The sequence below is a fragment of the Arthrobacter sp. Soil_C_60 genome (assembly GCF_057656375.1).
On the sequence record NZ_JBDGKM010000006.1, the window covers coordinates 55,274 to 242,925 of the forward strand.

Here is a 187,652-nt window from a genome sequence, read left to right on the forward strand (position 1 = left end):
GGAAACCGTGCAGACAAGGCCCGCGGACGCGGACGCCTGGACCTCAATCCAGATATCCCGGAACACCCGCCGGCCGGACCTGCGCTGGTTGTTGGCTGCAGGCGCCGCAGATGCGCTACCCCTCAACGGAACGGGGCAGGGCGAAAACGAACCCGGGCTGCTGCTCGCGCTGGCGCGCTTTGGCGGACAGTCGTGCGTCGTCCTCGGTCACGAACGACCCCGGGATCCGGACGCTCCGGCAATGGGACCGGGATCATTGCGCGAGGCCCGCCGGGGCATGAAGCTGGCCGAAGAGCTCGGTCTGCCCCTGCTGACCGTGATCGATACCGCAGGCGCCGCGCTGTCCAAGGAAGCAGAGGAAGGCGGACTGGCAGGAGAAATCGCGCGGTCACTGCAGGATCTGGTCGGCCTGCAGTCCCCCAGCGTATCCGTGTTGCTCGGGCAAGGTGCCGGCGGCGGCGCTCTCGCCTTGCTGCCTGCAGACCGGATCATTGCCGCCCAGCATGCCTGGCTGTCGCCTCTGCCGCCCGAAGGCGCCAGCGCCATCCTGCACCGCACCACCGAGTTCGCGCCGTCGATCTCCATCCAGCAAGGCGTCAACCTCACCTCCCTGTATGGCAATGGCCTGGTGGACCATATCGTGGATGAACGCCCCGATGCTGCGGTCGAACCAAAGGACTTCTGCCGGCGGATGGCCCGTGCGATCGAATATGAACTGTCCGCCGCCGCCAGCACTCCCGCAGCCGAACGCGTGGAGCGACGTTGGGCGAAGTTCCGGCAGCTGGGTCGCTAGCAGCCGTGCCAGCTTCGTCGGTTTCCGGGAACTCTCCGCATAGGATCGGGGCAGCGTACATAACAGCAAGGAGATCCCGGTCTGATGCCGCGCGTACTGGATGAACTTGAGCAGCGGATTGCCGCCGCCCTGATGGTCGACGGCCGGGCGCCCTGGCGGAAGATAGCCGCTGTGCTGGGCGAACCGGAACGCACGATCGCGCGCCGCGGCTCTGACCTACTGGCGGCCGGCGAGCTCGCCGTCGTCGGGCTGCGGACCCGGCAGTCGTCGGCCCTGCTGCGGCTTGAGTGCATGCCTGGCACCAGCCGGGCTGCGGCAGAGGCTCTGGCGCAGCGCCGTGATTCCACTTTCAGTTATCTCATGACTGGCGGGGCGGACTGCGTGGCCGAACTGTTGATGGACCCGCAGGAGGTCAGTAGCATCCTGGCCACTGAGGTTCCGTCCACCGTGGGATTGCTGCGCGCTGCCAGCTATCCCGTGTTGCGCTATTTCCGATCCATCCGAGGATGGAACTCCGGTGTGCTGACCGACGCCGAAAGCGTGGCCCTACAGTCCGAGCTCACCGTCGACTTCACCGCGAACTATGCCCTGGGTCCGCTACAGTCGGCGGCGCCCTCCCCGCTGTCGGCCCAGGACCTGCGTCTGCTGGACGCGTTGGTCGAAGACGGCCGTTCCAGCTTGGAATCCTTAGCACGCCGCGCCGGAGTCTCGGAAACGACAGCACGGCGCCGAAGCGAGTGGCTGCTGCGCAATAATTTCGTCAGTATCCGCACCATCGTGGAGCCTGCTGCACTGGGACTGCCGCTCGAGGCGTTCCTCTGGATCAAGGCTGCGCCCGGCAAAGTCGATGCGATCGGCCGCGCCCTGGGCAGGGAACCCGCGGTCCGGTATGCGGCCGCAGTCGCCGGGGACCGCCAGTTGGTAGCGGATGTGACGGTCAGTGATCAGGAGGAGCTCTACCGTTTCACTACCGATTCGCCGTGGGCCGCCGAGGCGGACAGAATCGAGACGACCATGCTTTTGCAGGCCCGTAAACGCGGCGGTCGGCTCCTGTCCGCCCCCTGAATAGGCGAAGTCAACGGAGCCGGCCGCCTCCCGGCAGCTGTGGCAACGGCGGCCACAGCTGCCGGCGCTGTCAGGAAGCCGCGGGGGATGCCGTCGGCTGGCTCAGTTCCGGCCGACGGTCCACGCAGCGCGTCCGCTCCTCGAACGCTTTGGCCTGGCGCAACAGGGCCATGTCCTGGTAGTGGTTCGCGGCAATTTGGAAACCGACCGGGAGACCCTCGGCGGTAAAGCCGGCAGGAACCGCCAGCACGGGCAGGCTGGTAGCCGACAAGACGCATGCCGAGCGCATCCAGTCCAGATAGGTCCGGGACTTCTCACCGGCCACATCACCGGGGTAACGCAACGCCGCGTCGAAGGGCAGCACTTGGGCCGCAGGGCTCAGGAACAGGTCGTACCGTCCGAAGAAGTCCTGCACGGAGGCTTCCAACCGCGTCCGCGCCGCCGTGGTTTCAATCAGCTCCTCGGCGCTGAGCGACCAGCCGAGCTCTACATTCCAAATCACTTCCGGCTTGATCAGGTCCCGGTGCCGGCGTACCAGCGGTCCCAGCCCCGCGGCAAAGTCCGTAGCCCGGGTGGCTTGGAAGACCTGGTCCGCCTCTGAGAAGTCCGGTGTCGCCTCTTCCACGATCGCGCCGGCTTCCTCGAAGACGCGTAGCTGACGCTGAAGCACCTCCAGCACCGCCCGCTCCACCGGGATACCGATACCGAAATCCGGGCTCCAGCCGATGCGGACTCCCCGCAGGTCGCCAACCACATCACCTGCAAACGCACTTCCACCCAGCGGCGCTGGAGTCGGCAGTTTCGGCGATGGCCCGGCCACTGCGGACATGAACAATGCGATGTCCGAGATCTCCCGGGCCATCGGGCCGGTCCGGCCGAGCCAGGCCCAGGCGTTGTTGGGGGCGGGCATCGGAATGACCCCGTACGAGGGCCGGAACCCCACAACATTGCAGAAGGACGCGGGAATCCGTAGCGAACCGCCCATGTCCGAGCCTTCGCCCAAGGGCTGGATGCCCGCCGCTATGGCGGCAGCCACACCGCCGGACGAACCCCCAGCGCTGCGGGAGGGCGCGTAGGGATTAGTGGTGGTGCCGAAGACCTCGTTAAAAGTGTGTGATCCGGCGCCGAACTCCGGGACGTTCGTCTTCCCCGTAGCCACCACACCCGCCGCTCGCAGCCGAGCCACGATCAGATCGTCCTCGTCGGGAACGTTTTCTTTGAAAACGAGCGAACCCTGTGTGGTACGCATCCCCTTGGTCTGATGCGTGTCCTTATGCGTCATCGGCAATCCGTGCAGCGGGGGCAGCTCCGCCCCGCTGACGGTCAGTCGGTCGGCTGCGTCTGCGGCGGCGAACGCAGCCTCGGGATCAAGGGTGACGACAGCGTTAATCACGGGATTCACTTCGTCGATCCGCGCCAGATGGGCGGCTACGGCCTCACGGGCGGAAAAGTCACGGCGGCGGATACCCGCTACCAGGTCTGTCGCGGACAGGTCCAAAATCTCGGTCATGCTTCTACCTACTTCTCTACCTCAGGCTGACGGCTTATCCCCCAGTCTGGACCCGGGGAACCTACCAGCGGAAGCGCTTGGCGTGAATCAGTTCACACTGGAGGAAATGGCCAGTTCCATGGCTTCTTCTGCCAACTATTGCCATCGAGGAGGCAGGGGCGAAAGGTTATGGCTATCTCACCGAGCTTTGTAAGCCAGATCACATTCACTAAAGGAGATCACGGACCATGCATCCCCTGGCACTACAGGTACCGGCAGCGGCCGGCTCCACCGACATCCTCGCAGTGGCAAACTCGCCCCTGGTCTGGGCTTGCGCGCTGGGCGTCTTCGGCGTCATTTTCGTGCAGACCTTCATTTACATCAAAGCCGCCCGCAAGGCGGCGCCCGCCGTCGGAATGAGTACAGGGGAGCTCACCCGCTCCTACCGTGCCGGAGCCGTTGCGTCGATCGGTCCGTCCCTGGCCGTTGTGCTGGTCGCCATTGCGTTGCTGGCCCTCTTTGGCACGCCGGCGGTGCTGGTGCGCATCGGACTTATCGGTTCCGCAGCGACCGAAACCGCCTCAGCCGGCATCGCCGCAACCACCTTGGGCGCCACGCTGGGTGGGGCTGACTACACCCAGCAGGTCTTCGCCGTCGCCTTCATGGCCATGAGTATCAGCGGCGGGATGTGGATGCTGGCCACTCTGATCCTGACGCCGTTGCTCAAGCGCGGCGGTCACCGGCTCTCCCAAGTCAACCCGGCAGCGATGGCGATCATCCCGTGCGCTGCGCTGCTCGGCGCCTTCAGCATGCTCGCTGTAGCTGAGATGCCGAAGTCCGGCGTCCACCTCATCACCCTCGTCGTGTCGGCGGCGGTGATGAGCGGATGCCTGTTCCTGGCCCGGAAGCTTCAGGCCGCGTGGCTCAAGGAATGGGCCCTCGGCTTCGCCATCATTACCGCACTCGTCGTCGCTTTCGCGGCCCACGCCGCGTAGCTCCCACTGCTCGAAAGGATTGTTCCGATGACCACCAACATCCAAACCCGCACCGGTTCCGGCATGGCCGGCTTCGAGGCCACGACGTCCCGCTGGGGCCGCATCACCATGATGGCAGGCCTGGTCCTGTCCCTGATCGGACCGATGTATCTGGTCTTCTTCGCTGGGCTGGACATTACCGCCGGCCATATTTGGCTCGCCTTCATCGCCGTGGCCGCAACCTTCGGCATCTTCTGGATCATGGAGCCGCTGACCTACTTCCCGATCCTCGGCCCCGCAGCTATTTACCAGGCGTTTATGATCGGCAACATCTCCAACAAGCTCCTGCCGGCCGCCATCGTCGCCCAGTCCAGCATCGATGCCCGCCCAGGCACCAAGCGCGGCGACCTGGCAGCCGTCATGGCTATCTGCGGAGCGGCCACCGTCCACCTCACGTCCTTGCTTCTCTTCGTTGGCGTCCTGGGGACCTGGCTGATCTCCATTGTTCCGGATGCCCTGATCGAGGTCGCGCGTCTCTACATTCTGCCCGCCGTGATGGGCGCAGTCCTGGTCCAATGCATCGCTACCATGCGCCAGCTGCGTCCCACGATTTTCGCCATCGGAGCCGCGCTGGCGGTCCAGTTCGTTCTGGTTCCACTGGTCCCCCAGGCCGCCATGGGAGCAACGGCCATCACCGTTGTTGCCACGATCATGCTCTCCTGGTTCGGCCGGGACCGCTCCGCCATCCATACCGCTCCGGTCGAGGAAGAACCTTCAGACGCCGCAAACGATACCGCCAACGGCAGCACGGCCGAGGAGGTTCGCTGAATCATGCCCGAAACCGCGACACGTCCCGCCCTGACCGAGACCTACCGCGAGCAAATGCACGCGATCTACCGCCGGCTGCACGCCAACCCGGAATTTTCCATTCAGTAGCACCGGACCAAAGAGTTCATCGCTGCCGAACTGACCGCGCTGGGAGTGGAGAATTCCACTTCGGGAGGCACCGGCGTCGTTGGTGGTTTGCGCACAGCGACGAGCCTATGGTCGCCAGACGCGGCGGCATGGGGCATGGGGACAGGTATCAGCGAACAAGGAACATAGCCGGAGTGACGGCGACGGCGAACACTAATAGACCTTAGCTTCGCTTTTCAAGGGCACGCGTCCAAATGAACGGACGGTCAGGAATTAAGACCAGCGAGCTTGCCATCGGTTCTTTTCGTCGCAACACTAGGTACGCTCGCGGCGGGAAGCCATCCCCGCCCTGCCGCGGGTCTGCCGGCCCTGCGCGCCATAAGCCCCGCCGTGCCGGCGCCTCCCCTCCCCTCCCCCGCATCGCCATGAGGCGTGCTCCATTAGATTCGATGAGGAGTCCGATGAAGAAGAAGTCCGCATTAGCGGCACTTTCATTAATCCTTTCAACCGGCCTGGTTGCCGGGGTCGCCGCTCCAGGCGCCGTAGCCCAGGAACCAGCGGCAGCGCAGGTCACTGCAGAGGTTTCAGAAGCAGGAAAGGCAACCATCAAACGGGACAGCTACGGCGTTCCCCATATTTACGCGAACACCACCCGCGACCTTTTCTACGGCTATGGTTATGCCGTCGCAGAGGACCGGATGTTCCAACTGGAAATGGCCAAGCGGGCCGTACTGGGAACCTCGGCCGAGGTGCTCGGCCCGGACTACGTCGAGATTGACAAGCGTTCCCGCGCTTCCTTCGATCCTGAGGCCATCAAGGCGCAGATCGAGGCTCTGCCGCAGGAAGACCGTGACATCCTCGAGGGCTACGCCGCCGGCTTCAATGAGCGCGTCGGCGAGGTCATGGCAAACCAGGAGGAGCTGCTGCCGAAGCAGTTCACCGACTATGGCTTCGAGCCCACCACCTGGAGCGGCTACGACGTCGCCATGATCTGGGTTGGCACCATGGCCAACCGCTTCTCGGACAGCGCCGGCGAGCTGTCCAACCTGCAGGTCCTCCAGCAGCTCACCTCAGAGTACGGCGCGGAGCAGGGACAGCTGCTGTTCGACCAGTTGCAGTGGACCGAAGATCCGACGGCGCCGACCACGGTTCCCCGCGAGGACAAGAAGCACCCGAACAAGCTGGCCGTGGACAGCCCCTCCCAGCTGTCCGATCTTGCCAAGGTCTCCCCGGATCTGAGGGACACTGGGCTGGCTTCCATGAAACAGTTCGGCGGCGGTGAATGGCCCGCGGTCAAGCCAGAAGCCAGCAACCTTTGGATCGTGGGCGATAAGAAGTCCAAGGAGAAGGGCTCCGTCCTCCTGAACGGCCCGCAGTTCTCCTGGTTCAATCCCTCGTATGTCTACGGTATCGGCCTGCATGGAGCCGGGTTCGACGTCACCGGCAACACCCCGTTTGCCCACCCCACCATCCTGTTTGGCACCAACAAGGACATCAGCTGGGGATCCACGGCGGGGCCGCTTGACGTCAACGATGTCTATCAGGAACAGCTCAACCCGGAGAACCCGCAAGAGTACCGGTACGACGGCGAGTGGCGTCCCATGGACGTACGTACCGAAAAGATCGAGGTCAGCGGACAGGAACCTGTCGAGCATCAGGTCTACTCCACGGTGCACGGCTACGTCACCAGCTTCGACGCAGCGAACAACACCGCCTACTCGAAGAAGCGCAGCTGGGCCGGTACGGAAATCCAGTCGTTCATGGCCTGGATCAAGATCATGAAGGCGCAGAACTGGGAGGAGTACCTGGAACAGGCCGAGAAGGTCGGCATCACCATCAACTGGTACTACGCGGACAAGAAAGGCAACATCGGCTACGTCTCCCCCGGAAAGCTACCAGTCCGTGCCGAAGGCCACGACCCGCGGTTGCCCGCCGTCGGCGATGGCTCCATGGAGTGGGAGGGCATCCGACCCTTCTCCGAAAACCCCAAGGTCTACAACCCCAAGCAGGGCTACATCGTCAACTGGAACAACCAGTCGGCCGCCGGATTCAACGCTGGCTCCGGCAACTGGTCCCCTGTGGACCGGGTGAACGAGATCATCGAACGGTTGGAGGAGCAGCAGAAGTTCACCACCGACGAGATCTGGGACATCAACGAGGAAACATCCTTCGCGGACCTGAACATCCGCTACTTCCGCCCGTTCCTTGAGGAGGCTGTGAAGACGCTTCCGGCCAAGGATTCCCTGGCGCAGGATGTCCGTCTGCTCACCGAGTGGGACGGCCAGCGGCGCGACGGGGACGGCGACGGCGATCTGGATGGGCCACAGGCGGCGATCATGAATACCTGGTTGCCCATCCTGTTCGAAACCGTGCTCAAGGACGACCTTCCGGCGTCGGTGTTCGAGAACTACGCACAGGGCACTGGCCTGGCACGGCCCGCCAACGGCAGTAAACTCGTCTACAACGCACTGCTGGGCGAGGACGCCGGCGTCGAGCAAAGCGTCGACTTCTTCAACGGCGACGACAAGAAGCAGGTGCTGCTGGACACCTACCGCCAGGCACTGGCCGAGCTGGCCGCAGAGCAGGGCGCGGACCGCTCCGCGTGGAGCGTGCCGACACCGCAGCATGAGTTCTCCTACAAGAACTTCATTGGGGTCCCGCAGGCGAATGCGGAAGAAAACCTGACCGGTCCCGATTACATGAACCGCGGCACGCAGAACGACATCGTCTCGCTCTTCGGTTCAGAGGCCAGCATGTGCACGGTCGCGCCGCCGGGGCAGAGCGGCTTCATCGCCCCCGACGGCACCAAGTCCGACCACTATGCGGACCAACTGCAGATGTATGCGGATTTCGAATGCAAGACCGAGAACCTGTACCCGCAGCAGCTCGAAGCGAATCTGGAAAGCACCACGGTCCTGAAGTAGTAACAGCAGGAAGAACGACGGCGGCAGGTCACCTACGTGGCCTGCCGCCTTCTGCTCCAGGCAGGACCGGGGGCCGTGGGTCTGCGGTTCCGTCTCTAAGATGGACTAATGACTGCAACTCTCGTGGCGAAAGACCTTTCGGGCGGCCACGGCCACCGCACCCTGTTTGCCAATCTGAACCTGACCGTCGCCCCGGGAGACGTTGTCGGCGTCGTTGGCGCCAACGGAGCAGGGAAATCGACGCTGCTACGCCTTCTGGCAGGGGTGGACGCGCCGATGGCAGGCACGGTCAGCGCCGCTCCCTCGGACGCGTTCATCGGCTGGCTGCCGCAGGAACACGAGCGCATTCCCGGCGAGACCATCGCCGATTACATCAGCCGCCGCACCGGCTCCTCGGCCGCAACCGCTGAAATGGAAGCCGCTGCCGAGGCCCTCGGAGCCGGGACCAAGCAGGCCGAGGATGCCTACGCCGTCGCGCTGGACCGCTGGATGGCCTCCGGCGCAGCAGATCTGGAGGACCGCATTCCGGCCGTGCTGGCCGAGCTTGACCTGGAGGCCGGGCCCGACGCCCACATGACCGGCCTTTCCGGCGGACAGGCCGCGCGGGTGGCCCTCGCCGCCCTTTTGCTGAGCCGCTTCGACGTCGTACTCCTCGACGAGCCCACCAACGATCTGGATCTTGCCGGACTGGCACGGCTGGAAAACTTTGTCCGCGGGCTGCGCGGCGGCGTCGTTCTCGTCTCGCACGACCGCGAATTCCTGGCCCGCTGCATCACCAAGGTAGTTGAGCTCGATCTCGCGCAGAACAAAGTGGCCGTGTACGACGGCGGCTACGACGCCTTCCTGGAAGAGCGGGCCGTGGCCAAGCGCCATGCGCGCGAGGCGTATGAGGAGTTTGCCGACAAGAAGGCGGACCTGGTCTCGCGGGCGCGGACGCAGCGCGAGTGGAGTTCGCAGGGCGTGCGCAACGCGATGAAGAAGAGCCCTGACAATGACAAGATCCGCCGCCGCGCCAGCATGGAATCTTCGGAGAAGCAGGCGCAGAAGGTCCGGCAGATGGAATCGCGCATCGCGCGCCTGGACGACGTCGAAGAGCCACGCAAGGAGTGGCAGCTGCAGTTCAGCATCGGCGCAGCTCCGCGTTCCAGCTCCGTGGTGGCCACCCTGAACCAGGCCACGGTGCGTCGCGACAGCTTTACCCTCGGCCCCGTTTCCCTGCAGGTCAACGCGGGTGAACGGATTGGCATTACCGGTCCCAACGGTGCAGGCAAGTCCACCTTGTTGAAGCTGCTGCTCGGCCATCTTGCCCCCGACGACGGCGCCGCCAGCCTGGGTTCCAGCGTTGCCGTCGGCGAGATCGACCAGGCCCGCGGCCAACTGGCGGATTCGAAACCGCTGGGCGAAGCCTTCGAGTCGCTGGTGCCTCAGCTGAACCAGGCCGAAGTCCGCACCCTGCTGGCGAAGTTTGGCTTGAAGGCCGATCAGGTGAGCAGTCCGGTAGGCGCCCTCTCCCCCGGCGAACGCACGCGTGCCGCCCTCGCTTTGCTGCAGGCGCGAGGGATCAACCTCTTGGTGCTCGACGAACCCACGAACCATCTGGACCTGCCTGCCATCGAACAACTTGAGGAAGCACTCGAAAGCTACGACGGCGCCCTGCTGCTGGTTTCCCACGACCGCCGGCTGCTCGAAAACGTTCGGCTGGACACGCGCTGGGAAGTCGACAACGGCCGGGTCTTGGCCAAGTAATTTCCGGCAGGAAGAGCGGAGCTCAAGCAGCGCTTATCCTCGGCTCCTTTTGACTTAGGATTCCTGCAATGTTGTACTGGGGAGTAGGTTTGCTGTGGTTATTGGATCTTCAGTGAACCGCTCGGAATCGTTGGTTCGGGCCTGACCGCTTGGATCTCCGACCTGCAGTGCCCCGATCTCCCGTCACCGGGATTGATTGACCGTCTCCCGTCGCCGGGATTGATGAACCGGGCCAAGCGCGTAGTGCGCTGTTACTGTTTTTGCCGCCGCAACCTACGTTGCGCCGGGCATACGCGTCTCTGCGCAGCCTGGCCGCCTGGTTCCGCGGCATTTCCGGGCGTCGCATCTGACGAAACAAGATCCAATGGATGAGGAGATGCATGAAATTGCGAGTCGGAATCATTGGTGCAGGCCCGAGCGGAATGGCACAGCTGCGGGCGTTCGAATCGGCGCGGAAGCTTGGCGCCGAAATACCGGAAATCGTCTGCTTTGAAAAGCAGTCCGACTGGGGCGGTCAGTGGAACAGCAGCTGGCGCACCGGCCTGGACGCCTCGGGCGAGCCCGTGCACAGCAGCATGTACCGCCACCTGTGGTCCAACGGTCCCAAGGAATGCCTTGAGTTCGCGGACTACACCTTCGACGAGCACTTCGGCCGCCCGATCTCTTCCTACCCGCCGCGAGAGGTCCTCTTCGACTACATCAAGGGCCGCGTGGAGAAGTCCGATGTGCGCAAGTACGTCCGCTTCAACACCACCGCCCGCTGGGTCTCCTACAACGAGCAGACGCAGGAATTCACGGTGACGGTCGAGGACCTGGCCGCCCAGAAGACCGAGACCCACGTCTTCGACAAGCTGGTCGTTTCCGTGGGCCACTTCTCGGTCCCCCACGTGCCGCAGTTCGACGGCATCAACGGCTTCCCCGGCGAAGTCCTGCACGCCCATGACTTCCGCGGCGCCGAGCGTTTCGCGGGCAAGGACCTCCTGCTGATCGGCAGCAGCTACTCCGCCGAGGACATCGGCATGCAGTCGCACAAGATGGGCGCCAAGTCCGTCACGTTCAGCTACCGCAGCGGCCCCATGGGCTTCGACTGGCCGGAATCCGCCGTCGAGCGCCCGCTGGTCACACGCTTCGAAGGCCGCACTGCGCACTTCAGCGACGGCACCACCGGCGAGTTTGACGCCGTCGTGCTTTGCACCGGCTACCAGCACAAGTATCCGTTCCTGCCGGCCGAACTGTCGCTGAAGTCCAAGAACGTGCTCTACCCGGGCAACCTCTACAAGGGCGTGGTTTGGCAGGACAACACCAACCTGTTCTACCTCGGCGCCCAGGATCAGTACTACACGTTCAACATGTTCGACGCACAGGCCTGGTTCGCCCGCGACGTGATGCTCGGCCGGATCGAGCTGCCCGCCGCCGCGGAACGCAACGCCGATATCCAGGCGTGGCTGGAGCGCCAGGACGCGCTGCCCGACCACGACGCCGAAGCGGATTACCAGACGGACTACCTGCGCGAACTGATCGCGCTGACGGACTACCCGGCATTCGATCTGGACACCGTCTCCGCCCTGTTCAAGCAGTGGATGAAGGACAAGGAAGACGACATCCTCGGCTACCGAGACAACATCCACCGCTCCGTTATCACCGGCACCATGGCTGCCCGTCACCATACCCGCTGGATCAACGCCATGGACGACAGCTTGCAGCGCTACCTCAACGGCCCGTCGCAGGACGTGGACACCGGCGCGCTGACCGCCCTCACGCAGGACGACGAGCAGCTCGCCGCCAAGTAGGGCCCGCTCCGGCCAGGAAGCGGCCAACTAAAGCACGACGGCGGGGCTCACCTTAGGGGCTTCGGCCCAGACGGTCGTTGCAACACTCAATGCGTTGGGAGTTGCAACGGCCGTGCCGCGCTTAACAAGCGATGAGAGCCAAAGAGCTAGTTGAGTTCCAGCTCGGCGTGGCTCGGCTCCGCAGGCTTCGTCAGCTCAGCGGACTCGGCCAGCTCCACGGGCTCGATGAGCTCCACCGAGGTCAACTGCGCAGCCTCGTCGATCGCTTCGGGATCTGCTCCGGCCTTGGCTGCCTCGTCGATGGCTTCCTCCAGGGAAACCTGAGCCTGGTCCATTTCAACCTGAAGTGTTTCCAACGCCGCAGAGGCGGCCCATACCTGCTTCAACTCATCGTCCATCATTTACTCATCCAATCAGTCGGTTCGGGCAGGCGTCGGATAGGGATCCGTCCAGGCATGCCGGACGGCCGCCGGCGGACGCCGCCTCCGCCCAGCTTACAATGTAAGCCTTTCGGAGGGTAACCCTTTCAGCCGCACGCGAACTCTCCCAGTACGCGCGGATCTCCCGCACGAAGGCCCCTCGGCACATTCACCACGTGACGAAGCTGTTTCCCGCGGCGTAGGGTGGGGGCAACGCATGGAGGGAGCGATCGATGTCCGAACCCGAAAGGCGCGATAGCGGGGGCAAGGGGAAAGCCACGGCAGAGAAACCTCGGCTGGACCGCCAGCGCATTCTCGAGGCCGGCGCTGACTTTATTGAACAGTTCGGTCCGCGCCACTTAACGATGCGTCGGCTCGGAACCGAACTGGGCGTCGAAGCGATGTCCCTTTACCGCTACGTTCCGTCCCGGGAAAACCTGCTTGACGGCATCGTCGAGGTCGTCATCGACGAACTCTATAAGGACCCGGAGGTCTACCCCGAGCCGCGTCACGGCTGGCAGGATTACCTCCTGCGGTTGGCCCACGGGCTGCGCCGGCTGGCTTTGGCGCACCCCCAGGTGTTCCCCCTGATAGCCACACGGCCAACCGAGGCGCCCTTGGTGCGCCCGCCCCTTCGCAGCCTCCGCTGGGTCGAATCCTTCCTCAAGGCGCTGACGTCAGCCGGTTTTTCCGATCAGGCCGCCGTTGATGCCTACCGCGCCTTCAGCAGTTTCCTGCTGGGCCATCTGCTCCTGGAAGTCGCTGCCATGGGTGCCGACGTGGGACCGGTGGATGAAGCGGAGCCCCGACCGCCGAAGAGCACGGACTTGAACGACTATCCGCTCTTGCAGAGCCTGCAGGAACTGCTCTCGGAAGATCGTTCAGAACAGGAATTCGAGGAGGCCCTGGAGAGCCTGCTCGATCGGCTCGAGGCCCTCCAGAACTAGTCCCCGATGCAAGCCGTCGGGCCAACGTCGTTTTGCCGAAAATAACTAAGCATGCTTAGCTTACGTCGTAAGCCAATCCGATTGCAGTCTATGGGCATCAGCCTTGAGGCTGCCACATCCGGACCGGGCGAAGCCGGTGCAGCACTACAGCGGTACAGCTCGCCCCACCGTTGTCCGGAGTGAAAAGTGAGGAGAGAAGCATGCACGTGATTCACAATAACTTTGGAGCGTCCCAGTTCGATGCCTACATCGATGGAGCGGTAGCGGGATCGTTGCACTATCAGATGCAAGGTGATCAGCTGTGGCTCCTCCATACCGCCGTGGACGATACCCACCGTGGCCAGGGCCTGGGAACCGGCCTGATCCGAAAGGCCCTGGCCGATGCGCACCGCCGCCGGCTTGAGGTCCTGCCGTTCTGCCATGAAGTCCGCAAGCAAATTTTCGCCCATCCCGTTTACTTCAACCTCGTACCCGAGGCTGACCGCGAGAGCTTCCGCAAGCCAGTGGAAGAACAGCTGCCGGCTTGGCCTTCGGCCCAGCGCGAAATGGCAGAGGCAGGTGCCCGGTGAGCGGCAGATTGAAGGCCCTCGTCCAGATGGATCTGGAATGCTCGCATGCGCGCATCGAAATCAGAGGCTCGGTGGACGCCCGAAACGTCCAGGCACTTTACGTCGTGGCCAAACGAACCAACGCCATCATGCCCGGTCTGGACATTGTCCTCGACCTGAAGCGGGCAACCGTCCTGCCGGAAGTCATGGACCGGCTCTTGCAGTATGCCGAGGCGCGCCAATTGCCTACCAGAATTGACCCCGGCCAGTCGGAATGCCGGCTGAGTGTCAGCGCTCCGGGAGCTCCGGAACAAACGCCGTCGAGCCTGGCACTGGCTGCCTGATCCGCATCTCGGCGTCCGCCACCCGGCCGCCACACGCTGTCTGCCAAAGTCTTACCCGCGGGCAAGACCCAATTTTGGAATCTCGCAACCCCCAATTTTGGGCTGTCCCCGCCCCATAGGGCAGCTTATTGTTTGCCTTACCCTCGGCGGAGGTTCAGCCAAAGAAGGCTGGAGTCCAACTCGCAGTACTACCGGTATTCGCGAAAGAACGAAGTCATCATGAAAAAACCACGCACTTGGCAACTGCTTGTCCTAGTCGCCGGAACCCTTCTCGGCTTGCTCGCCGGTCTAGGTCTCTCGGCCCCGGCAACCGCTGCAGCACCGAGTTCGGTCTCTGCCGCTTCAAACGCCAGGTACGCGGCGGATCTGGACCTCAGGTACAACGGAAAGTTCGTAGTCAAGGGCGAGGGTTACAAGGCCAAGAAGGTCTATGTGAAGGTCGTCAGGGTCAATCAGAACGGGAAGTACCACGTCGTCGCGCATAAGCACTTGCCCACCCACAACGGCAACTTCGAGTGGTCCGGCAAGAAGCTGCCGTGCGGCAAGACATATCAGGCGCACTCCTACAGTTACAAGGACGACTGGGACTCGAGCAGGACGTTGCAGGTCAGGTGCTAGCCAGGCGCGTCTAGTGGTCGCTACTGCAGCGGAAGGCCGGCAGTCCTGAACGCCGGCCTTCCGAGATAACTAAAAGCTAATTGAGGTCTCATCAAGGGGACGTCCGGACGCGGGCGTCCCCTTGGCTTGTCAGCGGGCCTGGTCAGCCGCTCTTTGCCGCGCATTCTTAGACCGGCCGAAAGAATTTCAGGGCACGCGTAACCTTTCGGCTCCCGCATTCGATTAGTTGGGTGTACGGGCACCGCCGCAGCACTTCTTTCCGCAGCGCCGGCGCCTTCTAGACGAGTATGAGGAGATTCATGACCAACCGCTTCCGCACCCTGAGCCTTCCCGCCAAGGGCGCCGCACTGGCCGCCATCATCGCCGTCGGCGGTGCGGGTGCAGCCGTCGCAGCTCCGGCCCTGACCGATGCTGCCGACACAACTGCAGTCACCACTCCGGCAGTGCCCGCCACTCCCGCAGTTCCGACGGACGACGTCGAAGGTGCGGTTCCGGCTGTTCCGGCAACTCCCGCTGTGCCCGCCACCGGTGACGTCGAGGCAGAGGCCGAAGCCAATGTTGAAGCAGACGCTGACGCCGCTGTTGACGCCGACGCCGGCATCAACGATGAAGGCCGGGCGGACGCAAATGTCGACGCCGATGTGGAGGCCGACGCAAAGGCGAACGTGAACGCGGAAGCCGACAACGGCGCCGTCGTTAGCCCCGCAACTCCCGCGGTTCCCGACGTCGATGGCATAGATGTTCCCGCCGTGCCCGCTGTTCCGGCCACGCCGGAGGTCCCGGCCACCAACGGCCAGGCGCAGGCTCACATCGACGCCCGCGGCGAGGCTTCCGCCGATGCGTCCGAAAAGGGCGTTGATGCAGGTGCTGAAGCCGGCATCGCTGTCTCCGGCCAGGCTGACACCGGAAAGTAGATTCCGGGCGTCAGGGGTGCGGCGGCTACACTGGTGGCGCCGCACCCCTGCCCAGGATCGAAGGACATCCCTTGCCCCAAGCGCTCCCAGATGACGTTCTGTCAGCTGCGCAGTCCGGCGACGCGGAAGCCTTCAGCCAGATCTATTACACGCTGGCACCCGGCGTATCCGGCTATCTGAAAGCCCGGGGCATGGAGGATGCGGAAGGATCGGCGCAGGAGGTCTTCCTCACCGTTTTCTCCCGCATCGGCACGGTGCGCGGCGGCTACCAGGGCCTGCGCACCTTTGCCTTTTCAGTTGCCCACGCGCGTTACGTCGATGAAGTCCGTAAACGTGCCCGCCAGCCCTATGTTTCCGAATACGACCCGGAAACCGACGCCCGCACCTCGGACTCGGCCGAAACCGTGGCACTGCAAGCTCTGGGCGGCAGCACCGTCGAGGACAAGCTGCGGGAATTGCCCCCGGACCAGCGCGAAGTCCTGCTCCTGCGGATCGTGGCCGACCTCTCCCTCGAGCAGGTCGCCGAAATCATGGGCAAATCCACAGGCTCCATCAAGCAGCTGCAACGCCGCGGCCTGCTGAAACTCAAGACACTGGTTGAAAGGAAGGAGGCACTGGTATGAAGACCGATGCGTCCACCGACGAAGAATTCCTCCGGCAGCTGCTCGACGAATCGGATGTGCCCTCCTCGGACACGCTGCACGACTCGCTGCTGGAACTGCGCGCCGCCGGCTCGGCCCAGGCCGCCACTCCTTCCGCCGAGCTGGCCGCCTTTCTGTCGCCGAAGGTCACTCCCCTACGTCCGCGGCGCCGGGCAGTCCGGGGTGCCAAGGGTGCCAAGGGTGCCATGATCGGCGTCGCCGTTGCCGCCGCCACCGGGCTCGGCGTTACCGGTGTCGCGGCCGCAAGCCCAGAGTTCCGCAGCGCCGCGGACCAGACGGTGCAGCAGGTCGCCTCCTTCTTCAACAACGACGACGGCGGCTCGCCCGTGCAGCAAACCACCTCCGTTATCCCCGGTCAGGACGATGGCGAGAGCACGAACGAGGACACCGGCAAAGAACGGCGGATACCCGCCGAGGACCGCGACACGGGCTCCGCCGACTCCAACTCCGGTGAGTCACCCGAGTCCGGCAAATCCGGAGCTGGTGCTCCCGGCACCTCCCGGCCCGATCCGGTCCCTTCAGGAAAGCAGGACGGCGCCACTCGCAGCGAAGGGGTTCCGTTGCTTGATGGCAGGCCGAAACAGGACGGCGCCCAGCCGGATCTGCCGGTGCCCGAGCTGCCCGGCAACAAGGTCCTGCCCAAGAACCTCGACGACCAGCCCGGCGAAGACAAACTGCCCCTGCCGGCGGAGCCGAAGCCACCGGCCGCCCCGGAGAAAACCGATCCCGCCGCGATCCCCGACGTTCCGGTTCTCCCCGAATCGGCCGTGGACGGCAGCGAGTAGATCAACGACCGGGGTCCGCGGTCGTGTTTCAAGGTTCACCTGTTAAGAGAAGGCCAGCACGCCCGCATAGACCAAAAACAGCAGGGCCATCATGAGGGCCGATAGGCCAATAATGCCGAGCCAAAGCCACGGCACCCATCTCTTCGGCCCGCCTTCTGCGTGTCCTTGGGTCAGGTTTGTCTGCGCCTCTGCCGGCGGTGTCTCCCCGGGCGGGACGCCGCCTCCGGGCTCAAGCCCCGTGATGTGATCTTCGGCCGGATCCGGATTGGAACTGGACATCGCCATGCCTCCTTGCAAGAACAAATCGTGCACCTGCTCCTTGCAACAGTAGACAGGTAATAAGCAGGCTGTCTATCACCCTGCCTCAGGTAAATTACACGCCCCGAACCTCTTGACCGCTCCCGACTGCGGGCGTAATTTATTAACAACCAATAGGTTGATAAACAAAGAAGTTGACTAAGCCATGGACCGTAGCGACGACAGCCTCCTCGACAAGGCCTTTCTGGCCCTCGCCGATCCGGCCCGCCGCAGCATTATCGCCCGGCTCAGCCGCGGTCCGGCTACCGTCAACGAACTCGCGGAGCCCTTCGAAATCACCAAGCAAGCGGTTTCGAAGCACATCCAGGTCCTCGAGCAGGCGCAACTGGTCACGCGAACCCGCGACGCCCAGCGCCGGCCCGTCCACCTGAATCCCGCACGGCTGGAAGCGCTCACCGCGTGGATCGACCAGTACCGGTTGGTCCGCGAAGGGCAGTTCCGCAGCCTCGACGCCGTGCTCCAATCCCAGGCAAAAACCAACATGACCAAGGAACCATCATGAGCAACGCACTGAAACTTTCCGTCCCCGAAGGCGTGCCGTTCATCGATTACGAGCGCGAATTCGACTTCCCCGTAGCGGACGTCTTCCGCGCCCACAAGGACCCGGAGCTGATCAAGCAGTGGCTCGGCCCGCGCGGCCTGAAAATGGACATCGACCACTACGATTTCCGCACCGGCGGCAGCTACAGCTACCTGCACACCGGCCCGGACGGCGTCGCCTACTCCTTCTCCGGCGTGTTCCACACAGTCCGCGAGAACGAGTTCGCCGTCCAGACCTTCGAGTTCGGCGGCTACCCGGACGTCGTCAGCATCGAGTTCATGACCTTCGAGGACCTCGGCGGCGGCCGCTGCAAGCTCATCGGCCACTCCGTCTACCCCAGTCAGGAGGCCCGCGATGGCATGGCTCAATCCGGCATGGAAGGCGGCATGACCGAGGGCTACGAGCGGCTGGACGAGCTACTCACCGGCGCGCGGACCGCATAGCTCCACCGCTGATTCCACCTACACAAACACAGTACGACGGCGGTGCCCGCCTTGAGCGGGCACCTCACCAGATGCTGGGAGTACATAATGGCTAACGTACTGAAGCTCAACACTCCGGAAGGCCTGCCTTACAGCGAGTACGAGCGCGAGTTCGATTACCCGGCAGCCGAGGTCTTCCGTGCCCATGCCGACCCGGAGCTGTACCAGCGGTGGATCGGCCCGCGCGGCCTCACAACCCGGATCGAGGAGCACGACTACCGAAGCGGCGGATCTTTCCGCTTCGTCCAGCACCGCGGCGACGGCATCGAACACGCCTTCCGCGGCATCTTCCACAGTGTCCGCGACAACGAGTTCATCCTGAATACTTTCGAGTACGAAGGTTATCCCGACGTCGTGACCTTGGAATACACAACGTTCGAGGATCTGCCCGGCGGACGGTCCCGGTTGACCGGGCGTTCCGTCTTCCCCGATCTTGCTTCGCGCGACCGCTATCTGACCGATGGCATGGCAAGGGGCATCTCCGAAGGTTACGATCGGCTCGAGGAAGTACTCGCCAACAAGGAGATACGCCATGGATTGGACGCTGGAAGTAGTGCTGTTGCCGGTCGCGGACATTGACCGCGCCATTGAGTTCTACCGTGACAAGGTCGGCTTTGACCTGGACCACCACACCGTCAATGAGCACATGAATGTGGCCCAACTGACGCCGCGGGGGTCGGGCTGCTCGATCGTCGTCGGCAACCTGCCCGCCCAAAGCGAAATGGAACCCGGTTCCCTGCGCGGCCTCCAGCTGGTGGTTTCCGATGCCAAAGCCGCCCGCGAGGAGCTCCTCTCCCGCGGTGTGGAGGCCAGCGAAATCACCGTTTTCGACAAACGCGACGGCGGGACCCTCTTCGGGTTCAGCGACCCGGACGGCAACACGTGGGCTGTGCAGGAGCTGAAAGTCCGGGCCGAAAAGCCGCTGATCCCACGCGACGTCCGCACCGGTTTCGGTGAGAAGTAGCCCGTTTCCGGATCTTTCCTGCTGAGAAGGCAATCCGTTGTGCCGGTAGCTCCGAACTACCTCCACGCGAAACACGAGCAACGGCACGGAGGGCATAGATGGCCAGGGCTTCCATGAGACCTTCCGAAATGCGGAACGACCAGGTGCGGCTGGTGCCGGTCCTGGTGGCGGCGGGGCTGACGATGGTGCTGGCGCTGGTCGCCCATCTCGCTTCTGGCGGGACTATGCCGGCCCTTCCGGTCCTCATCGCCATCACCGCCCTGACCACCCTCGCCGCCACGGTGCTGTCCAACGTCAACGCCCCGGCCTGGACGCTTATCCTTGCCGCCGGCGTCGCACAGCAGGTGCTGCATCTGGCCTTCGAGGCCTTTGCCGCACGGCCGGCAGCGGCAGGCGAGTCCGCAGGCTCTTCGGCAGGCGTGTCCCACTCCCACCACGTGGAAGTGGATGCTGCTCAGCTGGCGGCCATGGCCAGCGTCGCTACTGAGCAGGCCGGGCCGCACGGCGAATACGTCATGCTGATGCTCCACTTCCATCTGGCTGCCGCCGTGCTGACCGCGCTGCTGATGGCTTGGAGCCGCCGGAGGGGCGGGCTCCGCAGAAGCCTGCCCCTCGTCGTCGTTATTTAGAATCCGGTATTAGTAGCGGCCCAGCCGCGACTGCAAAGCTGCCACAGCGGCCTTGACGCCCGTGGAGAGTGTGGGCTCCATGACCGGGGCAAAGAACGGCGAATGGTTCATTGGAACGTGCCCCTCGCCGTTGACTACTTCCTCGGAGTGGCCGCCGAAGAACCAGTACACAGCCGGCACATCGATGGCTGCGGCGAGATGGCCGAAGTCCTCGCTGCCCATCAGCGCTGGCACTACGGAGACCGCCTCCTGTCCGATCGCGCCCCGCAGTACCTCCGCCAAGCCTTCGGCCTCGGCGGGCTCGTTGTAGCAGGCCGGGAAGGTGTACAGCTCCTCGATCTCCGGCTCGGGCGCTCCGGAGGCGGCGGCCTCGGCCGAGACGATGCGCCGTACCGCGGCGAGCACCCGGGCACGGACACCGTCATCGAAAGTGCGGATGTTCAGGGTGAACTCCGCGGCCGCGGGGATGATGTTCTCTTTCAGACCGCCGTGGAAAGTGCCGACGGTGACCACGGCAGCCTGCCGGGGATCCAGCTCGCGCGAGACGATCGTCTGTAGCCGGACCACCATATGGGCACCCAGGACAACCGGATCGATGGAATCCTGCGGCTGCGAGCCGTGTGACTGGCGGCCGTGCACGGTGACCTTGAGCGAGTCTGCCATGGCCATGGCGCTGCCGACCGAAAGCGAGACCGTCCCGGCAAGCCCGGGCATGACGTGCTGGCCATAGACGATTTCCGGTTTCGGGGCGCGCTCCCACAGCCCGTCGGCCACCATGGCGGCCGCGCCGGCGGCGGTCTCCTCACCAGGCTGGAAGATCAGGACCAAGGTTCCGGCCCAGGCTCCTCGCGACTCCGCGAACATGCGGGCCACAGTCAGCAGCACCGCGGTGTGGGTGTCGTGGCCACAGCCGTGCATCACCGGGACCTCGGCGCCGTCCGGCAGGATACCGGTGTCCGTGCTGGCGTAATCCAGACCCGTATCTTCCTTGATCGGCAGGCCGTCGGTATCGGCGCGGAAGCCGACCACGGGGCCTTCGCCGTTGCGCAGTACGCCCACCACACCGGTACCGCCGCAGCGGAAGTTCTCGATTCCCAGCCCGTCCAGCTGCTGCTCGATGAATTCCGCCGTCCGGTGCTCCTGCATGGACAGTTCCGGGTGGGCGTGGAGGTGTCGATAGAGTTCGTGCAGCTCCGCCTGCTGCGATTGCGTGAGGGCAAGCCCGGCGGTCTGTTCCACGGCGTCGAGGGTGTTGGTCATCATTACTCCTGTAGCTCTAAAAGGTTAATTCTCGACGGCGGCAACGGGCTTACGGTCCCGTGCCAGCCAGGAAACGATAATGGTTCCGATCACGGCAATACCTGTTGTCAGGAAGGCGATGGCCGGGACCAGCGGCAACAGGACAAACTGGACCAACAGCGCGACGGCCACGGCGATGATGGTGATCCGCAGCTGCTTGATGGTGAGGATCGCCTGCACCACGACCGCACCCAACACCGACGGAAGGATGTAGAGCCGGGCAACGTCGATGACCTCGACCGGGATGATGCTGATCAGCCAGGTGCCAAGGATGCCCACGAACAGGGCCAGCGAGACCAGGTGGATTGCCGCGGCACCACAGATAGCGGCGACGGCGGCGAAATCACCCCGGCGGGTGCCGGGCTTGGCACCGATCCGGGTCTGCGCGATCAGGGCCGAGGGAAGCAGCTTGCTGGAGATATTGCCGATCATGAAGGCCTGGTACATGGCGGCAGGCCCCAGGATCGGGAAATAGGTGACCGGCTCGACGATCCAGATGACGGCGAACACGGCGGCCACGGCCGCAAAGGCGGTCCACAGCTGCGCCGCACTGATGTCCAGGCCGCCGAAGAAGACCAGGTACAGCGGTCCCGCCACCGAGAGGATGAGGCCCGCGATCATGGTCAGACGTCCCCAACGGGACGTAGTGCGGTCGAATTCGGCAAGCTCCGACTCGGCCTCGGACGCTGTGATGGGGGTAGAGATGCTGGATGCAGTCATTATGCGTTCCTTAAGAGCGTTCCGGTAGGGCGGCGGATCAAGCGACGGGGGTTCCGGCGGTATGCGCCATGTAGGCCACCACCAGACCGGCGACGATGGCGAAACCCAGGCCCCATTCGCGCAGCCAAGCGCGCTTGCGGCTACGGCCGATTGCCGCGCACAGGCCCATCACGGCGGCGGACGTGAGCAGTGCGTAGACGTGGATCATGGACTTGGGTACCTCGGCGATACCCAAGGCGATGAACGCACCGAGCAGGGCTGCGCCGGGGACAATCGACATGGCTACCGGGTTGACCTTGGCCAGCTTGGTGCCGCCGCGTTTCATCAACGGAGTCAGGATCAGCGTCGCGAGCATCCACATGGCGCCGCCCATGCTCATGGCGAAGAAGGCGATGGCGAAGACGTTCTGCGTGTAAGTGGGTCCGCCGAGTTCGGCCCCGGCGCTACCGGCTGCGATGCTTGCCGCGCCGGTCTCGTAGGCAGCCGAGCCGATCAGGCCGATCCGGACCAGCACAGCAGGTGTACCAAAGACCGCCAGCAGCGCAATGGCCACCATGACGACGGCGAGGGACGGGCCGATGGCGGCAATCGCGCCGGACCGAAAGGCGGTCTTCAGCTCCGGGCCGGTGATCTCCGCCGCCGGGGCGGCTTTGCGGGCGGCCTTCATGTAGATGACGGACTGGATAAGGATCACGGCGAAGACGCCGGCTGCGCAGATCCACAGCACTGGCATGTTGGCTATGGCCAGAATGTCAGTGGATTCGCCGGCGGCGGAGACAATGCTGGAGGTTGTGGGTGACATGGTTCCTCAAGATGTGATGTGTGTCTCAAACGGTTTCCTGTTGGAACAACAATGCGTCTTTCGGCCTACCCAGGGCAATAGATGACGGAATCTGCCAAAACTCTGCCCTAATCCGTCATGAGGCACTATCACCGAAGGCAGCGGCGGCTGATAGCGTCACCGGGATCGCAGTTTGGCTATTTCCCTGGTGTGAGGCGGCCGCCGCGCTTGCGCGCATGCAGCAGCAGCGACGTGCTTATCTGGGCAACGTCGGAGGTCCAGGCACCGCTGCTGGTGAAGTCGTACAGCGCCTGGTTGTTTGCCACGGTGACGTCCGCAAGGATCTGGTAGTCCCCGGTAATCGCAGCCACATACCGTGTCTCCGGCAGCGCGGCCAAGCGCTGCCCGAGGGTTTCGAGCTGGGCGGGGCTGGTTTTGATCCATAACAATGCCTCGACCGGCAGTCCCAGCGTTGCCGGTTCGACCAGGGCGCGCAGGTGCACGGTGTTGGTTTCCAGCAGCCATTCGGTGCGCCGCCGCGCCGTTGCCTCGGAGACTCCCACCCGCCGGGCAATCGCTTCGAAGGACGCCCGGCCGTCCTCGCACAGCACCGTGGCAATCTGCTCGTCGGCCTTGGTCATCTCCGGGTATTCGCCGAACACTGCCGGGTCCTTGAGCGGGACGGGCAGCAATGCGGCACGCTGCTCAACCGTGAGCGGCCCGGGCTGCCAGGCCCGCAGAGTCTTGAAGTAGCGCAGTATCGGATAGGTGTTGACATGCTGGAGTCCGGCGATTCCGGGCAGCTCATCGGCCAGCGCCGAATGCAGCCGGTCTCGGTCGGTCAGGATCTCGGCCAGGCAGTCCGCAGTACCCGTGACCATATAGACAAAGGAAGTATCCGCTCGTTGAGCCATCGCCTGGACTGCGACCCGCGCAGTCCCCGGGGCGCAGCGCATTTCAACCAGTACCGGTGTCGGCCGCAAGCGGATCCCGAGCACGCCGACGATCCCGGACTCGAGCAGTTCGCTCCCCCGGCGGGCGACGGTCCGCTCGGGTTCTCTGAGGACCGAGGAGATTTTCCGCCAGGACGCACGCGGGTCGATTTGAAGTGCCGTGACGATCTGCTGCTCCAGCACTGTCAGCTCGTGCACGCGCCTACTCCCTTCCGGCAGGGCCGCAATGTGCCCTGCCCCCGCCACAATCGGCATGCAGCGGGATCGGGCCGGGCAGAACCAGGGACAGGCCAGCAGGGCGTCGAAGCATTCGTCCAGCTTACAAGCAGCGGGGAAGCCTCACAGGTCCAGCAGCAGGCGCTTGCCCTTGCACCGGGAGACGCAGATCATCATAGTGTCTCCGGCCTCGCGCTCATCGTCGGAGAGCAGCGAGTCACGGTGGTCGATCTCGCCGCCAAGCACGCCGGTCTCGCAGGTACCGCAGATCCCTTCCCGGCAGGAGTTCGGCTGGTTGATCCCGGCGTTCGCCAGCGCCTGCAAGATGGTCTCATCCTGTCCTACCAGAACCTCGGTGCCGTCGGATAGTTCCACCACAAAGGACGATTCGTCTGCGGGTTGCCCCGATGCCTGGTCGCTGGCGGTGAACCGCTCGCAGTGGAAGCGTGCGGGATCCTCCCACCCGTCGGCGATGGACTGGAGCACGTTCAGCAGCGGCCCCGGTCCGCAGGCATACACGTGGGTGCCCGCATCGAGTACGCCAAGCAGTCCGGCGAGCGGGTAGAGTCCGCTCTCGTCGTCGGCGTGGATTTCGACGTTCCCGCCGAGCGCCTGTATTTCCTTCAAAAACGCCATCGATTCCCGGCTGCGGCCAAGGTACACCAGCCGCCACGGCACTCCACGCTCAGCGGCATCGCGGACCATCGGCAGCACCGGCGTGATGCCGATGCCACCAGCGATGAATACGTAGCCGGCCGCAGGCTCCAGTGCGAAGTTGTTGCGCGGCCCGCGGAGCTGGATCTTGGTGCCGGGCTTCAGCTCGTCGTGGACATAAGCTGAGCCACCGCGTCCTTCGGCTTCGCGCAGCACACCCAGCCGCCACGCGGCCCGGTCCGCAGTCTCGGAGCAGAGCGAATACTGCCGCAGGATCCCGTTCGGCAGCAGGACGTCCACATGGGAGCCGGGTTTCCACTCCGGCAGCTCGTCCCCCAGCGGGTGTTCCAGCCGCAGCGAGACCACGCTGCTGGACTCGCGTTGGATCGAGCGGACCTCGACGTCGAAAAATTCTTCAGTCATCATTCATTCACCGTTGTTAGTTCAGGCCGCGGCCGGTTCGGAGAGCACCGAGGCGAGGAAGGCCTTAGTGCGTTCGTTCTGCGGATTGGTGACGACGTCCCGGGCCCGCCCCTGCTCCACCACGTAGCCGTCGGCCATGAAGACCACCCGGTCGGCGACGTCGCGGGCAAAGTTCATCTCGTGCGTGACCACTACCATGGTCATGCCGGAGTTGGCCAGGTCCTTCATCACTTTCAGGACTTCGCCAACCAGTTCCGGGTCCAGGGCAGAGGTCGGCTCGTCAAAGAGCATCAGCTGCGGCTCCATGCACAGCGCGCGGGCGATCGCCACGCGCTGCTGCTGGCCACCGGAGAGCTGGCGCGGATAGGCGTGGGCCTTCTCGGCCAGGCCGACCTTCTCCAGCAGGGTCATGGCCCGCGCCACGGCTTTGGCTTTCTTCTCCTTCCGGACCAGCCGCGGCGCCTCGATCAGGTTCTCCAGTGCAGTCATGTGCGGAAACAGGTTGAACTGCTGGAAGACCATGCCCACCTCGGAGCGGCTGCGGCAGACATCGTTATGGCTCTGCTCGTAGAGCTTGCTGCCCTTGAGGTCGTAGCCGACGATCTTTCCGTTCACCCACATCCGGCCGCCGTCGACGGTTTCGAGGTGGTTGATGCAGCGCAGGAACGTGCTCTTCCCGGATCCGGACGGGCCGATCAGGCAGACCACCTCGCCCGGCTGGACGTGCAGGTCGATGCCCTTCAGCACCTGGTTGGAGCCGAAGTTCTTGCAGATCGCGTCGGCTTTGACCATCGGTTCAACGTTGTGCGTAGCCGTCATTTTTTGCCGCCTTTCAGGGAGAGTGCGTCATGGGTGGCGAAAAACCTCTTCAGCTGCTGCAGGGGCGTCGGCGGCAGGTTCCGCTGATTGCCGCGGGCAAACCGCCGCTCAAGGTAGTACTGGCCAACCGTCAGGATCGAGGTGATCAGCAGGTACCAGAGGCTGGCGACGATCAGCAGCGGCACGGTCTCGAAGGTCCGTGCGTAGATGATTTGCGCCGAATACAGCAGTTCCGGCACCGAAATGACGCTGACCAGCGCGGTGGTCTTGAGCATGCCGATGGTTTCGTTGCCCGTCGGCGGGATGATTACCCGCATCGCCTGCGGCAGCACCACCCGGCGCATGGTCTGCAGCCGGGTGATGCCCAAGGCCTCGGCCGCCTCGGTCTGCCCATGGTCCACGGAGAGGATGCCGGCCCGCACGATCTCGGACATGTACGCACCCTGGTTCAGGCCGAGCCCAAGGATTGCCGCTGTCATGGGTGTGATCAGCTGGTTCGCGTCCAACTGCACGCCGGGGATACCGAGCGTAATAACCGGATACAGCGCCGCCAGGTTGAACCAGAACAGCAACTGCACCAGCACCGGCGTGCCGCGGAAGAAGTTCACGTAGGCGAACGCGGCACTGCGGACAATCGGATTTGCCGAGAGCCGCATGACTGCGAAGACCACGCCGAGCACTATGCCGATGGCCATGCTGATCGCCGTCAAACCAAGGGTGACGAGGATGCCGCGGCCAATGGACACATCACGCAGATAGAGTCCGACGACGTCCCAGCCGAAGTTGGGGTTGGTGACCACGGAGCGCAGCAGCAGCCCCGCGATCACAATGATGACGGCGGCGGACAGCCACCGGCCGGGGTGTTTGGCCTTCACAACGGTGTAGCCGTCGCTGGTGGCGGCTGCTTGCTCGGTTCGGGTAGTCACGGCAGTCATGCGGCTGATTCCTCTCCGTTACTTCTCATCCAGGGCGTCGGAGGTCAGCAGGACAGAGTCCGGCATGCCCCACTTCTCGCCGATTTCCTGGTAGTAGTCGCTGTCGAGGATGCCACGGGCGGCCTCGGTCACCGCTTCCTGCAGCCCGGCGTCCTGACTGAGGGCGATGCCGGTGGGGGTCGGGTCATAGTCCTCGCCGGCGGCCAGCTCGAACTGTCCGCCGGCTTCCTTGCCCTGGTAGGCCAGCGAAACGCTGTCCGCGACAACGGCGTCCACCCGGCCGGAGGTGAGCGCAAGGTTGGCATCTGTCTGGCCCGGGAAGTTCTGGATGTTGATCGGTTCCTTGCCGGCCTCCACGCATTCTTTGGAGAACTTGGGTAGGTAGTCCATGGACTGGATGGAGCCCTTCTGTCCGGCGATCTTCTTGCCGCACATGCTCAGGGGATCCATGGAGATGTTCTGGGGGTTTCCGGGAACGACGGCGACGCCGGAGCCGCCGTCGAGGTACTTCACGAAGTCGACGATCTTCTCGCGTTCCGGGGTGACAGAGAAGGCCGACATGGCCATGTCGTATTTTCCGGAAGCCAGGCCCGGCAGGATGGTATCGAATGTTGCCGGCACATGTTCGACCTGCAGTCCCAGGGCAGCCCCAACCGCATCCGAGAAGTCCACGTCGTAGCCGATCATCGTCTTGTTGTCGGTGTCGTAGTACTCGAACGGTGCGTAGGTCGGGTCCGAGGCCACACGGAGCGTCCCGGCGGCACGGATCTCCTCAGGCAGCAGATCCCTGGCAGCCTCGTTGACGGTAACGGCTTCGGTGCCGTCACCAGCCGGAGCAGCGGAACCTGCAGGCTCCGGTGTGGCCTGCGAAGCATTGGTGCAGGCGCTCAGGGACAAGGCAAGCAGGACGGAGCCGGCCAGGATGGTTGAATGGGTGGCACGTTGACGGGAATGACGCATGATTTTCCTTTCATGGTCCGGACCGCGTTGTCCGGTTACGGATATCCGGCATTGATCAGGAGACGATCAGTGCCTCGGTGCTTCAAGTTCAGGTGCTATATGCAGCAGGTAGTTGCCCAGCGCGACTAGTGCCGGCCGGCGCAGGATGGCGACGATGCCGTCCACCCGGGCCGCGTATTCCTGGGGGCCGCGCTCCAGGTCATCGATGGCATGGACCCGGGCAACGGGATCGCCCGCCCGGACCCGCTGGCCCAGACCCACGAGGGGTTCGAAGATCCCCGCAGCGGTAGCCATGACCGGGGACTCGGGCACCAGTTCCAGCCAGATCGGCTCAGCCCCGGTCGCCTCCGGCTGCAGTTCGGTACCGTGCTGCGCTGCGAGGATTCCCACGTGGGCCAGCAGCGAGCGCACGCCGCGCCGCGCGTCAGCCAGAATGCCCGGATCCACTGTGCCTCCGCCGCCGAGTTCCGTGGACAGTGCCAGCACGCCGGCGTCGTCGCCCGCGGTACTGAGCGAACCGGGTTCAAGGCGGGGCTGCACCACCATCACATAGGGCAGTCCCATGGCCCGCGACGCGGAGACCTTCCGCTCCCACGTCTGTCGATCCGGCCCGCGGTAGATGAACATGCTGGGAAGGTAGGTGGAGTTGGAACCGCCGGAGTGCAGATCAACAACGACGTCGGCCTGCGGCAGCAGCGTGCCCGCGATGAGGTCGGCAACCTGGTCCGTGGGTCCGCCGCGCGCCTGTCCCGGGTAGCTGCGATTGAGGTTGCCGCCGTCGATCGGCGAAACCCTGGTACCGCCCAGTACTGCCGGTGCGTTCGCAGCGGGCACGATGACCACTGTGCCGTTCAGGTGCTCCGGTTTCAGCGAGCGGATCAGTTCTTGCAGCACCACCTGGCCTTCGTATTCGTCCCCGTGGGTGCCGGCCACCAGCAAGGCCGTCGGTCCCGTCCCGGAGGAGATGACTGCCATCGGCACCGGGATCAGTCCGTTGTCGTAGACATTGTCCGAATGGGACAGGCCGGCAAAGCCAAGCTGCTTGCCTGGCCGGCCCGGCTCGATCCCGTGCAGGGCCGGACCTGACGTACCCGACGTCCGCTGTTGGGTGTCGACAGAGCTACCGGCGGTCATGGGACCCACCGCAGAGCCTTGGCCTGCCTCGGGGCGAGGGTGATGACCTGGACGGCCGCATCGCCTTCGGCAAGCGACAGCCTAAGGGTTTCGGCTTCCTCGCCTTCAACGATGAAAACGTCACCCGCCCGGAGCCAGCGTTCCCAGGGCCCGTCCTCGGCCGCGACGAGAGCTTCGCCGGCCAACCCCGTCACCACCAGCTGCTCGCCGGCGCCGCGCTGCAGCACTCCCGTGTAGCCATCGGTGAAGCGGCGGCTTCCAGCGGAGATGTAGCTGGCGTCGGCGTCAAGCACCACTGCCGGCTCCGGTCCTGATTCATCCAACTCCACGGTCCAGCGCCACGGGTCTCCCCGCTCGGCTGAGTCGGGACAGGCTGCAAGAATCCTGGCGCCGGATGCGGCTGCCGTCTCCCCGCCCAGCGCGTTGGCTCTGATCAGCATCCACATGCGGGCACCTACGCCGTCCTGGGAGCAACCGGCTCCCGACGGACAGCTGAACCCACAGCGGACTTTGCCTGCTGTTCTTTCTTCAGCAGGGCGCTGAGGATGCGCCGGGCCTTGGCTACGCCGCCATCCTGGGCGATCAGCACATCGAACTCTCCTTCGGGCCGGGTCTGCATCCCGATCTCCTGGGCCTCCAGCGCCGACGCATCCTCATCCAGCACGGTGGCTAAGCCAACGCGCAGGTCCTCGGTGGCCTGTTCATTGTCGACGGCGAAGTTGCGGCTGAAAGCGTAGTAGTACCAGGAATTGTGCTCGTCAATCGGGGTGATGCCGTTGAGGACCTTGATCAGGAAACCCTCCTCGCGCGGCTTGCCCTCGCCGGTGATTCCGGAATGGAGGACATGCAGGTTCGGCACGAAGAACTCCGTGCAGTGGAAGCGGTCGAACAAGCCGCGGGCATCCATCGTCTCGGCGTACAGCGGCGGAGCTTCCACCGAGGGCATCAAGCGGTCAACACTGACCACGTTGCCCTCGACCTCCACCGTGATGCCGTGCTCGTAGATGTAGTCGTCGCCCACTGTGGTCTTGTGGAGGAAGGACTCGTGGGTCAGGTCCAGCAGGTTGTCATGGATCAGGTCCGCTCGGCACTTGAAGTGGTACGAATGCGTGACCGTGGCCCACCCCGGGTCCACCATCCAGTGCGTGTCCGGAACGTCGGCCGGGTTCGCCAGTTCGGGATCGCCGGTCCAGACCCAGATCCAGCCGTCCTGCTCCACCACCGGATACTTGCGCACCTTTGCGCGTTCCGGGATCGAGGACTGCGCCGGCACCTTCGTGCACATGCCATCGGGACCATAGGTGAAGCCGTGGTAGCCGCATTCCACCGAATCGCCGATGGTGCGGCCTTCCGACAGCGGGAAGGCCCGGTGGGCACAGCGATCCGCCAGCGCGATGGCCTGGTTGTCTTGGGTGCGGAACAGGACGATGGGCTGTTCGCAGATGACCCGGCGAACCGGCTTGCGCGTCACTTCGGTGGACCACGCCGCTACGTACCAGGTGTTCAACACATACATTTTCTAGATCTCCTCGTTCAGGGTGTATACACTGTATTCAGAGGATCGATGTGAGGTCAACCACTTTTCGAAATGAGTTTCGCGAATGTTTGTCGCGCCTTCGGATCCACCTCGGCTCGGGCAGCGGGGCTGATGCTGGAGGGAACAACTTCATGCCAAGATGGATCAGACCCAAGGAGGACCGCCATGGCCGGAATGCCGAATGATGTGAGGCCACTGGCCGTGCGCGTCTACGAACAAATCAGCGCCGACATCATCAGCGGGACCATCAAACCGGGTTCGGCATTGGCTCAGGAGACGGTCGCGGCACAATACGGCGTCTCACGCACGCCGGTCCGCGATGCCCTGACGCAGTTGACGCTCGAAGGACTGACAACGCTCGTCCCGGGCAAGGGCTACATCGTCAACCAGTTGGACGAGCGCGAGATCGAGAATGTTTACGAGGTCCGTTATGCGCTCGAATCCCTCGCGCTCCGGCGGGCGGCCGGCGCCTATACGCCGCAGCAGCTTGTGCGACTCAAGGGCCTCATCGATGAAACGGAAATCGTCGATCCGGAGGACAGCGCAGAACTCTTCCGACTTGGGCGGGCGTTCCATTTAGCCTTGGTCGAGCCCTCCGGCAACGACTATCTACGCGGCGTCATCACATCGATCTGGAACCATCCCATCCAGCACCGCATCACCCTCACCTACCGGCAAGGGCCGGAACACCAGACCAAGGTCATCCACGACCACCGCCGCATCCTGCAGGCACTCAAGGACCAGGACATTCCCCGCGCCGTCGAGGTCCTGGCACACTGCCATGACGTCAAAGACCCCAACCGCTTCGAGCCGATCGGCTAGAGCGAGCGTTCCAGCCCACCGGAGCGCGGAAATCAGCGAAAACAACCCAAAGTGCCGCGATTCACATTCATTACCCCACTGTGTCCTGCCCGCTGACGTCCTACCCGCTAAGTGATGTAACTTTTGCTCAATCGCAATGTGCAAAATCCATGCGACCGCACATTGACGAATCGACCAAACTGTTCATTCAAAGATGAAAGAGGACACCCATGACGCAGTTGACCGTGGAACCAGCCGACGCCAAGGAGCAGCAGCCGCTGCTGAAGTCAGCCGGGCACGTCATTGTGGACACGCTGGTGGCACACGGGGTGAAGCGCACCTATGTGGTTCCCGGCGAGAGCTTCCTGGATGTCCTCGACGGCCTGCATGAGTCCGATATCGAAACCGTGGTCTGCCGCCACGAAGGCGGCGCCGCCTACATGGCCGAGGCCGACGGCAAGATGAACCAGGTCCCCGGCATCGCCATGGTCACCCGTGGCCCGGGAGCGGCCAACGCGCACGTCGGCCTGCACACCGCGTGGCAGGACTCCACCCCGATGGTCCTCTTTGTCGGGTTGATTCCCTTCGAGCACCGGGACCGCGAGGCCTTCCAGGAGTTTGACATCAAGTCCTGGTTCGACACCGGCGCCAAGCGTGTCATGGTGCTGGACCACGCCGAGCGCGCGTCCGAAATCGTCGCCGAAGCCATGTTCGCCGCGATGAACGGACGCCCGGGCCCCGTCGTCGTTGGTCTGCCGGAAGACATCATCCGCGAGCAGATCGAGCCGACGCTGCACCCGGAAATCCCCGTGGCCCAGGGCGGCATGACCGTCACGGACTGGAAGGCGCTGAAGTCCGCGCTCAAGGACGCCGAGAAGCCGTTGTTTGTTGTCGGCGGCAATGACTGGACCCAGGAGGGCGCGACGGCGCTGTCCAACTGGCTGGAAGACCACCATATTGCCGCTGCCGCCGAGTGGCGCTGCGAAGGCATTGTCCCCTTCGATTCGCCGTCCTACGTTGGCCCGATCGGCTATGGCCGGCCCAAGCCGACGTACGACCTGCTGGAGGAAACGGACCTGCTGATCTTCGTCGGCACCGTGCCCGGCGACGTCATCACCGACGGTTTCCTGGTCCGGCAGGACTGGTCGAAGAAGAACTTTCTCGTCACCATCGACCCGTCGCTGCGCGGCCGTTCCGGCGCGGTTTCGCACCAGATCGTGGCGAAGCCGGATGTCTTTGTCCGCGACCTGGTCATGATGGACCTGCCGGTCAAGCCGGAATGGAAGACCTGGACCGAGCGCATGCGCGCCGAGCAGGAGAAGTTCGCCGCCCTGCCGCCGGCCGAGCCCACGGCCGGCCAGGCCCGCATGGACACCCTGATGGCCAACATGGTCCGCGACCTGCCCGAAGACGCCATGGTCACGCTCGGCGCCGGCGAGCACACCAACTGGGCGCACCGCTACTTCCCCACCCAGCAGTACGCCTCAATGCTCAGTGCCCGCAATGGTTCCATGGGCTACTCGATCCCGTCCGCCATCGCTGCGTCGCTGGCGCACCCCGGACGCCGTGTGGTGACCATCGCCGGCGACGGCGAGTTCCTGATGAACGGCCAGGAGCTGGCCACGGCCGCGCAGTACGGCGCCACTCCGCTGGTCATCGTGATGGACAACCAGGAGTACGGCACCATTCGCACGCACCAGGAGCGGCACTACCCCCAGCGGATCTCCGGCACGCAGCTGAAGAACCCGGAGTTCGCGCTGATGGCCCAGGCCTTCGGCGGTTTCGGCATCAAGGTAGAGAACGACGCCGATGTGCCCGCCGCCCTCGAAGCGGCCCTGAAGGCCATCGACGAGCAGAAGACCTTCGCCCTCATCCACCTCGTGGTCGAGCAGCGGGTCCGCGCGTACTAAGCCCCGGGTCAGCCGGCTTACGACGGCGGGCGGTCACCTTTGAGGTGACCGCCCGCTTCGATTAATGGCTGGTAGCCAGGCTGGATCCGCCTACAGTTCCTGCAGCATGATCGGATCTGTGGTGGGTTGGGGCGATCCGCCGGCAGGTTCCACCGTGATGCCCAGATGGGTGGCATCGGAGACGCCTTCCAGCAGCCTCATGCTGGTCTGCCCCGCGGCGTCCGCCTGGATCAGGCCGGCGGGCTGGGCGCCCTCGTCCGAGATCAGCCAGAGCTCGTAAGTCCGGTCCTGCTCCAGCTGAGGGAGGTCGTGCGTGATGACTGCGCCCTTGTCGGCCTGCGCGGACAAAGCGATGGTAACCGCGGCGCCGTCCGGCATCCGGCCCGGAATCATCTTGGCGTCCGGCGCTGTCAGGACCGACATCACCTGGCTCTGCTGCTCGGCCAGCGCCTGGAGGCGCTGCTCGGTCCGTTCCTGGTCATTGGAGACGCCCACGGCCCAGCCGCCCAGTGCTGCGGTGGTGACCAGCAGAACCCCGGCCGCGGCACTGAGCCAGCGCACCGCCGTCGTACTCCTGGCCCTGGCACCGTCCGAACCGCGGCCATTGCTGCTGACCCTGGCTCTGCGGCCGGTCCGGCTCTCGCCGCTCTCGAACCGTTTCGTGTCGAGGTCCGCGACCACTGCGTCAACGGGCAGTTGGCGGGTGTTGCGGATGGAGGCCATGACCTTGGATTTGAGCTCCGGCGGCGGGGCGACGGCGGGCGTGCCGTAGGCCAGCATGGCGGCGGTTTCGCTCAATCCGCGGACTTCCTCGCGGGTATCCACGGCACCCAGGGCATGCCGTTCAAAAGCGTCGCGTTCGTCATCGTCCAAGGCGTTGAGGGCGTACGCGCCGGTCAACAGATGCAACTGCTCGTCCATCACGCCACTCCCAACTTGTCCCTTAGGCGGATCATGCCATCGCGGATCCGCGTCTTTACCGTTCCCACCGGAATGTGCAGCATTGTGGCAACCTCCCGGTGGGTATGGCCGCCGTAGTAGGCCAGTGTGATCGCCTCGCGCTGGCTGTCCGTCAGGCTGGCGAGCGCCTTGTTCACGCGTTCGGATTCCAGCCGCAGTTCAACTGTATCCGCGACGTCGTCGTAACTGGCTTGGTATTCCTTGGCCCCCTGGCGCAGGTCCCGGTCCATGCTGGCCTGGCTGGCCCGCACCCGGTCCACGGCCCGCCGGTGGGCGATCACCAGGATCCAGGAGAGGGCCTTGCCGCGGTCCGCGTCGAACCGGGCCGCGTTCTGCCAGATTTCGACGAAGATTTCCTGCGTGACTTCCTCGCTTTGGGCCGGATCCCTGACGACCCTGCGTACCAGCCCGAAGATGGTGGGCGACACGGAATCGTAGAGCGATTCGAACGCGGATTCGTCCCCCAGCGCGACGCGCCGGATGAGCTCCTCCTGTGTCGGCGGGGCGTCCGGCCCCACGGGCCGCAGCCATGGCAATCGCATGGATTCAAGGTTCTCACGCCCGTCGGACACTCCGCACCTCCCTCATTCCTGTGTCGGCCCTGCATTTTTTACGATGAACGACGGCGGCAGGCGGGCTGCCGCCGTCGTTCTCCCCCGTTCCGCTCCCCCTAGCGGAGTTTTTCCGGCTACTTGGCCGGCGGCATCAGGACCGAATCGATCATGTAGACGGTGGCGTTGGCGGTCTGGACGCCGCCGCAGACCACGTTGGCGTCGTTGACCATCAGCTCGTCGCCGCTGCCGCTGACCTCGAGGGACTCGCCCTGCACAGTGGTGTGCTCGCCGACGATCTCGTCCGGGCTCAGCTGTCCCTCCACCACGTGGTAGGTCAGGATGGTGCTCAGCGTGGCGTCATCGGTCTTGAGGGTTTCCAGAGTCTCGGCGGGGATGGCGCCGAAGGCCTCATCCACCGGCGCGAAGACAGTGAATTCGCCGCTGTTCAGCGTGTCCACCAGATCGACCTTGGGGTTCAGCTCGCCGGAGACGGCTGCGGTCAGCTGGGTCAGCATCGGGTTGTTGGAGGCGGCGACGGCGACCGGGTCCTGCGCCATGCCGGCCACGGAGCCCGCGCCGTCCGGCACTGCGGCTGCGTAGTCGGCGCAGGCCGGGCCGACGAGGTTGGCGGCCGGATCCATGGCTTCGCCCGACTCCGGGGCCATGGACTCCGTTGTGGTCGAATCGGATCCGGTGGTGGAATCGGGAGCCGCGCCGGCATTGTCCGACTCTTCGGATCCGCCGCCGCAGGCGGACAGGCCGAGGGTCGCCACTGCGATCATTCCGAGTGCTGCAAAGTTCCTGCTGCTGTTCTTCAACATGGCTTTTCTCCTTGAGGGTGGCGCGGCTGCTGCCGCCTCCTGTTCCGGAAGCAACGCTTCCGGGCTGTCATGATGTATTCGGAACCGGTGCCGGGATGGATTGGATGAAATCGGAAAAACTTGGGACCGGTCAGGGTTCCACGGTGACGCTGATGGAATGCCAGCCCGAGGCGCCGTTCGGAATCGGGTCCGCCCGCTCATCGGTCTGCAGTCCGTCCATTGAGTCGTAGGACCGGACGCGCAGATAATGCTGCCCGGGCTCGGCCTGCCAGCCGAAGGACCATTGGCGCCAGGTATCCACCGTGGCTTCGGCGGCCAGCTCGGCTTCCTGCCAGGGCCCGTCGTCCACCTGAACTTCCACCCGTTCAATACCGCGCTGCTGGGCCCACGCGGTGCCGCCGACCGCGACGTTTCCCGCCGGCACACGCGCGAACGGCCGCGGGGCTTCGATCCGCGACGCCGTCTTGATGGGTGCGCGCTCTGACCAGCCGCGGTCCGTCCAATAGGCGGTCTTATCCTGGAACCTTGTAACCTCCAGATCCACCACCCACTTGGTGGCCGAAACGAAGCCGTAGAGCCCGGGCACCACCATCCGCACGGGGAAACCGTGGTCCAGCGGCAGCGGCTCGCCGTTCATGCCGACCGCGAGCAGCGCATCACGGCCATCCCGCAGCACCTCCAGCGGAGTCGAGGCGCTGAACCCATCGACACTGGTGGAGAGCACCATGTCCGCGCCGGGCAGCGGGCGCGCGCGTTCCAATACCTTCGCCAACGGATAGCCGAGCCACTTGGCGTTGCCGGCCAGATCCCCGCCGACAGGGTTGGAGACGCAAGTCAGCGTCACATAGGACTCCAGCAGCTCGGAATCCAGCAGCTCCTGGAATGACATGGTGAACTCCTCCTCCACCATGCCGTGCACGCGAAGCTGCCAGGTCTGTGGATCAACCCGGGGCACGGCCAGCGCCGTATCGATCCGGTAGAAGTCCGCGTTGGGCGTGACGAAAGGGACCACCCCGTCAACCGGTGGATGGACACCCGCCGGCAGTGGTTCTGCCTTCCGGAACGGCGAAGGCAGCCGGAGCGCCTTACGGAAATCCTCCACGCTGTTGCGCAGGCCGGCGAGCGCGGTGCCGCCGGCACCCATGACGGCGGCTGTGACGGCGAGGAGACCTGCTGCGGCAAAGAAGGAACGTCTAGTGGGCGGGCCGGCGGCAGCGGGGCCGCCCTGCGCCGACCCTTCGTCCGGAACAACCTGACTGGCTGTAACGTCCGGACCAGATTCGGCAGTTGCCGCCCCCGTTTCTCTTGCCTCAGGTATGCGGCGCTCCAGCAGCCGCAGCGAAACGAGCCCGGCCAGGGTTCCTGCCGCCGTCGGGATTAGATCCAGGACACCGGCACCCGCCCGGGTGATCACCGCGGCACCCACCACTGCGCCCAGCAGTATCACTGCCGCGGCACCCCACGTCCAGCGGCGCCGGGCGAGCAGTCCGACCAGGCAGGCCAGTACCGCCATGACCACACCCATCGCGATGAACAAGACGGCCTTGTCCGCCGTGCCGAAGGTTTCGACGGCGAAATTCTTCAGCCAGGCCGGAGTGAAATCGATGAACGCCGCGCCGAGAGCGACCAGAGGCGAAGCGGCCGGACGGAACCAGACTCCGGCAAGCTGGGCGACTCCCAGCAGCACTCCGGCCGAAACCAGTCCGGCGAGCGCTGCGGCCAGGACGGACAAGGGGATTCTCTTGAGCTTCTTCACACCCGGTATTCGTAGCCGCGGCGTAAAAGTATTGGCCGGATCTTCAAGGAACGTCCAAACCACCTAAGCGTCCGCTCCGAATACCGGACAGGCGAGTCCACAGAACAACTACGTGGCCGCCGGGAAGCAAGTCCATCAGAGAGGAAGAGCATCATGACTACGTCAGATCAAACCAGCATCCGTGGTGGCAGGCGGACCAGCGTTCAGACAGTAACTTTGGCCGTCGGCGCGGTCTTCCTGCTGGTCGGGATCCTGGGCTTCGTTCCGGGCATTACCAGCGGGGTCGATCAGCTCACTTTCGCCGGACACCAGTCCGGTGCCATGCTGCTGGGATTGTTCCAGGTCTCCATCCTGCATAACATTGTGCACCTGCTCTTCGGCGTCGTCGGTCTGGCGCTGTCGCGCAGCTGGACCGGATCCCGGAGCTACCTCATCTGGGGCGGAGCCATCTACCTGGTGCTGTGGATCTACGGGCTGGTCATCGGGCACGAGTCCCCGGCCAACTTCGTTCCGCTCAACATGGCCGATAACTGGCTGCACTTTGTCCTCGGTATCGCCATGCTCGGCCTCGGTCTTCTCCTGGGACGTGGTCACACGGCAACCAAGGCCTGAAAAGGGACAAAGGAGCGTCACAGCTTCTTCATAGGTTGACCGCCTAAGGTCCTACTCATAGCCCCGCATGGGGAAATACGCGAGCAAGGCCAGAGGGCATTTCTGGCTGCAGGGAGCGGACGGCTATGACAGCTAAAGACGGCGTCTTTGCCACCAGAACCCCGCCGGACACGACGGGGAATCTGATGACGGACCACCTGGTTCCGGGTATCTCGGACAGTCTCCTGGGCGGCCGTTACCGGGTGGGTCCGGTCATCGGGCTGGGCGGCATGGGTACGGTTTACCGTGCCGGGGACGAAGTCCTTGGCCGGGAGGTGGCGCTCAAGGTTTACCGTCCGGACCCCGTTGACCCAGAGCGGCTCCGTTGGCACCAGGAGGAAATCGCGACGCTGGCACGGCTGAACCACCCGGGTCTGGTCACCCTCTACGATGCCGGCAGCTCCCCTTTAGACGGCGGGACCGTGTCCTGGCTCGTTATGGAACTCATCCCGGGGGTCGACCTCGGACGCTACCTCGATGCCGGCAAGCTGGATCGGCTGGAAACGGTCCGGCTCGGCGCCGAATTGGCTTCCGCCCTCCACTACATCCACCGGCGCAACATCGTCCACCGGGATGTGAAGCCGGGCAATATCGTAATGGCCCGCTACTTTGACGATGAAGCTCCCCACCCCAAGCTCGCCGATTTCGGCATTGCCAGAATGATCAACGGAACGCCGCTAGCCTCCTCCGGGACCACTTTGGGCACCGCCGGCTATCTCAGTCCCGAACAGGTGACCGGCGCAGCGGTTGGAGCTCCGTCGGACGTCTACTCTCTTGGCCTGGTGCTGCTGCAGTGCCTCACGGGCGAATTGGAGTACCCCGGCCCGCCCCTGGCATCGGCACGAGCCAGGCTGGCGCGGCAACCGAGAATACCGGGGAACCTCGGCCCGGATCTGACCGGACTTCTTGAAGCCATGACAGCCAAGGATCCCCGGCATCGGCCTGTTGCGGTCGAGGCCGCCCAGGCCCTCCGCATGATTTCCGGCAGCGCGGCACCTGCCGCCGCTGCCAGAGCGGGTTCAGGTGCCCTTGCCGCTGCCATGCCTTCGGCCCCTGCCCGGCTCGGCCCCGAATCGCCGACAGCACACATTGCCCTGCCCGTCCTGAAGACGAGCCAAATGACCAACGCCACCCAAGGCTTGCCCTGGCGGAACCTGCCGGAGAGGCCTCCCCGGCAACCGGCTCCGGTCCATGGGCTAGATCGACGAGCGCAGTCTGGGTCCGCGGTCGCCCGGACCCGCGGCAGACGAAAGCCACCCAAATTGCAACTCGGTCTCGCGGCGGCGGCCCTGCTCCTCATGGTTGCGGCGCTGATCTTCGGTGCCATGATCGCCACGTCCGGGAGGTCCGAACCCGTGCAAACGCCCGCTCCGGCAGTGCCTGCGGAGCTGGACCAGCACCTGCAGCAGCTCGAAGAAAGCCTCACACCATGAACCGGCCGACAGCCCTCGCCCGAAGGCTCTTGGCCGGCGTAGTCACCGCAGCGGTGCTGGCAGGTTGCGCCCAGCAGGAGGATGTAGCCGCAAAGGTTCTCGACACACTGCAGGAACGGGCCGGCACCATCAGGCAGCTGGCATCAGAACAGAACCTTTCCACCGCCTTGGACGAAGTTGACCTGCTGGAGAACGACTTGGACCAGGCGGCCGCGAGTGGGCATATCGCCGCGGAAATGCAGCAGGAAGCTGCGAAGGCGTTGGTCGAAGTCCGCAACGATCTGAAGCTGCTGGCCGCGGAAACCGCCCAGCCGGACGTGGCCCAAACGCCGGAACTTCCGGCCCCTGAGGAAACCTTCTCCGATCAGGGGGAAGATTGGCGGAACTCCGAGGGCAATGAGGACCGGGCACAGCGGGACAACGACGACGGCCGGGACGGCTGGGATGACGAAGACCAGGATCGCTGGGAGGACCAACAGGACGAGTCCTGGGATCAATGGGAGGACCAACGAGACGAGTCCTGGGACCAGTGGGATGATGAACAAGACGACTCAGATGACGGACACCACTGAGGCAGGCGTGACCCCTGGCTAACGGTCCCACGGGACGAAGCCGAGCCGCTTGTCCACCACATTGGCCAGTGGTTTCCCCTGCCGCCAGGCATGGAAGTTGCTCGCGAACTGCGCGGCCAGTTCGTCCAGCCAGTTCTGCGAATCACCGGACATGTGCGGAGTAACGAGGACGTTGTCCAGCTGCCATAACTCGTGGTCTTGGGGCAGCGGCTCGGTTTCGAAGACATCGAGCACGGCACCGCCCAACCGCCCAGCCTGCAGAGCCTGGACCAACGCGTCCTGGTCCACCAGCCTGCCCCGGCCCACGTTAACCAGCACGGCAGAGGACTTCATCGATTCCAGGACCGCTCGGCTGACCATGCGATCTGTCGCCGATGTCAGCGGTGCGGCCAGCACCACGTAGTCATAGCCGCCGGCGACCTTGGCAAAGCCTGCGCCGGCGTGCACCATCCCGAAGTCGCGATCCCCGGTCCGGGCGGTCCGGCCCATGCCATCGACGTCCATTCCGACGGCGCGCAGGAGCCTGGCGGTACAACGGCCGATGCTTCCGGTGCCAACCACCAGCACCCGCGCCCCTGCAACCTCCGTTGTCGGCCAGCTTTTCCACTGCTGCCGGCGCTGCCGCTCGCCGGCCAGTCCGAATCCCTTGGCAAAATGCAGGATGCCGCCGAGGACGAATTCCGCCATCGGCTGGTCGAAGATGCCGCGGGCGTTCGTAACCACCACGTCCGATTCGATGAGCTCAGGAAAGAGCAGCTTGTCCACACCGGCCGCCGGCACATGAATCCACTTCAGCGCGTCCGCGTTCGGCCACATATCCTGCAGCCCCTCGGCGAAAAAGTCCCACAGGTACAATACGTCCGCCCCTGACAGCGCGGGTCCAAGGCCCTCGATGTCCGTGATCCTGAACTCCGCGTGCTCCTGCAGCTTCTCCAGTCCGATGACGGGCCTGTCGCCTGCCAGGACGGTGACTATGGGCTTTGCGTTCATCCGTCCAATCTAATTGACGGACGACGGCGGCCGCTCACCTTTCTCGGGTGAGCGGCCGACGTCGTTTTTCCCGGTCTTCGCTAGCAGTTACTGAACGGCCCAGTAGATCCGTGAGTCATTGTCAAAGGAGATGATCGGCTCGACGAAGAGCTTGCCGCCTTCAACCGCTTCGGCCGGAACGTCCATGCACAACTGGAAGTCGGCGGTGCCGCCATTCTCCAGTGTGGGCACGTCCAGGGCGGCCTTTTCGAGGGACGCCATGCAGGTGGATGAGTCGTACTGCCGCGCATCGCTGCCGACGAAGTTCACGGACAGGTCGATCCACGGGTCGCCCTCTTCACTGCCCGTGTACTCGGCGGTCACGTCCACCAGTACGTACTGCCCGGAAGCGTCCCCGTTGAATCCGTTCATGGCCAGGATGTCCGCCGTCGCGTCCAGGTTCACGGAGTTGACGGTCACGTTGTAGTCATTGCCCACCGGAGAGGACGTACCCAGAGCCAGGGCGGGAACCTCGGCGGCTGCTTCCTGTTCTGCTTCGGTCACCGGGACTACACCATCCGCGCCCTCCTCCACGGCCTCGGCGACGCTGTCAATCATGGAGACGTAGAACGCCTGCGTTGCGATGACTCCCACCAGCGACAGCACCGCGATGATCAGGGCGGCAATGGACATCCCTTTGGCCTTGGACCGGCGCTTGAACGAGATGGTGGCAGCCGGAATGGCGAAACCAAGCGCGATGACGCCGAGGAAGAACACCACGTTGTTCACGATCGGAATCCAGCAGAGCAGCAGCGAGACGATCGCGATGGCCAGCGCGGTGATGGCCAGGCCTTTTCCCGCGTCCTTGCGCTGCTGCGGCCCGGCTGGCGGCGGTGCTGCCGGCATCGGCTGGACGGACGGCGAGTTGGTTTCGATTCCCATGGTTTCCCCCGGTATTGAGTGCTTGATAAGACGCTCTGAACATTAGCTACCGGGTCTGACAGTTTGTGCTCAGCGGGCTTCCACCGGCCGGCTTCCGTCAGCCGGCCTTCTCCGGCAGCACCAGCAGGGCATCGCCGACGCCGCGTTCGGTGGCGCCAGTATTCGATGGCACGTTGACCACTTCTCCCCCGGCGACCATGGTGGTGGAACCGCCGCCATCCAGATTGACCGCCTCCACCATGCCCAAGGACTTGGCGACCGTGGCAGCTTCATGGATACTCAGTCCCAACGAAGAGGTCTGCCGTCCGTCCGCCGTGACCAGGATCAGCCGGCCCTCGGCATCGATGCCTGCGATAGTGCGCGGGTTGCGCTGGTGGACCCACCCGTAAAACATGCCTGGATTGTCTGCATGGACCAGACCGTCTCGTGCAGCCGTTACTGCGATCTCGCCGTTCTGCACGAGGTAGGGCCCGCCGCTGACAACATGGGCGTCCTTGCCCAGATGCAGGTTTTTGCCATCTTCCGCCGTGAATTCCGAACTGATTTTCAGCTTCCGGCCCGGTGCGGCGATAGCTGCCAGGCGATCGGCTTCGGCGCCAGTGGCCTGCACGGTATGCCCTCCGGCGGGGATCGCCGCGCCCCGCGTGTCATTGACGGAGAGCACTCTTCCCGCGGCATCGAGCACCACTTCGATTCCCGGACCAGCGGGCGTCGCCCCACCGAATTCCGGCGTGAACGCGACCAGTTCATCGGCATCTGTACAAGTGGCATCGTGCAGAGGCGCGGCGGTGGGCAGATCGTCGGCCGTGCCGCCGCAGTTGCGGATCAGCCCAGGCACCCGGTTGATGCCGTCCAGTGCGAGCCGGTCCGACCCGGCCTTGACCGTCCCGCTCCAGCCCAGACGTTCGACGTCGGCAGTCGCCTTCCTGCCGTCGATGATCAAAGCTGGGCGGTCACCTACCGCTTCGCTCAGTACCTGCCCCGAATAGGCGCCGGCACCTGCAGGATCGCCCTCGGCTCCATGCTTGGCATTGAAAACGAAGAACCCTGTATTGACCGCTGCGAGAGCACCGGCGGCCGATGCCAGCTCACTGGTAGTCTCGCGGCGTTCGAGATCAGGGCCGAATGAGGCGGCCAGCCCGCCGTCGAACTTCTTTGGGTCGATGGTGAGTACATCGATATTCCATGGCCCGCGCTGTTGGTCGCCGCCCGCCGAATCCCCGTCCCAGCCGGTGTACCAAACGGAGGACGAGTAGCCTGCGGCACGGATCTTGGCCACGGTGTCTGCTCCCTCGCCCCGGCTGGCGAACTCGCCCACCCGTACCCGATACCCCAGGTCCCCGCCGGAATCGTCGAGTTCGGCTGCCACTACATGCTCCAATCGGGCGTCGATTCCCCGGGCTGCAAGCTCGGCGGTCACCTGTCGCGCCGCGTCTTGAGGCGCCACAGCTGCATCGGCGATCCCGTCTGTTGCTGAGGGAATTTTCACCTCGACGGTCCAATATTGGTTCGTATGAGAGCTGCCACGGTCTATGGAGGTCAGAGTGACGCCGGATGCCAGTTCGGTTGCGGTCCGGTGTTCAGGTAGCTCTGCTGCACCCAGGTCAAGCTGCGCAGCCACAAGCTTTTGCGGAGTTGTTTCGGCATTTGCGCTTTCCGAGATGGCAATGGGTAGAACAACAGCGACCGCGGTGATGGTTGCCGCAACAGCAAGGACATGGCGTTTGTGGGGTGCAGGAGTAATCACATGGCCAAAAGTAGGCTCGGCCTGCTGCTGGAATTCGCAGCAATCGGCCTACTTTGGCAATAGTTGATCGAGTGTTCAGGACCGGTTTCCTAACCGTTAGGAATGCCCCTCAGTTGTTCATCCTCGGCGCCACGACAGCCACTTGGGACAGCGGAAATCGGACATATCGCACCGAGCCGCTCCGACATCTCGCTGCTGGCCCTTGGGCCGGCCTTCTGGGCGTTGGCGATCGGCGTACTCGTGTCCCATCTGCTGAAACGTGACGAACTGAAGGCTTTGCGGCATCCGGTCGCCAATGACCAGACCAACTCCTGACGTTGCAAAAAGCCGTTCCGGGAACGGGCGGCGTGGCTATTATTGGGGTTACTCTTGAGGAATCCTCGGCTCCCCTATCCAGCGCAGCCGGTTCATGGCAAAGTGGCGCCATGAGCGATGATCTGCGGATGCCCGACGCCGGCAATCCGACTCTCCGGTTGGCCGTGGACGAGTGTTGGGAGCTTCTCGCGGGCACGACGCTGGGCAGACTGGCGGTCAGCTACCGCAATGAGCCGGACGTCATTCCGGTTAACTTCTGGGCCGCGGGGAAGGGCATTCTGCTCCATGGCTCCGAACATGTCAGGGATATTGTCCGCCGGGCTGAGCACCACGTGGTGCTGGAGGCAGATGGGCGCACCGGATCATCCGTCTGGAGCGTGATGGCCAAGGGCATGCTCCGTGAACTGACCGGTCCGGATGAGATCGCGGCAATCGAGCGCCGACAACTCAAGCCGTGGACCCTCACGCGCAGGGTGATGTTTTTAGAACTGGAACCATCGGAACTCACGGGGCGGCGCATGGCCGTCGGACCTGAAAACAATGACTGAGCCAGCTTGGCCTGCCAAAAGGAAATACCCCATGCCCCTGCACCGCAACGGCCCGCCACCCACCCTCCATGCGGAGGATGTCCGAACCGGCAACGAGCCACCCGCCTGCCTCCCTGCCATCCCGGACCCGGACAATCCCATCATCGAGCTGACCGAGGATGAATGCTGGGATCTGCTGATCGGCACGATGCTGGGCCGGCTGGCGGTCAGCGTAGCGGACAAGCCGGAGCTGTACCCGGTTAACTTCCTGGCCCACGACCGCCGGATCCTGATCCGCACCCTGCAGGGCACCAAGCTGGTTTCGATGGCCATCAATAACAAGGTGGCGCTGGAGGCGGACGGCCGCTCCCTCCACTCGGTCTGGAGCGTGGTGGTCAAGGGCATGGTGCGCGAGCTCACCACCGAAGCAGAAATAACGACGGCGGAGCAACTGTCCCTGCGTCCGTGGACAGCGTCGGTGAAGACGACCTACGTGGAAATCACGCCCTCGCAGATCAGCGGCCGACGGATTGCCCTGGCGGACGAGTTCAAGCTGGAGCGCTGAACCTTGACTGCATGACGTACCGATTGTACGTTTTGTACATGGACGATTCTATTTCCGCTGCTTCTGCCCGCCAGCACTGGAGCGAAACGATAGACAAGGCGTCACGGGCGCCCGTGTCCATTACGCGGCATGGGCGAGAAGCTGTAGTTCTGATGAATGCCGAACTCGCTGAGCGCGCGTTGGAAGCGCTGGAAGATGCCGAGGATCTCAAAGCCGCGCGCGAAGCCCGCGCCGAGGGCGGTTCCATCCCCTGGGAAGAGGTCAAAGCAGACCTCGGACTTGAGTGACCAGTGCGTATGAGATCAGGCTGACCCATGCGGCGGAGAGCTCGCTTCGAAAGCTTGATGCCAAGGCCAGAGTCCGGGTTGCCGCAGCCATAGAACTGCTCAGGGACAACCCCCGGCCGCCTGCAGCGAAAAAGCTGGTGGGCGGCAGCGGCGAATACCGGATACGCACCGGCGATTACCGAATCATTTACGAGGTCAACGACGGCGCTTTGGTCATCCTCGTTCTCAGGGTCGGCCACCGGCGGGAAATCTACCGGTAGAACTGGCGGCAGTACGCTGGTGCCCACGCTTTCGGCCGGGACTCAAAGGAGGCAGGGAATGCTCAGTCTGAAGGACATTGACCTGGACATCCTGGCTGTGGAAATGGCCGACTCGCACCGAGGCTACCGGGATATGGAGGACTTCATCGCCACGCTCGAGGACGAGAAGGTGCGGGCCGCCCTGTTCCGCGCCATCGAAAGGAAGCGTCCGTTCCGCCACTTCAAGGACGCGCTGTTCGACTACCCCAAGGTCCAGGAAGGCTGGTACGCCTTCCACGAAAAGCGCATGCGCCACCACGCCATCACCTGGCTCCTGTCCGAGGGACTTATCGACGAACAGGAAGCCCGCGGGGAGTTAGGCGAGGACTCCTGACGCCTTGGCCCTTGAGGCATTAATGCCGGGGCGGTCGATTTTGGGGTGGCCGATTCTGTAGCCGCGGGCCGCTTGGGCAGGTAGAACTGATTCATGACGACATCGCCCCTCGTGCTCGGCCCGATGATGCGGTACGTGGACCAGACGACCGCGAGTATCTGGGTGGAAACGCGCGACGCAGCGCAGGTTGTTGTCAGGGCGGGCGGCCGATCGTGGAACGCCCGGACTTTCGCCGTGCACGGCCACCACTACGCACTGGTGGAAGTAGCCGGCCTGGAGCCGGGCAGTGTCACTCCCTACACCGTGGAGATCGACGGCGAGGAAGTCTGGCCGGCAGCGGGAGCCGAATTCCCGCCGTCGTGCATTGCGACGCTGAAGCCGGACAAACCGCTGCGGCTGGAATTCGGCACCTGCCGCACCAGCGTCCCGCACGACAAGAACGGCAACCGAACCCATGGCGTCGACTCGATGCGCGCCTACGCCTTCGAAATGGCCAAGGGCGGGGACGTGTCCTGGCCGGATCTGCTCTTGTTCCTGGGCGACCAGGTCTACGCGGATTCCACCAGCGACCAGATGCAGGAGTTCATCCGGGCCCGCCGCGACATGAGCGAGCCCCCTGGCGAGGAACTGAAGGATTACGAGGAGTACGCGCACCTTTACTACCTCGCGTGGTCGGACGAGGCCAACCGGTGGCTGCTTTCGACCCTGCCGAGCGCCATGATTTTCGACGACCATGACATCCGCGACGACTGGAACGCCTCGCAGACCTGGAAGCAGCAGATGCAGCAGACGTCCTGGTGGCACGGAAGGATTGTGTCCGGGCTCGCCTCCTACTGGGTCTACCAGCATCTGGGCAATCTTTCCCCGCAGCAAAGGGCCGACGACGTCGTCTGGCGGCTGGTTGCCGAGCATCAGGGCGAGGAGGAACTCGATCTGAGCGAGGCGCTGGATGCCTTTGCGGAGAAGGCGGACCATTATCCGGAGAGCTACCGGTGGAGTTTCTCGCGTGATATCGGCGGCGTGCGGCTGATTGTGCTGGACTCCCGCGCGGCACGCGTGCTGGAGCCCGAACACCGCTCGCTGCTGGACGGCAAGGAAATGGCGTGGCTGGACGGCCGGCTGCAGGGCGGCTTCCGGCATGTGCTGGTGGCAACATCGCTGCCGTTCCTGCTGCCCACCGGTCTGCACCATCTCGAGTCCTGGAACGAGGCGCTCTCCGAAGGGGTCTGGGGCAAGCCTGCGGCGAAGCTCGGGGAGAAACTGCGCCAGGCCATCGATCTGGAACACTGGGGCGCGTTCCAGAAGAGCTTCCAGGAGGTGGCGGCCATGGTGCTGGAGGTGGCCGACGGCGAGCGCGGGACGGCCCCGGAAACCATTACGTTCCTGTCCGGCGACGTGCACTTCTCCTACGTCGCCGAGGTCCAGCGGCCCGCCGGCAGCCGGATTGTGCAGGCGGTCTGCTCGCCGATCCGCAATCCCCTGCCCCGGCTGATCCGCTCGTTCACCGCCATCATGTCCTACGGTGTTGCCGGTCCGGTGGGCGCCCTGATGGCGAGGTCGGCGAAGGTGCCGGATCCGCCGTTCAGCTGGGAAACGATCAAAGGGCCGTGGTTTGACAACAACCTGGCCGGCCTCGAAGACACCCCGGACGGACTGAAGTTCTGGTGGCAGACCGGCGTCGTCGAGAACGGGGACCACGACCGTCCCCGGGTGCAGGAGGTCGCGGCCGTGACCCTCCCGCCGCGCGGGGCCTAAGCTGGGTGGCAGTGCGGGGGAACCCCCGAGTTGCCATCTGTCGAAGGGACGTCTGCCATGGGTTACATCAAGGTTGGAACCGAGAACAGCACCAATATCGAATTGCACTACGAGGACCATGGCGCCGGCCAACCCGTTGTCCTCATCCACGGCTACCCGCTGGACGGCTCGTCCTGGGAGAAGCAGACCGCCGCGTTGTTGACGGCCGGCTACCGCGTCATCACCTACGACCGCCGCGGCTTCGGCCAGTCCAGCAAGCCGACCACCGGTTACGACTACGACACCTTCGCCGCGGACCTGAACACGGTACTGGAGACCCTGGACCTGACCGACGTGGTGCTGGTGGGCTTCTCCATGGGCACCGGCGAAGTGGGCCGCTACCTGGGCACGTACGGCTCCAAGCGGGTCGGCAAGGCCGCGTTCCTCGGCTCACTCGAACCGTTCCTGCTCAAAACCGATGACAATCCCACCGGCGTGCCGCAGGAGGTGTTCGACGGGCTGGGCCAGGCGGTGACGGCGGACCGCTATGCGTTCTTCACCGAGTTCTTCAAGAACTTCTACAACTCCGACACGTTCCTGGGCACCGAGCGCCTGAGCCAGGAGCACATCAACGCCAGCTGGAACATCGCCGCCCGCTCCGGCGCCGTCGCCTCGGTGGCCGCGCAGCCGACGTGGCTGACCGACTTCCGCGCGGACATCCCCAAGATCGATGTGCCCGCGCTGATCGTGCACGGCACGGCGGACAACATCCTGCCCATCGACGCCACCGGGCGCGAGTTCGCCAAGGCCCTGCCCAGCGCCGAGTTCGTCGAAATCGAGGGCGCTCCGCACGGCCTGCTCTGGACGCACGCCGCCGAGGTCAACGAGGCCCTGCTGCGCTTCCTCGGCAAGGGCTGACACCTGGCAGGAGATGGCACCGGAAGCGCGGGAGGGCCTGTCGCCGTCGTAATTTGTGTGCTTACACTGCTCGCATGAGCATTCAGGGTGAGTATTTCGCGGCAGCAGAAACCCCCAACAACGACGGCGGCGCCCCGCCTCCCGTTTTCGTCTACCGTGGCGCCGAGGGTTTACTGGCGGCGCAGTTGGCCGAGGCGCTGGATAACCATGAGCTGCTCGAGGGCAACTGGGAGCTGGTGCACACGTACATGCCGCCGGCGGAGCGGAAAGGTGCCCCCGCGGAGGGCAAGGGCGCCGCGGCCGCGGAGACGGACGCCGGGGACGCCGGCCACGGCGGGGTGCTGGACGAGCTGGCGGCGGACGCCTCCGTGCGGTTCAGCCCGGGCGAGCGGCAGCAAGTAGGGCGCTGGAGCATCATACAGTTGGCGGATTTCGGTTTCTTGCACAAAACTTGAGCTTTCCTTGAGCGTCAACGAGGGGTGCTGCCCCGATCATGTAAGGAGCCGGAAAGGACCCCACTCCTAACCGGCAACCATGGATCGGGACCGTTCGCTCGATCTGTGGCTGTTGGGGGGATCTGTCCCGGGCGGTCAGCCACCTGGTGGCCCGGGACATCAACTATTGCGCCGCTCCCCCGCTGGGTCTAGCGTGATGCGCATCAGCATCCACCGCTAGCAAGGAACCGCCATGGCCGGGTTTGTGCAGATCATCGAGTTCAAGACCTCGCGCATCGAGGAGATTGAAAAACTAGGGACGCCGTCGAGGTCGGAAGGAAGCACGCCTGCCTCCTTCCGCGGGGTAAAGGTCACCGCGGACCGGGACCGGCCCGGCAGCTACTACACCATTGTGGAGTTCGACTCGTATGAGTCGGCCATGGAAAATTCGGCCCGTCCGGAGACTTCCGAATTCGCCCAGAAGTTCGCCGCCCTGTGCGACGGGCCGCCCGTCTTCCGCAACCTCGACGTGCTGTGGGCGGACACCGGGCAGGACGCGCAGGCCACGTAGGCAAGTCCCCCAGACGAGATGGAACACCTCACCGGCTTCGCCCGCGAATTCCTGAAGGCGATGAGGAACCTCCTGCCTATTGTGGTGGTGGTTGCGGTGTTCCAACTGGTGGTCTTCCGCGGGCTGCCCGAGGATCCCCTGCAGCTGGTGGTTGGGCTGCTGATTGTGGGCGTGGGCATCGCGATGTTCCTGCAGGGCCTGGACCTCAGTGTCTTTCCGGTGGGCAAGAACATCGCCAACCAGTTCACCCGCCGCGGTGCGCTGGGACCGCTGCTGGCCTTCGGCTTCGCCATCGGGTTTGCCGCCGCCGTCGCCGAACCCGCGCTGATCGCCGTCGCGGAACAAGCCGAGATCGTCAGCGATGGCAGGATCAACGGGCTGACGCTGCGCGTGGTCGTCGCGGTGTCCGTGGGTTTCGTCCTCGTCCTGGGGTTGCTGCGCATCCTGCGCGGCTGGCCGGTGCACCGACTGCTGATCGGCGGCTATGCGCTGGCCCTGGCGATCACCTTCATCGCGCCGGATGAGATTGTCGGCCTCGCCTACGATTCCGGCGGCGTCACCACCAACATTGTGACCGTACCGATGATCGCCGCCATTGGTCTGGGCCTGGCCAACTCGATCAGGGGGCGCAGCGTGCTCGCGGACGGCTTCGGCCTGGTGGCACTGTGTGTGATGGTGCCGATTATCGGCGTGCAGCTGTACGGAGTCTGGGTCTACACCTTCGGCAACACCGAAGCCGTTGCCGCCGGGCCCGGGGCCGGGTCCGGCCATTGGGCGGCGGATTTCGCCCTCGGGCTGGCCGAGACGGTGCGCGATGTGCTGCCGATCGTGCTGGTGGTCCTGTTCTTCCACTACCTGGTGCTCAAGCACAAGATCGCCCACCCGGTGCGGGTCCTGGTGGGCTTCGTCATGGTCTTGGTGGGCCTGTATGCCTTCGTCGTCGGGCTCAAAATCGGGCTCTTCCCTATCGGCACGCAGATGGCCGAGCAGCTGATCGCACGCGACGTGCCCGTGCTCATCCTGCTCTTCGCCCTGCTGATCGGCTTCGCTACCACCATGGCCGAACCGGCGCTGGTGGCGATCGGCAGCCAGGCCCAGGATGCCTCGCGCGGCAGGCTCAATGGCTCCGTCATCCGCATCGTCGTCGCCGTCGGGGTGGCCGCCGGCATCACACTGGGCGTCTACCGCATCCTTGTCGGCGGTCCATTCCACTACTACGTCATGGCGTCCTATGGCGTCGTCGTTGTCCTGGTTTTCCTGGCGCCCAAATACATTGTCGCCCTCGCCTTCGACCTCGGCGGAGTCACGACGTCGGAAGTCACCGTCCCGCTCGTGACCGCCCTGGGCATCGGGCTGGCAACCGCGCTCGAGGGCCGCGATGCGCTGATGGACGGCTTCGGGTTGATCGCCTTCGCGTCCATTTTTCCGATCATTTCCGTCCTGCTCTACGCCATGCTCCTGGAAAGAATTCCCACCCTGCGGAAGGAAACGTCATGAAATTCACCGCCGTCGTCGTGATCGCCCCGGACCATCTGGAGGACCGGGTCATCGAACATGCCCAGCGCGCCGGCGCCACGGGTGTGACCATCCTGCCGGGCAAGGGCATCGGCGGCGAGTCCAAACGGACGTTTTTCGGGCTGACGTTCGAGGGATCGCAGTCCGTGCTGCTGATGGTGGTGGGCTCGCACCTGTCCACGTCGATCCTGAAGGAACTGCACACCATCCTGGTCAACGACGGCAACTCCCGGGGCCTCGCCTTCAGCATTCCCATCGAGCACCTGACCGGGATCGACCTGCGCCAAGTGGCCAAATTCGAGGAGCACATGCGCCATGAAGACACCTGATATTAGAGAACCCGAGATCACAGGAGGAACCACATGCTGACCGTCAAGGACGTCATGGTGCGCAACATCGTCACCATCTCCCCGTTCAGCACCCTGCGCGATGCGCTGTCGGTGATGAAAACCCGCCAGGTGAAAAGCCTCGTGGTGGAGCGCCAGCACCCGCATGATTCCTGGGGGCTGCTGACCTACATCGAGCTGTTGCGCACCGTGGTCGCCGAGGAGGGCGATGTGGACCTGCTCAACGTGTACGACGCCGCGTCAAAGCCGGTGATCACCGTGGGCGAGGACCTCTCCGTGCATCAGGCCGCTGCCCTGATGAGCCGCTACCACCTCAACCGGATGGTGGTGGTGGAGGGCAACAAGCTGATCGGCTTGCTGGCCATGAACGACATCCTCGCCCGGCTGATGGACGATCTGATTTAGATGACCTGATTCAGAGGAGCCCGATGATGAACAGCGCGGCACGGCACCTGCTGGACCGGCCCGGAACCGTCCTCCCGCTGGCGAAGCTCGACGGCGGGATGCTCGCCTGGGTGGGCGGCAAGGCGGCGAACCTCGGCGTGCTCGCCGCCGCGGGCCTGCCTGTGCCGGACGGATTCTGTATTACGACGACGGCGTACCAGCGGGTCGCGGCGGAAGCGGGCCTGGATGAGATCCTGGCTGAGCTGGAGGCGGGAGCGGGCAGGTCAGGCGCCACTGCCGATGAAGGTGCCCGTTCGGGTATTGGTGCCGGCGGGAACCGGGACACTTCCGCCGAAGGCGCCGCCGCGTCGGCCGGGCTGGCGGAACGTGCGCGCGCCGCGTTGGAGGCTGCGCCCATGCCGGAGGACATCGCCGATGCCGTCCGCGCTGCCTATGCGGAGCTCGCGAACAACGACGGCGACGGGCGGCTGGCGGTGGCGGTGCGCTCCTCCGCCACCGCCGAAGACCTGCCGGAGGCCAGTTTCGCCGGCCAGCAGGACACCTACCTCAACGTGGCCGGCGAGGACGCGCTGCTGGATGCGGTCCGCCGGTGCTGGGCCTCGCTCTGGACGGAACGGGCGGTTGCCTACCGCAGCGATAACGGCATCGACCAGCGTTCGGTGAGCATCGCCGTCGTTGTCCAGACGATGGTGGACGCCGAGGTTTCCGGCGTGCTGTTCACGGCCAACCCGCTCACCGGGCGGCGCCATGAGGCAGTGATCGATGCGGCGCCCGGGCTGGGCGAAGCGGTGGTCAGCGGCGCCGTGAATCCGGACCAGTTCGTGGTAGACACCGCCAGCGGACGGATCCTCGAGCGGACGCCGGGCGGCAGCCCCGGCGGCAGCGGCGAGACATGTTTAGCCGACGAACAAGTCCGCGCGCTGGCCGCCCTCGGCGCCCGCGCGGAGGAACACTTCGGCGAACCGCAGGATCTGGAGTGGGCCATCGGGCCCGACGGTGCAATCCAACTGGTGCAGTCGCGCCCCATCACCACCCTGTACCCGCTGCCCGCGCCGGCAGACACCATCGACGCGAGCGACGGCGGCACCCGTGCCTACCTGTGCGCGAGCCTGCTGCAGGGACTCACCCGGCCGCTGACGCCGATGGGACTGTCCGCATTCCAGGTGCTGGCCGACGCCTACCGGCCTGCCGGCGGGAGCTACGGCGCGCCGGTCCCCTTCAGCTACAGCCAGGCCGGGCTGCGGCTCTTCGTCGATGTGACGCCGGTGCTGCGCAGCAAGGCCGGACGGCGCATCATCCCCGCCGCCATGAGGGCCGCCGATGCCCGCTCGGTCGGAGCGCTGCGGTACCTGATGGAGGATCCGCGGTTCGCCATCGTCAGCAGGCCAAAACTGGGCGCGGTCAAGGGGTCGCTGCGAGGATCCCTGAAAGGCTCGCTCAAGTCCATGCCGCAGCTGGCGATGATTCCGCAGGTACTCAACGGCCTGCTCCGGCCTGCCGCGGCGCTGGAACGCAGCAGGCGGGCCGAGGAGAAATTCCACCGGATGCTGGTGCTGCCCGAGCCGGCCACGCCCGCCCGGCGGCTGGACTTCGTCGAACGTATGCTCGGCGGGATGATCACGCCGGGCCTGCTCAAGCAGCTTCCGCCGCCGGCCGCCGGCTACATCTGGCTGGGCATCGTGCGCTGGCTGCTGGGTCCGCTGGTGCAGCCCGGTGACCTGCAGGCGGTCCTGCGCGGACTGCCCGACAACGTGACCACGCAGATGGACCTGGAGCTGTGGCACGCCGCCACCATCATCCGCGACGACGCCGAGGCAGCCCGCGCCCTCACCGACGTGGATCCGCAGGAGCTTGCCCGGCGCTATGCCGAAGGCTCGCTCCCCGCGACCGCCCAGCACGAGCTGGCCGCGTTCCTGACGAAGTACGGCCACCGCGCGGTGGCGGAGATCGATATCGGCATCCCGCGTTGGTCCGAGGAGCCGGCCCACATCATCAACGTGCTCGCCAACTACCTGCGCCTGAGCGATCCGGACCAGGCACCGGACCGGCAGTTCGCCCGCGCCGCCGCAACCGCCGAAGCCAAGGCCACCGAGCTGACCCAACGCGCGCGGGCCAGAGGCCGGCTCCGCGGCAGGCTCGTGGCCTACGGCCTGCGCCGGGTCAGGGCCACCGCGGGCCGGCGCGAGTACCCGAAGTTCGGCCTCATCGTTGCCCTCGCCGCACTCCGCGCCCAGCTCCGGCAGGTCGGAACGGTCCTCGCCGATGAGGGCCGGATCGCCAGTCCCGGCGACATCTTCTTCCTGGACCTCGCCGAAGCCCGCGTGGGCCTGCGTGGCGCGGACCTGCACGAACTCGCCGCCGAACGCCGCCGCACCTACAACCGCGAACTGCGCCGCCGCCGCATCCCCCGGCTCCTGCTCTCCGACGGCACGGACGTCGAGGCCGCCATGGGCGCCCGCGCTTCCGCAACAACGACGGCGGGAGCGCACCTTCCGCCCGGAACCCTCAGCGGAGCGCCAGCCTCGGCCGGCACCGTGACCGGCAAGGCGCGTGTCATCCTGGACCCGGCCGGCGCCCACCTGGAGCCCGGCGAAATCCTCGTCGCCCCGTCCACCGATCCCGGCTGGACGCCGCTGTTCCTGACCGCCGGCGCCCTCGTCATGGAGATGGGCGGGCCCATTTCGCACGGCGCCGTCGTCGCGCGCGAGTATGGAATCCCCGCCGTCGTCGGCGTCCCCGATGCCACCACCTGCATCGCCACCGGCGACACCATCACGGTCGACGGCGCGGCGGGCACGATCAGCGTCAAGACCTGATTTCCCGCCCCTCCTCAATCCCTGCCATCGACTGGGCAGCAGATGCCCATTTCATGGCCGGGAAGGGCATCTGCTGCCCAGTGGGTGGCGACGTCGGAGGCACAGCCCGTTCACAGGTTCGCCATAGCACCCGCTTATGCCCCGGTTCCACCGTTAACACATGACAAGCAAACATCGGCAGCCCGGCGCACGGGCCATGGCCACGACGAGCGGGACCAGCAGGACCAGCAGGACCACCCCCGGGACCACCGGCTCCCCCGGAGCGGGGAGCCGCTGGCATTTCTGGTCATCATCGTGGTTCACGTGGACCATCCTGGCCGTAGGCCTGATCGCCTGCGGCATCTATTTCTGGGTGACGAAAATCCAGCCGGTCGTTCCGGAGCTCCTCGCATTCATCACCCAACCGCTGTAGCCATCAGTCTTGCCGGTCCGAACCGCCCCCTTTGGACCGGCAGCCCTGCCGGTCCGGTGCGCATCGCCGGACCGGCCGAACTTCTTCCCTCAGTCCAGTTCTCAAACAGCAGGCTTGAGGACGTAGCCCACGCCGCGGACCGTGTGGATCATCGGCGAGCGGCCGGCGTCGATCTTCTTGCGCAGGTAGGAAATGTACAGTTCCACAATGTTGTTCTGGCCGCCGAAATCGTAGTTCCACACGTGGTCCAGGATCTGGCTCTTGCTGACCACCGTGCGGACGTTGTCCATCAGGTAATGCAGCAGATCGAACTCCGTCGCCGTGAGCTGGATGTCCGTCGCGGCGCGGGTGACCTCCCGGGTATCGAGGTTCAGGACCAGGTCCCCCACCACCAGTTCGGCCGCCGCCGCTGCCGCCACACCGGAGCGCTGGACCAGCCGGTGCAGGCGCAGCATGAGTTCCTCCATGCTGAACGGCTTGGTCACGTAGTCGTCCCCGCCCGCGGCCAGGCCGGTGATCCGGTCCGCCACGGCATCCTTGGCGGTCAGGAACAGGGCCGGCACGTTGGGCGAAAAAGCCCGGATCTTCACCAGCGCCTCCACGCCATCGAACCCGGGCATCATCACGTCCAACACCAGCACATCGGGGCGGACATCGCGGGCAACTTTCACGGCCGACGGGCCGTCGTGGGCCACGTGCACGTCCCAGCCGGCCATCCGCAGTCCCATCCGCACCAGGTCCGAAAGCTGCGGCTCGTCGTCGACCACCAGCGCCCGGACAGGGCTGCCGTCCGGGTGTCTCAGTTTGGGCAGCCCGCTGACCAGGTCGGTGGGATCCTGTGCGGCCATGACTACTCCCCCTGGTATCAAGTTGCGCGGATACTGAGACAACAATAACCACTACAGTTACTACATCCCATCAGTGCGGCGGTCAGATTGAAAGAGAAGCCCATGCAGAGCGACAAGCGGCCTTCCCGCCCGCCGTCTGTGCCTGCGTCCGGCCACTGGCACAGCGGCGGCTGGCGACCGTTCCGGAATTGGCAGCTGCGCACCAAACTGGTCCTGATCACGCTGGCGCTACTGGCCGCGATCTGTCTCGCCGTCGGCCTCTCCGCGCACGCCGCGATGACCTCGTTCCTGACCGGCCAGCTGGACGAGCAACTGGCGCAGGCGTCCGCCCGGGCCAACCGGTCGCAGGAAGAGTTCCGCCAGGACTCGGACGATGAAGACCATCATGATGAAGACGAAGAGAACGACGGCGGCGCCCAGGATTCGGCGAATCTTGCGGATGCGCTGGCTGGCCCAGGCACCCGGGCGGGTACGCTGAATGCCCGCATCGGCGACCGCGGTGTCCGGGGCGCCGGCATCTTCACCCCTGACGGCGAGAGGCAGGACCTAACCGAGGCGGATGAACAGATCCTCGACGACCTTGCCCTGGACGTTCCGCCGGTTGACCGCGCGCTCTCGGTGGGCGATTACCGGCTGGTGGCGACCTACAATCCGGACCGCGAGTATACCATCGTTACCGGCCTGCCGCTGATCGCCAAGGAGGAAACCCTCGCCTCCCTGACCCGGACCATGACGGTGGTCTCCGCGGCAGGACTGGCCGCGGCGGCGCTGCTGGGCACGCTCATTATCCGCCGCACGCTGCGCCCGCTGGAGGAACTCTCCGGCGTGGCCACCCGCGTCTCCCGGCTGCCGCTGGGTGAAGGCGAAGTCGCCATGGCCGAACGCGTGCCCGCCGGGATCGCGGTCCCGGCCACCGAAGTGGGAAGGCTGGGCCACGCCTTCAACCTGATGCTGGACAACGTTGCCGGCGCGTTCAGCGCCCGCCACCGCAGCGAGACCAAGCTGCGCCAGTTTGTCGCCGACGCCAGCCACGAGCTGCGCACTCCGTTGACCGCCATCCGCGGCTACTCCGAAATGATCCGGCTGACCGAGAACCTCAGCGAAGAAGGCCGCTCCTCCATCTCGCGGGTGGAGTCCGAGTCCAAACGCATGACGGCACTCGTGGAGGACCTGCTGCTGCTGGCGCGGATGGAGGAAGGGCACCGGGCGGAACAGCACGACGTCGACCTGACCCAGCTGGTGGTCGAGTCCGTCAGCGACATCCGCGCCGCCGCCCCCGAACACCGCTGGGTCCTGCAGTTGCCCGACGACCCCGTGACCGTGCGGGCCAACGCCGGCCAGCTGCGCCAGGTCCTCATCAACCTGCTGACCAACGCGCACAAACATACCGGTCCCGGAACCACCGTGGTCACCTCGCTGGCGGCCGAGCCCGGCGCCGCCGTCCTGACCGTGGCCGACGACGGCCCCGGCATCCCCTCGGACTTCATCGACAAGATCTTCTCCCGCTTCACCCGGGCAGACACCGCCCGCTCCGACCGCAGCGGCACCCACGGCCTGGGCCTGTCCATCGTGGATGCCATCGTGAAATCCCACGGCGGCCGCATCGACGTCAGCAGCAGCGAAGGGAAGACGGAGTTCACCGTCCGCCTTCCGGACGCCGGTGCCCAACCCGCGGGGTAACGGTCAAGACCAAGCTTCCGTATCGTTCTCAACTGTAAATCTGGGCATACAAATCCTCGATCTGGTTTGCTGTGGGGACGATGGGGTTGTTTCCCGGCGACCCGGATGCGAGCGCCTGCTGTGCCATCAGCGGGCTCAGTTCATTCCACTTCTCTTGGTCAATGCCATAGCTCTGAGGCGTCGGAACATCCAGGTCTTTGCAGAGGACAGCAAGGGCTTCGACGAACTTGTCAGCGGCCAGTGCGTCTGAATCCCCTTGGCCGGCGGCTCCGAAGGCACGGGCGCATTCTGCGTATCTGCCGGCGGCGGCATGCACCGAAAAGGCAGTGACTGCTGGGAACAGCATGGCGTTGGACAGGCCGTGGGCCACGTGGAAATGCGCCCCGATCGGCCTACTCATCCCATGCACCAAGGCCACGCTGGAATTCGAAAAAGCGATGCCGGCCTGCGTTGCCGCAAACATCATGGCTTCACGCGCTTCCAGGTCATCACCGTCCGCGTACGCCTGACGGATATTCCGACCGATGGTGCCGATAGCGGTCAGAGCCAAGCCATCTGAGAAAACGTTCGCCTTCCTGCTGACATACGCCTCGACGGCGTGGGTGAGTGCATCCACCCCGGTATCTGCGGTCAGCCTCGAAGGCATCGAGACGGTCAGCTCGTAGTCGACAATCGTGGCCACGGGAAGGAAAGCCAAGCCGGTGCACAACATTTTCTCGTCCGTCGCGCTGTCCGTGATGACCGTGAATTGCGTGGCTTCGGATCCGCTTCCGGCAGTTGTCGGAATGGCGATTACTGGCAGGGCAGGGCCGCCGTTGTTCCACGGCGCCTTGTAGTCGCGCATCTCCCCGCCCTGCGCAGAGAGCAGTCCCAGAGCCTTGGCCGTATCCATCGGGCTGCCGCCGCCAAAGCCGACGAGGCAATCGGCCCGGTGGGCGGCAACCGCTTCCAGTCCTCCGATCAGCGAATCGCTGGTGGGGTCCGGAACAGTTTCGGAAAACACCTCACCCTCCAGCCCCGCGTCCCCGAGGTTGGCCAGCAACCGGCCAGCTGCACCGGTGCTGACCAGAAACTTATCGGTGACAAGCAGTGGCCTGGACAGGCCCAAACCTGCTAGAACGCTGCCGAGCTCGCTGGCAGCTCCGCCGCCGATCCGCATGATGCGGGGAAGTGCAATGGAAGAAACCATACAAAGAACCTCTCTGGCTGTAAGTACGCATGCCGCGTGTGATGCCGGCTACGCCCTCCATCCTGCCTTCTGAAGCGTCTCATACCAACGAACCGTGGGTAGAAAAAGTGATAGGCGCCACAGTCGACACTGTAGAATGCTGGCAGCAACCGGGGGCCCACGGGTTGTTACGGTACTCGGCTTTTCTCATGGTCCGGTTTACCCGAACTCTTCGGCATCAGCCTGCTGCAAGCCCCTAAAGCCGTAACCGACTGTCGCCTATCGTGAACCGGCGACGCATTTATCCGAGAGTAGGCAACCATGAAACTGACTCTGACCGAGTTTCTTTCCCTGGACGGCGTATCCCAGGGTCCGGGATCACCCGACGAGGACACCAGCGGCGGCTTCACCCAGGGTGGCTGGTTCGTTCCGCATATGGACGAGACGTTCATGCAGCAAGCTGCCGATTGGCTGGCAGAGGCTGACGGCCTACTGCTGGGACGGCGCACGTATGAGGAGTTCGCCCAGGCCTGGCCGAATATGACCGATCCCGATGATCCGTTCGCGGAAAAGATGAACAGCATGCCAAAATACGTCGCGTCCAACAGCCTCACCAACGCAGCGTGGAATCCGAGCACGATCCTGTCCGGGGACATTCCTGCAAAGGTAGCGGACCTCAAGCAACTACCCGGCCGGGAACTGCAGATCCACGGCAGCGCGCGACTGGGCCAGTCGCTGCTGGCCGCAGGCTTGATTGACGAGTTGCGGCTGGTCATCGCCCCGGTGGTCGTGGGCAGCGGGCGTCGCCTGTTCCCCGATGGAGGCGCTCCTGCCGGGCTGAAGCTCGTAAGCCACAAGGTCACGCCTGCCGGAGTCGCCATCCACACCTACGAAGCGGCCGGACTCCCGGAGTACGGGACCTACGAGGGCAGCGCTTAGGCCTGACCTGCCTACCCGCGTAACAAGCCGCTGTCTTGGCTGTGCGAATGTCCTTTCGTGATTGAAGATGGTTTCGACTGCACTTCTGGATACCGCTTCATCGATGCCGAATAGAGGAACCCGCCCATGAGTCTCGTCTTTGACCATGTAACCCTGGGACAGCGGGTGCTGTTCGGCTCCGGCAAGGCCGCCGAGAACCTGGCTGCCGAAGTCGCTCGCCTCGGCGCACGGAAGGTCATGGTGATCGCCTCGGAGTCCAAAGCGGCCGTCGCCGCGCATGTCGCTCAAACAATCAGCGTGGCCCTGGATTACGACGACGTCGCCCCGCACGTCCCGATCGAGAAGGCCGAAAAAGCCCGCGCCGCGGCCCAGGAGCACGGCATCGACCTGCTCGTCTGTGTCGGCGGCGGTTCCACCACCGGCCTGGCCAAAGCCATCGCCCTCACTTCCGGGCTGCCGATCATCGCGGTGCCCACCACGTACGCCGGGTCCGAAGCCACCAACGTCTGGGGCCTGACCGAAGCCGCGCGCAAGAGCACCGGCGACGACGACCGCGTCCTCCCGGCGACCGTGGTTTACGACGCCGAACTGACCCTCTCGCTGCCGGCGGACCTGTCCGTCGCGTCCGGCCTGAACGCTTTGGCGCACTGTGTGGACTCGATGTGGGGGCCGCGCGTGGACCCGATCAACCAGGCTTTGGCCGCCGAAGGCATCCGCGCCCTCAACCAGGGCCTTCCCCTGGTCAAGCAGGATCCCTCCGGGCTGGAGGGACGCGAGCAGGCGCTCTACGGCGCGTACCTGGCCGCGGTCGCATTCGCCTCCGCCGGCTCGGGCATGCACCACAAGATCTGCCACGTCCTCGGCGGGACGTGGAACATGCCCCACGCCCAGACCCACGCCACCGTCCTGCCCTACGTGCTCGCGTTCAACGCCCCCGACGCCCCTGACGCCGCCGCACGGATCGCCGCGGCCTTCGGCACGGACAACGCCGTGGAAGGCCTCAACAAACTCCGTGCGACGTTGGATGCTCCGAAGGCGCTGAAGGACTACGGCTTCATGGAAGACAACATACCCGAGGCCGTCGACATCATCCTGCCCGTGATTCCCGCGTCCAACCCGCGCCAGCCAACTCGGGAGAACCTCACCGAGCTGCTGCGCGCCGCGACCGCCGGCACCACCCCGGGCCTCTGACCGGGACTGACCGGGTCGCACATAGTTTTAGGAGAACCACCATGACCGAAACCACCACCACCGGAACCAGCGGCATCAGCCCCGAGCAGCAGGCCGTCGAACAGCAACTCGTCGACACCGTCATCAGCTCCTTCGACAAAGCCGAAGACGAGCGGCTGAAGCAGCTGATGCAGTCCCTTACCAAGCACCTGCACAACTTCATCCGCGAAGTCCGCCTCACCGAGGACGAGTGGAACAAGGGCATCGAGTTCCTCACCGCCGCCGGCCACATCACCGACGACAAACGCCAGGAATTCATCCTGCTCTCCGACGTCCTCGGCGCCTCCATGCAGACCATCGCCGTCAACAACCAGGCCGTCAAACAAACCCTCGATGCAACCGAGGCCACCGTCTTCGGGCCGTTCTTCACCGAAGACGCCCCGGAGATCCCGATCGGCGGGGACATAGCGGGCGGCGCCGCCGGCCAGCCCTGCTGGGTCGAAGGCACCGTGAAAGACACCGCTGGCAAACCGGTTCCGGGCGCGCGGATCGAGGTCTGGGAAGCCGACGACGACGGGTTCTACGACGTGCAGTACATCGACGGACGCGTCGCCGGACGCGCCCACCTCTACTCGGATGAGAACGGGAACTACAGCTTCTGGGGCCTGACCCCGACGCCGTACCCTATCCCGCACGACGGGCCCGTCGGAAAAATGCTCGAAGCCACCGGCCGCTCCCCCGTCCGCGCGTCCCACCTGCACTTCATGGTCACCGCCAAGGACCTGCGCACCCTCGTCACCCACATCTTCGTCGAAGGCGACCCGCAGATCGAGATCGGCGACAGCGTGTTCGGCGTCAAAGACTCCCTCATCAAGAAATTCGACCAGCAGCCCGCGGGCACCCCCACCCCCGACGGCCGCGACCTCGGCAACCAGACCTGGGCCCGCACCCGCTTCGACATCGTCCTCGCACCGGCAGAAGCCTAAGCGAAGACCGAAGGGCTAATCGTTCAGCCCGGCCGCTCATTGAGCGGCCGGGCTGAACTGCTAGTGACAAGCGGCAGACACGTCTCCGGGGAGGCGGCGCTAAAGTAGGTGCAGGCAGGCAAATGGATCCGGGTGACGCTGATGGCTTCCGAAACGATCAAACTGTTCCTCGCCGGAGACGTGATGACCGGACGGGGCGTGGACCAGATCCTGCCCAGCCCGGGGTCGCCGAAACTGCGGGAGGGGTACGTCCGCGATGCCCGGGATTACGTTGCACTGGCCGAAGCGGCCAACGGACCGATTCCCCGCCCAGTAGAGCCCGACTGGCCGTGGGGCGACGCGCTGAAGATTATCGGCGAAGCGGCGCCGGACGCGCGGGTGATCAATCTGGAAACCAGCATTACCAACGACGGCGATTTCGCCCCTCGCAAGGGGATCCACTACCGGATGCGCCCGGAGAACATCGCTTGCCTCACCATCGCAGGCATCGATGTCTGCGTGCTGGCCAACAACCATGTGCTGGACTTCGGTGTCGCCGGCCTAACTGACACAGTGGACGCGCTGCATGAGGCGGGAATCCGAACCGCTGGTGCAGCCCGGGACGCCGAGGAAGCGTGGAACCCGTCGGTGCTGAGCACCGGTCATGGGAGGGTGCTTGTCTGGTCAGCCGGTCTGGAGTCGAGCGGCATCTCCCCCGCCAATGCCGCCGGTAACAACTGGCCGGGCGTGGCGCTGCTTCCGGATCTTTCCACGGACAGTGCAGCATTGATCATCGAACGCGTGCACGCGGCCAGGCGGGAAGGCGACCTCGCCGTGGCCTCCCTGCACTGGGGCTCGAACTGGGGCTACACCGTTCCCCGCGGCCAGATCCAGTTTGCCCACTGGTTGATCGAGGGCGGCATCGACATAGTGCACGGCCACTCGTCGCACCATCCGCGTCCGATCGAGGTCTACCGCGGCCGGCCGATCCTGTACGGCTGCGGCGACCTGATCAACGACTACGAGGGAATCAGCGGTTACGAGCAGTTCCGTGACGACCTCCGCCTCCTGTACTTCATCACCATGGACACACGCACCCGGGAACTGCGCGAACTGCGCCTTGTGCCCATGCGCTCGCGGCGCATGCGGCTGGAGCGGGCCACAAGGGATGACGCTGCCTGGCTGCACCGCGTGCTCAACGACGCCAGCAGTAGTTTTGGCACCACGATCGGTGCGGCCAGTGACGGCACCATGACCGTCGTGACGCCTTAGGTCAGAATAACGACGGCGCCCTCACACAAGAACTGCCCGCGCATGCCTGGGAGCATACGCGGGCAGTTCTCATTGCCTGGTTAGAGGGTTCCGGTCGTGAAACTCCAGACCGTCGTGGCGGCCGGGTTACCGGCCAGATCCCGGGCCGCGGAAGTGCCGCCCGTGAGCGTGACGGTGTACCGCGTGTTCGAGGCCAGGGTTGCCCCCGGGTTCAGGACCCACTGGTTGGTGGTGCCGTTACGGGTGACCGTTGCCGTCACGGCCGCGCCTGTCGTGGCGTTCCTCAGCCTGAACGTCGTGGCGGTGACTCCCTGCATCGGCTCGCTGAACGTGGCCGTGATGTTGTTGGCCCGTCGAACTCCCGTGGCGTTGACCGCCGGCGTCCTTGCGCTCATCGTCGGAGCGGCGCCGGTGATGAAGGACCAGCTGGTGCTCGCCAGCGGGGTGCCAACGGTGTCCCGTATCGCCGTCGTTCCTCCGGACAGCGTCGCCGTGTACCTTGTGTCGGCAGCGAGGTTGGCCGTCGGATTGAGGGTCGCGACCCGCGTGGTGGCGTTGTAGCCGACGGCAGCGGGAATGACGGCGCCGGCGGCGTTCTTCAGGGTGAACGTCGTGCCGCTGACCCCCGTGACCGCCTTGCTGAAGGTCGCGGTGATGTTGCCGGTGGATGCGACCGCTGTGCCACCGGATCCCGGCGTCCGCGCCGTGACCGTAGGAGCGGCCGTCGTCGTGAAGGTCCAGCTGGTGCTGGCCAGCGCGATGTTGGCGGTGTCCCTGATGGCCGTGGCACCGCCGGTCAGGCGTGCTGTGTAGACAGTGTTGGGAGCGAGATTCGACGTCGGATTCAGCGTTGCCCTCCGTGTCGCCTGGTCGTACGTCACGGTGGCCGGGATGACGGTCCCCGCGGCGTTCCTGAGCGTGAAGGTGGTTCCGGAGACGCCCTGCATGAACTCGCTGAACGTTGCCGTGACGTTGCTGCCGATGGTCACGTTGGTGGCCGAGGCGCCGGGCCCGCGGGCCGTCACCGTGGGAGCCGCCGTATCGGCCGGCCCGATCCGTACCGTCCGGGTAGCCGCAGTCCCCACGTTCCCTGCCGCATCGGTAGCGCGGACATTGAAGAGGTAGGTGCCGTTGACCTGGGCATCGTACGTCATGGGAGCGGCGCAGGTCGGATCCCAGGTGGCGTTGCTCGGGAGCAGCTGGCAGTCGAAACGTGCGCCGGCTTCGTTGGCCGTGTAGTTGAACGTCGGTGTGTTGTCGAGGGTAGGAGTTGACGGGAAGGGTGCCACCACGGAAGCAGCCGGGGCAGTGGTGTCCACCGTGAATGTCAGGGTCGGGGAAACCAGATACTGCGGCACGGCAGGATCCGTCGGAGCACCGGTAACGGGGTCTACTGTGTAGGCGGGGTTGGCGATCCGGGCCTGAACCTTATGCACGCCCGCAGCCAGCGCGGTCGCCGGTTTCAGCGAGTAGGAGCCGTTGGTCATGGCAACGGAGGCGGCAGGAGTGCTCGCGCCGTCCAGCATCAGTTCCACGGTCCCTGTGGAAGCCGGTGCACCAGGGATGTTGCCGGTAAACGTGGGCGTGGTGGCATTGGTGATGTTGTCCGTGGTGGAACGGCCGCTGTCGCTCGCTGCCGTCAGGTCCGGCGTGCTGGGGGCGCCGTCGTCGCCGTTGAATACCAACCCCTGGACCGTGAACGTGTCGACGGTCAGCGTGTCCACGCCCGGGCCGCCGGCGTTTGGGCCGGTAACAACGACGGCGTTCGTGCCGGACGGGGCTCCGGTCACCGGCCTCGGAGTGTTGATATCCCCCAGTGTTCCGGCCGCGGCACCGGTCTGCCGCAGGAACGAAGCGGTAGTGCCCACAGCGTAGTCGCCCAGGAACGCGGCACCGACTCCCTCCCAGTCACAGGGCACCAGCGCAGTGGGCGCGCAGACTCCCGAGTCGAGCGTGGTCTTGATGCGCCCGAGTGCAGCGTTCTTGGGGTCGGGCTCGGCGGTGAGCGTGGTGACGCCGTAGGGGTGGGTCACTGTGTAGGACGCGTCGGGGACCAGGTTCTCGATGATGAAGCGCAGCCGGCCGAAGCCCATCTGCTCGCCCTGCTTGACCGGGCCGTTGACGTGGGCCGCTTCCAGCGCGGCCTCGTAGAGCCGCAGGTTCCCCCCGCTGGCTTCCGCGGCGAACCAGAACGCCTCCTCCGGAAAGTTGTCCGGGTACGATGCCGGCGCGGCCAGATTGGGCGGCTCGGCCAGGCAACCCGCGTTCGCCATGTAGCACAGCTGCAGTTTCACGCTGCCGTCCGAATACCACGTGGGAAAACCGGTCTGCTGATCGACCGGGCCAACCGCGGCAACGTCGGCACTGGCGGGCAATGCGGCGAGCGGGACCAGGGAAGCGGCCAGCGTCACCGCTGCTGCAAGCGAGGCGAAGGCGCGACGCCTGACCGGTTTTCTGTCGGGAAGATTAGACATGATGACTCCTTCAGCTGCTGGAAGGAACGCCCCTTTGAGGCCAGGGTCCGTAGGACTCGGCAGCTTGCAAGTCCTGCCTAAAGGTTTAGCCTCTGGTTCTTGCTAAAAACTTGGGTCTGGTCCACGTCTCTGCCCGGGGCACACAGCGAAACATCCATCAGAAACTAGTCCGCCACGTCATAGTCTCGGATCATGAGCTGAGGGAAATCTTGGGTTACAGCACCGCGGCGACGAGAGCCACGAGAGGCGGGCCGCCTTGGGCTACGGCACCGCTGATCCCGGTTCCGCGGGGCCGGCTCAGGGCCAGCCGGTCCGCGATCAGCAGCACGATTCCGGACAGGAACATGAACAGGCAGATGTAGACGACCAGCGCCCGGCCCACGGCGACCTCGCCGGCCGCCCACAGAACGACGCCGAGGACCAGACCGGCGGCCAGGAAGAGGTTGTAGAAGCCGACCCCGAACGCCCACAGCCGAATGGCCGGAACGTCAGAGGCCGGCGTCGAGAATATGCGCCCGTGCACACCGGGGCGATGGAACAGCAGGGCTTCCCAAACGAAGACAACAAGGTGCAGCAACGCAGCCAGCAGGGCGAAGCCCCAAACCACGCCGGTCATGGCACGCGTTCCATTCCTTCCACGGTCACGTCATGGCGCGCGAGCACCTCGCGGACCTTGGTTAGGTTCTCCTCCATCGGCCGGTCGTGCGGCACGGTCCTGTCCAGGTCGGCATGGAACCTGCCCATGCCATCGGTCAGGCTCACGGTCAGGAACTTGACCGAGGGACTGAGCACGGTGAAGGTGTGCAGGGCCGCCGGCGGGATGGCGATGGACTCCCCCGGCCCCAGGTCGTACCCGTCGTCGTCGATCTGGACGATCATGCGGCCGCTGAGTACGTAGTACGCCTTCGCCCAGCCGGTGCGGTGTGGCGGCGTGGCCGGGCCACGCGGGGCATCGACCTCGAAGATTTCGTAGTTCCTGTCCGTGTGTGCGCCGTCGATCTTCACGGTCAGGACGGCGTCCGGCGCGACGAGTTCCTTGCCCTCGCCGGCGGCCGTGTGCTGAATAAGATGTGCCATGACTCCACGTTAGAAATCCGCCGTGACGGCGTCGATCCCAGAATTAAGGGGATCCTTGCGGTGCAGCCCGGTGGGATACTTTTCTTATGTGGGAGGAGCGGGCCTACCGCGTCCGCGGGAACATCGCGGCACTTGCCGCCACCGGGCTGGGCGTCACTGAACTGCACGCCGAGGCCATCCGCCTGGTCTGCCGGGAAATCAGCACCGAGCTGACCTGCTGGGCCACCATCGATCCGGAAACCCTGGTCATCAGCACCATGGCCAGCGGCGAGACGAGGATTCCGGCAGAGTATGAGCCGCTCCTGGCGGAGGCCGAATATGCAACGGCGGAACCCCACCGGTTTGCCGCGCTGGCCGCCCGCAAGCAGTCCGTGGCCGCCCTGTCCGAACTGCCGGAACGCGAGCGCAGGCACAGCATCCGGCTCAATCAGGTGTGGCGGCCGCTCGGCCTGGACCGCGAACTGCGCGTCCTCTTCCTGGCCGACGGCGCATGCTGGGGCGCGGCAGGAATGGTCCGCGCCGACCGCGACTTCAGCGATCGGGAAATGGAGTTCCTCGCTGCCGTGGCACCGGCCATCGCCTCAGCGACCCGGTTGGCGGTGCGCTCCGAACTGCACGGGACTCCGTCAGGAACCGGCCGGGCCATCGTTGTCACCGGGCCGCAGGGCGAACTGCGGTCGGCAACTCCCGGCGCATCGGAATGGCGGAACAGTTTGGACCAGATCTCGCCCGGCCGCTTCCTGACCATGATGAGCGTGATGGCCGCCGGAGCCCGCACCTCACCGACCGGTGAGTTCCGGGCGAAGCTGCGCGATGCCCACGGGCACTGGGCGATCCTCCACGCATCCCTCCTGATCGGCGCGGAGGACGCCTCGACCGCCGTCGTTATTGAACCGGCCGCCGGCCAGGAGTTGGTCGCCCTGCTGCTGGCAGCTTACGGACTCACGCCCCGCGAGCGGCACATCTGTGCCGAGGTCATTGCGGGACGTTCGACGGCGGAGATCGCGGGCCGGCTCTTCATCTCTGCGCATACCGTGCAGGACCATTTGAAGTCCGTGTTCGCCAAGGTGGGCGTCCACAGCCGCGGCGAACTCGCGGCACGCCTGCGGCCCGACTCGATGGAGCCCGACAAGGAAACCATCGCGCACTGAGGCACACCGCCGTCGTACTTTTTGCCGCCGTTACGTGGAGGTCTGTTGCCGCGTCCGGTCGGCGCGATCCGCTTCTGCCTTGGCCACCACGTGCTCCCGGAGCGCGAGCATGATGGTCTCGCCGTAGACACGCAAGGTCTCTTCCTTGTTGTCATGCTGCAGGTAGCCGGCGAACTGGGTGACGCCGAGGGCCTTGAGCTTTTCCAGCTTCTCGATATGCTGCTCCGCCGTGCCGAGCACGCAGAACCGGTCGACAATCTCGTCCGGGACGAAGGACGTATGCGTGTTGCCGGCCCGGCCGTGCTCGTTGTAGTCATAGCTGTCGCGGCCGGCAATGTAATCGGTCAGGGCCTGCGGCACGGCGGAGTTCGAGCCGTACTTGGCCACAATGTCCGCCACATGGTTGCCCACCATGCCGCCGAACCAGCGGCACTGGTCGCGCATGTGCTCCCAGTCCTGGCCCACATACATCGGCGCGGCCACGCAGAACTTGACGGCCAGCGGATCCCGTCCGGCGTTGGCAGCTGCCTGGCGCACGGTCTGGATCATCCATTCCGCGATATCCACATCTGCCAGCTGCAAGATGAACCCGTCGCCCACTTCGCCGGCGAGCTTCAGCGCCAGCGGACCGTAGGCGGCAACCCACACCTCCAGCTCGGACCCCGCACTCCACGGGAACTGGAGGGTGGCCCCGTTGTATTCGACTGGGCGCGAGTTGGCCAGTTCACGGATCACGTGGACGGCCTGGCGCAGTGTCTTCAGGGTGGTCGGCGCGCCGTTGATCACCCGTACCGCCGAGTCGCCGCGGCCGATTCCGCACACGGTCCGGTTGCCGTACATCTGGTTCAGGGTGGCGAAGGTGGACGCCGTGACGGTCCAGTCCCGTGTGGCCGGGTTGGTGACCATGGGGCCCACCTTGATGGTGCGCGTCTCGGCCAGGATCTGGCTGTAGATCACATAGGGCTCCTGCCACAGCAGGTGCGAATCGAAGGTCCAGACGTAGTCGAACCCGTGCTCTTCGGCCTTCTTCGCCAACGCCACGGTGCGGGCGGCCGGCGGGTTGCACTGGAGGACTGTTCCGAATTCCATCGCTCGCTCCTAGATCAGGTACTGGCTGGGATCACGCCTGAGGAACTGCCCATGCGTCTTGCTGCCCAGGTACTGGTTGTCGTCGATGATGACGCGGCCGCGGGACAGGACCGTGTCCACGTGGCCGTCGATCTCGAAGCCTTCCCACGCGGAATAGTCCATGTTCATGTGGTGGGTCTTCTCCAACCCGATCGACGTATGCCCTTGGGGGTTGTAAATAACGACGTCGGCATCGGCACCGGGGGTGATGACGCCTTTTCGTCCGTACATCCCGAACATCCGTGCAGGGGTGGTGCTGGTGATTTCCACCCAGCGCTCCAGCGGGATCTTGCCGTCCACCACGCCCTGGTAGATCAGGTTCATCCGGTGCTCCACGCCGCCGATGCCGTTGGGGATCTTGGAGAAATCGCCGACACCCATGTCCTTCTGACCCTTCATGCAGAACGGGCAGTGGTCGGTGGAGACCATTTGGAGATCGTTGGTACGCAGGGCCTGCCACATGTGGTCCTGGTGATGCTCGAGCTTGGACCGCAGGGGCGTGGAGCACACCCATTTGGCCCCTTCGAAGCCCGGCGCACCCAGCTGGTCTTCCAGCGAGAGGTACAGGTACTGGGGGCAGGTTTCACCGAAGACGTTCTGGCCGTTGTTCCGGGCTGCCGCCAACTGGGCGACGGCCTGCTTGGCGGAGACATGGACCACGTACAGCGGGGCGCCCGTGAGATTGGCCAGCATGATCGCCCGGTGGGTGGCTTCCTCCTCCATCTGCCACGCCCGGGCCACCCCGTGGTAGTACGGATCGGTTTTGCCCTGGGCCAGCAATTCGGCCACCATGGCGTCGATGGCCGGTCCATTCTCGGCGTGCATCATGGTCATCAACCCGGTGTCCGCCCCGACGCGCATCGCCTTGAAGATCTGCGCGTCGTCGCTGTAGAAGACTCCCGGGTATGCCATGAACAGTTTGTAGCTGGAGATTCCCTCGCCGATCAGGCCCTCCATGGCCTTGAGCGAATCGTCGTTCACGTCGCCGATGATCTGGTGGAAGCCGTAGTCGATGGCGCATTGACCGGACGCCTTGTCATGCCAGGCGTTCAGCGCGTCCATCACCCGCTCGCCGTACTTTTGGATCGCGAAGTCCACGATCGTCGTCGTGCCTCCCCAAGCCGCGGCGCGCGTCCCGGTTTCGAAAGTGTCGCTCGCTTCCGTGCCGCCGAACGGCATCTGCATGTGGGTGTGCGCGTCGATCCCGCCGGGGACAACGTATTTGCCGGCGGCGTCCAGCACGGTGTCCACCGACGACTTCAGGTCATGGCCCAGCAGGGTGGAACCGGGCGCCAGCACGGCCACAATCTTTTCGCCGTCGAGCAGCACGTCGGCTTCGCTGCGGCCCGTCGAGCTGACCACGGTCCCGCCGGTAATCAGGGTTGTAGACATCGGGTTTCTCCTGCCAAGTTCTCGGGGCCGGGTGGCTTACGGCGCGACGATCGGTCCGTAGGCGTCCGGGCGGCGGTCGCGGTAGAACTGCCAGCTGTTGCGGGCGGTGCGGACCAGGTCCATGTCCAGGTCGCGGATCAGCACTTCCTCTTCGCTGCCGCTGCCCAGTTCACCCACGTAGTTCCCCTGCGGGTCCACAACATAGGAGGTGCCGTAGAAGTTCACCGCCTCGTCGCCGAACTCGTTGGCTTCCGACCCCACGCGGTTGGGCACCACCACGTAGTAGCCGTTGGCGGCCGCGGCGGTCGGCTGCTCCAGCTCCCACAAGCGGTTGGAAAGGCCGGGCTTGGAGGCGTTCGGGTTGAAGACCAGGTGTGCACCGTTGAGGCCGAGCGCCCGCCAGCTTTCCGGGAAGTGCCGGTCGTAGCAGATGTTCAGTCCGACCTTGCCCACCGCGGTATCGAAGATCGGCCAGCCGAGGTTTCCTGGCCGGAAATAGAACTTCTCCCAGAACTTGTCCACATGCGGCAAGTGGTTCTTGCGGTACTTGCCCAGATACGTCCCGTCCGCGTCGATCACCGCGGCGGTGTTGTAGTAGATGCCGGGCTGTTCCTCTTCATAGACCGGCAGGATGATGACCATGTGGTGCTCGGCGGCCAGCTTGGCGAAGCGTTCCGTCAACGGACCCGGCACCGGCTGCGCGAAGTCGTAGTACTTGCTGTCCTGGACGATGCCGAAATAAGGCCCGTGGAACAGTTCCTGGAAGCAGATCACCTGGGCGCCCTCGGCCGCCGCCTTGCGCACAAAGTCTTCGTGCTTCCTGACCATGGACTCCTCGTCCCCGGTCCAGGTGGTCTGTGTGAGTGCTGCCCTAACCGTTGTCATTGACTGCCTCCGATATGCCTTTAAGACTGGGCCTAACGTCCGTCACGTGCCTGAAACGATAGCCGCACCGTGCTTGGAAAACCATGGTCCGAAGTCCGAAACCTCCAATGGAATTTAAACGGGGCCTATACTCGGTCTCGGACCCACCGGTTGCGTATGACCGGCCCGCACGGCCTGGAATTGGGCCGCCGGTCACCGGCTGTCGCCGGTTCCTTTGAACAGCGCCCCGGCGCGCTGGCTGCCAATACCACTGCGCCTGGCTGACGAACCGAGGTCCCATGCGCAATCCCGCCTCGTTACGCTCCGTTTTGCCCCTCCTCCTGGCCGCGGCTTCGCTGGTGCTCACCGGGTGCGGCGGCCCGGCACCGGCCGGCACCGCCCCGGTTGGCTCCGTGCCGGACACAGCGGGCCCGGCTCCTGGTGCTGGCCCGGACGCAGCCAACGCTCCGCCGTCGGGCTTTCCGTTCACGGTGGATAACTGCGGTACCAAGGTCACCTTCACGGCACCGCCGGAGCGCGCCGTCACGATCAAGTCCACCAGCACGGAGCTACTGCTCGCCCTCGGCCTGGGCGAGCGGATGGTGGGAACGGCCTTCGCCGACGGCCCCCTGCCGGAGCAGTGGCAGCAGGACATCCCCGTGATCTCCGAACAGCTGCCGGCCCAGGAACCGGTGCTGACGCTGGAGCCGGACTTTGTCTACGCCGGGTGGGAATCCAACTTCTCCGCGGACGGCGCCGGCGAGCGCGAGGCACTGGGCAAGCTCGGCGTCAACACCTACGTCTCGCCCGCGGCGTGCCAGCAGCCGGGCTACCGGCCGGCTCCGCTGACCTTCGAGAACATCTTCGCGGACATCCGGGAGATGGGCCGGATTTTCGACGCCGGCGCCGCGGCCGACCAACTCGTCGCCGAACAGCGGGCGCAACTCGACGCAATCGAGCCGCACAGCAAGGGACTCTCGGCGCTCTGGTACAGCTCCGGCTCCGACACTCCGTTCGTCGGCGGCGGCAGCGGAGCTCCCCAGCTGGTGTTGGAAGCCGCGGGCCTGCGGAACGTGGCCGCCGACGTGGACCAGGCTTGGTCCCCGTTGTCCTGGGAGGTTGTCGCCGAGCGGAATCCGGACGTCATTGTGCTGGTGGATTCCAGCTGGGGCAGCACCGAGAAGAAGATCGGCGTGCTGGAGGCGCATCCGGTGATCTCGCAACTGGATGCGGTCAAGGAGGGCCGGTATCTGGTGGTTCCCTTCGCCGCTTCCGAAGCCGGTGTCCGCAGCGTCGAAACAGTCCAGTCCCTGGTGGACCAGCTGGCGGAACTGGATTAGCCATGAGCCTGCGCGAGCACCCCGGGCATAAGATAACGACGACGGCGCCCGCCACCGCTGCCGGTCCCCGGTCCGGCCGGGGCTGGCTGCCTCGCCGCAGTCCTAACCGGCGGCGCCGCAACCTGTCTGGTCAGCGGCCGCTGTCCGGGGTGTTGTGGGGCGTGGTCCTGCTGGCTGCGCTCGTCGCCTCGGTGCTGGTCGCCGTCTCGATCGGCCCGGCCAATCTCTCGCCGCTGCACGTACTCGGCTCCGTCCTCCGGCATCTGGGCCTCCGGCCGGAGAGTCTCGGCGGCGCCGTCGAGCTGACCGCCATCCAGGACGGCATTGTCTGGGAGCTGCGGCTACCCCGGCTGCTCACGGCTGCGCTGGTCGGAGCCGGCCTGGCCGTCAGCGGTGCGGTCATGCAGGCACTCACCCGCAATCCGCTGGCCGATCCCTACCTGCTGGGCCTGAGCTCCGGCGCGTCGCTGGGCGCCGTCGCGGTCCTCCTGCTGGGCGCCGCCGTACTGCTGCCGGTGGCCGCGTTCGCCGGGGCGATGGCCGCGATGGCGCTCACCCTGGGGCTGGCTTCGGCCCTGGGCGCCATCACTCCAACCCGCACGGTTCTGGCCGGGCTGGCGGTCTCCGCGCTGGCTTCCGCGCTGGCCTCGTTCATCATTTTCTTCTCCGCGCAGGGCGATTCCTACCGCGAAGTACTCAGCTGGATGATGGGCTCTCTGTCGGCCGCAACCTGGAGCTCCGTAGCGATCACCGGCGTCGCCTTCGCCATGGCGGGGACGCCGGTGCTGCTGTCCGGCCGGATCCTTGACGGCTTCGCGTTCGGCGACACAGCAGCAGCGGCCCTCGGACTTAACGTGACCGCCATCCGCTGGCTCCTGCTGGGCGGAACGGCCGTGCTCACCGGGGCGATGGTCTCGGTCAGCGGTTCCATCGGCTTCGTCGGCCTGATCCTGCCGCACGCTGTCCGGCTGCTGACGGGCGCACGGCACCGCGCGCTGCTTCCGCTCTCCGCCCTGGCCGGAGCCTTGTTCATGGTCTGGGCAGACACCTTGGCCAGGACGCTGTTCGATCCGCGCGAAATCCCGGTCGGCATCATTACCGCGTTGCTGGGAGCGCCGGTCTTCATCATCATGCTCTGGCGCTGGAGGAACGCCTCATGAATCCGACAACCAGCTCTACCCAGCCCTTGACCTCAAACCGGCATTCGGTGCACCCGGCCACACCGGCTTCACCCGCCGCGCCGCCCGGCATTTCGCTGCAAGGGCTGGGCCTGGGCTACCGGGCAGGCGGCAAGGTGATTCTCGACGGCGTGGACTGCCACGTGCCGGCAGGCACCGTGACCGGGCTGCTGGGCCCCAACGGCGCGGGAAAATCGAGCCTGCTGCAGTTGCTGGGCGCCGTCGCCGTGCCCCATACCGGTTCCGTCCAGCTGAATGGTTCCAACCTCCACGCCCTGCGCCGCAAGGAGCGCGCCCGCCGGCTGGCCTTCGTGGAGCAAAGTGCAGACACGGACCTGCCGCTGACCGTGCTGGATGCAGTGCTGCTGGGCCGGCTCCCTTACCGTTCCCTGCTGGCAGGAACCAGCGACGAGGATCTGGGCGTTGCCCGGCGCAGCCTCACCGCCGTGGGCCTCGATGGCTTCACGCAACGTCAGTACAACACCTTGTCCGGCGGCGAGCGCCAGCGGGTCCAGCTGGCCAAAGCCCTCGCCCAGGAGCCCGAGGTCCTGCTGCTCGATGAGCCGACCAACCACCTGGACATCAACGCCCAGCTGGCCGCCATGGAGCTGGTCCGGAACCTGGCGGCCGGCGGAGTGGCGGTCCTGGCCGCGCTGCACGACATGAACATCGCCGCCGCCTACTGCGACCAGGTGATCGTCCTGCAGGAGGGGAAAGTTGCAGCGGCCGGTCCCACCACCGAGGTCCTGACGCCGGACCTGATCCGCCGGGTCTACGAGGTGGACGCCGTGGTGCTGGAGCACCCGCTCACGGGCAGGCCGCTGGTGGCCTTCAATCCTGCTTCATAGCCCTGCCGGTAGCCTTCCCGTCTGCCGGCGTCGAACCCCTCGCGACGGCCGGTTTCGAGGCCTTCCTGCCGGCCCGCCGCCATGGCTTCCGCCGTGCCCAGCCGGAACATGTCCTGTTCAGCGGACCGGATCAACGCGGCGGCACCCGCGTGGCCAAGGCGGGCGCCGCCGCCGTCGTTATTTGGAGCCGAAACCAGGCTGCCGAGCCCGCGCACCACGGCGACCGGGCAACCGCTGGTCTTGCCCTTGACCAGGTCCGCCGCCGCAGCGATCTCGTCCGCCACGGCGGTGACCGTGGCGCTCAACCGGCGGCCGGCGCTGTCCACCGAACCACGCAGATCGGCCAGCGGGGCCAGCCCGGAAACCCCGATCGCCACGTCCGTCTGCCCGTTCCGCCAGGGCCTGCCGAGGGTATCCGTGATCACGACGGCGACGTTCACGCCGCAGCGCCGGTGCAGTTCGGCGCGGAGCTTGTGCGCCGAGCCGTCGGGATCAACGGGCAGCAGGAGGACGGTCCCCTCGGGCGTATTGCTGGCGTCCACCCCGGCCGCGGCGGAGACTATGCCCAGCCGGTTCTCCACGATCCGGGTCACGCCGTTCGCATGGGCGCGCGTGGCGACAACCCGCACCGTTTCCGCCGTAATCGCCTCCTCGCGGTCCGCCGCCGGCCGCATGCGCCCCTCGGCCTTGGACAGGATTTTGGAGGTGACCGCAAGGATGTCCCCGTCCTGCAGTTCCCCACCGGCGGCGCCCTGGATGATGGCCGCCAGATCGTCGCCGGCGGCGATTTCGCCGATGCCCTCGACGGCGAAGACGGACAGCGCGCGCAGGCTCATCGGGCCAGCGCCGGGAGGACTTTGGCGCCGAACACGTCGATCCACTCGCGCTGGTTGCGGCCCACGTTATGCAGGTAGATCCGGTCGAAGCCCAGATCCGCGAACTTCTGGATGTAGGCGCGGTGCACGTCAGGATCCTCCGAGATGACCAGCCGGCCTTCGAAGTCTTCCGGCCGGACCAGCTTGGCCATCTGCTCCAGTTCGAACGGAGACCGGATGTCCCCCTTGGGGAACTTCATGCCTCCGTTGGGCCACTCGGTCATGGCGTTGGACAGCGCTTCCTCGTAGGTCGGCGCCCAGCTCAGATGCAGCTGGAGCACCTTCGGCATACGGGACGGATCCTTGCCCGCTTCCTTCGCGCCGGAGTCGAACCGGTCGAACAGCATCGCCACCTTATCCAGCGGCGCCCCCACGGTAATCAGGCCGCCGGCATGCTTGCCCGCGCGCTTGGCCGTGACCGGGCCCGCGGTGGCCACCAGGATTTCCGGCGGCACCTCGGGCATCGTCCACAACCGGGTGGACTCCATCCTGTAATAGGCGCCGTTATGCCGGACATCCTTGCCCGCCAGCGAGTTGGTGAAGAGCTTGTTGATGATCTCGATCGCCTCGAACATCCGGTTGATGCGCTCCGGCGGCTCCGGCCAGTACTGCCCGGTGATGTGCTCGTTCAGCGCCTCCCCCGACCCCAGCCCCAGCCAGTGCCGGCCGGGATACATCGCGGCCAGCGTCGCCGAGGCCTGCGCCACCATCGCCGGATGCCAGCGGAAAGTCGGGCAGGTGACGCCGGGCCCGATGTCCCCCTTGGTCCGCTCCCCCAGGGCGGAGAGCACATTCCAGACAAAGGCCGATTCGCCCTGCGCAGGCACCCACGGCTGGAAGTGGTCCGCCGCCATCACGCCAGAGAAGCCCTTCTGCTCGGCATACTCGGAGAGCTCAACTGCCTCGCGGGGGTGGAACTGCTCGAGCATCGCAGCGTAACCGATTGTCAGGGACGTAGTCATGAACGAATACTTCCACCGGAACGTTCGGGAAAACAAGAGTGCCGGTTCAGCACCTGTTGCCGGCGCCGCCGCTGTGGCACGGTGGAGATATCCATCCCGGCGCAAGGAGCATTAGCATGGCACGGATCCTTATGGTCGTTTCGGCCGCAGACTCGCTCACGATGAAGGACGGCACCGAGCATCCCACCGGCTACTGGGCCGAGGAACTGGTGGTCTCCCACCGCCTGCTGAGCGAGGCCGGCCACACGGTCAATATCGCGACGCCTGGCGGCAGGAAGCCCACGGTGGACGCCGTCAGCCTCACCGCGGAGTCGGCCGGCAGCCAGCAGAAGGCCGAGGACTTCACCGCCTACCTGGCGGAGATCGACGCCGAGCTTTCGCACCCCTTTGTGCTCGCCGAGGTCGAGGCCTCCTACTTCAACGCGATTGTGCTGCCCGGCGGCCACGGCCCCATGGCCGACCTCGCCACGGACTCGGACCTGGGCCAGCTGCTGGCCGAGGCTGACCGCGAGGAAATCATCATCGCCCCGTTCTGCCATGGCCCGGCCGGACTGCTCAGCGCGAGGAACGACGACGGCGAATTCGCCTTTGCAGGCAGGCGTCTGACCGTTTTCACGGACGAGGAGGAACTCGGCGGCGGCACCGGCGACAACACACCCTGGCTGGTGGAATCGACGCTGCGGGCCAACGGCGCGATTGTCCAGGCTGGTCCCGCGTGGACCAGCAACGTGGTCCTCGACGGCAACCTCATCAGCGGGCAGAACCCGCAGTCCAGCGAGGCCGTGGCCAAGGAAGTCCTCGCCGCGCTTGGTCCCGCTCCGGCAGGGGCGCAGGACGATGAAGCCGAAAATGATGCGGACCGGGACGAAGATGTTCGCGACGATGACTACTGAGCGGCGCACGGCTGCCGGGCGCAAGGCGGATGCCGCACGGGAGGCAGGTACACCTTGGGATTGAAAAGCGCGTTCTTTGCCGCACGCTACGACTCCGCGACGCGCTTCGCCGAGACCCAGGTCCTCGGTCAGCGCCGGGCGGCACTGCTGTCCGGCCTGCAGGGCAGGGTGATCGACGTCGGTGCCGGGACCGGCGCCAATCTGCCGTATTTCCCGCCGTCGTGCACTGTTGTTGCGGTGGAACCGGACGCGAATATGCGCAAGCGGCTGGAAGCAAAGCTCGGTGCCGCGAGGGCTGACGTGACGATCGACGACGGCGGAGCGGACCGACTGCCGGCCGCGGATTCCAGCGTTGATGCCGTCGTCTACACCCTGGTGCTCTGCACGGTGCCGGACCAGGCATCCGCCCTGGCCGAGGCACGCCGAGTGCTCAAGCCCGGCGGGAAACTGCTGTTCCTCGAGCATGTCCGCGGGTTCGGCGCCCATGCCAAGGTCCAGGATCTGGTTCGCCCGGTCTGGCGCTTCGTCGCGCAGGGCTGCAATCCCAACCGAGACACCGTTGGAGCCATGGCTGCCGCCGGCTTTACCGTGAAGCTGGACGAAGAGTTCTTCATCGGGCCGAAATGGCAGCCGCTCAACCCACTCGTGATGGGTACCGCCACCGCGAAATAACGGTGTTAACCCTGGAGGAGTGCGTCCTTTTGCTGCCGGGAGATCTCGTCCTGGCGCCCGCAGTTGAGGCATTCCGCGTAATAGCGGCGGCTGGTGGTGAAGATGGGGATGAAGAAGATGGAGAACTTACCGGCTTCCTCGATGAGGCGCTGCGGCCCGTGCACGCCGCAGAACGGGCACGTGCCCGGCCTGGTAGCCAACACGCGCGGCCTCCGGCTGAAGCCGAACAGGATCAGCATGGCAACTCCTCAGACTTTGGCAATTTGGGAAGGAGCCGGCCCGACACCCCCAACTATCGTGCGGTGTGCCGGGCCGGAGCTTATTTAGATGGTGGCTGTTTGGTCAGCGGCCGAAGCCGCCGAGCTTGTCTCCGAGGCCGCCGAGCTTCTCGCCCAGCCCGCCGGGGAGTTTGCTGAGCAGTGCGTTGACGTCGATCCCGAGGTTCGAGAGCAGTCCGGAATCGCGTTCGGTGTCTACTTGGTCAGGCAGGTCCTTCTGCGCCTGCTCGGCCTTGCCTGTGTCGCCCGTAGACCGGAGGAGGTCGAGGATCTGCTGCTTGTCGATCTGCATGATGTACCCGCTTTCCTGGTTGTCCTGCTGTGAGGCTGTCTGCGCCAATCCATCAGCACACTTACCACTCTGCCAAGCTCTGCACAGCCCCACAACCCCGCGGGCCGTTTTCAATCCGTTATGCGGGCAATCGGCGATGCGGCTATCCGACGCCGGCGGCAATCGCCGCGTGCCGGACCAGCCCGTCGTAAACACCCGGTTCGTCGTCGTCGACCACGGGAACTTCGGCGCCGTCCTGGTCTTCCTGGTGCAGTTCGATCCCAGGATTGGTCACATCCGTACCGTCGGCGAGGAAGAAGTGCGGGCTGCCCTGGACCTCGTCGCGGTGGGCAAAGTAGGACCGCATCATGGCCCCTCGTGCCCGGCCAGTGTCGAAAGCATCGCGCAGCCTGTCGACGTCGACTTCCCTGCACGCTGTTGCGACGTCGAGAATTTCGTGGCGCATGCTGATGCAACGGCTGTCCCGCCAGAACGCCAACCGCAGCGCCATGTCGAGTTCCTCGGCCGCCGCGAGCGATTGTTCTTTGGCAGCGTGGACCGCTTCGTTGGCCGGCAGGCTGGTCACGGGCCACTCGGAGGGATCGCGCTGCCACTCTGTGAACCCCAGTGCCGGCTCCAGCGCATTGATGGCGGGCTTCTCCGGCTCGATCATCGAGGTCTTGAGGGCAGCGCGGTTGAGGTCCTCGAGCAGGAACAACTGCAGGTCAACATGCAGGCGCCCGGTCAATCCGGCTGCGTCGCGCGCTTCATAGAAGCGGTGCAGCGCCAGCGTGGACCAGCCGCACATGACATCGGTGAACACAGTAACGGTTCCAGGGGAAACATTTGGCCGCGTCATGCCCCAAGGCTAGCCCAGATCCTAAGGGGACTTACTGAAATGCCTGATTCCGTGCCACCGCTGCGTGTGGCCCGGCCTATTGTCCTTCCCATCCGCCTCCGCTAGCCTGCGACCAGCCAGTTCTACAAACGGTCCGTTCCAAGCAGCCAGCAGCAGAAACGAGAATACTCATGCGGAAAGTAACCTCAGGCCTCTTCCATTCCGTCGACGGCGTCGTCGAATCCCCGGACCAGTGGCAGTTCGACAGTTTCGATGACGAACTCGGCGCGGGCCTGGGCGACTTCATCAACAGCACGTCCACAGTGATTCTGGGCCGGGTGACCTACGAGCAGTGGGCCGGCTACTGGCCCACTGCCACGGACCCGTTCGGCGACTTCATCAACCCGATCGAGAAGTTTGTTGCCTCCCGGACGCTCAGCGGTGACCTCGAGTGGCAGAACGCCCGGCTAATCGACGGCGGACTGGAAGACTTCGTGCGCGAGCTCAAGAAGGGCGACGGCGACGATATAGCCGTTTGCGGCAGCATCTCTGTTGTGCGCCAACTGCTGTTCGCCGGGCTGCTCGACTCGCTGACGCTGATGCAGCATCCGGTCATCGCCGGCAAGGGCAAGCACCTGTTCGAGCCAGAAGATCCGACAACGCGCCTGTTCCTGCAGGACTCCCAAATCACCAGCAAGGGCAACGTGATCATGAAGTACGGCCTGCTCGGCGAAAATTTGAACTGACGACGGCGCGGACCAGGCGGGCCATCAGCTCCGCCGCTTCATCCGGTTACCGCTACTTCTTCTTGGCCTTCTGCTGCTGCTTGTATTCGCGCACTGCGACAAGAGACTCCGGGCCGGTGACGTCGGCGATCGACATCGCGACATCGCTGCGCCCGTAGTCCCCTGCTGCCTCCTGCCAGCCTGAGGCCTCCAGTCCAAACTGCTTGCCCAGCAACGCCAGGAAGATCTTCGCCTTCTGCTCGCCGAATCCGGGCAGCGCTTTCAGCCGCGCAAGCACGTCAGCGCCACTCGGATTTCCGGCAGTCCAGATGCCGGACGCGTCGCCGTCGTAATCCTCAACGATTGTCCGCGCGAGATCCTGCACCCGGCCGGCCATGGACTTGGGGAACCGGTGGACGGCGGGCTTCTGCCGGAATACTTCGAGGAACTCGTCGGGCGCCATGTCGGCGACCTGCTGCGCATCCAGCCCGCCAAGACGGTCGGCCATTTTCGCCGGACCGCTGAAGGCTACTTCCATCGGGATCTGTTGATCGAGCAGCATTCCTGTCAGCAGGGCGAACGGATTGGCGTTCAGCAGATCATCAGCAACCGGATCTCCGGACAGATAAAGATCGGCCATGGTCAGGGCTCCCCTCAGAATGGTTCATTGGCTACCCATCAAGCTACACCCCAGACACTTCTCAAATGCCCCTCCTGCCTGCCTCGCACCCCCTTCAGCCCTTCAAGAGCGGCAAGGACGGAGTAATGAGAATGATTCTCATGTATGCTGGCTGGCATGCACATCACACTCGTCAGTTCTTTGGACGCATTGTGCCGCGCCCCGGCACTCGATCACCTCTCCAGCGGCAAGGTGAATACCGCCGTCGTCATTCATGACCTGCTGGAAAACGGCACCGTGGTGCGGCAGGTTATCCATGACGGCCGACTGCTGGAGCGGCATGAAAACCTGCTGAAGCACGGCTGCCTCAGCTGCACGGTCAGATTGGACGTGGCACCGACGGTTGAGCGCCTGCTTGCCGACGGCTACGAGCACATCATTATGGGGCTGCCGCCCACGATGGCGGCGTCCATGGCGGTCCACGGAATCACGCAGGGGGTGAAGAGTCCCTTTACCATCGGGGCAGTCGTCCTGGCCTGCGATCCTTCGTCACTGGAAGATCAGATGTGGGACCGGCACACGCTCTTTGGCTCCGGCTACACCGCCGCCCGCAAGGAGGAACGAACCGCGGGCGAATTTCTCCTGGAGGAACTGAGCTTCAGCGACACTGTCTTTCTGGCCGGCCCTTTCCCCTCCAGCGCAGGGAACCACCGAGGCAGAGGCTTGTTGCTGCTCCGCGAACTCGCGCCGCACTCCACCCTGATCGAAGCAGGATCAACTCGCTCCCCGGCTCGCCACGATGCCGCCGAGGCCCGGGCGCGGTCCGTGCCGGGTACGGTGCGGATTCCGGCTGCGGACACTTCCACCCTGTTCACTACCGTTCTGCACCGGGTTCGCAGGCCGCTGCATCCCGGGCGCTTCCGGCAAGCTCTACCCCAACTGGCCGAAGGGTGCGTCTGGTTGCGCGGGCGTCTGTGGATGGCTTCGGCGCCAACCTGCAGGATCGCGATCCAAGGCATCGGTCCGCGTGTATTGCTCGAGAACACCGGCCCCTGGGCGGCGGATCTGCCCGATGCCGCCAGCAACCACCCGGCCGGAAGCACGGACGCCGTCCTGGACTGGAATTCCGAATCCGGTGACAGGGCGACGGTCATAGCCGTCACCGGCGAAGACATCCGGCCAGGCGAAATCCAAGAACTTCTCGATGGCTGCGCGCTGACGCCAGCCGAAACCGCCCAGCATTCCGGCGGGTTTCCGGACCCCTTCGGGCTGGATACCAGCGAATCCACAGAAGCAGCAGAAATGGAGCCAAGAAGAAAATGAAAGTACGTAACTCCCTTCGGGCGTTGAAGAAGATACCCGGTGCGCAGGTTGTCCGCCGACGCGGCCGCACGTTCGTCATTAACAAGAAGAACCCGCGGATGAAAGCCCGCCAGGGCTGAAGCATCAGCCGGTCCAGCACTCCCCCAGACAACAGGCAGTCCCAACCACCGAGGTAAATAGGTATGCACTCCAAACTCCGCCGATCGGCACTAGCCGGAACGGCAGTCCTGGCCGTCGCCCTGACGTCCTGCGCCGGGTCCCAATCAGAAGCGGGCACCCAGGCGACCGCAGCATCCAGTGACAAGATCAGCATCGTCACATCCACGAACACCTACAGCGACATCGCGGAAGCCGTCGGCGGCGGGAATGTGTCGGCCACGGCGATCATCGACAGCATTACCCAGGACCCGCATTCCTACGAGGGCACAGCCAGGGACCGTCTTGCTTTGACCGAGGCTGATCTGGTCATCCGCAACGGGGGTGGCTTCGACCCGTTCATGGAACAGCTCGCAGGAGACACGGATGCCGCAGCGGTGATCGATGCATTCGAAGTCTCAGGGCTTGACGCCGCCGATGGAGACGAGGCGCAGGCACACGAAGCCCACGACGATGAGCCGGCTGACGAACATGCCCGCGAGCACGATCACAGCCACGGCGCGGTCAACGAGCACGTCTGGTATTCGCTCCCGGCCATGGCCAGGATCGCCGATGAGATTGCCGAGCAGCTGGCCAAGTTGGATCCCGAGAATGCTGCCACCTACGAGTCCAACGCGGCGGTGTTCACCGATGATCTGGCAACCCTTGAAGGTCGCGTTGCGGATCTGCGGGAGAAACATGAGGGCAGTGCCCTCGCCGCCACAGCGCCGCTGGCCGAGCATCTGCTCACCGACGTCGGGCTTGTCGATAAGACGCCGGAGGGGTTCATTGCAGCGATCGAAGCCGGGAACGACGCTCCCCCGGCCGAACTCAAGGAAGCGCAGGACCTCCTGACCTCAGGAAACGTCGTCCTGCTGGCCTACAACAGCCAGGTGGAAGGTCCACAGTCAGAGAGCCTGAAGTCCATGGCCAAAGAGACGGGTGTGCCGGTAGTCGACTTCACCGAAACGCTTCCCGAAGATGTCTCCTACGTGGAGTGGATGAGCGGCAACATCGACAAGCTCGAAGCAGCACTGGAGTCCTGAAAACAGCATTACTCCTGCCGAGGGCAATAGTCACACTGGACGTTTGCCCTCGGCAGGCCCCACTGGAAGGCAGCTGCTGCGGCCCTTCCTAACCTGCGGCAGGCACCCGGATCAGCTTCTTGTTCACGAATTCGGCCATGCCGTACTCGGCCAGCTCGCGGCCAACGCCGGAGCGTTTGACACCGCCGAAAGGCAAATCAGGCTGTGAATCTGCCACAGAATTGATAAACACCATGCCGGTGTCCAACCGGTCGGCAACTTCCTTGGCCTTTTTTACATCAACGCTGAATACGGCTCCGCCGAGACCATAGGGCGACCCGTTCGCCAGTTCGATGGCCTCCTCGGCATCCCGAACCTTGTAGATGACGGCGGCGGGGCCAAAGAGCTCTTCCGAGTAGGCGCGCATGCCGGGCTTCACGCCGGTAAGCACAGTCGGTTCCACGTACGCTCCCGGTCCTTCGACAAGTTTGCCGCCCGTGAGCAGTTCAGCCCCCTTGCCCACCGCATCCTGAACCTGTTCGATCAGTTCTTCGGCGGCAGCCTCCGATGACAGCGGGCCGAAGCGCGTTTCGGGCTTCAGCGGGTCACCCGGCTTGATCCGTGCCATCCGCTCGGTGAATTTATCCACGAATTCTTCATAGAGGTCCTCGACGATGATGAACCGCTTGGAGGCAGTGCAGGCCTGGCCGGCGTTGCTCATGCGCCCGCCGACTGCAGCCTTGACGGTTGCGTCCAGGTCATCGGAGTCCAGCACAATGAACGGATCGCTTCCACCCAGCTCAAGCACATACTTCTTAAGATGGCGGCCAGCCACCTCCGCTACCGCGGACCCTGCACGCTCACTGCCCGTCAGGGAGACGCCCTGGACGCGGGGATCAGCGATGATTTCAGCGACCTGCTCATTGGTCGCAAAAATGTTGACGTAGGCACCGTCGAGCAACCCGGCGTCACGGAAGATCTCCTCCATCACGAGCGCCGACTGCGGGCAGTTGCGCGCATGTTTGAGCAGGATCGTGTTTCCCAGCATCAGGTTCGGAGCGGCAAACCGGGCCACCTGGTAGTACGGATAGTTCCACGGCATGATGCCGAGCAGCACTCCGACCGGTGCCGAACGGACAACGGCCTCTCCGCCGCCGCGGACGGTCAGCACCTCGTCTTCCATGAACGTCGGACCTTCGGTTGCGTAGTACTCGTAAATATCCGCGACCAGCCCGACTTCGCCCTTGGCCTGGCTGACCGGCTTTCCCATTTCCAGGCTGATGATTCTGGCCAGCTCATCCCGACGGTCCCGGTACAGTTCGGCCACACGCAGCAGCACGGCAGTTCGCTCCGGAATGGCACTCTGCCGCCATGAGTCGTAGGCGGTCTGTGCTTTCTTGAGTGACCCGGATATTTCTTCATCGCCCGCGGCCGCGAATTCCTGCAGCGATTCGCCGGTAGCAGGATTTATACTCTTGTAGTAAGTCATGCTTTCAAAAATATCGGCAAGACGACTTCATATCCAGCAGATTCGAGACATTTCTTGATATGTCCTTCTCCGCCGAATAGATGATATACAGCAGCGACCGTAAAGTAGAATGCACCATATGTGATTCGTCGGAAACCCGACATTCAGTTGTCGCTCCGCGGAAGGGAGAGAATCGTGGCATCACCGCCGGCGTTGCAGTCCCAGATTTATCGCTCCCTGCCCGAAAAGGAACGGTCCGAGGCGATAGTCCAGAGGATATCCACGGCCATTGCCTTGGGCATGCTCCGCGTCGGCGAACGGCTGCCGGTGGAGTCCGAGCTTTCCGATATGTTCGGCGTAGCTGGAGCAACCCTTCGTGAAGCCCTCGCTGAACTCAGGGAGCGGGGCGTAGTTGAAACACGCCGGGGCCGGAACGGCGGAACGTTTGTGGTGAAGTCACCGGCGGCCCAGGAACAGCAGTTGCGGAAATATCTCCGGGACACTTCCATTGCCGACCTACGGGATCTCGGCGACGAGCAAACCGCTGTGGCCGCAGCAGCGGCCCGCCTGGCATGCGATCGTGCACATCCTAAGGATCTGGACCGGCTGGAACAGCTGGCCAAAGCACTGGCCGGAGCCGATTCCCCCGAGACCCAGGCGCGATCAGACAGCCGCTTCCACATTGAGCTGGCCGTGGTTGCCCAGTCTCCGCGGCTCACCAGCCTGGAGATCCGCCTGCAGTCCGAGGTCGGTCAGCTTCTGTGGAGCCCGATCGCGGGTGGGTTCGACCCCGTTACGGCCGCCCGTGAGCATGTGCGGATTGTCGATGCGATCAGGGCGGACGAACCAGACAACGCCCAGCGCCTGGTTGTCGAACATATCCGGCGGAACACCTACCACCTCATTGACACCAAGCTCACGCTTGCCCACGCAGGCGATGAACAGGAGATCCCATGACCGCGCCCGCCTCACCCCGCGCCATCAGCAGTGCGTCGGCCATCGAGGCATGGCTCAATGAGCTGTACCAGGACCTGTACGACGCCGCTCATACGGTGGAAAAACAGCTCGAAGCAAAAATTCCCGCAGGCATAAAAATATCACCTAAAGATATTACCGGATTACGTGAAATATCCACCGCATTCCTCAATTCCCACGACATTGTTGTCGGCGCGGGAGTAATCTTCTCGATTTCGGCAATCAAAGACGCCGAGGGAGTATTGGAATGGTGGTTCAGAACTGATTCGGGAAATATCGAGAAACTGGATTTTGATTTAGCCCCCGAGGGCGAACGGTTTTACGACTATGAGCAGCTCCCCTGGTTTTCCATCGCAGCCAAGACCGGCAGGCAATCCGTTGCTGGCCCCTATGTCGACTATCTCGGTTTCGACGAATACATCATGACCCATGCCGTGCCAACCTACGTCCACGGATCCTTCATTGGTGTGACGGGCTGTGACATCCGGATCCGCGACATCGAAAACAAGTTCATTCCGATCGTCCGCCGGATTCCTGGAGATGCGGCCATCCTGAATGGCCAGAACCGCGTGATCCTGGGCAACTCCGGACGTTTCATCGTCGGGGAACGGATCAAGGAAGCACCGGAAGGATTCTGCTTCATACCGTTGAACGTCCCCAACCTGAACCTGCACCTGATCTGCGCGGCCGGATGACCGCGCAGATCAACTGATCAGGCGTTGGCCGGCTCCTGCGGCCTGCCGGGCGCAGCCGCCGGATTCAGCCTGCTTTGGCGCACGAACTCTTCGAACAACAGGGATCGATCATTCGCGTCCCCGTCCGAGTCCTCCGGATGCCATTGCACGCCGACCACCCAGGTCTTGCCCGGATGCTCCGTACCTTCAACCACGCCGTCCTGCGCCAGAGCGGCAACGTTCAGTTCAGCTGCCACGGTTCCCACCGCCTGATGATGCCCCGAGCGCACGGTCACCGCGGGACGGCCAAGGATGGCCGCCACCTTCGAGCCCGGAGCCAGGTTCACCTTCTCGTCCAGGAACATCGGTTGTCCCGGTCCCCCGCGGTGCAGATGCCAGGGGTCCAGATCAGGAATCAGCGTGCCGCCGCAGGCTACGTTCAGCAGCTGCGACCCCCGGCAGATGGCGAGCAACGGCTGGTCCCGCTCCAGCACACCGCGGATCAGTTCCACGCAGTACTGGTCCGCCCGCAGATCGACTCCGTAGGAGTTCGCCACCGGCCCGGTGTGGCCATACAGCGACGCATCCACGTCGCCGCCGCCCAGGAAGAGAACTCCGTCGTACTTCGCCAGCTCCGCTTCCGGAGTCAGGTGCTCCGCCGCGCTGTCCACCAGCTCGGCCCTAGCACCGGCTGCCAGCAGTGTTTCAAACGCGACACGTGTAAACCGCTCCATCAGTTCCAGGGTCTGCTGGGTCATCCCGGGGAACGTCAGTGAAACAACGACGGCGACGCGCGGCGCACCCGCGGGCAGGTCGCCGAAGGCGGCGGGAACCACATCCGCGGGGTTGACCCGCAGCCCGCTCACCGGGCACCTGCCAGTTCCGCCGCGGCAGCCGCGTCACGGCGCTGCCTGGCCGCGTCGACAACCCAAACGAACAGCGCATGGTCCGCGGGATTGGTCTCTGCGGTGTCTTCCGGGTGCCACTGGACTGCGAGCATGGCAGCTCCCGGCACTTCGAGCGCTTCCACCACGCCGTCCGCTGCCGTCGCCGTTACCTCCAGTCCTTCACCGAGCACACCCACGGCCTGGTGGTGGTACGAGGAGACATCCACCTGCCCGCTGCCAATCACGGTTGCCAGCAATGACCCTTCCGAAACCGCAACCGGATGTATCGCATCCTTATGCTGCACGGTTCCTGGTTCCAGATGCTGAAGCAGGGTCCCGCCCCGGGATACGTTGAGCAGCTGCAGGCCGCGGCAGATCGCCAGCAGCGGCACTTCCGCTTCAATGCAGGCGGCCATGACGGCCGATTCATACGCGTCCTGCCCAGAGTAGTCGGTGGGCCAATAATGTTCGTCCGGTTCTGCTCCGTAGAGCTCGGGCGCCACGTCGGCGCCGCCGGGAAGCAGTACGCCGTCGAAACGGGCAACCTGCTCGGCGGCGCTCTCACCGCCTCCGGGGAACATGATGACCGGTTCCCCGCCGGCAGCTACGATAGAGCGCAGCACCTTGGCCGCCACGGCAACGCCATCAAAGCGCAGTCCGTGGACGGAGTTGGACCACATGCCCGGAACTCCGATCAAGGGGCGGCTCATGCGGCTACCTCCGCCGCCAGCGGGTACGGCAAGTGCGGCATCCACTTGGACCAGATCCGCTCCAGCCGCCCGTCCGCCACCACCGTTGCCAGTGCCGTGTTGAGTTCGGCCAGCAGGAAGGGGTTGTCCTTGGCCACACCGATCCCCCACCGGTTACCCGTGGGGTGCGTAAAAGCGACATCGTACGCCGGGTCCGCCCCAAGCGGCACGGTCACGACGTCGTCGTCCACCATGGCATCCACCTCCCCGTTGCGCAGGGCCGCCAGCATGTCGCCGAACACGTCCGCGCCGGTGAAGGCAACCGGTTCGGCTCCCTCGAAGGTGACGGCCAGTCTCATGTTGGCGCTGCCTTCGATGGCCGCGACCTTGTAGCCGGCCAGGTCCTCCGGAGAACGGGCCGGATCGCCCTTGCGCACCAGCACTGTCTCGTCGAACACGGCGTACGGGTCGGTGAAGTTCACCACGGCCTGGCGTTCGGGGATGATGCCCTGGCCGCACCAGACCGCATCCACGCGGTGGTCGCGGACGGCGGTCAGCATGTCGTCCCAGTCGAGGTAGGCCCATTCGATGCGCAGGCCGAGCACGGAGGCGACCAGCTCGGCCGCCTCCGGCTCGTACCCGCGGCGTTTGCCGGCGTCGTCAACCAGGTTGAACAGCGGCGGCGCCTCGGAGTCGATACAGGCCAGGCGGAGGATGCCCGTTGAAAGAGTCTCGACGCGGCTCACGGAATGGTCTCCCAGTACATCTCGCGGTCCCATTCGGTGATGGCGCCGCAGTAGCGGGCCCATTCCTCCTGCTTCAGCTGCGTGTAGATCGATACCAGGTCCGCCGGCAGCGCCGAGGTGAGGTAGGTGTCCGAGACGAAGGCGTCTATCGCGTCGCCCAGGGTGAGCGGGAGCTGGCCGCCGAGGGCCGGAACGTCCGCACCACCGTCGTCGGGCATCCCGGGGTCCAGCCGGCGGTTCAGACCGTCCTCCATTGCGGCGATGAGCAGCGTATGGGACAGGTACGGGTTCACGGCGGCGTCCGGGACCCTGTACTCCATCCGGCCGTTGGAGGAGATGCGCACCAGGCAGCCGCGGCTGTCCAGGCCCCAGTTTGCCGTGCTGGGAGCGAACTGGCCGGCGTCCCAGAACCGCTTGTAGGAATTCACGGTGCTGGCCATGACCGCCATCGAGCCGGGGGCGTGCGTGAGCAGGCCGCCGATGGCGTGCTTCGCCGTCTGGGAAACGTGCAGTTCCACCCTGCCGTCGTCCTCGATGACGTTGGTGTTGCCGTCCCAGAGGCTCAGGTTGTGGTGGCAGCCGTTGCCCATCTGGCCGTTGTACGGCTTGGGCATGAAGCTGGCGGTGACGCCGAACTCGCGGGCAACCTGCTTGCAGATCTGGCGGTAGGTGACCAGCCGGTCCGCGGTGTTTTCCACCCGGTCGTACATCCAGTTGAGCTCGAGCTGGCCGTCGTCTTCGTAATCACCCTCTATCATGTCCAGGCCCATCGCCTTGGCGTAGGTGACCAGCTTCTTGTAGATCGGACGCATCCGCTCCAGGTTCTCCACCTGATAGGCCGGGCTGCTGCCGGGCTTCTTGACCACGTCGAGGCCGGGGCCCTCCCAGGTCATCTCCGGTTCGGTTCCGGAGCGGACCTCGAAGCCGGTGCGGGCGGTGAAGGCTTCGTGCGAGCGGATCAGCAGGGAGCGGGTGTCGATCGGCAGCAGGCGGCCGCCGACCTCCGGCAGGTGCGGGGGCTCGTAGGCCGTGCAGAAGATCCGCGCTACCGAGGTATCCCACGGCAGCACCACGAACGTATCGGGCTCCGGCAGTGCCCAGAACTCGCGCGCCTCGATGCCGCCGCCGATCAGGTTGCCGTGGCGGTCATTCTGCAGGTCGGACAGCGCCGTCCGGTGGAAGCAGATGCCCTTTTCCAGATTCCGCTTGAAATGGTTGGCCGGGACCATCTTGGCCACCATGCGGGAGCCGATGGTCGGCAGCGCGTAGTACACGTACTCGACGCCGGCCTCCTCGATCTTGCGGCCGAGGTCGCGCACAGTTTCCGGACGCAGGTTGCGCTCCTGGTGCCGCGCGAAGGCGCCGCGGTCCTTGAGGGATTGTTGCAGGTCGTTGGCGGCCAGGTCGGGCCGCACGGGGGTGAGCGTCATGATGGTCTTCTTTCTCGTCAGTGTGCGAAGCCGGTCAGACGGCAGCCAGGTCGGCGCCGGCGGGGATGCCGGATTCGTTCACGAGCTTGCGGTAGTGCAGTTGGCGGTCGGCAGGCAGGGCGGCGGTCACCGCGCCGATCAGCCGGCCGTCGCGGTAGTAGGTCAGGGCGGTTCCCTCCCAGGGGCGGGAGGGGTCGCCCTCGAGAACCTCGATGGTGTCGGCCAGAGCGGGGCTGCCCACCCCTTGGACCCGAGTCTTGAAGATGTCGGTCCAGAAAGACGGCAACGGTGCCGCCGGCTCGGGAACAACGTCGCCCGTGAGGGCCGCCACCAGTGCTGGCGCGGCGATTTTGGCCGTATCCGCCGGAGTGGCCCAATGCTCGACGCGGCGGGCAGGTCCTCCGGCGCGGCGGTCCGGGTACCGAGCTACGTCGCCCACCGCAACCACGTGATCCGCTCCGAGCACCTGGAGGTGTTCGTCGCAGAGCACGCCGTCGCTGAGGTCCAGCCCGTTTCCCGCCAGCCACTCGACGTTCGGGAGCGAGCCGACGGCCTCAATAACGACGTCGGCGGCTACTTCCGTGCCGTCCTCGAGCCGGACACCTGCACAGCGGCCGGCGCCTTCGGTGTAGGTTCCGGGCATGTCGAGGAACTCGGTGACCCGTTTGCCGGGCACACAGTCAATGCCGTGCGTCTGGAGGAAGGTGCGGATACCGGCACTCAGTTCGTGACCGAGCGGGCGCTCCATCGGGCCACCGGTCCCCTCGATGAGCGTGACCTGGCAGCCCAGACCGGCCGCGGTCGCCGCAGCCTCGCAGCCGATGAAACCGGCGCCGATCACCGCCACCCTGGTTTTGGGCTTAAGCTCGCCGTGCAACGCCAAGGTGTCCTCAAGACGGCGGATCACATGGCGGCCGGCAGTGGGTCCGGGAACCGGCACCCGACGTGGCCGGAGACCGGTGGCAACCACCAATCCGTCGTAGGCCAGCTCTTCCCTGGTGCCCAGCGTCAGGGTGCGCGCCGCCAGATCCGCCGCGACAACCGCGGAGCCGAGCCGCCACTGGATGTCGGTGGCCGTGCGGCGTTGCCGAAGTTGTACCGCGGCAAGCGCTTCCTCGCGGGAACCGGGTGCGGCGAGCAGGTCCTTGGACAGCGGGGGCCGGTTATAGGGCGGGTGGATCTCATCGCCAACGACGACGATCTCTTCCTCCCAGCCGGCCGCGCGCAGCTGTTCGGCGGCGCGCAGTCCTCCCATCGAGGCTCCGGCGATGACTATTCTGCGGCTCATGTCAGTCCTTGAGGAAGATGGCCTGGACCGGGCAGACGTCGATGGCTTCCTCCACCTCGTCCAGCAGTCCGTCGTCGAAAGTTGCCTCGTACTCGAGTTCGCCGTCGGCATTCATCCGGAATACATCCGGCGCGGCGATGGCGCACTGGCCGTGGTTGTCACAGAGGCTGCGGTCTACGTCGATGGTCTTCATCAGTGGTGTCCTTCCTAAAATGTCTGCAGGTTTCCAGGGCCGCTAGGACCGCTTGGTGAAGCCGATGGGCAGGCGGATCGGACCGGTGTTGCCCGAGTCCGGCAGCCACTCGTCCCCGCCGGTCAGGTGCGGCTGGGCAATGCGGCTGGCCAGCAGCGGCAACGCCTCGCTCATGTCCGCGCGGGCCACAAAGTGCCCCAGGCAGTGGTGAACGCCGCCGCCGAATCCGTAATGCGGAGCGTGCTCGCCGAGCAGGTCCATCTCCGGGTTCGGGAAAGCCTTCGGGTCGGTGCCCGATGACTGCGTGAACAGGTGGACTGTGGTGCCCTTTTCGATGAACAGGTCCTGGTAGGTGAAGTCCTCGACTGCTTCCCGCGTCACCCAAGTGACCGTGGGGTTGATCCGCATGACTTCCTCGACGGCCTTGCCGCCCAGGTCCGGACGTTCAGCCAGCAGCTCCCACTGCTCCGGGTTGTGCATGAAGGACTGCATGGCCAGTCCGAGCTGGTTGCGCGTGGTGTCCATGCCGCCGAAGATCAGCAGCACCAGTGCGTTGCGCAGCTCCTCGTCGCTGAGCCGGTCGCCGTCGCGGTTGGCCAGTACCAGTCGGCTGACGAAGTCCTCGCCCGGCTTGGCCTGGCGGTCCTTGATCAGCCCCTCGGCATATTCGTAGAGCTCGGCAACCGCCGCGTCTACCTTCTCGAGGTCCTGCTTGAAGGTCACGCCCAGCGCCAGTCCAACGGTGGAGGCCAGCCTGGCGATCGTCGGCCATTCGCTTTCCGGAATGCCCAGCAGGATGGTCAGCACCCGCGTCGCGTAGGGTTCGGCGAAGTCCCGGATGAACTCGCATTCACCCTTGTCGATGAAGGCGTCGATCAGCTCGTTCGCCAGCATCTGGAAGCGCGGCACCAGATCCTTGATCAGCCGGGGAGAGAAGGCCGGGTTGAGCAGGCGGCGGATCCGGTGGTGGTCCTCGCCCTCCAGTACCAGCAGGTTCCTGGTCCACCAGTCGTAGAAAAGCCCGCCGTGGACGCCGTTGTGCGCCGGCCACTTGGCGCTGCCCTGCGAGAGCTTGGGGCTCTTGAGCAGCTTGCTGACCTCGTCATACCGCAGCACGGCAATGCCGTAGTTGGTCCGTGCGTACCAACTCTGCTCCCGGGCTGCGCGCAGCTCTTCGGACTGCATGGCGAACGACGGATCCGAGATGTTCAGGTAGGGAACCTGGACGGTAGGCGTACTCATGATGTGGAACCTGTTTCTTTCTTTGCTGATGGAACTGAAGGGCGCGGCAACCGCGTCAGGGCTTGAGGGAATGTGCTGGCGCGGAGGGGACCGCATCCCCGAAGGGTGCGTCACCCTTGAGGTAGGGCTTCTTCCACGCCATGTAGACCAGGCCGATAACGACGACGCCGACCGCCGAGATCAGCACAATGTAGTTGGAGAACCAGCCGGCTTCCGGGGTCCGCGGCCAGGCCATGTTCACCATGCCGAGCACGCCCCAGGCCAGTGCGGCCACGTAGACCGGGGTGCCCCAGGCGCCCAGCTGGAAGGCGCCGCGCGGCTTCCAGCCCTTGAGCCGTGCACGCAGCGCGGCGAGCACCACCATCTGGAAGCCCATGTACATACCCATGGCGGCGAAGGAAATGATGGTGATCAGGGCATCCTCGGAAACCTTGGAGCCGATCACGATCAGTGCCGGAACCAGGCCGGCCAGCAGCAGGGCATACGGCGGAACGTGGCGGGATTCGCTGAACTTGCTGAGCAGTTTGCTGGCCGGAAGGATCCCGTCGCGGGCCATCGAATAGGCCAGGCGGGAGGACGCCGCCTGCAGGCTCAGGACGCAGGAGACAAAGGAGATGAGTACGACGGCGAGCACTACCTTGAATCCGACCGGTCCGAAGGCCGAGAGCAGTACGTTGCCGACCGGATCGGCGTCGGCACCGCTGATAACTGCGCCGAAGTCGGGAACGGCAAGGATCAGTGACAGGCAGACGAACATCGCAGCGAAGCCACCGATGTAGATGGTCATGCGCATGGCCTTGGGGATGGTGCGGCCGGGGTTCGGGACTTCTTCGGCGACGTCGCCGCAGGCCTCGAAGCCGTAGTACTGGTAGATGCCGATGAGGCCGGCCGCCGCAAAGGCGATGAAGTAGTTGCTGCCTTCGCCTGCCCCAAAGCTCTGGAACAGAACACCCAGATCGTGTTCGCGGGCCGCTACCATCAGCCAGATGCCAACCACCAGAGCGCCACCCAGTTCGGCGAGCAGGCCGAGCATGGCCACCTTGTTCAAGACTTTAGTACCGCCGAGATTCAGCACGGTGGCCAGCAGGATGACGGCCAGGGCCGCCATGATCACGGAGTTGACGCTGCTCTCCATCCCCAGCAGCGAGCTAAGGAAGGGCCCGGCGCCGTAGGCAACGCTGGCGATGGTTGCCAGCAAGGCGCACAGGTATACCCAGCCGTTCATCCAGCCCCATTTGCGGCCCCAGAGGCGACGGGACCAGGGGTAGACGCCGCCGGCCACCGGGTAGTTGGAAACGACTTCGCCGAAGACCGTGGCGACCAGCAGCTGACCGATGCCAACGATGATCAGCGACCAGAACATGGGCGGCCCGGCGATGCCCAGCGAAGCCGCGAACAGCGAATAGATACCAACAACGGGGGACAAATAGGTGAAGCCCAAGGACACGTTGCCCCAGAACGTCATTTCGCGCTTGAATTGCTGATCGTACGAATAGCCAAGGCTGGCAAGGTGCGCGGCATCTTCATCGATGCCGGCCTCCCCAGCGGGCTTCGTCATTTCGGCAGACATTGCTCTCCTTCTTGAACGGTGAGTCAAAGCAGTAAGTCGGTTAGAAGCGGTCAATACGTCAACGCGGAACCCCATTCCCCGCAGTGATACACCTAACGTGACCGCCATCACGGAAAAACCCTACTAATGAATGTTTAATCTGGCAAGGGGTAAAAACCGCGATCTTTGCGCATGAAGGAATCGGAGGAAGTTTTCCCGCTCGAAATCAAGGTATTTCCAAGGCAACGGGCACGATAATCACCCGGAGCGTAACTCAAGACGGTCGAGCGAAAAGCTTCGTTTCCGCTATATTTTCCTTTTCGCTCCCTGACGCTCAGAGCAAGGGCCAGGCGCGGCGGCTCAGATCGTAGACTCCCCAGGCACGGGGAACGAGGTCGAAGGCTGCGTCGCAGATCCGGCGGAGCTGCTCCATGCTCCCGGCAGAAAGTTGCTCCGGCCCAGGCTCACGGCCGGGGTCGGGATAGCTGTTTCCGATGGAAGCGGCCCACTCCAGCCCATGGGAGTACCCGCTGCAAAACTGCCAGACAAAGATCAGCTCGGCCGGCACATCGCCGTCGGCACGCAGGTCCTTCAGGATGGCCGTCTGCGTGCGGTTCTTCGTGGCGTAACCCCAGTTGCCGCTCGCCTTCCGGCTGAAGACCGGCGGCAGCCCCATCGAGTGCGCCGCGTCATTGACGGCTTGGCGCAGTCCGTCGAAGTACTCCACAGCGCGCGCATGCTCCCCGGGACGGAACTCTTCCAGATAGGCGTCCCAGAAGGACGAGGCGTTGAAAACCTCCCGGGCAATGAGCACCAGGCTCCGGCGGGAGCGTTCGCGCCCGTCTTCCGGCAGCAGCGCCCAAAGGACCGTCGTCGCGCACTCGATGATGGTGCGCACCAGCGAATACGGCGCATGCGTGTTCTGTCGGTAATAGACAAGGCCACCGGAGTCTTCGACGAACATCAGCCGCCGCAGCGCGTTGGCGTTGTCCGTGACAGCGGCCAGTGACTGCCGGACTATCCGGCTGACGTTATGGGAGGGGGCGAACCGCTCATCGAGTAGGAACAACGGGGACTTGGGTTCGATGCGGTCGCCGTCCGTGTCCCGGCCGAGCAGCGGCGCCAGATCCTGCAGGCGCGCCAGAATGGCCTGCGCGGCGAGGCTCTCTGCGTCCGCCCCGTCCAGCCGCCCCGCACAATCAGGGGGAACCTGCGCGTCCTGCATGGGCAAAATCCTAGTCCGGCCACTGGCCCAGGACAGCAACAGGGGAGCACGTCTCCGTTGTGCAAACCATCTAAGGCCTGGATGGGATATCCGATGCTGGTTCCCGATAGCCCTTCCTACACTGGACACCAGTCCCGTAACCGTCGCGGCTGCGCCGGTTGTTTCCCGTTCGAAAGGGTTTCAATGCCAACCCAGCCCAGTCTCCCGCCGTCATCACCACAACGGCCCTTGGACGGAATACTCGTCGCCGACTTTTCCCGCGTCCTCGCCGGGCCGCTCGCCACGATGACGCTGGCCGATCTCGGAGCCAGGGTCATCAAGGTGGAGCGGCCGGGCACGGGAGACGATACGCGAAGCTGGGGCCCGCCATACTCCCCTACCGGCGCCACCTACTTCGAAAGCGTAAATCGCAACAAGGAATCCGTCTGCCTGGACCTGTCCAGCCCGGAAGACCTGGAGCTGGCGCGGGAACTGGCGCGGCGAGCCGACGTGCTGGTTGAGAACTTCAAGCCCGGCGGTATGGCGAAACTTGGTCTTGGTTACGAGGAACTGGCGGCGGAGAACCCGGGACTGGTCTACGCCTCCATCTCGGGTTTCGGCTCTGCGGGTGGAGCGGACCTGCCCGGGTACGACTTCATCGTCCAGGCATTGGGCGGGCTGATGAGCATCACGGGCGAGGCGGACGGTGCCCCGTATAAGGCCGGCGTCGCGCTGGTGGACGTGCTGACAGCCAAGGACGCGACCATCGGCATTCTTGCAGCGCTCAACGCGCGGCCTGCGTCTGGACGCGGCAGTCATCTGGAGGTGAACTTGCTCTCCAGCCTGCAGGGTGCTCTGGCCAACCAGGCCCAGGCCTACCTGGGCGCCGGCAAGGTACCGAAGCGGATGGGCAACGAGCATCCGTCGATCGTTCCCTACCAGCTTCTTGAATGTGCCGACGGACCTCTCGCAGTGGCTTGCGGCAACGACGGCCAATTCCGGCGGCTCACCGAGGTGATCGAGGTACCGGCGCTGGCCTACGATGCCCGCTTCGCCACCAACAATTCACGTGTGGAGCATCGGACGGAGTTGATCCCTCTGCTCGAAAACGCACTTGCTGCCGCATCCACGGACGTCTGGCGGGACAAGCTGGTCGGCGTGGGTGTACCGGCCGGACCCGTTGCCTCCATCGATGAGGGCATCGAGTACGCCGAGTCCCTGGGATTGAACCCGACGATCGAGGTCCAGGACGCCGCGGGGGAGTCAGTGGGTCGGCAGATCCGGCATCCGATTTCCTGGTCCCCGGCCTTCGAGCCGAGGTCCAGCGCTCCACCTGCTCTGGGCGGGAACACTGAGAGCGTATTGCAGTGGCTTCGCGGGGACGGCTAGAGTCCGCGCCGCCGCAGCGCGAGCCACAAGTGGGCGGCGACGTCCGGATCGTCGATGCTGATCCCCAGCAGTTTCTCCGCCACGGCCACCCGGTGCCGCAGGGAGTTCCGATGCACGTCCAGCGCCCGGGCGGTTTCTTCCCAGTGCCCGCGATGCCGCAGATACGCGGCAACGGTCCCCAGCAGGTCGGCCCGGTTGTAGCCGGCAAGCGTCTCTGCCCAGCGGTCCGCCCGGGCATCGTCGTCGCCTGAGGTTCCCACCAGTCGTCCGGCCGGCGCGAGCAGCGCGGCTCTCCGGACGGCAGCGAATTTTCCGGCGGCCTCGGCTAGCTGCAGCGGCCCGGTCCACGCTGCGCCGGTCTCGGTGGCAGGTTGGACCTGCCGCGAGGACGTCGGCCACGCAGGTTTCCGGGCGGCGCCTGGCTCAGCCGTTGGTGCCGCAGCTTGCGCCCATGCGAGCAACTCGCCGTCGTAAATTTCGTCCTCCTCCCCCGCCACTGCGATCTCCGCGCTCAGCGCGGCTGCGTCGATGAGGAAGTAGGCGATCCCGTCCTCAGCAAATCTCAGTTCACAATCAGTCAGCGACTGCGCCGGCAGGAGGGAGCCGTCCTCGCTTTCCAAGCCCGTAGCCGCATAAGCCGCGGATGCTAGGTCCGGTGAGGCAGGGTCCATCCGGACCGCGAGGACGCGAACACGCTCGGGCAGTGGAGGAAGGCCCACGTCGGTAGCCAGTAGCCGCGCAGCCTCTGTATGCCCGCGGGCTACGAGCTTGGCGGCGGCGGATCCCAGCGCTCCGGCGGTACTGGAAAGTTCTTCCTGCTGCTGTGCCCTCATGGCCAGCAGCACGCAGACGGTCATGATGATGTGCCGGTCCGCCTTGGTTAGCGTGCGTCCCGAGCCGATGGCCAGAAAGCCCTCGATCTTCCGTCCGACCAGGATGGGATATTCGACCACCGGCGTGCCGTGCAGCCAGAACGTTGCTGCGGAGTGCGTTCCCGCCATATTCAACCGTGTGGTCTCCTCGCGCAGGTGGGGCAGCAGTGCCGTGGAGCCAGCCGGCCAAATGGTCGCGGCGCCGCCATCGGCCGGGAGATACGCGGCCCAGCCCCCGAGGGCTTGGGCGAGCCCCTGCACCACGGACGGAATCGCGTCCTGCCGCATCGCCGCCCGTGCCAGTGCCGTTTGCGTTCCGAGGCTGGCGATTAAATCTGCCTGACCGCTCCGGGCGGCCAAGTCCCAGAAGGCGCGCGACACATCCAAAAACGGGACACCGTCGGGAACTACCAGCAGTTCGATCCCGTCAGCGGCGCAAGCCTCCACCAATTGCGGCGGCACTGCATCCAGCCCCTCGCCCAATCCGAGGCCAAGGCCGGCCACGCCCTTGGCAGCCAACCGACCCACGTAGGCGGAAACGGTGGCGGTCGTGCCGCCGAGCGGAATGCCCGTGGTGAGCAGCAGTTCGCCGCCCTCGAGGTAGGCGGTGGGATCCTCGAGTTCGGAAACGTGCACGCCGGTGAGCTGAATACCGGGCACGCTTCCAGGAGTAGCCCGCCGTAGGGAATCACCGAGTTCGGTGCTGAGCTGTGCCAAGGAAACCATGGTCTGATTATCCAACACCGGCGAAAGTTTTGGATGGAGCGTCCAATGACCAATGGCGTGAACGGACATTACCGTTGTCCCATGACTTCCAGCCTCACTCCGCTCCCCCAGTCCCGCCACCTGGCCACTGTCATTCCCGGTCCGCGTTCGCAGGCCCTGCACGCCGAACGCCAAGCCCACGTGACCGACGGCTTCGGCATCGCCCTGCCGGTCTTCATCGACCGCGCCGACGGCGGCATCCTGCAGGACGTGGACGGCAACCGGCTGATCGATTTCGCCTCCGGCATCGCCGTGACCAGCATCGGCGCCAGCAACCCGCGGGTCCGCGAGCGGGTGGCCGCGCAGCTGGAGCGCTTTACGCACACCTGCTTCATGGTCACCGAGTACGAGTCCTTCACCCAGGTGGCCAAGTGGCTCAACGAGCACACTCCCGGCGACTTCGAGAAGCGCACCGCCCTCTTCTCCACCGGCGCCGAGGCGGTGGAAAACGCGGTCAAGATCGCCCGCTCCGCCACCGGCCGCAGCAAGGTGCTGGTCTTCGACGAGGCCTACCACGGCCGCTCGCTGATGACCATGGCGATGACCGCCAAGGAGAACCCCTACCGGCTCAACTTCGGCCCGTTCCCCACCGAGGTGGTCCGCGCCGCTTCGGCCAACCCGCTCCGCCCCGCCGCGTCTACAACCGCAACAACCAACGACGACGGCGTTCCCGCCTCGGGCGCGGACGTCGCCGCCCCGGCACTCGCCTCCGTCGAAGCAACGCTGGCCGAGCACGGTGCGGAGAGCTTCGCTGCCATGGTCATCGAGCCCATCCAGGGCGAGGGCGGCTTCATTGTCCCCGCCCCCGGCTTCCTGAAAGGCCTGCGCGAGATCGCCACCCGGCATGGCATCGTGCTGGTGATCGACGAGATCCAGGCCGGCATGGGCCGCACCGGCACCCTGTTCGCCAGCGAGCACGAAGGCATCGCCGGCGACATGACGCTCAGCGCCAAGGCCCTGGCCGACGGCGTCCCGCTCAGCGCTGTCACCGGCCGCGCGGACCTGATGAACGCGGTCCACGCCGGCGGCCTCGGTGGCACCTACGCCGGCAACCCGCTGGCCTGCGAAGCGGCGCTGGCCGTTTTCGAGGCGTTCGAGGACGGCACGCTGCTGGCCAATGCCCGCACCATCGAAGCCACCGCCCGCGAAGTCCTCGAACCGCTGATCGCGGAGACCGACGTGGTCGCCGAGTTCCGTGGCCGTGGCGCCATGCTGGCCCTCGAGTTCGCCGACCGCGGCACGCTGGAACCCCGGGCCGACCTGGCCAAGGAGATCTCCGCCCGCTGCCACGCCCAAGGCGTGCTGACCCTGACCTGCGGCACCTACGGCAACGTCATCCGGCTGCTGCCGCCCCTGGTCATCGGCGACGAGTTGTTCCGCGACGGACTGGCGGTCCTGCGCCAGTCGATCGTCGACGTCGCTGCCGGCCGCGACGCAACCACCGCCGAAGCCGTCGCCCCGGCACTCGCCTGACCCCCCGCCGTCGTACGTCCCTAGACTCTGAACAAAAAAGGAAAACCATGTCCCAGGATCATGACCTGATTGCCCTCGACTCCCTGCTGACCGAGGAGGAGCGGCTGCTGCAGAAGAACGTGCGCTCCTTCGTGGATTCGGCGATCAAGCCCAACATTGCCGGCTGGTACGAAAAGGCCGTCTTCCCGCTGGAAATCGTGCCGGAAATGGCCAAGCTCGGCCTGCTCGGCATGCATCTGAAGGGCTACGGCTGCGCCGGGCGCTCCGCGGTGGAATACGGCATCGCCGGCGCCGAACTCGAAGCCGGCGATTCCGGCCTGCGCACCTTCGTCTCCGTGCAGGGTTCGCTGGCGATGAGCGCCATCTACAAGCACGGCTCCGAAGCGCAGAAGCAGGAATGGCTGCCGCAGATGGCCGCCGGCGAAGCCATCGGCTGCTTCGGCCTCACCGAACCCACCGCCGGTTCGGACCCCTCCAGCATGAAGACCTTCGCCCGCCGCGATGGCGAAGACTGGATCCTCAACGGCTCCAAGCGCTGGATCGGCCTCGCCTCCGTGGCCAAGGTCGCCATCATCTGGGCGCAGACCGACGACGGCGTCCGCGGCTTCGTGGTCCCCACCGAAACCGCCGGGTTCAAGGCCACCCCGATCGAACCCAAGCTCTCCATGCGCGCCTCCATCCAGTGCGACATCGAACTGACCGACGTCCGACTCCCCGCCGACGCCGTCCTGCCGGACGCGAAGGGGCTGCGCGGCCCGTTCGAGTGCCTGAACGAGGCCCGCTACGGCATCATCTGGGGCGCCATGGGCGCGGCCCGCGACGCCTGGCAGGCCGCCGTGGACTACTCGAAGGAACGCCTGCAGTTCGACAAACCGCTGGCCGGCTACCAGCTCACCCAGGAAAAGCTGGTCAACATGGCGCTGGAGATCAACAAGGGCTTCCTGCTCGCCCTGCACCTGGGCCGGCTCAAGGACGCCGGGCAGCTGCAGCCGCACCAGATCTCCGTGGGCAAGCTCAACAACTGCCGCGAAGCCATCGAGATCGCCCGCGAATGCCGCTCCATCCTCGGCGGCAACGGCATCACCCTGGACTACTCGCCGCTGCGCCACGCCAACAACCTCGAATCCGTGCGCACCTATGAAGGCACCGACGAGGTCCACACCCTTATCCTGGGCCAGAAGGTCACCGGCCTCCCCGCCTTCCGGTAACCGCATGCTGAAGGTTGCCCGGGCTCCACGGGCCGGGCAGCCTTCAGCTTCTGGCAGCAGCCTCCATCCTTTTTCCCTCCGCTACTTCAAGGAGCGCGCATGACCTTCCCGGTACAGCTTCAGCACTACATCGACGGCGCCTGGGCGCCCGGCACCGGCTCCCCCATCACCAGCTACAACCCGGCGCGCCCGGACGAAGTCGTCGCGCAGGGACTGCAGGCCGGACCGGCCGAGGTGGAGCAGGCCATGACCGCCGCCGTGGCAGCCAAGCGCGAGTGGGCGCGCACCCCGGCACACGAGCGCGGCGCCGTGCTGCTCCGCGCCGCCGTCGTTATTGAGCAGAACGCGGAAGCCTGGGGACTGGAACTGGCCCGCGAGGAGGGCAAAACGCGGGCCGAGGGCCAAGGCGAGGTGCTGCGGGCGGCGCAGATCTTCCGTTACTACGGGAACGACGGCGACCGGACCGCAGGCGAGATCTTCTCCTCCCCGCGGCGCGGCGAAAAGATCCTCATCACACGCAAGCCGCTCGGCGTGGTCGGCGTGGTCACCCCGTTCAACTTCCCCATCGCCATCCCGGCGTGGAAGATCGCCCCGGCCCTGGCCTACGGCAACACCGTGGTCTGGAAGCCGGCGAGCACCGTGCCGCTGCTGGCGCTGCGGCTGGCCCAGGCGCTGGATTCCGCGGGGCTGCCGGCCGGCGTGCTGAACCTGCTGATCGGACCGGGTTCGATGGGCAACTCCATCGTGGAGCATCCGGCGCTGGACGGGCTGACCTTCACCGGCTCCACCGGCGTGGGCCGCCGTTTGGCCGCCGAGGCAGCGGGACGCGGCGTTCCGGTGCAGGCCGAGATGGGCGGCAAGAACGCCGCCGTCGTCCTCGCCGACGCGGACCTGGAACTAGCCGCCGAACAGGTCATGCTCGGCGCGTTCCGCTCTACCGGGCAGAAGTGCACCGCCACCTCGCGGCTCATCGTGGCCGAGGCCGTCGCCGACGAATTCCTCGCCACCCTGGCCGAGCGCGCCAACGCGCTGGCGGTCGGCGACCCGGCCGACCCCGCCGTGCAGATGGGCCCGGTGGTCAACGACGGCGCCCGCAAGTCCATCAGCGACGGCATCGACACCGCGCTCTCCCAGGGCGCGCGGCTGATCGCCGGCGGCCACAAGTACGACGACGGCGACCTCGCCTCCGGTTACTTCGTCCCGCCGACCATCCTGGAACTCCCCGCGGATCGAGAGCTCGACGTCTGGCGCGAGGAGCTCTTCGGGCCCGTGCTGGCCGTGCGCCGGGCCGCCACCGTGGAGCAGGCGTTCGAGCTCGCCAACGACAGCGAGTTCGGGCTCTCCACCGCCCTGTTCACCCAGGACGTCACCCGTGCACTGGACGCGATCGACGATCTGGACGTCGGCATCCTGCACGTGAACTCCGAATCCGCCGGCGCCGACCCCCACGTGCCCTTCGGCGGCGCAAAGAAGTCAGGTTACGGCCCCAAGGAACAGGGCGCCGCTGCCAAGGAATTCTTCACCCACACCACCACCGTCTACCTGCGCGGCGGAACGGCCGGAGTCTAAGGAACGTATGAACCCCTCGATTGAGAACATCAAGCACATTCTGGTCATCGGCTCCGGCGCCATGGGCTCGCAGATCGGCCTGGTCGCCGCCCTCGCCGGCTACCGCGTCACCGTCCAGGACATCGCCGAAGACATGCTCGCCCGGGCCAAGGAACAGCTGACCTCCCGGATGCAGGCCAACGTGGCCAAAGGCCGCGCCAGCCAGGCGGACGCCGACGCCGCCCTCGGCCGGCTCTCCTTCAGCACCGACCTCGCCGCCGCGGCCGCGGATGCCGACTTCGTCATCGAGGCCGCCACCGAACGGCTCGAGCTCAAGCAGCACATCTTCACCCAGCTCGGCGAACTCACGCCCGCCCACGCCATCCTCGCCACCAACTCCTCCACCCTCGGCTCTTCGAAAGTATCCGAAGCCAGCGGCCGGCCCGATCAGGTCTGCAACATGCACTTCTTCAACCCCGCGCTCGTGATGAAATGTGTGGAAGTCGTGCGCAATGAGGCAACCTCGCAAGCCACCGTGGACACCACCCTCGAACTCGCCCGGCGCTTCGGTAAGCAGCCCGTCCTGATCAACCGCGAGATCCCCGGCTTCGTCGCCAACCGGCTCATGGGCGCCCTCCAAAAGGAAGCCCTCTCCCTCCACGCTGCCGGCATCGCCACCCTCGAAGACATCGACACCACCGCCAAGACCGCGCTCGGACACCCCATGGGGCCCTTCGAACTCATGGACATGGTGGGCCTGGACGTCATCGACTTCATTGCCCAGGCAACCTACGCCGAAACTAACGACGACGCCGACCGCCCCGACCCCGCCATCACGAACCTCGTCGAACAAGGCCGCCTCGGCCGCAAGTCCGGCCGCGGCTGGTACGACTACAGTTGAGGACCGGAACCCGCGGATTGGTCCTCGGCCGGGCATATCGCAATCTGTCTCTGGCGTGTATCGTATAACCGCACGCATCACGTGCGTTGGGGTTATCAAGTTTGGGGACTTGTTATGTTGGGGAAATTTCTTGCTGCCATTATGGCAGCCCTTCTTCTGGTTGCAGGACTCGCCGTTCCGGCCGAGGCAGCCACCGTCTATAAGGCATCACTGCGGTCGGCGGCACGTTCGCTGCCGGTGGCCGTGGAGCGGAACACCGGCTACGACCGGGACCGCTACTTCGGCTCCTGGAAGGACACGAACCGGGACTGCCAAAACACCAGGGCCGAGGTCTTGATCCAGGAGTCCAAGGTCCGGACAAAGTACACCACGTCCAAGGGGTGCACGGTCAGCACCGGCAAATGGGTAACCAATTGGGACAACCGCACGCACTACTCGGCATCGGCGGTGCAGATCGACCACCTCGTCCCGGTGCATGAAGCTTGGGGTTCCGGTGCGCGCTACTGGCCCCAGTCCCGCCGCGTCGCCTTCTACAATGACCTCGGCGACGGCCGGGCACTCAGCGCCCAGACGTCCGCTCTGAACTCGGCCAAACAAGCCAAGGGTCCGGAGGCGTGGATGCCGCCGAAGAACCGCTGCAAGTACGTAGCGGACTGGGTTGCGATGAAGGTCCGCTGGGGGCTCAAGGTGGACAGCACCGAGAAGAAGGCCCTGATCAAGTACGCCGATTCCTGCGCCGCGACAACCATCACCGTCGCCAAATTTTAGTCCGGAGCCTCGAACCGGCAGCGAGGCTACTGCTTCGCTGCCGGCTCAAGGGCGGGGTATTCCAGCTGCACAATGGACCAGCGCATGAAGAACTGCGTGAACGGTCCAATCAGCAGCGCGTAGGCCAGGGTTCCGAAACCAACGATGCCGCCGAGCAGCCAACCGGCGCCTAGAACGGTTAACTCGATGCCGGTACGGACCAACCGCAGACTGAGTCCGGTGCGCTGGTGTAATCCAGTCATGAGTCCGTCGCGCGGTCCGGGACCGAACTGGCTGCCGATGTAGAGCGCTCCTGCCAGCCCGTTGAACACCAGCGCCACTGCGAACAGGCCCCACTGGCTGGCGGGATGATCTGCTGCGGGAATGAAATGCAACCCGACATCCGTGGCGACACCGATCCAGACGACGTTGGCGACGGTACCGAGACCCGGCCATTGCTTCAGCGGGATCCAGAGCAGCAGGACCAGGAAGCCCACGATAATGACCACGGTGCCGAGGCTGAGGTTGATCCGCTCGGCGATGCCATAGTGGAACACATCCCAGGGATCAAGCCCGACACCGGCGCGGACAAACGCTGCCATCGCCAGCCCGTACAGGCTCAGGCCGATGAACAGCTGCACCAAGCGGCGCGGCAGACGCCCCGCCTTGAGCTGCTCAAGCGGACTGAGATTGCTGAGCTCGATGCTGCCGCCCCTGAAGCGGCGCTTAGCTGCTGCGGCCGCCGTCGTCGTTGGCTGGGTATTGAGATCAGTGGTGGTGTCGGGGTTTGCTTTCGTGCTCATGGCATCAATACTCCCGCAAAGTGGCCTTCAAAAAAATAGCCAATTGCGAGAGAATGGCCACATGGATGTACAGAACCGGCGGGTCTCCGCCACGCGGCTGCACTCGATGATCGGCCCGCTGGCGGAGGAAGGACCTGCGTACGCCTCGTTGGCCCGCGGCATCCGCCGGCTGGTGGCCAATGGGCGGATGCTCCATGGAACCGTCCTGCCGAGCGAGCGCGAGCTGGTCACGGAGCTGGGCCTGAGCCGCACCACGGTTTCGCGGGCCTATTCAGAACTGCGGGACCGCGGCTTCGCTACCGCACGCCAGGGTTCCGGCACCGTCATTACTGTTCCCGGCGGTCCGGCACCGGGCGGCCAGGAACCGATGCCTGACGGCGGGGTCGAGCTGGAAGCCGCCGGCCGCAACGCGGTGGATCTGACCTGCGCGGCGCCGTCCGCTCCTGTCGGCATGGTGGAGCACTACGAAGCTGCCATGGCTCAGCTGCCTGCCTACATTTCCGGGATGGGATACTTCCCGCTGGGTTTGCCCGAGCTGCGCAGCGAGATTGCCCAGATGTACCGGCGGCGCGGACTGGGCACCTCACCGGAACAGATTGTCGTTACCAACGGCGCTCTGGCCGGGTTCGCAGCCGTGATCCGCGCGGTACTGCCTCCCGGCTCCCGAGTGCTGGCGGAAAGTCCCAGCTATCCCAACACCATCGCATCGCTGCGGCACCACGGGGCGCGGGTGTCCGCTGTGCCCATCGGCCCGGACGGAACCGATCTGGAGGCGGTGGGCCAGGCGCTGCGGCGGGTTCAACCGGCGGCGATGCTCTGCCTGCCCGATTTCCATAACCCCACCGGAACCTTGCTAAACAACGAAGGCCGCGAACGCTGGGCACGGCAGCTGGACGCAGCCAAGACCGTAGGCATCGTCGATGAGACCGCCGTCGATCTCTGGTGGGACACCGCTCCCGACGTCGAACCGATGGCGGTTTACTCGGATCGCATCGTCTCCATCGGCAGCGCCAGCAAATCGCATTGGGGAGGGCTGCGGCTGGGCTGGATCCGCTGCCCCAGGTCATTGCAGGGCGCAGTTACCAGCATGCGCACGTCACTGGATCTCGGCGCTCCGGTGCTCGAACAGCTGGTCCTCACGCGCATGCTGCAGATCGGGAACGGATTGCCCCAGGAATCCCGCACGCGTATCCGCGCGGAGCGGGACTGGCTTCACGCAACGCTCAGCGAACAGCTGCCCGGCTGGAAGGCGAATCTGCCGGCCGGTGGGCTCTCGCTGTGGTGGAACCTGCCCGCGCCCCGATCGACAGCCTTGGCCGAGGCCGCGGCTCGGCGCGGAGTCCTGCTGGCTCCCGGTTCCGTGTTCGCCGTCGAAGATCATGGACTGGAGCACTGGATCCGCACCCCGTTTGCGCTTCCGCACGAGGAACTCCAACGGGCCGTTCCCGGCATCGTAGCCGCGTGGCATGAGGTGGCCTGACCCGGAAGTTCTCCGGGCTATGGGAATGCGTTGTCTGTAGGGATGCTCCGGAGGAACATATAACGTACCGCCGCCGCTGGGGGCTCCGGCACGGGAAGTCATCAGTCCGCCGACCTGATCGGCACGGCCTCGAAGGACCATCCCATGACCACCACACAATCCGGCGTAGAAGCTTCCGGGGCACAGGGAACTGCAGCTTCGCAGCGGGCAGCGGCCATTGCGGCCATCCCGTCGTACCAACTGATCAACACGTTCCTGAACAACTCGCTCTATGCGCGCCGCAAGTTCGAGCCGACCGCCTGCGATTTCGGCTTCGGCAATCCCCACCAGATGCCCCAGGACGAGTACGTGACTGCGCTGCGGGATGTGCTGACACCGCGGAACAACGAGTGGTTTGCGTACAAGACCAACCTGCCTGAGGCGCAGGATGCTGCGGCGGCTTCGCTGCAGCGGCTCCTCGATGTGCCCTTCGAACCGGAGCACATCTATCTCTCCACCGGAGGCTTCACTGCCATTGCGTTGGCGTTGAAAGCCGTGACCGATCCCGGTGACGAGGTCATCTATAGCCTGCCGCCGTGGTTCTGCTACGAGCCGATCCTCGTGGAGTCCGGACTGACACCGGTGAAAGTCAAGATCAACACCGAAACCTACGACCTCGACCTGGACGCGATCGGTGCAGCCATCACGCCGCGAACTCGGGTGGTGATCGTCAACTCCCCCAACAATCCCACCGGTCGTATTTACCCGCCGGAGCTCCTGGTGAAATTGGCTGCCCTCCTGGAAGAGGCTTCAGCCCGGAATTCCCGCCGTATCTACCTTGTCTCCGACGAGGCCTACAACCGCATTGTCTACGACGGCCTGCGCTTTCACAGCCCGGCGGAGTTCTACCCGTTCACGCTGTTGGCCTATTCGTATGGCAAGACCCACCTCGCGCCTGGCGAGCGGATCGGCTACCTCGCTCTTCCGCCCACGATGCCCGACCGCGACCAGCTCCAGACTGTCATCCAGGCACTGCAACTGGCCACGGGCTGGGTCTATCCCAACGCCACCCTGCAGTATGCGCTGCCGCAGCTGGAAACGTTCTCCATCGACGTCGGCCGGTTGCAGCGCAAACGCGATGTCATGGTGGATGCCTTGGCGGGGATGGGGTACAAGGCGAAGAGGTCGGAAGGGTCCTTTTACCTCTACATGCAATCCCCTGTGCCCGACGATCTGGCTTTCACCGAGAGACTGGCAGCCAAGGATGTATTCGTCTTTCCGGGCATCATGTTCGAGACACCGGGCTTCTTCCGTATATCCCTGACGGCCAACGAAGACATGATCGAACGCAGCCTGCCGATCTTCCGCACAGCTATCGAGGAGGCGGGGTCCAGCGGGTAACAGCACCGCATTCCACGCGGTATGCACGGAATGCGGTGCTGGTCTGTGTTCACCAATCCCAAGCTTTAGTCATCTGAATTCACCCTTTCGCAGGGTCCAGGGAGACCGCGGACGATATCCCACTAGATGTTTATGGGTCCGCTTCAAGACGCGGATAACAATCGATTGCCTCGCAAGCACTTCAGGCAGATGGCCGGTACGGCTGGATACCAGAGGTGGTGTGGCACGACGTAGTGCCGCCATGGGGAGGAATGGTTAGCTGCGCAGACCGGTCGGGGCGACTACATAGATGCGGCGCGAGGGATCGCGCTGCAGAAACCGGCCGCCGGAAGCCCGGCGCAGCAGGAAGAAGATCAGTCAGGCGTCGAGCCGGGATCAAACACCGGCGACGCAGGCAGAGCTATAGATTCGGCCCTGTGGGCCAGGCCAGCGGCGACCCGCTGGTATTGCCCGCCCGTAAGGTAAGCATCCGCCGAACCGTGGCCAGGAGATCCACTTCCGCCACCTGACGAACCACCGCCCGTGACCGGGAACGCAGAGACAGGAATTGGCCCTGCCGTTGGGGAAGGAACTTCAGCCGATCGTCTGATGCCGGCAGCAGCATCGGGTGCCGGGAGCTGCACAATGTCCATGCTGGGAGGCTGAGCTTCCAGATCGACGGCCTCCACAACCCCAACGGATCCCACTATTCCATCCGATGGGAAAGAAGCCTGTTGGCTTGCCCGGTCGGGCACTGCTTGGACTCCAGCCGAGCCGGAGGCTTTCTTCGGGCCCAACGCGAATACGCCCGATGCCGTCTCAGCAACCTGAGAGGCAGGTTCTGCCTGGGTAGGCCCCGGTTCGGCGGCCGGCTCGGCCGGTGCCTGTGCTTCGGGTGCAGGTTCAGAGTCCGCGACCGGAACAGCAGGAGGCTCGGGCAGAATCGGGACAGCGAGACGGAGTTCGTCGGTCACCGGTTCGAGCACCTGTTCAACAGGGGCGGTGACGACCTCGATGGGAGCGGCAACCACTTCCACGGCGGGAACCACCGTTTGGACTACTTCCGCTGCCGGGACCGCCGTTTGGACGACTTCCGTTGCCGGTACGACCGCTTGGACTATTTCCATCGGCGGAGCCTCGACAATAGGTCCGGCGTCGACAACGACAGCCTCGATTTCCTGAACGACACCAAGATCGACCGGAGCCGGCGGGGCCGCAGGCGCCGGGGTCCCGGACAGATCAGGAGTGGCCTGGCCAACCACTGCATCAACGGCTGCAGCTGCGGAGTCGGTCAATTCCGCGGCCCGGGTCTCCACTATTTGAGCCGTCGCTTCGAGCGACGGTAGAACCGCGGATTCGTCGGAGGCAGCCGCCGTCGTTGCTGAAAAGAACGTCCATCCAAGCGCGCCGAGGCCGGCGGCGACGAAAACACGGGCAGAGACAGCAATTGGCTTCGCTAGGCGCTTTCCCACGAGCTGTCCCCTCCCCCGCATGGAACGTGTAATCAATGTAAGCATGCTTCAGATGTGATGTAAACGACTTTTACAGCGGCGGCAGCTTTCCGGCCCAGGGCCGGGCCTGCTCCACGGCGGCGCCGATGCGGAAGACCGTGAGGTCGTCATAGGGGTGGCCGACGATCTGCACGCCGGTGGGCACACCGATGTCGGACAGTCCGCTGGGGACGGCGAGCACGGGGCAGCGGTTGTTGATGTTGAACGGTGCGGTCATGTGCGCCTGCCAGTAGTGGTCCAGGTGCACTCCCCCGACGTCGATCCCGTCGAGGTAGTTCTCGTCGGCCTTCAGCGCCGAGACCGCGGACGCGGGACAGATCAGCGCATCGAACCCGGCCATGGCGCTGGCGAGCTGCGCCTGGATACGCGTCTCCGCCTTCAGTCCGTCGACGAGGCTGTTGCGCGTAGCGGCGACACGGGCATCGGCCATGAAGCGGCGGGTGTAGGCGGCGAGCCGATCCTCGCTGCCGGCGGTCGCTTCCTCCATCGCAGCACCGAGGAGGTGGCCGAAATGCGTGAAGATGGTTTCGCTGATCTCCCGGCTGGACCAAGACAGTTCGATTTCGACGACGACGGCGCCGGCTGCTTCCAGCGCAGCGGCGACGGCGCGCGTGTTGGCTTCCACGTCGGCCATGACCGGATAGTCGCCAAGCCGGATGCACAGGGCGACGCGCATCCCGTTGACCGGGCCGAACTCCAGCGGCAACGGTTCGGCCGGGCCCACCGAGGTGTGGTCGATCGGGTGCGGGCCCGCCATGACGTTGGTCAGCAGTGCGGTGTCCGCGACGGTGCGCGCCATCGGCCCGTCGCCGCGGTACCAGTCCGCGGAGAGCGGCGGCATCCCGGGGATCCGGCCGTACGGTGCCTTATAGCCGACGTTACCGGTGAAGGACGCGGGCAGCCGGGTGGAGCCGGCGATGTCGGACGCCGTGGCGAGCGTAGCCATGCCGGCGGCGAGCGCGGCGCCGGCCCCGCCAGAGGAGCCGCCGGGTGAGTACTCCGGGTTCCAGGGGTTCCGGGTGATGCCCCACATCGGGCTGTGCGTGATGGTCGCACAGCTGAACTCGGGCGACGTGGTCCGGGCATGGATGATTCCGCCCGCGGCCTTGATCCGCTCGACTACCGGATGGTCGGCAGCGGCAACATCGTCAGCGCAGGACAGCAGGCCCTGACTCAGGCTGCGTCCGGCGATGGCGTGCTTCTCTTTGGTCGCCACGGGCAGGCCGAGCAAAGCCGAACCGGCGGCGGAACCCGAGGCCCCGCCGTCGTAATCCCCGCGTTGGTACCGCTGCTCGGCGTCTCGGGCGGCGGCGAGGGCGTCGTCGAACATGGTCTCGGTGAAGGCGTTGACGGTCCCGTTGGTTTCCGCCGTGCGCTCGACGACGGACTCCAGCAGCTCCACCGGGGAGAGCTCGCGGGAACGGAACAGGCGGAGCGCCTCGACCGCGCTCAGGTAATGCGGCTTGCTCATGAGTTGGCTCCTGCGGTGGCGACGGCGCCGGAGGAAGCGTCAACGACGGCGGCAGATGAAGCGTCGACTTCGGCCGGAACTGAGCCCTCGTCCGCCAGCAGCGCGCCGTTGACCAGCTCCAGCGCAACCTCGGTCAGCGCGTCGAGGCCGGCCAGCATGTCCGCGTCCGTGGTGAACTCCCGCTCGCAGTGCGAGACGCCGTCCACGGATGGGATGAACATCATCACCGAGGGGACAATCCGGTTCATCGCCACCGAATCGTGGCCGGCCATGGTCTGGATCCGGCGCACGCCCAGACCCAGGTTGGCCGCCATCTTCTCGGTCAACTCCACGCCGGATTCCGGGTAGTACTGGTTGGCACGGATGTCGAAGTCCTTCACATTGATCCGGATGTCGTGCTCCTCGGCGAGCGCGGCGATGTCCGTCAGCAGGCTGTCCCTCGCCGACTTCACGATCTCGGGGCTGTTGGAGCGCAGGTCCGCCACCAGGTGCACGCGGCGCGCCACCACAATGGGCGAGTTCGGTTCCAGCGTCAGCTGCCCCACCGAGGAGACCAGCGCCTCCTCCTCGAAGTTGCCGGTGACATCGTGGACCATCAGGACTATCTTGGACGCGGCCACCAGCGCGTCGTGCCGGTCCGCCATCGCGGTGGCGCCGGTGTGGGACTGCTCGCCGAGCACCTCGATGTCCAGCTTCTGCGTGTACCAACTGGAGTCCACCGCGCCAATGGTCAGGCCCTCGCGCTCCAGGATGCGGCCCTGCTCGATGTGGATCTCCGCGTAGCTCGCCGGCTCCGGCGCCTCGTCCGTGCCGAGGTACCCGATCCCGGCGAGTGCCTCGCGCACCGAAACGCCCTGCAGGTCCCGGACGTCCAGCATCTGCTGGCGGTCCATGATTCCGGCGTAGACCGAGCTGCCCATGATCGACGGCGCAAACCGCCCGCCCTCCTCGTTGAACCAGTTGACCACCGCCAGGTTGAACGGCGGCAGCTCCCCGCCGGCACGCACCTTCGCCTCGATCCGGGCGGCAGCATGCAGCCCGGCGAGCACGCCGTACGCGCCGTCGAAGCGCCCGCCCAGCGGCTGGCTGTCCAGGTGCGAGCCGATCAGCACAAACTTCGCCCCGGGCCGGAACTCCAGCAGCGCGAACATGTTGCCGATGCCGTCCACCCGCACCTCCCAGCCGTGCTCGGCCGCGAACCCGGCGAACCAGTCGCGGGTCTGCCGGTCCTCCTCAGTGCCGGCTTGGCGGTGCACCCCGTTGTTCGGCGTCGCGCCGATGGTGGCCATGTGGTGGAAGTCCTTGAGGAAGGCGTCGGCTGTCATGGTGGAACTCCTGGAAGGCTGAGCGGCCGGCCGCGCAGGCCGGCGAAGGCGATAAAAGTGAAGGCGATAAAAGCGTTGGCGAAGAACGACGGCGGAAGGCGGGCTCCCGCCGTCGTTCTTAGTCAGCCGAGGCGGCCGCGGGTTTCCGGGACCTTGGTCAGCGTGAGCAGCAGGAACACGATGACCGCTGCCCCGCAGAGCCAGAACGCCGGCGAGAAGCCGATGCCGGTGGCCGTGACCAGCGCGGTGCCGATAAACGGGGCCGTGCCGCCGAAGAGTGCATAGCCCAGGTTGTAGCTGACCGCGGCGGAGGTGAAGCGGGTCTTCGTGCTGAAGATCTCGACGAAGAAGGTGTAGCAACCGCCGCCGTAGATGCACAGCGGGACCACGAAGAGCAGCTGTCCCAGCATGGCCAGGCCGAAGGAGCCGCTGGTCACCAGCATGAAGCAGGGGAAGGCCAGCAGGGCGATCGCGGCGGATCCGGCGATCAGCATCGGCTTGCGGCCCACCCTGTCGCCGATGATTCCGCCGATCGGCAGCAGCAGCGCGTAGAACAGCATCGCCGCGGCGTTGGCCATCAGGGACGCCTCGCGGCTGAGGTTGCCGGTGGTCTGCACGTAGCCGACAAAGTAGCCGGAGAGGAAGTAGAAGCCCATGGCGGTCAGGCCCATGACGAAGATGACCTGCAACATCCGCACCTTGTTCTCGCGGAAAGCATCGCGGATGGGGCTGTATTCCTTCTGCTCGGCCTTCGCGGCGACCTGCTTGAAGGCCTCGGATTCCTCGGTCTTGGAACGGATCCAGACGCCGAACAGGGACAGCGGCAGGGCCAGCAGGAACGGAATGCGCCAGCCCCAGGCGAAGAAGGCGTCGTCGGACAGGCTCTGGCTGAGGATCAGGATCATCGCGCCGGCCACCACGGAGGGCAGCGCGGTGGCGGCCAGGGTGATGTTGAGCCAGAAGCCGCGGCGGTTGACCGGGGCGTGCTCGAACACGAAGGCGGGGGCGCCCACGGATTCACCGCCCGCGGAGAAACCCTGCAGCAGCCGGCATAGCACCAGCAGCGCCGGGGCGAGGGCACCCGCGGCAGCGTACGGCGGCAGCAGGCCGATTGCGGCGGTCGCCCCGCCGATGGTCACTAAGGTGATGTAGAGGACCTTGCGCCGGCCGATCCGGTCGCCCAACTGGCCGAAGAACAGGCCGCCGATGGGACGGGCCACGAAGGCGACGCCGAAGGTGGCGAACGTGGCCAGCAGGCCGATCAGGGCATTCTCGCCCGGGAAGAACAGCTGCGAAAGCGTGACGGCGGACAGCCCGTAGAGGGCGAAGTCGTAGAACTCGATGAACTGCCCCACGCTGCCGCCAGCCAGGACGCGCTTCTGCATCCCCGTGGTCTTGCCGGATTGGGCGAAAGCCGTTGCGCTGGCGGCTCCGGGCCGCGACTGGGTTTCGTTGGTTGTCATGACTGCCACCGTACGGAGCGTGAATTGCGGTCCAGTTGCGCTGCGTTTCGTGCAGGTAAAGGGTCTTGCATCGAAAAGTTTCGGGAACTGTCGAGGCTGACAGGGTGGTGGGTATTGTGGCGGAAACATGACTGGTGAACGCGCACTGCGGTTCCTCCTGTGTGTTTTAGCTGAGGTCCGGCCGCTCCGGCGCCATTGCCGGGATGTAGGACGGCCGCTGACAGACCTCTTCGGGATGCCTTCCAGTTTGTGTGATCCCGTTCACAGCTGTCCAATTCATAATTTCTGCAACTCTTATCGATTGGACCGATTCGAAGAACGACGGCGGCGGCTTACCTACCGCTCGGCGCCATACAACCGCTTGCACACGGATTCGAAAGCGAGCGCCCGTCGAGTTGGCCTCACGCCCTCCGGGCGCACCAGCACCACCTCGATGCCGGGCAAGTCATCCACCAGCCGCAGTGGCACCACGCGCCCGCCGGCATAAGTCAGATCGTGGTGCAGCCGCTGGTTCAGCAGCGAATACCCGTGACCGCGTGCCACGAAGGAACGCACCGTCTCGTAGCCGGACACCCTGTGCCGGATGTTCGGCTTTACACTGGCCAGCTGGAACAGTTGCAGGTAGTACTCGCGGGTATGCGGCAGGTCCAGCAGGATCATCGGCTCCTCCTCCAGGTCCCGCAAAGCCACCTCCTGCTCCGGATTCGCTGCCAGCGGATGCTCCTCGTGGACCAGTACGTGTGCCGGGACCCGCTCCACCAACTGCGTGCTGACGCCTCCGCCGAGCCCGAGCGTGTACATCAGCGCCAGCTCGCAGTGCCCCTCCAGCAGCGACCGGCGCAGGAACTCCTGGTCGCCCTCAAGGAATGAGACATTCACGTCGGGATACTGCCGCTCGAATGCCTGCAGGATCACCGGTGCCCGGAACGGCGCCAGCGGCGCAAAGATACCGACCTTCAGCTCGCCCGTCAGGTTCTCCGCGAGCCCCCGGGCCGACTCGTACAGCGAATCCACATGCTCCAGGAACGCTGGCAGTTCCTGCGCGAACTGCCGCCCGGCAGGGCTCAACCTCAGCCCCCGCTGCGAAAGCCGGATGAACAGCTGCACCCCCAGTTCCTGCTCCAGCTGCGAGATCGCATTGGACAGTGCCGACTGCGTGATGTTCAGCCGCTGGGCCGCGGACGTCATGTTCTCGGTCTCGGCGACCACAGCAAAATACCGCAGCTGGATCAGCGTGAAGGGCCTGGGCATGCGGTTATTTCGCCTTCAGCCCGGCCAGGTCCGCCATGACCGAGCGGCCGGCAACCGGCGACAGCCCGGATCCGACCAGCGCGGCGATTTCCTTACCGACGCCTGCGGTGTCAGTCCCCATGCCGGGCCCGGAGAGCTCCGGCAGGCCGGCAAGGACCTGGACGGCCGCGGCTTCAATAGCCAGCGCGGCGTCCTGCTCGCCCAGCTGCGCCAGGCACATGGCGGTGGAGAGTACCGCGCCCACGGGATTGGCCCAGCCCTTGCCCGCGATGTCCGGGGCAGAGCCATGGATTGCTTCGAACATGCTGGGTGCGGAGCCATCCAGGTTCAGATTCGCGCTGGCGGCCACGCCCAGCCCGCCCTGGATGACGGCGCCGAGGTCGGTAATGATGTCGCCGAAGAGGTTGTCGGTAACCACAACGTCGAAGCGCTCCGGTGCCACGGGCAGATGGAAGCACATGGCGTCCACGTGCACGTAGTCCACCTCGACCTCCGGGTACTTGGCGCTGAGATCGTCCACGGTGTCCTGCCAGAGGTTACCGGCCTCAATCAGGATGTTTTTCTTGTGGCACAGCGTCAGCTTCCCGCGGCGGCTCGCCGCCAGCCGGAACGAATAGTCCACCACACGTTCAATCCCGGGACGGGTGTTCACGGATTCCTGCACCGCCACTGCGTAAGGCGTGCCCGCATGGACGGTAGAGCCCTGGCCCACATACGTGCCCTCGGTGTTTTCCCGCACGATCACCAGATCGCAGCGCTCCGGTGTCAGCCCGGCGATCGGCGTCGCGACGCCCGGGTAGAGCTTGACCGGCCGCAGATTCACCGCCTGCTGGAACGCCTTCCGCATGGCAAGGATGAACCCGCGTTCCAGAATCCCGGGTTTGACGGCGGGATCCCCCATGGCGCCGAACAGGATGGCGTCGTGGCCGCGCAGCCGCTCTTCAAGGTCCGAAGTCCAGAGCTCGCCGGTGCGCAGGTAATGCTGTGCCCCGGCGTCGTACTGAGTCAGTTCCGCGGTGAAGCCGAACGCGGTTTCCGCGGCCGCCAGCACCATCAGGGACGCGTCCATCACCTCGGGGCCGATACCGTCTCCGGGGATGACGGCGATGTTGTGGGTTCTCACTGGGGCTGCCTTTCCTGCTGCATTATGATGTCGAGTTGTTGGGCCAAGTACTTGCGGATGTGCTGTTCCGCCTCTTCGGGCACGCGTTTCCGCAGGGAATTTACGACGGCGGCGTGGGCACCTACCGTTTCCAGCGCGGCTTCGGTGGTGAGCCCGTAGCGCGGACGGAACACTTCCTCCGTCATCCGCACCAGGCTCAGGTGCTTTTGCAGATAGCTGTTGCCGGAGGCTTCGAGCAGGACGGCGTGGAAGCGCGAAACCAGTTGATGGAAGCGCGGTCCGCCAACCCTCCGCTGCTCGTCGACCAGCCGGTCCAGTTCCGCCAGCGTACTGCCAGTCAATCGTGGGCCGGCCAGCCGGCAGGCGGCCGTTTCCAACGCCTCGCGGAAAGCGTAGGCGTCCTGAAGCTGGGCCGGGTTTGCCGCGGCCACGGAGGCACCGCCGGCCGGATCGAGGACGACAAGTCCGTCCTGTTCGAGCACCCGCAGCGCTTCGCGCAGCGGGGTCCGGCTGAGCCCAAGCTCGGCGGAGAGGCCGGCCTGGGTAAGCCGGTCCCCAGGTGCATAGCGGCCAGCGAAAACCCGCTCTCGGATCAACGCCGCCGTTTCCTCCACCAGGGAGACGCTGCTACGCCAAGCGGAAGTCATCGATACCGTCTCCGTGGGTTGGCTGGACAATCCGGCGGAGGGCCCGGGATCCAGAAACGGGTTGTTGGCTCCGACTGTTCCCGTCCAGCCGAAACTTGTCAACGGTTGTAAGAAAAATGACGCCAAGCCACACGAAAATCGGGAAACTGATTGACCGCGTGGTCCTGCTGTGACTAGCCTTGAGCATCTACTGGTCAGACCAGCAGAACTCAGACCGAGACCTCAACGGCGAAGGCAGGAATGGTGTCCCCCTACTTGAACGCATACCCGGACGGACTGCCTGTAGGTGATGGCTGGGCGCCCTGTGAAGACAGCGCCGATGTGGTCTTCCCCTTCGACGGCTCGGTGGTGGCAGCGGCACCGGTGGGCACCCTGGACCATGCGCGGCTGGCCCTCGATGCGGCAGAAAAGGCCTTCGCCGAAACCGCCAAGCTCAGTGCCGGCAAGAAGCGAGCGGTCCTGATGGCGGTACACGGTGCGCTGGCCGCTCACAGCACCGAGCTTGAAGAGCTCCTTGTCTTGGAAACAGGCAAGCCCTTGGTCGACTGCCGCACCGAGGTCGCCCGGACCCTGACCACGTGGGCCGCGGCCGCAGAGGAGGTCGCCCACACGCACGGCGAAACCGTGCCGCTGGATCTGCAGCCCCTCGGCGAAGGCATGGTGGGGTACTGGACGCGGCGCCCCGCCGGCGTCGTCGTTGGTATTGCCGGTTTCAACTACCCGCTGCTGCTGGCAAGCCACAAACTTGCACCGGCCATTGCCGCCGGCTGCCCAATCATCATCAAGCCTGCCCCGAACGCCCCGCTGGCCACGCTGTGGACGGTGCACCTGATCCGCGAGGTCCTCGCCGATCACGGCGTCACGTCCGCCGCTGTGCAGCTGGTCACGGGCGGCATCGAGGTGGGCGAAACGCTCGTGGCCGACCCGCGCGCCGCCGTCGTTTCCTTCACCGGCTCCGCCGCGGTCGGCCACCAGATCGCGAAGAACGCCGCTCCACGCAAGGCCGTGCTGGAGCTCGGGTCCAATACCGGCTTCATCGTTGCCGCTGACGCCGTCATCGCCGACGCGGTCGATGCGGTAATCCGCGGGGGCTTCTATGCCAATGGCCAGGCGTGCATTTCCGTCCAGCGGATTGTCCTGGAGCAGCCGATCGCGGCCGAATTCGAGCAGGCGCTGCTGGCCAGGCTGGGCGAAGTGACGGTCGGCGATCCCCGTTCGGCGGACACCCGCGTTGCCCCGGTCATCAATGAGGCCTCCACCCAGCGCATTATGGGCTGGATCGGCAGCGCCACCGCCCGCGGTGCGCAGGTGTTGGCCGGCGGCGAGCTCAGCGACGGGAGCATCCAGCCTACCGTCGTCACCGGCGTCCCGGCGGATGCAGAGCTGTGGTGCGAGGAGATCTTCGGGCCCGTGGTCTGCCTGCAGGCCGTCCCGGACATGGACGCGGCGATCGAGCTGGTCAACCAGTCGCGCTACGGCCTGCAGGCTGCCGTCTTCACCAAGTCTTTGGAGACCGCCTTCCGCGCCGTCAACGAGCTGGAAGTCGGCGGCGTCGTCGTCAATGAAATCCCCGGCTTCCGTTCCGACATCATGCCCTACGGCGGGGTGAAGGATTCCGGCATCGGCCGCGAGGGGCCGCGCTTCGCCATCGAAGAATTCACCGTGACCCGCATGGCCATGATCAGACCGTAAGCCCAAGCTCTCCACGAAGGACCCACGAATGGACTACACCCAGCTCTTCCAGTTTTCCGGCGACCGCGTCCTGGTAATCGGCGCCGGCAGCGGCATTGGCCGCGAGGCAGCCCTTGCCCTCGGCGCTCACGGCGCCACCGTAGTTTGTGCCGACAGGGATAGTACGACGGCGGCAGAAACTGCCGCGATGATCGGCGGCTCCGCGACCTCCACCCAGCTGGACGTCCTGGACCTCGCTGCTGTCCGTACCGCGGCGGATGAATTCAGCGACATTTCCGCCCTGGTCTTTACCGCCGCCATGAACGTGCGCAAGCGGATCGTGGACTACACCATGGAGGAGTTCGACCGCGTGGTGAACCTGAACCTGCGCGCCTCCTTCGCACTGATCCAAGCCTTTGCGCCGAAGATGGCGGCCAACGGCGGCGGGTCCATTATCGGGTTCGCCTCCATCCGCGCCTACGTCGTGGAGCCGGGACAAGGCGTCTACGCGGCAACCAAGGCCGCCCTGGTGCAGCTCGCGCGGACCGCCGCCGCCGAGTTCGGGCCTGACGGCGTGCGCGTGAACGTGATCGCACCCGGCGTGGTCGAAACGCCGCTGACCGCCCAGATCAAGAACAACCCCGAGTGGTACAACGCCTATGCTCAGAAGGGCGCACTGGGCCGTTGGTCGAAGCCGGAAGAACTCGCCGGCGCGGTGGTGTACCTGGCCTCGAAAGCCTCCAGCTACGTGACGGGTTCAGTGCTCATGGTAGACGGCGGCTGGACCGCGGTCGACGGCCGTTTCGACCCGCCGAATTCCTAGACTGAATCGGCACCGTCCAGGGAAGGAAATTTGATGGGCGAGACACCAACAGTGCAGTCGGCGCCGAAAGCCCGTGCTTTCGAAGCGATCGTCCAGCATGTTGAACAAGCGGTTCTCAGCGGCGAGCTCAAAACTGGTGACAGGCTGCCCGGCGAACGCGAACTCGTCACCCGTTTCGAGGTCAGCCGATCCTCTGTCCGCGAGGCCATGCGCGTCCTCGAAAGCAGCGGTCTCGTAGCGGCTCGCCCCGGCGATCCACGCGGCGCCGTCATCCTCGCGCCCACTGCCGCGCCGTTGCGCAAGCTTTTGACCCGGCTGACGCAGGCGTCCTCGTCCAGCCTGTCCGATCTGCTGATATACCGCATGACCCTTGAGTCCGCCGCGAACTCCCTGGCGGCAGTCCGGCGCACGGAGGCGGACCTGCTGCAGTTGGAGAAGGCGATGGCCCGGATGCGCCAGGCCCGGCAGCAGGGCCAGCAGGCCTTCAGCCAGGCGGACCTGGACTTCCATGACGTAGTGGCCCGGGCCAGCGGCAACGCTATGATCCAGATCTCCGGCGAGGCCGTGCGCCAGTCCATCGAAGAGCTCATCACGTCGTCCATCCAAGAGAGCGGGGATGACCGCGAGCTGATGCTGCGGACCATCGCCCACCATAGCGACGTCTTCGACGCCATCCGCAACCGCGACGCGCACCTCGCGGAGCATCTGGCCCGAAGCAGCCTCTTCGAGTACTACGGACATCTGCTCCAGGATGCGGACCGCGAAGCACTGGCGGCGCTGGCCTCCTTCGGCACGCCTGAGTAGCCAAGGTTGGGTCCTGGGCCTTCCGCCACTGATTGCTTTTTCTGAACGTATTCAGAATAATGGAGTCATGAGTACCGTCATGACCAGCCACACCGCCAGCTCCTCGGACCTGTCGAGGAATCCTGCACAGGTCTTCCGCGCCGCCGACGAAGGTCCGGTGACGATCACCCGCCGCGATGGTGAGCCGCTGACGCTCCTTCGGTCCAAGACAATCGAGCGGGAGCACGAGACGCTCCAGCTGGCCGCGAATCTAGTTGCGGCGTCCTTGGCTCCCGGTGAATCGAGTTTCGCCGATCGACTCTTGGGTCCGTTCCCCTGGCTAGGCTTCCTGCCGGGCAGTCAACGCGAGCAGTTCGCTTCCGAGATTGTTGAAGTGTCCCGGGCCTGTGCATCCATCTCAAATTTCGACAGGCTGTTCGTCGTTTTGTCCGCTTGGAAAGCAACCGCTGAAGCTGTTGCGTCAGGCTACACTCCTGACGCAGAGCTCGACTGGCTGGACGAGTCAGAGCCTGTTGACGATCCCCGGCCAGGGAAGTGAGCCCCAAGCGGGAGACAGTTCCCAGGCCTTTACGGCGCAACGAGTATGAGATCGTATTCGGAACATCGAACGCCCGCAAAGGGTGGATCGATGTTCTCGCTGTACAGCGCAATATGGTGGTTGCAGCGTGGGAACGCCTCACAACCGCACCACTCGCCGATGACACCACTTGCCATGGCATGAAGGGGGACCTCGAGTTCGTCACGCACAAAGGCATGATCCACCGCCGGCGGCAGTACGAGCTCGCTCAAGGGGCCAAAATCTGGTTTTACGTTGCGGAACGAGCCGTCATCCTGATCGACGTAGATACTCACCACCCGAACGCCACGAAGTAGGGCTGCAGCCGAAATCGAACTATCGGTCCTCAGCGTTTAGTCCAGGCTGCTCCAGTCCGGAACCGCGGCGGCAGGACGCACGCTTTCGTACCACGCCGCCGCGCGCAGCACGTCGTCGTCAGCGCCGACCCGGCCGGAAAGCTGCACGCCGATCGGCCGCCCGTCGGAGGTGAAACCGCAGTTCACCGTGGCCGCCGGCTGCCCGGACATGTTGTACGGGACGGTGAAGGCGATGTGTGCCATAGTTTGGTCGGGATCGTCCACCGGCATGGGTTGCTCCGCTGGGAAAGCGGCCATCGGAGCGACCGGTGAGATCACGACGTCGTACTCGGCCGTGGCCGCGATCGTCGCCTTCTGCATCTGGTCAATACTGCCGAAGTTTCGGATGGTTTCAGCGCCGTCGAACTGCGAGCCGCCCTGGCACCAGCGGGCGATGTACGGCAGGACCTTCTGCTGCTCGGCCGCGGAGAGTTCGCGGTAGTCCGCCCAGGAGCGGGTCCGCCAGAACCGGTCCAGCCGGTCCAGCATGTCCTGGTCGATGAACGGTTCCAAACTCTCCACCTGGGCGCCGGCATCCGCGAACTGCTGCGCCACTGCCTGAACCGCCGCAAGCACCTCAGGATCAACCTCAGCTCCCGCATTCGCCTCCGTCTGCAAGGCCACCTTGAGCGAGGACACATCCAGGTCGCCCACGGTCCAGTCCATGGGAGGGTAGGGCCTGGCGGTGTAGTCGCGAATATCCGGCTGGCCCAGAATGGTCATAAACAAGGCGGCGTCGGCCACGGTTCGGGCCATCGGACCGGCGGCCCGGCCGATGTAGGGAACATCCAGTGGGATGAGGCCGGCGCTCGGCTTCAACGTTGCAAGCCCCTGCCAGGTACCGGGGAGCCGGATGGATCCGCCGATGTCCGTACCCACGTGCAGCGGGCCGTATCCTGCTGCGGCCGCGGATCCGGCTCCGGAACTGGAGCCGCCCGTGGTCCAGGCCGGATTCCACGCGCTGCGCGAGATGCCATGCAGGCTGGAGACGCCGGAGGAGAGCATGCCCCAGTCGGGCATGGTGGTGGATCCGACGATCACTCCCCCGGCCTCAAGAATCCGGTCCGTAATCGGGGAATTGTACTGCGGCACCTTCGGGTTGGACAGCGCCGTTCCGGAGGGCATCGGCACTCCCGCACGCGCGATGTTTTCCTTGACCGACATCGGCACGCCGTCCAGCGGGCCGCGCTGCGATCCTTCCAGCCAGCGCCGTTCGCTGGCCTTCGCGTCCTTTCGGACAGCCTCCGGCTCGAACTGGTAGAGGGCGTTGAGTACCGGCTCCCGCTCTTCGATCCGCTCGATCACCGCATCGGCCACGTCCACCGGGGAGAGATCCTTCGCTGCATATGCTTCCCCGAGTTCCCGGGCGGTGAGGTTGTGGAGCGGTGATGAGGATAGCGGGGACATGGGTGCCTTCCGGGAGGAGGATTCAGCGGGACAGCGCGGCTTCGCGCGTGGCAAGTTCTGATCGAAGGGACATGGAGGAGTTAACGAGCGTTCGGGTGTACTCGTGCCGGGGTGCCTCGTAGATCTGCGCGGTGCTGCCGCTCTCCACGATCTGGCCCTTGTTCATGACCACAACGTTGTCGCAGATATAGCGGACCACGCCCAGATCGTGCGACACGAACACGAGGGTCAGCTGGTATTCGTCCACGAGGTCGGAGAGCAGATTGAGCACCTGCGCCCGCACGGAGACGTCCAGTGCACTTACCGGCTCATCGGCCACCAGCACGCGCGGCTGGCAGATCAGCGCACGGGCAATGGAAATCCGCTGGCGCTGGCCGCCGGAGAACTGGTGCGGGAACCTTTCGGCGGCGTCCATTGGAAGGCCGACGGCGGAGAGCATCTCCCCCACCAGCCTGCGCTGCCTTGCGCTGTCCACTTTCTGGCCCGGCGCCAGCAGCGGCTCGGCGATGATGTCCTGCACCCGCATGCGCGGATCCAGCGAGCCCATCGGGTCTTGGAAGACAATCTGGAGCTGCTGGCGCAGCTGGGCCAGCTCGCTTTCTTTCGCTCCCGCCACTTCATTGCCGGCCACCCGGACGCTGCCGGACGTCGGCTGGTCCAGCCCGGCGAGGATCCGCAGCAGCGTGGACTTTCCGGAGCCGGACTCCCCCACCACGCCGAACCGCTGCCCGGCGGCAACATCGAAGGAGACACCGCGCAGCGCCTGCACTTCGGTGGGCTTGCCGAACAGACTGGTCCGTTGGCGTTGGTATGTGCGGACCAGGTCCTTGACGCTGATCACCGGACTGACGACAGCGGCTGCCGGCTCCGCGATGGATGGTTCCGTTCGCGCCGGCGTGCCGGCCACAACTGGGTCGGCCGCCGTGGACCGGTCCTCTGAGGCCGAGGCGCCGAGCGCCGAAGTCGGAACCGAGTGTGCAGCAGGTGCCGTTCTCAGGGGTGAAAAGGGCACCTGCTGCACACTCGATATGGCTGCATCAGGGCCGGCCAAGGTTCCGGCTTCGGCCTTCGCCTCGGGAAGGCCCAGTCCCGCAACCCCGTCCGTGCCCGGCACGTGCAATGCAGCCTTCGGCACCTCGGCGACAACCTGCTCCGGCACCGGAGGCACATACGCTGCCGCGGAGGCCACTGTGAAGAGACGACCGTCCGCGTCGGTCGCGTCCAGGTCAGAGGCGGCCAGCAGGCCCCGGGTGTAGGGGTGCTGCGGCCGGGAGAACACGTCCTCGGTGCTGCCTTCCTCCACCACTTGGCCGTTGTTCATGACCAGCACGCGGTCGCAGACGTTGGCCACCACGGACAGATCGTGAGTGATGAAGAGCAGGCCGGTTCCGCGCTGCTGCACGGACTCGAGGATCAGGTCCAGCACCTGCCGCTGCACCGTTACGTCCAGCGCCGTCGTCGGTTCGTCGCACAGCAGCAGGGCCGGGTCATTCGCCAGCGCCATGGCCAGCATCACGCGCTGGCGCTGCCCGCCGGAGAGCTGGTGCGGATACGCCTTGGCGGCCTCGCCCGGATCCGGCAGCTTCACCCCGGCTAGCAGCTCCACCGCCTGGGCACTTGCCGCCGCCCGACTCGACACCGACTTGTGCTTGAGCATGATCTCGGCAACCTGCGGACCGACCTTCATCAGCGGATTCAGCGCGGTGAGCGGTTCCTGGAAGACCATGGTCATGTCATTCCCGCGGATCCGGCGCAGCTGTTTATCCGAAGCGGTGACGAGGTCGCCGTCGTGCCCTGCCAAACGGATGGAGCCGCTCGCCCGGACCCCTTCGGGCAGCAGGCCCATCAGCGCCGTCGTCGTCATGGATTTCCCGGAGCCGGATTCGCCGATCAGCCCCACCCGCTCGCCGCGGTCCATGACCAGGTTGAAGTCCGAGACCAGGGGGCGGTCCTTGGTGGCCACCGAAAGTCCCGCCACCTCAAGCAGCCGGCCGTTGTTCGCAGTCCTGTCCATGCTCAGCGCTCTCCGTTCAGTTTCGGGTCGAACTTATCGCGCAGTCCGTCGCCCAGCAGGTTGAAGCCCAGCACCGCCACGGCAATGGCCGCGCCGGGCCAGACGGCAAGCATCGGGTAGGTGCCCAGGAACTGCTGGGACTCCTGCAGCATCCGGCCCCAGGACGGCACCGGCGGCGGCGTCCCTAAGCCCAGGAAGGACAGGGCGGCCTCGGCCAGCACCGCGATCGCGAAGGAAACCGAGCACTGCACCACCACCATGCCGGCGATGTTCGGCAGCACATGCCGCCGGGCAATCCGGAACGCGCTCTGGCTCGAGGCTTTCGCCGCCAGCACGTATTCGGTGCTCATCACCTGCAGGGTGCCGCTGCGGGCCACCCGCGCGAACCCGGGGATGGAGCCGATCCCGATGGCCAGCATCGCCGTCAGCGTGCTCGCTCCGAAGACGGCGCCGAACATGATGGCCACCAGCAGCGCCGGAAAGGCCAGCAGAATATCGGCCCCGCGCATGGTCACTTCCTCGGTGGCGCCCCCGCGCATGCCGGCGAGGATGCCCAGCGGCGTGCCGATCACCAGCGCAATGCCGACGGCGATCAGCCCCACCAGCAGGGTGATCCGTGCCCCGTACAGGATCCCGGAGAACACGTCGCGCCCGTAGCGGTCCGTGCCCATCAGGTGCTCGGCGCTGGAACCCTGCAGCCGGTCGGCCGGGAACGCCTGCACCGGATCGTAAGGAGTCCAGACCAGGGAGACCAGCGCGGCCAGCACCACCAGGGCAACCAGGGACGCCCCGATCAGGAGGGTGGGTGCCGGCTTGCGCCGGGAACTGCGGACGACGACGGCGGGCTCGGCTGTCATTACGCCTTCTTCCGGATGCGGGGGTCAAGGACGGTGTAGAGCACGTCCACCACCAGATTGATGATCAGGGTGATGGCCACCAGCACCATCACCACGGACTGCACGGTCAGCAGGTCGCGGTTGCCCACCGCGTCCAGCAGCATCGAGCCCAGGCCCGGGATGACGAAGACCCGCTCGATCACCACGGCGCCGATGATCAGCGCCGCCAACTGCACGCTGGTCACGGTCAGGACCGGAATGGAGGCGTTGCGTAGGCCGTGCTTGACCAAGGCCTCCAGCTTGCCAAGGCCCTTCGCCCGCGCGGTGCGCAGATAATCTTCGCTCATCACTTCCATGACGGCCGAGCGGACATACCGGGTCAGGATGGCGCCTTGCACGGAGGCGAGTGCCAGCACCGGCAGGAACACCCGGGACAGGAAGTCGCCGAAGTCCTCCCCCGGCGGTGTCCAGCCGTTGGCCGGGAACCAACCCAGCCCGACGGCGAAGACCACCACCAGCAGGATGCCGGCGAGGAAGTTCGGCACCGCGACGCCGAGCTGGCTGATCCCGCTGATCACAATGCCGCTGGGATTGCGGTGCTTGACCGCGGCGTAGGTCCCGAACGGAATCGCGATCAGCAGCGCGACAATCATGGCCAGCACCACGAGGATCAGGCTCACCTGCACCCGGTCCAGCACCAGCGGGCTGATGTCCTGCCGGGTCACGTAGGAGATGCCGAAGTCCCCGAAGGGCAGCCCCAAGGCCCAGTCGAAGTACTGCACAATGAGGGGCCGGTCCGTACCGAATTCCGCCCGCGTCTGGGCGAGCAGCTCCGGCGTGGCATTCACGCCCAGCGCGATCTGTGCCGGATCGCCCGGGATGGTGCGCATGAACAGGAACACGAGAACCGTAGCGGCCACGTAGGTGACCACAAACCGGGCCAGGTTGATCAGCAATCGGATTGCCACGCCGGCCCCTCCTTACTCGAGGTTGTAGAGCTTACTTCCAGCCGATGTTGGTCAGGTCCAGCGCCTCGGTGACGGAATTCGCCGGGATGCCGGTCACGTTCGCGTCCGCCACCACAATGTTGGGGAAGATGAACAGAACGTTTGCGGCGGCGTCGTCAACAATGGTGCGGACCACGTCCTGCATTCCGGAGATGTAGCCGGCTTCGTCGGCGGCGTCGGCCTCTGCCGCCTTGTCCTTGATCTTGGCGTTGTCGTAGCCCAGGTAGTAGTCCGGGTTGTTGAACATCGCCAACACGTCGCGGCTCTCCACGGCCAGCACCACGGACATCTGGTAGTCCTGCTTGGTGAAGACCTCGTCCAGCCATACCGCCGGGAATTCGGAAGATTCGATCTTCGCGCTGATGCCCACATCGGCCAGTTGCGACACCACAATCTCGGAGACGGCCGTGGCATAGGGCCGGGTGGGAACGGTGAAGGTGATGTTCAGGTTCTCCGCCCCGGCTTCCTTCAGCAGCTCCTTGGCCTTGGCCGGATCGTACGGGTAGACGTCGTTGAGGTCCTCGTAGTACGGGTCCGTCGGCGGGACCGGCCCGCCGACCACCGTGCCGTAGCCGTTCCACGCCGTGTCCACTACGGCCTGGCGGTCGATCGCGTGCATCACGGCCTGGCGGACACGCACGTCGTCAAACGGTGCCTCGTTGTTGTTCATGGACAGGACAATCTCGCCGTTGGAAGTGCCCTCCAGGACCTGGAACTTGTCATCGCTTTCGAAGCCGGACAGCAGCTCCGGCGCCTGCATGTTGTAGACCACGTCCACGTCGCCGGACTGCAGCGCGTTAGTGGTGGCGACGGCGTCGGCGAAGTAGCGCAGCGTTGCTGTCTCCACGCCCGGCTTCTCGCCCCAGTAGTCGTCGCGGGCCGCCAGCTCGATGGACTGGCCGCGGTTCCACGCCTCGATGGCATACGGGCCGGTGCCGATGGCGGTGTTGGCCAGGTCGTCCACGCCGCTGGGGTCGAACATCGCGCCCACCAGCGTGCCCATGTCGAACAGCCAGGCATTGCTCGGCTGCTTGAGGGTGATCGCAACTTCGGTGTCGCTGAGCACCTCAACCGAGTCCACCACGTCCATCTTGGCCTTCAGGCTGGAGACCCAGGCGTCGGACTGGACGCGCTCAATGCTGAACTTCACGTCTTCCGCGGTGAAGGCCTCCCCGTTGGAGAAGGTTGCCCCTTCGCGCAGCTTGAACGTGTAGGTCTTGCGGTCCTCGCTCAGTTCCCAGGACTCCGCCAGCAGCGGCTGGACTTCGCCCTCCTGGTCAATCTCCACGAGACCCTCGTACACGTTGGACATCAGCGCTTGGGGAATCGCCGCTCCCGCCGTCGTGGTGAAGTCCAGGTTCACCGGCTCTCCGGTCAGTGCCACGGTGACGTCCGTGTTCTCGGCAGCGCCGTCGGCGGTGGTGCCGCCCGATCCGGCCGAGCAGGCGGTCAGGGACAGCGATCCGGCCAGCAGCACAACTGCCGCGCGGCCGTAATTCTTACTCAGGCGCATAGCGTTCTCCATCAATTAGGAACGACACTTCAGTGATGTGATCCATCCAACACCATGCCATGTCTATATTTCTACCTAGTTACATGGTCTTACCAGTTGCGTAAAGCTCGTTTCGAGGGCAATCTTTACTGACAGAGGCCGCAAAATTACGACGACGGAAGGCACCTCATGAGCAAGCTGACCTTCACGCCGGCCGTGCCCACGCTGACCTACGAGCGCGTGGTGCAGCAGATCGAAGAGGCCATCCTCTCCCGGGAGATCGAGCCGGGCCAGCACCTTCCCAGCGAACGCGAACTCATGGTGCAGTTCTCGGTCAGCCGCCCCACCATCCGGGAAGCCCTGCGCGTGCTGCAGAGCCAAGGACTGATCGCGTCCCGTCCCGGCGGGCGCAGCGGGCCGGAAGTCCTGGCCGTCTCACCCGACAGCCTCGGACGCTCCTTCACCACCATGGCCCGCATCGCCTCGCTGTCCCTGTCGGAACTGGTGCAGTTCCGCATCGTGCTGGAGAGCTCCGCCTGCCAGCTCGCCGCAGTCCTGCACACCGAGGAACAAGTCGAGAAAATGCGCGACGCCGTCGAGCGCATGGAAGCGGAAGTCGCCAACGGCTCGGACAGCTTCAACCGCGCCGACCTGGATTTTCACACTGCAGTCTGGGAGGCCAGCCACAACAGCCTGCTGCGGATCTGCGGCGAAGCAGTCGCCGGTTCCATCCTCAACCTCATGAACGACCGGATGGAACGCTCCGGAAATTCCACTGCAGCCATGGAAGGAGCCGTCGAGCGGGACCGCGCCATCTTCCAAGCCATCGCCGCCGGCGATGCCCTCGCCGCCGGCGACACCGCCCGCAATGCGATCGCCGCCTACTTTGCCGATTACCTAGACGAAGAAGGCGCACGCGGCCTTAGCGCCCTGACCGGCGCGGCCGACACGGCCTAATGTGCTCGATGGAGCGGCCTGCTTCCGGCAGCCGGGCGTAGCCGGCCAAGTGTCCCGCCGCCGCGGCCGATTCCGTGATGCCAGACGGCTGGTGCTGAGGTACGCCGGAGGTCAGTCCGCCAGCCCGAGAAAAGCCATCAGAGCGCGCTCGACTTCAACGAGTTGAGCGGCCTGAAGGCGGCCGATCCGTTCCTGGACGTTGGAGCGGCGGACTGTGGTGAGCTTGTCGATCATGACGTAGCTGGGCTGCCGGATGCCGGTGGTTGCTGAGGGGTGCAGAGGGATTCTGAGCAGTGGAGCATCTACTGCCGTGGTCGTCATCGGCAGGACGGTGACGGACTCGGTTGCGTCGAAGCGATCATCCTGGATGATGAGGGCAGGACGGGGCCTGGTCGCGTACACGCCGCCTGCCACGGTCCAGATATCGCCGCGGTTCACTCGTCCCACGCGATCGACACGGCTTCGATGAAGTCCTGGTCGTCACTGTCCCTGCCTGCGCCTGCCACGACAGCCGACTGCCGATGCGCCTCAGCGGCGAACTGCTCGCTTCGCACATCAGGCACCCACACCTGGATGGGGCGGTATCCCTGCTCCCGCATACGACGCCGATAGTCGCTGACCCTGTCGCGTACTCCCATACGATCTATGTTACATGTAACGCTGAGGACACATCTTCGTTCTTCGCGGTCAATCGCGCACTGACCACATAAGAACTGCACCTCGGAAAGCAGACTCAACTTTCTTGTCCAACTTTCGAGGTGCAGTCAACGTCGGCTCTCCCGTCGTCGCGGCATGATTACAACTTGACGGCGCCAATCTGCTGCATCAGTTTCAGCATGTCCGTGGCTCCCCAATGCTCCACCGCTTTGCCGTCCTGAACACGGATGATGTCGATGCCGCCGAACTCCACAGTGTTGCCGGTGGGGGCAATTCCCATCAGCTCGCCCTGGTGGGTGCCGGTGAGGACGACGCGGGCCGCCTCCAGGTCCCCATCAGCCATCGTGGGATCGATAGTCTTCGCCTTGATATCCGGGAACGCCTTCCTGAACGTCTCGATGTAGAACCTGATACCGTCCAGACCCGACGGCTGCCCCGGCATGGGCTCCTCGTGCTCCGTGAAGCTCTCACTGCCCAGCTCGTCGATCAGGTCCAGGTTCCCTCCCTCCATGATTTCCCGGTAGAACCGCTCGATAATTCCCGATCCGCCTGCCATGATCCGCTCCTTCGCTGGCTGCCAATCCCCCCCGATTCGATGATCCCACCGGCGGATTCGCGACACGCCGCGCAGGGGCGCGCTTTTAGCAAGCACTGGACCGTAATGGCCTTGTCAGTCCCCCGAGGCGTCCGGCGAAACGAAGTCCCCTACCACCACGTGCCCCAGCACCTCGGTGAGCAGATCCACGCCGGCGAGCATGTCGTCGTCGTTAGTCAGTTCCTTCTCGTTGTGCGAGATGCCTTCGACGCTGGGCACGAACAGCATGATCGTCGGGACGATGTCCTTCATGTTTGTCGAGTCATGGCCGGCCAGCGTGCGGACGGTTCCGTAGGGCAGTTCCAGCGCTTCGGCGCTCTTGGCGGCGAGGCGCATGCCGGCCTCGTCGTAGGCTTTGGCGGCCCAGACATGTTCGGCGCCGCGCTCGATCCGCACGCTCGCCTTCCGCTCGATCTCGGCGACCCGGCGGTGCAGTTCGGCGTCGGCGGCGGCCAGCACGTCCGGGTCGGTACTGCGCACGTCGACGAGCAGCTCCACCCGGCTGGCCACCACCACGGGCGAGTTCGGGTAGACCGTGAACTCGCCGCAGGAGGTGATGACGGAATGCTCGTCGGTGCTGAACTCGTCGGCGATCTCCCGCGCGGCAACCACCAGCGAGGAGGCCCCGAGCAGCGCATCGTGCCGGTCGGCGATCACGGTGGCACCGGTGTGCGCCTGCTCCCCGTGCACGATGAACTCGTATTTGTTCGCGCCCCAGGTGGACTCGACCAGGCCGATGGTCAGTCCCGCGTCCTCGAGCGACCGGCCCTGCTCAATGTGGATCTCCACATACGCGGCCACATCCAGCGAGAAGTCGCCGATGGTTCCGATGGCCTCCAGCGCCTCGCGGACGGTAGTGCCGTGCGGGTCGGTGGTGGCCAGGACCCGCTCGGCGGGCAGTTTGCCGGTGAAAACGGAGCTGCCCATCATGGAGGGCTTGAACCGGCAGCCTTCCTCGTTGAACCAGTTGATGACGGCGATGTTGAACGCCGGCTCGGTGCCTTCTGCCGCCAGCCGCTGCTGGAGCCGGATGGCCGCGTGGGCTCCGGCCAGCACGCCGTAGGCGCCGTCGAACCGCCCGCCCAGCGGCTGCGAGTCCAGGTGCGAGCCCACCGCGATGTACGGGGCGCCGGGCACCAGCTCGAGCAGCGCGAACTGGTTCCCCACCACGTCGTAGCGGACGTCGAAGCCATGCCCTTCCACCAGGCCGCGGAACCAGGTCCGCGTCTGGCCGTCGACGAACGTCCCCGCCTGGCGATCCACTCCCCCGCCAGGCGTGGCCCCGAACGTGCTCATCGAGCGGAAGTCGTGCAGGAAGGCGCTGGCCTCGTCGCCGGAGACGGACGGGTCGGGCTGGGCGGAGGTGGTGGTCATGAGTGGAATCCTAACGGCTCGGTCTGACGTATAGATGTTCAGCGAACGACGGCGGCGCCCGGCTCGGGCGCGAAGAGAGACTCGGGCGCGGGGCCGGCAGTTAGGCCGGCATCGGGGCCAGCTGTGGAAACCGCTACCGGACCGGCGCCCAGCCGGTCGTAGCTGAATTCACCGCCGACAATCGTGGCCAGCACCTCGAGGTCCGAGATGTCCGGCGCGTCCAGCGGCGACCCGCTGAGCACGGCGAAGTCGGCCAGCTTGCCCCGGCGCAGCGTGCCCTTCTGGTTGGCGGTACCGGTGGCCCGGGCCGCCCAGTCTGTGTAGGTGCGCAGCGCTTCCTCGGCGGTAAGGCCTTCGGCCGCTCCCCCAAGGATCTTGCCCTTTTCGGTGCGCCGGTCCACCCAGGACTGCATCGCGCGGAGCACGTTGTTGTCGGCCACGGGCAGGTCGGAGCTGCCGGCCACGAGGATGCCGGCGTCCACCAGCGAGCGTCCCCGGTACAGCCAGCCTTCGCGCTCGGGCCCCACCAGCGCCGCGAACTGGTCGCCCAGCGGACCGATGAAGGCGGCCTGCGGGGCGACGGCGATCCCGGCGGCGGCGACAGGAGCCAACTGGTCCGGCCGGGCGATGCCGAAGTGCTCGATCCGGTTGGGCAAATGGTTCCGGCCGTAGCGCTCCTGGCAGCCGACAATGATCTCGGTGGCCAGGTCGATGGCCGCATCACCGATCGCGTGCAGCGCGATCGGCCAGCCGGCACGGTAGGCTGCGTCGACGCGTTCGCGGTAGGCCTCGGGCGAATCGAGCAGGTAGCCGGTGTTGTGCTGGTGGCCGCAGTAGTCCTCGGTCACCGCCGCGGTGGCGCCCAGCAGCGAGCCGTCCATGAAGACCTTCACCGGTCCCAGCGACACCCACTCGTCGCCGAAGCCCGCCACGGCGCCGAGGTCCAGCCCGCGGCCCGAGCCCGTGCCGTGCATATCAGCGGCGTTCGCCTCGATCGGCCGGAGCGAATCCAGCGCCGGCATCAACTGCGCACGGGCGTGCAGCTTGCCGGCCCGCTTGGCAGTCAGATACGCCTGCACCTCCACCGGACTGTGCCCGATCCAGCCGCCGCCGATGCCGGCCTCGGTGAAACTGGTGATGCCTTCGGCGGCGTACCGCCTGGTCGCGGCGTCCAGTGCTTCGACGATGCGCTCCACCGGATACGGCAGCAGCAGGTTCTGGATCAGCTGCTGCGCGGACTCCTCCACGACGCCCGTCGGATAGCCGTCCGGTCCGCGCAGCACCAATCCGCCGGTGGGATCGGCGAAGCCGGGCTCGAAAACGCCGGCCAGCCGCAGGGTGGCGGAGTTGGTGATGGACAAGTGCCCGGATACGTGCCGCAGGTACAGCGGCCGGTCACCCGTTATCTCGTCCAGCCGGCGGATGTCCGGGAAGGCCCCGCCGTGGTGCTTGTGGTTGAAGCCGGTGCCGTTGACCCAGGAGTCGGAGGCGCCGCCGGGCAGCGCGTCCAGCCGCCGGACCTCGGCTTCAAGCAGCGCATACAGCTCCACGAGCCCACGGGCCTGCTCAAGTTCGACGGCGCCCAGGCCCAGCCCCCACCACGTGGTGTGGCAGTGCGCGTCGATGAAACCGGGGACCACGGTGGCGCCGCCCAGCGAGACTTCCCGCTCGGCCGTGCAGCCCTCGAGTTCCTCGTCGAAACCGGCGATCCGCCCGCCCAGCACGCCCACAGATGTTGCCCGGGGACGGTCGGCCTCGAGGGTGATGATGTCGGCGTCGCGCAGGATCAGGTCGAGTTTCATCGCGCGCCTTCTTCCAAGGCAACCTCGGCCAGCTCTTCCGGCGCGTTCGCGGTGCCCGGCGGCATCGTCTCGGGATCGGTCACCAGGTGCAGCAGCGCCAGCTTTCCGCTCGCCAGCGCACGCTCCAGCGCGGGCCCGAACTCTTCAGTCTTCTCTATCCGTTCGCCGTGCCCGCCGAAGCTGCGGATCCAGTCGGAGAAGTCCGGGTTGACCATCGAGGTACCGGACGGCCGGTCCGGGTAATGGTTGCGCTGGTGCAGCACGATCGTGCCGTAGATCCCGTTGTCCACCACGATCACCAGCGGAGCGGCACCGTGCGCCGCGGCCACAGCCAGTTCCTGCGCGTTCATCAGGAAGTCGCCGTCGCCGCAGACCGCCACCACCTGCCGCTCGGGCTCGATCAGTGACGCCGCAACAGCGGCGGGAACGGCCAGTCCCATGGCCCCGTTGCGCGGCCCGATCAGCGAGCCGAACCCGTGGTGGGTCAGGTAGCGGTGGCCCCAGAGCGTCGCGTTGCCGGCGCCGTACGTGACCACCTTGTCCGTGGGCAGCCGGTCTTCCAGCACGCCGAAGGCCACGCCCAGGTCAACGCCGGGGCTGTTATCCGGCCGCGGGGTGGCGTACCGGCGCTGGTCCTCGGCGAGCGCTTCCATCCAGCCGCTCCCCCGGCTTCCGCGCGCCTCCGCGGGAGCCGGCAAAGCCGCAACGAACGACGACGGCGACACGGCCAGGTGCAGGTCGATCCGGCCGGAATGCGTCGCCGCATCCGGGTCCGGCAGCACCAGCACCGTCGGCGCCTTGAAGCCCTTGGTGTAGCCGTCGCTGAGCACATCGGTCCGCCCGCAGCCTACAAACACCAGCAGGTCGGCCTCGTCCAGCCTGGCCGCCAGCGTGTCCGCGCGGCCGTAACCCAGCCAGCCGGCCCACGCCGGAGAACTGTGCGGCACGACGTCGTACGCCCGCCAGTCCGCGGCCACCGGCACCTGCGCCTCGGCCGCCCACGAAGCGAGCTTCCCGCCGTCGTCGCCCCAACCGTCCCCGCCCACCACAATCAGCGGACGGGCGGCAGCGGCCAACCGGTTGGCCAATTCCTCCATCGTGGCAGGCGGCGGCACCGCGGCAGCCAGCGCGCGCGGCGGAACCACGTCGGCGTCGGTCAGCCGGACCAGCACGTCCTCCGGCAGGCCGATCACCACCGGCCCGGGCCGGCCGGACACCGCCAGCTGCATCGCCTCCGAGACGGTCTCCGCGGCGCGGTGTTCGTCATCGAGCACCACCACGCGCTTGGCCGTCGTCGAGAACCAGCCCTCCAGGCTGAACTCCTGGAATGAATCCCGGCCCCGGTCCGCCACCGGAATCAGGCCGACAAAGAGCACCAGCGGCGTCGCATCCTGCCAGGCGGTGTGCACGGCGATCATCGCGTTCGCCGCGCCCGGCCCGCGGGTGACCATCGCGATGCCCGGGATACCGGTCTTGCGCCCTTCGGCCAGCGCCATGAACCCGGCGCCGCCCTCCTGGCGGCAGACCACCGTGGACACGGGCGAATCGTGCAGCCCGTCCAGCACGTCGAGGAAGCTCTCCCCCGGGACGGAATACACGCGGCGGACGCCGTGCGCCTCAAGCTGGCGGACTATCAGGTGGCCGGCTGACTGGGACATAGTGTGGAGCTCTTTCATCAGGAAGGTCGACGCCGGAAGCAGGTCAGGAGCGTCGGCGGGAGGTCGTCGTCGTACGTTGAATTTAGTGCTTGAAGCCGGGCAGGTCTACGCTCATGCGCGGGGCCACGGCACCGGCGACGGCGGTGAACAGGCTCAGGAACACCAGCATCGCGGCGGCCGGCCACCAGTGGTTCGCCGCGGCGGCCACCATGCCCGTAGCCAGCAGCGGCACGAAACCGGAGAGCATGCCGGCGGTGTTCTGCGCGAAGCCCACGCCGGTGTAGCGGGTACGGGCCGGGAACAAGCCGGTCAGCACCGTGCCGGAGGCCGCGTACGGGAAGGACAGCGTCGCCACCGCGAGGACCATACCGATGACCACCAGCACGGGATTGCCGCTGGCCACCAGCATGAAGGACGGAACGGCGGCAATGGCGGAGGCGATGCCGCCCACCAGGATCACGCGGCTGCAGCCGAACCGCTCGCCCAGGCGTCCGCCCAGGATCAGGATGGGGATTTCCACGATGGCGGCGATCATGCCGCCCAGCAGCATCAGCCGGGGAGAGTAGCCCAGGATGGCCACGCCGTAGTAGACCACAAACGCGGTGACCAGGTAGAAGCCGCCCACGCCCAGCAGGGCCGCGGCCATGCCGATGATGATGTGCTTCCAGGACTCCCGCAGCGTGGTGCGGATCGGGGCCTTCTCCACCTGGTCGTGCTCCATCAGTTCGGTGAAGACCGGGGACTCTTCGAGCCGGCTGCGGATGTAGAGCGCAATCAGGAGCATCGGGATGGCGGCCAGGAACGGGATGCGCCAGCCGAACGAGTTGAAGCTCTCCTGCGAGAAGAACAGCGTCATCAGGAAGAAGCCGCCGGAGGAGAGGATGGTGCCGATCGGCGAACCGATCTGCGGCATAGCCGCGTAGCGGGCGCGGCGCTCCAGCGGCGCGTTCTCCACCACAATGGTCATCGCACCGGACCACTCACCGCCCACAAACAGGCCCTGGAACACACGCAGCAGCACCAGCAGCACCGGAGCAGCAATGCCGATGGCGGCGTAGGTCGGCAGCAGGCCGATCAGACCGGTGACCGCGCCGATGCCCACAATCGTGACCATCAGCGTCTTGCGGCGGCCGATCCTGTCACCCATCGCACCGAAGAACATGCCGCCCAGCGGACGGGCCACCAGACCGACGCCGAAGGTGGCGAAAGAAGCCAGCGCCGCCGCCGTGGCGTTCTCGTTGGCGAAGTACTGGACGTTGAACACCAGCGCAGCCGCCGCGCTGAACAGGAAGAAGTCGTACCACTCCATCGCGGTGCCGATGAGGGCGCCCATGGAGACCTTCATCGCCTCCTTGTCGGTGATCTTCCGGGTGGCCCCGGCCTCGAGGTTCAGGGTCTGTGACATGGTGCCTCCACGCTTGGTGTTCGGACTGCCCGTTGTGCCGAACGGTGCGCAACGGACTAGGAATGCACACCAGCATTCCAGAGTGCGCCGCATCACACCCGCACGAAAAGTCGCGGGTTTCGACGGCTAGAATGTGCAAAAGCACAAAAATCGGGGCGGAAAACACCATGGCAATACGCAGGAAACAAAAGAACGACGACGCCGCGTCGGCCGCCCGCTGGAACGGCCTGCTGGACCAGTTGTCTGTGGACGTGCTGACGGACCAGTTCATCGAGCGCGTCCTGCAGCTCGACGACTACCGGGACGGGGTCCTGCCGGCCAGCGAGGTCCGCCGCACCGGCGCCGCCTCGTTCGCCTCACTGATTGAAAGCCTGCGCCCCGGCGCGGACAGCGACCGCCTGGTGGCCGAACGGCAGAACATCTCCCTGGACGTCGGCGTCTCCCGCGCCCGGGCCGGCATCCCGGTGGAATCGCTCATGACCGCCATCCGGATCGACTTCACCGTCATCTGGGGCGAGCTCATGGCGCTGGCGGATCCGGGCGACGCCGAGCTGCTGGTGCGCCGGGCCGAGACCGTATGGCAGGTAGTGGACTCCTACGCCGCCCAGACCCAGGCCACCTACATCGCCGAGCGCCAGCGCATGGCCCAGGAAGCATCTTCCGTGCGTCAAGGCCACGTCGCCACCATGTTCGGCCCGGTCAGCCCAGCGCCCGAGATGCTCACGCGCATCGCCGACGAGCTCGGCATCAACGAAGACGCTCCCCTCGTCGTGGCAGCAGCAACAACGGACGACGCCGCCGCCCTCCGCGTAGTGATCGCCGCGGCTTCCCGCCGTGGCACAGAAGTGTTCACCCACCCGCTCCCGGACGGACTCGTCGCCTTTTGGGCAGCGGATGACCGCCCGGGTAGCGCCGTCCGTGAAGCCATCGAGCAGGTCCGGCAGATCAGGTGCGGCCTGGTTGAACAAGTCCGCGGCCTCGCCGATTTACGCGTCGCCGCCCAGGCAGCCCGCGCGCTGGCCTCCCTGGTAGAGGACAGTGACCAGCAGGCCCTCACCATGCGCAACGCCTGGGCGCGGCTCGCCCGGCACCGCCTCTCGGAAACAGGCGTCCCCGTAGTCCCCGATGTTGAATCGGCGCTTGCCCAAGCCGGACCAGTGGAACGAGCACGGTTGGAGGAAGCAGTCCGCTCCTACCTGGCCACCGGCAGCATCGCCCAATCCGCCGACCAGCTCTTCTGCCACCGCAACACCCTCATGAACCGCCTCCGCCGCTTCACCGACCTAACCGGCATCGACGTCACCATCCCCCAACAAGCCGCCCGCCTCGTCGTCGCCTGGTCCTGACGAGTTGCCTGATCTTCCGAGTTGCATAATTGCTTTCAGCGGCACTCTTTAACAAGGAAGGCAGCGCCGGAGGCAATGTGCTCGTCGACGAATCTCCCTAAAAATTGCGACAACGGAAGGTACTTCATGAGCAATCTGGCCTTCACGCCGGTCATTCCCACCGTGGCGTACGAGCATGTGGCCAGCAGATCGAAGAGGCGATCATCTCCGGTGACATCAAGCCGGGCCAGCATCTAACCTATCCGAAGCCCCTGGGGGTCCTGCAGTACCGGGTGCTGATCGTCTCCAAGCCCGGCGGCCGCAGCGGACCGCAGGTGTTGCCTGTCTCCCGACAGCCTCGGCCGGTCCTTTCCACCATGGTCCGCGTTACTTCCTTGTCACTCTCGGAGTTGGTGCAGTTCCGCATCGTTTTGGGAGCTCGGCCTGCCAGCACGCCGCCGCCGACATGCACGCCGAAGAGCAGGTGGAAAAATGCGCGACGCCGTGAGCCCATGGAAGCCGAAGTCGCCAACGGCTCGGACAGCTTCAACCGCGCGGAGATGGATTTCCGTGCTGCCGTCTGGGAAGCCAGCCATACAGCCTCCTGCGCATCTGCGGCGAAGCAGGCTCCGGCTCCATCTTCAACCTCATGAATGACCGGATGGAACGCTCCGCAAACTCCATCAGCCGTGGAAGAGGCCCACGAATGCGACCGCGCCATCTTCAAAGCCATCGCTTCTGGCCACGTCACCACCGCCGGCAACGCCATCGCCGCCTATTTCGCGGAATATCTCGACGAACAAGGAGCCCGCGGACTTCATGCCTTGACTGGCGCAGCAGAATCCATGAGCGAATGCGCCGTCAGCCCGGAAAGAACGCACTGGCGACCACACGTTTCATCCACTGTGAGCAGATCCCCGCCCGTGTGCATACGGTCGTCGGTGGCCAGTTCCGTCTATCCAGTTTCCTAGACCAGCCTTAGAGCCGCGGTGAGTTGATTTGCCGCCTCGAAGGCCAGATTGGTCCTGCGGCAGCCTGCACGTGTCCAGCCCCTTTCCTCACGCACCGAGGCACCCTCGGGCCGCCCGTTCTTCAACGCCGACCTTGACACCACGGCGGCGGATGCCGACTTCGCCGAGACCTTACGGAATGGCTGGACGGGAAGCAGCAGATCTTCGCCCGGGTCAGACAGGCTGCCCTGGGGGGCATCATTCCGGCGGCCAGCTCGTCCACCCTCGGATCCTCTAAAGTCGCCAAGGCCAGCGGCGGCCCCGCTCGGGTCTGCAATAATGCGATTCGTCAACCGCGCGCTGTTCATGGAGTCCATCCAAACAGTGCGGAACGGAGCCCGGCCGCAAGCCGGGACAAGGCTGGTACGAGTATTTTTCCAACAGTGAGGAATCATCAGCTGTCAATGCCTTCACCGATGCCGCTAGATAGCTTCCTCACAGGAGCTGCCTGTACCCGTTCATTATTGTATTCGCGTAAGCGCTGTTCATGGCAGCCACGAGCATACCCTTCGTGACGACACGGTTTATCAGTCTTAGGTTCGCTCTTTAGACTTCATCTACAAGTTATTCGGCGTAGTGGGGGAAGACGTGGGTTTTTGGGCAGCAGTAGGAACGCATGTGAGCAATCCTGCGATAACAGCGTTTGGTGGGGCTATTGTCGGCGGGGCCTTAGCTATTGCGGGGTCAGTCATTGCGACGAACATGGCGAACGAGCAAGTTGAATCCGCGCTGATCTATGAGATCAGTGAGCAACGGGAGCAGCGTGGGAAAGACGTCAGGCGTCCGGCTTATGAGGCGTTCTGGGTTGATAGTCGCACTCTGGAAGAGCAGATCACACGGAGAGCCAGTGCTCGCTGTGTAGTAGGGTCAGACTCAATTTGGCCGGAAGGTCAAAAGGACGCGAAGTGTCCCATCACGAATGAAGAGTTCGAAAATTCCGTGAACCGATGGAACGAGTCGAAGCGAAAGCTACAACTTGTCGCCTCTCAAGAAGCTACAGAACTGGCTGAGAACCTTCGACGTTCCCTCTTACCCTTCGAAACAGAAAGAGCCGGCGGGCCTGTAGGGACACCGCAGCCCGCAATTGATACCGAGCGCTCGAAAGCCGCGTTTGATGCCTTTTACGCTCAATATGTATGCGAAACCGGCCCGGACAAGAGCTGTTCCAAGGACGCCGCGAAATAACCAAATAAGAGGGTGAGCAGGACCATGGAGGCGCGACGCGCGTCCATAGCATTTTAGGCTTCGGCGGCCTCATCGGAGATGCCCACATACCCGTCGTGATCGCGGGCAGGGTCGCTCGAACCGCCTTCATGATCGGCTCCTGAGTGCTGACAGCCTCGATGGCTGAGTGAGCGCCGCGGCCGTTGGTGAATTGTTGATCTTCACGACGCCCTAGTCACCCGCTGGAACGGCCTGCTCAACCAGCTCTCTGTGGACGTGCTGACGGACCTCTTCATCGAGGCGTGCTGCAGTTGGACGACTACCGGGACGGGATCCTGCCGGCCAGCGAGATCCGCCGCACCGGTGCCGCCTCGTTCGCGTCGCTGATCGAAAGCCTGCGTCCCGGCGCGGACAGCGACCGTCTGGTGGCCGAGCGGCAGAACATCTCCCTGGACGTCGGCGTCTCGCGCGCCCGCGCCGGCATCCCGGTGGAATCGCTCATGACGGCCATCCGGATCGACTTCACCGTCATCTGGGGCGAGCTCATGGCGCTGGCCGATCCGGGCGACGCCGAGCTGCTGGTGCGTCGGGCCGAGACGGTGTGGCAGGTGGTGGACTCCTACGCCGCCCAGGCCCAGGCCACCTACATCGCCGAGCGCCAGCGCATCGCCCAGGAAGCGTCCTCCGTGCGGCAGGGCCACGTCGCCACCATGTTCGGCCCGGTCAGCCCGGCCCCGGAAATGCTCACCCGCATCGCCGACGAACTCGGCATCGATGAAGACGCTCCCCTCGTCGTGGCAGCAGCAACAACGGACGACGCCGCCGCCCCTCCGTGTGGTGATAGCCGCGGCTTCCCGCCGTCGTATCGAGGTGTTCACCCACCCGCTGCCCGACGGGCTCGTCACGTTCTGGGCCGCGGATGACCGCCCCGGCAGCGCCGTCCGCGAAGCCATCGAACCAATCAGACAGATCAGGTGTGGCCTGGTTGAACAGGTGCGCGGACTCCCAGACCTGCGGGTCGCCGCCCAGGCCGCCCGCGCCTTGGCCTCGCTCGTCGAGGACAGCGATCGAGAAGCCCTCACCATGCGCAACGCCTGGGCGCGGCTCGCCCGCCACCGCCTCTCGGAAACCGGCGTCCCCGTAGTACCCGACGTCGACGCCGCGCTGGCCGAATGCGGCCCAGTGGAACGAGCGCGGTTAGAGGAAGCCGTGCGCTCCTACCTAACCACCGGCAGCATCGCCCAATCCGCGGACCAGCTCTTCTGTCACCGCAACACCCTCATGAACCGCCTGCGCCGCTTCACCGACCTCACCGGCATCGACGTCACCATCCCCCAACAAGCCGCCCGCCTCGGCGTCGTCTGGTCCTGATCCGCTTATTTTCAGCTCCGCAAACCCGTGTAAAGCAAAGTTCATCGGAATGCATCTGATCAGGTCGTCCCCGTGGGCTTGTGTGCCGTGTCATGAACTGCGCTCAGAAGACACCGAAGCCCAGAGGGCTACACAACGGATTTGATAACCCGTCAAGCGATGCTCTAAGAAGACGACGGCTAGGACCTTAGCTGGTCCTCCGATTCGAAAGGGCGACACACGTCTCTCCGGGCTTTTTCGTACTATTGTGATTTCCAGTTACTACTCGGCAAGCATTGGGGACGTATGGCACAGGAAATCGACGTAAGTCAAACGGGCAAGAGGATTATCGAAATTTCCCGCGAAATCGGCCTTGAACGTGGAATTGATGTTGCCTTGGACCTGATCCATACACGTTGGAGGTTGGTCGCAGAACCGAGCCGATGGGCCGAAGCAGTCAGGACTTCAAACCATCGAGAACACCTCGATCAGAAAAACAATGGCGGGTACCCCGATTTTGAGTCGCGAGGACGACTAAGTGAAGTACTGGGCCGAAATGGCGATGGCGATAAAATTGCACCAGCACTAGTCAGGGAAATCGACTTACTCGGTCAGAAAGCTATCGAGTCGAATGAGCTTCGATCCGCGTTGCATCTACTCTTCGAGTGGCTACTTGCAAAGAAATTCTCGAAACTCAGCAGGGCAGGGCTGGAGCACAATACTGCAAATTGGGTAGCGCGACTGATTGCCGAACTTGCCTCGGGTTCAGAAACAGTCTTTGATCCTGCCTGCGGCATGGGGTCTGTCCTTCTTGAAGCCGGCAAATTAGGGGCACGTCAACTACTTGGCCTAGAGCTAAACCCCGAGATTGCGCGACTGGCACGGATGCGGCTAGAGCTAGCGGGTTTAGAAGCCAAGATCCGAGAAGGCGATGCGTTAGATCTCCAGCACTGGACCACTTCCGTTGACAATGTCGTGATTGACCCCCCATACGGCATGAAGCGCTCAGCTCTTTCAAATCCAACAAACTACAGAGAGTGGAAAGGCGCGAACGGGTCATTGGATCCTTTCTGGATCATGCAAACCGTGCGGATTTTGCGCCCGCTTCAGCGCGGCTTCATCCTACTTCCACTCGAAAGTACATTCGGCCCTACAGGCGATCTCTTGCGAGCGTCATTACTGGAACAGGGTTGTATAGAGGCCATTATCCGCATTCCGTCAGGCGGCGCAGGAAGAACCGCTCTCCCTACGGCTTTATGGGTGGTTCGAGCCGGGGGAAAGCCCGTGGGGCGGGACGAAGTCCTTATGATGAATCTCGGGCCCCTTAATGAAACTCCTGAAAGCGGACGGGCTGGACTGGGAGAAAGCGCGATAGCCCAGGTGGCTGACACATTCCATAGCTGGACCCGCGGTGACTCCAGTCTAACCCTAGCGGCTTCAGTGGCTCGCTCCGTGGCCTACCGAGAAATAAAGACCCAAGGCGTTCTAGACCCGGCCAGATTCTTGGAAAAGCTTGTTGATGTGGACCGACCTACCCCACCGGAACATTTGATCAGCGAGTTGAGAATATCCAATTATAAATCATTCGGAGAGGAAGTCTCCGTTCCGTTGAAACCTCTAACTCTAATCTACGGGAAGAATTCATCAGGAAAGTCTTCCATTCTTCAGGCTATCCAAGTGCTCCGCCAGTCCTTAGATTACCCATATCTAGTAACGCAGGGCAGATACACCGACGCGGGGTCATTCTCTACGTGCGTTCACCAGCATGACGTGAATCGAGAACTTTGCATAGGAATCACGTTCGGCAACAACCCGCTTTTACCACAGGTGGAAGGTGACCCTTCGGCTGCTTTTCTACGATCCATCGACTTTCAGTTTTCGAAAGACGGGAGCAATAAAGCCGATAATGTCAACGTAATCTGTCATCTTGATCATGAGTCTTACAGCTATAATGTCCGTGAAACATCGGAAAACGAAGCGCTAGAACGAGCTCAAACAACCTTTACCGAAAAGCAGCTTAGCCAGCTACTGGATCTGATCTCCAGGCCGGGCAGCACGTATAGTTCAAAGCCAAGAAGAACTAGCCATGCCAACCGGGGCGCCCTTGCTAGATTACTCAGAAAAATCAATGAAAAACAGCTAGTCATAGCTTCTGACGGATTACTTCCCGGATCTTCACTAATAACCGAATTGGATCGGGGAGGGGTCTCCGAACGAGAAGTCACAACCGTTGAGTCATATGTAAGAAGAGGCCTGAAGCTTGCCGCAGGCCTCAGCCGAGAATTGCAGGAATTACTCGGAGCTATGTCGTACCTCGGCCCTCTCCGCCAGCCGCCGAAGCGGGTTCATCTGCGATCGGGAGAAGGGGCTGACAGCGATTTAGCTTCAGCGCTGTTTGACAATAATTCAGAACAACACCAAATCTCCCGCTGGATGGAGAAGCTCGGCATCCCATACAGCATCGAGGTCCTAGCTCTCAATACGAGTAACGGATCAGAGATTCTCGGAGACGCACTGGCTATTTCGCTGAAGGACCAGAGGTCAGGTGTGACACTGAGTCCGGCCGATGTGGGGTTTGGCGTGAGCCAGGTCCTCCCGATTCTGGTAGAACTCTCTGCTCACCAAAACACAGTCGTCTGCATAGAGCAACCGGAAATCCACCTACATCCGGCCATGCAGTCGGAAATGGCTGATCTACTCATCGAAGCTACGGACCCAGCAGGACGAGCAAATCAGGTGATTGCAGAAACGCACAGCGAGCATCTCGTCTTGCGAATCCAACGTCGAATACGCGAAGGTCTCCTCGATCCGCACCTGGTCTCAATACTTTACGTTGATCAGGACGAAGATGGTCAAGCACAAGTTATACCGCTCAGGGTTGACAATGAAGGTGATTTCATAGACATGTGGCCGAATGGGTTCTTCGACGAACGCCTTGATGAAGTATTTGCGGGTCTATAATGATAACGACGATGGCACTTTCGCCGAGTGCAATAGAAGAGCTTTCCACTTTCGGGCCACCGTCCGTTGTCCGTAGCTTAAACCGAACCATGCGCGACACGATCGCCGCGCATGGTTCTGTGCGTCTGGCAAACGGTGCCGAAAAGCAACGTCTTTTGGCAATCCTCAAAGGGGCTTCGACCATACCGGTCGGTGAAACTACCGCGTGGAAAGAAACCATTCTTTCCTTGGTCAAGCAAGGCCGACTGCGGATCGAATCACCTGAAACGCCTTACGGTATCAGCGATATAAAATCGCCAGAAGAGTTAAAGAATATCGAAGATTATCATCCGCATTGGCCGCTTTATGTTCTCACTGAGAAGCAACTCGAGTTTCTTCCGAAATCACCTAGCGCCGACGACCAGTCCGCTCTTTATGCATGCACTTCAGGAGTATCTCTACGCGAGGTGGAACCTGTTTTTAACATGGTCACGGCTGCGGAGATCGGTAACCTCCCAAAAGATTCTGCTAGAAGTACTTTTTGGGACGAAGTTCTTTCACCGTTAGCAACACATACGAAAACAATAACAATTTTGGATAGATATATCCTTAAGGGCATGCAGCGGTATGTTGAAGATTTATCGTTCGGCAAACGAACGGATCATGATTTCCTTACGTGGATACTCTACAAGATTGACGAGTCGCGGGGGGCCGAAGTGGAAATCGATATCTGCGCCGGAACGAAACAACAAGGGTTACCATATACGGCAGAAAACGTCGTCGCACTCATAAAAGAAGCTTGGAAGCCGCTAACAGATGGACGAATTGTCGCAATAAATTTATATGTGGGCGAATGGGCACATCCTAAAGGATGGCTTCCCCACGATCGACACTTGCGCTTTGGGGATGTTGGTGTCGTCGCGTTTCCTGCCGGTCTCGATAGGCTGGGTCAAAAGCGGGTGACGGACCAAGACGGAATGAATTGGATATATAGATGGCGGGCGGACCAAGCACAAAGTTATTTCAAAGCCGAAGACCGAGTACGTCACGCCCATAGGAAAGTCCACTATCGGGTTAAGCCTTGATTCTCTTCAAGGATTCGCTGCCTTCCAAGTTAGGCACTTCGTGTAAACGGACTTCAGCGAATTCTGCGTCCAGATACCGTTTGCTTCGGATCTGTGAACCTGCGCGTAGCCGGCCATGAATCTGGGCGATGCCACCCGAGCGATGGAACAGCTCTCATGTTGTTGGTTTAGGGTCCAAAAAATCCCGGATCTTGCCAAGTGTTGCGTCGCTGTCGCTTCGGACTTCGCATTCCCAAACTACAAGGACCGCCCATCCCAGTGTCTGGAGCTGCTCGGCTTGCACTGCGTCGCGCTCTTGATTCCGTTCTCTCTTTTCAGCCCAAAAATGAGTGTTGGACTTCGGTAATCGACTACCAACTGGGCAGGCGTGTCCATGCCAAAAGCAACCATGAACGAAGACCGCTTTCTTACGTCCAGGAAACACGAGATCTGGTTTCCCCGGCAACCGCTTGTCATGTAAGCGATACCGGTATCCCTCTCCATGAAGCCGTTTCCGTAGCATCAGCTCGGGCTTTGTGTTCTTGGATTTAATTCGTGCCATATGGGCGCTTCGCTGTTCCGGGGTCATGAAGTCGGCCATGCTTTACCTCTATCTGCGATAGGGAGATCCAGATCGAACAACCCCGGCGGCAAGGCTCCAAGCATCTGGACGGAAGAGCTTTACCGTAGGAGGGCCTCAGATTCTACGGGACGATGGCTCGAGCCTTCGCCTCAGCCAACTCTTCATCTGTGAGCTCACCGCGGGCGTGGTTTTCAGCCAGCTCACCTAATCTCCGCTTCAAGTCAGTTGGACTTGGATGGACCCGATCGGAGTTTGTCCCTATCATCGGCGGATATGCGGGCGGCGGGAGGATTGAAAGGGCCGAAGAGTAACGAGCCGGCGCGCCGGATTGGGAACGGAAGTTCAGGAGCTCTTCGAGTCGCTGCCAATCTCCTTCAGCATGAGCTCCATTCATAGTTCCGAGGTGAACAGGCTGTCCGTCAAGGTGAAGGTCAATTCGACCGATGCTGAATCCAGAACGAGACACGCTGAAGGAACGGACAACGGCGAGGGCGATCGAGTCTACGGTGCGCACCCCGCCGAGTAATTTGAACCCCAGAGTAACGACTCTGAAATTACTGACTGCTAATACTTCAATGTGCCGTTTCATCCTGAAGACCGAAAAGACTGCGGCTATCTCTTCACCCGTCTCCAATAATTTCACTAAGGCATCCAGAGCCTCGTTCAGGCGGTTTGCAGGGATTGCTGGTGAGACGTACACGTTGGTTCCGCTTTCCTCAGAGTTTGCACACGCAGCGCTGATGCCCGCCATTGACTGCACCGATCGTGCTCCGATCACCTATTCTAGTTAAAGGTTTGGACAGTCGGCGAGGAGGCCGCCTGCCCGACGGGTTTAGATCTGGGGGAAACAATGGGACTCGAAATGCTTTCAAAGAGCACAGACTGGATCTGGTGTCCTGCATCAGGTTGGCCAGCGCCGCCTTCGGGATTCATCCCGGATGACGCATGGTGTCCCAACTGGTCCTGGCCTCGACCCAACCCTATGCATCTTTGGTGGGTTCCCATACCTGACCTTCCACGAAACAGCGCTGTACCTGAAAACGTTTCTGAATCAAATCTAGCAAACAAGAATCGTCAACTTGATGATGGAAGGGCAGCTTATAGAGATCAGTTACGGCGCATTTTCCTAAATGTTGCTTCTCCGATCCGTCAACTTTCAAAATTAAACGTAATCGAAACAGAAGTCCTGGCTGCAAAATTCCTTCTCCATACGGATCAGGAGCGTCTCTCTCGCCATAATGAAACGTTCGGTTCAAGCCGAAAAGTGCACAGTGCAGGACACTCTTACTTCTCAGTCACCCGTGACTATTTAGCTGCCCAAATCAGCGTCCGTGACACGTTGCTGCATTCACTCCGAGCAGGGGCAACTGCCGATCTGGAGTATGCCGAGATGGTCCGCAAAGTGGAAATGCTTAGACTCGATGCTATAAGCCTGCGACGCAATTTCCTCCACGCTCAGAAGCTTAAAGTCGATGCTGCCGCACCAGATCATCACTCGTACGAAGTCTCTCAAAGCGATCAAGGTGATCATTTACTCGATTCTGAACAATCGAGGCGTGCGATACACCGTGCCGTGTGCGCCAAGTATCTGCAGAGCTCACCAATGTACATCGTCGTCCCTGATAATGTGCAAACTGCTGCGAACGACGCACCGGGAGTTGTGGACAAGGATGTCGCAGAAGAGATAGACCTGGTTGGGCTTCAGAATAACCCTCTGACGGCGCAGTCCGCCCATACGGAAACAGCTCAACCGGTCGTGCCGCCATTTCATGCTGCAACATCAGCCGCAATTTCCTCAGACGGGGGAAGCAGCCCCGATAAGCGCATCCATTCGGCTCAAGCGAGTCTGGCGGACATCTCATTCGAATATCGGTCTGAATCTGTTCACTTTGAACTGAGTTTTGAGGGCGCCGACGCCGCACATATCTTTTACCGGCGCAACAAGTACAACCCTCGTGTTGGAGACTGGGTAGGGAGCCTGACTGCGGCAGATGTTGCCCTCATCCATTCATTCAAAGACCGGGCCCTTCAGCAAGAGAATGCCACGACCAGTCCCACTCCCGGTTGGCGCATGGCCATCACAGTGGCGTCGGAGCATGAAATTCATGAGTATTACTTCGATTCCGTCGCGACTGCTCTCGGATCTTTGATTCGCGAAAGGATACCGAAAGTCGAGGACGTGTCTTTGTTCAGTGACCAGAAGTGGCATCCAACTGAAGTGCTGGGCGAGCCAGCCCGGAACGACGCGTCACCTGGCCGCCTCGTCGACCTGTCCCTCGGCTCGACGCGCGCCACAGCGTTCGTTCAGGATTCCGGACTCGTACTCTTACAGGGCTCTTCCGGCCGAAGCATGGATAGCGCAAGAATCGATTGTTCGTCATCACGACCGCCATATATCAAACTACCGGACGTCGTAGAGCGTAAGCACGACGGATCCTTCCATCTCAACCGACACCTTTATTTTCCCGGCATCGAAGCGTGTAGGCGCTTTTTGGGGAACGATCACCCCTCTGGCGGATCATGCGAAACTCCTACCGCAGAAGCCCCTAATGCCAATGATTCCCGTGACTTTCAGGGGACAGAGAAGACTGCCGATGACATTTGGGATACGGGCGACGGTAAACACACGAACGACAGCACTAATGTCGTAGATAGTAACGGACAGAGGGACGTTTCTCACAGCAGTTCTGGGGCAGACCCGTTATCGCCCCCCAATAAGGAGCATGGAGAAGGAAGAGAACATGCGCCAACCTCGGGGCGTGATCTTGGGAAGTTGCACGACGAAAGCGCCAAGCCTGCCGGCAATGAAGGCGGCTTCGTCTACTCCGACGCCGACGACGATGATGCCCCTGCCCAGCAGGTAGTTTCAGCCGGAGCTACTGCCGATCCCGTCAAGGACTACCTGAAGCAGATCGGTAAGGTCGCCCTGCTGAACGCAGAACAGGAAGTCGATCTCGCCCTGCGCATCGAGGCCGGGCTTTTCGCCGAAGAGAAGCTGGCCAAGGACGACGGCAGCATGGAAACGCGCTTTCGCCGTGACCTGGAGCAAATTGTCCACGACGGCAAGCGTGCGAAGAACCACCTGCTCGAGGCCAACCTTCGTCTGGTCGTTTCGCTGGCCAAGCGTTATACCGGCCGCGGCATGCTTTTCCTTGACCTGATCCAGGAAGGCAACCTGGGCCTGATCCGTGCTGTGGAAAAGTTCGATTACACCAAGGGCTTCAAGTTCTCGACCTACGCCACCTGGTGGATCCGTCAGGCCATTACCCGAGCCATGGCCGACCAAGCCCGTACCATACGTATTCCCGTGCACATGGTCGAGGTCATCAACAAGATTCACCAGACGCGTCGTACATTGCTGGGTGAGCTCGGGAGGGAACCCCACCCTGCCGAGATAAGCCACGCCGCCGGTATGACCGAAGATGATATCGAGCGGACCCTTGGATACGACCAAACGCCGATCTCGCTAGAGCTAGAGGTTGAGTCGGACGGCACGATGTTGCGAGATGTTGTCTTTGACTCCTATGAGTTGGAACCGTTCGACTACGTAATCCATGAATTCCTCGTAGAAGAAGTGCACTCTATTTTGGATACTTTCACCGAGCGACAAGCGGGGGTTGTCGCAATGCGCTTTGGCCTCACCGATGGCGTTCCAAAAACTCTAGACGAGATAGGCAAAGTCTATGGAGTTACTCGTGAACGCATCCGCCAAATTGAGTCAAAAGTAATGTCTATGCTTTCACACCCGGCCCGTTCCCAAGTACTCCTTGACTATGCCCTTTAGCTGGCTATAAGCGATTTATGCTCGGACTCCTCAATAACACTGTTAAGCAGACTACCTATAGCTGCTCCGAGCCAAGGAGAAACGGCATTTCCCACTTGGGAATACTGCGGCACCTCCAAGCGCCTACGGTGCGCCCCCGTAGTCTCTTTGCCGAGGAATTCAAAATGATCGGGAAACCCCTGAAAACGAGCCATTTCACGCACCGTAAATATTCGAGGCTCGGAAGGATGGACATAGTCGTCAGGAAGGGTAACCACGGTCCGCGCCGGTTCGCCCCAGCGGAGAACCTTCTGCGAGTGCTTCTTCGTGGCAAGGGATGTCGTGACGTCCACCAGCTCCTGCAGCGTTTCAGCCAATACCGTCCCATCCGGGGCAACGGCTGGTAGCGATACGTCGGCGAGCTCTGCAAGCACCAGCGACTGCGCAATGGGGCCATCGAGATATGCGATCTGGCCCAACAGCCTGGTATTGAGGCCAGAATCGGCTAAAAACTGGTACAACCTGAAACGTGTCTTTGTTGCTTCCCTGTGGTTTCTAGGAACGTGGTTCCTTGGGAATGCTCGATCGTTCCTGCGAACCGGCCACGCATGACCGTTCAGCTCGGCAACATACTGACTGGCTCCCCTGCGCAACGACGGATCAAAGGTGAGGTCGCCAACGGCATCGGATAGCTTCCGGAGTTCAGATCGAGTAACCGTCGGACGGGGAGCTAAAGAAGGGATGTCCTGATCGATTTCATCCAGAAATCCGGAGCGCCAAGTATCTTGCGTCGTCGTCAACCCCGACGCTCCTGCAATATCTTCTCGTACTCCAATGATCAACAGCCGGGGCCGGTGCTGTGGAGCACCATAGTGCATGGCGTTTGCTCGGATCCCTTGTACGACATAGCCCGGACCAGTTTGTTCCAGAGCACGCTGTAACTGTTTGAACGACGATTCGGCACCTTTATCGAAACTATGATCCATACCGACCACATTCTCAATCACCACGACCTTGGGCGATGCCGCGTCGACGAAGTCGAGATACTCCCAAGGCAGCCGATTGCGTAGATCATCCCGGTTCCTACGTCCCGCCAGCGAGAAACCTTGACAGGGAGGGCCGCCGACAACAGCATCAATTTTGCTGGCAGACACAAATGTCATGGCCGCTTGATCACTCAGGACATTAGCCAGCTCATCAACAACCACCCTGTCAGCTACTTGGTCGATCAGTGACGAATTGAGATATCGCTCCCACTTCGAATCGGAGGACATGTCGCCCAACAAATTGTGGTAGAACGTGCGGGCCGCCATGTCGGATTTTTCAACCGCAAGGACCAGCTCACCGCCTGCTGCCTCCACTCCAAGCGAGAGCCCACCGCATCCAGAGAACAGATCTACATATTTCATCGCCCTCTATTGTCCTCTATAAGATGCGGCTCGAAGGAACGACACTCTGCCGACTCACTCACGCTTGGCCCTCGTTGTCCTGGAGGAGCTTGAAGAATGGAATATCTTCAATGAACTTCCCACCGTAACCCAGAGATTTGTATAGAGACTGGTGCCGCTGAAGCGACGTAATTCGCTGCGCGAAGTAGTCGTTTTTTTCCCCCAACCCAAGCATCGATAAATCCTTTGAGGTGACCGAGGGCACCTTATGGATGAACCAGGTCAACAACGGTTGTGCGTAATCCTCTTGGCCCTGCCTGAAGTGTGACAGGTACTGCGATGCAAGCATCACGCCGCAGCCGAACTCGCGACCTTGCAAGAGCAGGTTCATGAGCACGGGGAACTTGTACTTCATAATGTTTACGGCTTCGTCGACAAGCAGGAACGAATTCAGGCGCCTCAGCTGCGGAGCTTCGCCAACGTACGGCCACTTCTGTGCATTCAACATGTAGTCGTAATAGAGGTTGAGGAAAAGAACAACCAAGGCGTTCTTGCCATCGTCGTCGGTGCCGAAGTCATTTAGCGCGACGACTACAACCTTATTCTGCATCAGATCGTCAAATGTCTGGAACTCCTCCGCATTCTCTGTGAAAACTTCTGATGTGACGAACTTCCTCAATAAGGACGTGACGGCGTCAACTCTCTCACCTCCGTCACTGTAGCGTTCGAGAACTTTACCGATGGTCGGGGCTGCTTGCTTGTTCTCGCGGTACAGGTCTGTGATCGTAACCTGGAGCCTGTCTTTCTGGACAGGTCCTACGCCTCCATAGATTTTGTCCAGCACGTCGATGAATTCGTTCGCCCTCTGTGTGGCAGCCATGGGCGTGAAGCCTTCTCGGAGCTGGAAAAAGTTCAGTCGGATATTATCGATTCGAAGAACCTCCCCGCCGACTGATGCCAGGAACTCCGGGTCCTGAAAATCTCTCTTGTAGTCGAAAATCAGCATCGACACCGGGGTCTCTTGAGCACGCTGACTTTGTAGCCTCAGTTGGAAGATCAGCGCCTTCATCAGCTGGGTCTTGCCGGTCCCAAGGTCTCCGACGATACCGACATTCATCTGGTTGAGCTCGGTGTTGCTTGGCCAGAAGTACGCTTGTTCCCCGCTGGAACTAGGCAGCAGGCTTCCGACAGGAAATTTCACTCCGTCTGCACGGGCAGGCAGAGACTCTTTGTCGTTGGAAGGTTGAGCAACGATGACGGGACGAGCTGGTTTCTCCTCATCTTCCGGCCTAATCCCGGCTCCGGGCAGAGCCTCTCCGCGACGATGAGGATCCACTTCTGGCTGGTGCCCTTCCGGCTTCCGGTTGGGGCCCTCCTTTAGCCGAACTAGGACATTCGCCTCGCTTCCACCCAACGGATCCTTGTGAATTTTTGATTCATTATCGGACGATTCACCAACCGCTTGGCCCACTTCACCTATGTCCGAAGCCACAGCATTGTTGAGCGACCACGTGACGAGTTCAGCCCATTCCTTCACGATCAAGGAATCGTCCCCTAAGATACCCTCGAAGGCGGAAGCAGAGTTAGCTGAGATCAGGCCAAAAGAGCCGTACTTCTTAGCTAATACTCCTTCATCGACCATAGCGACCACGTGGTCCCCACCATCGGATGTCTTAGCCTCATGTTTAAAGTAGGCCACGATCGGTTGTCCGATTGATATAGACGACTTACCAGCAGCCACGTGCTCAAGAGCTTGTCCTAGGCCGGCGGCATCATCAGTCTCCGAGGGACCAAGGCGAATAGCAGCTTCTACCAGCGCAGCCAATCCGTTTGCCCACAGCGCACGGTCCGAGGCGTTCCCCGTCAGCAGCTGGTCCGCCCAGGAAGCTTGCAGGGCTAGGAGGAGCTCTAGGGTGGTTTGGACCTGGTCCAAAGCCTCGGTCAATACTGACGGTTCATCACCTTGTGGGAGACTCCCTTGTGGCGATTGCGAGTCAAGGTCATAGAACTTTATCTCTACTGGAGAAAACGTCAGGTTGTCCTGTTCAATCCTCAGGATCAATACGTCTGCACGGCGCATGGCGTCCGTTTTGTTGTGGCTTCCCGCCAAAGCGCGGAGGAACGTGTCGCAGGCGTCGATCGGCAGTACATAAGTCCCGGGATCGATATGCTTGAAGTGGTCCATCATAGAAAACACCAAATAAAATCCCAGGGCACCGGCGGCGTGCGTTCCGCCCATCGACAGCATGGAAGACAATCCGACGCCTCGGGTCCCTAAACGTTCGAGCAACGACCGGACCAATTCCTCGCTGGCCGGCTTACCAGTGGCCTTGGCCAACAGCTTCTCCAGTTGACGCTTAAAGCCACGAGGTACTCGTGCGACTGACACGAAGGGTCGTCTCTCGAGAGCCGGCACTTCGTTCGAAGATTCCAAGAACGGCGGCCGCCACTCCCATAACATCTGGTTGCCCTTGCCCGACTTCTGAACGATGGCAGCCATGGCGCTTGGGTTCATCAAAGCCTCGCCTGAAACCGTCCAGTCGGCACTATCACTGGCCAATTGCGTCGCAAAAAGCTTAGTGGAGACCTCTGTTGCTGATGCGGATCCCTCGAATTCACGAACGGCTCTGGTCAATGGCTCCCAACCCTGATTGTCTCGAAGCGTTGGAGAAGACTTGGCAGTACCACCCTTATGCCCTTGGGCCACAACTGCCTCATAACGGCGAAGTGGAACTTCAGCTAGGACACCCAGACGTGGCGCCTGACCCACATTCTTCAACAGCACGTTGACTCCTCCATCCTGAAGAATCCGGATGTTGCAACGCATCGCCTCGTGTTCCTTCGGCGAGTATCGATTCCACGTTAGGGGTACTTCCCAAGATGACTGCACAAGTCGTGCAATCTCTTCTCGGGGCGGTTCTCCGGCCCGATTGATGGAATCCCAGAATCGTGCACCACCGAACAGCGGAGTGGAAGCATGTCCTGCCCATTCGCCAACTTCGGTTAGGACGGCTTCATCGACCTCCGCCAATCTGGTGCCCGACGCAGAAGCGGCCAAATCGACTGTCAAAGTTGAAATATGAGGATTCATTTGTCGGTAGCTGCGCATGGCTGCCGAAACCGCTGTTGCATTGAGCCCACTCACTGCCGTACCCGGGACTTTGAGGTTTCCGGCATTCTCTGGTGATTCAAGAGCGTCATGTTCAGAAATCGACGCTTGAACTAGCATGGACCATCCAAGAAAAATCTGGCCGACGCCGGTTTCTATGGGGACCGCCATGAGTCTTCCCATTTCGGTTTCTCTTGGACCGACTAACGGCAAATTCCAACCCTCGATTGTTCCTGCGAGCCGTGCAGCCAAATCCGAATTCCATAAAGTGTGCTCAACGCCGGCCAGCCAGGCCAGCCGAATGGGATGTAAGGGACTGAGTAGGACAGCTTGGCACTTCGCGTTATTGAAGGTGGACCAGATGCTAATTGAGAATGGATAGGTCGCCCAGAATACCCCAACTGGGTCCTCTAGACGCTTGGCTTCTAGAATCAAATCTGAGTAAGCATTGAGGTAGCGCTCCAGATATGAAGTATCGACCCATAAGTCTTTCCATGTTGCCGTCGACGGAAAGGATGATAGGCGTGACTCCCCACCTGTGTCAGCCCTATAAAACCGGTCACGAAGTTTCAGGCTCACCAATGCTGCCCGAAACTCATTGGCGGCCTCAGAATTGACTAATTCTGACGGCACCTCGAGATCCGCGACCATTCTCCAATGCTCTGTTAGTCCTTCGGACATTCCGAAGTTGGAGTGTTCTTCAATTGCTGCGGGAAACACACTCATATCACGATCGCTCGGTACCACTATGTGGCCTAACGACTGTTCGATGAGCGGACCGTCAATTTCCTGTACAAGCCAGTCTTCGTAAACTCCGCGCAAAGACTTCTTCATTTTTGCGTCGATCGGATCCAGGGAAGGCAGCATCTTTGCGATAGCGGCCACCACTGGTGATTGCGGCGCATCGGCACTTTCTGGTGAACGACATTCGAACGTCTGCTCGCCCACTTCGACCTGGGCAAATCGGATCGGAGCAGCGTCCAAAGAGAAGAGGCCTCGCCGTCCAGCCAGTGGCTCAAACTCTGAGTTCTCGAACATCGGAACGTTTCCCGACTCTGTCCACACTACAAGCCGATGCTTCTGGTTGGCCGATTCGAGCTCCACTGCTTGAGTTCCTGCCTCGGGCCTCCAACCAGGTTCAGGTATTTCTTTAGGGCCCCAATAAACGGGCTTTCCAGCTGCTCCCCCAGACCGAATAGGCGCTGTCCATAGGCCTTCTATCTCTGACATAGCAACGTACACTTCGCATGTCGCGGTTGGGTCGACACGACCTGTCAAGATATCGGAAAGATCGAGTTCAATCCGTAGGCGGTGTTTCTTCGGCTCAAGGCCCCACGGATACTTGCCCATGGATTTCGTAATCGTGCCTCGACACCACAGCGACCCGTCGTCATGAATCTCGAGGCTGCCTACCCACTCAGCTTTCGAAGTGGTGCAAAGGATGCGGAGTTCAGTGGCTGAAAGGTCTTCTCGGGTCACGGAGGCCACGGTGGGTATAAATACTAGGATCTCTTCGGTAACGATCAGATCGTCCCAATCTGCCAACGCTGCGGTAGCGAGATAGGGACCTTTCTCCCCCTCAGGATCTGAGATTGACATGCTCCCGCCGGCAGCGGTGAACGGCCTAAGCCTGTCTGTATTTTTCACAGTGGACGTGGGATTCACGAACTGGGGGTCGGTTAAGTCCCCAAGCCGCCGAGTTATCGACGAGTCATATTTGAAGTAGCGCGCAAAAGCCATCCCGTGGTTGTCGCTGCCAGCGAATTCGCGGTCGAAACTGCTCCAGTCCACGCCCTCAATCGCGTGTGGGGTTCCGTCTGGGTTGTTTGGAGCGTGTGCCAGGAATGCAGCCGTACTGACGATCGTAGCTTCGTCACTCCAGTAGGTCTTATAGGCGTCCGCAAGTTGTTTTGGCGTATACGTCGAGGTGTGACCCGACTGTGGCCGCGGCAGTCCGAACGCAGAGAAGGTATGTGTGGCAAAGAACTCGTCCATTGCGGCCGCTCGCGGACGTTCACTGTCCAGCAATTCGGAGAGCCGTCTGAGGCCAGAGTCCGTTTGATGAAACCAATAGACATTCCAGCTATCCGTGCCTTCACGAAGTTCCTTTTGCAACCCCTGAATCCGGTGCAGGCTGCTGGTGAGGAACGTAGCTGCTTCATTGGGATTCCACTGATTTTCCAGCTGAATTCCCGCAGTTTCAAGCAGGACATCAATGGCGACCAACGCCATCGACTCCAGACTGACGACACCTGCCGCGCCTTCCGGATGATTCAATCCAAGTACCTCTTTAAAGGACTGCGTGAAGGAACCTAAGTCCGGGTGGCGTCCAGCCACTACTGCCAGCCGGTCGCCTTGCCGGTACTTGAGTGCCTCGTTGGTTGAAATACCACCATGCTCACCTGAGGGGACCACCAAAATCGCGTAGGGTTCTTTGTCTGAACGACTGGCGTTCGCTCGGGTAACGATGTCCTTCGCTATATTGATATCAACGCCCGACGGCAGGTAAACGGAGTTGAGGCCGCTCAGTTCATTGAGACAAGCACCAAGTACGGTTCCTAACATCTATCTCTCCATTGTCCCTAGAAAGCACTTTGTATTTGCACGCCTTGGTCAGCGTCGGCGCTGCCCCGCGCTAGTCCAGCCCGTTCGAGCAACATCACCACATCTGCGAGCTCTGGCTGCATCCCCAGATCATTCAAATCTGTCATGAGGTCGCCGACGTTGGCCTGCCCTCCGGGACCGTCACAAGCGAGACTTGCAATGACCGCAATCCACTCAGTCCCCGGATCGACGGTTAGGTAGGCACGTGCTGACGAGGATTTCAGTAATCCGTAATAGTCAGCGAACGGTCCGGCTATATCTCGTGTTTGCAATGCGTACTTGATTGCCTCCCACAGATTGTTGGTGCCGGCCTGACGACTGCCCAGCGCTAACGTTAGGGCGGCTACTAGATCCGTATCAGACTGCATTGACCTCAAGCCGGATTCAAAGTCCAAAGCGGGATCGACCTTGTTGGAAAGCCATTCTTCGAGCACTTCCCTGACCGCGATGCTTTTCTGCGTTTTTCGAAGGAGTATCGATTTCACGTTCCTGACTGACATTGAAGCCCTCGTGGACTTCCATGGCAGTGTGGGGGGAACAGACGCAAGCATTTCTGTCCAAGTGCATGAATCACCGGATAGAATGCGCCGTGCCAAAGTCTCGTACCAGGCTGCTTCCCAGAGAAACCCCATGCCCAGCGCCAATCGCAAGATTGTCGTTGCCCAGTCGGTCCAAACTCTAGCGGGGAGCGCATCCACCCACTCTTCTGACGTGATCTTGTCCCACGAACGCACGAACCACGTAAATGGGCTGCTAGGGTAAACAATTTCCGTTCGGGGCGTATCCGCCTCGTTATCCTTAAGCCCATGTCCAAGAAGACTTTCCTTAACCGCACGATCCATGGCAGATAACAAAGGATCTTTTGAGCATCGGTAAATGGACGCATTCTTCCACTTTTGCGCGACCCCATCTTGATCAACGGCGTCTGAGTCCGTTCCAAACGAATACAGTGTTTCCAGGATGCCGGCCAAATCCGGAGGATTCTTGCCACCTCTGAGACCCCTTATGTCCTGGAGGAGCGCAAAACCCGGAGTGATCGGACTTGCAGCTTGGGCTGTGCTTCTTTCGGCCTGCACCCCTGTGACCGAATTCGTTATCGCTTCAGAAAGCAGTATCTGGTCTGTCGAATCGTGACCTAGGCCTTCCAGATGAAGGGCCGCACCAAATTTTTCATGGGCGTTCCCTTGTGGCCCGGTTTCCCAGATTTCAACGATTCGGCTTTTCTTTTCACTTCTTAACCGAAAGACCAATCCTAGTGGCTTTCCGCTATGTCCAACCGCATCCCATGTATGCGTGCTCCAAGCGAGCGAAGAAAGGAAGGCTTCTGGCACCGAAATGTATTCTGGTCTGTTGATGTCCAAAAAAATATCGCTGACGTTCGCCACTCTCATCGCCCTTCTTTCTGGCGGAAGGGCATTTCAACTGTCAAGATCGTGTCCCCATCACCATGTACGATGCGATACTGGTCTGGACCAAGATTTCCAAGGATCAATCGCGCCGACCGGAAACGTTCAAGCCTCGGAGAAGTTGTTTCGGTCAGCTCTGTCATTCCGGGATGGTCCAAAGCACATGCCCCAGCCTCTCGCGTCAATGCGAGATCAAGCGGCATGCGTGAAATCTCCTTCGTCCCTTCAAGAAGCAATAAGAACATTGACTCTGCGTTCGTTCGAGTCGTCATCTCGAAATTGCCAGTTTGCAATGCGATCTTCGGTTCACTGACAGTGCCAACAATGGGGTCTGTCCGACTGTCGAGGATCGGAATCAACGATCGGGAGTCCGTATCGCGTGGATTCCGCTTTGGCCTTAGTAGAGAACGCAGCCCTGAACCAAGCATCTTTGGCAGTTGAGGGCTCGAATACCACGCTTCCGACCAGATTTTGACATCTTTCCTGAAGGCAGGAATGCCATTTGCGATGGCATAAAGCCTACCGAGGTAAGCGCCGTACCAGTGAATGTACTTTGCCCGCTCGCTATCCTTCGTCCCATCGAAGTTCATCACTCTCATGTAGGCCTCATCGATCTCCCGGTCGAAATCTGTCAGAGCATCGTTGAACGGGTCGTATTCGCATTTGGCCAATTCGTCGACAAGTGACATGAGTGGCGATCCTTCAGCAGATGGCCCGCTAAAGGCCTCAGTCACCATGCTGGACCACCCAGTGGACGGGTCCTTGCTGACGAATCCTGGAACAGCGTCTTTCATCGGGTCAATCACGTGAGTCAAACGTGTGACTGGGTTGCGGCGAGGATCCGTACCCGCTTGCCCGATGCCGGATGCGGTCCCGTAGATAGCCTGCGAGAATCTTAAGTTAGCCAGTTTAGTGAGCGCCTCAAACTCCTGAATTGGATCATCGCTATACATCAAGTTGTCGTCGAAGTACTCGCGCAGCTCTTTGGCTGAAATCGTTTCGGGCAAGGATCCAACAATCGTGCGGACGAACGCTCCCCAAACCTCCCGGTAGGTGAACCGCTGACCGTTGACGATTTCCGCTGCACGCAGCGTCGCAAGCAGGCCGGCGCGAACTGGTCTCGAACGGAGAGATTGGATGTTGGCGACAATCGGATTAAGCGTTGCCGAATCCCACAGATCGTCCGGCAATTGAACCAAATCCAATATATCGGCCAAGAGGTGACCGGCAGAAGTTGCATGATCATCCCACGAAAGGCGGTCCACAAAATCTGAAATTTTATATGACTCTGGTGAAAATCCATCAGATACTTCATAAATCACATTAGGCTTGCGTTCAAGCAGCGAGCATACATCCACGTAGACCCCCACAATCTCAGCCACGGTCTCATCCCCGTAGCGGAGCTGCCCCGTGACCATATAGTCGGAGAGCTTATGGGTAAATACCGTCCATGTTCCCACGGTAGAGGATTTGCGGCCCTGTGTTCGAAGCCAATGAACGAGTGCTTGACCAGGCTCCAACTTCGTTGCCGCCAGTGTAGTCAGGCTACGTCCTTCCTCCACGAGGATGCCCCGATTTACGCACGCTATGAGATGTTTTTTGCCTGTTACCGAGGCTGCGATCTCCGCAGCCAAACCGGCCTTTACAAATTCATCGCTAGGGATAGTCGCATCGTTCACAAGAACGGTATTCAGTCCAGGTGATTTGTATTCGTACGTCCGATGTGCCAAGCCATCGTCTTGGGGACGAAGTCGCTGCATCCCTTGTACAAGGGCGCTCGCCGCGTGCGATTTGCCCGCGCCGGGACCGCCAATGAGAAAAAGCATCCTTGGCACCGTCGCTGACTCGCGCCCTTCCTCGAACCACGTGGACGCTTCAGCGACGCCAGCTGGACGCGGAGCGACGATACCGTCCAGACCGACCGGATGAGGGTGTTCTGATCCTAATTTGTCACCGGGCTTGTCGGCTACGTCATGACCGCCTGTCGATCTTCCCCAGAGGGCTCCAAGTCCATTCCAGAAATCAACATTACGGTTGTCAGAGTCAGCGTCGCGCGTGTCGTGTTCGACGCTGGAAGTCACAGAATTCCACGATACGAACCCCGCTACACGACGCCCCCTCCTCTCGTTTTCGTCCTCTGTGGCGAGCTCGACTGCGTGCTGAACGTCGTCGACCGATTCGTCATACGCTCGGAGGATCTCTTCATCGGGCACTTGCCATTCACTGGTAGCCGGAAAGTCCTCCAACCGATTGCGTACAGCCTCTAGAAGGTGCATTTGATAGTGGTCGCGTGGTTTGTAACCAACGACGTAGGCCCGATCCAGATCACGGAGGACAGCGCTCAGATTGCAGAATTTAAACTCTATGGAAGCACGCGAGCGCCCAGTACGTTCTTGAACGACCTCGTTGAAACGCCTCTTTACATAGGGCTCACCTGCGAGTTCTGCGGCAAGCATTTCCTTGTACTCGTCGATGAGCACACTGATCTCTGAGGCCGACCAAGCACTGCCGACGACTGATGCCATGTAGTTGTTCCCCTCCAGTCCCAAACTCGCGGCGGTTCAGCGTCGCCTAATAATCGACGCAGCCGCCAGAGTCACGGGACTCCAATCGATAGTACTCCCGACTGTAGTTCAGAATGTCAATTTCAAAACCTAATGACGTTCACTATAGGGAGACCGTGCCAAAAAACTTGTCACGTTGTGATCAGTCGACATGACGCCAGTTAGGCGAGTACCGCTGTCAATCGGCGAGCACAATGCTCTTCTGCTCAGGAGACTCAACCGGTCGTGTTGCACCCGGCGTCTCACACGATGTCTTCCGCAAAGTGTCAGTGGCAGGCCCTACTGTGAATGCATGGGGGCAGGCATCAGCTGCCATGTCAGAACGACGGACATTCTTGGGGGAATGATGAGCGACGGCTACGCAGTTTTCGACAGGGGCAATGACCAGCGCAAACCGGTGAGGCTGCTGTTGCGAGAAGCCAAGAAATTGGAAATTATCCACGGCCTGCGGCGTGCTGGGATTCGTTCCAAGGAGGCCTCGCTGGCCTTCCAGACGCGGACTACCGGCCGTCCCATCGCCAATCTGACAGAGATCTACGACGTCGAAGGCGCCAAGATCCTGAGGGAGCTCAGCAAGCTCAGCCGACCGCAGATATCCCAGCGCATCTAGAAAGGGAACAAACCCCCAAACCAACTACCAGGCCAGGGAGGTCGCCATGCAGTTTCCAGTACCCGTTCCGCCAGTCCGCCGATTCATTTGTGCTGCGGACGAAGTATCCGTCCGCAGCGGAGTCTCCGTTCACGTCAGATACCAACACGGCCGATACATCTGGGCCGCGGTTCGGACGCAGGGCGAGCATGTCCTTGGCGTTCGTTCCGGCACTATGGAGCCGACCGTCTGCGGTGCTGACCGCGGAACACTGCTCAGTGAAATGCGCGACGCCGTGCGCCGGCTGAGCGGCTCCAATCAAGTAGACGTCTTCTGCACGAACGAGGACACGGCGGAGTCGCTGCGACAGCTCGGGCTGGCAGTGTCACCCTTTTATCCGCCTGTTCCTGCCATCACGGCTCTTGACGACGCCGTGCGTTCCTACATAGATACGATGTTCTCCGCCGTCGAAATTGGCACGGATGCATCGCGGGGAAGGGGCTCCCGCTGGGTAGGCCACGGCTGGGTCCTGACCTTCGCCGGGAGCGTTTCGCCTGTCCTCGGGCACAAGGCTGTGGACATCGGCAACGTGGGGCTGGCACCGGATCCCGACTACACCTCTGTGAACGTGGATCTGGAGCTGATGGGTCTCGTCAAATTCTCCGAAGCCGAATACCAGGACGCGATTGATTCCTTCGTCCGTGAGATGAAGCTTCTCGGCCTGCACCCAAGCGTCGAGCGCTACGGTCCATGGGCCGCCAGCGAAAAGGCCGCAGGAGTGAAGCGACCTGCCGAAGCATCCGTTCGAAACTTCTTCGGCGGCTGGTCTGCGGCTGTCCGCGCTGCCGAGATGCAGTTACCCGTAAGCAGCCAGGAAGACAAGGAGAAGGAGCTCGCATGCATCGCGATCTAAGAGACACCCCGGAATGGCCCCTACTGGTAGCGCTCCACCACGACGGCGCTCCCCTGGACAAAGTCTCGGAGCTGCTGGGCTTCTCCCAAGAGGAAATCATGAGGGCATTCGACGGCTGGACCTGTGCAGAGAAGACACGGCCGAAGGTTGCCAAGGATGGAACGACGATTTGTCCCAAATGCGGGCAGGAAGCCTGGCCCGTCCGCTATGGCATGTGGATACCCGAACGGGATAAGCCGGCGCCGAAAGCCATCATGGCTGGCTGCGTCATCGAACCAGACGCTCCTCAATGGTCCTGCATGAACGCTGAATGCGGCTATGAATGGCGCGTAGCGTAAGAGGGCACCGACCGACAACGGGATGACCTTAGGCCGCTACGAAAGATAGTGGGGCTGCGAAGAAACGGGATAAGCCGCTGGGGAAAACCATGCGGCGGCGCGAAACGCACTCGCGCCTTGCGGGTAGCCCAAGCAATCCGGCGCAACAGATCTGACAGTCCCGGCATATTTCTACCACGGCCTTCAAGTCCTCCGCTTAGTGAGTAAAAGTCTTCATATGGGCACTCTTAGCGAATATCAGCCTCTATCCAGGTTTACTTATCCCAAAATGGACATGGGGAAGGCACAGATACTTCGTAGGAATTATCCGAAAGGACGGGCTCCTGCGAAAATCAGCAATTCCAGTGACCTTACCAGCTGCTCTGAATGCCCCTCATAATACCCTTCGTCCAATCTGTCCAGGAATGAGGGCACTTCGCCCCTACCGCCAGTTTTCCGCCTGTGCCGGTTTATGAATATGATGTTGAGGTGACAACGGAGATAGAACCGGACCAAGCCGCAGCACTCATCTCCTCCTACAGATCTGACGGTGATAGGTACCGTGATCGGGCGCGGGCTGTGGCTACGCTATTAGCTACCGCCACGGGTGCGCTGACTGCTGGCCTCTTTTTTTCCAATGTGGGCCAATCTTTCCCATTGTTGACGAAAGCTGCAGGATACTTCGGAATCACAATGCTCTCCGTAAGTGTGTGCTTCTTTCTGAGCGCCTCGATGTACCGGTTGAAGAACACCGAAGAAAACCACAACGGTTCGTCTGTTGCCGAGTTACTTGAGGTATCGAGAAGCAATGCAGAATCACTTATTACCTCGATATCTCGTCGCACCAACTGGGGCAAGAGATTTGGGCTCGTCGCAATCCTTTCTCTCCTTCTGATGATTCCGTTCAGTATTTGGTTTCCCACCGCTAAAGTGGAGGTAACAATACAAGTCTTAGACTTACCGGCCGATGGTCTCCTGATATGCCCGAAAATCAAGGACCAGGTAAAGGGCCAGGTAGTGCCGTCGGATCTAACTGGCAGTTCAGAGCTCATTCCGGTATATGTGACTGCAAAACAGTGCGGAAATGACTCTGAGAATCTAGCTCGAACCCTTTACTTGCATCGGAGCAATGTCTTTGTTTCCAATGTGGCCGACTCATGACAGGCGACTCGCTGATTATCCATTATCGGTCGCTTATGGTTTTAGGCGTTGAATGGGAAGATTCACTTGATGACGCTTTGTCTGCCGTTCAGGCAGAGCCCGCACCTGTTCAGCTGGCAGCGCAAGCCAGCTCCGAGGTGCTATTACACTTCTTCTTGTACCCTGCAAGCGCGCACACCCTTATCGAGTCAGGAAGTCAGATTAGTGACGCCCTCGCCGAAGTTCGCCCTGATTCCTCCACACGAATCGTCCTTGCAGCGTGTCAACCGGCGCATCCTGTTCTCTCTGAAGCAGCAGTTACGCAACTTGCAAACTCCCATCTGGCTGAGGTTGCGAAGAAATATGCGACGAGGGCGCTCGAGCCCACGGATTTGAAAGCAACAGCGGAGATACATATAAGACGCGCGCTCCGGCATATGGGCTTTTCTACGGGTGGTAATCCTAGTAGCAATAGCGTCGGAAGTGCAGGTATTTCACTACTCAGATACGAGGTGAGTCCTTGGAGATTCTAGAAGACGGCCCTTGGATCGCGGCGGTCGGAGCACCATGGGCCATGGCCCCTCACCCTAATTTCTCACAAGACTCAGTGACCGGTCCTCAGCTTTTGGCGCTAGTAGCCCAGTCACGTCTTGATGATTTAGAACGCTATAAGGAACTCCTTCCCGAAGGAAACAGTGATTGGGTTCTCGCCCTAGTGAACGCCGCTGCACGTTCTATCAGCTACGGATCTGTACGCGCCGGTGCTAACGAACTGTGGACCATTGCAGAACTCAAGGGTATTCCAGTGGGGGCACGCATTGCTGCCGCTCTTTATGCCAGCGTTGCTGAGGTAGATCTGGATGAGCACGGTGAGGCTATCCGGCGGATGACCGCAATTATCTCCCAATCGGAAAAACCGTACACTCGTAGTTCAGCACTGGGTTGGGCTCTGCTACACCAACAAATTGCTGCGCGGAAGTTTGAAATCTTTGACTATGCCGGCGCCTTGGAGTCCATCCTTTCCAACGAGCATCTTCTTGGTAAAAGAGGCAAGTGGGACGCCTTTGCCGTTTCGCTCGGCATTAGTTGGAATTCGGAACAAGTGCAACAGGACATTCGTGACGCTGCCGAGTCGCACAGACTCGAGTTGCAAGCACGGATGGAAGGATTTGAAGGTACAACTTGGGTACAGGTGGTGAAGTCGCGTTCGACGTGGCCCGATTTCAGAAATGAGCTCGCTGCTGCCGGGCGCGATCGCAAGTATGTGGAACACCGTTTCGAAAACTCAGTAGGCATGCGCACAAAGGGCCGCACGTTTAGAAATGTCGATCCAATACTTTCTCCCGCCTATGAGGCTTTGCTTACCGCAGAGCTAGTTGGGGACGTAAACGGATTCATGAAAGGCCGGGAGGCGCTTGCCCAGACGAGGATACTTCGCCAACAAGAGACCACGGACAATGATGAAGTGTGGGAGGTACGCGATGCCCTACGTCTACTTAGGAGATCACGCGCCCAAAAAAGTCTGAAGCGCGTTTTAGAATGGATCTACCTGCGCGGGCCTGGAACAGCTCTCCTGCAGGATGCCATGACGATACTGGAGCGGAGCGGGTTCCCTGGCGATGTAAATGCCCTCGATCTCATGGTTCTATCCTCAGCTGCCACATATTTAGAACCGGAATTGCTACAACGGTCTTTGGATAGCGCCCTTTACTTCGTTGGTTCTCCCCGGAACAGACATGATGTCGCTGCTGCCGATGAACGCAGTCTATGGCGGGCTGTCAGCCGGCTTTTACCGGAAAGCGGCCGAGATGAGGAAGTGGCCAGTGCAGCACTAGCTGCGACTGATGGTCGGTACTCGCTCGATCTAATCGAGGGGGAACTGCTGAGTCTTCTTGAGTCAATAAATTGGGACGTAGTTAGCCCCGAAAATATTGCAGCTTGGAGATCGTGGGGGGAGGCCAATAAGAAATCCTCTTTAGTGAGTTCTTTGGCTCATCGCGCCGCCAGTTTACAGCAACACGTAGATCATGACGCCGTTCTTGGACTCATTTCTGATGCGGAGCTCCCCCTTTATTTGGTTACGCACCACTCCGAACTAGAGGCGTTGAAAACAGAGGTACTAGACCGAGCAGATAATCATTGTCGATCGATACTGAAGAACATACAGGAGGATGCGAAGCGTGGCACCGTCTCTTTCGGTGGCATCGATTCCGCTGAGCTCGTGACGCTATTCGCGCATCTATATAAGAGGACTGATGCCTGGCTGGCTGTGACTGAATTTCTGACTGATTCTAATGTCGCTCGTGAACTGAAGAGCCGCGCACTCGATAGGATCGCCAAGTACGGTCGCAACGCGATTCCTGAGGCAGCTCAATCCACGCTGCGCGCAAACTGGGCAGCAGTAATTGATTCCAAACAACGCGGTCTCTTCTCCGAGCCGGATCCGTCATCAAAATTTGCTGAGGCCCTCCGTGTGGGCGCGGTGCTTAATATCTGCACGAGAAACGAAAGCGTAGCTGCCGCGACAGAGATGGCCAGCGGCAATTCTCCCGAAGATCGGGCGGCTGCAAGCGAAGTGCTACTGGATGTGGCTACTGCTTACGAGGAGTGGGAATGGGCACAACTCCTCTTACTTCAACTCACCCAGGATCCAGACGCCTCTGTCCGGGCCCTTGCGGGAAGGAGTCTTGCATCTGTAGGCACAACGACCACCGGCCTCTCAACGCTCGTACACTCGGCACTGATCAAGTCACTTAATTCGGGTGGAATCAGAGTTCCGTTACTCATACTGCACGGACTCCAGGACGTGGTGTCGAAAGGTAAGTGGAACAAATACAGCAGTGACATCAATACGACCGTAGCTAATATGTCCACGCAGCATCCGGCGAGGGTCATTCGACAGGCCGCCCACCACGTCCTTCACCTGCCAGCGCAGGGTGAATAGCATCATTTCGATGGCGCCCAGGCCATCGCAGGAAAATGGGGAGAATTCAGGCGCCGGCACCGGCTACAGCTGATGCACCAGACCGGCGCCAACAGGAGAACGTGGGAGGGGTTCTCCGTCTGGGCGGTCGACCGTGACGCAGACGGCTTAGTGCAGAGAACTCACGACAGCGAGTCCGCTCGCTGACCGCAAAGTCCGGGTGGAGTTGCGGGTGCAGCGGACCTCCCGGCCAGAAGGGAGCAACATAACTGTCCACGAGCATCAGCAGGAGCATCGGAACCGCTCCAGAAAGAGCAACGACGCCGCGATCGGGAGTGGCGGACGCGTCCTCATGCCCAGAGCCGGCAGTAGAATTCGCAAATTGATCGGTATCCCCGCTGTCGAGAAAGGTTGATGATAAGGCCCCATCCTCGCCTCGGCACCTATCAATTCCTGCCTGTGCTGCCACAGTGGAAGGATTCATCAGTATGCTTTCCAATAACTAGGGCTCGGGCATCTCGGGCTGTCTGGCAGGATTCGGCATGTTTCGACCACCGGTTGGAACGGATGGCGCTTTGCGCCGGAGACGGAGATTTTGATGAGCAACGAACAGGGACCCACGCCGCTGTCGCCGGAGGAACTCGAATCCCAGTCCGGCACTGCGCTGCCGGACAAGGAAGTCGCTTCCATTCTCGATCTGAATGCGGATCTTGACCTTGCCATCGATGCGGCCGCGCCGATCGATCTGGCCGTGGCTGCTAACGCCAACGTCGTAGCGCCAATCGATGCCGCTGCCTCGGCAAACATCCTCTCGTCCGGCTCCACCGCGCAGGCGCTATCCGATCAGGGAGTCATCATCGACCAGGGCATCGCGGCCGATGCGACTGCCGAATCCACGCAGGACAGCAATATCGACCAGAGCAACGACACTGTCGACGGCGCGGACACAAATGCGGGCTCCGCTGCAGGAACGGACGCCGTCGTCGACGATTCTGCGCCCTTGCAGGAGAGCGTCACCGGGCAGGACACGACCGATCCAGCGCTGCTGCCGGACGGGACGCTGCCCGACGCCGGAACGGTCACGGAGGAACTTTCGTCCACGCTTGATGGGAACCTGCTCAATGTAAACGTGGATCTGGCCGCGGACGCCGACATTGCTGCCCCGATCAACGGTGCCGTGGCCGCCAATGCCAACGTCGCCGCGCCCATCGACGCCGCGGTGGCCGCCAACATCGGTTCGGTGGACAGCGAGGCGACCGCGGTGGCGCAGCAGGACGCCATCCGACGTGGACTCAGATACCCAGCCCACCCAGGAGCAGGACACGGACGGGGAGCCTCAGCCGGTGCCCGGCTCCACCACTGTGGCACCGGAACCAGGCACCGCCGATGAAGAATCGTCATCGGATGAAACCCCTCCGGCAGACCCCGACAGCGAGCCACAGCCGGCTCCCGTGCAGGAACCTACCGCAGAGCCTGATCCCGGATCGGTGTCCTCTCCCCCGGCGCCGATAACCACCAGCACACCACAACCCGCACCGGCTCCGGCCCCCGAGCAGGAGCCTGCACCGGTTCCTGCTGATGAACCCGCGCCCGCGCCAACTGAGTAGCGTTCGGAGTCTGTCCCCGGACGGGGATGCAGATCAGTGCCTGCGCCGTTCCTTATCAGGTTCAGAACCGCAGGTAATTCGCCCCATGCACCTTTGTCTCGCTAATCCATCAAGAAATCGCAATTTTCTGACTTTCAGTTAGCAACCCTTGCCATAATCGCAAACAACGCGTAGCTTCGTCTCATGACATCAACTGAGACGGAGGTCACAGAGCGCGTCCGGAAGTCCATTAGGAACTCCGGAATGGCGCAACGTGAGGTGGCACATCATATTGGCTTGGACGAGACCAAACTGTCCAAGGCGCTCAACGGCACCCGGCGCTTCCATCCGCAGGAGCTGACCGATCTGGCCGACATTACCGGCGTTACGGTCAACTGGCTGCTGTCTGGGTCGGATGAAACGCACGGCCCGTCCGTGCCGCCCCCGGCAAGGATCCTCCCGACGAAGCACCGGGAGGACAGCGAACACGCCCAGAAGCGGCGCGCCATCATCGAGGCGGCCTGGTGGTTACTGGCCCGCCGCGGCTATTCCGCGGTCCGCATTGCCGATATCGCCTACGCCTGCGACATGAGCACAGCCGCTATCCACTACTACTTCTCGACCAAGCGCGAAATCTTTGCCGAAGCACTGCGCTACTCCATCAAACTGGCCTTCGACCGCCAGATCGCCGAACTGCACTCCATCACGGATCCGGTCCGCCGGCTCAAGCGGCTGATCGAACTCCAGCTCCCCGCCGGCGAGCGCGGCAGCGCGGAGTTCTCGATCTGGCTGCAGACCTGGGCAGATGTGGCAGTTGATGGTTCCGGCAAGGAGAACCACGCGCAGGGCTACCGCCGCTGGTACAAGACCGTGGAAGACGCGATCCTCCAGGGCCAGGAATCCGGCGTCTTCGTAAACATCCCCTCTGACCAGCTCGCTATGGAGCTGACCAGCATGGTGGATGGCCTCGGCATCAAGGTACTGACCGGAATTCTGACTGCCGATCAGATGTACAGCCATATCGAAAGTTTCATTGACCGCAACATTGTCCTATCGCAAGGGAGTTCCGCATGAACCGCAAGGTCATCGTCACCTGTGCCCTGACCGGCGCCGGCGACACCACAGGTAAGAGCGAGTACGTGCCCGTCACGCCGCAGCAGATCGCCGACGACGCAATCGCCGCTGCACGGGCCGGCGCCTCGGTGGTTCACATCCATGTACGCGATGTGGAGACGGGGCAGGGGTCGCGCGACGTAGCGCTCTACCGCGAGGTAGTCCGCCTGGTCCGTGAGAGCGACGTGGATCCTGTCATCAACCTGACAGCGGGCATGGGCGGTGACCTGCTGCTGGATCCGGGCGAACCGACAAAACAGTTGCCGGGCACGGACCTGGTCAACGCCCGCGAGCGCCTGGCCCATGTGGAGGAACTGCGGCCGGAAATCTGCACCATCGACTGCGGCTCGCTCAACTTCGGCGAGGGCAGCCAGGTCTACATCAGCACCCCGGATATGCTCCGCGAAGGCGCCGAGCGGATCAAGGAACTGGGTGTGAAACCGGAGATGGAAATCTTCGATACCGGCAACCTGTGGTTTGCCAACATCATGGTCGAAGAGGGCCTGATTGCCCCGCCGCCGCTGTACCAGATCTGCATGGGCATTCCCTACGGCGCACCCACCAACCCGGGCCTGCTGCAGGCCATGGTCAATATGCTGCCGGACGGCGCGCAGTGGACGTCCTTCGCGATCGGACGCGACCAGCTCCCGTGGGTGGCCCAGTCCGTGCTGCTCGGTGGCCATGTCCGGGTGGGGCTGGAGGACAACCTCTACCTCAGCAAGGGCGTGAAGGCGACCAACGCCCAGCTGACCGAACGCGCGATCGCGATTGTCCATGACCTCGGTGCCGCGGTGGCTACCCCCGACGAAGCCCGCGAAATCCTGAAGCTCGAGAAGAAAGCCTGAATCCTATGACCACTGCTGAGTTCACTCCACTTGATATGAATGACGTCGACACCGTTGCCTGTGTGGGCATCGGCACCATCGGCGGCGGTTGGGCCGCGTACTTCCTGGCCCGCGGCTACCGGGTGCAGGCGTGGGACCCCTCCCCCGATGCCGAGCCGAAGCTGCGCCGGCTGATCGACGCGGCGTGGCCCGCCCTGACGGAACTGGGCCTGGCGCCGAATGCCTCGAAGGACAACATCAGCGTGCATACGGATCTGGCCGAAGCGGTGGCCGGGGCCGGATTTGTGCAGGAAAGCGCTCCTGAAGTCCTGGAGCTGAAGCGGTCCCTGCTCGCGCAGATCGACGCGGTGACAGCCCCCGACGTCGTTATTGCGTCCTCCACCTCCGGCTACGGCATGACGGAGATGGCTACCGAGGCCGCCAACCCGTCCCGTCTGGTTGTCGGACATCCCTTCAACCCGCCCTACCTGATTCCGCTCGTCGAAGTAGCCGGCGGCGAAGCCACTTCCGCCGCGGCCGTGAAATGGGCCTCCGCCTGGTACGAGCACATCGGCAAATCCGTGATCACCATGGACCGCGAGGTACCCGGCTTCATTGCCAACCGGCTGCAGGAAGCCCTCTGGCGCGAAGCACTGCACATGGTGGACAACGGCGAGGCCACGGTGGAGCAGATCGACCTGGCCATTACCGATGGCCCGGGTCTGCGCTGGCCGATCCAAGGCCCGATGCTGACCTTCCACCTCGCCGGAGGGGAAGGCGGCATGGCGCATATGCTCGACCACTTCGGCCCTTCGCTGAAGTCGCCCTGGACCCGGCTGGACGCCCCCGAACTGACCCCCGAGCTGCGCAACGCGGTGATCGCGGGATGTGACGAAGAGGCCAACGGCAGGTCCGTCGCAGAGCTGATCCTCGAGAGGGACCAAGCCATTATCGCCGTCCGCAACGTGATTGCCGCGCTCAAGGCGGACAAACCATGACGGACACGGCGGTGGCGGCCTTGCCCGCATACCGCTGCACCGTCCTGCCGGAGTGGATCGATTACAACGGCCACCTCTCCGAAGCGTTTTACGTCCTGGTCTTCGGCTTCGCAACGGACCAGGTGATGGACCGGCTCGGAATGGGCGAAGCCTACCGGCAGTCGACCGGAAACTCCCTCTACACAGTTGAAGCACATGTCCGGTACCTGGCCGAGACGGGGCTGGATGCGGAACTGACAGTCACCACGCAGATAGTCGGCGGCGGAGCGAAGAAGCTCCACCTGGCGCACGAGATGCGCACAGCGGGAAAGCTCATCGCCACCGAGGAACTGCTGGCCTTGCATGTGGACCAAGGCAGCGGCCGAAGCAGCGCGTTCCCCACTCCCGTCCTGGAGGACATCAGCAGATACCGGTCAGGCCTCGACGATGAGGCCCCGGACTGGATCGGCAGGACCGTCAGCTCCTAGCCGTTCCCCTCTGAGAAAGAAGGATCCGTGGAAGCATCCCCCATGCGCAGCCTGCCCTCCGGCGGCCCAGCGCTCCATCCGACCCGGCGCCGTGTGCTGGGAATGGGTCTGGTGATCGGTTTGGGTGGGCTCTTGTCCGCCTGCGGCGCCAGCCAGACCTCAGTAATCGCCGCACCCACAGGACCGCCGCAGCCTGGCGGCCGCCTCCGAGTGGGGCTGGCAGGGGGCGGAGCGGCAGACAGCCTCGACGCCCATTCATCGGTCAGCACTACCGATATCGCCCGGGTAGTGAACCTGTACGAGTCCCTGGTCTACAGGGACGAAAACTACGAACTCAAACCCCTGCTGGCCACCAAGGTCACGCCGTCTCCCGACGCCCTAGTATGGACGGTGGACCTGCGTCCCGACGTCCTGTTCCATGACGGCCGGCCGGTAACCGGAAAGGACGTAGCCGCCAGCTTCAAGCGGATCACCAATCCGGATGATCCCAAGAGCGGCACTGCAGCTCTGGCCATCCTCGACGACGTGGTCATCGTTAACGACCATCGAGTGGAATTCCGGCTCAACAGTCCCAACGCCGCGTTCGACGACGCATTGGGCCAGTACACGCTGGGAATTGTCCCCGCGGACTACGACCCGGCCAATCCGGTGGGCACCGGACCCTTCAAATACAAGTCCTTCGCACCGGGACGCAACAGTGTCTTTGTGCGCAACGAGCATTACTGGCGGGACAATGAGCCCTACCTGGACGAACTGGAAATCCTGAACTTCAGCGACGAAGACGCCCTGATCAACGCGCTCCTCTCAACCCAAGTGGACGCCATCGGCCAGATCCCGCTGGCATTGCTGGAGGTCATCGACGCCGATCCCCGGATCAGCATCCTTGAGTCGGAGACCGGCGCGTGGATGCCTTTCACCATGCGGGTGGACCGGCCGCCTTTCGACGATAACCGGGTCCGCGAGGCATTCCGGCTGGTGGTTGACCGCCAGCAGATGATCGAGCAGGTCCTCAGCGGCAACGGCAGCCTCGGCAACGACATGTACTCTCCGTTCGACCCGGGGTACCCCTCCCACCTGCCGCAGCGTGTCCAGGACATTGCCCGGGCCAAGGAACTTCTCGCCGACGCCGGTTATCCGGACGGGCTCACGGTCGAATTGGTAACCGCGCCTATCCAGTCCGGCGCCGTGGAAGCCGCACAGGTCTTTGCCCAGCAGGCGGCCGCGGCCGGCATCACCGTAAAGATCCGGCAAGTGGACGTCACCACGTTTTTCGGTGACGGCTACCTGCAGTGGGACTTCGCGCAGGACTTCTACTACACCCGTAATTACCTGCCGCAAGTCAACGCCAGCACGCTGCCAACCTCGCCATTTAACGAGACCCACTGGGATCATCCCGAGTTCACCGCCCTCGTGAAAAAGGCAACGGGCACCGTTGACCCGCAGGAACGCAACGCGCTCATCGCGCAGGCGATGGAGATCGAATACAACGAGGGTGGCTACATCATCTGGGGCCACGCAAACCAGGCAGATGCGTACCAGCAGTATGTTGCCGGCCTGGTTCCGAACCGCACAGGTCTGGCCCTCTCAGGATTCGAATTCCGCCGCGTCTGGCTAGGAGGCAACGCGTCATGACCCCGATCATCCTTCGCAGGCTGGGCACCAGCGTGCTCATCCTGCTTGCAGTGTCCATACTCGTCTTCGTCGCAACCCTGCTGTTGCCCGGCGATCCGGCGCAGGCGATTCTGGGCCAGCAGGCCACGCCGGAACGGCTCGCCGCCTTGCGCGAGCAGATGAACCTCAATGACCCAGCGTGGCAGCGGTACCTGTCCTGGCTCGGCGGCCTGGTCACCGGCGACTTTGGTGTCTCCGCAGCATCCGGCGGGCCGGTCACGGACCTGCTCGGGGAACGCATCGGCGCCTCATTGGTCCTGTTGGCCGCAGCCGGACTCATCAGCATCCCCGTGGGCCTTCTCGTGGGGACCTACAGCGCCCTTCGCCAGGGCCGCACCGGAGACCACGTGGTTACCGGTACGAGCCTCGTACTGGCCGCCCTGCCCGAGTTCGTCATCGGCATCGCGCTGATCACGCTCTTCTCCACCACCGTGTTCGCCATCCTGCCGTCGGTCACCATGGCGCCGCCCGGAGAACCCGTGTGGAATTATCCGCTCCAACTGGTCCTGCCCACTATGACCTTGGTCCTGATGGTTACGCCGTACATCGCCCGGATGATGCGGGCGACGATGCTGGAGGTTCTCGACTCCGGTTACGTGGAGATGGCCAGGTTGAAGGGCGTTCCCGAGCGGCAGGTCATTCTGCGCCACGCCCTGCCGCACGCGCTCTCCCCCGTGGCCCAGGTCATCGCCATCCAGCTGGCATGGATGGCCGGCGGAGTTGTGGTCGTCGAGTTCCTCTTCCGCTACCCCGGCATCGGGCAGGCATTGGTGGACGCAGTCACCAACCGGGACGTCCAGGTGGTTCAGGTGCTGTCCGTCCTGATCGCCGCGGTGTACATCGTCGTGAACCTGCTGGCCGACGTCGTCGGTATTCTCACCAATCCGAAACTACGCACAGGGGGCGCGCGATGAGCGTCATTGATACACCCCAGGCCATTGCCCGCGAAGTCGAAACCCCGCCCGGTCTCCTCCGCCGGCTGCTCCGTCAGCGGCAGGCAAAGATCGGCATCGCGCTGACCGGCGCCGTCGTGCTCCTGGCCCTGCTCGGCCCGCTGCTGCTGCCCTGGGCTACGGGCCACACCAGCACGGAGTTCACCGGCCGCCCGTTCCAGCCCGACGGGGTCTTCGGGACCGACAACCTGGGCCGCGATGTGCTCTCCCGTTTCCTCGACGGCGGGCTGCGGCTGCTCATGTACGCCGGACTGGCTACCCTGCTCGGCATGTCGCTGGGCGTGCTGACAGGCATGACCGCCGCCTATCAGGGCGGCCGCGTGGACAGCATCATCATGCGGTCCAATGATGTCTTGCTGGCCCTGCCGCAGTTGGTCTTTGCGCTGCTGGCCATTACCGTCCTCGGTCCGCAGGGGTGGGTTCTGGTGGCGGTCATCGGCATCACGCATGCACCTCGGATTGCCCGGGTCACGCGTTCGGCGACGGTGGACGTGATCACCGAGGACTTCATCCGGGCCGCCGAAATGTATGCGGTACCGAAATGGAAAATCCTGGCCCAGGACGTACTGCCCAACATCACCGGCCCGCTGATGGTGGAGCTCGGCCTCCGGATGACGTACTCCATCGGGGCCGTAGCCTCGCTTTCCTTCCTCGGACTGGGTATGCAACCGCCCACCGCGGACTGGGGCCTGATGATCAATGAGAACCGCATTGCACTTGTGCTCGAGCCTTGGGGCGTGCTGCTGCCGGTGCTGGCCATTGCCGTGCTCACGGTGGGCACCAACCTCATAACCGATTCCTTGGCCCGCGCCGCGGCCAACTCCAGCGTGGGAGCAAGCAAATGAGCACTTCGGTCCAGGAAGACACAACGATAACGATGCCCGTCCTCAGCGCGGAGGAATTGCGGATTGCCACCACCTCGGGCGACGAAATCCTGCATGGGGTGTCCTTCGAGCTTCGCCCCGGTAAGGTCCTGGCCCTGGTGGGGGAATCCGGGTCCGGCAAGACAACTGCGGGACTGGCCTGCATGGGCCACTTCCGCCAAGGACTGGTCAACACAGGTGGAACCGTCCGGCTCGCCGGCGCCGCCGAGACAGTCCTGGATGGAAATATCCTTGATCTGCCTGAGTCCGCCCGCCGGAAACTGCGTGGGGGCGCCATTTCCTATGTCCCGCAGGACCCCGCACTCTCCCTTAACCCGGCCATCCGGATCGGCGACCAGATCCTCGAGGTACTGCAGGTCCACGGTTACGGCTCCTCGGAGGCGGACCGGCGCACGCGCACCGCCGAGGTGTTGGCGGAGGTAGGCCTGGAAAATGATGCGTCCTACCAACGCCGGTATCCCCACCAGCTCTCCGGCGGACAGCAACAGCGCGTCGGCATCGCCATGGCATTCGCTTGCCGGCCCGCCGTGATGGTGCTGGACGAACCGACCACGGGACTGGACGTCACTACACAGGCTTTGGTCCTGGCCACCATCGCCCAGTTAGCCGAACGGCACAACGTCGCCGGGCTCTACATCACCCACGACCTGGCGGTGGTCGCCAAAATAGCGGACGACGTCGTTGTCATGCTCTCCGGCGAGGTGGTGGAAAAGGGACCCACCTCCCAGGTGCTCTACCAACCACAACATGCTTACACCCGCAAGCTGCTGGCGTCGGTGCCGGATTTGGCCGGCAAACGACCGCTTGGCCGGGTTGCGGCCATCACCGGCGAGCAGTCGGTGGTTGACCGGCAACTTGCGGAAGCCCGCCCCGCCCAGGCGGCACCGGCCGCTCGTGAGCGGAAGCTGCTGGAGGTTGCGGACCTGCGGCTGGCGTACGGCAGCAACCAGGTATTGGACGGCATCAGCTTCACGCTGGGCCAGGGCGAATCCATGATGCTGCTCGGCGAATCCGGCTCCGGCAAGACAACGCTCTCGCGCTGCGTCGCCGGCCTGAATGACGACTACGCCGGCAGCGTGCGTCTGAACGGCGGTGATCTTGCGGCGGGCACCCGTGCACGCACTGCTGAGCAGCGACAGAGCATCCAGTACGTGTTCCAGAGCCCGTTCTCTTCACTGAACCCGCGCCGCACCATCTGCGAGTCCGTTGAGATGCCTCTGCAGATGTCCGGCAAAATGGGCCGCAAAGAACGACGGCGGCGGGTACGTGAAGCGCTCGACCAGGTCCGCCTCGGTGAAAGCTACCTGGACCGGCGTCCGCGCGACCTCAGCGGCGGCGAACGCCAGCGTGCGGCCATCGCCCGCGCCCTGGTCAATGCACCGTCACTGCTGGTCTGCGACGAAGTCACCTCGGCACTCGATGTGTCCGTCCAGGCGTCCATCATCGACCTGCTGCGCAGCCTGCAGCATGAATCTGGCATGTCCATGCTCTTTGTCACGCACAACATCGCGCTGGCACGGCATATCTCGCAACGGATGGCGGTCCTGCAAAACGGCCGGCTGGTCGAGCTGGGTTCCACGGACGAAGTGATGAAAAATCCGCAACACAGCTACACCCGCGAACTGCTGGCCAACGTCCCGACCTTCTGAGGATCATTGTGGAAATACCTTTTGAGAGCAATAACGACGGCGGACTGGCCGCCGCTGGCTTCGCACGGCTGCAGGAAACGTTCGCCAACCACCTGCAACGCTCGCAGGGAGGCATGGCGTTCTGTGTCTACCGGGACGGCGAACCCCTGGCGCGCTTCTACGGCGGCAGCACGATAAAACGCGGCACGCCCACCGCGGCCGTGGAGGAGGGCTGGAGCCCTAAGACCCTCGCAGTCATGTTCTCCGGCACCAAGGGCGTGGTCGCAACCGTCGCGGCGATCCTCGTGGACCGCGGGCAGCTCGATGTGCGCCTGCCCGTGGCCGATTACTGGCCAGAGTTTGCAGGCGGAGGCAAGCAGGACGTGCGCGTGTACCACCTGCTCAACCACACCGTGGGGCTCCCCTACGTGGACCCGGAGCCGCCGGGCGAAGAGAGCCAGTACGACAATGTCGGAAACGCGGCAGCACTGGCCGCGCAGACCCCATTGTGGGAGCCGGGCAGCAAGGTTGCCTATCACGCCACAACCTACGGCTACCTCATGTCCGAGCTGCTCCTCCGGGCCACCGGTAAGAGCGTTGGGGAGCTGATTTCCGAACTCATCAGCGCCCCGTTGGGACTGGATATCTTCCTCGGGTTGCCCGAGGAACTCGACCCCAGGCTCGCCACCATTTTCCGCTCCGAGAGCTACGCCATCAGCACCTACCTCCAGGACCCGGAACGCCGCAGGATCGTCGATCGGATGTACAGGAACCTGCTCGCCGAGGACAAGGACCCGTTTAACAGCGTGGCGATGCGTCGCGGGCAGCTGGCTGCCGGTGGCGGTATCGCCACCGCCGACGCGATGGCAAACCTGTACTCCCGTCTGGCAAGCCCTGAAGGTGGTCTGGTCTCCGCCGAGGCGCTGCGGGAGGCCACCCGGACGTGGTCCGAAGGCGTGGATGCCATCAACGACCGGCCGCTGAGGTTTGGCCTCGGTTATGAGCTGGCCGATCCCATCGGGACCTACGGGCCGGTGGCTCCTGCGTTCGGACATTCCGGCGCGGGCGGCGGGCTGCACGGCGCCTGGCCGGACAAAAACGTCGGGTTCTCCTTCCTGACCAACGAGATGCTGGCCGAGAACCAGGACACCAGAGTCAAGGACCTCCTGAAGGAGCTGGCACAGCTGGTGTGAAGTTAAGGCTAGCTCGCGCCTTATGCGGAAACGAGCGCCGAAACTCAGTCCGGACGGACGACGGTGAGGCAGAAGGGATGCCCGACAGGATCGACCAGCACGCGCCACTGGTTAGGAGCGGGCTGGTGCTCCGCCTCCGTAGCGCCCAGCGCAAGAGCACTCGCGACAGCCGGCTCCAGCTCGCTGACGGCAACATCCAGATGGAACTGCTGGTGCTGCGGACCTTCCGGCCAGGAGGGCGGAACATAGCTGTCGACCCGCATCAACGTGAGCATGGGGCCTGCTCCAGAGAGTGCGACGACGCCGCGGTCCGGAGTGGCGAATGCTTCCTCAAGGCCCAGAAGGCGCGAGTAGAAGGTAGCGAGCTGGTCGGTGTCCGGGCAGTCGAGCGAGATGGATGCGAGTTGTCCTATGTGTTCTGTCATGACCACAAAATAGCAGGCCGGCGCTCCTTGTTAGTCCGGCTCTTTGCCCGTTGCGATAGAGGCATCTGCTTCCTTGACCCACAATTCGGCGCCGTAGCCGTAAAGCCAGCCATCGGCGGTGAAGTCCTCCGATCACGCGGTCTGCGCAGCGCGGTAACCAGTTCCCTGTTGACGCTGCTGCACACGTCGGTGACGTGCGCATCCAGCTGTTTCGCGAACTGCACCGCCGCCGTTGCAGAATTGTGGTCCGGGATGTTCGCCATCCCGGACCACAGTTTCCTCCAGAACGGATTGGCACTCAGTCCGTCCGCTGGGACAGCTCCCCGGCCGTCACCCAGTTGCCGTGAAGGCCTTTGGGGATGCGCAGCGGGACCTTCAGGGTGCAGACGGGTTCCTTGTCGACGTTCTGGGCGTCCAAGACAACCAGTTCACTGTGCATCAGATCCCGCCGGGACACTATGACAAACACGTAGCCATGGCCTTCCGGTGCTTCGTCTGTGCCCTGGACAAAGATGGGCTCGCCAATGGTTGACTCGGGGCCCGGGTAGTAGATCTTCTGCTTCCCGCTTTGGACATCCACGGTGGCCACCCAGCGGAAGCCGGCGCCGGGCGCCTGCTGTTCCGGCACGTCAGACAAGCCCATGACACCCCAGCTGTACTTGAGCGTTTCGTACCGGTCATCCATGCGCGGGAATTCCGAGGCGTAACGGTTGATCTTCTTCTCTGAGAACGTCCGCGTCTGGCTCTGGGTGTCGATGGTCCACCGGGACAGGTATCCCTTGGCCTTCTCCGGATCAAAAGGCCGGCCGTCGGTGATGGGGAACCACGGGAAGTATGCGGATTCGCTGACGGGCGTGTCCAGGTGGATGTACCGGCCGTCGTCATACGCGCCCATGATATGGCTGGCGAAACGGTTGGGCCCTTCGAACCACTGGATATTCTCGCCTTTGCCCTTGCGCGGAATCACACCCAAGTAGATTTTTTCGTTGGGGTCCCATTGGAAGTGCGACTCACCCTTCCGCAGCCAGTCGGCCTCGCTGCGCAGCGGGATGATCGGGAAAATCACGTAGTTCTGGGTGACCGCAAAGTCGTGGACCATGCTGGAATAGGGCGCCTTGAACCAGGTTTCGTGAATGATCCGGCCGCTTGCATCGGCCTCGTAGTACGCGATGTCCCTTGAAGTCTCACCCTTGGCGGCGTAACCGAAGAACACCATCTCTCCGGTTTTCGGGTCAACTTTGGGGTGGGCAGTTGCGGTCTTGGAGGTCAGCGAACCTTCAAAGTCGTAGTCCCCCACCGTCTCCAGGGTGTCCGGGTCCAGGATCAAGGGCGGGCTGTCCTCCTTGGCAGCGTAGAGCTTGCCGCCGTGGAAGAAGACGTTAGTGTTGGCAATCCCGCGAACCATACCCTCGACCGCCGCATCATCGGTAAAGGGGTTGCGATAGCCTCCGAACAGCGCTCTGCCGGCTTCGCGCTCCGCGTTGAACCGAGGCGTTTTGATGTAGCGGCTCTTGTAGTCCACGCGTCCGTTGTCGAAGCGGAAGGACAGGGCCATGCCATCCCCATTGAAGAGGTCGATGTCCCCCTTCATGAAGGACGGGAACTGCCGGTCGCAGACAACCTTGTAGAACGTACCGTCAAGGTGCGCGGGTATTTCGCCCTGGATGCATTCCAAGCCAACGATGTCGGCTTCGATCCGGCAGGGCGCGTCGAACGGATGCGCAGCCTCGGGGAAGCGGACTATGGGGTAGGGATCAGGCGCCGGAATGGGCTCCTTGGGTTCTGTCCGCTGCCACACCAACATATCGGTGTCGGCGGACTGCAGATCTGGATAGGTAGTCATGAGTGTTCCTTCCATGAAAATTGTCGGTCAGCGGACTGCTCAGCCTGCAGTTGGCTGGCTTGGCTCCGGCCTCAGGTCTGCTGCGGGCTGGCCCTCTGTCAGCGGCGCGTCGGTGTGTTCCGTCTTGCGCATCAGGACCAGTACCAGGCAGAAGACTCCGGAGAGGACCAGCAGCCCGGCAGCGGCCCAGAACAGTCCGCCTCCGGTCCAGCCGGCGGCCAGCAGGTATCCGGCCGCGATCGGGGTGAAGATGGCTACAATCCTGCCGAAGCCGATGATCCAGCCGAACGCTGACGAGCGGATCTGGGGCGGGTACATCAGCGGCACCACGGCGTAGTAGCCGCCGATGCTGGCGCCGATGCCCGTGGCCATGATGACCGGGACCAGCAGTGCCACGCTCCCGCTGTCCAGCGAAACTGCCAGCCAGGCGGCTCCCGCTCCGGCCAGCACCAGGGACACCACAGTCAAAATGCGGTTGCCAATCTTCAGCGAGACGAGCCCGAACAGGATGCCGCCAACCATGCCGCCGAAGGGCAGCATTGTTCCAACACTCAGACCGAGCTGTTCGTCCTGGGTTGCGTCCACCACTAGCTTGGTTGTCCAGCCCATATTGAAGTAGAAGGCCGCCATCAGGGCGCCGAAACCGAGCATCAGGATGACGGAGGTCACCAGCAGGGCCGGGTTGAAGAGGCTGCGCAGGTTGACCGTCGGTGTGCCAGTCCGCTCCGTGACGACGGGCAGATCCGCAATCGGTTCCCGGCCCATCCGCTGCAGGATCACGTTGAGTTTCTGCAGGGACTTACTGTTGCGTTTCGCTGCCAGGTGATCAATGGACTCCGGCAGGAACGCAACGGCCACCAGGAACAGCAAGGCGCTGGCTACCGCCCCGATAATGAACGTCATCTTCCAGCCGGAAGCGGGGATGACGACGCCGGCCACCAAGCCGCCAATGAAACCGCCGACTCCGTTGCCGGCGGAGAACAGCGCCATGGTCAGGCCGACGGACTTCTTCGAGGAATACTCCGCGGTGATGACACCCACGATGGCGATCACCGCACCGATGCCGACGCCGGTCACTGCCCGGGAGACCAGCAGATTCGCTACATCCTGCGAAAGGCTGGAGTAAATCATGCCGACAGAGACGATGCCTAGACTGATCAGGGTGACGTTCCTGCGTCCGTAGCGGTCGCCCAGTGGGGCGAGCAGGAGCGATCCGGCGGCCATGCCGGCCGTGGCTGCGCTGATCAAGTAGCCGAGGCTTATGGAATCAACACCCCATTCCTGGGCGATGAAGGGTGCGGCGAGGGCCATGACGATGATGTCGTACCCGTCGATGATGACAATCAGCATGCAGACCGCGATGGTGAGCTTCTGGAACCGGGTCATCGGGCCGTTTTTAATCTGGCTTACAACGTCCATGTTGCAGCTCCTTATTGAGAAGGATTAGAGCAGAAAGATGAAGCGGACGACGGCGATGCTCAGCTGGTGTTGCCAGGCCAAGGTGAGGTCCGCCGTCGTAATTTAGAAAGTGAGGTTGAATACCTCTCTGGCGGTTCCTTCGAAGAACCGCTTCTTTTCGTCCAGGGATATGGGCAGGTTGTCCTGGTCGATGACTTCCTGGATTTCGTACTGGTAGGGGTAATCCATGGCGTACATGACGCGGTCCGCGCCGACCACTTCCCGCGTGAACATAATGGCAGGCTGCCACGGCATGCCGCTGGTGGTGATGAAGATGTTCCGCCGGAAGTACTCGGACGGCTTCAGTTCCAATGCCTTGATGGCCTCGTAGCGGCCGGCAGCCACCTGCTTGGCGTGCATATGGTCAATCCGGTGCAGCCAGAACGGTAGGGCCTCGCCAAGGTGGCCTACCACCACCTTTAGGTTGGGGAACCGGTCCAGCAGCCCCGAGGTGATGATGCGCAGAAGATGCATGCCGGTTTCCACGCCGAACCCGTACACGGCGCCGTCCAGCCCTGCCTCCTGCAGCGGTTCGATCATCCGATTGGACGGTGTTGAGGGGTGCAGGTAGAGCGGTGCGCCCAGGTCATTAAGCTCTTCAAGCACCGGCAGGAATTTGGGATTGTCGATGTACTCGCCCTGAATGTGCGAATTGAGGATGAGCCCCTTCAGGCCGAGGTCCCCGATGGCCCGGCGCAGTTCCTTGGCGGCGGAGTCCGGTTCCTGGTAGGCCACCGCAGCAAGCGCCGATAGCCGGTCCGGGTGCGCGGCGCAGGCCTCGGCCAACCGGTCATTGGACAGCGCGGCGATGTCTTTTGCATCCGCGGCGTCCAGCACCTGGGTGCCGGGAGCAGTCAGTGCCATGACTTGGTGGTCGATTCCGGACGCGTCCATGTCCGCGATGCGCCGTTCGCCGGCATCCTGGAGACGTTCGACGACGGAGCGCGGCTGCGGATGCTTGCTGCCCAGGAAGTATCCAAGCAGGCTGTTGAAGCCGACGTCGTCGTTGCTTTTCTCTGCCAGTTGTTTGCGGTAGAGCTCGAACATTTCGGGCAGTGCATAGGCCTCTTCAGTAGCAATGCGCAGGTAGCCGTTGCCGCCGCCGGTCTGCGGGCCGTGAAGTATTTGTTGTCTCATGGTCATCTTTCTGGGGATTCGTCCGAGGTTATGGCCGCCAGCTGGAGCGCGGACCAGTGCTGGATTCCCGGCAGCTCTTCGCCGGTGTTCCCGTAGCGCACCACGGCGTGCTCTTCCATGCACGCCTCAACCGAGTACATGAGGTGGTTGCGTCCGAGCCCGGACTGTTTCATGCCGCCGAATGGCACCGCGGGGACGGAGGCGCCCACCCGGTGGGCGTTGATGAATGTGTTACCTGCTTCGATGCGCAGCGCCACCCGCTGCGCGTGTTCGGGATCGGCGCTCCAGACCGAGGAGGCCAGACCGAATTCGGTCCGGTTGGCTTCCCGGATGGCTTGCTCGTCGTCGTCGAACGGGAGGATCGGGATGACCGGGGCAAACTGCTCGGTGAGTACAAGCTCTGCATCGGTACTTAGGTTGGTGACGACTGTTGGCCGGATGAAATAGCCCGCTTCCCAGTCGATGCCCTCCCCCAGCTGTCCGCCTTCATGCACGATGGCACCGTTTGCTTTGGCATCAGAGATGAGCTGAAGGGCATTCTCGTACCCGTCCTTCGTGGTGACCGGCCCAATGTGCGCGGCCGGGTCAAAACCGTCTCCCACCACCAGTTGCTCCACCATTGAAGAGAACTTCTCCACGAATTCGTCATACCGGGACCGGTGGACGTAGATCCGTTTGATGTTGAAGCACACTTGGCCGGAGACGCTGAAGGAACCGGCGATCATTTCGCGCAGCATGGCCTCGTCAATAACGGCGCTCTCCAGCACCAGTGCCGGGTCATTGCCGCCCAGCTCTACCGAGACTTTCTTGACGGTGCCTGCCGCGGCGGCGAGGACCTTGCTGCCGGCCTCGGTGCCGCCGGTAAACAGGACCGCGCGGATCCCGGGGTGGATGGTGAGGGCATCGCCCACAACCGAGCCGCGGCCGGGCACCACGTTCAACACCCCCAGCGGCAGCAGCGAAGCCACTTCCGCCAGCGCCGCAGTCAGCGCCAACGGAGCAATTTCCGGTGGCTTGACGACGACGGTGCACCCGGCGATCAGCGCGGGGGCCACGGAGTTGAAGGTCAGATAGACAGGCGTGTTCCACGGCGAGATCACGGCTACCGGGCCCACCGGCACCTTGTGCAGCAGCACAGTTCTGGCGTTGCCCGTGCCCGGCTCGCCGGTCAGGTCTTCCGTCTTTTCAACGGCGGGGGCCAGGTCAGCGAAGCTGCGCAGGAGGGCAATGGCACCGGCCACGTCCCCGCGGGCGTCATTGACTACCTTGCCTACTTCCAGGACCACGGTTTCGGTCAACTCCGGCAGTCTTTCGGCAAGCCGGTCCGCGGCCAGGCGCATCAGCTCGGCACGCCGGGCTGCCGTAGTGGCGGACCAGGCAGGAAAGGCTCCTTCGGCTGCACGGACCGCACGGTCAACGTCCTCCGCAGTGCACCGGGCCACGATTCCGACCGCGTCGGACGGACGTGCCGGGTTCTCGACGTCGATAAACTCCAGACCCTCGGCCCTTTCCTCTGCCCCGTCGATGAACGGCCGCGCCGTGGCGGTTGAAGCCGCTGCCACCCGCGGTCCGGCCAGTTTCAGGCCTTCCACGGTGCCCCCGTGACCGGGTGGTCGTAATGGAACGGGAAGACATCGGTGTTCGGGTACAGCTCGTAGCCGGTGCTGATGATCTCGTCCGGGCCTACCGGGTCTTCCGGGAAGGTGGCCTTCGGCAGCACATCCATGGGGTCGCCCTGGGCCCAACCGGTGCTGTACTCACTGTGCCAGAACGGGCGGTAGTTCAGCCTCTTGATCTTCCAGACTCCGTCTTCCTTGACGTACTCGTTCTCATACATGCCGCCTTCCCACCACTGGTCGTGGGTCACCCGGCCGGGGAAGCTCTCTGTGGCGTCCTTGTGGATGCCGGCCTGCATGGTGCAGCGGAAACGGCCCTTGGCGCTGAGGCCGTCCTCGGAAACCGTGACGACGTCCTGGTGCTGCGGGTGGTCCAGCAGGAAGCCAAACACCGGGCCGTTGACGCCCCCGGCGAAGCGGTTGCTAAACCGGTCAATGTAGAGGCGACGAACGCCTGCTTTGCCCTTGAACACACCACCGCAGAACACCGCTTCGCTGTCCTCGGCGAAAAGGTCCACCACTTCGCGGTACAGGGTCTTGTCCAGGTAGTAGCCGTACTGGTGCTGCAGGGTCCGCACGGCCTGTTGTGCCTCGAGTACATCAACGCGGCGTTGGAGTTCGAACAGCGCCGATGCAAGATCCTTTTCCAGCGACAACTCTGTCATGGTTTTCTCCTCTGTAGGCAGGCCAAACAGCAGCGTCCGTGCTGTTCAATGGGGGGATTTTCGGTGATGCGAATCACAGTTGATTCGTCTCCTTCAGATTCAAGCAGGGTCACATCGACGGAACAATGGAAAGGCCCAACGTTTCCTCCATGCGGAAACGTTGAGTAATACAACCAAAATTCAGGTCATTTTCGGGGAGTTTCTCTCCATACGGAAGTTATGCAAGTAGGTTTTTGCTATGCGGGAATACGGACCAACAGTTTTACAGTCAGCCGAGAGGGTGCTGCGTCTTGTTTCGCTCGTCGGTCAGCGGGGGCGGGTCACACTGAAGGAAGTAGCGGAAGAACTTGGCGTCGGCGATTCGACCGCGCACCGGTTGCTTTCAACATGTCGGCATGTTGGTTTTGTCCGACAGGACCAGCCGGGGGCAGCATACGAGGCGGGACCAGCACTTCACGAACTCGCGCTAGGCGCCACTCGCGCCGTCAGCCTCAGAGATGCTGCGGGACCACTACTCAGCGAGGCTGCCAAAGAGCTCAATGAGACCGTCAGCCTGGTGATCCTCGAGGGCACCAAATCCCGGTTCGTCGAGTCCATCGAAGGCCATCAGTCCGTGCGTGTAGCGTCGCCGCTGGGACAGGTTCACCCGGCGCACGCCACGGCAGGAGGAAAGGCCATCCTGGCGCACCTGAGCGCTTTCGAGCTCGAGCGGCGCTACCCAACTAAAAGACTCCCACCGGAGACGAGCCGTTCCATCACAGACTGGCACGAGTTCCTGGCTGATCTTGACAGGATCGAGCGGCGCGGGTGGGCGGTCGAGTTCGGGGAAACGGATCTGGCTCTGGCCGGCATTGGCGTGCCCATCATCGACGGCACGGGCACGCCACGGGCCGCAATCTGCGTCTCTGTTCCGCTGATCCGGCTAAGCAACGCCAAGGAAGCCGCAGCATTCGCCGAAGCCTTGGACGGCTACGCGGAGCAAATCCAACGCAGGCTGCGCGGCAGCAACTGACGTACCTGATTGGCTCTGGATCGGCTCTTTGAACACTGGCTACCCAGGGCTGCAAGAACAGGGGAGCTACACCATGTGCCCGGTGCAGCTCCCCTGTTGGTTCCGCCCTTAGTGGACTTCGAAGCCACCAGTGTTGATCCCGATGCTCCGCGTATCCATGAACTCGCGCAGGCCGTCAATACCCATCTCGCGCCCCATGCCGGAGGACTTCAGGCCACCGAACGGAGCCCGCTGGTCCAGCCATGCCGGACCATGGGCGTTGTGGAAGATGTACCCGGCTTCCAAGCGGGCGGCCACGCTGCGCGCTTTTGTCTCATCCCTGGTCCATACCGAAGCACAAAGGCCTGCCCATGTGTCGTTGGCGGCAGCAACGGCGTCGTCGATTTCGTCAAAGACCATCACGGGTAATGCCGGGCCAAACTGCTCGGCAGTGACGATCCGTAATTCCGGATCCGGGTTCAGGACCAGCGAGGGGCGGACAAAGTTACCGGCTACCAGGTCCCCCTCGGGGAGCATGCCGAACTCCAGCACTTCTGCCCCGGATGCCCGTGCTTCCTCAACGAACTCATTGACCAGAGACTTCTGCAACGGCGAGTGCAGGGGTCCCATGGTGGTTCCGCCATCGGTGCCGCGGCCCAGCACCGTGTTTTCCAACCGTGATTTCAGGCCGTCTACCACTTCCTGGTAGCGGGAACGATGGACGTACAGACGCTTCACCGACATGCAGACCTGCCCTGTGGTGTCGTACGTGCCGTGGAACAGCCGGTCCAGTGCTGCATCGTCCAGTTCGGCGTCCGGAAGAATGAGCGCCGGGTCGTTTCCGCCCAGTTCCAGTGCCACACGGGTCAGAGTCCGAGAGGCCATCTCCATGATGCGCTTGCCGCCGCCGACACTTCCGGTGAAGCAGACCTTGGCCACGTCCTCGTTGGCAATAAGGGCGTCTCCGATCTCAGCATCCTCGCCTGTGATGACATTGAGGACACCGGGCGGCAACTGCTGCGCCAAACGCTGTACAACACGCGTGGTGGCCAACGGGGCAGAGGGTGGCGGCTTGACCACCACTGTGTTCCCCGCGACCAATGCGTACGGCAGCGATGCCGCCAGAATGGCCAGCGGCCAGTTGAAGGGCACAATCAAAGTGACGACGCCCAGCGGCTTGTACTCCACGACCGTCTCGGTAGGAGGCCCGGCCAGTATGGACTTCTGGTTCACCTTGTCCGCTAGCCCGCAGGCGAGTTGGACTCGGATGTTGAAGACGATCAGGTCCACCAGGCCTTCCTGCAGGACCTTCCCGTTTTCCCGGGACAACACCTGGGCGTCTTCCTTCTGAAAGGCGTCCAGAGCTTTGATGCCTTCGCTTAGCTGCCGCGCGCGCTCCGCCGGTTCCAGCGCTGACCAGGCGGGGAATGCTGCCTTAGCGGCCGCAACTGCCTCCAGTGCCTGTCCCTTGGACGCCGCAGCCGCCACCCCCACGGTTTCCAGCGGGTTCGCCGGATCCTTAATGTTCAGTTCACCTGCTGCCGATTGTATTGCGCCGTTAATGTAAAGATCCGTACGGACCACTTGGTCCGTCAGCTGCTGTGTCATGACAACTCCATTGTTGGTCCCCATAATTCGGGCCCCCACATGATTAGTATTCGTTGGGGTTGTCCCTCACTCAAGCAGCTTTCCCGAAAGCCGACAATGGAACCTGGCTCTAGTTCCTGCATGCGGAAACTGCTGAGACGGAGGCATTTGGCCTGCGAACCGTTTCGTGCGCAGCCGCAATGCTGCAATTTGGGACGGTCTTGGTTGAATGAGCCGAGAACAGTTCCAGTAACGAATGAGACCTGTCACGCCTCCGCACTGACCGCCCGGGGAATCATGTCAAGATGCCCGCTTCGATTGATTCGTGGAATCATCTGATTTTGCCCGGATAGCAGGTTTGGG

The 187,652-nt window shown here is 63.6% G+C and carries 172 protein-coding genes (1 of these 172 cut by a window edge); 92 read left to right on the top strand and 80 right to left on the bottom strand.

Annotated features, from left to right (window positions below; translation table 11 throughout):
- Positions 1-793, top strand: the 3' portion of a protein-coding gene (locus AC3A4M_RS13625) for a carboxyl transferase domain-containing protein (protein ID WP_498736249.1). 713 nt of this gene lie to the left of the window's left edge; the window shows 793 of its 1,506 coding nt (coding positions 714-1,506); its start codon lies off the left edge, out of view; it ends in the stop codon at positions 791-793.
- Positions 794-877: 84 nt separating this feature from the next.
- The gene (locus tag AC3A4M_RS13630; RefSeq protein WP_498736250.1) at positions 878-1,858 is read left to right on the top strand and encodes an Lrp/AsnC family transcriptional regulator; all 981 of its coding nucleotides are present in this window, start codon (positions 878-880) and stop codon (positions 1,856-1,858) included.
- Positions 1,859-1,928: 70 nt separating this feature from the next.
- Here AC3A4M_RS13630 and AC3A4M_RS13635 read toward each other — a convergent pair whose 3' ends face one another.
- Positions 1,929-3,368, bottom strand: coding sequence for an amidase (locus tag AC3A4M_RS13635; protein ID WP_498736251.1), 1,440 nt, complete (start codon positions 3,366-3,368; stop codon positions 1,929-1,931).
- A gap of 227 nt (positions 3,369-3,595) precedes the next feature.
- On the opposite strand from AC3A4M_RS13635, the gene AC3A4M_RS13640 reads away from it, so the two are divergent.
- The 5 genes from AC3A4M_RS13640 (at position 3,596) to AC3A4M_RS13660 (ending at position 11,696) form a co-directional block, all read left to right on the top strand.
- A complete protein-coding gene (locus AC3A4M_RS13640; protein WP_498736252.1) occupies positions 3,596-4,342 on the top strand; it encodes a DUF5058 family protein in 747 nt (248 codons plus the stop codon).
- A 27-nt stretch (positions 4,343-4,369) separates the two neighbouring features.
- Positions 4,370-5,149: a hypothetical protein gene (locus AC3A4M_RS13645; RefSeq protein WP_498736253.1), complete on the top strand. Its 780-nt coding sequence runs from the start codon at positions 4,370-4,372 to the stop codon at positions 5,147-5,149.
- A gap of 548 nt (positions 5,150-5,697) precedes the next feature.
- On the top strand, positions 5,698-8,160 hold the full coding sequence (locus AC3A4M_RS13650) for a penicillin acylase family protein (RefSeq protein WP_498736254.1): 2,463 nt from the start codon (positions 5,698-5,700) through the stop codon (positions 8,158-8,160).
- Between the two features lie 108 nt (positions 8,161-8,268).
- Positions 8,269-9,906: a ribosomal protection-like ABC-F family protein gene (abc-f, locus tag AC3A4M_RS13655; protein WP_498736255.1), complete on the top strand. Its 1,638-nt coding sequence runs from the start codon at positions 8,269-8,271 to the stop codon at positions 9,904-9,906.
- Positions 9,907-10,286: 380 nt separating this feature from the next.
- The gene (locus AC3A4M_RS13660) at positions 10,287-11,696 is read left to right on the top strand and encodes a trimethylamine monooxygenase (protein ID WP_498736256.1); all 1,410 of its coding nucleotides are present in this window, start codon (positions 10,287-10,289) and stop codon (positions 11,694-11,696) included.
- Positions 11,697-11,842: 146 nt separating this feature from the next.
- Here the strand turns inward: AC3A4M_RS13660 and AC3A4M_RS13665 are convergent, their stop codons facing one another.
- Complete coding sequence (locus AC3A4M_RS13665; protein ID WP_498736257.1) at positions 11,843-12,097, bottom strand: hypothetical protein; 255 nt, start codon at positions 12,095-12,097, stop codon at positions 11,843-11,845.
- Positions 12,098-12,348: 251 nt separating this feature from the next.
- Here AC3A4M_RS13665 and AC3A4M_RS13670 point away from each other — a divergent pair, with 251 nt between their 5' ends.
- From AC3A4M_RS13670 to AC3A4M_RS13700, 7 genes are all read left to right on the top strand, one after another.
- Positions 12,349-13,062 carry a TetR/AcrR family transcriptional regulator C-terminal domain-containing protein gene (locus tag AC3A4M_RS13670; RefSeq protein WP_498736258.1) on the top strand — a complete coding sequence of 238 codons (714 nt, stop codon included), beginning with the start codon at positions 12,349-12,351 and terminating at the stop codon, positions 13,060-13,062.
- Between the two features lie 200 nt (positions 13,063-13,262).
- On the top strand, positions 13,263-13,631 hold the full coding sequence (locus AC3A4M_RS13675) for a GNAT family N-acetyltransferase (RefSeq protein ID WP_498736259.1): 369 nt from the start codon (positions 13,263-13,265) through the stop codon (positions 13,629-13,631).
- Complete coding sequence (locus AC3A4M_RS13680) at positions 13,628-13,954, top strand: hypothetical protein (protein WP_498736260.1); 327 nt, start codon at positions 13,628-13,630, stop codon at positions 13,952-13,954. Before AC3A4M_RS13675 ends, AC3A4M_RS13680 begins: the two co-directional genes overlap by 4 nt.
- Before the next feature lie 219 nt (positions 13,955-14,173).
- A complete protein-coding gene (locus AC3A4M_RS13685) occupies positions 14,174-14,572 on the top strand; it encodes a hypothetical protein (protein ID WP_498736261.1) in 399 nt (132 codons plus the stop codon).
- 299 nt (positions 14,573-14,871) lie between these two features.
- Entirely contained in the window at positions 14,872-15,486 is a 615-nt protein-coding gene (locus AC3A4M_RS13690; RefSeq protein ID WP_498736262.1) for a hypothetical protein, read from the top strand.
- A 71-nt stretch (positions 15,487-15,557) separates the two neighbouring features.
- Positions 15,558-16,109: an RNA polymerase sigma factor gene (locus AC3A4M_RS13695; protein WP_498736263.1), complete on the top strand. Its 552-nt coding sequence runs from the start codon at positions 15,558-15,560 to the stop codon at positions 16,107-16,109.
- Entirely contained in the window at positions 16,106-16,933 is an 828-nt protein-coding gene (locus AC3A4M_RS13700; protein WP_498736264.1) for a hypothetical protein, read from the top strand. Before AC3A4M_RS13695 ends, AC3A4M_RS13700 begins: the two co-directional genes overlap by 4 nt.
- Positions 16,934-16,975: 42 nt before the next feature.
- On the opposite strand, the gene AC3A4M_RS13705 is transcribed toward AC3A4M_RS13700, so the two are convergent.
- The gene (locus tag AC3A4M_RS13705; protein WP_498730899.1) at positions 16,976-17,212 is read right to left on the bottom strand and encodes a DUF6480 family protein; all 237 of its coding nucleotides are present in this window, start codon (positions 17,210-17,212) and stop codon (positions 16,976-16,978) included.
- A 184-nt stretch (positions 17,213-17,396) separates the two neighbouring features.
- On the opposite strand from AC3A4M_RS13705, the gene AC3A4M_RS13710 reads away from it, so the two are divergent.
- The 5 genes from AC3A4M_RS13710 to AC3A4M_RS13730 all read left to right on the top strand — a co-directional run bounded on the left by AC3A4M_RS13710 (position 17,397) and on the right by AC3A4M_RS13730 (position 19,867).
- Positions 17,397-17,753 (top strand): ArsR/SmtB family transcription factor, encoded by a 357-nt coding sequence (locus AC3A4M_RS13710; RefSeq protein ID WP_498736265.1) that lies wholly within the window; start codon positions 17,397-17,399, stop codon positions 17,751-17,753.
- Positions 17,750-18,235 (top strand): SRPBCC family protein, encoded by a 486-nt coding sequence (locus AC3A4M_RS13715; protein ID WP_498730268.1) that lies wholly within the window; start codon positions 17,750-17,752, stop codon positions 18,233-18,235. Before AC3A4M_RS13710 ends, AC3A4M_RS13715 begins: the two co-directional genes overlap by 4 nt.
- Before the next feature lie 87 nt (positions 18,236-18,322).
- Positions 18,323-18,853 (top strand): SRPBCC family protein, encoded by a 531-nt coding sequence (locus tag AC3A4M_RS13720; protein ID WP_498736266.1) that lies wholly within the window; start codon positions 18,323-18,325, stop codon positions 18,851-18,853.
- Complete coding sequence (locus AC3A4M_RS13725) at positions 18,807-19,238, top strand: VOC family protein (protein ID WP_498736267.1); 432 nt, start codon at positions 18,807-18,809, stop codon at positions 19,236-19,238. The genes AC3A4M_RS13720 and AC3A4M_RS13725 overlap by 47 nt, the downstream gene beginning before the upstream one ends.
- 128 nt (positions 19,239-19,366) lie before the next feature.
- On the top strand, positions 19,367-19,867 hold the full coding sequence (locus tag AC3A4M_RS13730; protein WP_498736268.1) for a hypothetical protein: 501 nt from the start codon (positions 19,367-19,369) through the stop codon (positions 19,865-19,867).
- A 9-nt stretch (positions 19,868-19,876) separates the two neighbouring features.
- Here AC3A4M_RS13730 and AC3A4M_RS13735 read toward each other — a convergent pair whose 3' ends face one another.
- From AC3A4M_RS13735 to AC3A4M_RS13785, 11 genes are all read right to left on the bottom strand, one after another.
- Positions 19,877-21,127: an amidohydrolase gene (locus tag AC3A4M_RS13735; RefSeq protein WP_498736269.1), complete on the bottom strand. Its 1,251-nt coding sequence runs from the start codon at positions 21,125-21,127 to the stop codon at positions 19,877-19,879.
- 24 nt (positions 21,128-21,151) lie between these two features.
- Positions 21,152-21,886 (bottom strand): hypothetical protein, encoded by a 735-nt coding sequence (locus tag AC3A4M_RS13740; protein ID WP_498736270.1) that lies wholly within the window; start codon positions 21,884-21,886, stop codon positions 21,152-21,154.
- Positions 21,887-21,923: 37 nt separating this feature from the next.
- Entirely contained in the window at positions 21,924-22,688 is a 765-nt protein-coding gene (locus tag AC3A4M_RS13745; RefSeq protein ID WP_498736271.1) for a DUF5058 family protein, read from the bottom strand.
- 176 nt (positions 22,689-22,864) lie between these two features.
- Positions 22,865-23,818 (bottom strand): Lrp/AsnC family transcriptional regulator, encoded by a 954-nt coding sequence (locus AC3A4M_RS13750; protein WP_498736272.1) that lies wholly within the window; start codon positions 23,816-23,818, stop codon positions 22,865-22,867.
- A gap of 141 nt (positions 23,819-23,959) precedes the next feature.
- Positions 23,960-24,916, bottom strand: a complete 957-nt coding sequence (locus tag AC3A4M_RS13755; RefSeq protein WP_498736273.1) for a PDR/VanB family oxidoreductase — start codon at positions 24,914-24,916, stop codon at positions 23,960-23,962.
- Positions 24,917-24,934: 18 nt separating this feature from the next.
- Positions 24,935-25,732 carry an amino acid ABC transporter ATP-binding protein gene (locus AC3A4M_RS13760; protein ID WP_498736274.1) on the bottom strand — a complete coding sequence of 266 codons (798 nt, stop codon included), beginning with the start codon at positions 25,730-25,732 and terminating at the stop codon, positions 24,935-24,937.
- On the bottom strand, positions 25,729-26,667 hold the full coding sequence (locus AC3A4M_RS13765; protein ID WP_498736275.1) for an amino acid ABC transporter permease: 939 nt from the start codon (positions 26,665-26,667) through the stop codon (positions 25,729-25,731). The genes AC3A4M_RS13760 and AC3A4M_RS13765 overlap by 4 nt, the downstream gene beginning before the upstream one ends.
- A gap of 18 nt (positions 26,668-26,685) precedes the next feature.
- On the bottom strand, positions 26,686-27,627 hold the full coding sequence (locus AC3A4M_RS13770) for an ABC transporter substrate-binding protein (protein ID WP_498736276.1): 942 nt from the start codon (positions 27,625-27,627) through the stop codon (positions 26,686-26,688).
- A 66-nt stretch (positions 27,628-27,693) separates the two neighbouring features.
- The gene (locus AC3A4M_RS13775) at positions 27,694-28,761 is read right to left on the bottom strand and encodes a succinylglutamate desuccinylase/aspartoacylase family protein (RefSeq protein ID WP_498736277.1); all 1,068 of its coding nucleotides are present in this window, start codon (positions 28,759-28,761) and stop codon (positions 27,694-27,696) included.
- Positions 28,758-29,201, bottom strand: coding sequence for a hypothetical protein (locus AC3A4M_RS13780; protein ID WP_498736278.1), 444 nt, complete (start codon positions 29,199-29,201; stop codon positions 28,758-28,760). Before AC3A4M_RS13780 ends, AC3A4M_RS13775 begins: the two co-directional genes overlap by 4 nt.
- Before the next feature lie 14 nt (positions 29,202-29,215).
- Positions 29,216-30,277, bottom strand: a complete 1,062-nt coding sequence (locus tag AC3A4M_RS13785) for an aromatic ring-hydroxylating dioxygenase subunit alpha (protein WP_498736279.1) — start codon at positions 30,275-30,277, stop codon at positions 29,216-29,218.
- A gap of 186 nt (positions 30,278-30,463) precedes the next feature.
- On the opposite strand from AC3A4M_RS13785, the gene AC3A4M_RS13790 reads away from it, so the two are divergent.
- Together AC3A4M_RS13790 and AC3A4M_RS13795 are read left to right on the top strand one after the other, a co-directional pair.
- Positions 30,464-31,120 carry a GntR family transcriptional regulator gene (locus AC3A4M_RS13790; protein WP_498736280.1) on the top strand — a complete coding sequence of 219 codons (657 nt, stop codon included), beginning with the start codon at positions 30,464-30,466 and terminating at the stop codon, positions 31,118-31,120.
- Between the two features lie 209 nt (positions 31,121-31,329).
- Positions 31,330-33,009 (top strand): thiamine pyrophosphate-dependent enzyme, encoded by a 1,680-nt coding sequence (locus AC3A4M_RS13795; RefSeq protein WP_498736281.1) that lies wholly within the window; start codon positions 31,330-31,332, stop codon positions 33,007-33,009.
- Positions 33,010-33,099: 90 nt separating this feature from the next.
- Here AC3A4M_RS13795 and AC3A4M_RS13800 read toward each other — a convergent pair whose 3' ends face one another.
- From AC3A4M_RS13800 to AC3A4M_RS13815, 4 genes are all read right to left on the bottom strand, one after another.
- Positions 33,100-33,930 (bottom strand): anti-sigma factor, encoded by an 831-nt coding sequence (locus AC3A4M_RS13800; protein ID WP_498736282.1) that lies wholly within the window; start codon positions 33,928-33,930, stop codon positions 33,100-33,102.
- Positions 33,930-34,511, bottom strand: coding sequence for an ECF RNA polymerase sigma factor SigK (sigK, locus tag AC3A4M_RS13805; RefSeq protein ID WP_074702956.1), 582 nt, complete (start codon positions 34,509-34,511; stop codon positions 33,930-33,932). Before sigK ends, AC3A4M_RS13800 begins: the two co-directional genes overlap by 1 nt.
- A 146-nt stretch (positions 34,512-34,657) precedes the next feature.
- Complete coding sequence (locus AC3A4M_RS13810; RefSeq protein WP_498736283.1) at positions 34,658-35,344, bottom strand: fasciclin domain-containing protein; 687 nt, start codon at positions 35,342-35,344, stop codon at positions 34,658-34,660.
- A 130-nt stretch (positions 35,345-35,474) separates the two neighbouring features.
- Positions 35,475-37,100, bottom strand: coding sequence for a molybdopterin-dependent oxidoreductase (locus AC3A4M_RS13815; protein ID WP_498736284.1), 1,626 nt, complete (start codon positions 37,098-37,100; stop codon positions 35,475-35,477).
- A 153-nt stretch (positions 37,101-37,253) separates the two neighbouring features.
- On the opposite strand from AC3A4M_RS13815, the gene AC3A4M_RS13820 reads away from it, so the two are divergent.
- The 3 genes from AC3A4M_RS13820 to AC3A4M_RS13830 all read left to right on the top strand — a co-directional run bounded on the left by AC3A4M_RS13820 (position 37,254) and on the right by AC3A4M_RS13830 (position 39,756).
- A complete protein-coding gene (locus AC3A4M_RS13820) occupies positions 37,254-37,712 on the top strand; it encodes a DUF4383 domain-containing protein (protein ID WP_498736285.1) in 459 nt (152 codons plus the stop codon).
- Positions 37,713-37,837: 125 nt separating this feature from the next.
- Positions 37,838-39,184 carry a serine/threonine-protein kinase gene (locus AC3A4M_RS13825; RefSeq protein ID WP_498736286.1) on the top strand — a complete coding sequence of 449 codons (1,347 nt, stop codon included), beginning with the start codon at positions 37,838-37,840 and terminating at the stop codon, positions 39,182-39,184.
- On the top strand, positions 39,181-39,756 hold the full coding sequence (locus AC3A4M_RS13830; RefSeq protein WP_498736287.1) for a hypothetical protein: 576 nt from the start codon (positions 39,181-39,183) through the stop codon (positions 39,754-39,756). Before AC3A4M_RS13825 ends, AC3A4M_RS13830 begins: the two co-directional genes overlap by 4 nt.
- A gap of 18 nt (positions 39,757-39,774) precedes the next feature.
- Here the strand turns inward: AC3A4M_RS13830 and AC3A4M_RS13835 are convergent, their stop codons facing one another.
- From AC3A4M_RS13835 to AC3A4M_RS13845, 3 genes are all read right to left on the bottom strand, one after another.
- A complete protein-coding gene (locus AC3A4M_RS13835; protein WP_498736288.1) occupies positions 39,775-40,746 on the bottom strand; it encodes a D-2-hydroxyacid dehydrogenase in 972 nt (323 codons plus the stop codon).
- Between the two features lie 87 nt (positions 40,747-40,833).
- Positions 40,834-41,667 carry a hypothetical protein gene (locus tag AC3A4M_RS13840; protein ID WP_498736289.1) on the bottom strand — a complete coding sequence of 278 codons (834 nt, stop codon included), beginning with the start codon at positions 41,665-41,667 and terminating at the stop codon, positions 40,834-40,836.
- 97 nt (positions 41,668-41,764) lie between these two features.
- Positions 41,765-43,414 (bottom strand): phosphodiester glycosidase family protein, encoded by a 1,650-nt coding sequence (locus AC3A4M_RS13845; RefSeq protein WP_498736290.1) that lies wholly within the window; start codon positions 43,412-43,414, stop codon positions 41,765-41,767.
- A gap of 425 nt (positions 43,415-43,839) precedes the next feature.
- On the opposite strand from AC3A4M_RS13845, the gene AC3A4M_RS13850 reads away from it, so the two are divergent.
- The 14 genes from AC3A4M_RS13850 (at position 43,840) to AC3A4M_RS13915 (ending at position 54,893) form a co-directional block, all read left to right on the top strand.
- Positions 43,840-44,277, top strand: a complete 438-nt coding sequence (locus AC3A4M_RS13850) for a pyridoxamine 5'-phosphate oxidase family protein (RefSeq protein WP_498736291.1) — start codon at positions 43,840-43,842, stop codon at positions 44,275-44,277.
- A gap of 31 nt (positions 44,278-44,308) precedes the next feature.
- On the top strand, positions 44,309-44,821 hold the full coding sequence (locus AC3A4M_RS13855) for a pyridoxamine 5'-phosphate oxidase family protein (RefSeq protein WP_498736292.1): 513 nt from the start codon (positions 44,309-44,311) through the stop codon (positions 44,819-44,821).
- A gap of 38 nt (positions 44,822-44,859) precedes the next feature.
- Complete coding sequence (locus tag AC3A4M_RS13860; RefSeq protein WP_498736293.1) at positions 44,860-45,108, top strand: type II toxin-antitoxin system Phd/YefM family antitoxin; 249 nt, start codon at positions 44,860-44,862, stop codon at positions 45,106-45,108.
- A complete protein-coding gene (locus AC3A4M_RS13865; protein ID WP_498736294.1) occupies positions 45,105-45,368 on the top strand; it encodes a type II toxin-antitoxin system RelE family toxin in 264 nt (87 codons plus the stop codon). The genes AC3A4M_RS13860 and AC3A4M_RS13865 overlap by 4 nt, the downstream gene beginning before the upstream one ends.
- Before the next feature lie 58 nt (positions 45,369-45,426).
- Positions 45,427-45,741 carry a UPF0158 family protein gene (locus AC3A4M_RS13870; protein WP_498736295.1) on the top strand — a complete coding sequence of 105 codons (315 nt, stop codon included), beginning with the start codon at positions 45,427-45,429 and terminating at the stop codon, positions 45,739-45,741.
- Positions 45,742-45,834: 93 nt separating this feature from the next.
- Positions 45,835-47,496, top strand: coding sequence for an alkaline phosphatase D family protein (locus AC3A4M_RS13875; protein WP_498736296.1), 1,662 nt, complete (start codon positions 45,835-45,837; stop codon positions 47,494-47,496).
- Positions 47,497-47,553: 57 nt separating this feature from the next.
- The gene (locus AC3A4M_RS13880) at positions 47,554-48,393 is read left to right on the top strand and encodes an alpha/beta fold hydrolase (RefSeq protein ID WP_498736297.1); all 840 of its coding nucleotides are present in this window, start codon (positions 47,554-47,556) and stop codon (positions 48,391-48,393) included.
- A 74-nt stretch (positions 48,394-48,467) separates the two neighbouring features.
- Complete coding sequence (locus tag AC3A4M_RS13885) at positions 48,468-48,848, top strand: hypothetical protein (protein WP_498736298.1); 381 nt, start codon at positions 48,468-48,470, stop codon at positions 48,846-48,848.
- Positions 48,849-49,080: 232 nt separating this feature from the next.
- Positions 49,081-49,398, top strand: a complete 318-nt coding sequence (locus AC3A4M_RS13890) for a hypothetical protein (RefSeq protein ID WP_498736299.1) — start codon at positions 49,081-49,083, stop codon at positions 49,396-49,398.
- Between the two features lie 18 nt (positions 49,399-49,416).
- Positions 49,417-50,895: a DUF1538 domain-containing protein gene (locus tag AC3A4M_RS13895; RefSeq protein WP_498736300.1), complete on the top strand. Its 1,479-nt coding sequence runs from the start codon at positions 49,417-49,419 to the stop codon at positions 50,893-50,895.
- On the top strand, positions 50,892-51,242 hold the full coding sequence (locus tag AC3A4M_RS13900; RefSeq protein ID WP_074699439.1) for a P-II family nitrogen regulator: 351 nt from the start codon (positions 50,892-50,894) through the stop codon (positions 51,240-51,242). The genes AC3A4M_RS13895 and AC3A4M_RS13900 overlap by 4 nt, the downstream gene beginning before the upstream one ends.
- A 33-nt stretch (positions 51,243-51,275) precedes the next feature.
- Positions 51,276-51,665 (top strand): CBS domain-containing protein, encoded by a 390-nt coding sequence (locus tag AC3A4M_RS13905; RefSeq protein ID WP_498736301.1) that lies wholly within the window; start codon positions 51,276-51,278, stop codon positions 51,663-51,665.
- A gap of 26 nt (positions 51,666-51,691) precedes the next feature.
- Complete coding sequence (locus tag AC3A4M_RS13910) at positions 51,692-54,481, top strand: PEP/pyruvate-binding domain-containing protein (RefSeq protein WP_498736302.1); 2,790 nt, start codon at positions 51,692-51,694, stop codon at positions 54,479-54,481.
- Between the two features lie 160 nt (positions 54,482-54,641).
- Complete coding sequence (locus tag AC3A4M_RS13915) at positions 54,642-54,893, top strand: hypothetical protein (protein ID WP_498736303.1); 252 nt, start codon at positions 54,642-54,644, stop codon at positions 54,891-54,893.
- A gap of 101 nt (positions 54,894-54,994) precedes the next feature.
- On the opposite strand, the gene AC3A4M_RS13920 is transcribed toward AC3A4M_RS13915, so the two are convergent.
- Positions 54,995-55,741, bottom strand: coding sequence for a response regulator transcription factor (locus AC3A4M_RS13920; protein ID WP_498736304.1), 747 nt, complete (start codon positions 55,739-55,741; stop codon positions 54,995-54,997).
- Positions 55,742-55,843: 102 nt separating this feature from the next.
- Between AC3A4M_RS13920 and AC3A4M_RS13925 the strand changes: the two genes are divergently transcribed.
- Complete coding sequence (locus tag AC3A4M_RS13925) at positions 55,844-57,421, top strand: sensor histidine kinase (RefSeq protein ID WP_498736305.1); 1,578 nt, start codon at positions 55,844-55,846, stop codon at positions 57,419-57,421.
- A gap of 28 nt (positions 57,422-57,449) precedes the next feature.
- Here AC3A4M_RS13925 and AC3A4M_RS13930 read toward each other — a convergent pair whose 3' ends face one another.
- Complete coding sequence (locus tag AC3A4M_RS13930) at positions 57,450-58,610, bottom strand: iron-containing alcohol dehydrogenase (RefSeq protein ID WP_498736306.1); 1,161 nt, start codon at positions 58,608-58,610, stop codon at positions 57,450-57,452.
- A 300-nt stretch (positions 58,611-58,910) separates the two neighbouring features.
- On the opposite strand from AC3A4M_RS13930, the gene AC3A4M_RS13935 reads away from it, so the two are divergent.
- From AC3A4M_RS13935 to AC3A4M_RS13950, 4 genes are all read left to right on the top strand, one after another.
- Complete coding sequence (locus AC3A4M_RS13935; protein ID WP_498736307.1) at positions 58,911-59,528, top strand: dihydrofolate reductase family protein; 618 nt, start codon at positions 58,911-58,913, stop codon at positions 59,526-59,528.
- Positions 59,529-59,654: 126 nt separating this feature from the next.
- The gene (locus AC3A4M_RS13940; RefSeq protein ID WP_498736308.1) at positions 59,655-60,719 is read left to right on the top strand and encodes a maleylacetate reductase; all 1,065 of its coding nucleotides are present in this window, start codon (positions 59,655-59,657) and stop codon (positions 60,717-60,719) included.
- A 41-nt stretch (positions 60,720-60,760) separates the two neighbouring features.
- Positions 60,761-61,684, top strand: coding sequence for a dioxygenase family protein (locus AC3A4M_RS13945; RefSeq protein WP_498736309.1), 924 nt, complete (start codon positions 60,761-60,763; stop codon positions 61,682-61,684).
- A 141-nt stretch (positions 61,685-61,825) separates the two neighbouring features.
- Positions 61,826-62,935: a CapA family protein gene (locus AC3A4M_RS13950; RefSeq protein WP_498736310.1), complete on the top strand. Its 1,110-nt coding sequence runs from the start codon at positions 61,826-61,828 to the stop codon at positions 62,933-62,935.
- An 80-nt stretch (positions 62,936-63,015) separates the two neighbouring features.
- On the opposite strand, the gene AC3A4M_RS13955 is transcribed toward AC3A4M_RS13950, so the two are convergent.
- The 3 genes from AC3A4M_RS13955 to AC3A4M_RS13965 all read right to left on the bottom strand — a co-directional run bounded on the left by AC3A4M_RS13955 (position 63,016) and on the right by AC3A4M_RS13965 (position 66,486).
- Positions 63,016-65,409 carry an Ig-like domain-containing protein gene (locus AC3A4M_RS13955; RefSeq protein ID WP_498736311.1) on the bottom strand — a complete coding sequence of 798 codons (2,394 nt, stop codon included), beginning with the start codon at positions 65,407-65,409 and terminating at the stop codon, positions 63,016-63,018.
- Between the two features lie 214 nt (positions 65,410-65,623).
- On the bottom strand, positions 65,624-66,025 hold the full coding sequence (locus AC3A4M_RS13960) for a DUF1304 domain-containing protein (RefSeq protein ID WP_498736312.1): 402 nt from the start codon (positions 66,023-66,025) through the stop codon (positions 65,624-65,626).
- A complete protein-coding gene (locus AC3A4M_RS13965) occupies positions 66,022-66,486 on the bottom strand; it encodes a cupin domain-containing protein (protein ID WP_498736313.1) in 465 nt (154 codons plus the stop codon). Before AC3A4M_RS13965 ends, AC3A4M_RS13960 begins: the two co-directional genes overlap by 4 nt.
- Positions 66,487-66,572: 86 nt before the next feature.
- On the opposite strand from AC3A4M_RS13965, the gene AC3A4M_RS13970 reads away from it, so the two are divergent.
- The gene (locus AC3A4M_RS13970; RefSeq protein WP_498736314.1) at positions 66,573-67,637 is read left to right on the top strand and encodes a helix-turn-helix transcriptional regulator; all 1,065 of its coding nucleotides are present in this window, start codon (positions 66,573-66,575) and stop codon (positions 67,635-67,637) included.
- Positions 67,638-67,667: 30 nt separating this feature from the next.
- Here the strand turns inward: AC3A4M_RS13970 and AC3A4M_RS13975 are convergent, their stop codons facing one another.
- Genes AC3A4M_RS13975 through AC3A4M_RS13985 form a run of 3 tightly spaced genes read right to left on the bottom strand, consistent with a single transcriptional unit; the run spans position 67,668 to position 71,042 of the window.
- On the bottom strand, positions 67,668-68,726 hold the full coding sequence (locus AC3A4M_RS13975) for a TIGR03842 family LLM class F420-dependent oxidoreductase (RefSeq protein ID WP_498736315.1): 1,059 nt from the start codon (positions 68,724-68,726) through the stop codon (positions 67,668-67,670).
- 9 nt (positions 68,727-68,735) lie between these two features.
- The gene (gene hydA / locus AC3A4M_RS13980) at positions 68,736-70,157 is read right to left on the bottom strand and encodes a dihydropyrimidinase (RefSeq protein WP_498736316.1); all 1,422 of its coding nucleotides are present in this window, start codon (positions 70,155-70,157) and stop codon (positions 68,736-68,738) included.
- A 36-nt stretch (positions 70,158-70,193) separates the two neighbouring features.
- Positions 70,194-71,042 (bottom strand): nitrilase-related carbon-nitrogen hydrolase, encoded by an 849-nt coding sequence (locus tag AC3A4M_RS13985; protein WP_498736317.1) that lies wholly within the window; start codon positions 71,040-71,042, stop codon positions 70,194-70,196.
- 308 nt (positions 71,043-71,350) lie between these two features.
- Between AC3A4M_RS13985 and AC3A4M_RS13990 the strand changes: the two genes are divergently transcribed.
- From AC3A4M_RS13990 to AC3A4M_RS14000, 3 genes are read left to right on the top strand one after another with little or no spacing between them, the layout of a single operon-like run.
- Positions 71,351-72,361 carry a putative F420-0 ABC transporter substrate-binding protein gene (locus AC3A4M_RS13990; RefSeq protein WP_498736318.1) on the top strand — a complete coding sequence of 337 codons (1,011 nt, stop codon included), beginning with the start codon at positions 71,351-71,353 and terminating at the stop codon, positions 72,359-72,361.
- Between the two features lie 2 nt (positions 72,362-72,363).
- Positions 72,364-73,521, top strand: coding sequence for a putative F420-0 ABC transporter permease subunit (locus AC3A4M_RS13995; RefSeq protein ID WP_498736319.1), 1,158 nt, complete (start codon positions 72,364-72,366; stop codon positions 73,519-73,521).
- The gene (locus AC3A4M_RS14000; RefSeq protein ID WP_498736320.1) at positions 73,518-74,387 is read left to right on the top strand and encodes an ABC transporter ATP-binding protein; all 870 of its coding nucleotides are present in this window, start codon (positions 73,518-73,520) and stop codon (positions 74,385-74,387) included. Before AC3A4M_RS13995 ends, AC3A4M_RS14000 begins: the two co-directional genes overlap by 4 nt.
- On the opposite strand, the gene AC3A4M_RS14005 is transcribed toward AC3A4M_RS14000, so the two are convergent.
- Both AC3A4M_RS14005 and AC3A4M_RS14010 read right to left on the bottom strand, forming a co-directional pair.
- Entirely contained in the window at positions 74,312-75,223 is a 912-nt protein-coding gene (locus AC3A4M_RS14005) for a coenzyme F420-0:L-glutamate ligase (RefSeq protein ID WP_498736321.1), read from the bottom strand. The genes AC3A4M_RS14000 and AC3A4M_RS14005 overlap by 76 nt on opposite strands.
- A complete protein-coding gene (locus tag AC3A4M_RS14010; protein WP_498736322.1) occupies positions 75,220-76,224 on the bottom strand; it encodes a TIGR03557 family F420-dependent LLM class oxidoreductase in 1,005 nt (334 codons plus the stop codon). The genes AC3A4M_RS14005 and AC3A4M_RS14010 overlap by 4 nt, the downstream gene beginning before the upstream one ends.
- A 116-nt stretch (positions 76,225-76,340) precedes the next feature.
- Between AC3A4M_RS14010 and AC3A4M_RS14015 the strand changes: the two genes are divergently transcribed.
- Both AC3A4M_RS14015 and AC3A4M_RS14020 read left to right on the top strand, forming a co-directional pair.
- Positions 76,341-77,117, top strand: a complete 777-nt coding sequence (locus tag AC3A4M_RS14015) for a type 1 glutamine amidotransferase domain-containing protein (RefSeq protein ID WP_498736323.1) — start codon at positions 76,341-76,343, stop codon at positions 77,115-77,117.
- Between the two features lie 54 nt (positions 77,118-77,171).
- Positions 77,172-77,789, top strand: coding sequence for a class I SAM-dependent methyltransferase (locus tag AC3A4M_RS14020; protein ID WP_498736324.1), 618 nt, complete (start codon positions 77,172-77,174; stop codon positions 77,787-77,789).
- A 5-nt stretch (positions 77,790-77,794) separates the two neighbouring features.
- On the opposite strand, the gene AC3A4M_RS14025 is transcribed toward AC3A4M_RS14020, so the two are convergent.
- The 3 genes from AC3A4M_RS14025 to AC3A4M_RS14035 all read right to left on the bottom strand — a co-directional run bounded on the left by AC3A4M_RS14025 (position 77,795) and on the right by AC3A4M_RS14035 (position 79,197).
- Complete coding sequence (locus AC3A4M_RS14025; protein ID WP_498736325.1) at positions 77,795-78,028, bottom strand: zinc-ribbon domain-containing protein; 234 nt, start codon at positions 78,026-78,028, stop codon at positions 77,795-77,797.
- A 103-nt stretch (positions 78,029-78,131) separates the two neighbouring features.
- Complete coding sequence (locus AC3A4M_RS14030; protein WP_498736326.1) at positions 78,132-78,407, bottom strand: hypothetical protein; 276 nt, start codon at positions 78,405-78,407, stop codon at positions 78,132-78,134.
- 94 nt (positions 78,408-78,501) lie between these two features.
- Positions 78,502-79,197 carry a DsbA family oxidoreductase gene (locus AC3A4M_RS14035; protein WP_498736327.1) on the bottom strand — a complete coding sequence of 232 codons (696 nt, stop codon included), beginning with the start codon at positions 79,195-79,197 and terminating at the stop codon, positions 78,502-78,504.
- Positions 79,198-79,367: 170 nt separating this feature from the next.
- On the opposite strand from AC3A4M_RS14035, the gene AC3A4M_RS14040 reads away from it, so the two are divergent.
- On the top strand, positions 79,368-79,922 hold the full coding sequence (locus tag AC3A4M_RS14040) for a dihydrofolate reductase family protein (protein ID WP_498736328.1): 555 nt from the start codon (positions 79,368-79,370) through the stop codon (positions 79,920-79,922).
- Between the two features lie 52 nt (positions 79,923-79,974).
- Here the strand turns inward: AC3A4M_RS14040 and AC3A4M_RS14045 are convergent, their stop codons facing one another.
- Positions 79,975-80,541, bottom strand: coding sequence for an HhH-GPD-type base excision DNA repair protein (locus AC3A4M_RS14045; RefSeq protein ID WP_498736329.1), 567 nt, complete (start codon positions 80,539-80,541; stop codon positions 79,975-79,977).
- A 156-nt stretch (positions 80,542-80,697) separates the two neighbouring features.
- On the opposite strand from AC3A4M_RS14045, the gene AC3A4M_RS14050 reads away from it, so the two are divergent.
- The 3 genes from AC3A4M_RS14050 (at position 80,698) to AC3A4M_RS14060 (ending at position 83,024) form a co-directional block, all read left to right on the top strand.
- Positions 80,698-81,843, top strand: coding sequence for a GTP-binding protein (locus AC3A4M_RS14050; RefSeq protein ID WP_498736330.1), 1,146 nt, complete (start codon positions 80,698-80,700; stop codon positions 81,841-81,843).
- Positions 81,840-81,962 carry a type B 50S ribosomal protein L36 gene (gene ykgO / locus AC3A4M_RS14055; RefSeq protein WP_133409460.1) on the top strand — a complete coding sequence of 41 codons (123 nt, stop codon included), beginning with the start codon at positions 81,840-81,842 and terminating at the stop codon, positions 81,960-81,962. The genes AC3A4M_RS14050 and ykgO overlap by 4 nt, the downstream gene beginning before the upstream one ends.
- 63 nt (positions 81,963-82,025) lie before the next feature.
- Complete coding sequence (locus AC3A4M_RS14060; protein WP_498736331.1) at positions 82,026-83,024, top strand: metal ABC transporter solute-binding protein, Zn/Mn family; 999 nt, start codon at positions 82,026-82,028, stop codon at positions 83,022-83,024.
- Positions 83,025-83,112: 88 nt separating this feature from the next.
- On the opposite strand, the gene AC3A4M_RS14065 is transcribed toward AC3A4M_RS14060, so the two are convergent.
- Positions 83,113-84,492: an NAD-dependent succinate-semialdehyde dehydrogenase gene (locus tag AC3A4M_RS14065; protein WP_498736332.1), complete on the bottom strand. Its 1,380-nt coding sequence runs from the start codon at positions 84,490-84,492 to the stop codon at positions 83,113-83,115.
- A 174-nt stretch (positions 84,493-84,666) separates the two neighbouring features.
- On the opposite strand from AC3A4M_RS14065, the gene AC3A4M_RS14070 reads away from it, so the two are divergent.
- Both AC3A4M_RS14070 and AC3A4M_RS14075 read left to right on the top strand, forming a co-directional pair.
- Entirely contained in the window at positions 84,667-85,428 is a 762-nt protein-coding gene (locus tag AC3A4M_RS14070) for a FadR/GntR family transcriptional regulator (RefSeq protein WP_498736333.1), read from the top strand.
- Positions 85,425-86,141 (top strand): cache domain-containing protein, encoded by a 717-nt coding sequence (locus AC3A4M_RS14075; RefSeq protein WP_498736334.1) that lies wholly within the window; start codon positions 85,425-85,427, stop codon positions 86,139-86,141. Before AC3A4M_RS14070 ends, AC3A4M_RS14075 begins: the two co-directional genes overlap by 4 nt.
- A gap of 17 nt (positions 86,142-86,158) precedes the next feature.
- Here AC3A4M_RS14075 and AC3A4M_RS14080 read toward each other — a convergent pair whose 3' ends face one another.
- From AC3A4M_RS14080 to AC3A4M_RS14120, 9 genes are all read right to left on the bottom strand, one after another.
- The gene (locus tag AC3A4M_RS14080) at positions 86,159-86,986 is read right to left on the bottom strand and encodes a gamma-glutamyl-gamma-aminobutyrate hydrolase family protein (RefSeq protein ID WP_498736335.1); all 828 of its coding nucleotides are present in this window, start codon (positions 86,984-86,986) and stop codon (positions 86,159-86,161) included.
- Positions 86,983-87,717 (bottom strand): gamma-glutamyl-gamma-aminobutyrate hydrolase family protein, encoded by a 735-nt coding sequence (locus tag AC3A4M_RS14085; protein WP_498736336.1) that lies wholly within the window; start codon positions 87,715-87,717, stop codon positions 86,983-86,985. Before AC3A4M_RS14085 ends, AC3A4M_RS14080 begins: the two co-directional genes overlap by 4 nt.
- Positions 87,714-88,442: an ABC transporter substrate-binding protein gene (locus AC3A4M_RS14090; protein WP_498736337.1), complete on the bottom strand. Its 729-nt coding sequence runs from the start codon at positions 88,440-88,442 to the stop codon at positions 87,714-87,716. Before AC3A4M_RS14090 ends, AC3A4M_RS14085 begins: the two co-directional genes overlap by 4 nt.
- Positions 88,439-89,872 (bottom strand): glutamine synthetase family protein, encoded by a 1,434-nt coding sequence (locus tag AC3A4M_RS14095; RefSeq protein WP_498736338.1) that lies wholly within the window; start codon positions 89,870-89,872, stop codon positions 88,439-88,441. Before AC3A4M_RS14095 ends, AC3A4M_RS14090 begins: the two co-directional genes overlap by 4 nt.
- Before the next feature lie 34 nt (positions 89,873-89,906).
- Positions 89,907-91,160 carry an NAD(P)/FAD-dependent oxidoreductase gene (locus AC3A4M_RS14100; RefSeq protein WP_498736339.1) on the bottom strand — a complete coding sequence of 418 codons (1,254 nt, stop codon included), beginning with the start codon at positions 91,158-91,160 and terminating at the stop codon, positions 89,907-89,909.
- A gap of 1 nt (position 91,161) precedes the next feature.
- Positions 91,162-91,353 carry a ferredoxin gene (locus AC3A4M_RS14105; RefSeq protein WP_074699483.1) on the bottom strand — a complete coding sequence of 64 codons (192 nt, stop codon included), beginning with the start codon at positions 91,351-91,353 and terminating at the stop codon, positions 91,162-91,164.
- 42 nt (positions 91,354-91,395) lie between these two features.
- Positions 91,396-92,595 carry a cytochrome P450 gene (locus tag AC3A4M_RS14110; RefSeq protein WP_498736340.1) on the bottom strand — a complete coding sequence of 400 codons (1,200 nt, stop codon included), beginning with the start codon at positions 92,593-92,595 and terminating at the stop codon, positions 91,396-91,398.
- A gap of 55 nt (positions 92,596-92,650) precedes the next feature.
- Complete coding sequence (locus AC3A4M_RS14115; RefSeq protein WP_498736341.1) at positions 92,651-94,165, bottom strand: APC family permease; 1,515 nt, start codon at positions 94,163-94,165, stop codon at positions 92,651-92,653.
- Between the two features lie 313 nt (positions 94,166-94,478).
- Positions 94,479-95,369: a hypothetical protein gene (locus AC3A4M_RS14120; protein WP_498736342.1), complete on the bottom strand. Its 891-nt coding sequence runs from the start codon at positions 95,367-95,369 to the stop codon at positions 94,479-94,481.
- A 183-nt stretch (positions 95,370-95,552) separates the two neighbouring features.
- Between AC3A4M_RS14120 and AC3A4M_RS14125 the strand changes: the two genes are divergently transcribed.
- On the top strand, positions 95,553-96,737 hold the full coding sequence (locus AC3A4M_RS14125; RefSeq protein ID WP_498736343.1) for a CaiB/BaiF CoA transferase family protein: 1,185 nt from the start codon (positions 95,553-95,555) through the stop codon (positions 96,735-96,737).
- Here AC3A4M_RS14125 and AC3A4M_RS14130 read toward each other — a convergent pair.
- Positions 96,734-98,335, bottom strand: a complete 1,602-nt coding sequence (locus AC3A4M_RS14130; RefSeq protein WP_498736344.1) for a PucR family transcriptional regulator ligand-binding domain-containing protein — start codon at positions 98,333-98,335, stop codon at positions 96,734-96,736. The two genes, AC3A4M_RS14125 and AC3A4M_RS14130, sit on opposite strands and share 4 nt — an antisense overlap.
- Positions 98,336-98,416: 81 nt before the next feature.
- On the opposite strand from AC3A4M_RS14130, the gene AC3A4M_RS14135 reads away from it, so the two are divergent.
- The 5 genes from AC3A4M_RS14135 (at position 98,417) to AC3A4M_RS14155 (ending at position 104,272) form a co-directional block, all read left to right on the top strand.
- On the top strand, positions 98,417-99,847 hold the full coding sequence (locus tag AC3A4M_RS14135; protein WP_498736345.1) for an aminotransferase class III-fold pyridoxal phosphate-dependent enzyme: 1,431 nt from the start codon (positions 98,417-98,419) through the stop codon (positions 99,845-99,847).
- A 47-nt stretch (positions 99,848-99,894) separates the two neighbouring features.
- On the top strand, positions 99,895-101,055 hold the full coding sequence (locus AC3A4M_RS14140) for an acyl-CoA dehydrogenase family protein (RefSeq protein WP_498736346.1): 1,161 nt from the start codon (positions 99,895-99,897) through the stop codon (positions 101,053-101,055).
- Positions 101,056-101,154: 99 nt separating this feature from the next.
- On the top strand, positions 101,155-102,624 hold the full coding sequence (locus AC3A4M_RS14145; RefSeq protein WP_498736347.1) for an aldehyde dehydrogenase family protein: 1,470 nt from the start codon (positions 101,155-101,157) through the stop codon (positions 102,622-102,624).
- A 7-nt stretch (positions 102,625-102,631) separates the two neighbouring features.
- Entirely contained in the window at positions 102,632-103,504 is an 873-nt protein-coding gene (locus AC3A4M_RS14150; protein ID WP_498736348.1) for a 3-hydroxyacyl-CoA dehydrogenase family protein, read from the top strand.
- A gap of 141 nt (positions 103,505-103,645) precedes the next feature.
- Entirely contained in the window at positions 103,646-104,272 is a 627-nt protein-coding gene (locus AC3A4M_RS14155) for an HNH endonuclease family protein (protein WP_498736349.1), read from the top strand.
- 26 nt (positions 104,273-104,298) lie between these two features.
- Here AC3A4M_RS14155 and yczE read toward each other — a convergent pair whose 3' ends face one another.
- A complete protein-coding gene (gene yczE / locus AC3A4M_RS14160) occupies positions 104,299-105,054 on the bottom strand; it encodes a membrane protein YczE (RefSeq protein ID WP_498736350.1) in 756 nt (251 codons plus the stop codon).
- A gap of 61 nt (positions 105,055-105,115) precedes the next feature.
- On the opposite strand from yczE, the gene yczR reads away from it, so the two are divergent.
- Positions 105,116-106,534: a MocR-like transcription factor YczR gene (gene yczR, locus AC3A4M_RS14165; RefSeq protein WP_498736351.1), complete on the top strand. Its 1,419-nt coding sequence runs from the start codon at positions 105,116-105,118 to the stop codon at positions 106,532-106,534.
- A 144-nt stretch (positions 106,535-106,678) separates the two neighbouring features.
- The gene (locus AC3A4M_RS14170; RefSeq protein WP_498736352.1) at positions 106,679-107,914 is read left to right on the top strand and encodes an aminotransferase class I/II-fold pyridoxal phosphate-dependent enzyme; all 1,236 of its coding nucleotides are present in this window, start codon (positions 106,679-106,681) and stop codon (positions 107,912-107,914) included.
- 353 nt (positions 107,915-108,267) lie between these two features.
- Here AC3A4M_RS14170 and AC3A4M_RS14175 read toward each other — a convergent pair whose 3' ends face one another.
- The 7 genes from AC3A4M_RS14175 to AC3A4M_RS14205 all read right to left on the bottom strand — a co-directional run bounded on the left by AC3A4M_RS14175 (position 108,268) and on the right by AC3A4M_RS14205 (position 116,684).
- The gene (locus tag AC3A4M_RS14175; RefSeq protein WP_498736353.1) at positions 108,268-109,365 is read right to left on the bottom strand and encodes a hypothetical protein; all 1,098 of its coding nucleotides are present in this window, start codon (positions 109,363-109,365) and stop codon (positions 108,268-108,270) included.
- Positions 109,366-109,435: 70 nt separating this feature from the next.
- Positions 109,436-110,875 (bottom strand): amidase, encoded by a 1,440-nt coding sequence (locus tag AC3A4M_RS14180; RefSeq protein WP_498736354.1) that lies wholly within the window; start codon positions 110,873-110,875, stop codon positions 109,436-109,438.
- Positions 110,872-112,200, bottom strand: coding sequence for a M20 family metallo-hydrolase (locus tag AC3A4M_RS14185; protein WP_498736355.1), 1,329 nt, complete (start codon positions 112,198-112,200; stop codon positions 110,872-110,874). The genes AC3A4M_RS14180 and AC3A4M_RS14185 overlap by 4 nt, the downstream gene beginning before the upstream one ends.
- Before the next feature lie 122 nt (positions 112,201-112,322).
- Complete coding sequence (locus tag AC3A4M_RS14190) at positions 112,323-113,663, bottom strand: MFS transporter (RefSeq protein ID WP_498736356.1); 1,341 nt, start codon at positions 113,661-113,663, stop codon at positions 112,323-112,325.
- Between the two features lie 336 nt (positions 113,664-113,999).
- Complete coding sequence (locus AC3A4M_RS14195; protein WP_498736357.1) at positions 114,000-114,914, bottom strand: LysR family transcriptional regulator; 915 nt, start codon at positions 114,912-114,914, stop codon at positions 114,000-114,002.
- 4 nt (positions 114,915-114,918) lie between these two features.
- Positions 114,919-116,037: a 3-isopropylmalate dehydrogenase gene (locus AC3A4M_RS14200; protein WP_498736358.1), complete on the bottom strand. Its 1,119-nt coding sequence runs from the start codon at positions 116,035-116,037 to the stop codon at positions 114,919-114,921.
- Complete coding sequence (locus AC3A4M_RS14205) at positions 116,034-116,684, bottom strand: GntR family transcriptional regulator (protein ID WP_498736359.1); 651 nt, start codon at positions 116,682-116,684, stop codon at positions 116,034-116,036. The genes AC3A4M_RS14200 and AC3A4M_RS14205 overlap by 4 nt, the downstream gene beginning before the upstream one ends.
- Before the next feature lie 240 nt (positions 116,685-116,924).
- Here AC3A4M_RS14205 and AC3A4M_RS14210 point away from each other — a divergent pair, with 240 nt between their 5' ends.
- The 5 genes from AC3A4M_RS14210 to AC3A4M_RS14230 all read left to right on the top strand — a co-directional run bounded on the left by AC3A4M_RS14210 (position 116,925) and on the right by AC3A4M_RS14230 (position 120,855).
- A complete protein-coding gene (locus tag AC3A4M_RS14210) occupies positions 116,925-118,376 on the top strand; it encodes an aldehyde dehydrogenase family protein (RefSeq protein ID WP_498736360.1) in 1,452 nt (483 codons plus the stop codon).
- A gap of 28 nt (positions 118,377-118,404) precedes the next feature.
- Positions 118,405-119,178, top strand: coding sequence for an SDR family NAD(P)-dependent oxidoreductase (locus tag AC3A4M_RS14215; protein WP_498736361.1), 774 nt, complete (start codon positions 118,405-118,407; stop codon positions 119,176-119,178).
- Positions 119,179-119,211: 33 nt separating this feature from the next.
- Complete coding sequence (locus tag AC3A4M_RS14220; protein ID WP_498736362.1) at positions 119,212-119,982, top strand: FadR/GntR family transcriptional regulator; 771 nt, start codon at positions 119,212-119,214, stop codon at positions 119,980-119,982.
- 67 nt (positions 119,983-120,049) lie between these two features.
- The gene (locus tag AC3A4M_RS14225) at positions 120,050-120,520 is read left to right on the top strand and encodes a type II toxin-antitoxin system Phd/YefM family antitoxin (protein ID WP_498736363.1); all 471 of its coding nucleotides are present in this window, start codon (positions 120,050-120,052) and stop codon (positions 120,518-120,520) included.
- A gap of 113 nt (positions 120,521-120,633) precedes the next feature.
- On the top strand, positions 120,634-120,855 hold the full coding sequence (locus AC3A4M_RS14230; protein ID WP_498736364.1) for a hypothetical protein: 222 nt from the start codon (positions 120,634-120,636) through the stop codon (positions 120,853-120,855).
- 36 nt (positions 120,856-120,891) lie between these two features.
- On the opposite strand, the gene AC3A4M_RS14235 is transcribed toward AC3A4M_RS14230, so the two are convergent.
- The 5 genes from AC3A4M_RS14235 to AC3A4M_RS14255 are packed head-to-tail and all read right to left on the bottom strand — an operon-like array spanning position 120,892 to position 127,671.
- Positions 120,892-122,301, bottom strand: coding sequence for an amidase (locus AC3A4M_RS14235; protein WP_498736365.1), 1,410 nt, complete (start codon positions 122,299-122,301; stop codon positions 120,892-120,894).
- Positions 122,302-122,323: 22 nt separating this feature from the next.
- Positions 122,324-124,315: a dipeptide ABC transporter ATP-binding protein gene (locus AC3A4M_RS14240; RefSeq protein ID WP_498736366.1), complete on the bottom strand. Its 1,992-nt coding sequence runs from the start codon at positions 124,313-124,315 to the stop codon at positions 122,324-122,326.
- A gap of 2 nt (positions 124,316-124,317) precedes the next feature.
- A complete protein-coding gene (locus AC3A4M_RS14245) occupies positions 124,318-125,172 on the bottom strand; it encodes an ABC transporter permease (RefSeq protein ID WP_498730449.1) in 855 nt (284 codons plus the stop codon).
- Positions 125,172-126,119, bottom strand: a complete 948-nt coding sequence (locus AC3A4M_RS14250) for an ABC transporter permease (RefSeq protein ID WP_498730450.1) — start codon at positions 126,117-126,119, stop codon at positions 125,172-125,174. Before AC3A4M_RS14250 ends, AC3A4M_RS14245 begins: the two co-directional genes overlap by 1 nt.
- Positions 126,120-126,150: 31 nt before the next feature.
- Positions 126,151-127,671 (bottom strand): ABC transporter substrate-binding protein, encoded by a 1,521-nt coding sequence (locus AC3A4M_RS14255; RefSeq protein WP_498736367.1) that lies wholly within the window; start codon positions 127,669-127,671, stop codon positions 126,151-126,153.
- Positions 127,672-127,839: 168 nt separating this feature from the next.
- On the opposite strand from AC3A4M_RS14255, the gene AC3A4M_RS14260 reads away from it, so the two are divergent.
- Positions 127,840-128,607: a FadR/GntR family transcriptional regulator gene (locus AC3A4M_RS14260; protein WP_498736368.1), complete on the top strand. Its 768-nt coding sequence runs from the start codon at positions 127,840-127,842 to the stop codon at positions 128,605-128,607.
- Positions 128,608-128,718: 111 nt separating this feature from the next.
- On the opposite strand, the gene AC3A4M_RS14265 is transcribed toward AC3A4M_RS14260, so the two are convergent.
- From AC3A4M_RS14265 to AC3A4M_RS14295, 7 genes are all read right to left on the bottom strand, one after another.
- Positions 128,719-129,045, bottom strand: a complete 327-nt coding sequence (locus AC3A4M_RS14265) for a type II toxin-antitoxin system PemK/MazF family toxin (protein WP_498736369.1) — start codon at positions 129,043-129,045, stop codon at positions 128,719-128,721.
- Complete coding sequence (locus AC3A4M_RS14270) at positions 129,042-129,245, bottom strand: antitoxin MazE family protein (protein ID WP_498736370.1); 204 nt, start codon at positions 129,243-129,245, stop codon at positions 129,042-129,044. Before AC3A4M_RS14270 ends, AC3A4M_RS14265 begins: the two co-directional genes overlap by 4 nt.
- Positions 129,246-129,403: 158 nt before the next feature.
- A complete protein-coding gene (locus tag AC3A4M_RS14275; protein WP_498736371.1) occupies positions 129,404-129,820 on the bottom strand; it encodes an ester cyclase in 417 nt (138 codons plus the stop codon).
- A gap of 114 nt (positions 129,821-129,934) precedes the next feature.
- The gene (locus AC3A4M_RS14280) at positions 129,935-131,233 is read right to left on the bottom strand and encodes a M20 family metallo-hydrolase (RefSeq protein ID WP_498736372.1); all 1,299 of its coding nucleotides are present in this window, start codon (positions 131,231-131,233) and stop codon (positions 129,935-129,937) included.
- A 38-nt stretch (positions 131,234-131,271) separates the two neighbouring features.
- Positions 131,272-133,035 (bottom strand): amidohydrolase, encoded by a 1,764-nt coding sequence (locus AC3A4M_RS14285; RefSeq protein WP_498736373.1) that lies wholly within the window; start codon positions 133,033-133,035, stop codon positions 131,272-131,274.
- On the bottom strand, positions 133,032-134,693 hold the full coding sequence (locus tag AC3A4M_RS14290) for a thiamine pyrophosphate-dependent enzyme (protein ID WP_498736374.1): 1,662 nt from the start codon (positions 134,691-134,693) through the stop codon (positions 133,032-133,034). The genes AC3A4M_RS14285 and AC3A4M_RS14290 overlap by 4 nt, the downstream gene beginning before the upstream one ends.
- An 82-nt stretch (positions 134,694-134,775) precedes the next feature.
- Positions 134,776-136,098 (bottom strand): MFS transporter, encoded by a 1,323-nt coding sequence (locus AC3A4M_RS14295; protein ID WP_498736375.1) that lies wholly within the window; start codon positions 136,096-136,098, stop codon positions 134,776-134,778.
- Positions 136,099-136,265: 167 nt separating this feature from the next.
- Here AC3A4M_RS14295 and AC3A4M_RS14300 point away from each other — a divergent pair, with 167 nt between their 5' ends.
- Positions 136,266-137,444: an RsbRD N-terminal domain-containing protein gene (locus tag AC3A4M_RS14300; protein ID WP_498736376.1), complete on the top strand. Its 1,179-nt coding sequence runs from the start codon at positions 136,266-136,268 to the stop codon at positions 137,442-137,444.
- A 35-nt stretch (positions 137,445-137,479) separates the two neighbouring features.
- On the opposite strand, the gene AC3A4M_RS14305 is transcribed toward AC3A4M_RS14300, so the two are convergent.
- Positions 137,480-137,677, bottom strand: a complete 198-nt coding sequence (locus tag AC3A4M_RS14305; protein ID WP_498736377.1) for a hypothetical protein — start codon at positions 137,675-137,677, stop codon at positions 137,480-137,482.
- A gap of 1,374 nt (positions 137,678-139,051) precedes the next feature.
- Here AC3A4M_RS14305 and AC3A4M_RS14310 point away from each other — a divergent pair.
- From AC3A4M_RS14310 to AC3A4M_RS14330, 5 genes are all read left to right on the top strand, one after another.
- Positions 139,052-139,618: a hypothetical protein gene (locus AC3A4M_RS14310; protein ID WP_498736378.1), complete on the top strand. Its 567-nt coding sequence runs from the start codon at positions 139,052-139,054 to the stop codon at positions 139,616-139,618.
- Between the two features lie 281 nt (positions 139,619-139,899).
- Positions 139,900-140,520, top strand: a complete 621-nt coding sequence (locus tag AC3A4M_RS14315; RefSeq protein ID WP_498736379.1) for an RsbRD N-terminal domain-containing protein — start codon at positions 139,900-139,902, stop codon at positions 140,518-140,520.
- Complete coding sequence (locus AC3A4M_RS14320) at positions 140,468-140,968, top strand: helix-turn-helix domain-containing protein (protein WP_498736380.1); 501 nt, start codon at positions 140,468-140,470, stop codon at positions 140,966-140,968. Before AC3A4M_RS14315 ends, AC3A4M_RS14320 begins: the two co-directional genes overlap by 53 nt.
- A 285-nt stretch (positions 140,969-141,253) precedes the next feature.
- A complete protein-coding gene (locus tag AC3A4M_RS14325; RefSeq protein WP_498736381.1) occupies positions 141,254-143,908 on the top strand; it encodes a DUF3696 domain-containing protein in 2,655 nt (884 codons plus the stop codon).
- 11 nt (positions 143,909-143,919) lie between these two features.
- Positions 143,920-144,972: a hypothetical protein gene (locus tag AC3A4M_RS14330; protein WP_498736382.1), complete on the top strand. Its 1,053-nt coding sequence runs from the start codon at positions 143,920-143,922 to the stop codon at positions 144,970-144,972.
- Positions 144,973-145,126: 154 nt separating this feature from the next.
- Here AC3A4M_RS14330 and AC3A4M_RS14335 read toward each other — a convergent pair whose 3' ends face one another.
- The gene (locus tag AC3A4M_RS14335) at positions 145,127-145,552 is read right to left on the bottom strand and encodes a very short patch repair endonuclease (protein ID WP_498736383.1); all 426 of its coding nucleotides are present in this window, start codon (positions 145,550-145,552) and stop codon (positions 145,127-145,129) included.
- 103 nt (positions 145,553-145,655) lie between these two features.
- The gene (locus AC3A4M_RS14340; RefSeq protein ID WP_498736384.1) at positions 145,656-146,285 is read right to left on the bottom strand and encodes an SHOCT domain-containing protein; all 630 of its coding nucleotides are present in this window, start codon (positions 146,283-146,285) and stop codon (positions 145,656-145,658) included.
- A 1,719-nt stretch (positions 146,286-148,004) separates the two neighbouring features.
- On the opposite strand from AC3A4M_RS14340, the gene AC3A4M_RS14345 reads away from it, so the two are divergent.
- Positions 148,005-149,318, top strand: coding sequence for an RNA polymerase sigma factor (locus tag AC3A4M_RS14345; RefSeq protein WP_498736409.1), 1,314 nt, complete (start codon positions 148,005-148,007; stop codon positions 149,316-149,318).
- Here AC3A4M_RS14345 and AC3A4M_RS14350 read toward each other — a convergent pair.
- Genes AC3A4M_RS14350 through AC3A4M_RS14365 form a run of 4 tightly spaced genes read right to left on the bottom strand, consistent with a single transcriptional unit; the run spans position 149,315 to position 160,329 of the window.
- Positions 149,315-150,706, bottom strand: a complete 1,392-nt coding sequence (locus AC3A4M_RS14350) for a DNA cytosine methyltransferase (protein WP_498736385.1) — start codon at positions 150,704-150,706, stop codon at positions 149,315-149,317. The two genes, AC3A4M_RS14345 and AC3A4M_RS14350, sit on opposite strands and share 4 nt — an antisense overlap.
- A 58-nt stretch (positions 150,707-150,764) precedes the next feature.
- A complete protein-coding gene (locus AC3A4M_RS14355) occupies positions 150,765-156,359 on the bottom strand; it encodes an ATP-binding protein (RefSeq protein ID WP_498736386.1) in 5,595 nt (1,864 codons plus the stop codon).
- 17 nt (positions 156,360-156,376) lie between these two features.
- Positions 156,377-157,783 carry a hypothetical protein gene (locus tag AC3A4M_RS14360; RefSeq protein WP_498736387.1) on the bottom strand — a complete coding sequence of 469 codons (1,407 nt, stop codon included), beginning with the start codon at positions 157,781-157,783 and terminating at the stop codon, positions 156,377-156,379.
- A 2-nt stretch (positions 157,784-157,785) separates the two neighbouring features.
- Positions 157,786-160,329: a hypothetical protein gene (locus AC3A4M_RS14365; RefSeq protein ID WP_498736388.1), complete on the bottom strand. Its 2,544-nt coding sequence runs from the start codon at positions 160,327-160,329 to the stop codon at positions 157,786-157,788.
- 331 nt (positions 160,330-160,660) lie between these two features.
- Here AC3A4M_RS14365 and AC3A4M_RS14370 point away from each other — a divergent pair, with 331 nt between their 5' ends.
- From AC3A4M_RS14370 to AC3A4M_RS14440, 15 genes are all read left to right on the top strand, one after another.
- Positions 160,661-160,978, top strand: coding sequence for a hypothetical protein (locus AC3A4M_RS14370; RefSeq protein WP_498736389.1), 318 nt, complete (start codon positions 160,661-160,663; stop codon positions 160,976-160,978).
- 214 nt (positions 160,979-161,192) lie between these two features.
- Entirely contained in the window at positions 161,193-161,870 is a 678-nt protein-coding gene (locus tag AC3A4M_RS14375) for a hypothetical protein (RefSeq protein WP_498736390.1), read from the top strand.
- Positions 161,855-162,208: a hypothetical protein gene (locus AC3A4M_RS14380; protein ID WP_498736391.1), complete on the top strand. Its 354-nt coding sequence runs from the start codon at positions 161,855-161,857 to the stop codon at positions 162,206-162,208. The genes AC3A4M_RS14375 and AC3A4M_RS14380 overlap by 16 nt, the downstream gene beginning before the upstream one ends.
- A 468-nt stretch (positions 162,209-162,676) precedes the next feature.
- Entirely contained in the window at positions 162,677-163,348 is a 672-nt protein-coding gene (locus AC3A4M_RS14385) for a hypothetical protein (protein ID WP_498736392.1), read from the top strand.
- A gap of 499 nt (positions 163,349-163,847) precedes the next feature.
- Positions 163,848-166,271 carry a hypothetical protein gene (locus AC3A4M_RS14390; RefSeq protein WP_498736393.1) on the top strand — a complete coding sequence of 808 codons (2,424 nt, stop codon included), beginning with the start codon at positions 163,848-163,850 and terminating at the stop codon, positions 166,269-166,271.
- Positions 166,272-166,848: 577 nt separating this feature from the next.
- Complete coding sequence (locus tag AC3A4M_RS14395) at positions 166,849-167,640, top strand: peptidoglycan-binding protein (RefSeq protein ID WP_498736394.1); 792 nt, start codon at positions 166,849-166,851, stop codon at positions 167,638-167,640.
- Positions 167,641-168,100: 460 nt separating this feature from the next.
- Positions 168,101-168,910 carry a TetR family transcriptional regulator C-terminal domain-containing protein gene (locus AC3A4M_RS14400; protein WP_498730504.1) on the top strand — a complete coding sequence of 270 codons (810 nt, stop codon included), beginning with the start codon at positions 168,101-168,103 and terminating at the stop codon, positions 168,908-168,910.
- Positions 168,907-169,794, top strand: coding sequence for a beta-keto acid cleavage family enzyme (locus AC3A4M_RS14405; RefSeq protein ID WP_498736395.1), 888 nt, complete (start codon positions 168,907-168,909; stop codon positions 169,792-169,794). The genes AC3A4M_RS14400 and AC3A4M_RS14405 overlap by 4 nt, the downstream gene beginning before the upstream one ends.
- Before the next feature lie 5 nt (positions 169,795-169,799).
- A complete protein-coding gene (locus AC3A4M_RS14410; RefSeq protein WP_498736396.1) occupies positions 169,800-170,771 on the top strand; it encodes a 3-hydroxyacyl-CoA dehydrogenase NAD-binding domain-containing protein in 972 nt (323 codons plus the stop codon).
- Positions 170,768-171,238, top strand: coding sequence for a thioesterase family protein (locus tag AC3A4M_RS14415; protein WP_498736397.1), 471 nt, complete (start codon positions 170,768-170,770; stop codon positions 171,236-171,238). Before AC3A4M_RS14410 ends, AC3A4M_RS14415 begins: the two co-directional genes overlap by 4 nt.
- 102 nt (positions 171,239-171,340) lie before the next feature.
- The gene (locus tag AC3A4M_RS14420; protein WP_498736410.1) at positions 171,341-172,870 is read left to right on the top strand and encodes an ABC transporter substrate-binding protein; all 1,530 of its coding nucleotides are present in this window, start codon (positions 171,341-171,343) and stop codon (positions 172,868-172,870) included.
- Complete coding sequence (locus tag AC3A4M_RS14425) at positions 172,867-173,823, top strand: ABC transporter permease (protein ID WP_498638275.1); 957 nt, start codon at positions 172,867-172,869, stop codon at positions 173,821-173,823. The genes AC3A4M_RS14420 and AC3A4M_RS14425 overlap by 4 nt, the downstream gene beginning before the upstream one ends.
- Entirely contained in the window at positions 173,820-174,707 is an 888-nt protein-coding gene (locus AC3A4M_RS14430) for an ABC transporter permease (RefSeq protein WP_498736398.1), read from the top strand. The genes AC3A4M_RS14425 and AC3A4M_RS14430 overlap by 4 nt, the downstream gene beginning before the upstream one ends.
- The gene (locus tag AC3A4M_RS14435) at positions 174,704-176,395 is read left to right on the top strand and encodes a dipeptide ABC transporter ATP-binding protein (RefSeq protein ID WP_498736399.1); all 1,692 of its coding nucleotides are present in this window, start codon (positions 174,704-174,706) and stop codon (positions 176,393-176,395) included. Before AC3A4M_RS14430 ends, AC3A4M_RS14435 begins: the two co-directional genes overlap by 4 nt.
- An 8-nt stretch (positions 176,396-176,403) precedes the next feature.
- On the top strand, positions 176,404-177,567 hold the full coding sequence (locus AC3A4M_RS14440) for a serine hydrolase domain-containing protein (protein WP_498736400.1): 1,164 nt from the start codon (positions 176,404-176,406) through the stop codon (positions 177,565-177,567).
- A gap of 44 nt (positions 177,568-177,611) precedes the next feature.
- On the opposite strand, the gene AC3A4M_RS14445 is transcribed toward AC3A4M_RS14440, so the two are convergent.
- The 6 genes from AC3A4M_RS14445 to AC3A4M_RS14470 form a co-directional block, all read right to left on the bottom strand.
- Positions 177,612-177,992, bottom strand: a complete 381-nt coding sequence (locus AC3A4M_RS14445) for a VOC family protein (RefSeq protein WP_498736401.1) — start codon at positions 177,990-177,992, stop codon at positions 177,612-177,614.
- A gap of 298 nt (positions 177,993-178,290) precedes the next feature.
- Entirely contained in the window at positions 178,291-179,835 is a 1,545-nt protein-coding gene (locus tag AC3A4M_RS14450; protein WP_498736402.1) for a carotenoid oxygenase family protein, read from the bottom strand.
- Between the two features lie 39 nt (positions 179,836-179,874).
- The gene (locus tag AC3A4M_RS14455; protein WP_498736403.1) at positions 179,875-181,254 is read right to left on the bottom strand and encodes an MFS transporter; all 1,380 of its coding nucleotides are present in this window, start codon (positions 181,252-181,254) and stop codon (positions 179,875-179,877) included.
- Between the two features lie 102 nt (positions 181,255-181,356).
- Positions 181,357-182,430, bottom strand: coding sequence for an amidohydrolase family protein (locus AC3A4M_RS14460; RefSeq protein WP_498736404.1), 1,074 nt, complete (start codon positions 182,428-182,430; stop codon positions 181,357-181,359).
- A gap of 2 nt (positions 182,431-182,432) precedes the next feature.
- Positions 182,433-184,022 (bottom strand): aldehyde dehydrogenase family protein, encoded by a 1,590-nt coding sequence (locus tag AC3A4M_RS14465; protein WP_498736405.1) that lies wholly within the window; start codon positions 184,020-184,022, stop codon positions 182,433-182,435.
- Positions 184,010-184,711: a nuclear transport factor 2 family protein gene (locus tag AC3A4M_RS14470; protein ID WP_498736406.1), complete on the bottom strand. Its 702-nt coding sequence runs from the start codon at positions 184,709-184,711 to the stop codon at positions 184,010-184,012. The genes AC3A4M_RS14465 and AC3A4M_RS14470 overlap by 13 nt, the downstream gene beginning before the upstream one ends.
- A 280-nt stretch (positions 184,712-184,991) precedes the next feature.
- Here AC3A4M_RS14470 and AC3A4M_RS14475 point away from each other — a divergent pair, with 280 nt between their 5' ends.
- Positions 184,992-185,723, top strand: coding sequence for an IclR family transcriptional regulator (locus tag AC3A4M_RS14475; RefSeq protein ID WP_498736407.1), 732 nt, complete (start codon positions 184,992-184,994; stop codon positions 185,721-185,723).
- Positions 185,724-185,831: 108 nt separating this feature from the next.
- Here the strand turns inward: AC3A4M_RS14475 and AC3A4M_RS14480 are convergent, their stop codons facing one another.
- Entirely contained in the window at positions 185,832-187,310 is a 1,479-nt protein-coding gene (locus tag AC3A4M_RS14480; RefSeq protein WP_498736408.1) for an aldehyde dehydrogenase family protein, read from the bottom strand.
- Positions 187,311-187,652: the final 342 nt, after the last annotated feature.

Bases quoted from the DNA above. Each gene is read 5' to 3' on its own strand.
- AC3A4M_RS13630 (WP_498736250.1), top strand. From the start codon at position 878: ATGCCGCGCGTACTGGATGAACTTGAGCAGCGGATTGCCGCCGCCCTG.
- AC3A4M_RS13635 (WP_498736251.1), bottom strand. From the start codon at position 3,368: ATGACCGAGATTTTGGACCTGTCCGCGACAGACCTGGTAGCGGGTATC.
- AC3A4M_RS13640 (WP_498736252.1), top strand. From the start codon at position 3,596: ATGCATCCCCTGGCACTACAGGTACCGGCAGCGGCCGGCTCCACCGAC.
- AC3A4M_RS13645 (WP_498736253.1), top strand. From the start codon at position 4,370: ATGACCACCAACATCCAAACCCGCACCGGTTCCGGCATGGCCGGCTTC.
- AC3A4M_RS13650 (WP_498736254.1), top strand. From the start codon at position 5,698: ATGAAGAAGAAGTCCGCATTAGCGGCACTTTCATTAATCCTTTCAACC.
- abc-f (WP_498736255.1), top strand. From the start codon at position 8,269: ATGACTGCAACTCTCGTGGCGAAAGACCTTTCGGGCGGCCACGGCCAC.
- AC3A4M_RS13660 (WP_498736256.1), top strand. From the start codon at position 10,287: ATGAAATTGCGAGTCGGAATCATTGGTGCAGGCCCGAGCGGAATGGCA.
- AC3A4M_RS13665 (WP_498736257.1), bottom strand. From the start codon at position 12,097: ATGATGGACGATGAGTTGAAGCAGGTATGGGCCGCCTCTGCGGCGTTG.
- AC3A4M_RS13670 (WP_498736258.1), top strand. From the start codon at position 12,349: ATGTCCGAACCCGAAAGGCGCGATAGCGGGGGCAAGGGGAAAGCCACG.
- AC3A4M_RS13675 (WP_498736259.1), top strand. From the start codon at position 13,263: ATGCACGTGATTCACAATAACTTTGGAGCGTCCCAGTTCGATGCCTAC.
- AC3A4M_RS13685 (WP_498736261.1), top strand. From the start codon at position 14,174: ATGAAAAAACCACGCACTTGGCAACTGCTTGTCCTAGTCGCCGGAACC.
- AC3A4M_RS13690 (WP_498736262.1), top strand. From the start codon at position 14,872: ATGACCAACCGCTTCCGCACCCTGAGCCTTCCCGCCAAGGGCGCCGCA.
- AC3A4M_RS13700 (WP_498736264.1), top strand. From the start codon at position 16,106: ATGAAGACCGATGCGTCCACCGACGAAGAATTCCTCCGGCAGCTGCTC.
- AC3A4M_RS13705 (WP_498730899.1), bottom strand. From the start codon at position 17,212: ATGTCCAGTTCCAATCCGGATCCGGCCGAAGATCACATCACGGGGCTT.
- AC3A4M_RS13710 (WP_498736265.1), top strand. From the start codon at position 17,397: ATGGACCGTAGCGACGACAGCCTCCTCGACAAGGCCTTTCTGGCCCTC.
- AC3A4M_RS13715 (WP_498730268.1), top strand. From the start codon at position 17,750: ATGAGCAACGCACTGAAACTTTCCGTCCCCGAAGGCGTGCCGTTCATC.
- AC3A4M_RS13720 (WP_498736266.1), top strand. From the start codon at position 18,323: ATGGCTAACGTACTGAAGCTCAACACTCCGGAAGGCCTGCCTTACAGC.
- AC3A4M_RS13725 (WP_498736267.1), top strand. From the start codon at position 18,807: ATGGATTGGACGCTGGAAGTAGTGCTGTTGCCGGTCGCGGACATTGAC.
- AC3A4M_RS13730 (WP_498736268.1), top strand. From the start codon at position 19,367: ATGCGGAACGACCAGGTGCGGCTGGTGCCGGTCCTGGTGGCGGCGGGG.
- AC3A4M_RS13735 (WP_498736269.1), bottom strand. From the start codon at position 21,127: ATGACCAACACCCTCGACGCCGTGGAACAGACCGCCGGGCTTGCCCTC.
- AC3A4M_RS13740 (WP_498736270.1), bottom strand. From the start codon at position 21,886: ATGACTGCATCCAGCATCTCTACCCCCATCACAGCGTCCGAGGCCGAG.
- AC3A4M_RS13745 (WP_498736271.1), bottom strand. From the start codon at position 22,688: ATGTCACCCACAACCTCCAGCATTGTCTCCGCCGCCGGCGAATCCACT.
- AC3A4M_RS13755 (WP_498736273.1), bottom strand. From the start codon at position 24,916: ATGATGACTGAAGAATTTTTCGACGTCGAGGTCCGCTCGATCCAACGC.
- AC3A4M_RS13760 (WP_498736274.1), bottom strand. From the start codon at position 25,732: ATGACGGCTACGCACAACGTTGAACCGATGGTCAAAGCCGACGCGATC.
- AC3A4M_RS13765 (WP_498736275.1), bottom strand. From the start codon at position 26,667: ATGACTGCCGTGACTACCCGAACCGAGCAAGCAGCCGCCACCAGCGAC.
- AC3A4M_RS13770 (WP_498736276.1), bottom strand. From the start codon at position 27,627: ATGCGTCATTCCCGTCAACGTGCCACCCATTCAACCATCCTGGCCGGC.
- AC3A4M_RS13775 (WP_498736277.1), bottom strand. From the start codon at position 28,761: ATGACCGCCGGTAGCTCTGTCGACACCCAACAGCGGACGTCGGGTACG.
- AC3A4M_RS13780 (WP_498736278.1), bottom strand. From the start codon at position 29,201: ATGCTGATCAGAGCCAACGCGCTGGGCGGGGAGACGGCAGCCGCATCC.
- AC3A4M_RS13785 (WP_498736279.1), bottom strand. From the start codon at position 30,277: ATGTATGTGTTGAACACCTGGTACGTAGCGGCGTGGTCCACCGAAGTG.
- AC3A4M_RS13790 (WP_498736280.1), top strand. From the start codon at position 30,464: ATGGCCGGAATGCCGAATGATGTGAGGCCACTGGCCGTGCGCGTCTAC.
- AC3A4M_RS13795 (WP_498736281.1), top strand. From the start codon at position 31,330: ATGACGCAGTTGACCGTGGAACCAGCCGACGCCAAGGAGCAGCAGCCG.
- AC3A4M_RS13800 (WP_498736282.1), bottom strand. From the start codon at position 33,930: ATGGACGAGCAGTTGCATCTGTTGACCGGCGCGTACGCCCTCAACGCC.
- sigK (WP_074702956.1), bottom strand. From the start codon at position 34,511: ATGCGATTGCCATGGCTGCGGCCCGTGGGGCCGGACGCCCCGCCGACA.
- AC3A4M_RS13810 (WP_498736283.1), bottom strand. From the start codon at position 35,344: ATGTTGAAGAACAGCAGCAGGAACTTTGCAGCACTCGGAATGATCGCA.
- AC3A4M_RS13820 (WP_498736285.1), top strand. From the start codon at position 37,254: ATGACTACGTCAGATCAAACCAGCATCCGTGGTGGCAGGCGGACCAGC.
- AC3A4M_RS13825 (WP_498736286.1), top strand. From the start codon at position 37,838: ATGACAGCTAAAGACGGCGTCTTTGCCACCAGAACCCCGCCGGACACG.
- AC3A4M_RS13830 (WP_498736287.1), top strand. From the start codon at position 39,181: ATGAACCGGCCGACAGCCCTCGCCCGAAGGCTCTTGGCCGGCGTAGTC.
- AC3A4M_RS13835 (WP_498736288.1), bottom strand. From the start codon at position 40,746: ATGAACGCAAAGCCCATAGTCACCGTCCTGGCAGGCGACAGGCCCGTC.
- AC3A4M_RS13840 (WP_498736289.1), bottom strand. From the start codon at position 41,667: ATGGGAATCGAAACCAACTCGCCGTCCGTCCAGCCGATGCCGGCAGCA.
- AC3A4M_RS13850 (WP_498736291.1), top strand. From the start codon at position 43,840: ATGAGCGATGATCTGCGGATGCCCGACGCCGGCAATCCGACTCTCCGG.
- AC3A4M_RS13855 (WP_498736292.1), top strand. From the start codon at position 44,309: ATGCCCCTGCACCGCAACGGCCCGCCACCCACCCTCCATGCGGAGGAT.
- AC3A4M_RS13860 (WP_498736293.1), top strand. From the start codon at position 44,860: ATGGACGATTCTATTTCCGCTGCTTCTGCCCGCCAGCACTGGAGCGAA.
- AC3A4M_RS13870 (WP_498736295.1), top strand. From the start codon at position 45,427: ATGCTCAGTCTGAAGGACATTGACCTGGACATCCTGGCTGTGGAAATG.
- AC3A4M_RS13875 (WP_498736296.1), top strand. From the start codon at position 45,835: ATGACGACATCGCCCCTCGTGCTCGGCCCGATGATGCGGTACGTGGAC.
- AC3A4M_RS13880 (WP_498736297.1), top strand. From the start codon at position 47,554: ATGGGTTACATCAAGGTTGGAACCGAGAACAGCACCAATATCGAATTG.
- AC3A4M_RS13885 (WP_498736298.1), top strand. From the start codon at position 48,468: ATGAGCATTCAGGGTGAGTATTTCGCGGCAGCAGAAACCCCCAACAAC.
- AC3A4M_RS13890 (WP_498736299.1), top strand. From the start codon at position 49,081: ATGGCCGGGTTTGTGCAGATCATCGAGTTCAAGACCTCGCGCATCGAG.
- AC3A4M_RS13895 (WP_498736300.1), top strand. From the start codon at position 49,417: ATGGAACACCTCACCGGCTTCGCCCGCGAATTCCTGAAGGCGATGAGG.
- AC3A4M_RS13900 (WP_074699439.1), top strand. From the start codon at position 50,892: ATGAAATTCACCGCCGTCGTCGTGATCGCCCCGGACCATCTGGAGGAC.
- AC3A4M_RS13905 (WP_498736301.1), top strand. From the start codon at position 51,276: ATGCTGACCGTCAAGGACGTCATGGTGCGCAACATCGTCACCATCTCC.
- AC3A4M_RS13910 (WP_498736302.1), top strand. From the start codon at position 51,692: ATGAACAGCGCGGCACGGCACCTGCTGGACCGGCCCGGAACCGTCCTC.
- AC3A4M_RS13915 (WP_498736303.1), top strand. From the start codon at position 54,642: ATGACAAGCAAACATCGGCAGCCCGGCGCACGGGCCATGGCCACGACG.
- AC3A4M_RS13920 (WP_498736304.1), bottom strand. From the start codon at position 55,741: ATGGCCGCACAGGATCCCACCGACCTGGTCAGCGGGCTGCCCAAACTG.
- AC3A4M_RS13925 (WP_498736305.1), top strand. From the start codon at position 55,844: ATGCAGAGCGACAAGCGGCCTTCCCGCCCGCCGTCTGTGCCTGCGTCC.
- AC3A4M_RS13930 (WP_498736306.1), bottom strand. From the start codon at position 58,610: ATGGTTTCTTCCATTGCACTTCCCCGCATCATGCGGATCGGCGGCGGA.
- AC3A4M_RS13935 (WP_498736307.1), top strand. From the start codon at position 58,911: ATGAAACTGACTCTGACCGAGTTTCTTTCCCTGGACGGCGTATCCCAG.
- AC3A4M_RS13940 (WP_498736308.1), top strand. From the start codon at position 59,655: ATGAGTCTCGTCTTTGACCATGTAACCCTGGGACAGCGGGTGCTGTTC.
- AC3A4M_RS13945 (WP_498736309.1), top strand. From the start codon at position 60,761: ATGACCGAAACCACCACCACCGGAACCAGCGGCATCAGCCCCGAGCAG.
- AC3A4M_RS13950 (WP_498736310.1), top strand. From the start codon at position 61,826: ATGGCTTCCGAAACGATCAAACTGTTCCTCGCCGGAGACGTGATGACC.
- AC3A4M_RS13955 (WP_498736311.1), bottom strand. From the start codon at position 65,409: ATGTCTAATCTTCCCGACAGAAAACCGGTCAGGCGTCGCGCCTTCGCC.
- AC3A4M_RS13960 (WP_498736312.1), bottom strand. From the start codon at position 66,025: ATGACCGGCGTGGTTTGGGGCTTCGCCCTGCTGGCTGCGTTGCTGCAC.
- AC3A4M_RS13965 (WP_498736313.1), bottom strand. From the start codon at position 66,486: ATGGCACATCTTATTCAGCACACGGCCGCCGGCGAGGGCAAGGAACTC.
- AC3A4M_RS13970 (WP_498736314.1), top strand. From the start codon at position 66,573: ATGTGGGAGGAGCGGGCCTACCGCGTCCGCGGGAACATCGCGGCACTT.
- AC3A4M_RS13975 (WP_498736315.1), bottom strand. From the start codon at position 68,726: ATGGAATTCGGAACAGTCCTCCAGTGCAACCCGCCGGCCGCCCGCACC.
- hydA (WP_498736316.1), bottom strand. From the start codon at position 70,157: ATGTCTACAACCCTGATTACCGGCGGGACCGTGGTCAGCTCGACGGGC.
- AC3A4M_RS13985 (WP_498736317.1), bottom strand. From the start codon at position 71,042: ATGACAACGGTTAGGGCAGCACTCACACAGACCACCTGGACCGGGGAC.
- AC3A4M_RS13995 (WP_498736319.1), top strand. From the start codon at position 72,364: ATGAGCCTGCGCGAGCACCCCGGGCATAAGATAACGACGACGGCGCCC.
- AC3A4M_RS14000 (WP_498736320.1), top strand. From the start codon at position 73,518: ATGAATCCGACAACCAGCTCTACCCAGCCCTTGACCTCAAACCGGCAT.
- AC3A4M_RS14005 (WP_498736321.1), bottom strand. From the start codon at position 75,223: ATGAGCCTGCGCGCGCTGTCCGTCTTCGCCGTCGAGGGCATCGGCGAA.
- AC3A4M_RS14010 (WP_498736322.1), bottom strand. From the start codon at position 76,224: ATGACTACGTCCCTGACAATCGGTTACGCTGCGATGCTCGAGCAGTTC.
- AC3A4M_RS14015 (WP_498736323.1), top strand. From the start codon at position 76,341: ATGGCACGGATCCTTATGGTCGTTTCGGCCGCAGACTCGCTCACGATG.
- AC3A4M_RS14025 (WP_498736325.1), bottom strand. From the start codon at position 78,028: ATGCTGATCCTGTTCGGCTTCAGCCGGAGGCCGCGCGTGTTGGCTACC.
- AC3A4M_RS14035 (WP_498736327.1), bottom strand. From the start codon at position 79,197: ATGACGCGGCCAAATGTTTCCCCTGGAACCGTTACTGTGTTCACCGAT.
- AC3A4M_RS14040 (WP_498736328.1), top strand. From the start codon at position 79,368: ATGCGGAAAGTAACCTCAGGCCTCTTCCATTCCGTCGACGGCGTCGTC.
- AC3A4M_RS14045 (WP_498736329.1), bottom strand. From the start codon at position 80,541: ATGGCCGATCTTTATCTGTCCGGAGATCCGGTTGCTGATGATCTGCTG.
- AC3A4M_RS14050 (WP_498736330.1), top strand. From the start codon at position 80,698: ATGCACATCACACTCGTCAGTTCTTTGGACGCATTGTGCCGCGCCCCG.
- ykgO (WP_133409460.1), top strand. From the start codon at position 81,840: ATGAAAGTACGTAACTCCCTTCGGGCGTTGAAGAAGATACCCGGTGCG.
- AC3A4M_RS14060 (WP_498736331.1), top strand. From the start codon at position 82,026: ATGCACTCCAAACTCCGCCGATCGGCACTAGCCGGAACGGCAGTCCTG.
- AC3A4M_RS14065 (WP_498736332.1), bottom strand. From the start codon at position 84,492: ATGACTTACTACAAGAGTATAAATCCTGCTACCGGCGAATCGCTGCAG.
- AC3A4M_RS14075 (WP_498736334.1), top strand. From the start codon at position 85,425: ATGACCGCGCCCGCCTCACCCCGCGCCATCAGCAGTGCGTCGGCCATC.
- AC3A4M_RS14085 (WP_498736336.1), bottom strand. From the start codon at position 87,717: ATGAGCCGCCCCTTGATCGGAGTTCCGGGCATGTGGTCCAACTCCGTC.
- AC3A4M_RS14095 (WP_498736338.1), bottom strand. From the start codon at position 89,872: ATGACGCTCACCCCCGTGCGGCCCGACCTGGCCGCCAACGACCTGCAA.
- AC3A4M_RS14100 (WP_498736339.1), bottom strand. From the start codon at position 91,160: ATGAGCCGCAGAATAGTCATCGCCGGAGCCTCGATGGGAGGACTGCGC.
- AC3A4M_RS14105 (WP_074699483.1), bottom strand. From the start codon at position 91,353: ATGAAGACCATCGACGTAGACCGCAGCCTCTGTGACAACCACGGCCAG.
- AC3A4M_RS14110 (WP_498736340.1), bottom strand. From the start codon at position 92,595: ATGAGTACGCCTACCGTCCAGGTTCCCTACCTGAACATCTCGGATCCG.
- AC3A4M_RS14115 (WP_498736341.1), bottom strand. From the start codon at position 94,165: ATGTCTGCCGAAATGACGAAGCCCGCTGGGGAGGCCGGCATCGATGAA.
- AC3A4M_RS14120 (WP_498736342.1), bottom strand. From the start codon at position 95,369: ATGCAGGACGCGCAGGTTCCCCCTGATTGTGCGGGGCGGCTGGACGGG.
- AC3A4M_RS14125 (WP_498736343.1), top strand. From the start codon at position 95,553: ATGCCAACCCAGCCCAGTCTCCCGCCGTCATCACCACAACGGCCCTTG.
- AC3A4M_RS14130 (WP_498736344.1), bottom strand. From the start codon at position 98,335: ATGGTTTCCTTGGCACAGCTCAGCACCGAACTCGGTGATTCCCTACGG.
- AC3A4M_RS14135 (WP_498736345.1), top strand. From the start codon at position 98,417: ATGACTTCCAGCCTCACTCCGCTCCCCCAGTCCCGCCACCTGGCCACT.
- AC3A4M_RS14140 (WP_498736346.1), top strand. From the start codon at position 99,895: ATGTCCCAGGATCATGACCTGATTGCCCTCGACTCCCTGCTGACCGAG.
- AC3A4M_RS14145 (WP_498736347.1), top strand. From the start codon at position 101,155: ATGACCTTCCCGGTACAGCTTCAGCACTACATCGACGGCGCCTGGGCG.
- AC3A4M_RS14150 (WP_498736348.1), top strand. From the start codon at position 102,632: ATGAACCCCTCGATTGAGAACATCAAGCACATTCTGGTCATCGGCTCC.
- AC3A4M_RS14155 (WP_498736349.1), top strand. From the start codon at position 103,646: ATGGCAGCCCTTCTTCTGGTTGCAGGACTCGCCGTTCCGGCCGAGGCA.
- yczE (WP_498736350.1), bottom strand. From the start codon at position 105,054: ATGAGCACGAAAGCAAACCCCGACACCACCACTGATCTCAATACCCAG.
- yczR (WP_498736351.1), top strand. From the start codon at position 105,116: ATGGATGTACAGAACCGGCGGGTCTCCGCCACGCGGCTGCACTCGATG.
- AC3A4M_RS14170 (WP_498736352.1), top strand. From the start codon at position 106,679: ATGACCACCACACAATCCGGCGTAGAAGCTTCCGGGGCACAGGGAACT.
- AC3A4M_RS14180 (WP_498736354.1), bottom strand. From the start codon at position 110,875: ATGAGCAAGCCGCATTACCTGAGCGCGGTCGAGGCGCTCCGCCTGTTC.
- AC3A4M_RS14185 (WP_498736355.1), bottom strand. From the start codon at position 112,200: ATGACAGCCGACGCCTTCCTCAAGGACTTCCACCACATGGCCACCATC.
- AC3A4M_RS14190 (WP_498736356.1), bottom strand. From the start codon at position 113,663: ATGACAACCAACGAAACCCAGTCGCGGCCCGGAGCCGCCAGCGCAACG.
- AC3A4M_RS14195 (WP_498736357.1), bottom strand. From the start codon at position 114,914: ATGCCCAGGCCCTTCACGCTGATCCAGCTGCGGTATTTTGCTGTGGTC.
- AC3A4M_RS14205 (WP_498736359.1), bottom strand. From the start codon at position 116,684: ATGACTTCCGCTTGGCGTAGCAGCGTCTCCCTGGTGGAGGAAACGGCG.
- AC3A4M_RS14210 (WP_498736360.1), top strand. From the start codon at position 116,925: ATGGTGTCCCCCTACTTGAACGCATACCCGGACGGACTGCCTGTAGGT.
- AC3A4M_RS14215 (WP_498736361.1), top strand. From the start codon at position 118,405: ATGGACTACACCCAGCTCTTCCAGTTTTCCGGCGACCGCGTCCTGGTA.
- AC3A4M_RS14220 (WP_498736362.1), top strand. From the start codon at position 119,212: ATGGGCGAGACACCAACAGTGCAGTCGGCGCCGAAAGCCCGTGCTTTC.
- AC3A4M_RS14225 (WP_498736363.1), top strand. From the start codon at position 120,050: ATGAGTACCGTCATGACCAGCCACACCGCCAGCTCCTCGGACCTGTCG.
- AC3A4M_RS14230 (WP_498736364.1), top strand. From the start codon at position 120,634: ATGGTGGTTGCAGCGTGGGAACGCCTCACAACCGCACCACTCGCCGAT.
- AC3A4M_RS14235 (WP_498736365.1), bottom strand. From the start codon at position 122,301: ATGTCCCCGCTATCCTCATCACCGCTCCACAACCTCACCGCCCGGGAA.
- AC3A4M_RS14240 (WP_498736366.1), bottom strand. From the start codon at position 124,315: ATGGACAGGACTGCGAACAACGGCCGGCTGCTTGAGGTGGCGGGACTT.
- AC3A4M_RS14245 (WP_498730449.1), bottom strand. From the start codon at position 125,172: ATGACAGCCGAGCCCGCCGTCGTCGTCCGCAGTTCCCGGCGCAAGCCG.
- AC3A4M_RS14255 (WP_498736367.1), bottom strand. From the start codon at position 127,671: ATGCGCCTGAGTAAGAATTACGGCCGCGCGGCAGTTGTGCTGCTGGCC.
- AC3A4M_RS14260 (WP_498736368.1), top strand. From the start codon at position 127,840: ATGAGCAAGCTGACCTTCACGCCGGCCGTGCCCACGCTGACCTACGAG.
- AC3A4M_RS14270 (WP_498736370.1), bottom strand. From the start codon at position 129,245: ATGGGAGTACGCGACAGGGTCAGCGACTATCGGCGTCGTATGCGGGAG.
- AC3A4M_RS14275 (WP_498736371.1), bottom strand. From the start codon at position 129,820: ATGGCAGGCGGATCGGGAATTATCGAGCGGTTCTACCGGGAAATCATG.
- AC3A4M_RS14280 (WP_498736372.1), bottom strand. From the start codon at position 131,233: ATGACCACCACCTCCGCCCAGCCCGACCCGTCCGTCTCCGGCGACGAG.
- AC3A4M_RS14285 (WP_498736373.1), bottom strand. From the start codon at position 133,035: ATGAAACTCGACCTGATCCTGCGCGACGCCGACATCATCACCCTCGAG.
- AC3A4M_RS14290 (WP_498736374.1), bottom strand. From the start codon at position 134,693: ATGTCCCAGTCAGCCGGCCACCTGATAGTCCGCCAGCTTGAGGCGCAC.
- AC3A4M_RS14295 (WP_498736375.1), bottom strand. From the start codon at position 136,098: ATGTCACAGACCCTGAACCTCGAGGCCGGGGCCACCCGGAAGATCACC.
- AC3A4M_RS14300 (WP_498736376.1), top strand. From the start codon at position 136,266: ATGGCAATACGCAGGAAACAAAAGAACGACGACGCCGCGTCGGCCGCC.
- AC3A4M_RS14305 (WP_498736377.1), bottom strand. From the start codon at position 137,677: ATGCTGGCCCGGCTTGATGTCACCGGAGATGATCGCCTCTTCGATCTG.
- AC3A4M_RS14325 (WP_498736381.1), top strand. From the start codon at position 141,254: ATGGCACAGGAAATCGACGTAAGTCAAACGGGCAAGAGGATTATCGAA.
- AC3A4M_RS14330 (WP_498736382.1), top strand. From the start codon at position 143,920: ATGGCACTTTCGCCGAGTGCAATAGAAGAGCTTTCCACTTTCGGGCCA.
- AC3A4M_RS14335 (WP_498736383.1), bottom strand. From the start codon at position 145,552: ATGGCCGACTTCATGACCCCGGAACAGCGAAGCGCCCATATGGCACGA.
- AC3A4M_RS14340 (WP_498736384.1), bottom strand. From the start codon at position 146,285: ATGGCGGGCATCAGCGCTGCGTGTGCAAACTCTGAGGAAAGCGGAACC.
- AC3A4M_RS14350 (WP_498736385.1), bottom strand. From the start codon at position 150,706: ATGAAATATGTAGATCTGTTCTCTGGATGCGGTGGGCTCTCGCTTGGA.
- AC3A4M_RS14355 (WP_498736386.1), bottom strand. From the start codon at position 156,359: ATGTTAGGAACCGTACTTGGTGCTTGTCTCAATGAACTGAGCGGCCTC.
- AC3A4M_RS14365 (WP_498736388.1), bottom strand. From the start codon at position 160,329: ATGGCATCAGTCGTCGGCAGTGCTTGGTCGGCCTCAGAGATCAGTGTG.
- AC3A4M_RS14370 (WP_498736389.1), top strand. From the start codon at position 160,661: ATGGGGGCAGGCATCAGCTGCCATGTCAGAACGACGGACATTCTTGGG.
- AC3A4M_RS14375 (WP_498736390.1), top strand. From the start codon at position 161,193: ATGGAGCCGACCGTCTGCGGTGCTGACCGCGGAACACTGCTCAGTGAA.
- AC3A4M_RS14380 (WP_498736391.1), top strand. From the start codon at position 161,855: ATGCATCGCGATCTAAGAGACACCCCGGAATGGCCCCTACTGGTAGCG.
- AC3A4M_RS14395 (WP_498736394.1), top strand. From the start codon at position 166,849: ATGAGCAACGAACAGGGACCCACGCCGCTGTCGCCGGAGGAACTCGAA.
- AC3A4M_RS14400 (WP_498730504.1), top strand. From the start codon at position 168,101: ATGGCGCAACGTGAGGTGGCACATCATATTGGCTTGGACGAGACCAAA.
- AC3A4M_RS14405 (WP_498736395.1), top strand. From the start codon at position 168,907: ATGAACCGCAAGGTCATCGTCACCTGTGCCCTGACCGGCGCCGGCGAC.
- AC3A4M_RS14410 (WP_498736396.1), top strand. From the start codon at position 169,800: ATGACCACTGCTGAGTTCACTCCACTTGATATGAATGACGTCGACACC.
- AC3A4M_RS14415 (WP_498736397.1), top strand. From the start codon at position 170,768: ATGACGGACACGGCGGTGGCGGCCTTGCCCGCATACCGCTGCACCGTC.
- AC3A4M_RS14420 (WP_498736410.1), top strand. From the start codon at position 171,341: ATGGGTCTGGTGATCGGTTTGGGTGGGCTCTTGTCCGCCTGCGGCGCC.
- AC3A4M_RS14425 (WP_498638275.1), top strand. From the start codon at position 172,867: ATGACCCCGATCATCCTTCGCAGGCTGGGCACCAGCGTGCTCATCCTG.
- AC3A4M_RS14430 (WP_498736398.1), top strand. From the start codon at position 173,820: ATGAGCGTCATTGATACACCCCAGGCCATTGCCCGCGAAGTCGAAACC.
- AC3A4M_RS14435 (WP_498736399.1), top strand. From the start codon at position 174,704: ATGAGCACTTCGGTCCAGGAAGACACAACGATAACGATGCCCGTCCTC.
- AC3A4M_RS14445 (WP_498736401.1), bottom strand. From the start codon at position 177,992: ATGACAGAACACATAGGACAACTCGCATCCATCTCGCTCGACTGCCCG.
- AC3A4M_RS14450 (WP_498736402.1), bottom strand. From the start codon at position 179,835: ATGACTACCTATCCAGATCTGCAGTCCGCCGACACCGATATGTTGGTG.
- AC3A4M_RS14455 (WP_498736403.1), bottom strand. From the start codon at position 181,254: ATGGACGTTGTAAGCCAGATTAAAAACGGCCCGATGACCCGGTTCCAG.
- AC3A4M_RS14460 (WP_498736404.1), bottom strand. From the start codon at position 182,430: ATGAGACAACAAATACTTCACGGCCCGCAGACCGGCGGCGGCAACGGC.
- AC3A4M_RS14470 (WP_498736406.1), bottom strand. From the start codon at position 184,711: ATGACAGAGTTGTCGCTGGAAAAGGATCTTGCATCGGCGCTGTTCGAA.
- AC3A4M_RS14480 (WP_498736408.1), bottom strand. From the start codon at position 187,310: ATGACACAGCAGCTGACGGACCAAGTGGTCCGTACGGATCTTTACATT.